The sequence below is a fragment of the Pandoraea sp. PE-S2R-1 genome (assembly GCF_002179865.1).
Lineage (GTDB): Bacteria > Pseudomonadota > Gammaproteobacteria > Burkholderiales > Burkholderiaceae > Pandoraea.
The window spans coordinates 1-229,335 of sequence record NZ_NGUR01000005.1 but is presented as its reverse complement, the minus strand read 5'-3'; the positions used below and the strand labels follow the sequence as shown (position 1 = coordinate 229,335).

At 63.1% G+C, this 229,335-nt stretch carries 202 protein-coding genes, 3 tRNA genes and 3 pseudogenes (1 of these 208 only partly in view); 98 read left to right on the top strand and 110 right to left on the bottom strand.

Annotated features, from left to right (window positions below):
* Positions 1 to 661, top strand: partial view of an MORN repeat-containing protein gene (locus tag CDV44_RS02285; RefSeq protein ID WP_087686486.1) — the 3' portion only. Its footprint begins 527 nt before the window's first position; only the last 661 of its 1,188 coding nucleotides appear in the window; its start codon lies beyond the left edge, outside the window; it ends in the stop codon at positions 659 to 661.
* Positions 662 to 741: 80 nt separating this feature from the next.
* On the opposite strand, the gene CDV44_RS02280 is transcribed toward CDV44_RS02285, so the two are convergent.
* Positions 742 to 1,431, bottom strand: a complete 690-nt coding sequence (locus tag CDV44_RS02280; protein WP_087686485.1) for a hypothetical protein — start codon at positions 1,429 to 1,431, stop codon at positions 742 to 744.
* Between the two features lie 168 nt (positions 1,432 to 1,599).
* Entirely contained in the window at positions 1,600 to 2,391 is a 792-nt protein-coding gene (locus tag CDV44_RS02275) for a hypothetical protein (protein WP_087686484.1), read from the bottom strand.
* 826 nt (positions 2,392 to 3,217) lie between these two features.
* Here CDV44_RS02275 and CDV44_RS02270 point away from each other — a divergent pair.
* The 10 genes from CDV44_RS02270 (at position 3,218) to trmB (ending at position 13,302) form a co-directional block, all read left to right on the top strand.
* Entirely contained in the window at positions 3,218 to 3,778 is a 561-nt protein-coding gene (locus CDV44_RS02270) for a hypothetical protein (RefSeq protein WP_087686483.1), read from the top strand.
* 24 nt (positions 3,779 to 3,802) lie between these two features.
* Complete coding sequence (locus CDV44_RS02265) at positions 3,803 to 4,390, top strand: hypothetical protein (protein WP_141118653.1); 588 nt, start codon at positions 3,803 to 3,805, stop codon at positions 4,388 to 4,390.
* Positions 4,391 to 4,491: 101 nt separating this feature from the next.
* Positions 4,492 to 4,565: transfer RNA gene (locus tag CDV44_RS02260), tRNA-Gly, on the top strand.
* A gap of 209 nt (positions 4,566 to 4,774) precedes the next feature.
* Positions 4,775 to 5,356: a TetR/AcrR family transcriptional regulator gene (locus CDV44_RS02255; protein ID WP_087686481.1), complete on the top strand. Its 582-nt coding sequence runs from the start codon at positions 4,775 to 4,777 to the stop codon at positions 5,354 to 5,356.
* A gap of 114 nt (positions 5,357 to 5,470) precedes the next feature.
* Entirely contained in the window at positions 5,471 to 6,670 is a 1,200-nt protein-coding gene (locus CDV44_RS02250; RefSeq protein ID WP_371328718.1) for an MFS transporter, read from the top strand.
* Positions 6,671 to 6,951: 281 nt separating this feature from the next.
* The gene (locus CDV44_RS02245) at positions 6,952 to 7,758 is read left to right on the top strand and encodes a DUF3348 domain-containing protein (protein ID WP_087686479.1); all 807 of its coding nucleotides are present in this window, start codon (positions 6,952 to 6,954) and stop codon (positions 7,756 to 7,758) included.
* Complete coding sequence (locus CDV44_RS02240; RefSeq protein WP_087686478.1) at positions 7,739 to 10,765, top strand: DUF802 domain-containing protein; 3,027 nt, start codon at positions 7,739 to 7,741, stop codon at positions 10,763 to 10,765. The genes CDV44_RS02245 and CDV44_RS02240 overlap by 20 nt, the downstream gene beginning before the upstream one ends.
* Positions 10,762 to 11,445 (top strand): OmpA family protein, encoded by a 684-nt coding sequence (locus CDV44_RS02235; protein ID WP_170935828.1) that lies wholly within the window; start codon positions 10,762 to 10,764, stop codon positions 11,443 to 11,445. The genes CDV44_RS02240 and CDV44_RS02235 overlap by 4 nt, the downstream gene beginning before the upstream one ends.
* Positions 11,438 to 12,301 carry a DUF2894 domain-containing protein gene (locus CDV44_RS02230; RefSeq protein WP_087686477.1) on the top strand — a complete coding sequence of 288 codons (864 nt, stop codon included), beginning with the start codon at positions 11,438 to 11,440 and terminating at the stop codon, positions 12,299 to 12,301. The genes CDV44_RS02235 and CDV44_RS02230 overlap by 8 nt, the downstream gene beginning before the upstream one ends.
* A 191-nt stretch (positions 12,302 to 12,492) precedes the next feature.
* A complete protein-coding gene (gene trmB / locus CDV44_RS02225) occupies positions 12,493 to 13,302 on the top strand; it encodes a tRNA (guanosine(46)-N7)-methyltransferase TrmB (protein ID WP_087686476.1) in 810 nt (269 codons plus the stop codon).
* 87 nt (positions 13,303 to 13,389) lie between these two features.
* On the opposite strand, the gene CDV44_RS02220 is transcribed toward trmB, so the two are convergent.
* The 4 genes from CDV44_RS02220 to CDV44_RS02205 form a co-directional block, all read right to left on the bottom strand.
* The gene (locus tag CDV44_RS02220; protein WP_087686475.1) at positions 13,390 to 14,232 is read right to left on the bottom strand and encodes an undecaprenyl-diphosphate phosphatase; all 843 of its coding nucleotides are present in this window, start codon (positions 14,230 to 14,232) and stop codon (positions 13,390 to 13,392) included.
* 111 nt (positions 14,233 to 14,343) lie between these two features.
* On the bottom strand, positions 14,344 to 14,982 hold the full coding sequence (locus CDV44_RS02215; protein ID WP_087686474.1) for a DUF1439 domain-containing protein: 639 nt from the start codon (positions 14,980 to 14,982) through the stop codon (positions 14,344 to 14,346).
* Between the two features lie 134 nt (positions 14,983 to 15,116).
* The gene (locus tag CDV44_RS02210; RefSeq protein WP_087686473.1) at positions 15,117 to 15,377 is read right to left on the bottom strand and encodes a YkgJ family cysteine cluster protein; all 261 of its coding nucleotides are present in this window, start codon (positions 15,375 to 15,377) and stop codon (positions 15,117 to 15,119) included.
* A 110-nt stretch (positions 15,378 to 15,487) separates the two neighbouring features.
* Complete coding sequence (locus CDV44_RS02205; RefSeq protein WP_087686472.1) at positions 15,488 to 16,261, bottom strand: SDR family oxidoreductase; 774 nt, start codon at positions 16,259 to 16,261, stop codon at positions 15,488 to 15,490.
* A 108-nt stretch (positions 16,262 to 16,369) separates the two neighbouring features.
* On the opposite strand from CDV44_RS02205, the gene CDV44_RS02200 reads away from it, so the two are divergent.
* The 4 genes from CDV44_RS02200 to CDV44_RS02185 all read left to right on the top strand — a co-directional run bounded on the left by CDV44_RS02200 (position 16,370) and on the right by CDV44_RS02185 (position 19,740).
* Positions 16,370 to 17,023, top strand: a complete 654-nt coding sequence (locus CDV44_RS02200) for a TetR/AcrR family transcriptional regulator (protein WP_087686471.1) — start codon at positions 16,370 to 16,372, stop codon at positions 17,021 to 17,023.
* Between the two features lie 79 nt (positions 17,024 to 17,102).
* The gene (locus CDV44_RS02195; protein WP_058379901.1) at positions 17,103 to 17,771 is read left to right on the top strand and encodes a protein-L-isoaspartate O-methyltransferase; all 669 of its coding nucleotides are present in this window, start codon (positions 17,103 to 17,105) and stop codon (positions 17,769 to 17,771) included.
* 121 nt (positions 17,772 to 17,892) lie between these two features.
* A complete protein-coding gene (locus tag CDV44_RS02190; protein WP_058376053.1) occupies positions 17,893 to 18,216 on the top strand; it encodes a rhodanese-like domain-containing protein in 324 nt (107 codons plus the stop codon).
* A 9-nt stretch (positions 18,217 to 18,225) separates the two neighbouring features.
* Complete coding sequence (locus CDV44_RS02185; RefSeq protein WP_087686470.1) at positions 18,226 to 19,740, top strand: TolC family outer membrane protein; 1,515 nt, start codon at positions 18,226 to 18,228, stop codon at positions 19,738 to 19,740.
* A gap of 43 nt (positions 19,741 to 19,783) precedes the next feature.
* Here the strand turns inward: CDV44_RS02185 and waaA are convergent, their stop codons facing one another.
* The 4 genes from waaA to CDV44_RS02165 form a co-directional block, all read right to left on the bottom strand.
* On the bottom strand, positions 19,784 to 21,118 hold the full coding sequence (waaA, locus tag CDV44_RS02180) for a lipid IV(A) 3-deoxy-D-manno-octulosonic acid transferase (RefSeq protein ID WP_087686469.1): 1,335 nt from the start codon (positions 21,116 to 21,118) through the stop codon (positions 19,784 to 19,786).
* Complete coding sequence (locus CDV44_RS02175; RefSeq protein WP_249277374.1) at positions 21,118 to 22,059, bottom strand: Kdo hydroxylase family protein; 942 nt, start codon at positions 22,057 to 22,059, stop codon at positions 21,118 to 21,120. The genes waaA and CDV44_RS02175 overlap by 1 nt, the downstream gene beginning before the upstream one ends.
* Positions 22,056 to 23,045, bottom strand: a complete 990-nt coding sequence (gene waaC, locus CDV44_RS02170; RefSeq protein ID WP_249277380.1) for a lipopolysaccharide heptosyltransferase I — start codon at positions 23,043 to 23,045, stop codon at positions 22,056 to 22,058. The genes CDV44_RS02175 and waaC overlap by 4 nt, the downstream gene beginning before the upstream one ends.
* A 200-nt stretch (positions 23,046 to 23,245) precedes the next feature.
* Positions 23,246 to 24,643, bottom strand: a complete 1,398-nt coding sequence (locus CDV44_RS02165) for a phosphomannomutase/phosphoglucomutase (protein ID WP_087686468.1) — start codon at positions 24,641 to 24,643, stop codon at positions 23,246 to 23,248.
* A 343-nt stretch (positions 24,644 to 24,986) separates the two neighbouring features.
* Between CDV44_RS02165 and CDV44_RS02160 the strand changes: the two genes are divergently transcribed.
* The 7 genes from CDV44_RS02160 (at position 24,987) to CDV44_RS02130 (ending at position 33,084) form a co-directional block, all read left to right on the top strand.
* Entirely contained in the window at positions 24,987 to 26,204 is a 1,218-nt protein-coding gene (locus CDV44_RS02160; RefSeq protein WP_087686467.1) for an oligosaccharide flippase family protein, read from the top strand.
* A 4-nt stretch (positions 26,205 to 26,208) separates the two neighbouring features.
* Positions 26,209 to 27,339: a glycosyltransferase family 4 protein gene (locus CDV44_RS02155; RefSeq protein WP_087686466.1), complete on the top strand. Its 1,131-nt coding sequence runs from the start codon at positions 26,209 to 26,211 to the stop codon at positions 27,337 to 27,339.
* A complete protein-coding gene (locus tag CDV44_RS02150; protein WP_087686465.1) occupies positions 27,336 to 28,481 on the top strand; it encodes a glycosyltransferase in 1,146 nt (381 codons plus the stop codon). The genes CDV44_RS02155 and CDV44_RS02150 overlap by 4 nt, the downstream gene beginning before the upstream one ends.
* A 6-nt stretch (positions 28,482 to 28,487) precedes the next feature.
* The gene (locus CDV44_RS02145; RefSeq protein WP_087686464.1) at positions 28,488 to 29,642 is read left to right on the top strand and encodes a glycosyltransferase family 4 protein; all 1,155 of its coding nucleotides are present in this window, start codon (positions 28,488 to 28,490) and stop codon (positions 29,640 to 29,642) included.
* Between the two features lie 55 nt (positions 29,643 to 29,697).
* Positions 29,698 to 30,798, top strand: coding sequence for a glycosyltransferase (locus tag CDV44_RS02140; protein WP_087686463.1), 1,101 nt, complete (start codon positions 29,698 to 29,700; stop codon positions 30,796 to 30,798).
* Positions 30,799 to 30,848: 50 nt separating this feature from the next.
* On the top strand, positions 30,849 to 31,940 hold the full coding sequence (locus tag CDV44_RS02135) for a glycosyltransferase (protein ID WP_087686462.1): 1,092 nt from the start codon (positions 30,849 to 30,851) through the stop codon (positions 31,938 to 31,940).
* A 118-nt stretch (positions 31,941 to 32,058) separates the two neighbouring features.
* On the top strand, positions 32,059 to 33,084 hold the full coding sequence (locus CDV44_RS02130) for a symmetrical bis(5'-nucleosyl)-tetraphosphatase (RefSeq protein ID WP_087686461.1): 1,026 nt from the start codon (positions 32,059 to 32,061) through the stop codon (positions 33,082 to 33,084).
* A 113-nt stretch (positions 33,085 to 33,197) separates the two neighbouring features.
* On the opposite strand, the gene CDV44_RS02125 is transcribed toward CDV44_RS02130, so the two are convergent.
* The 7 genes from CDV44_RS02125 to CDV44_RS02095 form a co-directional block, all read right to left on the bottom strand.
* On the bottom strand, positions 33,198 to 34,028 hold the full coding sequence (locus tag CDV44_RS02125) for a 1-acyl-sn-glycerol-3-phosphate acyltransferase (RefSeq protein WP_087686460.1): 831 nt from the start codon (positions 34,026 to 34,028) through the stop codon (positions 33,198 to 33,200).
* A 12-nt stretch (positions 34,029 to 34,040) separates the two neighbouring features.
* On the bottom strand, positions 34,041 to 35,345 hold the full coding sequence (locus CDV44_RS02120; protein ID WP_087686534.1) for a dihydroorotase: 1,305 nt from the start codon (positions 35,343 to 35,345) through the stop codon (positions 34,041 to 34,043).
* A gap of 8 nt (positions 35,346 to 35,353) precedes the next feature.
* Complete coding sequence (locus CDV44_RS02115; RefSeq protein ID WP_087686459.1) at positions 35,354 to 36,331, bottom strand: aspartate carbamoyltransferase catalytic subunit; 978 nt, start codon at positions 36,329 to 36,331, stop codon at positions 35,354 to 35,356.
* A gap of 98 nt (positions 36,332 to 36,429) precedes the next feature.
* On the bottom strand, positions 36,430 to 36,858 hold the full coding sequence (gene ruvX / locus CDV44_RS02110) for a Holliday junction resolvase RuvX (protein WP_087686458.1): 429 nt from the start codon (positions 36,856 to 36,858) through the stop codon (positions 36,430 to 36,432).
* On the bottom strand, positions 36,855 to 37,424 hold the full coding sequence (locus CDV44_RS02105) for a YqgE/AlgH family protein (protein WP_058376067.1): 570 nt from the start codon (positions 37,422 to 37,424) through the stop codon (positions 36,855 to 36,857). Before CDV44_RS02105 ends, ruvX begins: the two co-directional genes overlap by 4 nt.
* A gap of 104 nt (positions 37,425 to 37,528) precedes the next feature.
* The gene (locus CDV44_RS02100; protein ID WP_087686457.1) at positions 37,529 to 38,974 is read right to left on the bottom strand and encodes a hypothetical protein; all 1,446 of its coding nucleotides are present in this window, start codon (positions 38,972 to 38,974) and stop codon (positions 37,529 to 37,531) included.
* A gap of 12 nt (positions 38,975 to 38,986) precedes the next feature.
* A complete protein-coding gene (locus CDV44_RS02095; RefSeq protein WP_039370930.1) occupies positions 38,987 to 39,157 on the bottom strand; it encodes a rubredoxin in 171 nt (56 codons plus the stop codon).
* Between the two features lie 213 nt (positions 39,158 to 39,370).
* Here CDV44_RS02095 and CDV44_RS02090 point away from each other — a divergent pair, with 213 nt between their 5' ends.
* Positions 39,371 to 40,255 (top strand): hydroxymethylpyrimidine/phosphomethylpyrimidine kinase, encoded by an 885-nt coding sequence (locus CDV44_RS02090; protein ID WP_087686456.1) that lies wholly within the window; start codon positions 39,371 to 39,373, stop codon positions 40,253 to 40,255.
* A gap of 142 nt (positions 40,256 to 40,397) precedes the next feature.
* Here CDV44_RS02090 and CDV44_RS02085 read toward each other — a convergent pair whose 3' ends face one another.
* The 8 genes from CDV44_RS02085 to recA all read right to left on the bottom strand — a co-directional run bounded on the left by CDV44_RS02085 (position 40,398) and on the right by recA (position 48,810).
* The gene (locus tag CDV44_RS02085; RefSeq protein ID WP_141118651.1) at positions 40,398 to 42,197 is read right to left on the bottom strand and encodes a PglL family O-oligosaccharyltransferase; all 1,800 of its coding nucleotides are present in this window, start codon (positions 42,195 to 42,197) and stop codon (positions 40,398 to 40,400) included.
* 193 nt (positions 42,198 to 42,390) lie between these two features.
* Positions 42,391 to 42,915, bottom strand: a complete 525-nt coding sequence (locus tag CDV44_RS02080) for a pilin (RefSeq protein ID WP_212677060.1) — start codon at positions 42,913 to 42,915, stop codon at positions 42,391 to 42,393.
* Positions 42,916 to 43,095: 180 nt separating this feature from the next.
* Positions 43,096 to 43,824: a TerC family protein gene (locus CDV44_RS02075; RefSeq protein ID WP_087686454.1), complete on the bottom strand. Its 729-nt coding sequence runs from the start codon at positions 43,822 to 43,824 to the stop codon at positions 43,096 to 43,098.
* 125 nt (positions 43,825 to 43,949) lie between these two features.
* Positions 43,950 to 44,831 carry a succinate--CoA ligase subunit alpha gene (gene sucD, locus CDV44_RS02070; protein ID WP_058376073.1) on the bottom strand — a complete coding sequence of 294 codons (882 nt, stop codon included), beginning with the start codon at positions 44,829 to 44,831 and terminating at the stop codon, positions 43,950 to 43,952.
* Between the two features lie 81 nt (positions 44,832 to 44,912).
* On the bottom strand, positions 44,913 to 46,079 hold the full coding sequence (sucC, locus tag CDV44_RS02065) for an ADP-forming succinate--CoA ligase subunit beta (protein WP_087686453.1): 1,167 nt from the start codon (positions 46,077 to 46,079) through the stop codon (positions 44,913 to 44,915).
* Positions 46,076 to 46,753: a DUF2889 domain-containing protein gene (locus CDV44_RS02060; protein ID WP_087686452.1), complete on the bottom strand. Its 678-nt coding sequence runs from the start codon at positions 46,751 to 46,753 to the stop codon at positions 46,076 to 46,078. The genes sucC and CDV44_RS02060 overlap by 4 nt, the downstream gene beginning before the upstream one ends.
* A 318-nt stretch (positions 46,754 to 47,071) precedes the next feature.
* Positions 47,072 to 47,617 (bottom strand): recombination regulator RecX, encoded by a 546-nt coding sequence (gene recX, locus CDV44_RS02055; protein WP_087686451.1) that lies wholly within the window; start codon positions 47,615 to 47,617, stop codon positions 47,072 to 47,074.
* Between the two features lie 128 nt (positions 47,618 to 47,745).
* Complete coding sequence (gene recA / locus CDV44_RS02050; RefSeq protein ID WP_058376077.1) at positions 47,746 to 48,810, bottom strand: recombinase RecA; 1,065 nt, start codon at positions 48,808 to 48,810, stop codon at positions 47,746 to 47,748.
* A 201-nt stretch (positions 48,811 to 49,011) separates the two neighbouring features.
* Here recA and CDV44_RS02045 point away from each other — a divergent pair, with 201 nt between their 5' ends.
* The 4 genes from CDV44_RS02045 to CDV44_RS02030 all read left to right on the top strand — a co-directional run bounded on the left by CDV44_RS02045 (position 49,012) and on the right by CDV44_RS02030 (position 53,596).
* A complete protein-coding gene (locus tag CDV44_RS02045; protein WP_058376078.1) occupies positions 49,012 to 49,701 on the top strand; it encodes a response regulator transcription factor in 690 nt (229 codons plus the stop codon).
* Positions 49,702 to 49,859: 158 nt separating this feature from the next.
* Positions 49,860 to 51,521 carry a sensor histidine kinase gene (locus CDV44_RS02040; RefSeq protein WP_249277373.1) on the top strand — a complete coding sequence of 554 codons (1,662 nt, stop codon included), beginning with the start codon at positions 49,860 to 49,862 and terminating at the stop codon, positions 51,519 to 51,521.
* Positions 51,522 to 51,692: 171 nt separating this feature from the next.
* Entirely contained in the window at positions 51,693 to 53,351 is a 1,659-nt protein-coding gene (locus CDV44_RS02035; protein WP_087686450.1) for an MFS transporter, read from the top strand.
* Positions 53,352 to 53,519: 168 nt separating this feature from the next.
* Positions 53,520 to 53,596: transfer RNA gene (locus CDV44_RS02030), tRNA-Met, on the top strand.
* 91 nt (positions 53,597 to 53,687) lie between these two features.
* Here the strand turns inward: CDV44_RS02030 and CDV44_RS02025 are convergent.
* Together CDV44_RS02025 and CDV44_RS02020 are read right to left on the bottom strand one after the other, a co-directional pair.
* Positions 53,688 to 54,068 carry a zf-TFIIB domain-containing protein gene (locus CDV44_RS02025; protein ID WP_087686449.1) on the bottom strand — a complete coding sequence of 127 codons (381 nt, stop codon included), beginning with the start codon at positions 54,066 to 54,068 and terminating at the stop codon, positions 53,688 to 53,690.
* Positions 54,069 to 54,323: 255 nt separating this feature from the next.
* On the bottom strand, positions 54,324 to 55,103 hold the full coding sequence (locus CDV44_RS02020; protein WP_087686448.1) for a TerC family protein: 780 nt from the start codon (positions 55,101 to 55,103) through the stop codon (positions 54,324 to 54,326).
* 192 nt (positions 55,104 to 55,295) lie between these two features.
* Between CDV44_RS02020 and CDV44_RS02015 the strand changes: the two are divergent.
* Together CDV44_RS02015 and CDV44_RS02010 are read left to right on the top strand one after the other, a co-directional pair.
* A pseudogene (locus tag CDV44_RS02015) lies at positions 55,296 to 56,168 on the top strand (LysR family transcriptional regulator); the annotation flags it as partial.
* 172 nt (positions 56,169 to 56,340) lie between these two features.
* Positions 56,341 to 57,414 (top strand): AI-2E family transporter, encoded by a 1,074-nt coding sequence (locus tag CDV44_RS02010; protein ID WP_087686446.1) that lies wholly within the window; start codon positions 56,341 to 56,343, stop codon positions 57,412 to 57,414.
* Positions 57,415 to 57,490: 76 nt separating this feature from the next.
* Here CDV44_RS02010 and CDV44_RS02005 read toward each other — a convergent pair whose 3' ends face one another.
* A complete protein-coding gene (locus CDV44_RS02005; RefSeq protein WP_087686445.1) occupies positions 57,491 to 59,068 on the bottom strand; it encodes a tetratricopeptide repeat protein in 1,578 nt (525 codons plus the stop codon).
* 483 nt (positions 59,069 to 59,551) lie between these two features.
* On the opposite strand from CDV44_RS02005, the gene CDV44_RS02000 reads away from it, so the two are divergent.
* Positions 59,552 to 61,291 carry an ABC transporter permease subunit gene (locus CDV44_RS02000; protein ID WP_058376084.1) on the top strand — a complete coding sequence of 580 codons (1,740 nt, stop codon included), beginning with the start codon at positions 59,552 to 59,554 and terminating at the stop codon, positions 61,289 to 61,291.
* Between the two features lie 10 nt (positions 61,292 to 61,301).
* Entirely contained in the window at positions 61,302 to 62,618 is a 1,317-nt protein-coding gene (locus tag CDV44_RS01995; RefSeq protein ID WP_087686444.1) for an AAA-associated domain-containing protein, read from the top strand.
* 36 nt (positions 62,619 to 62,654) lie between these two features.
* Here the strand turns inward: CDV44_RS01995 and CDV44_RS01990 are convergent, their stop codons facing one another.
* A complete protein-coding gene (locus CDV44_RS01990; protein WP_087686443.1) occupies positions 62,655 to 63,548 on the bottom strand; it encodes an outer membrane protein in 894 nt (297 codons plus the stop codon).
* Positions 63,549 to 64,015: 467 nt separating this feature from the next.
* On the opposite strand from CDV44_RS01990, the gene CDV44_RS27950 reads away from it, so the two are divergent.
* A complete protein-coding gene (locus tag CDV44_RS27950) occupies positions 64,016 to 64,159 on the top strand; it encodes a hypothetical protein (protein WP_170935827.1) in 144 nt (47 codons plus the stop codon).
* Between the two features lie 58 nt (positions 64,160 to 64,217).
* Here the strand turns inward: CDV44_RS27950 and CDV44_RS01985 are convergent, their stop codons facing one another.
* Together CDV44_RS01985 and kbl are read right to left on the bottom strand one after the other, a co-directional pair.
* Positions 64,218 to 65,192: an NAD-dependent epimerase/dehydratase family protein gene (locus CDV44_RS01985; protein WP_170935826.1), complete on the bottom strand. Its 975-nt coding sequence runs from the start codon at positions 65,190 to 65,192 to the stop codon at positions 64,218 to 64,220.
* A gap of 2 nt (positions 65,193 to 65,194) precedes the next feature.
* Entirely contained in the window at positions 65,195 to 66,412 is a 1,218-nt protein-coding gene (kbl, locus tag CDV44_RS01980; protein WP_058376088.1) for a glycine C-acetyltransferase, read from the bottom strand.
* 128 nt (positions 66,413 to 66,540) lie between these two features.
* Between kbl and CDV44_RS01975 the strand changes: the two genes are divergently transcribed.
* Together CDV44_RS01975 and CDV44_RS01970 are read left to right on the top strand one after the other, a co-directional pair.
* On the top strand, positions 66,541 to 67,131 hold the full coding sequence (locus CDV44_RS01975; protein WP_058376089.1) for a helix-turn-helix domain-containing protein: 591 nt from the start codon (positions 66,541 to 66,543) through the stop codon (positions 67,129 to 67,131).
* 207 nt (positions 67,132 to 67,338) lie between these two features.
* Positions 67,339 to 68,961 (top strand): methyl-accepting chemotaxis protein, encoded by a 1,623-nt coding sequence (locus tag CDV44_RS01970; protein WP_087686442.1) that lies wholly within the window; start codon positions 67,339 to 67,341, stop codon positions 68,959 to 68,961.
* A 3-nt stretch (positions 68,962 to 68,964) separates the two neighbouring features.
* On the opposite strand, the gene CDV44_RS01965 is transcribed toward CDV44_RS01970, so the two are convergent.
* On the bottom strand, positions 68,965 to 69,648 hold the full coding sequence (locus CDV44_RS01965) for a TetR/AcrR family transcriptional regulator (protein ID WP_087686441.1): 684 nt from the start codon (positions 69,646 to 69,648) through the stop codon (positions 68,965 to 68,967).
* Between the two features lie 243 nt (positions 69,649 to 69,891).
* On the opposite strand from CDV44_RS01965, the gene CDV44_RS01960 reads away from it, so the two are divergent.
* A complete protein-coding gene (locus CDV44_RS01960) occupies positions 69,892 to 71,178 on the top strand; it encodes an MFS transporter (protein ID WP_087686440.1) in 1,287 nt (428 codons plus the stop codon).
* 68 nt (positions 71,179 to 71,246) lie between these two features.
* Positions 71,247 to 72,371 carry an alkene reductase gene (locus CDV44_RS01955; RefSeq protein WP_087686439.1) on the top strand — a complete coding sequence of 375 codons (1,125 nt, stop codon included), beginning with the start codon at positions 71,247 to 71,249 and terminating at the stop codon, positions 72,369 to 72,371.
* A gap of 74 nt (positions 72,372 to 72,445) precedes the next feature.
* On the opposite strand, the gene CDV44_RS01950 is transcribed toward CDV44_RS01955, so the two are convergent.
* The 5 genes from CDV44_RS01950 to CDV44_RS01930 form a co-directional block, all read right to left on the bottom strand.
* The gene (locus tag CDV44_RS01950; RefSeq protein ID WP_087686438.1) at positions 72,446 to 73,681 is read right to left on the bottom strand and encodes a mechanosensitive ion channel family protein; all 1,236 of its coding nucleotides are present in this window, start codon (positions 73,679 to 73,681) and stop codon (positions 72,446 to 72,448) included.
* A 184-nt stretch (positions 73,682 to 73,865) separates the two neighbouring features.
* Positions 73,866 to 75,068, bottom strand: a complete 1,203-nt coding sequence (locus CDV44_RS01945) for a betaine/proline/choline family ABC transporter ATP-binding protein (RefSeq protein ID WP_087686437.1) — start codon at positions 75,066 to 75,068, stop codon at positions 73,866 to 73,868.
* The gene (locus CDV44_RS01940) at positions 75,065 to 75,712 is read right to left on the bottom strand and encodes an ABC transporter permease (RefSeq protein WP_058376095.1); all 648 of its coding nucleotides are present in this window, start codon (positions 75,710 to 75,712) and stop codon (positions 75,065 to 75,067) included. The genes CDV44_RS01945 and CDV44_RS01940 overlap by 4 nt, the downstream gene beginning before the upstream one ends.
* Positions 75,713 to 75,764: 52 nt before the next feature.
* The gene (locus CDV44_RS01935; protein WP_087686532.1) at positions 75,765 to 76,667 is read right to left on the bottom strand and encodes a glycine betaine ABC transporter substrate-binding protein; all 903 of its coding nucleotides are present in this window, start codon (positions 76,665 to 76,667) and stop codon (positions 75,765 to 75,767) included.
* A gap of 67 nt (positions 76,668 to 76,734) precedes the next feature.
* The gene (locus tag CDV44_RS01930; protein WP_058376096.1) at positions 76,735 to 77,469 is read right to left on the bottom strand and encodes an ABC transporter permease; all 735 of its coding nucleotides are present in this window, start codon (positions 77,467 to 77,469) and stop codon (positions 76,735 to 76,737) included.
* Between the two features lie 870 nt (positions 77,470 to 78,339).
* Here CDV44_RS01930 and CDV44_RS01925 point away from each other — a divergent pair.
* Positions 78,340 to 79,707: a diguanylate cyclase gene (locus CDV44_RS01925; RefSeq protein WP_170935825.1), complete on the top strand. Its 1,368-nt coding sequence runs from the start codon at positions 78,340 to 78,342 to the stop codon at positions 79,705 to 79,707.
* Here CDV44_RS01925 and CDV44_RS01920 read toward each other — a convergent pair.
* From CDV44_RS01920 to CDV44_RS01905, 4 genes are read right to left on the bottom strand one after another with little or no spacing between them, the layout of a single operon-like run.
* Positions 79,704 to 80,117, bottom strand: coding sequence for a VOC family protein (locus tag CDV44_RS01920; RefSeq protein WP_058376098.1), 414 nt, complete (start codon positions 80,115 to 80,117; stop codon positions 79,704 to 79,706). The two genes, CDV44_RS01925 and CDV44_RS01920, sit on opposite strands and share 4 nt — an antisense overlap.
* Positions 80,118 to 80,167: 50 nt before the next feature.
* Positions 80,168 to 81,715: a SpoVR family protein gene (locus tag CDV44_RS01915; RefSeq protein ID WP_087686435.1), complete on the bottom strand. Its 1,548-nt coding sequence runs from the start codon at positions 81,713 to 81,715 to the stop codon at positions 80,168 to 80,170.
* A 2-nt stretch (positions 81,716 to 81,717) separates the two neighbouring features.
* Positions 81,718 to 82,980 carry a YeaH/YhbH family protein gene (locus CDV44_RS01910; protein WP_058376100.1) on the bottom strand — a complete coding sequence of 421 codons (1,263 nt, stop codon included), beginning with the start codon at positions 82,978 to 82,980 and terminating at the stop codon, positions 81,718 to 81,720.
* A 15-nt stretch (positions 82,981 to 82,995) separates the two neighbouring features.
* A complete protein-coding gene (locus tag CDV44_RS01905) occupies positions 82,996 to 84,918 on the bottom strand; it encodes a PrkA family serine protein kinase (RefSeq protein ID WP_058376101.1) in 1,923 nt (640 codons plus the stop codon).
* 1,138 nt (positions 84,919 to 86,056) lie between these two features.
* Here CDV44_RS01905 and CDV44_RS01900 point away from each other — a divergent pair.
* From CDV44_RS01900 to lnt, 9 genes and pseudogenes are all read left to right on the top strand, one after another.
* Positions 86,057 to 86,821 carry a metal ABC transporter ATP-binding protein gene (locus CDV44_RS01900; RefSeq protein ID WP_170935824.1) on the top strand — a complete coding sequence of 255 codons (765 nt, stop codon included), beginning with the start codon at positions 86,057 to 86,059 and terminating at the stop codon, positions 86,819 to 86,821.
* Positions 86,811 to 87,689 (top strand): metal ABC transporter permease, encoded by an 879-nt coding sequence (locus tag CDV44_RS01895; RefSeq protein WP_170935823.1) that lies wholly within the window; start codon positions 86,811 to 86,813, stop codon positions 87,687 to 87,689. The genes CDV44_RS01900 and CDV44_RS01895 overlap by 11 nt, the downstream gene beginning before the upstream one ends.
* Before the next feature lie 11 nt (positions 87,690 to 87,700).
* Positions 87,701 to 88,639 carry a metal ABC transporter solute-binding protein, Zn/Mn family gene (locus CDV44_RS01890; RefSeq protein WP_087686433.1) on the top strand — a complete coding sequence of 313 codons (939 nt, stop codon included), beginning with the start codon at positions 87,701 to 87,703 and terminating at the stop codon, positions 88,637 to 88,639.
* Positions 88,640 to 88,938: 299 nt separating this feature from the next.
* Complete coding sequence (gene miaB, locus CDV44_RS01885) at positions 88,939 to 90,282, top strand: tRNA (N6-isopentenyl adenosine(37)-C2)-methylthiotransferase MiaB (protein WP_087686432.1); 1,344 nt, start codon at positions 88,939 to 88,941, stop codon at positions 90,280 to 90,282.
* Between the two features lie 46 nt (positions 90,283 to 90,328).
* Positions 90,329 to 91,399 (top strand): PhoH family protein, encoded by a 1,071-nt coding sequence (locus CDV44_RS01880; protein WP_087686431.1) that lies wholly within the window; start codon positions 90,329 to 90,331, stop codon positions 91,397 to 91,399.
* A pseudogene (gene ybeY, locus CDV44_RS01875) lies at positions 91,396 to 91,860 on the top strand (rRNA maturation RNase YbeY); the annotation flags it as partial. The gene CDV44_RS01880 and the pseudogene ybeY, both read left to right, overlap by 4 nt.
* A gap of 132 nt (positions 91,861 to 91,992) precedes the next feature.
* Positions 91,993 to 92,691 (top strand): gamma-glutamylcyclotransferase, encoded by a 699-nt coding sequence (locus tag CDV44_RS01870; protein ID WP_087686429.1) that lies wholly within the window; start codon positions 91,993 to 91,995, stop codon positions 92,689 to 92,691.
* 78 nt (positions 92,692 to 92,769) lie between these two features.
* Entirely contained in the window at positions 92,770 to 93,645 is an 876-nt protein-coding gene (locus CDV44_RS01865; RefSeq protein ID WP_087686428.1) for an HlyC/CorC family transporter, read from the top strand.
* A 21-nt stretch (positions 93,646 to 93,666) separates the two neighbouring features.
* The gene (gene lnt / locus CDV44_RS01860; protein WP_249277371.1) at positions 93,667 to 95,214 is read left to right on the top strand and encodes an apolipoprotein N-acyltransferase; all 1,548 of its coding nucleotides are present in this window, start codon (positions 93,667 to 93,669) and stop codon (positions 95,212 to 95,214) included.
* A 99-nt stretch (positions 95,215 to 95,313) separates the two neighbouring features.
* On the opposite strand, the gene CDV44_RS27945 is transcribed toward lnt, so the two are convergent.
* Complete coding sequence (locus CDV44_RS27945) at positions 95,314 to 95,469, bottom strand: hypothetical protein (RefSeq protein WP_157125864.1); 156 nt, start codon at positions 95,467 to 95,469, stop codon at positions 95,314 to 95,316.
* Here CDV44_RS27945 and glyQ point away from each other — a divergent pair.
* The 6 genes from glyQ to gloA all read left to right on the top strand — a co-directional run bounded on the left by glyQ (position 95,468) and on the right by gloA (position 101,452).
* Positions 95,468 to 96,406 carry a glycine--tRNA ligase subunit alpha gene (gene glyQ / locus CDV44_RS01855; protein WP_058379905.1) on the top strand — a complete coding sequence of 313 codons (939 nt, stop codon included), beginning with the start codon at positions 95,468 to 95,470 and terminating at the stop codon, positions 96,404 to 96,406. The genes CDV44_RS27945 and glyQ overlap by 2 nt on opposite strands.
* Entirely contained in the window at positions 96,403 to 98,514 is a 2,112-nt protein-coding gene (glyS, locus tag CDV44_RS01850; RefSeq protein WP_087686426.1) for a glycine--tRNA ligase subunit beta, read from the top strand. The genes glyQ and glyS overlap by 4 nt, the downstream gene beginning before the upstream one ends.
* Positions 98,515 to 98,537: 23 nt before the next feature.
* Positions 98,538 to 99,140 (top strand): D-glycero-beta-D-manno-heptose 1,7-bisphosphate 7-phosphatase, encoded by a 603-nt coding sequence (gene gmhB / locus CDV44_RS01845; RefSeq protein WP_140413328.1) that lies wholly within the window; start codon positions 98,538 to 98,540, stop codon positions 99,138 to 99,140.
* A gap of 81 nt (positions 99,141 to 99,221) precedes the next feature.
* Positions 99,222 to 99,986: a 1-acyl-sn-glycerol-3-phosphate acyltransferase gene (locus tag CDV44_RS01840; protein ID WP_087686424.1), complete on the top strand. Its 765-nt coding sequence runs from the start codon at positions 99,222 to 99,224 to the stop codon at positions 99,984 to 99,986.
* A gap of 86 nt (positions 99,987 to 100,072) precedes the next feature.
* The gene (locus tag CDV44_RS01835; RefSeq protein WP_170935833.1) at positions 100,073 to 100,951 is read left to right on the top strand and encodes a SprT family zinc-dependent metalloprotease; all 879 of its coding nucleotides are present in this window, start codon (positions 100,073 to 100,075) and stop codon (positions 100,949 to 100,951) included.
* Positions 100,952 to 101,050: 99 nt separating this feature from the next.
* Positions 101,051 to 101,452 (top strand): lactoylglutathione lyase, encoded by a 402-nt coding sequence (gloA, locus tag CDV44_RS01830; RefSeq protein ID WP_087686422.1) that lies wholly within the window; start codon positions 101,051 to 101,053, stop codon positions 101,450 to 101,452.
* Positions 101,453 to 101,510: 58 nt separating this feature from the next.
* On the opposite strand, the gene CDV44_RS28645 is transcribed toward gloA, so the two are convergent.
* Positions 101,511 to 101,966 (bottom strand): rubredoxin, encoded by a 456-nt coding sequence (locus CDV44_RS28645; protein WP_087686421.1) that lies wholly within the window; start codon positions 101,964 to 101,966, stop codon positions 101,511 to 101,513.
* Between the two features lie 284 nt (positions 101,967 to 102,250).
* On the opposite strand from CDV44_RS28645, the gene CDV44_RS01820 reads away from it, so the two are divergent.
* On the top strand, positions 102,251 to 103,141 hold the full coding sequence (locus CDV44_RS01820) for a DMT family transporter (protein WP_087686420.1): 891 nt from the start codon (positions 102,251 to 102,253) through the stop codon (positions 103,139 to 103,141).
* On the opposite strand, the gene rsmA is transcribed toward CDV44_RS01820, so the two are convergent.
* Genes rsmA through CDV44_RS01800 form a run of 4 tightly spaced genes read right to left on the bottom strand, consistent with a single transcriptional unit; the run spans position 103,116 to position 108,845 of the window.
* Entirely contained in the window at positions 103,116 to 103,949 is an 834-nt protein-coding gene (gene rsmA, locus CDV44_RS01815) for a 16S rRNA (adenine(1518)-N(6)/adenine(1519)-N(6))-dimethyltransferase RsmA (protein ID WP_087686419.1), read from the bottom strand. The two genes, CDV44_RS01820 and rsmA, sit on opposite strands and share 26 nt — an antisense overlap.
* A gap of 10 nt (positions 103,950 to 103,959) precedes the next feature.
* Positions 103,960 to 105,063: a 4-hydroxythreonine-4-phosphate dehydrogenase PdxA gene (gene pdxA, locus CDV44_RS01810; protein WP_087686418.1), complete on the bottom strand. Its 1,104-nt coding sequence runs from the start codon at positions 105,061 to 105,063 to the stop codon at positions 103,960 to 103,962.
* A 43-nt stretch (positions 105,064 to 105,106) separates the two neighbouring features.
* Positions 105,107 to 106,477: a peptidylprolyl isomerase gene (locus CDV44_RS01805; protein WP_058376115.1), complete on the bottom strand. Its 1,371-nt coding sequence runs from the start codon at positions 106,475 to 106,477 to the stop codon at positions 105,107 to 105,109.
* Positions 106,470 to 108,845, bottom strand: a complete 2,376-nt coding sequence (locus CDV44_RS01800; RefSeq protein WP_170935822.1) for an LPS-assembly protein LptD — start codon at positions 108,843 to 108,845, stop codon at positions 106,470 to 106,472. The genes CDV44_RS01805 and CDV44_RS01800 overlap by 8 nt, the downstream gene beginning before the upstream one ends.
* A gap of 148 nt (positions 108,846 to 108,993) precedes the next feature.
* On the opposite strand from CDV44_RS01800, the gene CDV44_RS01795 reads away from it, so the two are divergent.
* The 7 genes from CDV44_RS01795 (at position 108,994) to purH (ending at position 116,749) form a co-directional block, all read left to right on the top strand.
* Positions 108,994 to 110,082 carry an aminoglycoside phosphotransferase family protein gene (locus CDV44_RS01795; protein ID WP_087686416.1) on the top strand — a complete coding sequence of 363 codons (1,089 nt, stop codon included), beginning with the start codon at positions 108,994 to 108,996 and terminating at the stop codon, positions 110,080 to 110,082.
* Between the two features lie 10 nt (positions 110,083 to 110,092).
* Positions 110,093 to 110,842 (top strand): N-acetylmuramate alpha-1-phosphate uridylyltransferase MurU, encoded by a 750-nt coding sequence (murU, locus tag CDV44_RS01790; protein ID WP_249277370.1) that lies wholly within the window; start codon positions 110,093 to 110,095, stop codon positions 110,840 to 110,842.
* A gap of 83 nt (positions 110,843 to 110,925) precedes the next feature.
* A complete protein-coding gene (locus CDV44_RS01785) occupies positions 110,926 to 112,257 on the top strand; it encodes an aminopeptidase P N-terminal domain-containing protein (protein WP_087686415.1) in 1,332 nt (443 codons plus the stop codon).
* A 21-nt stretch (positions 112,258 to 112,278) separates the two neighbouring features.
* Positions 112,279 to 113,682, top strand: coding sequence for an FAD-dependent monooxygenase (locus CDV44_RS01780; RefSeq protein ID WP_249277369.1), 1,404 nt, complete (start codon positions 112,279 to 112,281; stop codon positions 113,680 to 113,682).
* A 76-nt stretch (positions 113,683 to 113,758) separates the two neighbouring features.
* The gene (gene dusB, locus CDV44_RS01775) at positions 113,759 to 114,787 is read left to right on the top strand and encodes a tRNA dihydrouridine synthase DusB (protein WP_371328717.1); all 1,029 of its coding nucleotides are present in this window, start codon (positions 113,759 to 113,761) and stop codon (positions 114,785 to 114,787) included.
* Positions 114,784 to 115,017, top strand: coding sequence for a Fis family transcriptional regulator (locus CDV44_RS01770; protein ID WP_058376120.1), 234 nt, complete (start codon positions 114,784 to 114,786; stop codon positions 115,015 to 115,017). The genes dusB and CDV44_RS01770 overlap by 4 nt, the downstream gene beginning before the upstream one ends.
* A gap of 166 nt (positions 115,018 to 115,183) precedes the next feature.
* Complete coding sequence (purH, locus tag CDV44_RS01765; RefSeq protein ID WP_087686413.1) at positions 115,184 to 116,749, top strand: bifunctional phosphoribosylaminoimidazolecarboxamide formyltransferase/IMP cyclohydrolase; 1,566 nt, start codon at positions 115,184 to 115,186, stop codon at positions 116,747 to 116,749.
* Between the two features lie 442 nt (positions 116,750 to 117,191).
* On the opposite strand, the gene CDV44_RS01760 is transcribed toward purH, so the two are convergent.
* From CDV44_RS01760 to CDV44_RS01705, 12 genes are all read right to left on the bottom strand, one after another.
* Positions 117,192 to 118,247, bottom strand: coding sequence for a porin (locus CDV44_RS01760; protein ID WP_087686412.1), 1,056 nt, complete (start codon positions 118,245 to 118,247; stop codon positions 117,192 to 117,194).
* A gap of 50 nt (positions 118,248 to 118,297) precedes the next feature.
* Positions 118,298 to 119,380, bottom strand: a complete 1,083-nt coding sequence (locus CDV44_RS01755) for an XdhC family protein (RefSeq protein WP_087686411.1) — start codon at positions 119,378 to 119,380, stop codon at positions 118,298 to 118,300.
* Positions 119,380 to 121,590, bottom strand: coding sequence for a xanthine dehydrogenase family protein molybdopterin-binding subunit (locus CDV44_RS01750; RefSeq protein ID WP_249277378.1), 2,211 nt, complete (start codon positions 121,588 to 121,590; stop codon positions 119,380 to 119,382). Before CDV44_RS01750 ends, CDV44_RS01755 begins: the two co-directional genes overlap by 1 nt.
* Positions 121,591 to 121,690: 100 nt before the next feature.
* Positions 121,691 to 122,134 carry a (2Fe-2S)-binding protein gene (locus CDV44_RS01745; protein ID WP_058376124.1) on the bottom strand — a complete coding sequence of 148 codons (444 nt, stop codon included), beginning with the start codon at positions 122,132 to 122,134 and terminating at the stop codon, positions 121,691 to 121,693.
* Between the two features lie 199 nt (positions 122,135 to 122,333).
* Positions 122,334 to 123,275, bottom strand: coding sequence for an AraC family transcriptional regulator (locus CDV44_RS01740; protein WP_087686409.1), 942 nt, complete (start codon positions 123,273 to 123,275; stop codon positions 122,334 to 122,336).
* 230 nt (positions 123,276 to 123,505) lie between these two features.
* Entirely contained in the window at positions 123,506 to 124,132 is a 627-nt protein-coding gene (locus tag CDV44_RS01735; protein WP_087686408.1) for a HutD family protein, read from the bottom strand.
* Between the two features lie 38 nt (positions 124,133 to 124,170).
* Positions 124,171 to 125,457: a glutamate-5-semialdehyde dehydrogenase gene (locus CDV44_RS01730; RefSeq protein WP_371328721.1), complete on the bottom strand. Its 1,287-nt coding sequence runs from the start codon at positions 125,455 to 125,457 to the stop codon at positions 124,171 to 124,173.
* Between the two features lie 64 nt (positions 125,458 to 125,521).
* Entirely contained in the window at positions 125,522 to 126,601 is a 1,080-nt protein-coding gene (gene holA / locus CDV44_RS01725; protein WP_087686406.1) for a DNA polymerase III subunit delta, read from the bottom strand.
* Positions 126,602 to 126,611: 10 nt separating this feature from the next.
* Entirely contained in the window at positions 126,612 to 127,127 is a 516-nt protein-coding gene (lptE, locus tag CDV44_RS01720) for an LPS assembly lipoprotein LptE (RefSeq protein ID WP_170935821.1), read from the bottom strand.
* 82 nt (positions 127,128 to 127,209) lie between these two features.
* The gene (gene leuS, locus CDV44_RS01715) at positions 127,210 to 129,801 is read right to left on the bottom strand and encodes a leucine--tRNA ligase (RefSeq protein ID WP_087686404.1); all 2,592 of its coding nucleotides are present in this window, start codon (positions 129,799 to 129,801) and stop codon (positions 127,210 to 127,212) included.
* A 294-nt stretch (positions 129,802 to 130,095) separates the two neighbouring features.
* Positions 130,096 to 130,893 (bottom strand): 4-hydroxy-tetrahydrodipicolinate reductase, encoded by a 798-nt coding sequence (gene dapB, locus CDV44_RS01710; protein WP_087686528.1) that lies wholly within the window; start codon positions 130,891 to 130,893, stop codon positions 130,096 to 130,098.
* A 30-nt stretch (positions 130,894 to 130,923) separates the two neighbouring features.
* Positions 130,924 to 131,622: an outer membrane protein assembly factor BamE gene (locus tag CDV44_RS01705; RefSeq protein ID WP_087686527.1), complete on the bottom strand. Its 699-nt coding sequence runs from the start codon at positions 131,620 to 131,622 to the stop codon at positions 130,924 to 130,926.
* A gap of 164 nt (positions 131,623 to 131,786) precedes the next feature.
* On the opposite strand from CDV44_RS01705, the gene fur reads away from it, so the two are divergent.
* Positions 131,787 to 132,218, top strand: coding sequence for a ferric iron uptake transcriptional regulator (fur, locus tag CDV44_RS01700; RefSeq protein WP_023594193.1), 432 nt, complete (start codon positions 131,787 to 131,789; stop codon positions 132,216 to 132,218).
* 157 nt (positions 132,219 to 132,375) lie between these two features.
* Positions 132,376 to 133,245: a hypothetical protein gene (locus CDV44_RS01695; protein WP_087686403.1), complete on the top strand. Its 870-nt coding sequence runs from the start codon at positions 132,376 to 132,378 to the stop codon at positions 133,243 to 133,245.
* 108 nt (positions 133,246 to 133,353) lie between these two features.
* On the opposite strand, the gene gap is transcribed toward CDV44_RS01695, so the two are convergent.
* Together gap and tkt are read right to left on the bottom strand one after the other, a co-directional pair.
* Complete coding sequence (gap, locus tag CDV44_RS01690) at positions 133,354 to 134,364, bottom strand: type I glyceraldehyde-3-phosphate dehydrogenase (protein WP_087686402.1); 1,011 nt, start codon at positions 134,362 to 134,364, stop codon at positions 133,354 to 133,356.
* A 28-nt stretch (positions 134,365 to 134,392) separates the two neighbouring features.
* Entirely contained in the window at positions 134,393 to 136,405 is a 2,013-nt protein-coding gene (tkt, locus tag CDV44_RS01685) for a transketolase (protein ID WP_087686401.1), read from the bottom strand.
* Between the two features lie 197 nt (positions 136,406 to 136,602).
* Here tkt and CDV44_RS01680 point away from each other — a divergent pair, with 197 nt between their 5' ends.
* The 4 genes from CDV44_RS01680 to CDV44_RS01665 all read left to right on the top strand — a co-directional run bounded on the left by CDV44_RS01680 (position 136,603) and on the right by CDV44_RS01665 (position 139,640).
* On the top strand, positions 136,603 to 137,544 hold the full coding sequence (locus CDV44_RS01680) for a polyamine aminopropyltransferase (RefSeq protein WP_170935820.1): 942 nt from the start codon (positions 136,603 to 136,605) through the stop codon (positions 137,542 to 137,544).
* A gap of 120 nt (positions 137,545 to 137,664) precedes the next feature.
* Positions 137,665 to 138,087: a glyoxalase/bleomycin resistance/extradiol dioxygenase family protein gene (locus CDV44_RS01675; RefSeq protein ID WP_087686399.1), complete on the top strand. Its 423-nt coding sequence runs from the start codon at positions 137,665 to 137,667 to the stop codon at positions 138,085 to 138,087.
* Between the two features lie 111 nt (positions 138,088 to 138,198).
* Complete coding sequence (locus tag CDV44_RS01670; RefSeq protein WP_087686398.1) at positions 138,199 to 138,936, top strand: 16S rRNA (uracil(1498)-N(3))-methyltransferase; 738 nt, start codon at positions 138,199 to 138,201, stop codon at positions 138,934 to 138,936.
* Between the two features lie 62 nt (positions 138,937 to 138,998).
* Positions 138,999 to 139,640, top strand: coding sequence for a YidB family protein (locus tag CDV44_RS01665; RefSeq protein WP_087686397.1), 642 nt, complete (start codon positions 138,999 to 139,001; stop codon positions 139,638 to 139,640).
* A 176-nt stretch (positions 139,641 to 139,816) separates the two neighbouring features.
* Here CDV44_RS01665 and CDV44_RS01660 read toward each other — a convergent pair whose 3' ends face one another.
* From CDV44_RS01660 to CDV44_RS01650, 3 genes are all read right to left on the bottom strand, one after another.
* Positions 139,817 to 140,365, bottom strand: a complete 549-nt coding sequence (locus tag CDV44_RS01660) for a barstar family protein (protein ID WP_058376139.1) — start codon at positions 140,363 to 140,365, stop codon at positions 139,817 to 139,819.
* Positions 140,366 to 140,372: 7 nt separating this feature from the next.
* Complete coding sequence (locus CDV44_RS01655) at positions 140,373 to 140,768, bottom strand: ribonuclease domain-containing protein (RefSeq protein ID WP_058376140.1); 396 nt, start codon at positions 140,766 to 140,768, stop codon at positions 140,373 to 140,375.
* 295 nt (positions 140,769 to 141,063) lie between these two features.
* Positions 141,064 to 143,367, bottom strand: coding sequence for an NADP-dependent malic enzyme (locus tag CDV44_RS01650; RefSeq protein WP_087686396.1), 2,304 nt, complete (start codon positions 143,365 to 143,367; stop codon positions 141,064 to 141,066).
* Between the two features lie 430 nt (positions 143,368 to 143,797).
* Between CDV44_RS01650 and thiL the strand changes: the two genes are divergently transcribed.
* From thiL to CDV44_RS01635, 3 genes are all read left to right on the top strand, one after another.
* The gene (gene thiL, locus CDV44_RS01645; protein WP_087686526.1) at positions 143,798 to 144,799 is read left to right on the top strand and encodes a thiamine-phosphate kinase; all 1,002 of its coding nucleotides are present in this window, start codon (positions 143,798 to 143,800) and stop codon (positions 144,797 to 144,799) included.
* The gene (locus CDV44_RS01640) at positions 144,796 to 145,317 is read left to right on the top strand and encodes a phosphatidylglycerophosphatase A (protein WP_087686395.1); all 522 of its coding nucleotides are present in this window, start codon (positions 144,796 to 144,798) and stop codon (positions 145,315 to 145,317) included. The genes thiL and CDV44_RS01640 overlap by 4 nt, the downstream gene beginning before the upstream one ends.
* Positions 145,318 to 145,478: 161 nt before the next feature.
* Positions 145,479 to 145,982 (top strand): CinA family protein, encoded by a 504-nt coding sequence (locus CDV44_RS01635; protein WP_058376143.1) that lies wholly within the window; start codon positions 145,479 to 145,481, stop codon positions 145,980 to 145,982.
* A gap of 177 nt (positions 145,983 to 146,159) precedes the next feature.
* Here the strand turns inward: CDV44_RS01635 and pyrF are convergent, their stop codons facing one another.
* Positions 146,160 to 146,972, bottom strand: a complete 813-nt coding sequence (gene pyrF, locus CDV44_RS01630; RefSeq protein WP_087686394.1) for an orotidine-5'-phosphate decarboxylase — start codon at positions 146,970 to 146,972, stop codon at positions 146,160 to 146,162.
* A gap of 96 nt (positions 146,973 to 147,068) precedes the next feature.
* The gene (corA, locus tag CDV44_RS01625; protein ID WP_058376145.1) at positions 147,069 to 148,031 is read right to left on the bottom strand and encodes a magnesium/cobalt transporter CorA; all 963 of its coding nucleotides are present in this window, start codon (positions 148,029 to 148,031) and stop codon (positions 147,069 to 147,071) included.
* 278 nt (positions 148,032 to 148,309) lie between these two features.
* Between corA and CDV44_RS01620 the strand changes: the two genes are divergently transcribed.
* A complete protein-coding gene (locus tag CDV44_RS01620) occupies positions 148,310 to 149,164 on the top strand; it encodes a mechanosensitive ion channel family protein (RefSeq protein ID WP_087686393.1) in 855 nt (284 codons plus the stop codon).
* 36 nt (positions 149,165 to 149,200) lie between these two features.
* Here the strand turns inward: CDV44_RS01620 and mtgA are convergent, their stop codons facing one another.
* The 7 genes and pseudogenes from mtgA to mpl all read right to left on the bottom strand — a co-directional run bounded on the left by mtgA (position 149,201) and on the right by mpl (position 157,137).
* A complete protein-coding gene (mtgA, locus tag CDV44_RS01615) occupies positions 149,201 to 149,944 on the bottom strand; it encodes a monofunctional biosynthetic peptidoglycan transglycosylase (RefSeq protein ID WP_087686392.1) in 744 nt (247 codons plus the stop codon).
* Between the two features lie 9 nt (positions 149,945 to 149,953).
* Positions 149,954 to 150,838, bottom strand: coding sequence for a shikimate dehydrogenase (gene aroE, locus CDV44_RS01610; RefSeq protein ID WP_087686525.1), 885 nt, complete (start codon positions 150,836 to 150,838; stop codon positions 149,954 to 149,956).
* Positions 150,839 to 151,033: 195 nt separating this feature from the next.
* Positions 151,034 to 151,713 (bottom strand): annotated as a pseudogene (locus tag CDV44_RS01605) (aspartyl/asparaginyl beta-hydroxylase domain-containing protein).
* A gap of 69 nt (positions 151,714 to 151,782) precedes the next feature.
* Positions 151,783 to 152,763, bottom strand: a complete 981-nt coding sequence (locus CDV44_RS01600) for an energy transducer TonB (RefSeq protein ID WP_249277368.1) — start codon at positions 152,761 to 152,763, stop codon at positions 151,783 to 151,785.
* Positions 152,757 to 154,946 carry a ribonuclease catalytic domain-containing protein gene (locus tag CDV44_RS01595; RefSeq protein WP_087686523.1) on the bottom strand — a complete coding sequence of 730 codons (2,190 nt, stop codon included), beginning with the start codon at positions 154,944 to 154,946 and terminating at the stop codon, positions 152,757 to 152,759. Before CDV44_RS01595 ends, CDV44_RS01600 begins: the two co-directional genes overlap by 7 nt.
* Before the next feature lie 130 nt (positions 154,947 to 155,076).
* On the bottom strand, positions 155,077 to 155,688 hold the full coding sequence (locus CDV44_RS01590) for a YqiA/YcfP family alpha/beta fold hydrolase (RefSeq protein WP_087686391.1): 612 nt from the start codon (positions 155,686 to 155,688) through the stop codon (positions 155,077 to 155,079).
* Between the two features lie 66 nt (positions 155,689 to 155,754).
* Positions 155,755 to 157,137, bottom strand: coding sequence for a UDP-N-acetylmuramate:L-alanyl-gamma-D-glutamyl-meso-diaminopimelate ligase (mpl, locus tag CDV44_RS01585; protein WP_087686390.1), 1,383 nt, complete (start codon positions 157,135 to 157,137; stop codon positions 155,755 to 155,757).
* A gap of 190 nt (positions 157,138 to 157,327) precedes the next feature.
* Between mpl and CDV44_RS01580 the strand changes: the two genes are divergently transcribed.
* From CDV44_RS01580 to CDV44_RS01535, 10 genes are all read left to right on the top strand, one after another.
* Positions 157,328 to 158,041, top strand: a complete 714-nt coding sequence (locus CDV44_RS01580) for a UDP-N-acetylmuramate--alanine ligase (protein ID WP_249277367.1) — start codon at positions 157,328 to 157,330, stop codon at positions 158,039 to 158,041.
* A 102-nt stretch (positions 158,042 to 158,143) separates the two neighbouring features.
* Entirely contained in the window at positions 158,144 to 158,668 is a 525-nt protein-coding gene (locus tag CDV44_RS01575) for a TlpA disulfide reductase family protein (protein ID WP_087686389.1), read from the top strand.
* Positions 158,669 to 158,823: 155 nt separating this feature from the next.
* On the top strand, positions 158,824 to 159,270 hold the full coding sequence (gene aroQ, locus CDV44_RS01570; protein ID WP_058376153.1) for a type II 3-dehydroquinate dehydratase: 447 nt from the start codon (positions 158,824 to 158,826) through the stop codon (positions 159,268 to 159,270).
* Positions 159,271 to 159,340: 70 nt separating this feature from the next.
* Complete coding sequence (gene accB, locus CDV44_RS01565; RefSeq protein ID WP_087686388.1) at positions 159,341 to 159,802, top strand: acetyl-CoA carboxylase biotin carboxyl carrier protein; 462 nt, start codon at positions 159,341 to 159,343, stop codon at positions 159,800 to 159,802.
* Between the two features lie 106 nt (positions 159,803 to 159,908).
* Positions 159,909 to 161,273 carry an acetyl-CoA carboxylase biotin carboxylase subunit gene (gene accC / locus CDV44_RS01560; RefSeq protein ID WP_058376155.1) on the top strand — a complete coding sequence of 455 codons (1,365 nt, stop codon included), beginning with the start codon at positions 159,909 to 159,911 and terminating at the stop codon, positions 161,271 to 161,273.
* 41 nt (positions 161,274 to 161,314) lie between these two features.
* Positions 161,315 to 162,208: a 50S ribosomal protein L11 methyltransferase gene (prmA, locus tag CDV44_RS01555; protein ID WP_087686387.1), complete on the top strand. Its 894-nt coding sequence runs from the start codon at positions 161,315 to 161,317 to the stop codon at positions 162,206 to 162,208.
* A 24-nt stretch (positions 162,209 to 162,232) separates the two neighbouring features.
* Positions 162,233 to 163,297, top strand: a complete 1,065-nt coding sequence (locus CDV44_RS01550; RefSeq protein ID WP_087686386.1) for a DUF3426 domain-containing protein — start codon at positions 162,233 to 162,235, stop codon at positions 163,295 to 163,297.
* A gap of 33 nt (positions 163,298 to 163,330) precedes the next feature.
* Positions 163,331 to 163,831: a thiol peroxidase gene (gene tpx, locus CDV44_RS01545; RefSeq protein ID WP_087686385.1), complete on the top strand. Its 501-nt coding sequence runs from the start codon at positions 163,331 to 163,333 to the stop codon at positions 163,829 to 163,831.
* A 127-nt stretch (positions 163,832 to 163,958) separates the two neighbouring features.
* The gene (locus tag CDV44_RS01540) at positions 163,959 to 164,894 is read left to right on the top strand and encodes a carbohydrate kinase family protein (protein WP_087686384.1); all 936 of its coding nucleotides are present in this window, start codon (positions 163,959 to 163,961) and stop codon (positions 164,892 to 164,894) included.
* 16 nt (positions 164,895 to 164,910) lie between these two features.
* A complete protein-coding gene (locus CDV44_RS01535) occupies positions 164,911 to 165,390 on the top strand; it encodes a hypothetical protein (protein WP_058376160.1) in 480 nt (159 codons plus the stop codon).
* Between the two features lie 237 nt (positions 165,391 to 165,627).
* Here CDV44_RS01535 and CDV44_RS01530 read toward each other — a convergent pair whose 3' ends face one another.
* Both CDV44_RS01530 and CDV44_RS01525 read right to left on the bottom strand, forming a co-directional pair.
* The gene (locus CDV44_RS01530) at positions 165,628 to 166,293 is read right to left on the bottom strand and encodes a histone H1-like DNA-binding protein (RefSeq protein WP_058376161.1); all 666 of its coding nucleotides are present in this window, start codon (positions 166,291 to 166,293) and stop codon (positions 165,628 to 165,630) included.
* Positions 166,294 to 167,010: 717 nt separating this feature from the next.
* The gene (locus tag CDV44_RS01525) at positions 167,011 to 168,162 is read right to left on the bottom strand and encodes a ribonucleotide-diphosphate reductase subunit beta (protein WP_087686383.1); all 1,152 of its coding nucleotides are present in this window, start codon (positions 168,160 to 168,162) and stop codon (positions 167,011 to 167,013) included.
* 655 nt (positions 168,163 to 168,817) lie between these two features.
* Between CDV44_RS01525 and CDV44_RS01520 the strand changes: the two genes are divergently transcribed.
* Positions 168,818 to 169,783 carry a hypothetical protein gene (locus tag CDV44_RS01520; protein WP_087686382.1) on the top strand — a complete coding sequence of 322 codons (966 nt, stop codon included), beginning with the start codon at positions 168,818 to 168,820 and terminating at the stop codon, positions 169,781 to 169,783.
* 107 nt (positions 169,784 to 169,890) lie between these two features.
* Here the strand turns inward: CDV44_RS01520 and CDV44_RS01515 are convergent, their stop codons facing one another.
* The 5 genes from CDV44_RS01515 to CDV44_RS01495 form a co-directional block, all read right to left on the bottom strand.
* Positions 169,891 to 172,842 (bottom strand): ribonucleoside-diphosphate reductase subunit alpha, encoded by a 2,952-nt coding sequence (locus CDV44_RS01515; RefSeq protein ID WP_087686381.1) that lies wholly within the window; start codon positions 172,840 to 172,842, stop codon positions 169,891 to 169,893.
* 375 nt (positions 172,843 to 173,217) lie between these two features.
* The gene (gene ampD / locus CDV44_RS01510) at positions 173,218 to 173,844 is read right to left on the bottom strand and encodes a 1,6-anhydro-N-acetylmuramyl-L-alanine amidase AmpD (RefSeq protein WP_087686380.1); all 627 of its coding nucleotides are present in this window, start codon (positions 173,842 to 173,844) and stop codon (positions 173,218 to 173,220) included.
* Between the two features lie 439 nt (positions 173,845 to 174,283).
* Complete coding sequence (locus CDV44_RS01505; protein ID WP_058379914.1) at positions 174,284 to 174,796, bottom strand: DUF1269 domain-containing protein; 513 nt, start codon at positions 174,794 to 174,796, stop codon at positions 174,284 to 174,286.
* A 223-nt stretch (positions 174,797 to 175,019) separates the two neighbouring features.
* On the bottom strand, positions 175,020 to 175,298 hold the full coding sequence (locus CDV44_RS01500; RefSeq protein WP_087686379.1) for a PP0621 family protein: 279 nt from the start codon (positions 175,296 to 175,298) through the stop codon (positions 175,020 to 175,022).
* A gap of 6 nt (positions 175,299 to 175,304) precedes the next feature.
* Positions 175,305 to 176,189: an inner membrane protein YpjD gene (locus tag CDV44_RS01495; RefSeq protein ID WP_087686378.1), complete on the bottom strand. Its 885-nt coding sequence runs from the start codon at positions 176,187 to 176,189 to the stop codon at positions 175,305 to 175,307.
* 103 nt (positions 176,190 to 176,292) lie between these two features.
* Between CDV44_RS01495 and ffh the strand changes: the two genes are divergently transcribed.
* Positions 176,293 to 177,657, top strand: a complete 1,365-nt coding sequence (gene ffh, locus CDV44_RS01490; RefSeq protein ID WP_058376168.1) for a signal recognition particle protein — start codon at positions 176,293 to 176,295, stop codon at positions 177,655 to 177,657.
* Between the two features lie 141 nt (positions 177,658 to 177,798).
* Positions 177,799 to 178,347 (top strand): hypoxanthine-guanine phosphoribosyltransferase, encoded by a 549-nt coding sequence (locus tag CDV44_RS01485; RefSeq protein ID WP_058376169.1) that lies wholly within the window; start codon positions 177,799 to 177,801, stop codon positions 178,345 to 178,347.
* Between the two features lie 96 nt (positions 178,348 to 178,443).
* Here CDV44_RS01485 and CDV44_RS01480 read toward each other — a convergent pair whose 3' ends face one another.
* Positions 178,444 to 179,037 (bottom strand): MarC family protein, encoded by a 594-nt coding sequence (locus tag CDV44_RS01480; protein ID WP_058376170.1) that lies wholly within the window; start codon positions 179,035 to 179,037, stop codon positions 178,444 to 178,446.
* A 164-nt stretch (positions 179,038 to 179,201) separates the two neighbouring features.
* Positions 179,202 to 180,941 (bottom strand): proline--tRNA ligase, encoded by a 1,740-nt coding sequence (locus tag CDV44_RS01475; RefSeq protein ID WP_087686377.1) that lies wholly within the window; start codon positions 180,939 to 180,941, stop codon positions 179,202 to 179,204.
* Positions 180,942 to 181,071: 130 nt separating this feature from the next.
* On the opposite strand from CDV44_RS01475, the gene CDV44_RS01470 reads away from it, so the two are divergent.
* Together CDV44_RS01470 and CDV44_RS01465 are read left to right on the top strand one after the other, a co-directional pair.
* Positions 181,072 to 181,860, top strand: coding sequence for an RNA pyrophosphohydrolase (locus tag CDV44_RS01470; protein WP_249277366.1), 789 nt, complete (start codon positions 181,072 to 181,074; stop codon positions 181,858 to 181,860).
* A gap of 68 nt (positions 181,861 to 181,928) precedes the next feature.
* On the top strand, positions 181,929 to 182,621 hold the full coding sequence (locus CDV44_RS01465) for a CNP1-like family protein (protein ID WP_087686376.1): 693 nt from the start codon (positions 181,929 to 181,931) through the stop codon (positions 182,619 to 182,621).
* Between the two features lie 160 nt (positions 182,622 to 182,781).
* Here the strand turns inward: CDV44_RS01465 and proB are convergent, their stop codons facing one another.
* The 4 genes from proB to rplU all read right to left on the bottom strand — a co-directional run bounded on the left by proB (position 182,782) and on the right by rplU (position 186,025).
* Entirely contained in the window at positions 182,782 to 183,915 is a 1,134-nt protein-coding gene (proB, locus tag CDV44_RS01460) for a glutamate 5-kinase (RefSeq protein WP_087686375.1), read from the bottom strand.
* 213 nt (positions 183,916 to 184,128) lie between these two features.
* Positions 184,129 to 185,274 (bottom strand): Obg family GTPase CgtA, encoded by a 1,146-nt coding sequence (gene cgtA / locus CDV44_RS01455; RefSeq protein ID WP_087686374.1) that lies wholly within the window; start codon positions 185,272 to 185,274, stop codon positions 184,129 to 184,131.
* A 150-nt stretch (positions 185,275 to 185,424) separates the two neighbouring features.
* Complete coding sequence (gene rpmA / locus CDV44_RS01450) at positions 185,425 to 185,685, bottom strand: 50S ribosomal protein L27 (protein ID WP_017234735.1); 261 nt, start codon at positions 185,683 to 185,685, stop codon at positions 185,425 to 185,427.
* A gap of 28 nt (positions 185,686 to 185,713) precedes the next feature.
* Positions 185,714 to 186,025 carry a 50S ribosomal protein L21 gene (gene rplU / locus CDV44_RS01445; RefSeq protein ID WP_058376175.1) on the bottom strand — a complete coding sequence of 104 codons (312 nt, stop codon included), beginning with the start codon at positions 186,023 to 186,025 and terminating at the stop codon, positions 185,714 to 185,716.
* Positions 186,026 to 186,374: 349 nt separating this feature from the next.
* Here rplU and CDV44_RS01440 point away from each other — a divergent pair, with 349 nt between their 5' ends.
* The 9 genes from CDV44_RS01440 to yacG all read left to right on the top strand — a co-directional run bounded on the left by CDV44_RS01440 (position 186,375) and on the right by yacG (position 194,194).
* Positions 186,375 to 187,304, top strand: a complete 930-nt coding sequence (locus CDV44_RS01440; RefSeq protein WP_237172219.1) for a polyprenyl synthetase family protein — start codon at positions 186,375 to 186,377, stop codon at positions 187,302 to 187,304.
* A gap of 25 nt (positions 187,305 to 187,329) precedes the next feature.
* Positions 187,330 to 187,406: transfer RNA gene (locus CDV44_RS01435), tRNA-Pro, on the top strand.
* Between the two features lie 215 nt (positions 187,407 to 187,621).
* Positions 187,622 to 188,911, top strand: coding sequence for an HlyC/CorC family transporter (locus CDV44_RS01430; RefSeq protein ID WP_087686373.1), 1,290 nt, complete (start codon positions 187,622 to 187,624; stop codon positions 188,909 to 188,911).
* A 159-nt stretch (positions 188,912 to 189,070) separates the two neighbouring features.
* Positions 189,071 to 190,360, top strand: coding sequence for a GspE/PulE family protein (locus CDV44_RS01425; RefSeq protein ID WP_087686372.1), 1,290 nt, complete (start codon positions 189,071 to 189,073; stop codon positions 190,358 to 190,360).
* Positions 190,341 to 191,594, top strand: coding sequence for a type II secretion system F family protein (locus tag CDV44_RS01420; protein ID WP_170935819.1), 1,254 nt, complete (start codon positions 190,341 to 190,343; stop codon positions 191,592 to 191,594). Before CDV44_RS01425 ends, CDV44_RS01420 begins: the two co-directional genes overlap by 20 nt.
* Positions 191,591 to 192,469, top strand: a complete 879-nt coding sequence (locus CDV44_RS01415; RefSeq protein WP_087686370.1) for an A24 family peptidase — start codon at positions 191,591 to 191,593, stop codon at positions 192,467 to 192,469. Before CDV44_RS01420 ends, CDV44_RS01415 begins: the two co-directional genes overlap by 4 nt.
* Positions 192,466 to 193,080, top strand: a complete 615-nt coding sequence (gene coaE, locus CDV44_RS01410) for a dephospho-CoA kinase (protein WP_087686369.1) — start codon at positions 192,466 to 192,468, stop codon at positions 193,078 to 193,080. The genes CDV44_RS01415 and coaE overlap by 4 nt, the downstream gene beginning before the upstream one ends.
* A 159-nt stretch (positions 193,081 to 193,239) precedes the next feature.
* Positions 193,240 to 193,995, top strand: a complete 756-nt coding sequence (zapD, locus tag CDV44_RS01405) for a cell division protein ZapD (RefSeq protein ID WP_058376183.1) — start codon at positions 193,240 to 193,242, stop codon at positions 193,993 to 193,995.
* 4 nt (positions 193,996 to 193,999) lie between these two features.
* Entirely contained in the window at positions 194,000 to 194,194 is a 195-nt protein-coding gene (yacG, locus tag CDV44_RS01400; RefSeq protein WP_087686368.1) for a DNA gyrase inhibitor YacG, read from the top strand.
* A gap of 93 nt (positions 194,195 to 194,287) precedes the next feature.
* Here the strand turns inward: yacG and CDV44_RS01395 are convergent, their stop codons facing one another.
* The 4 genes from CDV44_RS01395 to secA form a co-directional block, all read right to left on the bottom strand.
* On the bottom strand, positions 194,288 to 194,719 hold the full coding sequence (locus CDV44_RS01395; RefSeq protein ID WP_087686367.1) for an NUDIX domain-containing protein: 432 nt from the start codon (positions 194,717 to 194,719) through the stop codon (positions 194,288 to 194,290).
* 84 nt (positions 194,720 to 194,803) lie between these two features.
* Positions 194,804 to 195,682, bottom strand: a complete 879-nt coding sequence (locus CDV44_RS01390; RefSeq protein ID WP_087686366.1) for an ATP-binding protein — start codon at positions 195,680 to 195,682, stop codon at positions 194,804 to 194,806.
* Positions 195,683 to 195,906: 224 nt separating this feature from the next.
* Positions 195,907 to 197,136 carry a bifunctional glutamate N-acetyltransferase/amino-acid acetyltransferase ArgJ gene (argJ, locus tag CDV44_RS01385; RefSeq protein ID WP_087686365.1) on the bottom strand — a complete coding sequence of 410 codons (1,230 nt, stop codon included), beginning with the start codon at positions 197,134 to 197,136 and terminating at the stop codon, positions 195,907 to 195,909.
* A 167-nt stretch (positions 197,137 to 197,303) separates the two neighbouring features.
* Entirely contained in the window at positions 197,304 to 200,099 is a 2,796-nt protein-coding gene (secA, locus tag CDV44_RS01380) for a preprotein translocase subunit SecA (protein ID WP_087686364.1), read from the bottom strand.
* Between the two features lie 306 nt (positions 200,100 to 200,405).
* On the opposite strand from secA, the gene CDV44_RS01375 reads away from it, so the two are divergent.
* Positions 200,406 to 200,885 (top strand): DciA family protein, encoded by a 480-nt coding sequence (locus CDV44_RS01375; protein WP_087686363.1) that lies wholly within the window; start codon positions 200,406 to 200,408, stop codon positions 200,883 to 200,885.
* Between the two features lie 134 nt (positions 200,886 to 201,019).
* On the opposite strand, the gene lpxC is transcribed toward CDV44_RS01375, so the two are convergent.
* From lpxC to coq7, 17 genes are all read right to left on the bottom strand, one after another.
* Positions 201,020 to 201,934, bottom strand: a complete 915-nt coding sequence (gene lpxC, locus CDV44_RS01370; protein ID WP_087686362.1) for a UDP-3-O-acyl-N-acetylglucosamine deacetylase — start codon at positions 201,932 to 201,934, stop codon at positions 201,020 to 201,022.
* Positions 201,935 to 202,512: 578 nt separating this feature from the next.
* Positions 202,513 to 203,703 carry a cell division protein FtsZ gene (gene ftsZ, locus CDV44_RS01365; RefSeq protein ID WP_058376191.1) on the bottom strand — a complete coding sequence of 397 codons (1,191 nt, stop codon included), beginning with the start codon at positions 203,701 to 203,703 and terminating at the stop codon, positions 202,513 to 202,515.
* A 116-nt stretch (positions 203,704 to 203,819) separates the two neighbouring features.
* A complete protein-coding gene (ftsA, locus tag CDV44_RS01360; protein WP_010806905.1) occupies positions 203,820 to 205,052 on the bottom strand; it encodes a cell division protein FtsA in 1,233 nt (410 codons plus the stop codon).
* Between the two features lie 22 nt (positions 205,053 to 205,074).
* Entirely contained in the window at positions 205,075 to 205,911 is an 837-nt protein-coding gene (locus tag CDV44_RS01355; RefSeq protein ID WP_058376192.1) for a cell division protein FtsQ/DivIB, read from the bottom strand.
* Between the two features lie 50 nt (positions 205,912 to 205,961).
* Positions 205,962 to 206,945: a D-alanine--D-alanine ligase gene (locus CDV44_RS01350; RefSeq protein ID WP_084656438.1), complete on the bottom strand. Its 984-nt coding sequence runs from the start codon at positions 206,943 to 206,945 to the stop codon at positions 205,962 to 205,964.
* Between the two features lies 1 nt (position 206,946).
* The gene (murC, locus tag CDV44_RS01345) at positions 206,947 to 208,356 is read right to left on the bottom strand and encodes a UDP-N-acetylmuramate--L-alanine ligase (protein ID WP_087686361.1); all 1,410 of its coding nucleotides are present in this window, start codon (positions 208,354 to 208,356) and stop codon (positions 206,947 to 206,949) included.
* Between the two features lies 1 nt (position 208,357).
* On the bottom strand, positions 208,358 to 209,461 hold the full coding sequence (murG, locus tag CDV44_RS01340; RefSeq protein ID WP_371328716.1) for an undecaprenyldiphospho-muramoylpentapeptide beta-N-acetylglucosaminyltransferase: 1,104 nt from the start codon (positions 209,459 to 209,461) through the stop codon (positions 208,358 to 208,360).
* Positions 209,458 to 210,726, bottom strand: coding sequence for a putative lipid II flippase FtsW (gene ftsW / locus CDV44_RS01335; protein ID WP_058376195.1), 1,269 nt, complete (start codon positions 210,724 to 210,726; stop codon positions 209,458 to 209,460). Before ftsW ends, murG begins: the two co-directional genes overlap by 4 nt.
* A complete protein-coding gene (murD, locus tag CDV44_RS01330) occupies positions 210,723 to 212,246 on the bottom strand; it encodes a UDP-N-acetylmuramoyl-L-alanine--D-glutamate ligase (protein ID WP_087686360.1) in 1,524 nt (507 codons plus the stop codon). The genes ftsW and murD overlap by 4 nt, the downstream gene beginning before the upstream one ends.
* 126 nt (positions 212,247 to 212,372) lie before the next feature.
* Positions 212,373 to 213,542, bottom strand: a complete 1,170-nt coding sequence (gene mraY, locus CDV44_RS01325) for a phospho-N-acetylmuramoyl-pentapeptide-transferase (protein ID WP_058376197.1) — start codon at positions 213,540 to 213,542, stop codon at positions 212,373 to 212,375.
* A gap of 15 nt (positions 213,543 to 213,557) precedes the next feature.
* Positions 213,558 to 214,967 carry a UDP-N-acetylmuramoyl-tripeptide--D-alanyl-D-alanine ligase gene (murF, locus tag CDV44_RS01320; protein WP_087686359.1) on the bottom strand — a complete coding sequence of 470 codons (1,410 nt, stop codon included), beginning with the start codon at positions 214,965 to 214,967 and terminating at the stop codon, positions 213,558 to 213,560.
* On the bottom strand, positions 214,964 to 216,502 hold the full coding sequence (locus CDV44_RS01315) for a UDP-N-acetylmuramoyl-L-alanyl-D-glutamate--2,6-diaminopimelate ligase (RefSeq protein ID WP_087686521.1): 1,539 nt from the start codon (positions 216,500 to 216,502) through the stop codon (positions 214,964 to 214,966). The genes murF and CDV44_RS01315 overlap by 4 nt, the downstream gene beginning before the upstream one ends.
* Before the next feature lie 32 nt (positions 216,503 to 216,534).
* The gene (locus CDV44_RS01310; RefSeq protein ID WP_058376199.1) at positions 216,535 to 218,310 is read right to left on the bottom strand and encodes a penicillin-binding protein 2; all 1,776 of its coding nucleotides are present in this window, start codon (positions 218,308 to 218,310) and stop codon (positions 216,535 to 216,537) included.
* Positions 218,307 to 218,651: a cell division protein FtsL gene (ftsL, locus tag CDV44_RS01305; protein WP_087686358.1), complete on the bottom strand. Its 345-nt coding sequence runs from the start codon at positions 218,649 to 218,651 to the stop codon at positions 218,307 to 218,309. The genes CDV44_RS01310 and ftsL overlap by 4 nt, the downstream gene beginning before the upstream one ends.
* Positions 218,648 to 219,601 carry a 16S rRNA (cytosine(1402)-N(4))-methyltransferase RsmH gene (gene rsmH / locus CDV44_RS01300; RefSeq protein ID WP_087686357.1) on the bottom strand — a complete coding sequence of 318 codons (954 nt, stop codon included), beginning with the start codon at positions 219,599 to 219,601 and terminating at the stop codon, positions 218,648 to 218,650. The genes ftsL and rsmH overlap by 4 nt, the downstream gene beginning before the upstream one ends.
* A gap of 22 nt (positions 219,602 to 219,623) precedes the next feature.
* Positions 219,624 to 220,052, bottom strand: a complete 429-nt coding sequence (mraZ, locus tag CDV44_RS01295; RefSeq protein WP_039406026.1) for a division/cell wall cluster transcriptional repressor MraZ — start codon at positions 220,050 to 220,052, stop codon at positions 219,624 to 219,626.
* Positions 220,053 to 220,494: 442 nt separating this feature from the next.
* Complete coding sequence (coq7, locus tag CDV44_RS01290; protein WP_087686356.1) at positions 220,495 to 221,193, bottom strand: 2-polyprenyl-3-methyl-6-methoxy-1,4-benzoquinone monooxygenase; 699 nt, start codon at positions 221,191 to 221,193, stop codon at positions 220,495 to 220,497.
* A 318-nt stretch (positions 221,194 to 221,511) separates the two neighbouring features.
* Here coq7 and CDV44_RS01285 point away from each other — a divergent pair, with 318 nt between their 5' ends.
* A complete protein-coding gene (locus CDV44_RS01285) occupies positions 221,512 to 222,666 on the top strand; it encodes a porin (RefSeq protein WP_087686355.1) in 1,155 nt (384 codons plus the stop codon).
* Positions 222,667 to 222,835: 169 nt separating this feature from the next.
* Positions 222,836 to 223,315 carry a MarR family winged helix-turn-helix transcriptional regulator gene (locus CDV44_RS01280; protein ID WP_058376204.1) on the top strand — a complete coding sequence of 160 codons (480 nt, stop codon included), beginning with the start codon at positions 222,836 to 222,838 and terminating at the stop codon, positions 223,313 to 223,315.
* A 164-nt stretch (positions 223,316 to 223,479) separates the two neighbouring features.
* Here CDV44_RS01280 and CDV44_RS01275 read toward each other — a convergent pair whose 3' ends face one another.
* Complete coding sequence (locus tag CDV44_RS01275; protein WP_371328720.1) at positions 223,480 to 224,544, bottom strand: aminopeptidase; 1,065 nt, start codon at positions 224,542 to 224,544, stop codon at positions 223,480 to 223,482.
* Between the two features lie 230 nt (positions 224,545 to 224,774).
* On the bottom strand, positions 224,775 to 226,850 hold the full coding sequence (locus CDV44_RS01270) for a molybdopterin-dependent oxidoreductase (RefSeq protein WP_087686353.1): 2,076 nt from the start codon (positions 226,848 to 226,850) through the stop codon (positions 224,775 to 224,777).
* Between the two features lie 213 nt (positions 226,851 to 227,063).
* On the opposite strand from CDV44_RS01270, the gene CDV44_RS01265 reads away from it, so the two are divergent.
* Positions 227,064 to 228,260, top strand: a complete 1,197-nt coding sequence (locus CDV44_RS01265) for a M20 aminoacylase family protein (RefSeq protein ID WP_087686352.1) — start codon at positions 227,064 to 227,066, stop codon at positions 228,258 to 228,260.
* Positions 228,261 to 228,329: 69 nt separating this feature from the next.
* On the opposite strand, the gene CDV44_RS01260 is transcribed toward CDV44_RS01265, so the two are convergent.
* A complete protein-coding gene (locus CDV44_RS01260) occupies positions 228,330 to 229,103 on the bottom strand; it encodes a DUF3047 domain-containing protein (RefSeq protein ID WP_140413422.1) in 774 nt (257 codons plus the stop codon).
* Positions 229,104 to 229,335 lie beyond the last annotated feature (232 nt).

Sequence of the window (229,335 nt, the reverse complement as noted above, 5' to 3'; positions counted from 1 at the left end):
CATCGCGAGATACACCGATGGAAAGCGCATTGCGCTGCGCTATGAGCCGGCACAGGCGTCGAATCAAACGAGCAGCGGTGCCGGATTCGGTGCCGTGTTGGGCGCGATCGCGCAGGGTCTGGCAGCGGCGGGCGGGAAGAACGCCGCACAGCTTCAGGCCGCGGCGTCTGTCATGAACAGTTCTGCTGGCCGCAGTGGCAGCGCGGCGCAGGCGTACAGCGCGCCGAACACAGCGGCCGGTGGCAATGCGACCAGCGCGATGAACAGCACCGAGACGCAGCCGATGGTCAACAACTGCCTGAGCCTGACGCGCAGTCACAAGTATTCGATGCGAATCAACAATAGCTGTGGTTTTGAAGTGTCGATGATCTATTGCTACACCAGCATCAGCAACGCGGCACGCACCGGCTTCGATGTCACATCGAATGCCTGCTCGAATTACCGCACGAGTGCTTCGGCCAATGTCGTTGTCGGCGCGTCATCGTTCATCGAGGTCAACGCGCCAGACAATACACAACCGGTCGAATTCATTGCATGTAAATCGGCGAATGACGGCTATCCGGAAAAACTGCGTTTCGACGGCAGCCGGCTCAACGGGCAATGTCATTACAGGCAAACTACGGCAGGCAACGGGCCACGCAGTTTTGGCGGGGTCAGGTAAGCGTTGGCACTCCCGCGTGCCGTGAACGCGACACATCATTTGTCGCAGAACCAAGGTCGCGGGGGCCAGAACGCATGGGCTCAATTCGAACCAGTCTTCGTGCGGTCCGACTGCGCGATACGCAAGGCCCGAAGCTGGATATCAAGTGCCCGTGCGAGTTGTTCCTGCTCGACACGCACCTGAGCGAGCCGCCTTTCGATTTCGTCCTGCTTGGTCTGGGGTGTCGATACCGGCTGCGGTTGTGCTTGTGCGGCGAGGGCATCGTTGAGCACCACTAATCCCAGATTGCCTTCCTTGGTATTGGCGAGCCCTTCCGAGTTCAGCGTCGGACGCCCGGCGCGCTCCCATTCGTCTTGGGTCATCGGGCACTGCACCCCTGTCACCGCCAACGCGTAGCGATTCTCGGCGATGGTGCACAACACCGCCACCGATGCCTTCACCTGCCCCATGCTGCGCAGTTCTCGCGCGTTCTTAAGCGTCTCGCAATGATGGTCCGTCCAAGTGGTGCCAATCGAAAAACCGAACATCGTGCCCGAGCCACCAACACTGGTCGATCCCATGCAGGTGTCGGTTGACGTCGTCAGCGCGGGCCCCACGGCGGTCGATGCCGAGAAGCGCGTATCGGTGTTGTAGATCGCGTGTGAATCCATGTTGAGCGCACCACCCGTCGCGCCCGATGAAGCGGTACCGCTGCCCATGCCGGTCATGGACTGCCCGATCGCCGAAAACGCGAGCATGGCGAGACCGGCGAAGAGTGCAATCTTCTTCATGATGTTTCCCCTCAGTGTGTTTTTTGTGTGCGCTCGCGCGGCGGACGAGGTACCGATGATGCGTAGGGCACCTGTCCGCTCGTGCACGTCATGCGTGATCGACGCGGTGCTGCCGGTGAGCGGTTGGCGCACGTCACATCGAAGCTGTGACGTGCGCCAACCGGCAACTTAGTGCGTCGGCGTCGGCAGCTGGACGACCGCCAGCGGCGACGTGTTGTCCGCTTTGACGGTCACACCAAACGACGCATTGCTGCTCGCCGTGTTGTGCAGCGTGTTGGCGAAGCCCGACGACTCGTTGTAAGTAGCCCCCGCGCCGATCTGGTTCACGTTCGGGATGTTGGCAAGATTGATGTTGGCGCTCGTGAGTGCGGCAAGCCCGGTCGCAGCGATGTTATCGACACTCGCGCTGCCGCCAGCACTCGTGGTGTTGGTCACCGAGAACCCGTTGTACTGCGGTCCGGTGTAGGCAACGTCTTGTTGAATGGAGCTGTAGAAATTCGCACCACTGGCCGACGCGTTCGAGTTGGCTTCGTTGCTCCCGGCCTGCGCGTAGTTGGAAGTGCCGGACGTCGCACTGCCCGTACCGGTGCCATGCGCGCTCGGGAAGGCAAGCGTGCCGTTGGCCGTCGAGCTCGTCGTGCCCTGCGCGATGGCGCCGCCGCTACCGCCGCCGACCGACGCGTTAAACGCCAGTGCCGAGCCCGACGTCTGCGTCGTTCCCACCAGATTCATCTGCGTGCTGGCGTAGGTGTTCGTCGTCGAGCCGGGTTGCAGCGTGAACGACGACATCTGCGTGGCGCTGGCGCCGGTGTACGACTGCCCGGGGGCCACGGCGGCGGCAGAACCGGAAACGCTGGTGGTGTTGCTAATGATGCCGGTGCCCGAAGCACTCGGCACTTGAGCATGGGCAACGCCAATCGAGGCGAACAAAGCGAGCAGGGCCAATGAGACTTTTTTCATGGTGTGGCTTCTCCAATTTAGTTTCTGTTATGGGCTTCAAAGCACTGGAGATATGGCCACCGAGCACGTGCGAACGATGCGTCGCTTCGTGTGTGATCATCCCCCCGAGACGATCGGATCACTGGTGAGCGCGTTATGGTTGCGTCCAATCCAGCTTGCCGTTCGTCTGCGGAGAGACTGAGCAACTTGTATGCCAATCAAGAATCGGGATTGAAAATCGGCGTCAGGGTTTAGACCGAGAGGCACACGTCTTCGCCATGACTGTCTTCAGTTGATCGAGACGATGGGATCTGAATAATTCGATCGGTGTGTGCAACGTTCGAACTAATGCGATGAGGTGCGGAGCAGAGAAAGCGTTACGAAGGGCGAATCCGTAACGTTACGAGAGGGGGACGCCAAGGAACATCGGTGTTTCAGCACATTTCGCAGCCCTTCAGAGACGTTGCGCGCGCGAAATGCACCACATCGGGAATGCCGTCAATACTGCATTCGATGGATAAGTAAAAAGAAAGCATTTGGAGGATCGAGGGAATCGATCTCAAGAATTTTTCCCGGAACTGTAGCCATCGATGAAACGCATCGATCGCCAGAAACACCAGAAGTACCCCCACTGTATTTCGCCGGACTCAGAGAATCGCCGAGCGATCCATTGAGCGAAAATCAGGTTGTTGCATCGTTCGTACATCGATTCTTTTTCATGTGGAATACGGTTGACACGGCCTAATCCAGCCTCATATCCTTTCTCGGCATTACAAATAAAAGTATTAGACCAGCTACGACGCAACGTCAGAGTAGCGAAGCATTCACACGTCATCCGGGGATTTCCATGTTTAAGAGAATCGGGGTTGTACTCGTGGTGTCCTGCGCCGCGTTGCTCAGCGCGTGCTCAACGACGGCACCGACCTACAGCGCTTCGTTGGATAACGTCGACAAACTGAAGGCGGACGGCGATTACAAAGTCACCGTTGGCAAGTTCGCACCGGCGACGGGCCTGAAGACCGAGTCAGAAATCGCGCTGCGCACGACATCCATGTCTTCACCCTATGGCAACTCTTATAGCCAATATCTCGCAGAGGCGATCAAGCAGGAGCTGTCGCTGGCCGGCAAGCTCGCGCCCGCTTCGCCCGTTCAGATTACCGGCACGTTGCTGGAGAACGACGTCGACACGGGTGTCGCGACCGGTAAGGGCGTCATCAAGGCACGCATTGTCGTGACCAGCGGTAACACGACGCGCTATGACCAGGTGAAATCTGCCGAGACGGAGTGGTCATCGAACTTCGTGGCGGCCATCGCCATTCCGCGCGCCACTGAGGCGTATCCCAAGCTTGTTCAGAAGCTCTTGACGTCATTGCTCAATGACGACGCATTCCTGAAGGCACTTCAATAAACGCCATCCGAAGCGGAGAAAAAAATGCGAGTTTTCAAACGACTCTGCGCCATGTTCATCGTGGTGCTGGCTTCTGGCTGCGCGCATCAGGTCAGCATGAGCCCGGACATCGCGGCAGTGAATGCCCCGGAAGGCGCCACGCGCATCGATAAGCACGTGGGCTTTGTTATCACGGATCAGTTGCGTGAACTGATTGTTACGACACCCGGCGGCGGGGGCGACAAGATAAGTTATAAGCCGTATGCCGATACCGAAACTGCGTTCTACAAGGTGTTTTCGAACGTATTCACGGACGTATCGCGTCTGAAATCTGTCGATGACAATGCCTCGACGAAGAAAAGCGCGCTCGCTTATGTCGTTGTTCCTACGATAACGACGGATTCGTCCTCGTCCAGCCTGGTCACGTGGCCCGCAACGGATTTCACGGTGAGTCTCAAGTGCGAGATTCGCAATCTGGATGGCACAATTTTCGCCACACAGACCGTGACCGGCACCGGCCACGCAGACTTTAGCGAATTCAAGAGCGACTTTTCGCTCTCCGGCCGTCGAGCTACCGCAGACGCCATGATCAAGTTGCAGGACACCCTGCTGAATATGCCGGAACTGCGCTAAACGCGCCGAAGGGTCGTGGTGGTCGAAGTCTCGAACCACGATCACCACGAACAGATCATGATTGCCAAACTGTCTGCTTCCCGCTTAAAATGGCGCTCTTCGCGGGCGTCGTATAATGGTAATACCCTAGCTTCCCAAGCTAGAGCCGTGGGTTCGATTCCCATCGCCCGCTCCAAAGATTCTTCGAAGAAGCCGTCCTCGTGACGGCTTTTTTGTTTCTGCGCGCCGCATCTCCCACAGCCCTCGAACCAATTCCACAACCGATATCAGGTTATTGGAACAGTCGTTAAATAATCGCCTATAGTCTCGTCTACCGGACTGGCGTATTGACGTCGTCCAATGCGCTACCCCGTTTTCGTCCCCCTGACATCGAGGCACATCAACATGAGCGGCAGACCTAGAGAATTCGACGACGCGGCCGTCATCGACGCCGCCATGGATGCGTTCTGGACGAACGGCTATGAAGGCACGTCGGCGCAGACGCTCGTCGAATGCACGGGCCTCGGGCGCGGCAGTCTTTACAACGCCTTCGGCAACAAGCTGAACCTTTATCACGAAGCCCTCGAGCGCTATCAGACGCTCGGGCTTCAGACGCAAGTCGACATTCTCAACGCGCCCGGCGCGGTCAAGGACCGGCTGCGCGCGCTCATGCAATGGGGGATCGACCAAGACCTCGATCCCAAGAAGGGACGCGGCTGCATGGGTCTTTTCGCCGCCCTCGAACGCGGCGGCAAAGACCCCAGAGTGCGCCAGATCAGTCAGGCCTATCTCACCCGTATCGAACAGGTGCTCGTGCATCTGATCGCCATCGGACAACACAGCGGTGAACTCTCCGCCGATCGGCCCGCACTCCTCGTCGCCCGCATGTACTTCAGCAGCTATTTCGGATTGCGCGCCCTCGGGCGCACCGTCAGCGATCGCACGTTTCTCGAAGACATCATGGAAGGCACGATCGCCCAGCTCTGACGCTTTCGACTGTCGACGCCAACGCGACCGGCACACGCAACACACCGAATACACCAGTTCCACCCGACATTCGCGCGTAAAGCCCTCAGGGCTTTTTCTTCCCCCAAATATTGAATGATCGTTACAAATATGACGCAAAAAACCTCCATGCCACCGGTCGTGTACTTATTAGGACTCACCGTCTTTGCCATGACTACGGCGGAATTCATGGTCGCCGGCATGATGCCCGCGCTCGCCCATGCGATGAACGTCGGCATTGGCGACATCGGCAACCTGATCTCGCTCTATGCACTGGGCATGACCATCGGCGGCCCGGTGCTCACCGCCCTCCTGCTGGCCTTGCGCACGCCGCATAAGCAAGCGCTCGTCTGGCTGCTCGTCATCAACGTGGCAGGTGGTGTGCTTGCCGCTGTCGCCACGCGCTATGAAGTGATGGCGCTCGCTCGCATCATCATGGGCGTGGCCAGTTCCGCCACGTTCGGTGTCGCGCTCACGCTGTGCGCCGACCTCGTCGCGCCGTCGGTGCGCGGCCGTGCCGCGTCGTTCGTACTCGGCGGCCTGATGTTCTCGCCCGTCGTGGGCGTGCCGCTCACGGCGTTCATCGAGCAGCACTTCGGCTGGCGCGCCAGCTTCTGGCTGGTCGCCGTACTCGCCGCCCTTTGCACCGTGGCGGTCGCGCTGTGGGCACCGGCCACCGAGAAGCGCGAAACGGTCAGCCTCGCGGCCGAATTCCGTTCACTGCTCAATCGTCCGCTGTGGGCCGCCTTCATCACGAGTGGCCTGATCATCGGCGCGACCTTCGCCGCGTTCAGCTACTTCTCGCCGATCTTCCTGAACGTCGCTGGCGTTTCCGCTGCCACGATTCCGAATCTGCTCGCGATGTACGGCATCGCCAACATCATCGGCAATGCCGTGACGGGCCGGTTTGCTGACCGCCATACGCTCACCGTGCTGGTTGTCGGCCTGAGCGTTCTGGCACTCGCGTTGGTCAGTTTTGCGCTGTGGGCAGACATCACGCCCGTGGGGATTGCCGCGTTTGCCGCCATCGGTCTGACCGGCGTGTCGCTCAACCCCGCCATGGTCGCGCGCGTGATGCGCGCCGCCGCGCCGGGGCCGCTCGTCAATACGATGCACACCTCCGTGATCACGGCAGGTCTCGCGTTCGGCACGTGGGCAGGCGGCTCCGCGATCGACGCGGGCTACGGCATGCGCGCGCCGCTCTGGATCGGCGCCGCCATGGCTGCCATCGGTCTCGCCAGCCTGCTGCCGTATCTGCGCAGCGGCCTTGCACAAACTGCTGACGCGACCTGCTGAACACGTTCGCCGTCAGGCGTCACACCGTCTCCGGGCTCGCCTCGCCCGCCACCTCCACCTCGCGGCGGAGATTCGCCCAGAGACGGTTCGGCACCGGTCCGTGCGGGCCATCGGCACGCCGCCAGTCAGCACCCCCTCTCCGTTCACCACCGACCGTTGTGCGCGATAGATCCCGCGTCACGAGAGCGTCATGAGTATCGTCGGCACGGGCGGCGAACCTCAACCCGGGGGTGCCGGGGGCCGCGCAGTGTAAACTGCTGGGTTTTTGACCCCCCAGTGGAATGGTGCAAGTGCCCCGGCGTCCCGTAATCAGCGCCCCGACACTCATACGCTCGCTGGCCCGTCTGAGCACGTTCACGCCGCCTGAGGCCGCGCCGTCGCTCTCGGACCGCATGAGTGAGTGGCTGGGCTGGACCGACGCCATCGCCTTGTCGTCGGCTCTCAAAGCCTCCTCGCCGGCCGAAACGCCCGGCGGGCGCACGGCCGCCCCGGCTTCGGCCAGCGGCAGCCGGGAATTGGCACGCGTACGCACGGACCTCGCCGCCGCCATCGCCCGCGATTGCGGTCTGGCCGCCGCCCCCGGCGGGCAAATTCGGGCAATGAGCGCCGCCGAGCGTCAACGGGCCGCCTCGTTTGCCGAGTTTCCCGCCTATCGGCAGCGCTACGCCACGTCGCAACAGACCATGGACACGGCCATCGGCGCGCTGCGCACCCGCATGCGCGCACAGCTGGCGTTGATGTCGCCAGACGCTTCCCGGCTGGCCAGTGTCGATGCCGTCATGGAGCGCGTGCTGGGCGCCCGCGAGCGCACGTTGCTCGCCAGCGTGCCGAACCTGCTCGAAGGCCATTTCGTGAAGTTGCGCGATACCGAGCAGGCCGCGCTGGCCGCACCGCGCGTGCCCGGTGCACCGCCGCTCGCCCCGGCAGGCACGTGGCTCGACACTTTCCACCGGGACATGCAGAGCATCCTGCTCGCAGAACTCGATATCCGCCTTCAACCGCTTGAAGGGCTGCTCGCCGCCCAACACGCGATTGAACCCGGCGAAAACGTTAGTGAACCCGGACAACATGAATCGTTACCTCGTTGATCTCGTCGCCTTTGTCGCCGGACTGGCCGTTGTCGGCTGGATCGCCATCGGCTATGCCGGCACCAACACCCTCGCGCTGGCCGTCACCCTGGTCATCGCCGCCGTCTATCTGTTCGGTGCCCTTGAACTCAAACGCTTTCATCAGTCTTCCAACGCGCTAGCAAAGGCGGTGGGCGAACTGAATACGCCGCCGGCATCGCTGCCGTCATGGCTCGACGCGCTGCCCGCCGGCCTGCGCACCGCCGTGCGCCTGCGCGTGGAAGGCGAGCGCGTCGGCCTGCCCGGCCCGGCACTCACGCCCTATCTCGTCGGCCTGCTCGTGCTGCTCGGTATGCTCGGCACGTTCCTCGGCATGGCGGCAACGCTGCGCGGCACCGGCATCGCCCTCGAAGGCGCGACCGACCTGCAAGCCATTCGTGCGTCGCTTGCCTCCCCCGTCAAGGGCCTCGGCTTCGCGTTCGGCACCTCGGTCGCCGGTGTCGCCACATCGGCCATGCTCGGCCTGCTCGCCGCGCTCGCCCGCAAGCAGCGCGCGCAAGTCGTGCAGTCGCTCGACGCGCGCATTGTCACCACGCTGCGCGGCTTCTCGCAGCAACATCAGCGCGAAACCACGCTGCAACTGCTCCAGCAGCAAGCCGCGGTAATGCCCGCGCTGGTCGACCGTCTGCAAGAGATGATGGCCGCCATGGAGCGCCAGAGTCAGGGCCTCGGCGAACGGCTCGTGGCGAATCAGGATGCCTTGCACGCCCGCACGGATGCCTCGTACGCGCAGCTCACAAACGCGATGCAGCAGTATCTGAAAGACAGCGTGACGACTACGGCCACCGCCGCCGGTGCCGCGATTCGCCCCGAAGTCGAAGCGACGATGGCCAGTCTGGCGCGCGAGACGGCGTCGTGGCACCAGACGGTGTCGTCCGCCATGCAAGACCGCATGGACGGCCTGTCCGACCGCTTCGAAGCGACGACGTCGCGCGTGGCGAATGTCTGGAAGGATTCGCTCGATGCGCAGTTGCGCACCAACGAGTCGCTCGCGATCGATCTGCGTGGCGCGCTCGGCGAATTCGCGCAGACGTTCGAGACACGCTCGGCGCGACTCGTCGACGACGTTGCCACCCGACTCGAAAGCGCAACCGGCCAGGTCAGCACGGCGCACGCCGGTGTTGCGCAAACGTGGGAAGCCTCGCTCGCGGCGCAGCAACGCACCAGCGATGCGCTGGCGAAGGAACTTGGCGCGACGCTCACACAGTTCGCACAAACTTTCGAAACTCGCTCTGCGGGGTTGTTGGCCGACGTGACCACGCGCCTCGATAACGCCACCGGCAGCATCGCCACCGCGCAGACGACTGTCGCGCAGGCTTGGGAGCAAGCGCTTGCGCAGCAGCAAAGCGCGCACAACGCGCTCACGCAAGACCTCGGTGTGGCGCTGGAACGATTCGCACAAACCTTTGAAGCGCGTTCGACCGCCTTGCTCGGCGACGTGGCGGCCAAGCTCGACGCGACCAGCGGCAACGTGTCCGGCGCGCACGAGCGTGTGGCGCAAGTGTGGGATCAGGCACTGACGCAACAACGCTTGTCGCACGACACGATGACGCAGGAACTCGGTGCCGCGTTGGAACGCTTCGCACAGACGTTCGATGCACGTTCGAATGCCTTGATCAGCGACGTGGCCGCAAAGCTCGACACGACCAGCGGCAATGTGTCCGGTGCACACGAGCGCGTGGCGCAAGTGTGGAGCGAATCGCTGGCGCTGCAAAAGGCGGCCAACGCGTCGCTGGCTGCCGATCTCAGCGCCGCATTGAGCCGCTTCACGGAGACGTTCGAGCAACGCTCCGCGCATCTCGTGGACGGCGTGAGTACCCGCACGGAAGGCGCGATGCAAAGCGTTGCCGATACGGCGGCTGTGGTTTCCGGCGAGTGGAAGCAGGCCATCGCTTCGCAGCAACAAGCCAACGACTCACTCACGAAAGACCTCGCCGCCGCACTCGTGCGCTTTGCCGACACCTTCGACACGCGCTCGACACAACTGCTGCAAGGCGTTTCGACCCAAATGGACGCCGCGTCGGCCAATGTCGCACACGCCTGGCGCGACGCCATCGCCGAACACGCTCGCGTGAGCGAACAACTGGCGGGCGGCAATCAGCAACTCGTTGCCGCGACGACGACGGCCTTCACCGAACACAGCGCGTCGCTGCTCGACGCCCTGAACGCCGCCAACGCCGCGCATCACGACGCCACTGCCGAACGCGAGACGCAACGCCTGTCGGCATGGACCGCAACGCTCGAAGGCACGCTCGCGACACTGCGCGAACAGTGGCAGCAGATGGGCGCGCAAACGGCCAATCAGCAACAGACGATCTGCGAGACGCTCAGCCGTACCGCGCTCGAAATGTCGGAACAGTCGCGCAACAACGCGAGCGACACCATCGCCGAGATTTCGCGCCTGATGCAGACCGCTGCCGAAGCCCCGAAGGCCGCCGCCGAAATCATCGCCGAACTGCGTCAGAAGCTCTCGGACAGCATGGTGCGCGACAACGCCATGCTGGAAGAACGCTCGCGCCTGCTCGATACGCTCGGCACGCTGCTCGACACGGTGCGCCATGCAGGCAACGAACAGCGCGCGGCGGTCGACGATCTCGTCACCACGTCGGCGCAGTTGCTCGAACGTGCCAGCGCGAATCTGGGCGACGCCATTGCCGCCCAGACCGAGAAACTGGCCGCCGCGTCGGCGCAGGTCACCGGCAGCGCCGTGGAAGTGGCGAGCCTCGGCGACACGTTCGGCGCTGCCGTGCAGGCCTTCGGCGAATCGAACACGCAACTGCTCGACCATCTGCAACGCATTGAAGCCGCACTCGACAAATCGATGGCCCGCAGCGACGAACAACTCGGCTACTACGTCGCGCAAGCCCGCGAAGTGGTGGAATTGAGCGTGATGTCGCAAAAGCAGATTCTCGAAAACCTGCAACAGCTGGGCGCGGCCCGCACACAACCGGGTAGCGCGGCAGCATGAGCCACGACTTCGACTCCGAGATGGCCGACGGCGACGTTGGCGCCGCCGCACCGGCGTGGGCCGTGTTCGGCGATCTGATGTCGGTGATGCTCGGCGCGTTCGTGCTGATCATGCTCGGCGTGATCGGCGTGCAGCTCGAACTGTCCGCCAAGCTGGAGCGCGAGGTGAAGGAACGTCAGGCCGAAACGCAACGCCGCGAAACGCTGGAGAAAGCGCTCGCCGGGCCGCTGGCGGGCGGGCGCGTCACGATCGTGAACGGCCGCATCGGTATCAGCGGCAACGTGCTCTTCGCGCTGAATTCGGATCAGTTGCAGCCGCAGGGCCGCGAGGTGCTGCGCAGTCTCGCCGCACCGCTCGCCGCTTATCTGAAAGTGAGCGACGAGATTCTGATGGTCAGCGGCTTCACCGACGATCAGCAAGTGCGTGAGACGAACCGGCGCTTTGCCGATAACTGGGAGTTGTCTGCGCAACGGGCGCTCACCGTCACGCGCGAGTTGATCGCCGCAGGTATTCCCCCGTCGTCGGTGTTCTCGGCCGCGTTCGGTGCGGAACAGCCCGTGACGTCGAACGGCGACGAGGCTGGCCGCGCCAAGAACCGGCGCGTGGAAATTGCACCGATGCCGCGCAGTAGTGCGGGGAATGCGGGGAATACAGGCAAGGCCGGGAAATCAAATGGCTGACGCTGATCCCACCGATTCGGCCGACGCCGCCGACACCGCCGATAAGTCGATCTGGCAGACCCAACTCGACCTCTGGCGGGCGCAGCAAGCCGACAAGCGCGACCCGGTTCGCTTTCACCTCATTGAGGCGCTAGCGCGGCGAGCAGAGACCTATACGGGCGAAGCAAGGCGCGTGCTGGACGCGCGCCTGCAAACGCTCGTCGACGCCTTCTCGAAGGCTTTGACGGACGATGCGGACGGCGCAGCCCCGGACGCCCACGACAGCATTGCCACGGCGCCGGAAGGCGGAGTTGCTGCCATCTCGCCATCCCAGTCCTCCCAGTCCTCCCAGTCGCCCCTGTCAGCCCTGATCGCCGACATGACGCAACGCGTCGGCGAGCGGCCCGCACGGTCGGTGGCGTCGCTCAAGCGCCCGGCGAACCCGGCACCTGTGGCGCGCACGGTCAACGCGGCGTCATCCGGTATGACGGCAGGCGCTTCGTCCGCCGCTTCACCGGTCGCCCCTGCCATCGCACCGCCCGCGCCCCCAACGGTCATCGCAACCGACGACAGTTTCGAAGACATGGACGTGCTGGAGTATTTCCGCGAAACCTGGTCGAAGCTCAGCACCGACGGCAATCTGCGGCAGTCGCTGGCGCAGGTGCCCGAGAACGCCGGGCCGCTGAATTCGAGTCATCTCGTGCATCGCGCGCTCTCGCTCATGCACGACGTGTCGCCCGACTATCTGCGCCACTTTCTGCGCCATGCCGACGCCCTCTCATGGCTCGAAGACATGGACAGCGCCGGCGCAATGCGCAACAAGAGCGCGGCGCGTGTCGCGGCTTCCGCCAAGCCCTCGCGGGCAAAGGCGCGTTGAGCGGCACCGGGGGCCAACTTGCCAGTCAAGACCGTTCCGGGCGATAATCGCGCTCGTTCCCGCTGCCAAGGCGCGGGAAAATCCTTTGAAAAATCATCGTGTTGGGCGCCAGCGCGGGCATCACTGCCAAGCGCGCCGCCCGCCGCAGCACTTCCTCGACAAGCCGTCGCCCCCGACGGCTTTCTGCTTCCATGACGAACCACGCGAACCACGGACGACCGCCGACTGACGACGCGCAACCGGCCCACGACGACGACGCCGACCTTGACGCGCCGAACACCTCTGACGCGCAAGACGACGAAGCACAGATCGGTCCGGACGGCGTTGCGCACCCGCGCCGCATCCGCAGTTTCGTGCGCCGTGCCGGTCGCAGCTCGGAAGCGCAAAAGCGCGCATTCGACACGCTCGGCCCGAAGTTCCTCGTGCCCTACGCGCCCGAAACGCTCGACTGGCCGGCCGCCTTCGAGCGTCCGAACGCCCCGCGCATTCTCGAAATCGGTTTCGGCATGGGCGACGGCACCGCGCATATCGCCAAGGTGCGCCCTGACGACGACTTCCTCGGCGTGGAAGTGCACGAGCCGGGCGTGGGCGCACTGCTCAAGCTCATCGGGACCACCCCGCTGTCGAACGTGCGCATCATCCAGCACGACGCCGTGGAAGTGGTTCAGCACATGCTGCCGGAAGCGTCGCTCGACGGCGTTCACGTGTTCTTCCCGGATCCGTGGCACAAGAAGCGCCACCACAAGCGCCGCCTGCTCCAGCCGCCGTTTGTCGCACTGCTCGCCTCGCGCCTGAAGCCGGGCGGTTATCTGCACTGCGCGACCGACTGGCAGGAATACGCCGAACAAATGCTCGAAGTGCTGGGCGCCGAGCCGACGCTCGAGAACACCGCCGCCGACTATGCGCCGCGTCCCGACTACCGTCCGGTGACGAAGTTCGAGAACCGTGGCCTGCGCCTCGGTCACGGCGTGTGGGATCTGGTCTTCAGGAAGCGTGGCTGAACGCCTTCGCTGAAAGGCCGCAGCAAAAGAGAAGGGGCACCGCGTGGTGCCCCTTTGTCATTCATTGCGTCGGTTTGTTGACGCCGCTCAGTCGGCCCAGACCACCAGCCCGCTGCAACCGGTCGCCAGCACCACCAGACCGAACACGATGCGGTACCACGCGAACGCGGTGAAGTCGTGCGACGCGATGTAGCGCAGCAACCAGCGCACGCAAATGAACGCACTGATGAACGCCGCCACGAACCCGATACCGAACATACCGACGTCGTCCACCGACAGAATCGAACGCGATTTATACAGTTCATAGATCGTCGCGCCAAACAGGATCGGAATCGCGAGGAAGAACGAGAATTCGGTCGCCACCTTGCGCTCCAGCCCGAACATCATCCCGCCGATGATCGTGGCGCCCGAGCGCGACGTGCCGGGCACGAGCGCGAGGCATTGCGCAAAACCGACCTTCAGGGCGTCGGCCAGCGACAGATCGTCGATGGAGTTCACACGCGGCAATTGACCGGCTTCGACGTTGCGGCGGTTATGCCGCTCGACCAGCAGAATGATCACGCCACCCACGATGAACGCCGTAGCCACCACCGTCGGATTGAACAGCACCGCCTTGATGTGTTTGCCGAGCAGCAGCCCCAGCACGATGGCCGGCAGGCAGGCGACGATCACGTTGATGGCAAAACGGCGCGAGGTGGCATCGCTGCCCAGCCCCGCCACGACGCGTGCAATCTTCGCGCGGAATTCCCAGCACACGGCCAGAATCGCGCCGAACTGAATCACGATCTCGAAGACCTTGCCCTTGTCGTCGTTGAAGTTGAGCAGACTGCCGGCCAGAATCAGGTGACCCGTCGACGAGATCGGGAGGAATTCGGTCAGACCTTCGACCACACCGAGAATGACCGCCTTAAGCGCCAGCAACAAGTCCATGCAATGGTTTCCTGAGAAGTCGTGAAATCGGAAAAAGAGGTTTTACGCGGGAAAAATTAGGTGAGCCGTAGGGCGCTTAACGGCTTAACGCCGAGGCTTGGCCGCGCCGGATCAACGGGAATCGAATTTGACGTTCACACCATGGGAAAGCACGGTGATCTGGCCCGGCTGGCGTGCCACGCCGCCAATGTTCAGTTGCTCGGGCTTGAACGTGTAGATCGGGGCGCCCTGCAACAACTGGGTCGCGAGCAATGCACCGGCAGCGTTGAGCTGGCGCGACCAGCGCTCGGGCAAACCGTCAATAGTGAATGTCTCGACTTCCGGATCGCGCAGCACCACGGACAGCGTGGCCGGGTCGTAGGCCAGCGCACTGTCGATGGCCAGCGTGCCGGTGAGCGGCGCGCCGCCAAGCGGATGCGTCACGGTGGCGTCGACGGCCACCGCCAGACGGTTGCGGTCTGGCAGCAGCGTCAGACGCGGGTGCGACAGGTTCACGTCGAGCACCGCCAGCACGCGGCGGTCGAACGGAAACTTGCGCTCCAACGCGCGCTGCAACTGGCTTTCGGAAAAGGTGTAGTCGTTGCCGAACGGCAAACCGGCACATGCGGCGAGCCCGGCAGCGAGTGCCGATGCGCCCGTGAGGGTCAGCCAGCGACGACGCGACGGGTTCGTCGCTTCGTGCACATCGCGTGTGTCCAATGCCTCGCACTGCTGATGATGTTGCCGGTCCGGATGCGTTTGACGCGCCATGTCTCGTTCCACTACAGGGCGCCCAGCGCCCGACACGCGCGACTATAGCATTCGCACATGACGCCGAACTACCCGGTGCCTATTGGCGTAGCGCTGTGACGGATGGGGTTTGATGCATGGGGGCGATCTGCCGGTTACTGCACCGGTGCTGTCAGCGCTTCGAGCTCGGAGAGCCAGCGCACGGCCTGTTCACGGTCGTCGCCGCACATTTCCAACGAAGGTTGCAGCGAGCCGCACACGGCCGGGCGCAGCGGGCTGCCGAAGATCTGGCAGCGGTCGGCATCGTCGAGTTGCACGCAGCGCGTGTTCGCCGGCTTGCCGTGCGGCATGCCGGGAATCGGCGACGAGATGGAAGGCGCGATACAACAAGCCGCGCAATGAGGTCGGCAGTTCATGAAACGATCGGTCGGGGCCGGTGACGGAGGTGTCGCCGGATTAGCAGGCTGCGCATTTTACCGCGAGCGCAACCTGCCCTCCCCGCTCACCCCTTCACCCCTTCACCCGATCACCACGGCAACGCGCCCGCCACGTCGAAGAAACCGCCGTTGACCGTTCCGCGCTCGCCCAGCGCCAGCATCACCACGCTGCGCGCGCCGTCTTCCACGCTCTGCGTGCCCCGCTTGCCGTTCAGGTCGGTGGCCGTGTAGCCCGGGTCGACCGAATTCACGGTGATCGCCGTCTCGCGCAAGGTGTGCGAGAGCTGCACCGTCAGCATGTTGAGCGCCGCCTTCGAGGCGTTGTAGCCGATCAGCTTGAACGCGGCATGCTCCCACGCCGGGTCGCCGTTGTAGGCGAGCGAGCCCAGACCGCTCGACACGTTGACGATACGCGCGGCATCCGAGCGCGACAGCCACGGCAACATGGCTTGCGTCACCCGCAAGGTGCCGAAGAAGTTGGTCGCGAATATCCGCTCGACTGCCTCGATGGACGCCCGCTCGGGGGTGTCGTCGCGCGGATCGGTAATGCCCGCGTTGTTCACCAGCACGTCCAGCCGCCCGTGATAGCGCCCGATCCGGTAGGCCGCCGCGTGCAGCGTCTCCGGCTTGAGCAGGTCGATCACCAGCGTCTCGGCCTGAAAACCCGCCTTGCGCAGCGGCGCCACCACCTCTTCACCTCTTGCCTCGTCGCGGGCCCCCACCACCACCGTCATGCCCGCCTCGGCGAGCGAGCGTGCCACTTCCTGCCCAATTCCCTTGGTTGCGCCCGTCACCAGTGCCACCCGTCCCAGATGGCGTTCGGCGTCCGCTCGCACTGCGTTGTCGATTGCGTCCCGTTTCATCACTGCTCCCGTCGTCATGCCTGTTGTTCTGCGCTGAACTGCATGCAAAGCCGCGCAAATTTGTTAGCATCGAGTTTATGAAGAATCCTTCAGATTTTCTATTCGCATATGAAACCGGACATCCGAGGGGCCTCAGGGCCCCGTAAATCGCCGCAGCAGGCCCGTTCGCGTGTCACGATCGACGCGATTTTCGAGGCCGCCCTTCAGGTTTTGCTGCTCGATGGCGGGCGCCAGCTCACCACCACCCGGGTGGCGGAGCGCGCCGGGGTGTCGGTCGGCACTCTCTATCAATATTTTCAGAACAAACAGGTGCTGCTTTATGCCGTGCTGGAGCGGCATATCGATCGCATCGTCTGTACGGTGGAAAAGACGTGTCTCGATTCGCACGGCCTGCCGCTCGAGGCGATGGCCCGGGCGCTGGCCGACGCGTACGTCGGCGCGAAGATGACGGATATCGAGGAAGCGCAGGCGCTCTATCGTCTGTCGGAAGATCTGGACGGCCGGGAGGTATTTGCGGGGGCCAGCCAGCGCATGCATGCGGCGGTCGTCGCCATGCTGGATACCGCGCAGGACGGGCGTTTCGACGATACGAGCACGGTCGCTTTCGTGTTCCTGAATTCGATGACGGGGCCGATCAAGGCGATTCTTGAGAACCGCACGCCGGCGGGCACGACCTGCGGCCAGCTCGCTGCGCACATTGCCGATCAGATCGCCACGATGTGTGCGGCATATCTGCATCGGGTGACCCTTCCCACCCCATAAGTTCACGCGTCATCATGACCGCCGCCCGGAACTGGTAAAATGCGCGGTTGTGTTTGCCTACAATCCCACGGTAATCGAAATGAATTACGAACAGGCCCGCTTTAACATGATCGAGCAGCAGATCCGCCCTTGGGATGTGCTCGATCAGCAGGTGCTCAATCTGTTGACGGTGGTCAAGCGCGAAGACTTCGTGCCGGCGCCCTACCGCAACCTCGCTTTCACCGACGTCAAGATCCCGCTCAAGGGCGCCGCGATCAGCAACGACAGCCAGTTCATGCTGGAACCGCGCGTCGAAGCGCGCATTCTGCAAGCGCTCGCGCCGAAGAAGAACGAGAACGTGCTGGAAATCGGTACGGGTTCGGGCTACATGGCCGCGCTGCTCGCCTATAACGCGCATCACGTGACCACGGTGGAATTCGACGCCTACCTCGCCCAGACCGCCCAGCAGACGCTGCGCGCGAACGGCGTGACGAACGTGGAAGTCGTGAACGCCGACGGCGCGCAAGGCTGGAGCGCCGCCGCCCCGTACGACGTGATCGCGATCTCGGGCGCGCTGGCAGAACTGCCGCAGGCCTTCCTCGCACAGCTCAAGGTGGGCGGCCGTCTGGCTGCCTTCGTGGGCGGCTCGCCGGTGATGGAAGCGCAACTGATCACGCGTCTGTCGGAAAACGAATACCGCACCGAAAACCTGTTCGAGACGCAAGTGGCCTATCTGGTCGCGCCGCAACCGTCGAGCTTCAAGTTCTGAGCCCGGCGCCCGGGTGTGTGCCGCCGCCAGCTGACGGCGGCGCGCCCGGATTGCCGTGTGCGGACCAGTCCCCCGGGGGATGAATGAGGACTGGCCGCCATTTATACGACACACGTTGATCATGCAAAACATTACACCGGCGCAATTAGCCCAGTGGCTGGCGGATGGGGACCGCGGCCAACCCACGCTTCTGGATGTGCGTGAGGATTGGGAAGTGCAGACCTGCCACATTGCGCAGAGCAAGAACGTGCCGCTTGGCGACGTGCCTGCCCGCCTGAACGAACTCGACGCCGACGCGCCCATCGTGTGCATTTGCCATCACGGCATGCGCAGCGCCCGTGCCGCGATGTTTCTGGAACAACAAGGTTTTACCCAGCTTTTCAATCTCGACGGTGGTATCGATGCCTGGGCTCGCCAGGTCGACCCGTCGATGCCGACTTACTGAGCCAGGGCCATGCGCCCCTCGAGGCTCGCCGCGCATCCGCGCGCGGCCAAGCGTGCGCCTGCCCTGCGCGCAGCGTCTGCGATGCCCGTCGTCCTCGCGACGATGTGCTTCGCGCTCGCCGCGCCCGCCAGTGCCACCGATCTTCTCCAGCTTTATGGGGAAGCCCAGACCCGCGACGCGCTGATCGCCAGCGCCCGTTCGGCCTATCTCGCGAATGTCGAAGCCCTGCCGCAGGCACGTGCTGCCCTGCTGCCGCAAGTGACCGCGCGGTGGAGCACCGTGAATACGCACTACGGCACGGGCAATATTTCGAATACGTTCGGCAGCAGCGGTTACAGCCTCGCGCTCACGCAGCCGATCTTCCATTGGGATAGCTGGCAGACGTATCAGCAAGGCAAGCTGACGGTCGCCGCCGCCGAAGCCTCGTTTGCGCAAGCCGAGCAGGATCTGATTCTGCGTGTCGCAGGGGCGTATTTCGATGTGCTCGCGGCGCAGGATGACCTCGCGCTGGCCGGTACGCACAAGCAGGCGATTGCCGAACAGCTCGCCGCCGCGAAGCGCAATTTCGAAGTGGGTAACGCGACGATCGTCGACGCGAATGAAGCGCAGGCCAGTTTCGATCAGGCCACCGCGCAGGAAATCGCTGCGCAGAACACGCTCGACGTACGCCGCGCCGCATTTGCCCGCATCGTCGGCCATCCGGTCGGCTCGCTCGCGACGCTGCGTGCTGGCTCGACGCTGCCCTCGCCGCAGCCGAACAATGTGGCGGATTGGGTCGCACAAGCGGAACAAGCGAACTACGGCGTGCAGTTGCAGACGCTGACGCTGGAGACGGCACGACGAGAAACGTCGAAAGCGAAGTCGGGCTATATGCCGTCGATCGATCTGATCGCCAGTGGGGCGCACTCGAACGTCGGTAACGCGAACAGCCTGCTGTCGTCGGCGATGTCGAGTCCGACCAGCCAAGGCTCAGGGCCCAGCTCGGCGGGACAGATCGGCATTCAGATCAGCATTCCGATCTTCTCGGGCGGCTCGGTGCAGAGCAAACTCCGCCAGACACTTGCGCTGGAAGACAAGGCAACGAGTGATCTCGATGACGCACGCCGGCTTGCCGTGCTGAGTGCGCGTACGTCGTATCTCGGGGTTTCCAGCGGACTGGCGCAAGTGAAGGCGCTTGAGGCCGCAGAGCAATCGGCGCAATCGTCGGTGGCGTCGAACAAGCTGGGCTATCAGGTCGGCATTCGCATCAACGCCGACGTGCTCAACGCGGAAGACAAACTCTTCACGACACGTCGCGATCTCGCCAAGGCACGCTACAGCACGCTGCTCTCAAGCCTTCAGTTGAAGGCCAGCGCGGCCACGCTGGTCGATACGGATCTGCAACTGCTCAACGCGCTGCTGACGGAAAATCCTGACGCGTCGGCTGCGATGGCTGGTGTTCGCGAAGCCGCACCGAAGAACTCCGGCGCGGGGTTGCCTGAAAAAGGCGTGCGGCCGGGGACGACGGCGCCGTTGCGGCGCTAAGGCTGACTCGTATCACTCGGTCTGTCCCTCGGGACAGACCGGCTCAAGTCGCACTCGGTGCCGCTTTTACGACTTGCTCGACCGTCGTCTCCTCACCCAACCAACGGCCCAGTGCGCCCACGGTGCGCTGGGTCGCGCCCTGATGCTGCTTGGCAAATAACGTCGCCGCCGTACGCATCGCCAATCGACGATCGTCGTTGACCAACAAGTCCGCTAACGACGCCGCCAACTCGCCCGCATCGCTCACCCGTCGAGCAGCGCCCGCCGCCAACGCGTTTTCACTCGCCTGCGTGAAGTTGAACATGTGCGGACCGAAAATCACCGGGGTTCCCGCAGCACACGCTTCAATCAGATTCTGGCCGCCCAACGGCAGCAAACTGCCGCCGATGAATGCGATGTCCGCCGCCGAAAAATACGCCGGCATCTCGCCCATCGAGTCGCCCAAGACCACTTCGACGTCGGCAGGCAGCGGCGTGCCGTCGTCAGGCCACGCGCTGCGGCGCACGTAGTTGAGTCTGAATTTCTCCAACATCGCCGCGACTTCGTCGAATCGCTGCGGATGCCTCGGCACCAGCACCAACAACGCGCGACGTCCTTCGTCCGACGCTGCCGCCAACATGGCCCGTGCCTGCAATACCTGCGCTTCCTCACCATCGCGTGTGCTGGCGGCCAGCCACACTTTCCGATTGCCGAAACGCTCGCGCCACACTTTGCCCAGCGCTACCAGTGCGGGGGGTGCCGTCATGTCGAACTTGAGATTGCCCAGCACGTCGACGTCATGCGCACCCAACATGCGCAAGCGCTCGGCGTCGGCATCGCTCTGCGCAAGCACGCGCGTGAAACCACCGAACACCGGACGGGCCGCTTCGCCAAACTTGGCCGCCCGCTTGAATGAGCGCGCCGACATCCGCGCATTGACGAGCACCAGCGGCGTGCCTTGCTCGCGGCACGTGAAGATCAGGTTCGGCCAGACTTCGGTCTCCATCACCACGCCGACGCTCGGGCGCCACTGCTTCAGAAAGCGCCGGATCGGCCCGACCATGTCGTACGGCAGGTAACAGCGCAGCACGCGATCGCCGAACAGGCTTTCGCCCGTGGCACGGCCCGTGGGGGTCATGTGCGTGAGCAGGATGCCGTGCGACGGGTATTGCTCGAGCAAAGCTTCGATAAGCGGCTGCGCGGCACGCGTCTCGCCAACGGAGACGGCATGCACCCAGATGAGCGGGCGGCCGGTGTACGGCGCCGCATCGTAAAAACCGAAACGCTCACCAATGTGACGGCGATAGCCCGGCTCGAACCGGCCGCGCCACCACAGGCGAATCACCGCGAGCGGTGCAACGATCCACCACAACGCACCATAGACGAGACGCAGGAACATCAGATGAGCGCCCGGTGCGTGAGACGTTGCAAGACCGCCAACGGCGAGCACTCGGGGTGCACCATCGCGTCGGCCGGCAGGAAGAAGGTCTGTTCCATCATGAACTGTCCGGACATCACGGCATGCGAGGTCTGGTCGGAAAAACAGATCCACACGCTCCCCGGCGGAAACGGCATGGTCTGCTGATCGGCCTCGCTCTGGTAAGTCATGTCGGCCTTCATGCCGTCGTGCAGATTCAGCATGATGTGGTCGTAACCGCTGCGCGGACGCTTGGTAATGCCCACCGCGTTTTGCAACCATGCGGAACCCGGCCACTGAGTCGGCACTTTCGGCAGGAAACGCTTGGCCACGTCTTCGAACGGCTCGCCCACGCGCCACACGCGAGGCTGGCCCGCCGGGTTGATGTTGGTGAACACGCGCAGGATGCGCTCGCCATAGTTCGGCCGCGACGGGAACGCATCGACGTGCAGGCGGCTGTCGTCCTTGCGCCACGAGGTCTGGCGCGTCTCGACCTGATGCAGACGCAGGCTCGTCGGCGCCGAGCGCAGCTTGCCTCGGTACTCGGGCAACAGGCCGTCGATCAGGCTGCACGCCTGCGCGTAGTAACGCTTCACGAGCGCATGCACGGCACGCTGGGTAGCGTCGTCGGACGCCACGCCCACGAGGACGTCGGTTTTCGGATCGAGACTGATGTTTTTGCGCTTGGGATCGGCAATCGCCGGGTCCAGCAGACGTTTTTCGTCCGCGCCGATCGCAAAGGCCAGATGCGGGAAATACAGCACTTTGCCGGCCTCGACATCGGCTACCAGCCGCTCGCGCGGCAGCGACAATTCGCCGCCCTGCCAGTTGCCGGATTCGACGGTGACGATCTGGCCGCCTTCGTTGCCAGCATTCACGGCGCTCGAAGTGTTCGCGGTGCTGGTTGAATTCGTTTGGCTCATGCGTTTCGGTCCTCCCCGGAGGCGGCGACGTTGCCCGGCAACCCATGCGCTGCCGGCGAGGCTGCCGGCAACAACGGTGCGAACGCGCGCACGGTGTCGCGCACCTGAGCGAGCGTGGGTTTATGCTCGGCGTCGCCGAGATTGACGATGTGCGGCGACCAGAATCCGCCGGTGCGCCACGCAGTGCTGAAATTGTATAGCTCGATAGTCGGGCGGTTCAGCGCTGCGGCAATATGTACCAAACCGGTATCGACGCCGACGGTGATCGCGCCTCGGTCAATCAGCCCGACCACCTGCGACAGATTCATCTTCGGCGGGACCCATGCGCTGTCACCGAGCGCCGCGCCCAAACGCTCGGACACCTCGCGCTCGGCCGCACTGCCCCACGGCAACACGATCAGCAGGCCCTGCGCAGCCAGATCGCGGCCCAGCGCAATCCAGTCGGCCTCGGGCCACGTCTTGTCGTCACGCGATGTGGCATGCACGAACACGGCATACGGGCGGTTCGGGCACTGGCTGTGATCGGCACGCTCGGTCGCAATGCCGAAGTCGATATCCCCCGGCACCTCGAAACCCATCGCCCCGGCGACCAGCAGACGCGAACGCGTCACCACGTGGGTGTGCGGTTCGATCTGCACCATATGTTGGTAGAGCAGCCGCACAGGCCATTCATAGCTGGCGCCTTCGGTGCGATTGCCCAGCCCCCACACGGCACCACGCGCCGTGCGTGCGATCCAGCCGGTCTTGACCAGACCCTGCGTGTCGATCACGTAGTCGTAGGGGGTTTCGCGCAAGGCACGGCGGAATGTGCCGATCTCCTGCCATGTCTGGGCAGCGAGCGGCTTCTTGCGCCAGCGGCGCAGCGCAAAGGGGATAACCCGGCGCACACCGCGCACGAGTTTGACGAGGTCGACGAAGCCCTCTTCCACGACCCAGTCGATCTGGGCGTCGGGATGGTGACGCAGGATGTCCTGCACCACGGGCATGTTATGGACGACGTCGCCGAGCGACGAGACTTTGACGATCAGAACCTGCAACCGAACGCTCCGGCGGTTCGGCCGGGCCTCGTGAGCAAAAACGCGATTTTACTCTGTCCCGGCCCGCCAATCATGGCTTCGGTGACAGTTCGGGCCCGACGCCGCCATTGGCTGGCAAACGTCAGGCCCGAAATGCCCTCAATCCACGCTTAGAACGGCAGCTTGGCGTCCGGCTTGACCGCCAGAATGGCGCTGCGGAAGTCGTCCTGAATACGCTTGATGGCAGCCTCGCTGTCGGCCTCGAAACGCAACACAACGACCGGCGTGGTGTTGGACGAGCGCGCCAGACCAAAACCATCCGGATACTCGACACGCACGCCGTCGATCTTGATGATTTCCTGCGAGCCATCGAACTTCGCGGTCTCGCGCAGCTTGTCGATCAGCGCGAAGTTCTCGCCTTCGGCCAGCGGAATCTGCAACTCGGGCGTGGAGATCGAGTTCGGCAGCGCGTTGAGCACTGCGCTCGGATCGGCCGACTTCGAGAGAATCTCGAGCAGGCGCGCGCCGGTGTACAGGCCGTCGTCGAAACCGTACCAACGATCCTTGAAGAACACGTGACCGCTCATCTCACCAGCCAACGGGGCGCCGGTTTCCTTGAGTTTGGCCTTGACCAGCGAATGGCCCGTATTCCACATGACCGGCTCGCCGCCATGCTCACGCACCCAGCTGGCGAGATTACGCGTGCATTTGACGTCGTAAATGATCTTCTCGCCCGGGTTGCGGCTCAGCACGTCGGCCGCGAACAGCATGAGCTGGCGGTCCGGATAGATGATCTGGCCGTCTTTGGTCACAACCCCCAGACGGTCGCCGTCACCGTCGAAGGCGAGGCCGATCTCGGCATCCGTGGTCTGGAGCGTGCGGATCAGGTCCTGGAGGTTCTCGGGGTGTGCCGGGTCCGGGTGATGGTTCGGGAACGTGCCGTCGACGTCGCAGAACAGCTCGATGACGTCGCAACCGAGCGCATGGAAAAGCGCCGGGGCGTAAGCGCCGGCCACACCGTTGCCGCAGTCGACGGCAATCTTCATCGGACGCGCCAGATGCACGTCGTTCGAGATGCGCGAACGATACGACTCGCCGATCTCGTCGGCCGTGTAGGTGCCCTGACCCGTCTCGAAATCCTGCTGTTCGATGAGCTTCGCCAGACCCTGAATGGCATCGCCGTAAATGGCACGGCCACGCAGCACCATCTTGAAGCCGTTGTAGTCGGGCGGGTTATGGCTGCCCGTGACCATGATGCCGGAATCGACGACGCGCCCGTGCAGGGTCACGTTGGTGGCGAAATAGACCATCGGGGTGACAACGACGCCGATGTCGACCACGTCGACGCCGGCGGCGCGCAGGCCGTCGGAGAGTGCGCCGACCAACTCGGGGCCGGACAGGCGGCCGTCACGGCCGACCACGACAGCATTGCCGCCTTCGCGACGCAGCGCCGTGCCGAAAGCGCGACCGATCAGGTGCGCGACGTTGGCATCGAGGGTCTTGCCGACGATGCCGCGAATGTCGTATGCCTTGAAAATCGCAGGCGAAACTTGCGTGGTTTGCGTCATGGAAAAGGGTCTCTCGGGAACGAGGGGGAAATTAGTACCTGATACGAATAGCTGAAGCGGGTACCCAAGCGGATTCGCGAAGCGGCATGTCAGAGCACGCCGCCATGCTGCCAGATCAAGAACGGCCCGCCACGAAGGCAGGCCGGTAACGGCTGCATTACGCTAAAATTATACGGGACTTCGCCGCACTGCGGCACGCCGCGAAACCCTTGTCAGCGAGTACCTACAATCGCCCTGCGAACCGTACCGGCTCACGATGACAAGCCAGTGAAGTCCCCCAGCACCGGCCTCCCAAGGCCGGTTTTGCTTATTTTGAGAACGAGTGAGCCCCGCGCCCGCCCACATGCCCTACCGGACCATCATTCGCAACATCCTCTGGATGCTGACCGAGCGCGGCGCGCAAATCGTCGGTGGCATCGTGGTCTCCGGCCTGCTCGCCCGTAGTCTCGGTGCCGCCCAGTTCGGCCTGTTTCAATACGCGCAATCGCTGGTATTTCTGGCGGCCTCGCTCACGCTGCTGTGCGGTAGCGAAGTCGTCGTACCGCGCCTCGTGGGCAAGCCCGAAGCGGAGCAGCGCACGGTCATCGCTCACGCCTTCATGCTGCGTCTCGGCGCCGCCGCCGTGGCCTACGCGGCACTGGCCGTCTACGTCATCGTGTTTGCCGACTCGGAACTGATGGCCGCCGCGCTCTGGCTCGGCGTGGCGCTGTGGTTCCGCGAGCCGGTCGGCATCGTCATCGCCTGGTTGCAGGCACGCACGTTCAATCGCCCTAGCGTGACGGCCAACTTGTGCGCACTCGGCGCCAAACTCGCACTGGTAGCGGTGTTGTTCGTCACCCATGCGGGCATCGTCGCGTTCGCCATCGTCTACGCCGTGGAAGCCGCGGTCGCCGCCGCACTGCTCGCCCGCTATTACTTCCGGCATTCACCGTCCACCCGAGTGATCTGGCGTCCCGAACTGCTGCGCGAATTGCTCACGAACGGCATGACGTTCTGGGGCGGTTTGATGCTGATGATGCTCTTCAAGCGCATCGATCAACTCGTGCTCAAGCCGATCATTCCGCTGGCCGAACTTGGCGCCTACGCGGCCGCCATGCAGATTACGGAGAACTTCGTGCTCGTCGCGCCGATCATCGCGAATTCGCTGGCGCCACAGTTGATCTTTCAGGCCAACGATAACCTGCACGCGCGCCGCAATACGGTGCGCGCCATGTGGCTGATGGTCGCGGCCGGGGCAAGTCTGGCCATCCCCATCGCGCTGCTCGCCCCCTGGATCGTGCATTTGATCTACGGCGCCGGGTTTGCGGAGTCGGCGCAGATTCTGCGTGTGTCGGCCCTGATGGGCATTCTGGTGTTTGCTGACGCTGCGCTCAATCTGACGCTGGTGCGGCGCGGTGCCGGGCGCTGGGTGATCGCCAAATGGCTGTTCGCGGCAGTGGTCGCGTTCGCCGTAGTGCGCACGTTCGCCCCGCAAATCGGGGCACTGGCGGGGGCACTGGGGTACGGCGCGGGCTACGCGGCCGCCCTCGGTCTCGGCATCTGGCTGCTGCGACGGGATTGACGCGATGACGACAGCCTCCCCCAACCGCACGCCCCGGACGATCTGCCTGTTCACCGGCACATTGGCCGCCTTCGCCGGTGCCGAGCGGGCGACCGCCACGCTGGCCAACGCGCTTGCCGCACGCGGCCACCGCGTCCACGTGCTTTCGCTGTGGGGCCACACACCCGTCTTTGCGTTGGCCTCCGACGTTCAGCATCACGCACTGTTTGCCGAGCGCGTGGCTTTCAAACATCACTATTTGTCGATCGTTCGAAACGTTCGGCGGTACGTGCGAGAACACGGTATCGACGTAATGATCGACGTCGACCCGATTCTCGCGCTCTACACACTGCCTGCGACGATCGGGCTGTCGTTGCGCCGTATCGCGTGGGAGCACAGCACTTATGCGAGCGACCTCGGCCGTCGCGCGCGCCGCTGGGCCCGCAGTCTGGCCGCACGCCGCTACGATGCCGTCGTGGTGCTTACCGACGCCGATCGCGACGCCTGGCAAGCTCACTATCCTCACGCGCGAGCGCAGTTCGTCACGTTGCCCAATCCGCTGGGCATCGCCGCCCCGGCCGAAGCGCCCTCGCATGATGACGCACGTTGCATTCTCGCTGTCGGGCGTCTGGTGCCCGAAAAGGGGTTCGACCGGCTGATCGACGCGTGGACGAAAATCGCGGCGGACGCGCCCGGCTGGCAGGTCCGGATCGTTGGCGACGGGGCGTTGCGCGATGCCCTTATTGCGCAGGCCCGCGAGCGCGGTGCCGGCGACAGCGTGCAGTTGCTGCCGGCGGTAGCCGACATCGCCCGGCATTACGCCGAAGCCGCGATCTACTGCCTGCCGTCGCGACGAGAAAGCTTCGGCCTGGTGCTGCTCGAAGCACAGGCGTTTGCGCTGCCCATCGCGGGCTTTGCTGCCGACGCCGGGCCCCGGGCACTGCTGCATGACGGGATCGATAGTCTGATCGCTACCGATGGCGATATCGACGCGCTCGCCGTCGTCCTGCGCCGTCTGATCGACGATGCCCCACTTCGCCAGCGGCTCGGCGCTGCCGGCTACGTGCACGCTCAGGCGTACCTGCCCGATGCCATCGCGGCGCGTTGGGAGGGGTTGTGGTCGCACGCGACAACTGCCCCGGGGAGCGCCGCATGAAGATCGTACTATTCGTGACCGGCTTGCAGTTGGGCGGCGCGGAAACGCAGGTCGCCGATCTTGCTCGTGGATTTCTCGCGCGCGGGCACGATGTCGTCATGATCTCGTTGACCGGCGAGTGCACCGTTCGGTTGCCGGACTCCCCCCGCTTTTCCCTGATCGAATTACGCGCCGCCAAGACGCCTTGGTCGCTGGCGGCGGCCGTCGCGAAGTTTGCCTCGCATATCCGGCGCCTGCGGCCGGACGTCGTGCACGCCCACATGGTGCATGCGAACTTGCTGGCCCGCGTTGCCCGGCTGTTTGCGCCGATGCCGGTGCTGGTGACCAGCGCGCACAGCCGCAATGAAGGCGGCAAGCTGCGCATGCTCGCGTATCGGCTCACCGACCGGCTCACCGACCTGACAACCAATGTCAGCGACGACGCCGTCGCCGCGTTCGTGGCCCAACACGCCGCCCCCGCCGCGCGCATCGTCAGCATGCCCAACGGTATCGACACCCAGCGTTACCGCCCCAATCCGGCCGACCGCCCCGCCCTGCGTGAACGTTTGCTGTCAGCAGATGCCCGCTCGCCCGCTCCGCCCGGGCCGCCCGTCGTCTTCGCTGCCGGCCGTCTGGTCGACGCGAAGGACTACCCGACGCTGTTCGACGCCTTCGAGCGAGTGCTCGCCGACATGCCGGATGCCCGGCTCTATATCGCCGGCGACGGCCCGCTGCGTGCCGCCTTGCAGGCACAGATCGAGACGCTGAACCTGTCGCACGCCATCACGCTGCTGGGCCGTCGCGACGATGTAGCGCAGTGGCTGCGCGCGGCCGATGTCTACGCCATGTCGTCGGCATGGGAAGGCCTGCCGCTGGTGGTCGGCGAAGCCATGGCGAGCGGCCTGCCGGTGGTGTCGACCGATTGCGGCGGGGTACGCGAACTGCTCGGCGCTGGCGGCGGCAACGTCCTTGTACCGGTCGGCGATGCCCGCGCGCTGGGCGATGCCCTGACCCGCCTGCTGCGCCTGAGCCCCGACGCACGCGATGCGACCGGGGCCGCCAACCGCGAGCGCATCGTCACTCATTACTCGCTCGACGCCGTCGTGGCGCGCTGGCTCGATGCCTACGCGCAGCTCGCCGCACGGCCCGCTTCAACTCACTGATCGCCCATGCGCCCACCCGTTCTGTTCTGCTCCAATTCGTTCTGGTCGATCCACAACTTCCGCGGCGGCCCGATCCGTGCCCTGCTGGCCGACGGCTACCCGGTGCATGTGGTCGCCCCGGATGACGACTATGCGCCGCTCCTGCGCGCGATGGGGTGCGTTGTTCACCTCATGCCGATGGCGTCGAAGGGCAAGAATCCGCTCGACGATCTCGCGCTTGCCCGGCGGTTGTTCCGCCTTTACCGCAGCGTTCGCCCCGCCGCGTGCTTTCACTACACGATCAAGCCCAATATCTACGGCGCCATGGCCGCGCATTGGGCGCGTATTCCCTCGGTGTCGATCACGACGGGGATGGGCACGGTCTTCATCAATCGTTCGTTCCTGACCCGGATCGTCCGCCTGCTTTACCGCCACGCGTTTCGCCATACGCGCGAGAACTGGTTCCTGAACGAATCGGATTTCGACGCCATGGTCGGCGGCGGGCTCGTCGACTTGCGCAAGGCGCGGCTGCTGCCCGGTGAAGGGGTAAATCTCGATCACTTTGCCAGCGCACCATGGCCGGCCGACAACGGTTCGTTCCGGTTCCTGCTGATTGCCCGCATGCTGCGCGACAAGGGGGTGCTGGAGTTCATCGAGGCGGCCCGCGCGCTCAAGACGTCGGCCCCGCATGTCAAATGCCAGTTGCTGGGTCCGGCCGACGTGGAAAACCCCACGGCCATTTCACGCGACCAGATCGCCGAGTGGGAACGGGAGGGGCTGGTTGAGTATCTGGGGGTGACGCAGGAGGTGCGGCCCGCGATCGCACAGGCGCACTGCATCGTGCTGCCGTCGTATCGCGAAGGCTTGTCCCGGACGTTGCTCGAAGCCGGGGCGATGGCACGCCCGGTGATCACGACCGACGTGCAGGGATGCCGCGAAGTGGTCGACCATGGCATCACCGGATGGGTCGTACCCGTTCAGGATGCCAAGGCGCTGGCAACGCAAATGGCGGCAACTTCTGGCATGCCCCTGCCGGAATTGCAGGCAGTTGGAAGGGCCGGGCGTGCTAAAGTAGCGCAAAATTTCGACGAAGGTCTGGTGATCGCGGAGTATTTCAGAATCCTCGGCGAGATCGATGGGAGCCCCACTCGCACCCGGCTCTCATCCGATTCAGCGCAATAAGCTGACACCAGTCGCACATAAGAACTAACAACGCGCTCAACGACTTGTCCGCACTATGCTGAACCTGACATTGGCCCTCGTAGTTTCGTTTGTCACCACGCTGCTGATCGTGCGTTATGCCCACGTGCATGCGCACTTTTCGAGCGACAGCGACACGAAGGGCGTCCAGAAGGTCCATGCGCACCCGGTGCCACGCATCGGCGGGCTGGGCATCATGCTCGGCCTGCTCGCCGCCGGCACGTTTGCGAAGCTTCACTACGACGGCCCCCTGGAGGAGATTCTCCTTCTCGCGGCGAGCGCCGCCCCGGTGTTCCTTGGCGGCTTCATCGAGGACATCACCAAGCGGGTGTCGCCGCGCATGCGCCTGTTGTGCGCCATGATCTCGGCGTTCGTCGCCTATCTGATACTCGGCATTCACATCAATCGCATCGGCATCGCGCCGATCGATAATCTGCTGACGATTCCCGTCATTTCAGTGGTACTGACGGTCATCTGTACGGCCGCCATGACGAATGCGGTCAACATCATCGATGGCTTCAATGGTCTGGCGGCGATGGTGAGCATCTTCATGTTCGCGTCGCTGGGCTACGTCGCGTTTCAAGTGGGCGACTACATCGTGCTGGCCACGTCGATGATCATGATCGGGGCCGTGCTGGGCTTCTTCATCTTCAATTACCCGAACGGCCTGATCTTCCTCGGCGACGGCGGTGCCTATTTTGTCGGCTTCATGCTGGCCGAACTGGCCATTCTGCTGGTCATGCGCAACCCGGCCGTGTCGCCGTGGTATCCGGCGCTCATGCTGATCTATCCGATCTTCGAGGTGTGCTTCTCGATCTACCGCCGCCGCTTCATCCGGGGGGTGTCGCCCAGCATGCCCGACGGCGTGCACCTGCACATGCTCATTTACAAGCGCATTCTGCGCTGGGCGGTCGGCTCGCGGGTCGCGGCGCAACTCACGCGCCGTAATTCGCTGACGTCGCCGTACCTGTGGGTGCTTTGCCTGCTGGCGGTCATTCCCGCCACGATCTTCTGGCGCCACACGGGCATTCTCGTTGCGTGTTGTCTGGCGTTCATCGTGACCTACACGTGGCTGTATCGCCGCATCGTACGGTTCCGCTCGCCGCGCTGGTTGATCGTCAAGAAAAAGAAATCCTGATTGTCCGCTTCACTCTTTGATGGCCTCATCGCAGGCCATCGGATTGCATCATGCTGAGTCTTGCCATCGCTCTCGTCGTGTCGTTCGTCACGACGCTGCTTATCGTGCGCTACGCGCATGTCCACGCCCGCTTTTCCGGTGACAGCGATGTCGTCGGCGTACAGAAATTCCACGTCCGCCCGGTGCCCCGCATCGGCGGCGTCGGCATTCTGGCCGGCCTGATCGTGGCGGCCACAGCCCTCGCCTTCCCCTACCCCAAAGTCGCGCGCGACATTCTGATGCTCGTGGCCTGCGGCCTGCCGGCGTTTCTCGGCGGCTTTGTCGAAGACCTGACCAAGAAGGTCACGCCGACGGTGCGGCTGGTCTGCACCATGTTCGCCGCCCTGCTCGCGTGGCTGTTGCTCGACATTCGCATCACGCGCATCGACATCGGTTTTGCCGATCGGGCGCTGCTGCTTGCCGCGGTGTCGGTGCCGCTCACGGTGCTGTGCGTCGCCGGCATGGCCAATGCGGTCAACATCATCGATGGGTTCAACGGGCTCGCCGCCATGGTCGCCATGATCATGTTCGCCTCGCTCGGGTATGTCGGATTTCAGGTGCAGGACCCCATTGTGCTCACCACCTCGATGATCATGGTCGGGGCCATTCTGGGATTCTTTATCTTCAACTTCCCCGGCGGCCTGATCTTCCTCGGCGATGGCGGGGCCTATTTCGTCGGCTTCATGCTGGCCGAAATCGCCATCCTGCTGGTGATGCGCAACCCGCAGGTCTCGCCGTGGTATCCCGCACTGATGGTGATTTACCCGGCGTTCGAGGTCTGTTTCTCGATCTACCGCAAGCGCTTCGTGCGCGGCATCTCGCCCGGCATTCCCGATGGCGTGCACCTGCACATGCTCGTGTACAAGCGGCTGATGCGCTGGGCCGTTGGCGTGCGCACTGCGAGTGCCCTCACGCAACGCAATTCCTTGACCTCCCCGTACCTGTGGCTGTTATGCTTGCTGGCAGTGATCCCGGCGACTGTCTTCTGGCGACACAGCCTGGTGCTCGCACTTTGCTGCGTCGCCTTCATGGTGACGTATGTCTGGCTGTACCTGCGCATCGTCCGCTTCAAGGCACCCCGCTGGCTGATCTACAAAAAATGAAAGACCACGGGGGGCGACGTACTTCGGTAAGCCACTGACTGGTGAACCACTGAAGTGCGCGGCCGCGGCACACGGAATCCCCCTGTTCGGGACAACAAGACAAGACAGCGCCACCGCGATGCGTGACATCTATGCCATCGGCGACCTTCAGGGTTGCCAAACGTCGTTTGAAGAACTTCTTGCCCTTTTGCCGGAAGACGCCGATCTATGGCTGGCCGGCGATCTCATCAATCGCGGCCCCCGTTCCCTCGACACGCTCCGTCAGGTCATCGCCCTCGGCGATCGCGTAAGTGTCGTCCTCGGCAACCACGACCTGCACCTGCTGGCGGTTGCCGCCGGGGTGCGGCAGGCGCACGGCAGCGATACGCTCGACGATATTCTCAACGCCCCCGATCGCGACGCACTCATCGACTGGGTGCGCCATCGCCCGCTCGCACACTTCGCCCACGGCCACCTGATGGTGCACGCCGGCGTATTGCCGCAGTGGGACGCCGAGCAAGTCATCACGCTCGCACGCGACGTGGAAAGCCAGTTGCGTGGCCCGGACTGGCAGGCGTTTCTCTCGCGCATGTTCGGCAATCAGCCGGATCAGTGGCGCGAAGGTCTGACCGACGACGACCGTCGACGCCTCACGATCAATGCGCTCACGCGGCTGCGCTTTTGCACCGCCGATGGCCGCATCGACTTCAAGCTCAAGGAAGGTGCCGACGCCGCCACGGACGACCTCAAGCCGTGGTTCGAGGCGCCGAATCGACGAACCGCCGATATCACCGTCGTGTTCGGTCACTGGTCGGCACTCGGTCTGGTGATGCGTGAGCATGTGCTCGGGCTCGACACCGGCTGCGTGTGGGGTGGACAGCTGACGGCGGTGAAACTGGCCGACTCGCCGGCACAACGCGACCTGATTCAGATCGACTGCCCGCAGGTGCGTGACCCGTTCGGCTCCGCCGATGGCAAGAAGCGCGGCAAGATCAAGAAGGCCGAGAAGGCCGAAGATGCGTTCAAGGCTGCCAAGGAAGAAAAGCTTGGCAAGTCCGTGCGCAAGCTCGAGAAGATCGGCAAGAGCGCAGCGAAGAGTTCGAAGGCCGAGAAGGTGGACAAGAACGACAAGCCTGAGAAGGCGGCCAAACGCAAGGAAGCTTGATCGGTTGATCGCTGACCACTTTATCGCCGCGCCGAACAAGCGCATCGTCGATACAAGAACGGCGCCGTGATTGCGGCGCCGTTTTCATTTGTGATCCCGGGAGAGATCCCGAATCAGACCTGCACGGCCTGCGTGGTGTCGCCCTCTTCATCGCCCACAGCGGCCTCACGCGACCCGACCGAGCCGCTCTGCGGCAGCACCGCTTCCGGCAAGTACCCCTGCAACTGATCGCCCACCGCCTTCTGTGCGGCGAGTGCGACGTCGCGCCGATGTTGTCCGTCCTGCGGGTACTGCGGCTCGCCCACTGCCAGACGCACCGTCATCGGCGGCGCACGCAGAATCATGTCGATGGACTCGATCAGTGTCATCTCGCCGATGTACGCCGGTGCCATCGTGTGACGCCCGCTGGCGGCATCGGTGTAGAACAGACACAGCGGCTGCACGGGCTTGCCGGTGCTGACAGGGGCTTGCAACAGATTGGCGTGGAACGGCAGGAGGCTTCTGCCGTCCGTGGTCGTGCCTTCCGGAAACACCGTGATGATGTCGTCGTCGCGCAAACATTCCGACAGGTAATGCATGATCCGACGTGCATCGGCACGGCGTTCGCGTTGCAGGAAGATCGTGCGCGTCTGCACGCACAGCCAGCCCACCAGCGGCCAGTGACGAATCTCGGCTTTCGCCACGAAGCGCACCGGTTGCCACGCATTGATCGCGAAGATGTCGATCCACGAGACGTGGTTGCACAACAGCATCACACCGCTCTCGGGGAGCGGCCCGCGTTGTTCGACTTCGAGTTGCATGCCGCACAGTCTCAGCAGCTTTTGCGACCATGCACGAATGCGGCGATGCCTGCCCGCTTCCGACAGGAACGGGAATAGCATCAGCGCGGTCAGCAGGCCGCGCGCGAGGTGCAGGCCCAGACGGAGTTTTTTGATCAACAACACGGCAATCGCGTCCTAAACGGCAAGGGTTTCATACGCCACGTGGCCGCCGACCAGTGTGAGACGTACGCGTCCCGGCAATTCATAGCCGAGGAACGGGGTGTTGTGTCCCGCACTGCGCAGCAGCGCCGGCGAAACTGTCCAATAGGTGGAAGGCTCGAACACGCAGAGATCGGCCGGCAGGCCAACGGCAAGCTTACCTGCCCCGGCCGCCTCGTCGCTCGTTTTGCTTGGGGTGCCCAAACTGCGCAGACCGTCCAGATGCTGTGCGGGTCCGTGGGTGACGCGCGCCAACGCGTCGATCAGCGGCACCCGGGCTTCATCGGCCCACTTCAATACCAGCGACAACAGTAATTCCAGCCCCGTCGCCCCCGGTACTGCCTCGGCAAACGGCACGAGCCGGGCATCGGCAGCAAGCGGGGTGTGGTCGGAACAGATGGCATCGATCGTCCCGTCGCGGGCCGCATCGCGAATCACCTCGCGATCGCGCTGGCCGCGCAACGGCGGGTCGAGCCGGTACTGGGCATCAAAATAACCGATGTCCATGTCGGTGAGATGGAGGTGATGCGCCGCGACGTCGCACGTGACAGGCAAGCCCTCGGCCTTGGCCGCACGCACCAGCGCGACGCCCGCAGCCGACGACAAGCGGCACAAATGCACCCGTGTGCCCGTGACACGCACCAGTTCGAGAATGGTGTGCAGCGCGATCGTCTCGGCGGCCACAGGAATTCCCGCCAGCCCAAGACGCGACGCCACTGCGCCACTGGCGGCCACGCCCCCGGCGGCGAGTGCGGCATCCTGCGGGCGCAACCAGACGGTCAACCCGAAAGTGCCCGCGTATTGCAGCGCGCGCAGCAGCGTGCGGTTGTCCGCGATCGGTGCATTGGCCTGCGACAAACCAATACAACCCGCCGCACTCAACTGGGCCATTTCGGTGAGTTCCCGTCCGGCGAGTCCGACGGTGAGTGCGCCGAGTGGATGCACTTGCGCGTGGTGCATGGCACGCGCGCGATGCTGGAGCATTTCGACCAGATCGGGCGCGTCGAGCACCGGATCGGCATCGGGCGGACAGACGACGCGCGTCACGCCACCGGCCAGTGCCGCCGCCGCTTCGCTGGCCGCCGTCATCTTGCGGGCCGCCAGATCGATCAGCCCCGGCGCCACGACAAGGCGTGAGACGTCAATCGTTCGATCGACGGTGAAGCCATCCGGCGCGCTGGCCAAGCCGGCAATCTTGCCGTCCGCGATGAATACGTCCTGGACCCGGTCGGTGCGGGTGGCGGGGTCGATGACGCGGCCACCCTTCAGATGCAGTTTCATGGGCGCGCTCATCCGTGGTTTCCGGCGACGATGCTCATCACCGCCATGCGCACGGCAATGCCGAACGACACTTGTTCGAGAATGACGGACTGCGGGCCGTCCGCCACCCGTGAATCGATTTCCACGCCACGATTCATCGGCCCCGGATGCATGACGATGGCGTCCGGCTTGGCCAGGGCCAGCCGCTCGGGGGTGAGGCCGTAGTATTTGAAGTACTCGCTCGCCGACGGCAGCAGTGCACCGTTCATCCGCTCGTTCTGCAAACGCAACATGATGATGACGTCCACGTCGCGCAGCCCTTCATCCATGTCGTGGAACACGCGCACGCCGAGTTGTTCGAGCCCGGTCGGCAGCAGCGTACGCGGCCCGATGGCGCGGACTTCCGGCACGCCGAGCGTGGTGAGTGCGTGAATATCGGAGCGCGCGACCCGCGAGTGCAGGATGTCGCCGACGATGGCCACCGTCAGGTTGTTGAAATCACCCTTGTGGTGGCGAATCGTGTACATGTCGAGCAGCCCCTGCGTGGGGTGCGCATGACGCCCGTCGCCCGCGTTGATGACGTGCACGTGCGGTGCGCAATGCTCGGCGATCAGGTACGGGGCGCCTGACTGTGCATGCCGCACGACGAACAGGTCCGCATGCATCGCCGAGAGGTTGCCGATGGTGTCGAGCAGGGTTTCGCCCTTGCTCGTCGACGACGCGTTGATATTCAGATTCAACACGTCGGCAGACAATCGCGCAGCCGCGATCTCGAACGTCGTGCGCGTACGTGTGGAGTTCTCGAAGAACAAATTGAAAACGGACTTGCCGCTCAGCAGCGGCGCTTTCTTCACGTCGCCGTCGTTCAGACTGACGAACTGTGTGGCCGTGTCGAGAATATGAGTGAGAATGGCGCGCGGCAGGCCTTCGACCGTGAGCAAATGCTTCAACTCGCCGTTGCGAGTCAGTTGCGGGTGGCCGCGCCGGCCGAGCATTCCATTAGCCATGCGGCGTCTCCGGGGCGGTGGCCCGTTGCTGGGGGGCTTCGCCCGATCGGGGCGATCCGGGTGTTTGGTGCGATCCGGAACACGCCTGCGGCGCGGCGTCAGGCAGGCACATGCTCGTCGAAGTACTGCTGGAGAATGATGCGGGCGGCTTCAGCGTCGAGGGAGGTCTTTTGCGAGACCTTGACGCCGGCTTCGGCGAGTGCGGCGGCCGCGGCCACCGACGAATAACGCTCGTCGACCCACACCACGGGAACATCGAAACGCCCATTGACCTGATTGCCGAAGCGCTTGGCCTGCTGGGTCATTTCATGCGGCGTGCCATCGGGATGACAAGGCAGGCCGACGACGATCAGCTCGGGCTGCCATTCGGCAACGAGCTTGCCGACTTCGGCAAAACGGACTTCACGATTGAGATTGGCGAGGACGGTGAGTGCACGGGCTTCTCGCAGCAGCAGATTGCCGATCGCCACACCGATACGACGCTCGCCGTAATCGAAGGCGAGCACCGTGGCGCTGCCAGCCGTCATGCGTGGCCAGCGTCGGCGGAGAGCATCGACGACGATACCCCCAGCAACGCGAGTGCAGCGTCAAAACGCTCGGCCGGCGGAACATCGAACACGATGCCGGGATCGGCGGCCACGGTCAGCCACCCGTTGCGGCTGATTTCGTCTTCCAGTTGCCCCGCGCTCCAGCCCGAATGACCGAGCGTGAGCAGGAAGCGGCTCGGACCGTCGCCATTCGCCACGGCTTCGAGCACATCCTTGGAGGTGGTCATTTCGAGACCGCCCGGCACTGACAGCGACGAGCTGTACGGCGTGCCGGTCGCTTCGTGCAGCACGAAGCCGCGCTCGGTCTGCACCGGTCCGCCGAAGAACACCGGCTGATGCGCCAACGGGTCGATTTCGAGCTTGAGGTCGAGCCGTTCGAACAGCGATTGCAGGTCGATATCGGTCGGACGATTGATCACCAGTCCGATCGCGCCGCGCTCGCTGTGCTCGCACATGTACACGACCGTTCCGGAAAACGTCGGATCGGCCATGCCCGGCATGGCGATGAGGAACTGGTTCGTGAGATTGATACGGTCGTTCGGCATAGGGCCAAAGTAGTTTCGCGGACGGTTTGCGGTCTTACCGCATCGTGCTACGGCCATCGGCCACCTTGTTCGGCCACCTTAGGCAGCCTTTGCTGCCGACTTTATCACGGAACGTCGCGCCCGGTGACGAGCCGCTGTCCGAATACACTCGCATCCAGCGCCCGCTCCCGCCACATTGCCATCTCGGCAATCAGGTCGGGACGCGGCTCCGGGTAAGCGTCTGCGGCGAACTGGTGAAGCATGCCACGCAACGCCTTGACGGCCATGGCCAGCGCCGCCGGGCCGCCCGGCTCGGCCGGTGGCGACGCCGCCAGACGCTCGCCCGTCGCCGACACGGCAGCAGCCAGCCGGGCGACCGGCGCCAGGCCGATCGCCGACGCATAGTCGGCAACACGCCCCGCCACGGCAGGGTCGTTCAGATTCGGCAAGGCTTCGTCGGCAAGACTCAGGAAGGTCTGGCAGACGTCATGGCGCACCGCAATCGGACCGATGCGCAGCCAGTCGCGCGAACTCGTGCCCGCGCCCTGCTTCTGCGCGGCTTCGACGGCGTCGGCCAACGATGCGGGCAAGTTGCCACCACTGCGCAGCACGCCGAAATCGGCCAACAACGTGTTCAGCCAGCTATCCGGTGCCTGTGCCTGCCACGTCGCCAGCGCTTCGAGCAGGTCGTGACCCGGAATGACGTCGGCTTGTGATTTGGTGGCCGATGCAGCGCCTGCTGTGCCTGTTGCACTCGTTGCGGCCGTGCCGGCTTGTCCCGGTGCCGCAGGCGCTGCCGACAGGTTCTGCGCGGAAATACCGGTGGTCGTCTGACCCGGCTCGGTCGGCCGCGTCAGTTGGCGCCGCAGCGCCATGTTCATTCGCCCGATCTGGCGCTTGTCGGCCAGACTCAGCGGGGCCCGGGCAAAACGCAGCCATGCGGCAGCGAGACGCCAGTAATCGAGCGGCGCGGTCGCCCCGGCACGGTGCAGGTCAGCGGCCAGATCGGCCAGTTGTGCGAGGGCTGCCGTGGTGTCGGTCGCATCGGCGTCGGGACGCAGCAGACGCAACAACACGCGTTCGACATCGGCTCGCAGGGGCGCGGTCCCCGCCGGCAAGCCATGCAGACGCGGCGTGGCGACGGCCCAGCCGGTCATGCGCAGTTCGCCGGGGGTTGGTGAACCCGGCCAGTCGGGGGTTACAGCGGGTGTAGTCGATACCGCCGGTGTAGAGGGTGCAGCACCGGCCTGCCAGATCTCGCGCTCGAACTGGCGCAGCGCATTGCGCATGGCGTCCTGACTGCCCGGCTGACCGTAGGCCGTCTCGGCAATCGCTTGCACGAGCCGTTCGCCATGGAGTGCCCAGTCGGCATGACCGCTGGTCTGCAACAAACGATTGGCACGCCGTAACGGTCCGAGCGCCGCCGCCGGACCGTTCGACCACGCGTCGGAGGCTTCGGTCAACGCCTCGGCGACGTCGGGCAGACGCCATAGCGGGGCGTCACGCGTCTCGCGTGTCGCAGGACCAGACGTGCTTGCAGGGGCGTCGAGGGGCGTTTGCGGAATCACCATGGGCCATCGGCCTCAGATCTGCACCATCTCGAAGTCTTCCTTGCGCGCACCGCACTCAGGGCAGGTCCAGTTGATGGGCACGTCGTCCCAGCGCGTGCCGGGGGCAATGCCTTCGTCGGGCAAACCTGCCTCTTCGTCATAAATCCAGCCGCAAATGAGGCACATCCAGCTCTTGTATTCCATTCTTTCTTAAGCGACTAGCGTTCCGTTACAATGGCTTGTCAACCGCTTCGGGCCCCGGCGACAGACTTGTCGAACGGTGATGTGGGGGACCTGCCGATGCATTGCCCGGCGGGTGCTGCCCACGACGCTTGCAAGCGCTCCGAAGCGGGCATTTAAGGCGTGATGGTACCAACGAACCCAAGCCCTGACCAGATCGCCGTCTATCCTGCCCCCATGCAAACTGAATCCCCTCCCATTCTGCTGACCTTCGGGCTTTCCGATCCCACCTCGGCCACCGGCATTCAGGCCGACCTGCTCACGTTCGCGAGCATGGGCGGCTACGGCGTGTCGGTGCTCACCGGTTATTCATCGCAAGACTCACGCGCCTGCGTGGACGTGCAGCCGGTCGACCCGGACTGGATCGTCGATCAGGCACGCATGCTGCTCGAAGACATGCCGGTGGCCGCGTTCAAGGTCGGCAGTACCATCAATGCCGAGAACGTCGCCGCCATCGCCGAAATCGTCGCCGACTATGACGAGACGCCGCTGGTGGTGGCACCGGACTTCGGTCTGGCCGGCGAACACCTGCTGTCGGCCGATGAACTGCGCGAAGCCACCGCCAGCCTGCTGGTGCCGCAGGCGAGCGTGCTGGTGGTGAGCCCGGCGAGCACCATCGCGCTGGCACAGACGGTCAGCGAGAACGAAAACGTGTCGATGGAGGAAGCCGTGAGCATCCTGCTCGAACACGGCTGCGAGTTCATTCTGGTGAGCGACAGCAACGCCCCGCAATTCACCCACACGCTGTATTCGGACGATGGCGTGGTGCGCGAGGACACATGGGACCGCCCGCCGCACAACGTGGCAGGTGCCATGGATACGCTCGCCGCGGCAGTCGCGGCGATGCTCGCCAATGGTCTGGCCATGCCCGAGGCCGTGCGAGAAGCACAGGAGTACTTGCAACAAGTGCTCGAGAATGCGTTCCGCCCTGGGATGGGACGGCATTTCCCCGATCGCTTCTTCTGGGCACGAAACGACGAGAACGAGGACGATCCGGTGGCGGATTCCCCGGATATCGCTGTGCCTCCTGCGGCCGCGCCGGAAGAAGGCGACAAGGCCTGACGCCAGGCCAGACACGAGGCCCGCCCCAAGGCTTGGCACCGTAGTCTCGGAGACCGAATGCCCGCCAACGGGCCTTCCAAAAGAAAACGCCCGCAATGTGAATTGCGGGCGTTTCTATTTGCGGCGCCGACGACGGTGACGTTCAGGACATCCGTTTGGCAGCAGACGCCGGCGACGTCATGGCCTCGTCGTCATCCGGGTCTCCCTTCGGGCGTCCCCACTTCTCGATGACACGCTTGGTGAACGGCTTCAGGTCGTCGCCCTGCGCGCGCAGCAAGCGAATCAACGCGGCGTACTGACCGTCGAATATCTGCATGTTGTAGTTTTTCAGACGCTGCACGTCTTCCAGCGCCTCGTCGTCACGCCCCGCGAGGGCGAGCAGCACGATGTAACGCTTGATCATCGTCGGTCCGGCACCCAGCGCCAGCGCTTCGCGATGCGACGCCAGTTTTTCGTCGAGCTGATCGCGATTGAGGTACAACGCGCCGGTCACGGCGTAGTCGCCATATGGTGCGAAGAACAACGCCGGGTCCGTGCGATATGTGTCGATCTTGCCCGCACGGTAAGCCACTTCCACACGCTGGTAGTCGGCGATCAACCACGGAATCGCCACGCAGGCGAACAGTACGATCACGCCGTTGATGGCCCCGGTCGCGGTCGGCGACACGCCATTGATGGCCTTCGTATCGCAAAAGCCCAGCAGGAACAGCGCGGGGAGCAGGAAGAACGCGTAATGCTGCGGATACTCGAGCATCGCGTGCACGGCAAGCATGCCCAGCAAGATGAACGCGAACGCAATCGGTGCCGACTTGATGGCGCGCACCGCGCGGGCGAACCAGAACAGCAACGGCACGAGTACCAGCAACGTGCCGACGAGACCGATTTTCGCGAGCAGATCGAGCAGCGCATTGTGGGCGTTATCCGCCATTTCGACGGGGCCGAGTTTGTCGACCAACGCGAACTGCGCGTCGATGTAATTCGACCACCCCGCACCGAAGAGCCAATGCTCCCGGAAAATCGCAAACCCGTATTCCCACAGGTTCAACCGCCCCGCGACCTGCCCGGCCTGCTGCATGCGCGCCACCGCACTGCCGTCGAGTTGCAGCCCCCATGCCACATTGGCCCAGCCGACGAACATCGTCATCAGGCCCAGCAGCGGGAGGATGGCCAGAGGCGCGAACCAACGCATCGGACGGCGCATGTTGTGCGGCGAATCGACGCGCTCATTCCAGACGAGCCACAGACCGAAGGCCGACAGCAAGGCCAGTTGCAGCCACGGCGTGCGCGAGCCCGTGAAACAGATACCGATATCGAACGCCGCCCACACCGGCAGCAACAGCCACACCGGCAGCTTGCGGTGATACCAGAGATAGAAGGCACCAGCACTCGCGAGCGACAGGTACGTTGCCAGATGATTCGGCTGATACATATTGCCGAACAGGCGCCGCGCCACGCTGACCGTGTACTTCGCGACCAGCCATGGCACATGCGCTTCGAGATGGAAGGCCTGCACCACCTGCGCACCGAACGCGTACAGGCCACCGACGGTGAGGGCCGCCGCACTCAAGCGCATCAGCGCGCCGCGCCAGCCCAATTGCGCAAGCCAGTACCCCGAACTCACCGCCACGATCATGGCCACGCCGTAGAGCAGCGCGGTCATCATCAGTTGCGGCAACTCGGTCGCCATCGTCGCGCGCTGGACGAGAATGACCGCGATGAACATCAGCGGCATCCACGTAATGCGCGGCAGTTGCAGCAAACGCGAATCGCGCCGCAACACGGCCACCATCGACAACACGCCGAGGGCGGCAAACAGCGAGAACGTCAGCGCCTCCGAATAGAACGTCGAGATCGGATACGTGTGTTTGACAAAGTTGTAGGGCAACGCCCAGATCGCGGCCAGCGTGAGCCCGATCATCGAAAGAAGCAGAGGTGGAAACAAGGTCGCCGCCGTGCAGTACACCGGTTGAAAGATGCGCAAGCATAACGAAAAACGGTCGCCGGAGGGGCGACCATTTCATGCGAGAGACCAATCTCGGCCTCTCGTTCCGATGCGCAAACCATGCGGCGGATAACGGACGGTTTCCATCCCCCGTCCCTCCCCCCCGCACACGCCATTCGCTACCCGGGCAGACTCAGCCCTTCGCAGCTTCCGCCGTTGCACCCCGGCACTCAGGCGGCGCGACCTTGGCCGACAGCGTGGCACCGCTCGGGGCGCCGTCGCGGCCTTGCGCGTAGCACGTCCAGACGACCTGCCCTTCCGGCGCTTTGCCGCTTTCCAAAACCTTCGGCTTGCCGTCGGCACCGGTCTGCATCGGCACCAGCACCAGCGTGCCGTCGCCGGCGCGTTGCGTATAGGCGATGCTGACGTTGCCAGTAGAACCGTCGATATTGACCGAGTTGACGTTATCCGTCGCACTCGGCACCTGCCAGCCGCTGTTGAACGGCGCGCCGTGCATGGCGTTCTCGGCCACGAGCGCCTTGGCGGCAGCCGCCGACCCGAGACCCTCGACGACGCGCGCACGCACCAGATAATTTTGCAGATACGGGACACCTGCCGTGACCAGCACACCGATGATCGCCAGCACGATCATCAGCTCGATCAGGGTGAAGCCCCGGGACTTGGCGATACCGGTGGTCCGGTGGCCGAAACGACGCATTGTGTAACTCCCAGCGATAGCATTGAAAACGAAACGGATGCGCCATTCCAGGCTCGGAACGGCGCTCGTCGGGGGGAAGTGGGCGGAGTATGCCATAGCCCCCGCGCCGAGAACCCTGCCGCAGATCAAAATCGGGCGGGGCTGTATGGGTGATGAGAAATCACCCGGTAATGGACCGGATTATTCCGAAGAGGTTGCACGCAATTGACGCGCCTCGCTGCGACGCCGGAGTATCAACCCGACACCGACCACCAGCAACGCCCCGATACCCGACGCAATGTAGTGCGTGTATTCGGCCGCGGCGCCCGGCAGATGCAGCCAGGGGCCGATGCCCGGGTCGGTCACGATCAGGTTGCCGGCAATCCAGCCGAGCAGCGCCGCGCCGGCCATCACGATGATGGGGAAGCGATCGAGCGCCTTCAACACCAGTTGCGAGCCCCAGACGATGAGCGGAATGCTCACGAGCAGCCCGAAGATCACGAGCGGCAACTGGTGGTGGTCGGCGGCCCCTTCGGCGGCGCCGGCAATGGCGATCACGTTGTCGATGCTCATCACCAGATCGGCGACGATGATCGTCTTGACCGCGGTCCAGAGCTTGTCGGCAGGCTTCACGCTGTCGTGAGCGTCGTGGTCGGGCACGAGCAGCTTCGTGCCGATCCAGAGCAGCGCCAGGCCGCCCAATGCTTTCAGATAGGGCACGGCGAGCAGCGTCACGGCGAACGCGATCAGGATCACGCGCAAGACAATGGCGCCGACGGTGCCCCACATGATGCCCTGCAAACGTTGCTTGGCCGGCAGATTACGGCACGCGAGCGCGATCACCACGGCATTGTCGCCACCCAGCAGGATGTCGATCATGATGATTTGCAGCACGGCTGCCCAGTTCAGCTCAGCGAAAAACGCCAGCATGGCAAGAAATCCTTGATGTGAAACCCATAGCAAAAAAGGGAGCCCGATAGTTCAGGCTCCCTTTCTAGTGACTCATTGCGATGGCTACCGGTTCCGGCAGCCGCAACGGAGTCAACCGGCGGTAATTACAGCACCGACTTGAGCAGGCGGCCCATTTCCGACGGGTTCTTGGTCACCTTGATACCGCAGGCGTCCATGATGGCCAGCTTGGCTTCGGCCGTATCGGCACCGCCCGAGATCAGCGCGCCGGCGTGGCCCATGCGCTTGCCCGGAGGCGCCGTCACGCCTGCGATGAAGCCGACGACCGGCTTCTTCATGTTGCCCTTGATCCACTCAGCAGCCGTAGCTTCGTCCGGACCACCGATTTCACCGATCATGATCACGGCGTCCGTATCCGGATCGTCGTTGAACATCTGCATGACGTCGATGTGCTTCAGACCGTTGATCGGGTCGCCACCGATACCGACGGCGGTCGACTGGCCCAGACCCAGGGCAGTCAGTTGGCCGACAGCTTCGTACGTCAGGGTGCCCGAGCGCGACACGACGCCGATGCGGCCCTTCTTGTGGATGTGACCCGGCATGATGCCGATCTTCAGTTCGTCCGGCGTGATCACGCCCGGGCAGTTCGGGCCGAGCAGCAGGGTCTTGCGACCTTCGCGGCGCATACGGTCCTTCACTTCGATCATGTCACGAACGGGGATGCCTTCCGTGATACAGATCGCCAGGTCCAGATCGGCTTCGACGGCTTCCCAGATCGCGGCAGCAGCGCCTGCGGGCGGGACGTAGATCACCGAAACGGTGGCGCCGGTTTGTTGCTTGGCGTCCTTGACCGAACCGAAAATGGGGATGCCCTCGAAGTCCTCACCGGCCTTCTTCGGGTTCACGCCTGCGACGAACGCGTTCTTGCCGTTCGCGTATTCGCGGCACATGCGGGTGTGGAACTGGCCAGTCTTGCCAGTAATACCCTGGGTGATGACCTTGGTATCTTTGTTGATCAGAATCGACATTGCTTGATTTCCTTCATCCGGTTGCCGGGCAGCGTTCGCACAACCCCTGAGGCGGTGCGCCGCTGCGGCTTAGACAGTTAGTTAGTTGCCTTTGGCAGCTGCAACAACCTTCTGGGCAGCTTCTTCCATGCTGTCTGCGGCGATGATCGGCAGGCCGGATTCGGCGAGCATCTTCTTGCCCAGGTCTTCGTTCGTGCCCTTCATGCGCACGACCAGCGGCACCTTCAGCGAAACGGCCTTCGATGCAGCGATCACGCCTTCGGCGATCACGTCGCAGCGCATGATGCCGCCGAAGATGTTGACCAGGATCGCGGTCAGGTTCGGGTTCTTCAGCATGATCTTGAACGCTTCGGTCACCTTCTCCGTCGTGGCGCCACCGCCCACGTCCAGGAAGTTGGCCGGCTCGCCGCCGAACAGCTTGATGGTGTCCATCGTGGCCATGGCCAGACCGGCACCGTTCACCAGACAGCCGATGTTGCCGTCGAGCGAGATGTAGGCCAGATCGAACTTCGAGGCTTCGACTTCAGCCGGATCTTCTTCGTCCAGATCGCGGTACGCGACGATTTCCGGGTGACGGAACAGGGCGTTCGAATCAAAGTTGAACTTGGCGTCCAGTGCCGTGACCGTGCCGTTGCTCGACACGTTCAGCGGGTTGATTTCGGCCAGCGATGCGTCGGTTTCCCAGAAGGCATTGTACAGACCTTGCAGGATCGCGCGGGCTTGCGGGATCGAAGCGTCGGGGACGCTGATCTTCTTGGCGAAGTCGTCGGCTTGCGCGTCGGTCAGACCGGCCGACGGATCGATGACAACGTGGTGAATCAGTTCCGGATGCTTTTCGGCAACTTCTTCGATGTCCATGCCGCCTTCGCTCGAACCCATCATCACGATCTTCTGCGTGACGCGGTCAACCACGAGGCTGACGTACAGTTCGTTATTGATGTCCGCGCCTTCTTCGATATACAGGCGGTTGACCTTTTGGCCTTCCGGACCGGTCTGGTGCGTGACCAGTTGCATACCGAGGATCTGGTTGGCGTACTCGCGCACTTGCTCGAGCGACTTGGCCACCTTCACGCCACCGCCCTTACCGCGACCGCCTGCGTGAATCTGGGCCTTGACCACCCAAACCGGACCGCCGAGTTCTTCGGCTGCCTTCACGGCCTCATCCACGGAATAAGCCGGAATGCCGCGGGGCACCGCGACTCCGAATTTCCGGAGGATTTCCTTGCCTTGATACTCATGAATCTTCATGCGTGATTCCCTTCTTGCTGAGTTGGAAGTTTGGGTTCGAGCTTGCGAGTCGAGGCACCATCGCGCACCGCTTCGGTAGTGGCGGGCGTCGTGGGCTCGTTCGCTCGATCGTTTGCGCGGCCGTTGAACCAGCGCGGGTAAAACCGGCGCACTGCCTCGCCATCAAACCGCAAGGCGTGACAATGTCCGAGTTGGAAAGGAGGCACCGTGTTTTCGGTGTCATTGGCCGCAGTGTCCGGTGTATGGATGACAACACCGGCAAAGGCCTGAATCGCTGCCGTGGGCAGGACACTACAAAGTTCGGTCAGATGCGTACAGCCTGCCGCGCCGGCGAGTCGCTCGCGCACACCATGGCGGAAGCCGCTGCGCAGGTTAAGACCGATCAACTGACGGTATTCGGGGCCGATCTGATCGCAAATGCCGGGATATGGCACCCAGTCAGAGACGGCTTCGGCGTCATGCACCTCGAAATCTTCGTCGATCGTCAAGCGTAGCCACAGCTCGTGGATCGGCGTGCCCTCCTTGCGAAGGCCCGTTGCCAATGCAAAATCCCGATCTTTGTGATCGGTCAGACAGGCTTCGATGTCCCATAGGCCATCCTCACGCGAATACGCTTCGACAGCGATCGTGCGGCGGTGACGCAGGGTACGAGGGGCGGGCTCAGAGAGCGGCATGCGAGAGTGTGCAATGCATGAACGCAGAAAGACCTTGATTCTAGCATAGGCCACGAAGTCTTCTGCCGCAGTGCAGCAGACGCCCGCTGCATAAGGCTCGATTACCCGACCCATCGGTCGGGTTATGCGAATTTCGAGGTCGCGGCGAGCATGGTGCGACGCCACAACCCGATAAGCGCGCAACCAAGGTGTCATGCGAGTTTCCGTGCCGCGTCATACGTCACGTGACGTGCCTCGCAAGCCCTCACGAACGGCGCACATTGCCGATGAATGGCCGCCTATTCATGAGAAACATTTTTTGCGCTCGCCGGATGCGGCTCAGTCGTCGTCCAGGAATTCGTCGGCGCCCCGTACGATTTTGCTGATAACGGTACGCGAAAAGCCACGCGATGCGAGAAAGCGCATCTGCTTGGCGCGCGCCTCGGGGGTGGTGGCAACTTCGCCGAACTTGCGTTGCCAGACGGCACGCGCGCGGGACAACTCAGTCTCGCGCAATTGCTCGGCCAGCGCGGAGACGGTGTCCGGGTCGACCTGATGTTGTTTGAGTTCGCCGACGATACGCGACGTACCGAGCCGCGACGAGCGGCGGTGCACCACACTTTCCGCAAACCGCTCGTTGGACAACCAGCGTTCGGCCTCAAGCGTGTCGAGCAGACGATCCAGTGCTTCGGGGTCCTCGGCATCGGCGTACGGCATCAGCTTGCGGCGCAATTCCGCACGGCTGTATTCCCGGCGCGACAGATAGCCCATGGCGCGGCCTTTGAGACTGAGCACCGGTTTTCGCGAGCGCTTGACCGCCACCGCGTCGTCACCCGGCGGAGGCGGCGGATCTTGCGGGTTGCGGGGAGGACGTCGATTGATCATGAAAAGAGCGCGCGGATAGGACTAGAACGAGACCAAAACGAGACCAGAACGGCAAAAGCAAAACAACAAACAAAAACGGCAACGCGACGCCGTATCAGCGTCGCGTTGCCGTATTGACTCGGGGGTCATCAGACCTCGTCGTCTGCTTCGATCTCGCCGGTCTCGTTGATCGCCGTCACGCCGAGCGATGCACGCACCTTGTTTTCGATCTCGTGGCCGATGTCAGGATTTTCACGCAGGAATTCGCGCGCGTTGTCCTTACCTTGGCCGATCTTCTCGCCGTTGTAGCTATACCAGGCGCCCGACTTTTCGACGATCTTCGCGGTCACGCCCAGATCGATGATTTCGCCTTCGCGCGAGATGCCCTGACCGTACAGGATGTCGAAGATGGCTTCGCGGAACGGCGGCGCCACCTTGTTCTTGACGACCTTCACGCGGGTTTCGTTACCAACGACTTCGTCGCCCTTCTTGATCGAACCGATACGGCGGATGTCCAGACGCACCGAGGCGTAGAACTTCAGCGCGTTACCGCCCGTCGTCGTTTCCGGGTTGCCGAACATCACGCCGATCTTCATCCGGATCTGGTTGATGAAGATAACCGTGCAGTTCGTCCGCTTGATCGTGCCGGTGAGCTTGCGCAGCGCCTGCGACATCAGACGGGCTTGCAGGCCCGGCAGCGAGTCGCCCATTTCGCCTTCGATTTCGGCCTTCGGCACCAGGGCCGCCACCGAGTCGATCACGATGAGGTCGATCGAGCCCGAACGCACCAGCGCGTCGGCGATTTCCAATGCTTGTTCACCGGTGTCCGGCTGCGAAATCAGCAGTTCCGGGACCGAAACGCCCAGCTTGCTGGCGTAGCCGACGTCGAGGGCGTGTTCTGCGTCGATGAACGCGCAGGTGCCGCCGATCTTTTGCATTTCCGCCACGACTTGCAGCGTGAGCGTCGTCTTGCCCGACGATTCCGGGCCGTAGATTTCGATCACACGGCCGCGCGGCAGGCCACCGACGCCGAGCGCGATGTCCAGACCCAGCGAGCCGGTCGAGACGACCTGGATGTCAGCTTCGACCTCGCTGTCGCCCAGACGCATGATCGAGCCCTTGCCGAATTGCTTTTCGATCTGCGCGAGGGCAGCGGCGAGCGCCTTGCCCTTCTCGGCCGACAGATTGGCAGACCCTTTCTTGCTTTCTTCCATGAATCGTCCTTTGATATGATGAGCGAGACGGCTCGAGTGAGGCGTGAATGCCAGCACTGTATAAAAAAACAGTGCTTTTGGCAAGTGCCTGTTGTCCGAAAGCGCCGAAACGACAAAAAAAGCCGCGAACCACGCGCCGCAACATCACAGGAGACACGCCGCAGCCGTCAGGCTCCGGTGCCTAACAAGCCTATCACGCCCATGCGAATTCTCATCGCAGAGGATGACAGCATTCTGGCTGACGCCCTGACCCGCTCGCTGCGTCAGGGAGGCTACGCCGTCGATCACGTCAAAACCGGGCTCGAAGCCGACTCCGCGCTGTCCGCCCAGACGTTCGATCTGCTGATTCTCGATCTTGGTTTGCCCCGCCTGCCTGGCCACGAAGTCCTGCGCCGGTTGCGCGCACGAAATTCCCATTTGCCTGTATTGATCCTGACCGCGTCGGACAGCGTCGATGCGCGCGTGAAAGGGCTCGATCTCGGCGCCGACGACTATATGGCGAAGCCGTTTGCACTCGCCGAACTCGAAGCGCGCGTGCGAGCGCTTACGCGGCGCGGCGCGGGCGGCGGCTCGACCGTGATCCGGCACGGCCCGCTCAGTTTCGATCAGGTCGGGCGCACTGCCTATATTCATGAGCAGATGCTGGATCTGTCGGCGCGCGAGCTCGAACTGCTCGAAGTGCTGCTGCTGCGCACCGGCCGGCTCGTCTCGAAGGAGCAGCTCGTCGACCATCTGTGCGGCTGGGGCGAAGAGGTGAGCAACAACGCCATCGAGGTGTACATGCACCGGCTGCGCAAGAAGATCGAGCCGAGTGGCGTGCGCATTGCGACGATCCGCGGACTGGGCTACTGTCTGGAAAAACCCGCCACCGCGCCTGCCAATGCGGCGTGATGGGGTGCGACGCGGGGGTGTGACGCGATCTGCCCCACGGGATGCCACCCGGACGACGGCCGCAGATCAAGTGAACCCGGCGTGATGACCGCCAAGCGTCACCGGCCGGACACCAGCGCCTTCAGAGACGCAAGGCCCGCCAGAAATTCCGAGGTTTTATGCGCCTGAGTCTTCGTCATCATCGCGATGCCAACACGGCGAACACGGCGGGCGGCTCTCGGCCGTCGCGTTCGTCAAGTTCGTCAAGTTCGGCATACGACGACGCCTTCCCGCCCGACATCGAAGAACCGTCGCTCGACTCGGCCGACACCACCGACCCGTTCGACCCTTACGCCGATCCCTTCACGCGCCCCGGCTTCGGCGCGCCGCTCGAGCGCGAAGCCGAGCCCCCGCCCCGCTCGCTGTTCGGCGAGATTCTCGACTGGATGCTCGCGCCGTTGCTGCTGCTCTGGCCGATGAGCATTGCGGTGACGTATCTCGTCGCCAAGTCGATTGCCAACGGCCCCTTTGATCGCGCCCTCGAAACCAACACTTACGTGCTTGCCCAGCAGGTCCATACCGATCGCGGACAAGTCACGTTGACGCTGCCCATGCCCGCGCGCGATCTGCTGCGCGCCGACGCGACCGACAGTGTCTACTTTCAGGTACTTGGCGCGAAGGGCGAACTCGTAGCCGGCACCGCCGACTTGCCGCTGCCTCATGAAGACGACCGCCCGCAGCCGGGTGTCGTGCAATTTCGCGACGAAACCCTCGGTGGCAACGACATTCGCGTAGCGTTCACTTATGTCGATCTGCCGCGTCTCGAACCGAAAGGCGGCATGGCGCTCGCTCAAGTCGCCGAGACACTCGACAAGCGCAGCCAACTGGCGAACGAAATCATCAAGGGCGTGATCCTGCCGCAGTTCGTCATCCTGCCGCTGGCCATCGTGCTTGTCTGGTTCGGGCTGTCGCGCGGCCTCGCCCCGTTGCATGCGTTGCAGGAACACATTCGCGCGCGGCGTCCCGACGATCTCTCGCCACTCGAAGCCCGGCAAGCGCCGCCGGAGATTGCCCCGCTCGTGAATTCGCTGAACGATCTGCTGGGGCGGCTTGAGACAAACATGAAGCTCCAGCAGCGCTTCATCGCCGACGCCGCCCATCAATTGAAGACGCCGCTCGCGGGGCTGCGCATGCAAGCCGAGCTGGCGTTGCGGCAAACATCGCCCGATGAATTGCGCCGCTCGCTCTCGCAGATCGCCGTGAGTTCCGAGCAGGCAGCACGCCTCGTCAATCAGTTGCTGGCACTGGCCCGCGCAGAAAACAGCGCGAACGATGCGGCCGCGTTCACGCCGGTCAATCTCAGCGTGCTGGCACGCAATGCGATGCAGGACTGGTTTCAGGCCGCGTTCGCCAAGCGCATCGATCTGGGCTTCGAAGAGCCGCCGTTCCCCGTGCAACTGTCGGGCCAGCCCGTGATGCTGCGCGAGTTGCTCAACAACCTGATCGACAATGCGATTCGCTACACACCGGCGGGCGGCAAGGTCACCGTGCGGCTGCGTCATGAAGCCTCGGATGGCTTCGTGCATCTGGAAGTCGAAGACACCGGGCCGGGCATTCCGGCGGCGGAGCGCCCGCGTGTGTTCGAGCGCTTTTATCGCATTCTCGGCAGCGACAGCGACGGCAGCGGACTGGGGCTCGCGATCGTGCGCGAGATCGTGCAGATCCATCGTGGCGACGTGAATGTGCTCGACCATGTCGACGCGCAGCATCCCGAAGCAACGGGCACGTTGATACGCGTCACCCTGCCCCTTGGGGACCCTATCGGAAACCCGGATGCCTGACGAAAATGCGTCCAAAACCGTCAATTTCGGGGCAAAGACGAGGGTAAGTCCCTAGCAACGTAAGCTTCGAGTCAGTTTGGCGTCAGACGGCGGTAAGGTTGCACTCCAATAATCAGTTGCAACGGCCCGGGCACGACCCAGGGGCGTGCTTACATTACAGGAGACAACCGCATGGCTACTGCAACGACAGCCACTACGCATGCGCCGATGACCAAAGAGGAACGCAAGGTCATCTTCGCGTCGTCGCTGGGCACGGTGTTCGAGTGGTACGACTTTTATCTGGCCGGTTCGCTGGCCGCCTTCATCAGCCGGCACTTTTTCTCGGGCATCAACCCGACTGCGGCATTCATCTTTACGCTGCTGTCGTTTGCGGCAGGCTTCGCGGTGCGTCCGTTTGGCGCCATCGTGTTCGGCCGCATCGGTGACATGGTCGGCCGCAAATATACGTTCCTCGTGACCATCACGTTGATGGGTCTGTCCACGCTGGTCGTCGGCTTGCTGCCGGGCTACACGTCGTGGGGCATTGCCGCGCCGGTGATCTTCATCGCGATGCGTCTGTTGCAGGGTCTGGCCCTCGGCGGCGAATACGGTGGTGCTGCCACGTATGTGGCCGAGCATGCCCCGCACGGTCGTCGTGGCTTCTACACGTCGTGGATTCAGACGACGGCCACGCTCGGTCTGTTCCTCTCGCTGCTGGTCATTCTCGGCACGCGTATGGTGATGGGCGAAGAAGCGTTCGGTGAGTGGGGCTGGCGCATTCCGTTCGTGCTGTCGATCGTGCTGCTGCTGATCTCGCTGTGGATTCGTCTGCAACTGAGCGAATCGCCGGCATTCCAGCGCATGAAGGCTGAGGGCAAGGGCTCGAAGGCACCGCTCAAGGAATCGTTCGGTGAGTGGAAGAACCTGAAGATCGTGATTCTGGCGCTGGTCGGCTTGACCGCCGGTCAGGCAGTCGTGTGGTACACGGGCCAGTTCTATTCGCTGTTCTTCATGACACAGGTGCTCAAGGTCGACGGCAACACCGCCAACATCATGGTGGCGTTGGGTCTGTTGATCGGCAGCCCGTTCTTCGTGTTCTTCGGCGCGTTGTCGGACAAGATTGGCCGCAAGCCGATCATCATGGCCGGCTGCCTGCTCGCGGCACTGCTGTACTTCCCGATCTTCAAGGCACTGACGCACTACGCCAACCCGGCACTGGAAGCGGCAACGGCCCGTTCGCCGATCACGGTGATCGCCGACCCGAACGAGTGCTCGTTCCAGTTCAACCCGGTGGGGACGTCGAAGTTCACCAGTTCGTGCGATATCGCGAAGAGCTATCTGTCGCGCGCAGGTTTGAACTATGAGAACCAGGCGGCACCGGCGGGCACGATGACGACGGTGAAGATTGGCGACAAGGTGATCCAGTCGGTGGACGGCAAGGCAGCGGACGCGAAGGACAAGACCAAGGCGTTCGAGACCGACATGTCGTCGACGCTCAAGGCGGATGGTTATCCGCCGAAGGCTGATCCGGCGCAGATGAACAAGCCGATGGTCGTGATTCTGCTGGCGATTCTGGTGATCTTCGTGACGATGGTGTACGGCCCGATTGCGGCGATGCTGGTCGAGATGTTCCCGACGCGCATTCGCTACACGTCGATGTCGCTGCCGTATCACATTGGTAACGGCTGGTTCGGCGGCTTCCTGCCGGCCACCGCGTTCGCCATCGTTGCGGCCAAGGGCAATATCTACTCCGGCCTGTGGTACCCGATCGTCATCGCACTGATCACGTTCGTCATCGGCATGCTCTTCATCAAGGAGACGAAGGACGTCGATATCTACGCCAACGACTAACGGCGTGACCTGCCAGACAGGTTGAATGGATCGTCAACGCCGGTGCCTTCGGGTACCGGCGTTGTCTTTTTGTGCGACGGAAGGTGGTGAGGGCTGAGGCGGTTATTTTCATCTTCTCGTAAAAACCTGTTGACAGCCCAAGGCGCCCTTCATATAATCTTTTTCTACGGCGAATTAGCTCAGTTGGTTAGAGCGACGGAATCATAATCCGCAGGTCCGGGGTTCGAGTCCCTGATTCGCCACCAGATGTAAAAAGCCGCTGTTCCAAAAGGATCAGCGGCTTTTTCTTCGTCTGTGCGAGTGCGCTGTCTGCGATTACCTCACTTCCCCTCCGTATCAATCAAAGTCGAACATCTCAAACAGCGACTTCTTCTTTCTTGGCTGATCGTAGTGACGGCGGCGGTCGTCGTGGCCGTAGTGGGCGTCGCGGCGCTGTTCGCCGCTATGGCCGAAGCCGTGGCTCTGGCTCTCCTTGCGATACTCCCGCTCGATGTGCTGGCCGCGTTCGTCGCCATCCCGGCGCTCACCTCGGTCGCTACGATCACCGTTGCGGGTCAGATGCGCCGGCATTGTCGCGCTCCCGTCCGTGCGCTCGATCAGCTTGTCCAGCTCGCCACGGTCCAGCCACACGCCTCGGCAGATCGGGCAGTAATCGATCTCCACTCCCTGACGCTCCGTCATCAACAGATCCGGGGTACTGCACACAGGACATTTCATCGTTTCGCTCCGTCACGTAAAAGACAACGTCCTCAATGTATCGGTCAGCGGCATCCCGAAAAACCTGCATTTCCATTCAATCAACTTCGTAAAAATCGAACTCTTCAATCGCATCGCCCAAACGAAAAAGCGGCGCCGATTCTCATCGGCACCGCCTTGTTCACTTCACCCGCAATTCACCCAATATCGCAGCGACGTGAAGTCAGTCAGCCTTCGACACGCACGTCATACCTGTTGCGTATCGCCGGGCACAGGTCACTCCACTACGCGCGCCTTCTCCACGTCGCGCCGCGCTTTGGCACGACGCGTCAGCATGTTCAGGCCTTCAACGAACGCCGAGAATGCCATGGCTGCGTAGATGTAGCCCTTCGGTATGTGCGATCCCATGCCTTCGGCAATCAGCGTCATACCGATCACCAGCAGGAAGCCCAGCGCCAGCATGATCACGGTCGGGTTCGCTGCGATGAATCGCGAGAGCGGCCCCGCCATGAACAACATCGCCGTCACCGCAGCAATCACCGCAATAAACATGATCGGGATGTGCTCCGTCATGCCCACCGCCGTCACGATACTGTCGATCGAGAACACCAGGTCCAGCACCAGGATCTGAATCACCGCCGCCTTCGCCGTGATCGTCACCACCGCGCCAGCCGCCGAGCCCGTCTCAGCGTGCGACTCGTCGCCTGTGCCGGACGCCACGTGATGGTGCATCTCCTTGGTCGCCTTCCACACCAAGAACAGACCGCCTGAAATCAAAATCAGGTCGCGCCACGAATACCCGTGATCGAACAACTCGAACAGCGGCGTGGTCAGCTTGGCAATCCAGGCCACCGTGCCCAGCAACGCCAGACGCATCACCAACGCCAACGCAATGCCCATGCGCTGCGTGCGCGCGCGCATCGACAACGGCAACTTGTTGGTCAAGATCGAAATGAAGATCAGGTTGTCGATGCCAAGCACGACCTCCATCACCACCAGCGTAACGAGCGCCGCCCATACCGCCGGGTCGGCCGCCAAAGCAAGCAGATAGTCCATAAGTGCGCCAGAGTTTCCGTAGAGTTATCGAAATCGCGCCGCCAACCACCCTCGCCAGCCGCCCCGATTTCGTTTGTTGTCCCGCCAACATCGCTTCACGCGGGTTCAGGTCAGCATCATCGTCGAACTCATGTTTCGCAAAAACCAGCTATATACTTCACCTTAGTTCGGTTTTTTCGAAGTTGCCGCTTTATGTTGAACTACCGTCATCTTTACTATTTCTGGGTCGTCGTCAAGGAGGGAGGCTTCGCAAGGGCGGCCGAGCGCCTCGACATGGCCGTGCAGACGATCAGCGCCCAGGTTCGCGAGCTGGAAAAGTCGCTGGGCCACCAGTTGCTCAAGCCGCTCGGGCGCGGCGTGACCATGACCGAACCCGGCCAAGCCGCATTCCGGCGCGCGGAAGAAATCTTCCGGCTCGGACAGTCGATTCCTGACGAAGTCCGCGAAGCCGCCAGCGGTCGCGTCGCACGTCTGGCGGTCGGTCTCTCGGACGGGATTTCGAAACTCGCCGCCCACGCTCTGCTCGCGCCGGTGCTCACTACCCCCTCGCTGCGGCTTGTCTGCCATGAAGGCGAGCACGAACAACTGCTCGCCGAACTCGCCCTGCACAAGCTCGATCTCGTACTCGCCAGCCAGCCCGCCCCCTACAACCCCACACTGCGGCTCGCGAGCGAACGCCTTATCGAATCCCCCGTCGACTGGTACGGCCCCGCGTCGCTCGTGCGTAACGCCTCACGCGAACACTTTCCGCAGTGCCTCACCGAACTCCCCGTCCTGATGCCGACCGGACATTCGGCCCTGCGGGCGCGCCTCGACCAATGGTTCGAAGCCCAAGCCATACGTCCGAACATCATCGGCGAATTCGAAGACAGCGCGTTGATGGCGGTCTTCGCCACGCGCGGCATGGGCGTCTTTCCGCTGAGCGAAGCCGGCGCGGGCGACGTGTCGGTACTGCGCGGCCTGCGTTGGCTCGGACGGCCGCAAGGCGTGCACGAAGAAATTCACGCGATTCGCTCGCGGCGCGGCGAAGGTCATCCGCTCGTCCACCAGATCATGCAGGAAGCGGCCGCGCTCGCGGCGACACCATCCGAGTCTGATATAACGACACGTAAGCCGCCGACCGCACCGACGCCGACGACAACGACAACGGTTACGTCAGCTACGGCGAGTGCCACGCGTACGACGCGTGACACCTCCGCCGAGCCGTTGACACCCCCAGCCGCTTCGAGGAAATCTCATGTCAAGCCGTAGCGAGCAGCGCAAGTTCTTCCATCTCCTGCTGTTCGCCGTGACGATCGCCTTCGTGTGGATTCTGTTTCCGCTGTTCGGCGCCGTCTTCTGGGGAACGATTCTGGCCGTGCTGTTCCAGCCGATTCAGCGCCGCATCGAGCTTCGTATGCGGGGACGCAAGAATCTGGCCGCCCTCGTCACCCTGTCACTGATCCTGATCATCGTGATCCTGCCGCTCACGCTGATCGTCGGCATGCTCACGCAGGAAATCGGCACGGCCATCGTGCGCTTTCGCACCGACCTGCCGCAACTCACCATCGCGTTTCAGGGGCTGCTCGACCGCCTGCCCCTGAGCGTGCACCGGATCATGGATCTGGCCGGGATACAGGACGTCACCGCCATGCAACTGAAACTCGGCGACGGTGCCGCGCAGATCGGCCGCTTCGTGGCCGTCTACCTGCTGAGCATCGGCCAGAACACGGCGCAATTGCTCGTCAGCTTCGGCGTGATGCTCTATCTGCTGTTCTTCCTGCTACGTGACGGGATCGTTCTGGGCGTGATCATCCGCCGCGCCATTCCGCTCGACGAGCGTCACAAGACGCAGTTGCTCAAGCAGTTCACGACGGTCGTGCGTGCCACGGTGAAGGGCAACATCGCCGTGGCCGTAGCACAGGGCGTGCTCGGCGGCTTCATCTTCGCGGTGTTGGGAATTCAGGGGTACGTGCTGGCCGCCGTGGTGATGGCGTTTCTGTCACTGCTGCCGGCCGTGGGCGCGGCCTTCGTGTGGGTGCCCGTGGGCGTGTGGCTTTTTCTCTCGGGCGATATCTGGCGCGGGGTCATCCTCTTCGCCTTCTGCGGCACCATCGTCAGTCTGGTCGACAACGTGCTGCGCCCGATCCTCGTGGGCAAAGACACCAAGCTGCCCGACTGGGTGGTACTGATCTCCACGCTCGGCGGCATGTCGCTCATCGGGCTGACCGGGTTCGTGATCGGCCCGCTCATCGCCGCCCTCTTCATCGCGTGCTGGAACATCTATACGCGTATGCGCGACGAAGAGGTCGATCAAAGCGATATCGGCTGACCCGGGCGGCCGTCAAGGCGGCCTGCCCGAGTGGCCGGTTGAGTGGATCGATGGCCGAATGCGGCCATCGTTGAGCTCAACCCGCGACCGACTCCGCCTTCGCGTTCGTCGCGATGGCATCCAGATCCGCACTCACCTGCGCCATCACCGCATCCCAGTCGCCGCGCTGCGGCTGGCGATAAAGCGCTGCCGACGGGTACCACTCGCTGTCGCGCCGCGTCAGTTGCCAGCGCCAGTCAGGCGTGTGGTTGAGCAACACCCACACCGGTTTGCCAAGCGCCCCTGCCACGTGTGCCACGGCGGTGTCCGCCGTAATCACCGCGTCCATCTGCGCAATGACGGCCGCCGTCTCGGCAAAATCGCTGAGCTTCGCGCCGATGTCGCGCACGTTGGCGTGCGTGGCCAGTTGCGCGCGCTCTTCGTCGGTCGCGTCCACTTGCAAGGAAAAGAACTTTGCGCCAGTGGCGAACACCGGCTTCCAGCGATCGAGGCCGACATCGCGATTCGGCGGGAACGGACGCGGGCGCCAGGCAAAGCCCACGCGCACTTCGCCCGCCGGTTTCGCCCCGAGCATCGAGCGCCAGATCATTTCGCGCGCCGCACTTGAGCGCACATAAGGCATGTGCCCACTGCTCACGTCACCGCCGACGCCGAGCAAATACGGCAGGCTGAGCAACGGCATCTGCCAGTCGAACGACGGCACCGGCATATGCTCGCCCAGCACCGTCACGCCACGCGCAAAACCGCCCAGCAGCGTGACGAGCGGCGCCTGCACGCAGAGCATCACCTGCGCGCCCAGTTCCACCAGCCGGGGCACGAAGCGCACGAACTGAAGCGTGTCGCCAAAACCCTGTTCGCTATAAACAAAGACTTTCTTGCCCGCCAGCGGCGCACGGCCGTCCCACAGCCGATCGGGGAAGCGGCGCGTTTGCCCGCCATCGAGCCAACGCCATTCATAGTCACGCCAGCCATGCTCGAAGTCGCCGAGCAACAGATTCGTCTGCGCACGATTGGTACGGGCGCCCGCGTGTTCCGGCGACGATTTCACGGCTTGGGTGAAGCACTGCAAGGCGTCTTGGAAAGCGTGCCGCTCGCGCAGCGCCACGCCGAGATTGACCAGCGGGTCGGGCTGCTGCGGCGCAATGGCGTTGGCGAGCCGGTAGGCATCGATTTCTTCGTCGTAGCGGCCCAGTGCACCCAGCGCACGGCCACGGTTGAAGTGGGCTTGCCACAGCGCAGGGGCCTTGGCGGCGGTGCGCTCGAACCAGGTCAGCGCACGCGCGTTATCGCCCGCCTGCGCCCAGGTCATGCCGATCGTGTGCATCGCACCGATGACATCGGGAGACTGCTGCACGGCCGACTCGAACAGCGCGTCGGCACGCATGGGCCGGCCCGCCTGCAAACTGGCCATCGCCGCGTCGAAAGTGACTTGCGCCCCAGCCTGCGGCACCAGCGCCAGCATCCGGTCGAACGCATCGGCCGCCGCGTCGAACGCGTTCATCCGCAGCGAAACATAGGCGAGCCCTTCAAGGCCGGGCAGGAACTCCGGCGCCTGTTTGAGCAACTGGCGCAGTTCAGCAATCGCTTCGCCCAGCCGGCCAGCGGCACTCAGTTGTCGTGCGCGCTCGCAACGCGCATCCATTGGCGTCGTCATGCGGCGCTTCCTTACTGTTCTTGAAATTGGGGGCGGGTCGGCCAGGCGGTCCTTTGTACATGGCGTACATCGAGTACCGGCGGCCCGAACAAGCGGTGCACACTACACCACCGCACGGCACGAAGCAAGCCGCGGGGATTCGGCCTTCCAAGTGACGCAAAGTTCACATCCGGGAGCAACGTAAATGTGACAATTTTTGCGGCCTGCACCCGAGATATCTAAACTGTCTTACCCTTCGAAACCGTAACTGCGGCAGTGCAGCATAAAAACCACAGTCGGCAAATGGTGATCGCCGTTTGCCAGCCCGATGCGGTCGCTTTAACATCATTTTGCGGGTCAATCTGGTAGCATCCGCTGCCGTCCATGTGTACGTGCGCGATCGCTGGCAATTTTGCGGGCAACCAACCCGCTGCGATCCCTGCCACGACGCATGCCGACGCCGAGTCCGTTGTTCGTCCGACCCCTCAAAATCACGAGGTCCTGATGCCGCGCGTAGCCCGACCGTTCATTCCCGCCACCGCGCGACGCCTGCTGCCCAATCGCTGGGATTTCATTGCCTTCCCGATCATCATCGGTTTTCTGATGGTCAGTTCTTCAGGCATTCGCCAGACTTGGGCACCGCTGGCCGATCTGCAAACCGAAGTCATCTCGCTTGATCCGTCCAATCTGCCCGAGTACGCGCTACGCACCACGCTGCGCATGCTCGCCGCGATGGTCGCCTCGCTGATCTTCACGCTGATCTACGGCACGCTCGCCGCCAAGAGCCGTCGCGCCGAGAAGCTGCTCGTACCGATGCTCGACATCCTCCAGTCGGTGCCGGTGCTGGGCTACATCTCGTTCACGGTGACGTTCTTCCTCGCGCTCTTCCCCGGGCGCGTGCTGGGCGCCGAGTGCGCCGCGATATTCGCGATCTTCACGAGTCAGGCGTGGAACATGACGTTCTCGTTCTACCAGTCGATGCGAACCCAGCCACGCGATCTCGCCGAAGTCTCGGTGAACCTGCGGCTCTCGCCGTGGCAGCGCTTCTGGAAGCTCGACGTGCCCTACTCGATGCCCGGCCTCATCTGGAACATGATGATGAGCATGTCGGGCGGCTGGTTCTTCGTGGTCGCGTCCGAAGCTATCACCGTGGGCGACAAGACGGTCACGCTGCCGGGCATCGGTGCCTATCTGGCCACCGCCATCCTCCAGCGCGATCTGCACGCCGTGGGCTGGGTGATTCTCGCCATGACGGTTGTCATCCTGATTTACGACCAGTTCCTGTTCCGCCCGATGGTCGCCTGGTCGGACAAATTCCGTCTGGAAGACACGGTCTCGCAGGCCGCCCCCGAGTCGTGGGTGCTGAACATGATTCAACGCACCCGTGCGATTCAGTACCTGCTGCGCCCGTTCGGCAAGCTGCTGCGCACGATTGCCCGCGCGCGCATGCCGATCTCGCTGCCGGCGGCCATCCATTCCGAGTCGAATTCGCCGCTGTCTCGCGTCATTGACTGGATCTGGGCAGCGTTGCTGGTCGTGCTCAGCGTGTTCGCCGCGTGGAAGATCGTCGCCTTCGTACTGGCTGAAGTCGGCTTTTCCGAAATCCTGCGGGTGTTCGGTCTGGGCCTGATTACGCTGGTGCGTGTGATGGTGCTGATCGCTGTGGCGTCGGTCGTGTGGGTGCCGCTGGGCGTGCTGATCGGCCTGCGCCCCAAGCTCGCCGAACGGATTCAGCCGCTCGCCCAGTTCCTCGCGGCCTTCCCGGCGAACCTGCTGTTCCCGATCTTCGTGGTGGCAATCGTGCATTTCCACGCCAACCCCGACATCTGGCTCTCGCCGTTGATCGTGCTCGGCACGCAGTGGTACATCCTGTTCAACGTGATTGCCGGCGCGACCACCTTCCCGAACGATTTCAAGGAAGCCGCTACCAACTTCCGCATTCGCGGCTGGCAATGGTGGCGTCAGATCATGCTGCCGGGCATCTTCCCGTACTACGTGACGGGCGCGATTACCGCCTCGGGCGGCGCATGGAACGCGTCGATCGTCTCGGAATACGTGCAGTGGGGCGACGACAAGCTCGCCGCGCACGGTCTGGGCGCCTACATCGCGCAAACCACGGCGGCCGGCGACTATCCGCGCATTCTGCTGGGCATCGCCGTGATGGCGCTGTTCGTCGTACTGTTCAACCGCTTGCTGTGGCGTCCGATGTACGCCATCGCCGAAAACAAGCTTCGCCTGAATTGAAGGGACCGTGATGCCGAACGATACCCAACCGACCGTCGGAAAAGAGATCTTCTCGCTCGCCAATGTCAGCCGCGGCTTCCGCAAGGGCAGCGACGAGCGTCAGGTGCTCGATGGCGTGAACCTGCAACTGCATGAAGGCGAAATCGTCGGCATGCTCGGCCGCTCGGGCTCGGGCAAGTCGACGCTGCTGCGCATCATCGCCGGCCTGATCCAGCCCAGCTCGGGCGACATCCGCTACCTCGGCGAGCCGCTCGAAGGGCCGCCCGAAGGCGTGGCGATGGTGTTCCAGACCTTCGCGCTGTTCCCGTGGCTGACCGTGCTGCAAAACGTGGAAGCCGGTCTCGAAGCCCTCGGCGTCGAACCGAAAGAGCGCCGCAAGCGGGCGCTTGCCGCGATCGACCTGATTGGTCTGGACGGCTTCGAGAACGCCTATCCGCGCGAACTCTCGGGCGGCATGCGCCAACGCGTGGGCTTCGCGCGTGCGCTGGTGGTCAACCCCACGCTGCTGCTCATGGACGAGCCGTTCTCCGCGCTCGACGTGCTGACCGCCGAGACGCTGCGTACCGACCTGCTCGACCTGTGGAGCCAGCGCCAGCTGCCGATCAAGTCGATCCTGATCGTCACGCACAACATTGAAGAAGCCGTGTTCATGTGCGACCGCATTCTGGTGCTGTCGTCGAACCCGGGGCGCGTGGTGGCCGAGATCAAGGTGCCGTTCCCGCACCGTCGTAACCGTCTCGACCCGGCCTTCCGCAAGATGGTCGACGATATCTACGCGCTGATGACCTCGCGCCGTAACGCGCACACCACGCAGAAGATTCCGCTGGAGCTGTCGAGCCCGCTGCACGAAGTGTCGACCAACCTGATGGCCGGTCTGCTCGAAGCGCTGGCCGGCCCGCCCTACAACGGCCGCGCCGACTTGCCGGATATCGCGCAGACGCTGCTGCTCGAAGTCGACGATCTGTTCCCGGTGGCGGAAATTCTCGACCAGTTGGGCTTTGCCGAACTCAAGGAAGGCGACCTGCTGCTGACGGCGGCCGGCAAGCGTTTTGTGGACGTGAGCACGCAGGAGCGCAAGGTGCTGTTCGCCGAGCATCTGCTGCGTCACGTGCCGCTCGCCGCGAAGATTCGTGCCGTGTTGCAGGAGCGTCGCGGCGGGCGGGCGCCACGTGTGCGTTTCGAACAGGAACTGGAAGATTCGATGTCGGACGATCTCGCCCAGGAAACGCTCGATACGGCCATCAACTGGGGCCGCTACGCCGAGATCTTCTCGTACAACGACCACACCGAGACGTTCAGTCTCGAGGACGTGGAAGGCGCGACCTGAGCGTAAGGGTAAGGGTAAGGGTAAGGGGTCGCGGTTTCAGAACGCGTACCCCACGCCGATCATCCATGTCTGGTTGATCGTCTTCGAATCGGGTTCGTAGGCGTTCACGCCCGGCGAGACCTGCGTCACGTCGGAGCGGCCGTACTGGAAGCGCGACCACTCGTAGGTGGTGTTCACGTGGAAATTGCGCGTCACCGCGTAGTCCAGACCGAAGCCCGCCACGACCACCGGCTTGCTGCCCAGCGTGAACGTGTTCTGCGAGCCGGCCAGCGTCATTGAAGCACCGAGGATGGCACCGGCGCGTACATCGGCCGTTGCCACCAGTTTCGAGGTGACTTCGAGCTGGCCCATCAGACCGCCGCCCACCACATGGTGCCGATAACGCTCGTAGAAACCGTACGGGTCGCGGCTGCTGTCTCGAATCCAATCGCGATAGCTGTAGCTCACGTACGGGACGACTTGCGCGTGCCACGTGCCGAGCATGAACGGCAGCGCCTTGCCCGCCTTGAGCGTGACGTCGGTCGCGGTGGAGCGCGTACTCATCTGGTAGTTCGGCAGCACCACGCGGCCCGTCGGGTCCTGCAAATAGCCGCCGTAATCCGTGGTGCCGTGGGCAACGCGCACCTGACCACTGAAGTACAGATTGGAAATCCCGAACAGCTGATGCTGTGTGGACGCACCGAGCCCGAACGCGGCAGTGGTGCCTCGCTCGGAATCGCTTTTGCCCGCGCCGATGTTTTCCCAGTAGTGCAGTTGCTGCACCCCGCCGTCGAGCCAGACCTGATTGTTGGCGCGCAGCATGGCTTCCTGCGCATGGACGTTGCTCGCCATCAAAGTCGCGGCAACCAGTGCAATGGCGGTGGCCGCGTGACATGCAGCGGCGGCTCCGCGTTGGCCGCAATCGATGGTGCGGCGCGTCTTCGGCGTCATGGCACGGCCCTCCCCAGGCGTGAACTCAACGACGACTCGGCAATGGCCGTCAGCGCGGCCACCGTTTTCAGGCATTGTTTCAGCGCGTGACGTGGTGCGCAAGCGGGCAACCGTGGATTTTTTGTGGTCTTCGAGATTCAAAAATCTCGCGATTCGAGAGACCTATGCGCACTTGCCCCGGCCAACACATGGGCGGCCTTGATGGGCGAGCGTGAGGGCTGCGCAAGTGTGGAGGGAAGAGGAGGCTGGGCGATCCCGAGGATGGCGTCGAAACGCATGGGACGGCGGCCTGACCGTGTCAAAAAGGCCACACCTATCAGTGTAGATACTGATTAGCGGTCGTTTTTGTGCGGTCGCATAATCAGTCAAGGATCTGCCTGTCACGCGCCGGGGGGCGCTGCGACAAGCCTTCGCGCAGATCCCATCCGCGGCAAAGACCGTGTGTCAGAAGACCCGAGATACGCACTATGAGCTACTACCATTCGAAAGAAGAAGGCCGGGGACGCGCCATCACCTTCACCTCTGGCTATCGCTGGCGCCGTCGCGGCATGGCCGTCACCTTCGCGGTCATCGCTGCATTGGTCTACTACGCGGTACATCACCCGAAGTAAGACTCCGAAGCACGGCCACGTCAAGCAGGACGCGGCCGCTTCTTCCCTCTCGTGCCCTTCAGGCGGCGTTTCCCAAGGCCGGCGCATGCCAGTCGAGGGGAACGTTCGCGAGCATGTCGTCGACCATTGCATCCAGACCGAACGCCGGCTGCCAGCCCCAGTCATAGCGGGCATGCGTGTCGTCGAGCGTATGCGGCCACGTCTCGGCAATCGCCTGCCGGAAGTCCGGCGCGTACTTCACCGTGAAGCCCGGCACACGACGCTCGATCGCCGCGGCCAGCGTCGCCGGATCGAAGCTCACCCCCGCCACGTTATAGGACGAGCGCACACGCAGACGCGAGGGGTCGGCGTTCATCAGTTCGAGCGTGGCGCGCACGGCGTCAGGCATGTAGATCATGGGCAGCGTGGCGTCTTCCTTCAGGAAGCACGTGTACGTCTCGCCACGGCGCGCCGACTGGAAGATATCGATCGCGTAGTCGGTCGTGCCGCCGCCCGGGGGCGTCTTGTAGCTAATGACGCCCGGATAGCGCAGGCTGCGCACGTCCACGCCGAACTTCGCGTGGTAGTACTCGCACAGCCGCTCACCCGCCTGCTTGCTGATGCCGTACATGGTGGTCGGGTCCATGATCGCGAGCTGCGGCGTTTCAACGGCCGGCGTGTGCGGGCCGAACGCGGCAATCGACGACGGCCAGAACACGCGCAAGCCCTTGCGCGACTGGTGCTCGCGGGCCAGTTCCAGCACGTTGAGCAGCCCGTTCATGTTGAGCGTCCACGCCTGCAACGGACGGGTTTCGCCCGTGGCCGACAGCAGCGCCGCCAGATGGAATATCTGGGTGATGCCGAAGCGCTCCACGAGGGCGGCCAGACGCGCCGCATCGAGCACGTCGAGGGTCTCGTAATGCACCGGATGGCGCGACGGCCCCGGTGCGATATCTGTCGCCACGACATTCTCTTTGCCGTACTGCGCTGCCAGGGCTTCGACGAGTTCGCTGCCGATCTGCCCGTTGGCGCCGATGATGAGGATCCGTTCCATGTTCAACCTTGCTTGAGAATGCCGAGTTCGTTACCGGCCTGCGCAAAGGCGGCCAGCGCGCGCGTGAGTTGTTCACGCGTGTGGGCCGCCGAGAGTTGCACGCGCACGCGCGCCTGCCCCTGCGGCACCACCGGATAGAAGAAGCCCGTGGCGATCACGCCCAGTTCGTACAGGCGTTGCGCGAAGCTTTGCGCCAGCGTGGCGTCGAACAGCATCACCGGCACGATCGGGTGCGTGCCCGGCTTGATCGTGAAACCCAGCGCAGCCACTTCGTGGCGGAAGAACGCCGTGTTCTCATGCAACTGCTCACGGCGTGCCGACGAGTGTTCGAGTTCGTCGAAAACCGCCAGCGACGTACCGACGATGGCCGGCGCCAGACTGTTCGAGAAGAGATACGGACGCGAGCGCTGACGCAGCGTCTCGATGACTTCGCGGCGCCCGGCCGTGAAGCCGCCCATCGCGCCGCCCAGCGCCTTGCCCAGCGTGCCCGTGATGATGTCGATCTTGCCGATCACACCATGATGTTCGTGCGTGCCGCGCCCGGTCGCGCCCATGAAACCGGTCGCATGACACTCGTCGATCATGATCAGCGCGCCATACTGTTCGGCCAGCGCGACGATGCGGTCGAGCTGCGCAATCGTGCCGTCCATGGAGAACACGCCGTCGGTGACGATGATGCGGTGACGGGCCCCGGCAGCGGCCTGCAACTGGCGCTCCAGGTCTTCCATGTCGTTGTGGGCGAAGCGCAGACGTTGCGCCTTGCACAGCCGCACGCCGTCGATGATCGAGGCGTGGTTCAGCGCGTCGGAGATGATGGCGTCCTGCTCGTCGAACAGCGGCTCGAACACACCACCGTTGGCGTCGAACGCGGCGGCATACAGGATGGCGTCTTCCGTGCCGAGATAGGCGGCGATGCGTGCCTCAAGTTCCTTGTGCGGGCCTTGCGTGCCGCAGATGAAGCGCACCGACGACAGGCCGAAGCCGAAGTCTTCGAGCGCCTTCTGGCCGGCCTTGACCAGCGATTCGCTGCCCGAGAGGCCGAGATAGTTGTTGGCACACAGATTGATGCGGGTCACCCCGTCGTCGCACATGACCTCCGGCCCCTGCCGCGACATGAGCACGCGTTCCTGCTTGAAAAGGCCTTGGCGGCGCGTGTCTTCGAGTCGTTCGGTCAGTTGCTGATAGAAGCCCTCGCGGGCTTCCGGGGTTTGTGCGGTCATCGTGTGCATCTCCTCGGTCGTTCGGCCGGTGCGCTCTGCTACCATGCAGGCATTCACCTTAGCGGAAACTATACTTTATATTGAACTAGTTTCAATATATTGAAAAATTCTAATATCCCGGAAAGAATATGGCAAGCACCCCCGCAACGCCCGCGACCGTGCCGACGGCACCGCCGCCGGTCGGCGACATGATTCAGCAACTGCGCAAAGAACGCGGCATGACGTTGGAAACCCTCTCGCGCGCCTCGGGCGTCTCGAAGTCGATGCTCTCGCAGATCGAGCGCGACAAGGCCAATCCGACCATCGCCGTGGCCTGGCGGCTGTCCAACGCACTGGGCGTGCGGCTCGATCAGCTACTCGGCGCGCCTGCTGGCGACCCGGAACCGGTACGGGTGATCGGCAAGCACGAAATTCCCACGCTGGCCGGTGCGGAGCATGCCTATCAGTTGAAGATCCTGGGCCCGATGGAGCTGGCCGGGAAATACGAGTGGTATGAGCTCACGCTCCAGCCGGGTTCCGCGCTCGTCTCCGACCCGCATGACCCCGGCACCCGCGAGCACTTCACGGTGTTCGACGGGCAGGTGGACATCGAAGTCGAAACGTTCGTGCGCCGCGCCAAGCCCGGCGAGACGGCCCGCTACCCCGCGGACCGCGCCCATGCGATCCGCAACGCGGGCAAGTCCGTGGCGCGCGGGCTGCTCGTGGTGATTCACGGTTAAGCCCTTCCCCCCTAAGCCGCTTCCGCTCAAGTCCGCCGCCAGACTGCCGTTACCACACGTTCGGTCGGTGCCTTCATCAGGGGCACTGATAACCAATACACAACCGGACCGCCCGGACGTCTCCGCCTTGTGAGACGTCAAGGGCAGCCGCCGCCAGCGCAAGCACTTAGCAAGCACCTAAGCGGAACGAGTGGGGATGACGAAGTAATGCAGCGATTGAGTTTGAATGCGAAGTTGTGGTCGGCCGTCGGGTTGATGTGGGTCAGTCTGCTGGTCATGGCCGTGTGGGGCGCCTGGGCCCAGCGCAATACGATGCTCACCGAGCGTCGCGCGGGGCTCACTCACGTGGTCGATTCGGGCCTCAGTCTCGTGAAGCACTACGCCGAGCGCGCCGAACGCGGCGAAATGACCGTCCCCGACGCACAGAAACTCGCCCGCGAGCAGATCGGTGCGATCCGTTACGACGGCGACAACTATTTCGGTATCCTGAACTCGCAGCGGGTGATCGTGCTGAACTCGGTCAATCCGAAGCTCGAAGGCAAGGATATGAGCCAGTTCCGCGACCCGTCGGGCAAGCTCATGTTCTCGGACATCGTCGCCGCTGCGCGCACCGACAATCCCTTCGTGACCTATCTCTGGCCCAAGCCGGGCTCGGACAAACCCGTCGAGAAGATCAGCCGCGTGGGGGCCTACACCCCGTGGGACTGGTATCTGACGACCGGCGTCTACGTCGATGACATCAACGCCGCCTTTGTCGGCGCGCTGCTGCGCTGGGGCGCCATTCTGGCCGTCATCGGTCTGGCAGTTTCCGCCGTCATGCTGCTCATCATCCGCAACGTGCGCGACAGTCTGGGCGGCGAACCGGAATACGCGGCCGACATCGCCTCGCGCATCGCCGATGGCGATCTGCTCACGCAAGTGAAGCTGCGTCAGGGCGATCGCGACAGCCTGCTTTACGCGATGCAACGCATGCAGGGAAATCTGCAACAGATGATCGGGCGGATTCGCAGCGGCACCGGTGCCATTACGACGGCCGCGCGCGAGATCGCCGAAGGCAATACAGATCTGTCGGCGCGTACCGAGCAGCAGGCGGCGGCACTGGAAGAGACGGCATCGTCGATGGAGCAACTGACTTCGACCGTTCGCCAGAACGCCGACAACGCACGTCAGGCCAGCCAGCTCGCCGAGAGCGCCTCGTCCATTGCCGTGCGCGGCGGACAAGTGGTCGATCAGGTGGTGGCGACGATGGAAGGTATTTCGTCGAGTTCGAACAAGGTCGTCGACATCATCAGCGTGATCGACGGCATTGCGTTCCAGACGAATATTCTGGCGTTGAACGCCGCCGTGGAAGCTGCGCGGGCCGGTGAACAGGGCCGGGGCTTTGCCGTCGTGGCAGGCGAAGTGCGTACGCTAGCCCAGCGCAGCGCCGCCGCAGCGAAGGAAATCAAGGAACTGATCGAAGCGTCGAACGGCCGAGTGCAGGACGGTTCGGTGCTCGTCGCGCAAGCCGGACAGACGATGCACGACGTGGTGCAGGCCGTGCGCCGCGTGACCGACATCATGGGCGAGATTTCCGCCGCATCGAGCGAACAGAGTCACGGCATCGAACAAGTCAGCCGGGCAGTCACGCAGATGGATGAAGTGACGCAGCAGAACGCCGCGTTGGTGGAGCAAGCCGCCGCCGCAGCCGCTTCGATGGAAGATCAGGCCCATCAACTCGATGCCGCCGTAGCCGCCTTCCGGATGGCCACCGGACAGCACGTCGAGATGTCGTCAGGCCCGCTGAGAACGCAAACGGCGTCGGTGGCGATGCAGCGTCTGGCGGCCTGAGGATCAGGCAGGTGCAGCCACTTCCAATAGCGCCGCGTCGATGATCTGCCCTGCCACCGTGGGCAACACCCGCAACGGGGCCGACCCCGGGCCGAACGTCTGGCTCGCGGCGTAGGCCCCTTCGAGCACCAGCGACAGCGCATCGACCAACGGGGCCGGTTCCTGCAATCCGGCCGCCGTTGCCAGCTCGGTGAAGCGACGCACCACTTCCGCCTTGTAGTTCACCACCGACTTGCGGGCCGGGTGTTCCGGGTCCGGAAATTCAGCGGCCACGTTCACGAACGGGCATCCGCGGTAGCCGGGATGGCTCGCACGTTCCGCCAAATCCACGAAGATCTGAAGCAACTGCTTGCCCGGCTCGCCCGGTCGACGGGCAATGCTCTCGTCGATGCGCTGAAGACTGCACGTCTGCATTTCATCCAGATACGCCAGAATCAACTCGTCCTTCGACGCGAACTGGCGATACAGGCACATCTTGTTGACGCCCGCACGCTTGACGACGGCGTCCACCCCCACAGCCCGCACGCCCTCCGTGTGGAACAACTCCACGGCGGCATTGAGCAGATACTGCTGCGCCAACGGTGCCGGCGTCACATGACGCCCGCCTTTAACCGTGCTGCGACCCGTTGCGGGGGAGCCTTCCGCGCGGGTGGCTTGCGTGGGGTCCCGGGCTATCGTTTTGGCCATTCTCTGGCGCTCCTGATTCTATGATTTGTGACGGAAGACATGCGGCGCCTCGGCAGTGCGCTGGCGGGCCGCTGAAAGCCCCTGCCGTCACAAAGGAATGCTTGACATGTTACCGATCGGTTCATAACATGGCAACCTCATGTTACCGAGCTGTCACAAACCGTTTTCCCGATAGACAGCATCGTGACAGGCAACGTTCCCGAAATCGTGACGCGGTCCCCCGGAACCGCAAGGATTCCCGCCATGAAGGCAGCCATTGCAAGACGCATCAACGGCCATTTCCACTACGGGTGGATCGTCGTGGGCGTGATTTTCCTCGTCCTGCTCGCCTCCGCGGGCATTCGCGCCACGCCCAGCGTGATGATGGTGCCGCTGGAGCACGATTTCGGCTGGAGCCGCGCCACGGTGTCGCTGGCGATTTCCGTGAACCTTGCGCTGTATGGCCTGACCGGACCGTTTGCGGCGGCGGCGATGCAGCGTTTCGGCATTCGTCCGACGGTCATGGTCGCCTTGTTGCTGTTGTCTTCGGGCACTGCCCTCTCCTCGTTGATGACCGCCCCGTGGCAGATGATCCTGATCTGGGGCGTGATGGTCGGTGGCGGTACCGGTGTCGCAGCGGTGACGCTCGCGGCGACCGTCTCGAATCGCTGGTTCCATACGCACCGTGGCCTTGCCATGGGCATTCTCACGGCCAGTTCGGCGACGGGCCAGATGGTCTTCCTGCCGATGATGGCCGCCATCACCGAGCGTTACGGCTGGCGTCCGGTCGTGCTGATCGTCGCGGTCGTTGCTGCGCTCGTGCTGCCGCTGGTCGCATTGCTGGTGCCTGAGCGTCCGGGCTCGGTCGGTCTGCGCCCGGTGGGCGCGCCGGAGGACGCCCCCGACGTGCAACTCGCCCAAGGCAACCCGCTGAAGCACGCGCTGTCGGTACTGCGCATGGCAGCCGGCAAGCGCGACTTCTGGCTGCTCTTCTTCAGCTTCTTCATCTGCGGCGCCAGCACCAACGGTTATATCGGCACGCACTTCATCGCGATGTGTGGCGACTATGGCATCTCGGAGGTCAAGGGCGCCGGTATTCTCGCCGCGATGGGCGTGCTCGACCTCGTGGGCACGACGCTCTCCGGCTGGCTGTCTGACCGCTACAACAGCCGTGTGCTGCTGTTCTGGTACTACGGGCTGCGTGGTCTGTCGCTGATCTATCTGCCCCATGCGTTCGGCTTGGACTTCTTCGGCCTGCCGCTGTTTGCCCTGTTCTACGGCCTCGACTGGATTGCCACGGTGCCGCCGACGGTGCGCCTGACCACCGACGTGTTCGGCAAGACCATGGCGCCGATCGTCTTCGGCTGGATCGTGGCGGGGCACCAACTCGGTGCAGCGACGGCGGCACTGGTCGCGGGCTCGCTTCGGGCCACGCTGGGCAACTACACGATGGCGTCGATGCTCTCGGGCGGCGTGTGCATCATTGGCGCCTTCATGGTGCTGCGTATTGCGCGCCGGGCACCGACGAGTGCGAGCCCTGCAAGCGCTTAAAAATTGCCTTAACCTGTGCAGGTTTTTGTGCAGCACAGCAACCCCCAACTTTCACAGGACCTTCAGCAATGACGGACTCCCAAGCTACCCAACTCTCGTCTCTCGACACGGACCTTTTCTCGCCGTACCGGCTGGGCCCGCTCGAACTGAGCAACCGCGTCGTGATGGCGCCGCTGACCCGCAGCCGCGCCGGTGCCGGCGACGTGCCGGGCCCGCTGGTCGCCGAGTATTACGCACAACGCGCATCGGCCGGGCTGATCATCAGCGAAGCCACCAATATCTCGCAGCAAGGCAAGGGCTATGCGTTCACGCCGGGCATCTACACGGACGAGCAAGTCACCGGCTGGAAGCAGGTAACCGACGCCCTGCACGCCAAGGGCGGCAAGATTTTCTGCCAGCTCTGGCACGTGGGCCGTATCTCGCACCCGTCGCTGCAACCGGACGGCGCACTGCCGGTCGCGCCTTCGGCCATTCAGCCGGCCGGCAAGGCCTTCACCGAACATGGGTTCGAACCGCACCCGACGCCGCGTGCGCTTGAGACGTCCGAGATTCCGGGCATCGTCGAGCAATACCGTCATGCGGCAGAGTGCGCCAAGCGCGCCGGTTTCGACGGGGTGGAAATCCACGCCGCGAACGGGTATCTGCTCGACCAATTCATGCGCGACAAGACGAACCATCGTACAGACCAGTACGGTGGCAGCATCGAGAACCGTGTGCGTCTGACGCTGGAAGTCACGCAGGCCGTCGTCGATGTGTGGGGCGGCGATCGCGTCGGCATTCGTCTCTCGCCGATCAGCCCGGCCAACGATTGCGGCGACAGCAATCCAGAACCGGTGTTCACCTATGCCGTGGAACAGTTGAACCGTTTCGGTCTCGTGTATCTGCACGTGGTCGAAGGGGCAACGGGTGGCCCGCGCGAAGTGCCGGACGGCTTCGATTTGCAGAAGCTGCGTCGCTTGTTCAACGGCACCTACATGGCCAACAACGGCTATGACCTCGCACTGGCGATCGAGGCACGCAAGGACAACCTCGCGGATCTGATCGCCTTCGGCAAACCGTTCATCTCGAACCCGGATCTGGTGGAACGCCTCAAGCGCGGCGGCCCGTTCAACCCGCTCGACCGCGACACGCTTTACGGCGGCGACGCCCGTGGTTATGTGGACTATCCGACATTGGATGCGGCGGTGGCGTAAGCTCGCCACGCATCATTCAGAGTGAAAGAAAGGGCTCCCTCGGGAGCCCTTCTGCTATCTGCCATCTACGCCAGTCAAGCCGCCTGCTGCTGCCAGCGCAGCAAATCGGCACCGGCCGGGTTCTGGTACATGCGCAGGCCGAACTCGGGCAGGATCGCCAGCAGGTGGTCGAACACGTCACCCTGCACGCGCTCGTATTCGGCCCACACGATGGTGTTCGTGAAGCAGTACAGCTCGACGGGAATGCCCGTGGCCGACGGCTCCAGCGAGCGCACCATGCACGTCATGTTCTCGTGAATATTCGGATGCGACTTCAGATACGCCAGCGCATACGCGCGGAACGTGCCGATGTTCGTCAGCCGGCGCGTATTCGCCAGCACACCCGCCGCATTGCCCAACGCGGCATTCGCCTCGGCAATCGTGCGCTGCTTCTCCGAGAGATACGGCGCCAGCAGATGCACCTTCGACAAGCGCTCGATTTCGCTCTCGTCCAAAAAGCCCACGCTGCCCGCATCGATGCACAACGTGCGCTTGATGCGTCGCCCGCCCGCCTGCTGCATGCCGCGCCAGTTCCGGAAGCTCTCCGAGATCATCCGCCACGTCGGAATCGTCGTGATCGTCTTGTCCCAGTTCTGCACTTTCACCGTGTGCAACGCGATATCCACCACGTCGCCATCGGCGCCAACCTGAGGCATCTCGATCCAGTCGCCCACGCGCAGCATGTCGTTGGAGGTGAGCTGCACGCTCGCCACGAACGACATGATCGTGTCCTTGAACACCAGCAACAGCACCGCCGACATCGCCCCCAGCCCCGAGAGCAGCAACCACGGCGATCGATCGATGATGGTCGCCACGATGGCAATGGCCGCGACCACGTACAGTGCAATCTTGCCTAACTGCACGTAACCCTTGATCGAGCGCGTGCGCGCATGCTCCGACGTCGCATAGACGGCCTGCGAAGCATTCAGCATGCCCGCGATGGCGAGCGTCGCGTAGAGCAAGGTCGTCGCCAGCGCCACATTGGCAATCACGATCGCAAGCTTCGGCGGCACATCAGGGACCAGCTCGATGCCGAACTGAATCACCAGATACGGCAGAATGTGCGCCGCGCGCTGGAAGACCCGATGGCTCAGCAAGGCGTCGTCCCAACGGTTGGCCGTGCGTTGCACGACCATGCGCGCCACACGCACGATCACGAACGTCGCCACCGCCTGCACCAGCAACGCCGCCGCGACCAAGATCGCCAGCCCGCCGACCATGTGCGCCCACTGCGCGTTTTCCAGCCACTTCAACATCGAATCCCACGTCATCCTGCAACTCCTTGACTACGATTTGCCTGCCTGCTGCTTGTTGTCTGTCGTCGACATCGCCACGTTGACGCATTGTCCACGCGCGAACGACAGATGCGACAGATGCAAAAATGACGGCCCAACTGGACCGTCATTTCCTTACGCCACATCTCGGCAGATCCTCTTGCCCGGACGGCGCACTGCCTTAAATCTGCGCCCCGAACGGCACACTCGCCACCACGCTCGGCGAACCGGGCAGCGACGGGGCGGAAATCGTACCACCGCCGCTACTGCCGCGCGATTTGCCGGAACTCAGATAGTCGGCAATCGAGTCCTGCGTGACTTCGCCCAGATACTGATTGTCGTCGCCAAGCACCGGCAGCGATGCCAGATTGTGTTCATACATGCGTGACAGCAGCACACGCAGATTGTCGTTGGCCACCGCCGACGCCTTGAAGTCGCGCACCCGCTCGCCGCACGTTCCCTGTGCATGACGGGTGTCGCGACGTGCAATGTAGCCCAGCGCCTTCGCGTTCTCGTCGACGACAACCAGCGAACGCGTGTCCAGCTCGTCCATCATGCCGTAGGCCTCCGCGAGCGTGGTCTGCGGCTTGACGGTCGGCTGCGGCGTCGCGGCATCTTCCGCACGCACCAGCAGCAGGCGCTTCAGAATACGGTCGTGACCGACAAAGCTCGCCACGAACTCGTCGACCGGGCGCGCCAGCAGCGCATCCGGTTGTGCGTACTGCACCAGACGCCCCTGCCGGAAGATCGCAATGCGGTCGGCCAGCTTGATGGCTTCGTCGATATCGTGACTCACCATGATGACGGTCTTGCCCAGCTGACGCTGCATCTGGAAGAACTCGTTCTGAATCGACTCGCGATTGATCGGATCGACGGCGCCGAACGGCTCGTCCATGAGCAGCACGGGCGGGTCGGCCGCCAACGCGCGAATCACGCCGATACGCTGCTGCTGCCCGCCGGACAACTCGCGCGGGTAACGCGACAGATAGTGCTTCGGGTCGAGGGCCACCATCGCCATCAGTTCGGTCGCACGTTCGCGGCAGCGCTTCTTGTCCCAACCCAGCAGACGCGGCACCACCGTGATGTTCTCTTCGATGGTCATGTTCGGGAACAGACCGATCTGCTGAATCACGTAGCCGATGTGGCGGCGTAATTCGATTTCGTTGATCTTGCCGGTATCTTCGCCGTTGAGCAGAATGCGGCCCGACGTGGGCTTGATCAAACGGTTGATCATCTTGAGCGTGGTGGTCTTGCCGCAACCCGAAGGGCCCAGGAAGACGCAGATTTCGCCCGGCGGCACTTCGAGACTGACCGAGTTCACGGCGTTCACGCGCGTGCCGTCTTTCTGAACGAAGCTTTTGGTGAGATTGTCGAGTGTAATCATGCGGTTCGAATTCCTTTTGGTGTCAGCACTCGCTGGAGGCGGTGCAACAGGGTGTCGGCAACGATGGCGAGCAAGCTCACCAGGACCGCACCCACGACAAGTTGCCGGGTATCGCTCTGGCTGATCCCCTGGGTGATCAACACCCCGAGACCGCCGGCGCCGACGATGGCACCAATGGCCATCACGCCAATATTCATCACAACAGCCGTGCGTACGCCGCCCAGCACCACCGGCACAGCCAGCGGCAACTCCACCAGACGCAAGCGCTGCCAGAACGTCATGCCGATGCCGATGCCCGCTTCGCGGATGCTCGGATCGATCTGTTGCAGCGCCAGACACGTGTTGCGCATGATCGGCAACAACGAATAGAGAAAGACGGCGGCCACGGCCGGCGCCGGTCCGATACCGATGCCGTAGACCGACAGCAGCGGAATCATCAGGCCGAACAGCGCGATCGACGGGATCGTGAGCACGACCGTCGCCAACCCGAGCACGACGCCCGACAGCCAGCGAAAACGCGTGACCAGCACGCCCAGCGGCACGCCGACCACGATGGCCGCACCCACGGATGCGGCCACCAGCCATGCATGCTGGACCGTGAGGTTCAGGATGCGGTGCCAGTTGTGAGTCAAAAATTCAATCATTGGAGTTCCTCGATCTGTGACGTCAGCGGCGGAGCCATCTGAGGCAACGGCCTCACTGCACCAGCCCTTCCTGCGTGAGGAATTCGCGCGCCACGCGAGCCACGCCCTTGTGCTCGATGTCGACCCTGGCGTTCATCTCGCGCATGTTCTCGTCGTTGATCTTCGCGGCCAACACGTTGAGTTCATCGGCCAGCTTCGGATTCGCATCGAGCACTTCCTTGCGAACCACCGGCGTCGCGGCATACGCGGGGAAGAAGCCCTTGTCGTCGGTGAGCACCTTCAGGTCGAAACCCTTGTTGCGGCCGTCGCTCGTGTAGACCAGACCGCTGTCGATCTGCTCGTTCTTGAGCGCCGTGTAGACGAGGCCCGGGTCCATCTGCTTGATGTTCTCGCGCTCGAGATGGAAGTCGTAGAGCTGTTCCATCGGCTCGAGACCATCGGAGCGGCCGACGAATTCCATGTCGAAAGCGAACTGCATCTTCGGATTCGTCTTGAATCGTTCGATCAGTTGCGAGACGGTTTCGATGCCGGCTTCGCGAGCGATCTTGCCCGGCATGGCGAAGGCGTAGGTGTTGTTGAGCGTCGACGGGTTCAGCCAGACGATGCCGATCTTGCCGTCGAGTTCTTTCACTCGCTCGTAGGTCTGCGCGGGGTCGAGCTTCTCGGTGACCTTGTTGTAGACGATCAGCGACGTGCCGGTGTATTCCCAGACGACGTCGAGCTGATTGCTCTCCATGCCCTGGCGCATCACCACGCTGCCGAGACCGTTCTTGAGTTCGACGTCGTAGCCTTTGCTTTTCAGGTACTGCGCCGTCATCTCGGAGAGAATCAGTTGCTCGGTGAAGTTCTTGCCGCCGATGGTGAGCGTGGCGGCTTGCGCTACGCCACTCACCGCGATGGCCGTCAGCGCCAAGCCGGCAACGGCGAGCTTGCGTGTCCGGCGCGCGAAGTGCATGAAGCGCGGCAGCTTGCCGAATCGTGTTCGGGAGAAAATGGATTTCACGTGTGGGGTCTCCTTTGTCTTAGCGCGTGGCCGCGCCGTGACGTGCAAACCAGAGGCCGCTCGCGAAGGCGACAATGCCGTCGAGCACAAGCGCAAGCAGCGCGGTGCCGGCAGCGCCGAGCAACAACTTCGTCTGGTCGTTCAAATAGATGCCCGGGAAAATCAATTGCCCCAGGCTGTCCGCGCCGATCAGGAAGGCGAGCGGCGCCGTTCCGACATTGATCGCGAGCGAGGTGCGAATGCCGCCGATGATGACCGGCATGGCGTTGGGCAGGTCCACGCGAAACAGAACTTGCGCGGGCGTCATGCCCATGCCGCGTGCTGATTCACGCAACGCAGCGGGTACCTGGCGCAGGCCTTCGTAGGCGTTGCGCACAATCGGCAGCAGCGATGCGAGCCACAGGGCCAGAATGGCCGGGCGATCGCCGATACCAAGCACTGCCATCGATAGCGCCAGCACGGCGAGCGACGGCAGCGTGTTGCCGATGTTGAAGATCTGCACGGCGCGCTCCGCATGTTTCGCGAATATCGGCCGCGAGATCAACACGCCCGCAGGCACGCCGACGGCAATGGCCATCGCCATCGATATGGCCACGAGCTTCAAGTGCTGTTGGGTGTAATACACCAGGTCTCCCCGGTATTTGACGAGCGCATCCACGCCCAGCCAATACACCAGACCGGCGACTGCGGCGGCAACACCAAGCAGTCCGAAACCGGCCAGATAGAGAATGCGATACTGCTTCGCCACGTTCATGCTCCCTTTGAATGGGTTGGCAGCGCTGGCGCGAGGCAATAGCAATCGCCCCGCGTGACAACGCGGTCAAACAAGCATGACAACTGATAGCTGCCTTGCGAATTGTGAGGTGTTCGATCCGAAGGTCTGAGAAAGACAACGGTGACGAACCAGGCGTCGCGATATGCGACATGAGAGACGAGCTTTCGACGCCGTGGGCGCCTGGGCCTCTCGATACACGCTTATTGAAAGCGCGCGAATGTTTTACTGCACAAGCTCATTGCGTGATGGTACGGATCGCCGGCGCAACGAGGAACACCGGCAACGCTTATGTTTCTATTGGCCAGTCAGAGCGATTGGCCTTTTTTATTCTAGTACAGATAGTGCGTCGATGCCAACCCATGAGACACCTTCTGCCATGAATCGGCCGCAATTTCGCATAATCTGCCGCGATATTTCCCATATATATCGGATGCCGAATTAATTGCACACGCTGTAATCCCCCGCCATCTCTGGGTTCTCGCGCGGTCAATGGGAGATGTCCCATTTTTTACGAATCATGCGTTTCGCAGAGCGGTTCAGTGTGCCGCGTTTAATTATTTTCCTGACTTAGTAGTGATCCCTCTAAACGCTTTTTTCGACTCCCTGAAACTCGCCTGTTCATGCGGGTCTGCGCGAATTTAGAGGGGGGTCATGGAAACGGATGCCAACCCCTGGAAACTCGTGTATTCTCCGAGGTTTATCTTAGTTTTCAACCATTTAGCGCTAAATCGGGGAAACGCGACGGCAACGCGAGGCTATGACTTTGCGGCCAGTCACGAGTGCGAAGGTTGGACGGTAAAAGAGCGATCGTGCGCGAGGCACGAGGGCGTTGATTGGCAAATAAGAACTATGAAAAGCACCATCAGCCGTACCGAACAGGGCAACCGCGTTGCTGCGACGACGATTCTCGTCGCGTGTGCCGCGCTCACCCTCGCGGGGTTTCTCACACGCGCCTTCGAAGGCGCGGTGAACCCGCTGCTCACCTTCTTCCTGGTCTCTGCCGGGGGCATCCTCAATTTATCGACGGCGTGTCTGCTCGGCGTGCAGTATCTCTACAACGGCAAGCGCTACTTCGCCCAGTTCGGCTGTGCGTTTTTGCTGCGCGGCCTGTTCATGTTCACGCAAGGGGTGTTGCTGGCGAACCAGCTCGCCGGCATCTCCACACACATCACGCGCGCCCCCTTCTGGCTTTGGCTGGTGGCCGAAGCGAGCTTCGCCGCATACGTGATGATCAGCGTGCGCAGTTATTCGCGCACGCGCAGCGACCCGCACACACGCCCCGGCTATCGCGATGCGGCGCGCCACGGCGCGACGGTGCTGATCATCTGGTTGACGGTATCGCTCTCGGTGGTCGGCGCGGCCCGCACGCTCGTCACGCCAAAGTTTGCCGGAGGCATCGACATCGAGACGATGGCACTGGGGGCACTCTTCGTCGCCTACGTCGCGTTGTGGTGGCGTATTGCGGCGGTCACGCGGCTCTCGCACAAGTTGTTCCTGCTGGTGTGGGTGGTCGTCACCATCTCGCTGTGCCAGTTGCTGCTCGCGCTTACCGCGCCGAGCGAAGCGTCGTATCAGTGGTACGCGGCCCGCCTGCTGGCGTTGGCATCTCCGGGCGTGGCGACACTCGCGCTCGTGTGGGAAATCACACGCCAGTATCAGTCGCTGGCGCTCACGAATACCGATCTCGTCGAGAAGGTGTTCATCGATCCGCTCACGCATATCTATAACCGGCGCTATTTCGACAATCGCATCCGCATCGTCGCGGATCGCGTCCAGCAATACAACACGCCGCTGTCGGTGCTGATCATCGACATCGATCTGTTCAAGCAGGTCAACGACCGCTATGGGCACCCGTTCGGCGACACCGTGCTGCAACGAATCGCCAACACGATTCAGCACTGCATCCGCCTGCCGAGCGATTTTGTCGTGCGTCTGGGTGGGGAAGAGTTTGCCGTGGTGCTGCCGGAGATCGATCAGCACGCCGCGTTGCGCGTCGCCGACCGCATTCGCGAATCGGTCAAGCGCGCCAGCACGGACCTGCTGCCCGCCAAGGCCCGTGAAGACGGCGAGGCGATCACCATCAGCGTGGGCATCGCCTCGTGGCATCCGGGCGAACCGTTGGTCATCAGTGCGATGCTGGAGCGCGCCGACAAGGCGCTGTATCAGGCCAAGCACAAGGGCCGCGATCAGAGCGTGCTGGGACAGTTGGCCGCCTAACGTCGCGTTGGCGGCCCTTTAAGCTCTACGACATTCCCATCGGGATCGGTGAGATAGCACGACGGCCCTTCGCCGTGCGCACCGTACCGCTGCACGACTTCCCCAAGCGTCACGCCATGCGAGGCCAGTCCCTGACGGATGGCCTCATCGTCGAACGGTTCGACACGCAGACAGAAGTGATCGAGATTGTGCCCCTCGGCCCCCGGCGCTTCACCGCCCTGCCGGCCGATCGTGCCAGCCACGTCGACCAGATCGATCAACGCGTCGCCCGCGCGCAACTGCACAAGCCCGATATCGGCCTGCACCTTCTCGAGCGTGCAGCCCAGCACGTCCACATAGAAGTGCTGTAGCCGCGCCACATCCACGGTGCGCAGCACCACGTGATCGAGTGCGACGAACGGAATCTTCATCGGGCCGCCGCTACCGAACTCTTCGCACTCATGCGCCGCTCATCCGGCACTCACGCTGCGCTCAGCGAATAACGCCGGCGCTTTTCGACCTTGGTCTCGTGGGTCATCTCGCTGCGGCCGTCTTCGAACACGGTCTCCAGTCGCACCGTAAATCCCCACAGACGTGCCACGTGCTTGAGCACCTCTTCGAAACCTTCGTCTAGCGGCTTGCGGTCACTTTGCACATGCCGCAGCGTGAGCGAGCGGTCGCCGTGCAAATCGACATGCGAGACCTGAATATTCGGTTCCAGCGTGCTGAGGTTGTACTGCTGCGCGAGCATCTCGCGAATCTCGCGATAGCCGTTGTCGTTGTGAATGGCCGTCACGCGCAGGCGGCTATCCCGATCATCGTCGAGCACGGAGAAGAGCTTCAGATCGCGAATGACCTTCGGTGAGAGGAACTGCTGGATGAAGCTCTCGTCCTTGAAGTTGCGCATTGCGAAGTCGAGCGTCTTGATCCAGTCGCTGCCGGCAATATCCGGCGCCCACAGACGATCCTCTTCTGTCGGCGCTTCACACATGCGCCGGATGTCCTGAAACATCGCGAAACCCAGCGCATACGGATTGAGCCCGCTGTAGTACGGGCTGTCGAACGATGGCTGATAGACCACGTTCGTGTGCGCGTGCAGAAACTCCATCATGAACGCGTCGTTGACGAGTTTCTCTTTGTAGAGCTGCTGGAGAATCGTGTAATGCCAGAACGTCGCCCAGCCTTCGTTCATCACCTTGGTCTGGCGCTGCGGATAGAAATACTGCGCGAGTTTGCGCACGATGCGCACGATCTCCCGTTGCCACGGCGCGAGCTTCGGCGCGTTCTTCTCGAAGAAGTACAGGAGGTTCTCCTGCGGCTCGCCCGGGAAGGCCGGCTCATCCGAGTCGGTCGGGTCGAGCCCGTCGTCTTCGTCGTCATCGTGCAGCACGTGATTGGGCAACGTGCGCCACAGATCGTTGATCTGCAATTGCAGGTAGTTCTCGCGCTCTTTCTGGCGGGCCTGTTCCTGCGCGAGCGACAGGCGCTTGGGCCGCTTGTAGCGATCCACGCCGTAATTCATCAGCGCATGGCACGAGTCGAGCAGCAGTTCAACCGACTGCTCGCCGTAGCGTTGCTCGCACTCGCTGATGTAATTGCGCGCAAACAGCAGGTAATCGACGATGGCGTCGGCGTTTGTCCACGTACGGAACAGATAGTTGCCTTTGAAGAACGAGTTATGACCGTAGCTGGCGTGCGCAATGGTGAGCGCCTGCATGGTCATGCTGTTCTCTTCCATCAGATACGCGATACAGGGGCTCGAGTTGATGACGATCTCGTACGCGAGACCCATCTGGCCGCGCTTGTAGCCGCGCTCGGACGACAGGAAGTGCTTGCCGTACGACCAGTGGTGATACCCGATGGGCAACCCCACGGTGGCGTAAGCGTCGAGCATCTGCTCGGCGGTGATGATCTCGATCTGGTTCGGATACGTGTCGAGCTTGAAGTTCGCGGCGATGCGCGCGATCTCATGCTCGTAACGTTGAATCAGCTCGAAGGTCCATTCCGATCCGGTCGATATGTAGGCCATAGTCAGGCCGCCTTTTTCTTGAACAAATCGTGCAGCACCGGGTAGATCTCCGCGGCCTCCATGATGCGTTGCATCGCGAAGTTCGAATGCTGCTGCTTGACCGACAAGTACTCGTTCCACAAATTCTGCGGTTCCGCGCTAGCCACTTCAACATACGCGAAGTACTGCACGGCGGGCATGATCGATTGCATCAGAATGTCGCGGCAAATGGGCGAGTCGCCATCCCAGTTGTCGCCGTCCGACACCTGCGCGCCGTAGATATTCCAGTCGCTCGGCGAGTAGCGGTCGGCGATGACTTCCATCATCAGCTTGAGCGCGCTCGACACCACGGTGCCGCCCGATTCCCGCGCGTAGAAGAAGTCGTCCTCGTTGACTTCCTTCGCCGTGGTGTGGTGCCGGATCAGCACCAGATCGATGCGCTCATAGTTATGCCGCAGGAACATGTAGAGCAGCATGAAGAAGCGCTTGGCCAGATCCTTGCGGCTCTGGTCCATCGAGCCCGACACGTCCATCAGACAGAACATGACGGCCTGCGCCTGCGGACGCGGTTGCATGACGCGGTTCGAATAGCGCAGATCGAGCTTCTCGATGTACGGAATCGCTTCGACGCGCGTGCGCAGGTGCGTGATCTCGTGCGCGAGGGCGACGGCGCGTGGCGAGGTATCGCCTTCGCGCGCCACGACATCGGCGTACTCGTTCTCGAGCTCTCGCAACTGCTTGCGATACGGCGCGGTGAGCGCGATGCGGCGGCCCAGCGAGCTGCGCATCGTGCGGATGACGTTCAGATTCGACGGCGTACCGTCGATGGAATAACCCGCCCGCACCTTGCGAAACTCCGGAATCTGCGCGAGCCGGCGTTTGGCGAGGTCAGGCAGGGCCATGTCCTCGAAGAAGAATTTCAGGAACTCCTCGCGCGAGAGGTTGAAGACGAAATCGTCTTCGCCCTCGCCCGAATCGCTGGCACGGCTGCCGCCACCACCGGCGCCCGACGGCGGACGCTCGAAGTTATCGCCCACCACGAACTCGCGGTTGCCGGGATGTACCATCTCCCGCCGCCCGCCGGGCCCGTGGTGGAACAAGGGCTCCGAGATGTCCTTGACCGGGATCGAGACCTGTCCGCTGCCATCGATATCGGTGATCTTGCGCCCAGACACCGCCTTCGCTACCGCGCGCCGAATCTGATCGCGGTAGCGCTTGATAAAGCGTTGCTGGTTGATGGCGCTTTTGTTCTTACCGTTTTGCCGTCTGTCGATGATCGCTGACATAGTGGCCCCGAGTGGTTACGAGGATTTGCGCACGCGCAGGTACCATTCCACGAGCAGGCGAACCTGCTTCGGGGTATAGCCTTTTTCCACCATCCGGTTGACGAAGTTGGCGTGCTTTTCCTGATCCTCTTTGGACGACTTCGCATTGAAGGAGATCACCGGCAGCAAGTCCTCGGTCGTGGAGAACATGCGCTTCTCGATGACGGCCCGCAGCTTCTCGTAACTCGTCCAGAGCGGATTCTTGCCCGCGTTGTTGGCGCGCGCACGCAGGACGAAGTTGACGATCTCGTTGCGGAAGTCCTTCGGGTTCGTGATGCCGGCCGGCTTCTCGACTTTCTCCAGTTCATCGTTGAGCGCCGTGCGATCGAGAATTTCGCCGGTATTCGGATCGCGATACTCCTGATCCTGAATCCAGAGATCTGCAAAATTCACATAGCGGTCGAAGATGTTCTGACCGTACTCGGAGTACGACTCCAGGTACGCGGTCTGAATTTCCTTGCCGATGAACTCGACGAACGGTGCGGTCAGATACTCCTTGATGTAGGAGAGATAGCGTTTCTCGACTTCGCCCGCATACTGCTCGCGCTCGATCTGCTGTTCGAGCACATACAGCATGTGCACCGGGTTGGCCGCGACTTCGGTGTTATCGAAGTTGAACACCTTCGAGAGCACCTTGAAGGCGAAACGCGTCGACATGCCGGTCATGCCTTCGTCCACCCCGGCGTAGTCGCGATACTCCTGATACGACTTGGCCTTCGGGTCGATGTCCTTGAGGTTCTCGCCGTCGTAGACGCGAACCTTGGAGAAGACGTTGGAATTCTCGGGCTCTTTCAGACGCGTGAGCACGGCGAACTGCGCGAGCATCTTGAGCACGTTCGGGGCGCGCGGCGCATTGGCGAGCGAGCTGTTCTTCACGAGCTTCTCGTAGATCTTCACCTCGTCGGTCACGCGCAGGCAGTACGGCACCTTCACGATATAGATCCGGTCGAGGAAAGCCTCGTTATTGCGGTTACCCTTGAAGCTCTGCCATTCCGCTTCGTTCGAGTGGGCGAGCACGATGCCGTCGAACGGAATCGCACCGAACCCTTCCGTGCCCTTGTAGTTGCCTTCCTGCGTTGCGGTCAGCAACGGGTGCAGCACCTTGATCGGGGCCTTGAACATTTCGACGAATTCGAGCAGGCCGCGATTGGCCAGACAGAGGCCGCCGGAATACGAGTAGGCATCCGGATCGTCCTGCGGGAATTCTTCGAGCTTTCGGATATCGACTTTGCCGACCAGCGACGAGATGTCCTGATTGTTCTCGTCACCCGGTTCGGTCTTGGCGATGGCGATCTGTTGCAGCACCGACGGACGCAGCTTCACCACGCGGAACTTGGTGATGTCGCCGTTGAATTCGTTCAGGCGCTTGGTCGCCCACGGCGAAGGAATCGTCGTGAGATACCGAATCGGGATACCGAAGTCCTCTTCAAGAATCTTGCCGTCTTCCTCGGGCGAGAACAGGCCCAGAGGCGACTCGTGCACCGGCGATCCCTTCAGGCAGTAGATGGGCACTTCTTCCATCAATACCTTCAGCTTCTCGGCCAGCGACGATTTGCCGCCGCCCGGAGGCCCGAGCAGATACAGGATCTGCTTGCGTTCTTCGAGCCCCTGCGCGGCGTGTTTGAAGAACGAGACGATTTGCTCGATGGTGTCTTCCATGCCGTAAAAGTCACGGAAGGCCGGATAGATCTTGATGATCTTGTTCGAGAAGAGCCGCGAGAGTCGCGGGTCATGGTGCGTATCGATGAGCTCGGGCTCACCAATGGCGCGCAGCATTCGTTCGGCCGCCGACGCATACGCGGTCGAGTCCTTCTTACAGATCTCCAGATACTCCTGGATGCTGTACTCCTCTTCCTTGCGTGCGTCGAAACGTGTCGTGTAGTGGCTGAAAATATCCATATGCCTCACCCCCGCTTCATCGGAAAACACCGCAACGCGATGCCCGCTCTGTTGCCTAAGACCCGGATGACTGCGCAATGGTTTCGACCTGGCTCACTGCATGCCGGAGCGACGTTCGCGAAACCTTTCGCACTGTCCCCTCCCTCACATGAACGACTCAAAATCGGTTTAGGTTGACTTTAAACTTGTCACTAGAAAAAGCAACCGTTAACTCATCATATGCACAAACAAAAAAACTGTCGCTAGATATTTTCCGCAGCGCTAAGCATCCTCGATAACCCGCAGCCCGTAAGGGTTTCCGAGAAATCTACGCATTGCGCATGCTCGTTGAAATACATCAAAATTCGAGCGAATTCTCACGCGCATCGACACGCATTGCGCACTCGGGTTTGCCTGCATTCGCAACACATCGTAATGTGTCGCTAATTATTAAGTAATCCTATTTATTCGATAGCGTTAAACAGGAAATGTCTGCACGGCGCGTGCGATGTTTTTTGGAAAAAAGAGTGGGCGGCCCGACGACGTCGACGAAAGCGAAGACGTGGGCGCGAGACGAGTAGCGATCCGGCAGAAGCCGCGCGACTGCGCAAGCCGCGAAGGTCACACGCACTGCATGCGCCACTGGCATGAAGTCGTGACCGGAAAGCCGACGACGATCAGATGATTGAACGGGCGAACCTCCTCAGGCAGGGCCGGCATGCCGCGTCGCGCGAAGGTCGCTGCGCCGCATCATGTCGCCGTCTCATCAATGCCTTGCATATTGCCGAACTCTGGAATGAAGCGAACACCATGCCAGTCGATTCAGCGTGAAGTCATGTTACGCCGGTTCGCAAAAACGTGCTGCGGCGATATGTAACCCGTTGTGTCACACCGACGTCCCGACACCCCGACCGGCTGACGCCCTCACCACCTTCGACACCGTCCAAGCCCGCGACGTGCCTGACGAATCATGTAATAATGCAACTTTGTTGCATTTATTACACAGTTGCAATCTGTGTGATGTCCGCCCTATCCGCGCCATGATTCGCTTTTCCGTTTGGCTCTATCGCCTCGCCGGCTGGCAGCGCACCGCACTGACCCTGCTGGTGCTCGTGCCGCTATGGGCGCTCGTCCTCTGGGCACTCCAGGGAGTCGCCTCGTGATCGGCTGCCGTAATCTCTCGGTCCGTTTCGGCCCCAATGTCGCGCTCGAAGGCGTGGACGCGACGTTCGCCCCGGGCGTGCTGTCGGCCGTCGTGGGCCCGAACGGCGGCGGCAAGACCACGCTGCTGCGCGTGCTCGCCGGCCTCCAGAAGGCGACCACGGGCAATGTCCTCTGCGACGAGCCTGTCGCCTATCTCTCGCAACGCCCCGAGACCGACCATCGCTTCCCCATGTGCGTGGAAGAATACGTGCTCACCGGCACGTGGCGCCGCACCGGCGACGCCCGCCGGCTCGGCCGCGACGAGTTCGCGCGGGCTCACGAGGCGCTGACTCGCGTCGGTCTGGCCGACAAACGTGCTCAGCCGCTGGAAGTCCTGTCGGGCGGTCAATGGCAGCGCGCCCGCTTCGCCCGCCTGATCGTCGAAGACGCACCGATCGTTTTGCTGGACGAACCCCTCGCCGGCATCGATGTGCCCTCTGCGGAACTGTTGCTGGCCTTGCTGGATCAATGGCGCAACGAGGGCCGCACGGTGGTGACGGTGCTGCACGATCTGCCGCTGGTGCTGGAGCGCTTTGCTTATGTCGCCGTGATGGCCGGCAAGCTGGTTGCTGCCGGTCGTCCGGTCGACTGTTTACATAGTGGCTTCCCGTCGGCAGGCGGCGTATTCGGCATGGGTGGCGTTGGTGGCAGCGCGCACGTCGGCTTATCCGATGCCGGCGGCTACACGACCTTTACCGCAGGAGGCCGCCATGGCGCTTGAGTCACTGGGCGCCGTGGGCAACCTGATCCATCTGCTGATCGGCCCGTTTGCGGAATTCGATTTCATGCGGCACGCCCTGGTCGGCAGCCTGGCGCTGTCGATCGGCTGTACGCCCGTGGGGGTGTTCCTGCTGCTGCGCCGCATGAGCCTGATGGGCGATTCGCTCTCGCACGCCGTGTTGCCGGGCGCCGCCGTGGGGTATCTGATCGGCGGACTGTCGCTGCCATGGATGGCGGGCGGCGGCATGGTCGCCGGTCTGCTCGTCGCGTTGCTGGCCGGTGTGTCGAGCCGCCGCACGCGTCTGGATGAGGGCGCGTCGTTCGCCGGCTTCTATTTGCTGGCGCTGGCGGGCGGCGTGGTGATCGTCTCGAAATGGGGCAACAGCGTCGACCTGATGCACCTGCTGTTCGGCTCGGTGCTCGCCGTGGACGACCCGTCGCTGATTCTCGTGGCCGCGATCGCGACCGTGACGCTGGTGTGGTTTGGCTGGCATTATCGCGGCCTCGTCCTCGACAGCGCCGATCCGGCGTTTCTCGGCCACGGGCACGGCAAAGCCGTGCTGCGCTACCACCTCGGCTTTACGGTGCTGACGGTGATGAATCTGGTCGCAGGGTTTCAGGCCATGGGCACGCTCATGGCCGTGGGTCTGATGATGCTGCCGGCGGCCACCGCCCGGCTGGTGGCGAGCACGCTGCCGGGCATGCTGCTCGTGGCGTGGCTGGTCGCCAGCGCGTCGAGCGTCATCGGACTGCTGATTTCGTACTATCTGGCCTGCCCGTCGGGGCCGGCCATCGTTTTGACGGCAGGGATCGCCTATCTTGGTGCGCTCCTTGTCACGCCGGGCCGCACACAGGCTCCGGCGATCTAAGAGAGGAAAACATGTTCGGATTGGGTAAATCGGGCGGTAAATCATGGCCGGGCGCGCGTTTCTTCGCCGCGCTGCTTTCGTCGGTCGCACTTACGCTGGCAGCCGCCGGCCCGGCACAGGCACAAGACACACGTCTGCCGGTCGGTGTGAGCTTCAGCATCCTGTCCGACATCGTCAAGGTGGTGGGTGGTGACCGCGTCGACGTCACAACATTGGTCGGTCCCGATCAGGACACGCACGTCTATGAGCCGACCCCGGCCGACGTCGCCAAACTCTCGGGCACGAAACTCTTCTTTGTGAACGGCCTCGGCTTCGAAGGCTGGCTGCCGCGCCTGATGAAGGCCAGCCACTACCCGGGCACGATCGTGACAGTCACTGACGGGCTCAAGCCCCGCACCATGCGCGATGACGGCAAAGTCGTCACCGACCCGCACATGTTCCAAGACCCGGTGCTGGTGAAGTCAATGGTCGACAAGGTCGCCGCCGCGCTCTCGCAGGCCGATCCGGCCGGGCGCGCCTACTACACCGATCGCGCGAAGAACTATCAGCTCGCCCTCGACGACCTGATCACGTGGGCCCGCAAGCAACTGGCTTCGGTGCCCGCCAACCGCCGCGTGGTGCTGACCTCGCATGACGCCTTCGGCTATCTGGGCGAGCGCTTCGAGATCAAGTTCCTGGCCCCGGAAGGCGTGTCGACGGAAAGCGAAGCCAGCGCACGCGATGTGGCCAACCTGATCCGCATCATCCGCCGCACGGGCATCAAGGCCGTGTTCATGGAGAACATCTCGAATCCGCGCCTGATTCAACGCATTGCGCATGACGCGAAGGTGCAGGTCGACGGCAAGCTCTACTCGGATGCGCTCTCGCAAAACCCGGAAGCTTCCACGTATCTTCAGTTGTTCCAGCACAACATCCGCGCCATCGCCGCCGCGATGAAGGACAACCGCTAAGCGCTGCGGGCCTCGCTGCCTCTGGCCGGCCTTCGCCGGCCGGGGCAGCCGTGACGGCCGTGAAAGTCGCGACGCCCCCAGCGTCCACCTGGCGCAATACCCCTGCCGTTCACGCGGTATAATGCGCGCACCACTCACCGGCCCCGCTACGGAGGTCCGGACAGGCCGGCCACGCCGGCTTTTGCGTTTTGGCCGCCGTTTTTTTCCCTGGTCGGCCATCTGTCAGAACCCCGGAAAACCTCCGAAATAACCAAATTACGGACGCCCCCAGGTTAACCACTGCGAACGGCGCACACTCAATGGCAAAGAAGATTTACATCAAGACGTTCGGCTGTCAGATGAACGAGTATGACTCCGACAAGATGGCGGACGTGCTCGGCGCCGCCGAAGGTCTCGAGAAGACTGACACCCCCGAAGACGCTGACGTCATCCTGTTCAACACCTGCTCGGTGCGTGAAAAGGCGCAGGAAAAGGTGTTCTCGGATCTGGGCCGCATGCGCGCCCTCAAGGAAATCAAGCCGGATCTCGTGATCGGCGTCGGCGGCTGCGTCGCCAGTCAGGAAGGCGCCGCCATCGTGCAGCGCGCCCCTTACGTCGACGTCGTGTTCGGCCCGCAAACCCTGCACCGCCTGCCGCAGATGCTCGAAGCGCGCCGCACCACCGGCCGCTCGCAAGTCGACATCTCATTCCCGGAAATCGAGAAGTTCGATCACCTGCCGCCCGCCAAGGTCGACGGTGCCACGGCCTTCGTCTCGATCATGGAAGGCTGCTCCAAATACTGTAGCTACTGCGTCGTGCCGTACACGCGCGGCGACGAAGTCTCGCGCCCGTTTGAAGACGTGCTCACGGAAATTGCCGGTCTGGCCGAGCAAGGCGTGCGCGAAATCACGCTGCTGGGTCAGAACGTGAACGCCTATCGCGGCCTGATGGCTGACGGCGAAATTGCCGACTTCGCCCTGCTGGTCGAGTACGTGGCCGAAGTGCCCGGCATCGAGCGCATTCGCTTCACGACGAGCCATCCGAAGGAATTCACGCAGCGCCTGATCGACATGTACGCGAAGGTGCCCAAGCTCGTGAGCCACCTGCACTTGCCGGTGCAGCACGGCGCCGACCGCGTGCTCTCGGCCATGAAGCGCGGCTACACGGCGCTCGAATACAAGTCGATCATTCGCCGTCTGCGTCAGGTGCGCCCGGACATGTCGATGTCGTCGGACTTCATCGTCGGCTTCCCCGGCGAGACCGAAGAAGATTTCGACAAGCTCATGGCGATGATCCACGAGATCGGCTACGACACGAGCTTCTCGTTCATCTACAGCCCGCGCCCGGGCACGCCCGCCGCCAACCTGCCGGACGAAACGCCGCGTGAAGTGAAGCTGCGCCGCCTGCAACATTTGCAGGCCGTGGTCGAAGAAAACGCCGCGCGCATCAGCCAGCGTATGGTCGGCTCGCGTCAGCGCATTCTGGTCGAAGGCGTCTCGCGCAAAGACCCGAACGAGCTGCAAGGCCGCACGGAGAACAACCGCGTGGTCAACTTCCCGGCTTCCGAGGCACAACGCAGCGCGCTCATCGGCCAGATGACAGACGTCGTGATCACCTTCGCCTACCCGCACTCGCTGCGCGGCGAATTGATCATCACGCACTGACTGCACCGATCGCACTGACCGCCCTGACCCATCACACCGGATCATCTTGAAAGCACTCGCCCAAGAATTTACCGCGCCGCGCGACGACAATCGCCGGCTGGCCAACCTCTGCGGCCCGCTCGACGAGAACCTGCGCCAGATTGAACAGGCTCTCGACGTGTCGATTTCCCGCCGGGGTCATCGCTTCACGATTCGCGGCAAGAGTGCCGTCATCGCGACGCAGGCGCTGGAAAGCTTCTACAACCGCGCCACCGAACCGTTGTCGGTCGACGACATTCAACTGGGTCTGGTGGAAACGCGTCAGGGCCACGAGCCGATCCTGCGCCACGGCGACGACAATCCGTTCGCCACGGGTGACGAGACGGAAACCGGCTCGCCGGTGTTGCACACCCGCCGCACCGACCTGCACGGCCGCACGCCGGCGCAGCGCGATTACCTCAAGCAGATTCTGTCGCACGATGTCACGTTCGGCATCGGACCGGCGGGCACCGGCAAGACGTATCTGGCCGTGGCCTGCGCCGTCGACGCGCTGGAGCGCGACGCGGTCAAGCGCATCGTGCTGACCCGCCCGGCGGTGGAAGCCGGCGAGCGGCTCGGCTTTCTGCCCGGCGATCTCGCGCAGAAGGTCGATCCGTACCTGCGCCCGCTCTACGACGCGCTCTACGATCTGCTCGGCTTCGACAAGACGCAGAAGTATTTCGAGAAGCAGATGATCGAGATTGCGCCGCTCGCCTATATGCGCGGCCGCACCCTCAATCACGCGTTCATCATTCTGGACGAGGCGCAGAACACCACGCCGGAACAGATGAAGATGTTCCTCACGCGGATCGGCTTCGGCAGCAAGGCAGTGGTGACGGGCGACACGACGCAGGTGGACTTGCCGCGTGGCCACAAGAGCGGCCTGAACGAAGCGCAGGTAATCCTGAAGAACGTGCGCGGCATCGCGATGACCCGCTTCACCAGCGTGGACGTGGTGCGTCACCCGCTGGTCGCGCGCATCGTCGATGCGTACGAGGCCCACGCCCAACACGCGGAAGCCGGGCTCGATCTGCCGGCATCGGCCGATCAGGAACCGCGTCAACCCCGTCAGGCGCGTGCGCCGCGAGGCAACGCATGAGCGGTGCCCGCCCACGCCACGCACTGACGCTGACGAGCCAGTTCGTGCTCGGGCGCGACTTCGCCGCCCATAAGGCAGTGCTCTCGCGCGCCAACCTGCGCCGCTGGGTGCAGGCCGCGCAACTGGCCGACGCCGAGCTGACGCTGCGCTTTGTCGACGCCGACGAAGGTCAGGAGCTGAACCGCAGCTATCGCGGCAAGGACTACGCGACCAACGTGCTGACGTTCGCGTACGCGCAGGACGAGAGCGACCCGGTCATGGGCGACATCGTGCTGTGCTGCCCGGTGGTGGAGCGCGAGGCAAACGAGCAGGGCCTGACGCTCGAAGCCCATTACGCGCATCTGATCGTGCACGGCGTACTGCACGCGCAAGGCTACGATCACGAGGAAGACGACGAGGCCGAGGAAATGGAAGCGCTGGAGACGGAGATTCTCGCCGGCCTCGGCTACGCCGATCCTTATGCGTCGGAGAAGACCGCCGCACCGCGCAAGACGGCCAAGGCCACCAAGGCCCCAAAAGCCACGCCGGCCGCTGCCAAGACCACCCCGCCGGCCAAATCGCGCCGCGCCTGAACCGCCGATCGCATAGACAGCATGGACCGCATCCCAGACCACCCGACCGCCCCCGAATCCCCTCAGGCCAGCGTGTCGAGCGGCCCCGGATGCACCCAGTACCCGCCCGACCTCGGCATCGCCCGCCATCTGAGCCCCGAAGAGCTGTCGCGCTCGCTCGACGCCGCCCTCGCCGGCTGGAACGGCAAGCAGGACCTCTGGATCTTCGCTTACGGCTCGCTGATCTGGAACCCGGGTGTGCCGATGGAAGAAAGCCTGCACGCCCGCGTGTTCGGCTATCACCGGGGCCTTTATCTGTGGTCGCGCGTCAATCGCGGCACGCCGGAGCATCCCGGCCTCGTGCTCGCGCTCGACCGGGGCGGCTCATGTGCCGGCGTGGCATTGCGCCTCTCGGCCGCCACGGCACGCGCACACCTCGAATCGCTCTGGCATCGTGAAATGGCGATGGGCTCGTACCGTCCGGCGTGGCTGCACTGCGCGCTCGCCGATGGCCGCACGACACCCGCGCTCGCTTTCGTGATGCGTCGCGACGTGAAAAGTTATGCCGGCCGTCTGCCCGACAACATCGTGCGCAAGGTCTTCGATCAGGCTCAGGGACGCTACGGCACTACCCACGATTACGTGGCCCGCACGGTCAAGGCACTGCGCGAAGCGGGCATGCCCGACCCCGCGCTCGAAGCCGTGCTGCACCGCTGCGGTGCACCGACCGGCCAGCGCTGACACGGCAATGGCGTGCATCTGGTGTATCCTTTAGCTTCCTGAAACAGCTCGGCGTCCGCCCAACTTGGACGCGCCGTCATGAACGACCCTTATCCCAGTCGACCCGGTCAAAAAAAGCCCGAAAAACCTCGCTCTCTGCTCGAACGCCTCACCGATCTGATTTCCCCGGAGCCGGAGTCGCGCGCAGAGTTGCTCGAAATTCTGCAAGACGCTCACGCCCGCAACCTGATGGACGCCGATTCTCTGGCGATGATCGAGGGCGTGTTCCAGGTGGCCGATCTGTGCGCACGCGACATCATGGTGCCCCGCGCCCAGATGGACGCCATCAACATCGAACAGACTCCCGAAGAATTCATGCCGTTCGCACTGGAACAGGCGCACTCGCGCTACCCGGTGTACGAAGGCAATCGCGACAACATCATCGGCATTCTGCTCGCGAAGGATCTGCTTCGTTTCTACGCGAATCACGACTTCGATGTGCGCGACATGCTGCGCCCGGCGGTATTCATCCCCGAATCGAAGCGTCTGAACGTGTTGCTGCATGACTTCCGCGTGAACCGCAACCACATCGCCATCGTCGTGGACGAATACGGCGGCGTGGCCGGTCTCATCACCATCGAAGACGTGCTCGAACAGATCGTCGGCGACATCGAAGACGAGTACGACTTCGACGAAGAAGAAGACAACATCATCGCCGCGCCCGACGGCAGTTATCGCATTCGCGCGCTCACCGAAATCGAGCAGTTCAACGACGCCTTCGGCACCCAGTTCGTCGATGCCGAAAACGACACGATCGGCGGTATGATCACGCACCAGTTCGGTCGTGTGCCGCGTCGTGGCGAACGTCTGCGCGTCGGCAATCTCGTGTTCGAAGTGCTGCGTGCCGACGGCCGCCAGATCCATATGCTGCTCTTGCGGCGCGTGGAACCGGCACCCGTCGTTCAGCCTGACTAACTTCAACGATCCATGCAGGAAATGACCGTCCACGCGCCCGAGCGGCGCTCGTGGCCGGCCTGGCGCGCGCGTGCGCTCGCCGGTCTGGCCGGTATTGCTCAGACGCTGGCTTTCGCACCCCGCGATGTCTGGTGGCTGCAACTGCTGGCCATGGCCGGCCTGTTCGCACTAGTCGAGCGCAGCCCGTCGCGGCGCGATGCGTTGTGGCTCGGCGGGTGCTTCGGCGTGGCGTCCTTCGTGTCCGGCATCTGGTGGCTCTACATCAGCATGCACACGTACGGTGGCATGCCCGGCGTGATGGCCGGTGCCGCCGTCGTGCTGTTCTCGCTCTATCTGGCGATCTACCCCGCGCTCGCGACCTTCGTCACGCGTTGGGTACCGGCTACGGGCCCGTGGCGCACCTTCGCGTTTGCCGGCGCCTGGACGCTCGCCGAATGGCTGCGCGGCACCGTCTTCACCGGTTTCCCGTGGCTCTCGCCCGGTTATGCCCACGTCGATGGCCCGCTGGCCGGCTTCGCGCCGCTGCTGGGCGTATACGGCATCGGTGGTCTCGCCGCACTGGCCGCCGCGTGGTTCGCCCGCGCGGTGTTGCCGCTGAACATGGCGACGCGCCCGGCACGCCGCGTGTTCGCCGTCGCGGGCGTGCTCGTGCTGCTCGGCATCGGCGCCGGCCTCACCCGTCACGCATGGACCACGCCGACAGGCCTGCCGCTCACGGTGCGGCTGCTGCAAGGCAATATCCCGCAGGACATGAAGTTCGAGCGCGCCGGCATCGATCACGCGATGGCGCTCTATCGCGACATGATCACGGCAGCGCCGGCCGACCTGATCATTACGCCGGAAACGGCCTTCCCGGTGCTGCTGCAAGGGATTCCTCCGGAAATCGCTGCGCCCATTCGCGAATTTGCGGATCGTACCGGCTCGCACGTCGTGCTCGGCGCCGTGGGCGCGACGCTGACGCCGCAAGGCCCGACGGATTTGACCAACAGCTTGTTCGGCGTCACGCCGCGCGACCAGACGTTGCATCGCTACGACAAACACCATCTCGTGCCATTCGGTGAGTTCGTGCCGTGGGGCTTCCGGTGGTTTGTCGACATGATGCATATCCCGCTGGGCGACTTCCTGCGCGGCTCGGCAACGCCGACCGGCTTCCCGGTGCGCGATCAGCGTGTGGCGCTCGACATCTGCTACGAAGACTTGTTCGGCGAAGAGATCGCTCAGGCGCTGCGCAACATGCCGGAACCCGCAACGGTGCTCGCCAACTCGACCAATCTGGCGTGGTTCGGCGACACCATCGCGCTGGACCAGCATCTGCAAATCGCCCGCATGCGCACGCTCGAAACCGGACGTCCGATGCTGCGCGCGACCAACACCGGCACGACGGCCATCATCGATGCGCAGGGTCACGTGCAGGGCCGCCTGCCGGCGATGACCGTCGGTGCACTCACCGGCAAGGTGCAGCCCTATACGGGCCTCACGCCTTATGTGCGTTTCGGCAATGTGCCGGCGCTGCTGCTGGCGCTGGCCGCCCTCGGACTCGGCCTGATCGCCGGACGCCGCACGCGCTGAGTCCGTCACACAAATGCGCCACGCTTGACGGGCGCTGCGGCACGGCCGGCGCCTCATTGGTCGGCCAACACCCCGCTCGGGCCGGATTCCCGCTAAAATTCAAGGTTTTGGGGCCTGTTCACCCTGGTTTTTGGCGGGCAATCCTTGCCCGATATCAGGATGAACAGGCCCCAGTTCGTCGGCCGCGCTCGCGGCCGGGCCGATGAACTGCGCAAAATCCGCATATTTCTCTTTTCGTCCGCGCGAATTCATCATGCTTACCTTTCAACAAGTCATCCTGACGTTGCAGGATTACTGGGACAAGCAAGGCTGTGCGTTGCTCCAGCCTTACGACATGGAGGTCGGCGCCGGTACCTCGCACACCGCCACGTTCCTGCGCGCCATCGGCCCGGAGCCGTGGCGCGCTGCCTACGTGCAGCCGTCGCGCCGTCCGAAGGATGGCCGTTACGGTGAGAACCCGAACCGCATGCAGCACTACTACCAGTATCAGGTGGTGCTCAAGCCGGCACCGGAGAACATTCTCGACCTGTATCTGGGTTCGCTGCGCGCGCTCGGTCTCGATCTGACCGAAAACGACGTGCGCTTCGTCGAAGACGACTGGGAAAACCCCACGCTCGGCGCCTGGGGTCTGGGCTGGGAAGTGTGGCTCAACGGCATGGAAGTCACCCAGTTCACCTACTTCCAGCAAGTGGGCGGTCTGGACTGCAAGCCCGTGCTCGGCGAAATCACGTACGGCATCGAGCGTCTGGCGATGTATCTGCAACAGGTCGAGAACGTGTACGACCTGGTGTGGACGGAATGGGAAGAGCAGACGGCTGACGGCCCGGTGACGCGCCGCCTGACGTATGGCGACGTGTTCCATCAGAACGAAGTCGAGCAGTCGACGTACAACTTCGAGCACTCGAACCAGCCGATGCTGTTCAGCTTCTTCGATAACTACGAGAGCGAAGCCAAGCGCCTCATCGAAGCCGAACTGGCCCTGCCGGCCTACGAAATGATTCTGAAGGCGGCACACACCTTCAACCTGCTCGACGCCCGTGGCGCCATCTCGGTGACTGAGCGTGCGGCGTACATCGGCCGTATCCGGGCGCTGTCGCGTCTGATCGCACAGGCCTACTACGCTTCGCGCGAGAAGCTCGGTTTCCCGATGCTGAACGCCCCCGCCGCCCAAACCCGAACGCAAGCCGCATGATGAGCACCGCACAACGTACCCTGCTGGTCGAACTGCTGACCGAAGAACTGCCGCCGAAGGCACTGGCACGTCTGGGCGACGCCTTTGCCGATGGCATCGCCAACGGCCTGCGCTCGCGCGGTCTCACGACTGACGCCAGCGTCGTCACGCCGTACGCCACGCCGCGCCGTCTGGCCGTCGCGATCACCCACGTGCTCGAGCGCGCCCCGGATGCCACCATCCGCGCGAAGGTGCTGCCGGTGTCCGTCGCGCTCGACGCGAACGGCAACCCGACCCCGCCGCTCGTGAAGAAACTCGCCGCGATGGGCTTCGCCGACCTGCCGGTCGCAAGCCTCGAGCGCGCCATGGACGGCAAGGCCGAAGCCTTCTTCCATACCTACACGGCCGCCGGTGCCCAACTGGCCGATGCGCTGCAAGCCTCGCTCGACGAAACGCTCGGCAAGCTGCCCATCCCGAAGGTCATGAGCTACCAGCGCCCCGATGGCGAAACGGTGCAGTTCGTGCGTCCGGTGCATGGCCTGATTGCGCTGCACGGCGACACGCTCGTGCCGGCGACGGCGATCGGTCTGGCCTCGGGCAACAAGACGCTGGGTCACCGCTTCCTGTCGAACGGCGAAGTCGTGATCCATCAGGCGGACGAATACGCCGCCACGCTGCTCGACGAAGGCAAGGTCTACGCGAGCTACACGGCGCGCCGCGATGCGATTCGCGAGCAACTGCTGGCCGCTGCCGGCAACGACCACGTGGTCATGCCCGACGCACTGCTCGACGAAGTTACCGCTTTGGTGGAATGGCCGGCCGTCTACGCCTGCCATTTCGAAAGTGAATTCCTCGCCGTGCCGCAGGAGTGCCTGATTCTCACGATGCAGACGAATCAGAAGTACTTCGCGCTCACCGACAAGCCGCTCGCCGAGGGCGGGCGTCTGACGAACCGCTTCCTGATCGTCTCGAACATCGCCACCGACAAGCCGGAACAGATCGTGACCGGCAACGAGCGCGTGGTGCGCCCGCGTCTGGCCGACGCGAAGTTCTTCTTCGAGCAGGACAAGAAGAAGCCGCTGGCCGATCGCGTGCCGTTGCTCGCCAACGTCGTGTATCACAACAAGCTGGGTTCGCAGTTCGAACGCACGAAGCGCCTCTCGGCACTCGCGGGTGCGATTGCGCAGATGACCGGCAGCGACGTGGCACTGGCCGAGCGCGGTGCACTGCTGGCCAAGGCCGACTTGCTGACCGACATGGTCGGCGAGTTCCCGGAGCTGCAAGGCACGATGGGCACGTACTACGCACGCCATGATGGCGAGCCGGACGATGTCGCCCTCGCCTGCTCGGAACACTACCAGCCGCGCTTTGCCGGCGATGCGTTGCCCGTGAGCCCGACCGGCACGGCCGTGGCACTGGCCGACAAGCTCGAAACGCTCGTCGGCATCTGGGGCATCGGCCTGCAACCGACCGGCGAGAAAGACCCGTTTGCGCTGCGTCGCCATGCCCTCGGCATCGCGCGCATGCTCATCGAGAAGCGTCTGCCCGTGATGTTGCCCGACCTGCTGCGCGTGGCTTACGAAGGCTTCACCACGGGCGTGGCCGATGGCGCCTATCTGCACGACGTCTACCTGTTCGTGCTCGATCGCGTGCGCGGTTACCTGCGCGAGCGTGGTTTCGGTGCGAACGAAATCGAAGCCGTGCTGGCCAATCAGCCCCCGTATCTGGGTGACTTGATCGAGCGACTGGAAGCCGTGCGTACGTTCTCGGCACTGCCGCAAGCCGAAGCGCTGGCCGCCGCCAACAAGCGTATCGGCAACATTCTGAAGAAGACGTCGCCGCCGCCGGACGGCATGATTCAGCCGTCGCTGCTGATGGAACCGGCCGAGAAGGCGCTGGCCGCTGCGCTCGACAAGGTGACGCCGCTGGTGGAGACGAGCTTCGAGGCGCGTCAGTACGAGCAGGCGCTGACGGCGCTGGCGCAATTGCGCGACGCGGTCGACGCCTTCTTCAACGACGTGATGGTGATGGCCGACGACGAGGCGCTGCGCAACAACCGCCTCGCGTTGCTCACGCGCCTGCACGTGCAGATGAACCGTGTGGCCGATCTCTCGAAGCTCGCCGCCTAATTTGCCGATATCCGATGCCGAACATGGACTCGCGTAAAGACCGCACCCCCGGGCCCGCCGCTCGCAAGCTGGTGATTCTCGACCGCGACGGCGTGATCAACGTCGACTCGGACCAGTTCATCAAGTCGACCGACGAGTGGGTGCCGCTGCCCGGCAGCCTCGAAGCGATTGGCCGGTTGAATCAGGCCGGCTATCGCGTGGTCGTAGCCACCAACCAGTCGGGGGTCGGACGCGGTCTGTTCGACATGGCAACGCTGGGCGCCATGCACGCCAAGATGTCGAAGCTGGCCGCTGCTGCGGGGGGCCGTATCGACGCGGTGTTTTTCTGTCCGCACACGTCGGCCGAGGGTTGTGATTGCCGCAAACCGAAGCCCGGCCTGTTTCAGGAAATCGCCCGGCGCTACGAAGTCGACCTGACCGGCGTGCCGGCCGTGGGCGATTCATTGCGCGACTTGCAGGCGGCTGCCGCCGTGGGTGCCCACCCGCATCTGGTACTCACCGGCAAGGGCAAGAAAACACTGGCCGCCGGCAACTTGCCGGAAGGCACCCGCGTGCACGACAGCCTTCAGGCATTCGTGCGCGACATGCTCGCCGAAGAGGACGCCAGGGACGCCAAGGGTGGCTGATGCGGTGTGAAACCGCTCATGCCCGCTCAAGCGCCTGAAACACCCGACGCTCCCCGGCCCACTCATTCAAGCCCAGATCTGATGCAGCGACTTCGTTCGATTCTTTTCTTCCTCTTCCTGATCGTCTTTACGATTCCGTATGCGATCGCGTGCATCGTGACGTTTCCGATCCTCAACCGCGTCCGGCGTTATTGGTTCGCGGTGGGCTGGTGCCGCACGACGATGATCGTGGCCGACAAACTGTGTGGCATCCGCTACCGCGTGATCGGTCGCGAGAACCTGCCCGACACGCCTGCCATCGTGCTCTCGAAGCACCAGTCGGCTTGGGAAACGCTCGCGTTGCCGGCACTGATGCCGCGCCCGCTGTGCTTCGTGTTCAAGCGCGAATTGCTCTACGTGCCGTTTTTCGGCTGGGCGCTCGGCCTGCTGAGCATGATTCACATCAACCGCAGCAAGGGCACCGACGCGTTTCAATCGGTGGTGGCGCAGGGGCGTGAGCGTCTGGCCGAAGGCTCGTGGATCATCATGTTCCCGGAAGGCACGCGTACGAGGACCGGCTCGCGCAACAAGTACAAGTCGGGCGGTGCGCGTCTGGCGGCGACGACCGGGGCACCGGTCGTGCCCATCGCGCACAATGCCGGGCGCATGTGGCCGCGCAATTCGTTCATGAAATTCCCCGGCGAAGTGATCGTCTCGATCGGCCCGGTGATTCAGACGGAAGGACGCACGCCGGAAGCCGTGAATGCCGATGTGGCTGAATGGATCGAACGTGAGATGATTCGTATCGATCCGGCAGCCTACACGTCGGCCCCAAAGGCCACGCCGGAAGCCACCCCTGGGACCTGAGCGCACTACGAGACAGTCTCATGTCGAAAGCCCGAACCGCGAACCGTAACGCCAGTAATACCCGCGATCGCCGCTCCCGGCATGAGATGCTCGTTCCCCAGATGGAACTCGACCTGTTCGGCAGCCCGGCCGCCGAAGCCAATGGCGTGGCGACCGATGCACCGGCCCCCGCCACAGCCACACCAGCGCCCCCCGCTCCTCTCGCTACGCCCGAGCCGCCCAAGCCACGCCGTGCACCGGCCGCCGGCGAGCGCGTGATCATGCTCGACGGGCACGCGCTCTACTACCGCTTCAAGCGCTCGTCGCGCCGCACGATCGGCTTCATCATCGACGAATCGGGGCTCGCAGTGACCGCCCCGCGTTGGGTCACGATCGCCGATGTCGAAGCTGCCGTCGTCGAGAAAAAACGCTGGATCTTCAACAAGATCGCCGAGTTTCGCGAACGCTCGGCCCGCCGCGTGATTCCGCGCGTGAACTGGGTCGACGGCGCGACGCTGCCGTATCTCGGCCACACGCTGACCGTGCGTCTTGGCGGCCGCCCCGGCGCGCAGCAATACGACATCCACACGCACACACTCTGGCTAGACCTGCCGCCGCAAGCCGCGCCTGAACAGATGCGCGACCGGGTGCAAGGCTGGTTGCAGCAGGAAGCGCGCAAGCTCTTCACGACCCGGCTCGATGTGTATGGCGAGCGTCTGGGCGTCAGCTACTCGGCACTCGGATTGTCGTCGGCGACCACCCGCTGGGGCAGTTGCAGCGCCGATGGCCGCATTCGCCTCAACTGGCGTCTGATCCACTTCCCGCTGGGGGTGATCGACTACGTGGTGGCGCACGAACTCGCGCATTTGAAGGAAATGAACCACGGGCCGCGCTTCTGGCAGGCAGTGGCGTCGATCTTTCCGGAGTTCGAATCCGCACGCGACACACTCAAGTCGCATGCCCCGGAATGGCTGCCGGAGTTTTAAGCGTCATGCTGAAATCGCTCAACGCTGCATGAACGCGGCTCATTTTTGCTGGCGCGGGTACAATTGACGCTTCGTTTGTCCCCACACAGTCAAAACACCATGCGAATGCTCCACACCATGCTGCGCGTCGGCGACTTGCAGCGCTCGATCGACTTCTACACGCGCGTGCTCGGCATGCAACTGCTGCGCCAGAGCGAAAACCCCGAGTACAAGTACACGCTGGCTTTCGTGGGCTATGGCCCCGAGTCGGAAAACACCGTGCTTGAGCTGACCTACAACTGGGGCGTGGAAAAGTACGAGATGGGCACGGCGTTTGGCCATCTGGCCATCGAAGTCGACGATGCCTACAAGGCTTGCGACACGATCCGTGCCGCTGGCGGCAAAGTCTCGCGCGAAGCCGGTCCGGTCAAGGGCGGCACCACGGTCATCGCTTTCGTGGAAGATCCGGACGGCTACAAGATCGAACTGATCCAGAAGCATTCGGCCAAGGGCGGCCTGTAAGAGGCAACGGCGGCGCCTGCCCGTTGTTGATCGGGCAGCGCCGCCAGTCGTACGTTCTTCAGAACTGCACCATCGCAAAGTCTTCCTTGCCCACGTCGCACAGCGGGCAACGCCAATCTTCCGGCACCGCTTCCCACCGCGTTCCCGGCGCAATGCCGTCTTCGGGATAGCCGGTCGCTTCGTCGTAAATCCATCCGCAGATCACACAGACCCACTGCCGGAATTCCGGTGCCGTGGCAGCACTCGCTTCGCCGTCGTTGGCGCTGTCGGACTCGCTGCCGGTGGTGGCGCCTTGGCCCTTGTTCCCCGGCACAGCGGGATCGAGCAGCGTGAACAACAACGGCTGATCGGTGCCGACGGCGTCATTCCCGGTGCCCGCCAGATGCGTTTGCAGGGCCGCGAGCAGCGCCTGCGCTTCGTCGCGCGTGAGATCGATCCAGAACGGATCGCCCGCCCCATCGTTGAGTCGCGACGGGGAGAACTGGAGTTCGACGGCAGAGCCTTTCTTGTACATGGAGATGACTGCGGGGGAATACTGCGGTGATGTGAGGAAGATGACGGGCAATCGCACCCGAGCGTCGTATTCTAGCGGCGCGACTGTCCCCGATAAACCCTCGTGACAGGGAGACATTGTGCCGCAAGGCGAAACAATGATTACCCCTACGGCGCGCACCAAATTGATGCGTCCATGAAGCGGATCGTGGAGAATGAGCGGCGAACCGGACCGGCAGAACGACCTGCGGCAACACTGTGCCGCGTCGCACGCTTGTCCACCCCTCCCACTCCCGAACCGATGTCATGAACACAGCCCCTCGCCCGATCGATGCCACCGCCCTCGCTATCATGGTCGGCCTGTGTGCGATATGGGGCGGCCAGCAGGTGGCGGTGAAGCTCGCAGTGACCGCCGTGCCGGCCGTGCTGCAAGCGGGCCTGCGCTCGGTGATCGCCACGCTGCTCGTGGGCGGGTGGATGCTCTGGCGGCGTCAGCGGCTGGTCACCGGCGACGGCACGCTGCCGGCCGGTATTCTGGCCGGCGTGCTGTTCTCGCTGGAATTTCTCTGCATCTTCGTCGGACTGACGCACACCACGGCATCACGCATGGCCGTGTTTCTGTATTCCGCGCCCTGCTTCACCGCCATCGGCCTGCATTGGACAGTACCCAGCGAACGGCTGCGCGCCGGGCAATGGCTCGGCATGGCGCTGGCGTTCTGCGGCATCGTGGTGGCGTTCTCGGATGGGGGCAGCACGAGCCTTGCGACGACATGGCCGGGTGACCTGCTCGGCATTCTGGCGGGGGTCTTCTGGGGCATGACGACGGTCGTCGTGCGCGCTTCGCGGCTGGCAACGGCCGCTCCCGCCAAGACGCTGCTCTATCAGTTGGCCGTCTCCGCCGTGCTGTTGTGTGTGCTGGCGCTGGCCACCGGCAACGTCCACATCGGCGAAATGACGCGCACGACGTGGGTGAGCCTCGTCTATCAATCCATCGGCGTGGCGTTTGCGAGCTATCTGATCTGGTTCTGGATGCTCACCCGCTACAGCGCCGCCCGCCTCGCGTCGTTCTCGTTCCTGAGCCCGCTGTTCGGGGTGACGTTCGGCGTGCTGATTCTTGGAGAATCGGTGGGCTGGCGCTTTGCGGGCGCCGTCGCCCTGGTGTTCGCCGGGATCAGCCTTGTGAACCGGCGCCGCTGATCGTGCGCGCCAGCGACAGGTATTCGTCGACGGAAACATCTTCCGCACGACGCGTCAGGTCGAACCCGAGCGCATCGAAGTCGACGCGGTCGCGATAGCTGTGCAGCGTGTTGCGCAGCATCTTGCGACGCTGTGAGAACGCCTGCGCGACCACCGCTTCGAACACCGTCAGATCCACGTCGGGCAAGTCGGCCTGCGCCCGCGGAATCATGCGCACGATGGCCGAATCGACCTTCGGCGGCGGATTGAACGCCTCCGGCGGCACATCCAGCACCTTGTCCATCCAGTAGCGGTATTGCAGCATCACCGACAGCCGGCTGTAGTTGCTCGACCCGGCCGGCGCCACCATGCGCTCCACGACTTCGTTCTGCAACATGAAGTGCTGGTCGCGCACCTGTGTCGCAAAACGCATCAGGTGAAAGAGCAACGGGCTCGAGATGTTGTACGGCAGGTTACCGACGATGCGCAGCGGCGATTCGTCGCGGCGGTCTTCCGGCACCAGCGAGCCGAAGTCGAAGTCGAGCGCGTCGCCCGCATGCACGGTCACGCGATCGCCGAACTTGCGCGTCAGGCGTGCGACGAGATCGCGGTCGAGTTCGACGACATGCAGATGCGCGAGCCACTCGGCGAGCGGCGTCGTCAAGGCACCGAGCCCCGGGCCGATTTCGACCATCAGATCATCGGTGCGCGGCGAGATGGCGCTCACGATGTCGTCGATCACGCCCATATCGACGAGAAAATTCTGACCAAAACGTTTGCGCGCCACGTGGCCCTGTTGGACGCCCGTGCGCTTCGATGCGCTACTCATGTGAAATTCCTTAGGAACGCGGTGGGGTGTCGTCATCGCCCGTCGCGGCCGCCGCATCGCTTGCGGTGCCTGACGCAGCAACGGTGCCAGCGCGCAGTTGTGCATGGGTGGCCGCGTTGGCGGCCATGGTCGCGGCGGTGCGCAGGGCTTCGAGCAGGCTGCCGCTCTCGGCGCGCCCGGTGCCCGCAAGATCCAGCGCGGTGCCGTGATCGACCGATGTGCGAATGATCGGCAGGCCCAGCGTGATGTTCACGCCCGCGCCGAAGCTCGCGTATTTGAGCACCGGCAGGCCCTGATCGTGATACATGGCGAGCACGGCATCGGCCCCGTCGAGGTGACGCGGCTGAAACAGCGTGTCGGCCGGGTACGGCCCGCGAGCGTCGATGCCTGCCGCGTGCGCATCGTCGAGCGCGGGCGAAATGACATCGATCTCTTCACGGCCGAGATAGCCCGACTCACCCGCATGCGGATTGAGTCCGGTCACGAGAATGCGCGGACGCGTCACGCCGAAATGGCGCATCAGGTCCTGATTCAGAATGACGAGGGTTTCCAGCAGGTCGTCCCGGCGGATCGCGCCGGGCACCTGCGCCAGCGGCAAATGCGTGGTGGCAAGCGCCACCCGCAGACCACCGCCTGCGAGCATCATCACCACGCGCGGCGTGTGCGTGCGCTCGGCGAGATATTCGGTGTGACCGGTGAAAGCCACGCCGCTGTCGTTGATCGTGCTCTTTTGCAGCGGCGCAGTGACGATCGCGTCGAATGTGCCGGCCACCGCGCCGTCGATGGCGGCGTCGAGCAGTGCGAGCACATAGGGACCGTTGGCGGCGTCCAGTTGCCCGGCCACGGCTGGCACGGCGAGCGAATGATGTTCCACGCGCACACGACCCTGCAACAGCAAGGCTTGCCACGCGTCACCGAGGCCAACGGCCTGCGCGCGCGCTGCCAGCAGTGCGGCATCGCCGAGCACGGCAAACTGACAATGTTCGAGGGGATCGGTTGCCGATAGGGCTGACGGTGTGAGGCACTGAACAAGTGCCTGCACGGTCAGCTCCGGCCCCACACCTGCCGGTTCACCGGTGGTGATGGCAAGGACGAAGGGCCGGGCGGATGTCATACGAGGAAGTGTGGCGGTGTCGGGTCGTCGAGTCGGGCCGCGCTTACTGCGCAGCCGTGCTCAGACGGTAATCGACATAAGCGCTGTCGCGCAGTTGTTGCAGCCAGTCGCGATACTGCTGCTCGGCCTTGCGGCCACGCAGTTCCTGCATCGCCAGGTTGCGTTCCTGATCGCCCGACACTTGCGACTCGCGATGGCCGAGCACCTGAATCAGGTGATAGCCATACTCCGAGCGCACCGGATCGCTGATCTGGCCGTCCTTGAGTTCCGACATGGCGCGCTCGAACGCCGGCACGGTCTCGCCCGGCGAAATCCAGCCGAGATCACCGCCCTGCGAGGCCGAGCCATCCACCGAGACCTGACGGGCATACGTCGCAAAGTCGCCCTTGCCGGCTTCAATCTGCGCCTTGATATCGAGCAGCTTCTTCTGCGCCTGTGCTTCGGACACGCCGTCGCCCACACGAATCAGGATATGGCGCGCGTGAATCTGCGGCACGGTCATGCCTTGCTCGCCGCCACCCTGCTTACGGGTGTCGACCAGCTTGATGACGTGAAATCCGTTATTGCTGCGCAGCACCTGCGGCACGAGCGTGCCCGCTTGCAGCTTCTGGACCTGATTCAGGTACAGATCGGGGATACGTTCGGGAATGCGAAAGCCCATGTCGCCACCGGCGCTGGCGTCGGACGCATCCGAATATTGCTTGGCGAGGGCAGCGAAATCGCCACCGGCTTTCGCCTTGTCGAGCGCGTCGTTGGCCTTCTTCTGCGCGGCGTTGACCTGATCGGGCGACGCGCCGTCCGGCACCTTCACGAGAATCTCGCTGATGCGGTATTCGGTTTCGGAAGGCGTGGCCGATGCCCCGCGCTGGGCGGCGAGGAACGTGTTGATTTCGGTCTCGCTGACCTGAATCTGGCTATCGACTTCCTTGTCGCGCAGGCGGGCCAGAATGATCTGCTCACGCACTTCCTTGCGGAAAGCGTCCCAGGGCACACCGGCTTGCGCCAGGCGCGCCTTGTACTGATCGACGGAGAGGCGGTTGTCGGCGGCGATGCGTTGCAGCGCCTGCTCGACGTCGGCGTCCTTGACGACGATGCCATCTTCCTTGGCGCGCTGGAGCTGCACCTGCGTGATGATCATCTGCTCGAGCACCTGACGCTGAAGCATGTCGGCCTCGGGGACCGGACGCTTCGCAAGCGTCAGCTGGTGCTTGGCTTCCTCGATTCGCGTGTTGAGTTCCTTGCGGGTGATCACGGCATCGTTGACCACGGCCACGATCGAATCGACCGACTGCGTGGACGATGCGGGCGCTCCAGCGGCGCGTGCGCTGACCGGTGCCGGCTGGGCCACCGCCACCCCGGCGGCGAGACACAGGCTCGCCAGCAGCGAGGCACGCTTCACAAACATGTCATTCATAGTTGCTGAATCGAGAAGGAATCTGGTTCGTCGGCGGCGGCTGGTAGCCAGGCACGCCTTGTTTGAACGCTTCGGTGGCGCTGGTACCGGACTTGGTCAGGCCCTTCAACTCCAACTGCGCAAAAATACGCGAAGTCGTTGTCGTGGCATTGGTCGCATAGCGCTGCACGCCGACCCGGAAAGCCCAGCAGTCGGCATCATACTCGAAACCCGCCAGGGCATCGATGAACGACTTGTCCGTGATGCTGTAGTTGATCCGGCCCACCACCCCGAATCGGGGTGTGATCGGCCATTGGCCCGAAAGTTCGATCTGGTTGATCGGGGTCACCGTCAACGCGGTCTGCCCCACCACCGGCGGCGGGTTGCGCAGGTAACGGTAGTAGACATTGAAGACGCGACGCTCACCCGGACGCCACGTGATCCCCACGTCCGACCGGTTGAACTGCGACGTACTCGGGCTGTACTGCACCGCCGTGCTGAACGTGACGTTGCTGTACAGCAGCGCCGAGCCGCCCACCAGGAAGTCGGACACCCCGGCGTTTTCCGGCGTGCCGCCCGGCATCGTCACGAGCGACTGCTGGATGTTGTAGCGCTGCGCGTACCAGACGCGTGCACGCTCCACCCCGCTCTCCGCATCGATCAGGCGCGAGGTCAGCGCCATCGTGACGCGGTTCGCATCCTGAATCCGGTCTTCGCCGATGAACGAATTCTCGCTGAAGATTTCCGCGAGGTTGAAGTCGGCGACCGCACTGTCGAAAATCGGAATCGAGCTCTGATTCCGGTACGGCGTATAGACGTAGAAGATGCGCGGTTCCAACGTCTGCTTCATGCTCGAACCGAACAACGTGAGCGGACGCTCGAACGTCAGACCGGCATCGAGACTGACCGTCGGGACCGTGCGCGTGATCGACGATTGCATCGTCGACCCGTTCGGATAGTCGACGTTGTACGACGCCGCGTTGAACATCACCTTCGGCACGATGAAGTAACCCGGCGTCAGGATCGGGTAACTCAGCGTCGGCTGCGCGTACAGGCGCTCGCCGTCGGGCTGCCCCGTGCTCGCTGCGATGTGGAACCGGTTGTACCGGATCGGCATCGTGAAGTCGAAGCCGTGGAAATCCGACTTGCTGTAAGTGGCCGACAGCTCAGGCACCGACTCGTACTGCGGCGTACTCGGGGCCAGGGTCTGGTACTTCAGCACGCGGGCAAGGAACGACCAGTCGCCGTAGTTCCACGTCAACCCCGCCTCGCGGTTATACACGCGCGTCACGCCGGTCTGGAAGTTCGTGCCGGCGCCAAAGTCATCCGGATAGGTATCGTCCGAGACTTTCGTGAAGTTGACGTATCCATTGACGCCATAGCCCAGCGCCTGCGAGTGTTGCCACGTGAAGGTATAACGCGCATCGCCCGTCACCCGGTCCTTCGGCAGATACTCGATGTGGAACAGGCCGGCGTACGTCGGCTCCAGATATCGGAAATCGCCGTTGAGCATCGTGCCGCGCTTGGTCATGAAGCGCGGCGTGATCGTCAGATCGCGATTGGGTGCGATGTTGAAGTAGTACGGTTGCGAGAACTCGAAACCCGTCTGGGTCGACTGCGTAAACGTCGGCGCGAGCAAGCCCGAGCGGCGCTCGGTCGTTGTCGGGAACGACATGTACGGGCTTGCCAGAATCGGCACGCCCTGGAAGAACAGAATGCCGTTGTAGGCCGTGCCTTCCTGCTGTTCCTGATCGAATTCGAACGACGACGCCTTGATGTACCACGCCGGCGTCTTGTCGTCGTCGGTGCAGGCGCATGCGGAATAGGTGCCGCGCTGCAACGTGACCACGTTGCCCGCATCGACGTCCGCACGCTCGCCTTTACCGCCGCCGCCGGTCACCAGCTGATACGTCGGCGTGAGCATGTAGCCGTCGCCCGCACCGGTATACATATGGGCCTCAGGGCCGACAAATTTGTTGCCGCCCTGCGACATGTGCGCGTTGCCGTGCGCCACCACCTCGTCCGTGTCCTGGTCGTAGGTCAGGCGGTCGCCCTTCACGTAGGAGCGCAATTTGCGCGCCTCTGCATCACCATCGACGGTTGCGTCGACGTTGGTACGTCCGGTCAGATGCATGCCGCGCACGTACATCGGCACGTCGTCGCCGTCCCCTAAGACGAACTCGCCCAGCGAAGGGACCGTGCGCAGCACGAGGCCATCGCTCTTGGCGAGATCAGGGGGAGGGGCTTCCTGCGCACCGGCGAGCGAACACCACACGCCCGGCAGGGAGAGCAGTAGCGCCAGTGGCTTGCGTCGCGCGCGCATCAGGCGGCGCAGCGACGAAACTTCATTCGTATGGACTTGTTTATCCGGCATGTACGCAAACAGCATGACAATCGAGGCGCCGGTTGCGGGCAGCCAATTCCCCCTGTCCGGACAGCTTTGCCGGGACATTCGGAACGGTCGATCGAGGTCGAGAATCAGGGCGTCGGGAAAACATGATCGGGTATTATATGGCAAGACGTTTACCGCCCCCATCATGACCGCACAACCCACTGCTCCCACGAGTGTTTCCGAGGCTTCCAGCCTGCTCGCCGCCGCATCCGACGATCCCCGCCTGCAATCGCTTGCCACCTGGCTCTCGGGGCTGGCCGAGCCGTTTTCACTCGACATGGCCCAGTGGGCGCCCGCCTCGGCGGACGCGAGCTTCCGGCGCTATTTCCGTATCGGCAGTTTTGATCCGGCGCATCCGAGCCTGATCGTGATGGACGCCCCGCCGCCGCAGGAAGATTGCCGTCCTTTCGTGCACGTCGCGCAATTGCTCGACGAAGCCGGCCTGCAAGCCCCCAAGGTGCTTGCCGAAGATCTGACCCAAGGCTTCCTGCTGCTCACCGATCTGGGCAACCAGACTTATCTTGACGTGCTCGACGACGACAACGCCCGCCCGCTCATGCGCGCGGCGCTCGACGCGCTGATCGTGTGGCAGAAGAGCTCGCGTGCCGACGTCCTGCCCGCTTACGACACGGCACTGCTCCAGCGTGAGCTCGATCTCTTCCCGGACTGGTACATCGGTAAGCATCTGAAAGTCGAACTGACGGCCGACCAGCGTGCCACGCTCGATCGCATCAATCAGTTGCTCATCGACAATGCCCTCGCGCAGCCCAAGGTGTTCGTGCATCGCGACTTCATGCCGCGCAACCTGATGCCGGGCCTGCCGGGCACGACCGGCCCGGGCATTCTCGACTTTCAGGATGCCGTCTACGGCCCGCTGACCTACGACGTGATCTCGCTCATGCGCGACGCGTTCCTCAGTTGGGACGAAGAACGTCAGCTCGACTGGCTGGCCTATTACTGGGAACGCGCGCGCAAGGCCGGGCTGCCGGTCGACGCCGACTTCGGCGAGTTCTACCGTCAGGCCGAATGGATGGGGCTGCAACGCCATCTGAAGGTGCTCGGCATCTTTGCCCGTATCAACTACCGCGACGGCAAGCCGCGTTATCTGGCCGATACCCCGCGCTTCATCGACTACGCCCGCAAGGTGGCCGAGCGTTACGCGCCGCTGCGCCCGCTGGCACGCCTGCTCGACACGCTGACCGACCAACAGGTCGACGTCGGCTACACGTTCTGAGGCGCCTGCGATGGCCGGGCCCCTGAGCGCAACCCCTGCGCCGATGCCGCTCAAGGCGATGATCTTCGCCGCCGGGCGCGGCGATCGCATGCGCCCGCTCACCGACAGCACGCCCAAGCCGTTGCTGCCGGTGGCCGGCAAGCCGCTGATCGTCTGGCAGATCGAAGCCCTCGCGCGGGCGGGCTACATCGACATCGTCATCAACCACGCGTGGCTGGGCGCACAGATCGAAGCCGCGCTCGGCGACGGCAGCCGCTTCGGCGTGCATCTGACCTACTCGGCCGAGGCGGAAGCCCTCGAGACGGCAGGCGGGATCGTTCAGGCGCGCCCCTATCTCGAAGGCGCGGGCAACGTGTTTCTGGCCATCGCAGGCGATCTTTTCACCGATTTCGATTTCGCCACGCTGCGTGCGCCTGCGGCCCGTCTGGCCGCACGGGCGCAGCCCGGCATGCATCTGGTGATGGTCCCGAACCCGCCGTTTCATCCGGCGGGCGACTTCGCGCTCGACGCCGCACACCGCCTGCACCTGCGCGAGAACGCCCCGCCCGGCGCCGTACCGCTCACCTTCGGCAGCATCGCGCTATACGACCTGCGTCTGTTCGACGGCATTGCCCCGGGCACGCGCATGGCGCTCACGCCGCTGTACCAGCGCACGATTGCCGACGCCCGCGCAACGGGCGAGCGTTTTGACGGCGAGTGGGAAAACGTCGGCACGCCGGCACAGTTAGCGGCACTGAACGACATCGTTAGCGCCCGGTAGCAGTCGGAAGCACTCGAAAGCACTCGGCAGCGCTGAACCCCCGGCAGTAGAATCGCCTCAATACGACAAGAATGGAGCCCGCGATGACCGATTCCCCTTACCGTGCCCGCCGTGCGCGTGCCATCGAGCAAATGCGTCAGGCTGGCGGCGGTCTCGCCATCGTGCCGACCGCGCCCGAAGTGGCACGCAACCGCGACAGCGACTATCCCTATCGTCACGACAGCTATTTCTATTACCTCTCGGGCTTCACCGAACCCGAGGCGGTCGTGGTACTCGATAGCCGCAACGGTCAGTCGATTCTGTTCTGCCGCGCGAAGAACGAAGAACGCGAAATCTGGGACGGATTTCGCTACGGCCCCGAAGCGGCACGCGAAGCGTTCGGCTTCGACGCCGCCTACCCGATCGATGAAATCGACACGCGTCTGCCGCAGTTGATGGCCGACACCCCGGCGCTCTTCTACGCGCTGGGCGCCTCTGCACAACAAGACCGTCAGGTGCGCCATTGGCTGAACACCGTGCGTGCGCAGAGCCGCACCGGCGTGTCGGCACCGGCGGCCGCCCATGACATCCGCGCGATTCTCGACGAGATGCGCCTGATTAAAGACGCCCACGAGATCGACATCATGGCGCGCGCTGGCAAGATCTCGGCCGACGGCCACGTGCGCGCGATGAAAACGTCGCGCCCTGGCCTGCGCGAGTATCACCTCGAAGCCGAGTTGCTTTACGAATTCCGCCGCCATGGCTCGCAGTTCCCGGCGTACACCTCCATCGTGGCCACGGGTGCCAACGCGACCGTGCTGCACTATCGCGCGGGCGACACCGAACTGCGTGACGGCGATCTGTGCCTGATCGACGCCGCCTGCGAGCTCGACGGCTACGCCTCGGACATCACGCGCACGTTCCCGGTGAACGGGCGCTTCACGCCTGCGCAACGCGAGCTTTACGACATCGTGCTCGCCTCGCAACAGGCCGCCATCGACGCCACGCGCGCCGGTGTCGCCTTCGATGCTCCCCACAACGCCGCCGTGCGCGTGCTTGCGCAGGGCATGCTCGACACCGGGCTGCTCAAGCGTGACACCGCAGGCAGCGTCGACGACGTGATCGCCGACAAGTCGTTCAGCCGCTTCTACATGCACCGCACCGGCCACTGGATCGGCATGGACGTGCATGATTGCGGCGAATATCGCGAAGATGGGCCGAACGGTGAGCGGCCGTGGCGCACGCTCGCGGCGAACATGGTCACCACCATCGAGCCGGGCATTTACGTGCGCCCCGCGCCGGACATCGACGAGCGTTACTGGAATATCGGTATCCGCATCGAAGACGACGCGGTTGTCACGGCGACCGGCTGCACGCTGCTTACCCGCGACGTGCCCGTCGACGCCGACGAGATCGAAGCGCTCATGCGCGGTTGATGGGCGAGCCTGCGTTCTGACATGACCACGACGGACATGACTCCTGAGCCGACGCCCCGGCGTTTCGACGTCGCCATCGTCGGTGCCGGCCCGGTCGGCACGGCGCTGGCGCTGTTGCTCGCCCAGCGCGCGCCGCAGATGCGCGTGGCACTCATCGACGCGCGCGGGCCGCAGGCGGGCTATGACGACCCTCGTGCGTTGGCCCTCTCGCACGGCAGCCGCGAGATTCTGGCGCGAGCCGGGGCGTGGCCCCACCCGGCCCATGCCACCCATGCCGCCCATGCTGCCCACGCGTCGTCCGCCCGCGCCAATACGGGCCTCGCCACCACGCCGATTCAGCACATCCACGTATCGCAAGCGCGCCGCTTCGGCAGCACCGAGATCGATTTTCGCGAGCATGGCGTGCCGGCGCTGGGCTACGTGGTGCGCTACGGCGCGCTCATGCGCGCGCTCGATAACGCCATGTCGCAGGTGCCCACGCGGTTCGAGCACTCGCCGCAGTCACCGCTGGCGGCGGGGGAACTTCCCCCGGGGCTGCATCACTTCCACCCCTATCAGGCCATCGCGCTGCGTCAGGACGCGCAACAGGTCACGATCACGCTCGGCACCACCGCCGACGATCATGCCGAGACCTTGCATGCCACGCTGGCCGTCAATGCCGAAGGCGGGCTGTTCGAAAGCCAGACCTCCCGTCCCCGGGCGCGCGATTACGGCCAGACGGCGCTCGTCGGTTTTGTCACGTGCGAACGCCCGCGCGCGGGCTGGGCGTGGGAACGCTTCACGGCCGACGGACCGCTGGCGCTGTTGCCGCAGGACCACGGCTACGCCCTCGTGTGGTGCTGCTCGCACGATGAGGCCAAGCGCCGCCGCAGCATGGACGACGCGAGCTTCCTCGCCGAACTGCACGCCGCATTCGGCGACCGCATGGGCCGTTTTACGGCGATCAGCGGCCGGGCGGGCTTCCCGCTGGGCCTGAACGCGCTGGGACAGGTCGTCGACGGGCGTGTCGCTGCGATCGGCAACGCAGCGCAGACACTGCATCCCGTGGCCGGCCAAGGCCTCAATCTGGGCCTGCGTGACGCGTTCGACCTTGCCGACACGCTGGTGCACCACATGCGCGGGACTCACGAGGCGCGAAGCCCGAACACGACGGCACCCCACGCCAGCACCGCCGGTACTGCCGACACCACGGGCACCGGCAGCACGTCCGGCATCCCCGGGCCGGCGGCCCTCGCCGCCTTTGCCCGGCGCCGCCGTGCCGACCGTGGCATGACCATCCGCATTACCGACCTGCTGCCACGCGTTTTCGGCATCGATGCCGCGCCTGTGGCCGTGCTGCGCGGCATGGCGCTCGCCAGTCTCGACCTTGTGCCGCCGCTCAAGACGGCCTTCGCCCGCCAGATGATGTTCGGGCAACGCGGGTGATCGTGCACATTTTTTAGGCGACGGGGACCGGTTTTCGCAGTAAAATGCTCGTTTTTTCCCGGCGACTCCCTGCATCGTGCGTATCGGCCCCCACGAACTCCGCAATAACCTCTTCGTCGCGCCCATGGCTGGCGTGACGGACCGGCCATTCCGCCAGCTGTGCAAACGGCTGGGGGCGGGTTATGCCGTCTCGGAGATGGTGGCCTCGAACGCCCAGCTCTGGAAAAGCGAGAAAACCATGCGCCGCGCGAACCACGCGGGCGAGGTGGCGCCGATTTCCGTGCAGATCGCCGGTGCCGATCCGGCCATGATGGCCGAGGCCGCGCGCTACAACGTCGAGAACGGCGCCCAGATCATCGACATCAACATGGGTTGCCCGGCCAAGAAGGTCTGCAACGTTGCCGCAGGTTCGGCCCTGTTGCAGAACGAACCGCTGGTCGCGCGCATCGTGTCGGCCGTGGTCGGCGCGGTGGGCGACGTGGTGCCCGTCACGCTGAAGATCCGCACGGGCTGGGATCGCGAACACAAGAACGCACTTACAGTGGCGCGTATCGCCGAAGAGTGCGGCATCAGCATGCTGACCGTGCACGGGCGCACGCGTGCCGATCTGTATCACGGCGATGCCGAGTACGAGACGATTGCCGCGGTGAAGGCCTCCGCGCGTATCCCGATCGTCGCCAACGGCGACATCGCCTCGGCACAGAAAGCCAAACACGTACTGGATGTCACGGGGGCGGACGCCATCATGATCGGCCGCGCCGCACAAGGCCGGCCGTGGCTGTTCCGCGACATCGAGCTGTTTCTCACGACGGGCGAGATCGCCTTGGCGCCGCGCGTCGACGAGATTCAGCAAATCATGAACGAACACCTCGAAGACCATTACGAGTTCTACGGGGAGTTCACGGGGGTGCGAACGGCGCGCAAGCATATTGCGTGGTATTCGCGCGGGCTGCCGGGGGCGGCCACATTCCGCCAGCGCATGAACACGCTGGACAGCACGCAAGACCAGTTGGCTGCGGTCAACGAATTTTTCGAACAGCAGAAGGCGCACTCGGACCGTCTCTGCTATGAACAAGAATCGCCGAGGGAGCTATTAGCCGCATGAGCAAAACAAACATAGAACAATGCGTACGCGACAGTCTGGATTCGTATTTCCGTGATCTGGATGGCGCCGTACCACACGATGTCTACGATATGGTTGTCACTGTCGTTGAAAAGCCGTTGCTCGAATTCGTGCTGGGCAAGGCCGATGGAAATCAGTCGCTCGCCGCAGAATATCTGGGGATCAACCGCAACACGCTGCGCAAGAAGTTGCAGCAGCACGGCCTGCTCTAGTCGCCCGTGGCGACGGGTGGCAGCGCGGGTGTCATCGATGCGAGCGCGCTACCTGTCCTGCCCCGCCGGGGGGCGCGCGTGCAAGGCTGAGGTCAGCCCCAACGTTTCTGCCCGCCCTATTTGTCCGTTTTTTGCCGCTTCATTTGCCGCCTCACTACCGTCCGTCATGATCAAGCAAGCTCTCATCTCCGTCTCCGACAAGACCGGCATCGTCGACTTCGCCAAGTCGCTCGCTGCACAGGGCGTGTCGATTCTCTCCACTGGCGGCACCGCCAAGCTGTTGGCCGACGCTGGCCTCAAGGTGACCGAAGTGGCCGACTACACCGGCTTTCCGGAAATGCTCGATGGGCGCGTGAAGACTCTGCACCCCAAGGTGCACGGCGGCATTCTCGCGCGACGCGACCTGCCCGAACACATGGCTGCGCTCGACCAGCACGGCATCCCGACGATCGACCTGCTCGTGGTGAACCTGTACCCGTTCGTGCAGACGATTGCCAAGGATGACTGCTCGCTCGAAGACGCCATCGAGAACATCGACATCGGCGGCCCGACGATGCTGCGCTCGGCCGCGAAGAACCATCGCGACGTGACCGTCGTGGTCGACCCGGCCGACTACGCCGTGGTGCTCGACGAGATGAAGGCGAACAACAACACCGTGGGTTACACCACGAACTTCCGTCTCGCGACGAAGGTGTTTGCCCACACGGCGCAGTACGACGGCGCCATCACCAACTACCTGACGAGCCTCGGCGAGTCGCTGCGTCACAACGAGCGCGCCGCCTACCCGGCCACGCTCAATCTGGCGTACACGAAGGTGCAGGACATGCGCTACGGCGAGAACCCGCACCAAAGCGCGGCGTTCTATCGTGACATCACCACGCCGGAAGGCTCGCTCGCGAACTATCGCCAGCTGCAAGGCAAGGAACTGTCGTACAACAACATCGCCGACGCGGACGCCGCGTGGGAATGCGTGAAGACGTTCGACGCCCCGGCCTGCGTGATCATCAAGCACGCCAACCCGTGCGGCGTGGCCGTGGCGGCAACGCCGGCCGACGCTTACGCGAAGGCGTTCCAGACCGACCCGACGTCGGCCTTCGGCGGCATCATCGCTTTCAACCGTGAAGTCGACGAGACGGCCGCACAGGCGGTGGCCAAGCAATTCGTGGAAGTGCTGCTGGCCCCGTCGTTCACGGAAGGCGCCAAGCAAGTGTTCGCTGCCAAGCAGAACGTGCGTTTGCTCGAAGTACCGCTGGGCAATGGCGTGAATCAGTACGACTTCAAGCGTGTGGGTGGCGGTCTGCTGGTGCAATCGCCGGACGCGAAGAACGTGGCCCCGCATGAACTGCGCGTGGTGACCAAGCGTCATCCGACGCCGAAGGAAATGGAAGACCTGCTGTTCGCGTGGCGCGTGGCGAAGTACGTGAAGTCGAACGCCATCGTGTTCTGCGCCGGCGGCATGACGCTGGGTGTGGGCGCAGGCCAGATGAGCCGTGTCGACTCGGCGCGTATTGCGAGCATCAAGGCGCAAAACGCCGGTCTGTCGCTGACCGGCTCGGCCGTGGCGTCGGATGCCTTCTTCCCGTTCCGTGACGGTCTGGATGTGGTGGTCGACGCTGGCGCCACCTGCGTGATCCATCCGGGTGGCTCGATGCGCGACGATGAAGTGATCGCCGCTGCCGACGAACGCAATGTCGCCATGCTGATGACGGGCACGCGCCACTTCCGTCACTGATCGGTCGTGATTCGCAATTCGTGACTCGGGGTCTCGTGCCCCGGTTCGCGAAAGTCGCAAAGAAAAAGGCCGCTTCGCGCTATCTGCGAAGCGGCCTTTTTCGTTTGGCCACTGGGGACTGCTGCATCCGTTGGCTTATTGAAAGAACGGTGCGGCGGTCGAGAGCATGATCAGACCTTGGAAGGCGTATTCGGCGGCGAGCATGAGTGCGGGCATGGTGTTTCTCCTTGATTCTGGCTTTGCGCGGAGTTGCGTGAGCCGGTGAATGAAGTATCGTCGCTGCGCCCTTTTGCCGAAACTGTGATTAATGCAACTCGCGTGAGCGTCGCCTCCGAGTCAGACGCGCGCCCGGTGCTGTGCCTGACACCGGGCGCGTCCGACACTTCCCGCACGGCTGTCCCCCCGGATCAGCCGTGCGCTACGAGGCGGTGACGGTGCCACCTCAGAAGTAGTGCGCGAGACCGACCGCTACGCCGACCTGATTGCTGCCCGGCACGATGCTCAACCCGTATCCGGTCACGCCGAGATTCGAGTTGTTCTGATTGCGCGAAAAGCCGACCTCCGCGAAGAGTTGCGTGCGCTTGGACAGCAGATATGCCGCATTCGCCGCGAGCAGATACGGGTGCTGATTGGCCGACGAGATGTCGTTGTAGTAGATCGCCCCGGAGAGAATGACCTCCGTCACCGGGCGGTATTGCAAACCCGCGTAGTACAGCGCATTGCGCCCCGCGACCCCGGGCACATTGCTCAGATACCACTGATACCCGACATACGGTTTGAAATTGCCGATGGCGTAACTCGCCCCGGCCGCCACGCGTTGCGAAGTCGCCCCCTGCGTCGCAACAGAGGTGCCCTGCTGCTGGTCATACACCAGCGAGACGTTGAGCGGACCGTTGGCGTAGCCGACCGACACGCTGTACTCCTTGCCCACACGCCACTCGCCCGGCACCTGCGCACCGTTGGCGATGGTCGCGTCGTAGCCGGTCGAGAAAAGGCCGGCGACCTTGAAGCCGTTGAAATTGCCCGCGTACTTGATCGAGTTGTCGGCACGGCCCGCAAACTGCGCATCCATCGCAGGCAGCGAGTAGCTGTAGTACGACAGCGGATCGAGTTCGAGGAACGCGTCGTAGATCAGGTTCTTCTGGCGGCCGATCGTCAGTGCGCCCCACTCATTCTGAAGCCCCACCCAAGCCTGCCGGCCAAACATGCGTCCGCCTTGCTGCAACTGCCCGGAGTCGAGGTTGATGCCGGCTTCGAGTTGCATGATGGCCTTGAGGCCGCCGCCCAGATCTTCCGATCCTTTGAAGCCGAACCGGTTCGGTGCCTGCGAGCCGTTGCTCACGCGAAAGAGTGACGACTTGCTGCCGTTCGCGCCTGCTCCCGCGTTGGTGAGGTATTCCAGACTGTTGTCCAGAATGCCGTAAATCTGCAAACCATCCGCCTTGGCGCAGCCCGCCGCGACGGTAAGTGCCATTGCCATCCAGACTTTGTGTTTCATGACATTCCCTAATTTTTATATTGGATTCCAAACAACTTGTCCGTCAGGCACTACAAGACCGGCAGACCCTCGCTCCTTGTGAGAACGCGATGGGCGACTACCGAGGGGGGAGGTGATTCAGCAACACACGAAGGCATCACACGGCGCGTGGTGTCGCCGAGCGTGCCGTTACGAAGCGCGGTGATCTCCGCAAGGATCGCCAGCGCAATTTCCGGGGGAGTTCTTGCGCCGAGGTGCAGGCCGACCGGGCCGTACAGCCGATCAATCTGCGAGGGCGTCAGGTCGAACATGGCGAGACGTTCGCGGCGCAGCGACTGGTTCCGGTGTGAACCGATGGCACCGACATAAAACGCGTCGGATTTGAGCGCTTCGAGCAACGCCATGTCGTCGAGCTTCGGGTCGTGGGTGAGCGCCACGATGGCCGTGTTGCCGTCGGGTCGCAAATGCACGATGAGGTCGTCGGGCATTTCGCTCACACGCGTGACGTGGGGCGTTGGCGTGTTGTGTTCGCCGCCACCGCCATCACCGCCGCCGTGAATATCGTGAATGTCGCGCGGATCGCAGATCACGACCTGATAACCCAGCGGCACCGCCATGGCCGTGAGATGCCGCGTGAGTTGCCCGTCGCCGATGACGATGATGCGCCAGCGAGGCCCGAACGGCACGGTGAGTCTGGCAGGCGTGTAAGCGAATGCAGCGGGCTGTCTGATGAGGCGTACGCGTGCCTCCCCGGTGCGTAGATCAAGTTCGCGCGTGCCAAGCTGGCCCGCGTTGATCGCCGCGCGCATCGCTTCGAGAGCGCTGCGTTCTGTGACGACTTCAATGATCAGTTCCAATGTCCCGCCACACGGCAAGCCGAACCGATGCGCTTCGTCGGCAGTGAGTCCGTAGGTCTGCACGTGCGGGCGCTGCCTCGGGCGAAAGCCATCGGCCACTTTGGCAAGCAGATCGTCCTCGATGCAACCGCCCGACACGGAGCCGGCGACCCGGCCACGTGCACCGAGCGCCATCATCGCGCCGACCGGACGTGGGGCCGAGCCCCACGTGCGGGCCACGGTCGCGAGCAGCACGTCGTCGCCTTGCGCCTGCCAGCGCGCCACGGCGTCGAGCACCTCGGCATCGAGGACATCCATTACGCGCGACCCTTTGCGCCGGGGGCAGCGTCGCCCGCCAGTGCACGCGCCTCGGCAACGGTCTGCGGCAACGGCATCGCGCGTGGCCGCACGCCCGTAGCACGCCGGATCGCTTGGGCCACTGCGGGGGCCATCGGCGGCAGCGAGACTTCCCCGCAGCCCTGCGGCGGCCGGTCGCTCGGCACGATCACGGTCTCGATCTTCGGCATCTCGACGAGATACAGCAGCGGGTAGTCGCCGAAGTTGCTTTGCTCTACGCCACCGTTCGCAAACGTGATCTGGCTCTTGAATGTGTTGGTCAACGCGAAGCCGATGCCGCCTTCGATGTTGGCGCGAATCAGATTCGGATTGATCGCGCGGCCGCAGTCCACGGCACACACGACGCGTTCGATCTTGAAACGATCGTTCACGACGCGCATCTCGAGCGCGACCGCAACGTAAGTGGAGAACGCCGCCCCCCGCCCGGTATAAGTGCAATACCCGAAGCCGCGATGCACACCGGGTTTCGCTGGCGACTGCCAGCCGGCCGCCTTGACCGTGGCGTCGATCACGGCACTCGCGAGCGCATCGTGTTTGAGCAGGCGCTTGCGATAGACGATGGGGTCAATGGCGGCCGCTTCGGCCATTTCGTCGATGAAGCTCTCAAGGAAAAACACGCTGGACGTCGAACCGACCGAGCGCATGAAGCTCACCGGAATGTTCGGCTGCGGCACGTCGACGCCTTCGACGCGCAGGTTCGGCACGGCGTAGGCGAGGTCGTATAGCCCGTCGAGCATGGTCTCGTCGTAGCCCGCCTTCTCGTAGTTTTCCTTCTTGATGACGTTGTAGAGCGACTGTCCCGCCACACGCAACTGCATGGCACGCGGCAGGCCGTCATCACCCAACACGGCCTGAAATCGCCCGGACGCGCAGGGCCGATAGAACCCGTGCCGCGTATCGTCTTCGCGCGAACGAATCACTTTGACGGGACGCCCTACGGCAGCGGACGCCACCGCCGCATGGATGACGAAGTCAGGCACGTATTTGCGCCCGAAGCTGCCACCGAGGAAGGTGGTGTGCACAGTCACTTTCTCGGGCGGCAGTTTGAAAATGCCGCCGAGCGCCCAGCGCACTTTGTCCTGCCCCTGAATCGGGCCCCAGACTTCGATCTCGCCGCGATCCTTGCGCACGTGCACGGTCGCGTTCACTGGCTCCATAGTGGCGTGCACGATGTAAGGCGTGTGGTACTCGCCGGTGACGACCTTGCCGCCCGCCGCGATGATGCCCGGCGCATCGCCGATGTCCGTGGCGATGCCGGGTTTGCCGTGGATGAGTGCGGCGCGGCGCTCGGCAAGAATGGTGGCGCTGTCGGCCGCCGCGCCCGCCTTCCATTCGACGTCGAGGCCGTCGCAGGCTTTCTTGGCACGCCAGTAGTCGTCGGCCACCACGATGATCGCGTCTTTGGCGATCACGACGTCATGCACACCTTTGCGCGCCTTGATGTCGTCGCGATTCTTGACGGCAAGCGGTGTACCGCCGGAGGTCGGCGCCATGCGCACGGCACCGATGAGCATGCCGGGCACCTTGACGTCGATGCCGAAGACAGCGGAGCCATCGACTTTCGACGGCGAATCGAGGCGTTGCATCGGCTTGCCGATCAGGGCATGCGCGGCCGTCGTCTTCAGGTGCGGATGCGGATTGAGCGGCAGCTTCGCGGCGTCGGCGGCCAACTCGCCATAGCCGAGCGAGCGTCCCGACTGCGGATGAATCACCCGGCCTTCACGCGTGACGCAGTTGGTGGTGCGCACACCAAGGCGTTGCGCCGCTACGCTCACGAGTGCCTCTCGCGCCTGTGCACCGGCGATGCGTAGACGTTCGTAGAAGAGTGTCACGCTCATCGAGGCGCCCACGAACTGCTGCAACGCCTCGTTGGCCGCCGCCGTGCGATACGCGTCACGCGCGGTGACGAATTCCACCCGCACGCGTCGCCAGTCGGCATCGAGTTCGTCGGCAAGCACTTGCGGCAAACCGGTGTACACGCCCTGCCCGACCTCGCATTGCGACAGGCCGAGCACCGTCGTACCGTCGGCGTCGATACGAATCCAGTCATTGATTTCGATCAGGTGATCGCCCGGCTGACTTGCCGATTCACCGGTCGCAGCACGCGCTTCCGGACTCGCCACCCACGACGCAGAAATCGGAATCAGCAGGCTGCCGGTGGCCAGCGTCATCCCCTTGAGCCATTGACGGCGTGAGGGCGATGCAACTGCCGTCGTGCCCTCGGCGATATCGTTCACCTTCGGCACGGTGCGCTCACCTTGCGCAGTGCGATCAGCGTTTAGCAGCGGCATGGATGGCCTCCCGAATGCGGTGATACGTCGCGCAACGGCACAGATTGGTCATGGCCTCGTCGATCTGCGCGTCGGTCGGGTGCGGATGCTTGTCGAGCAGCGCGGCGGCCGCCATCACCATGCCCGATTGACAGTAGCCGCATTGCGGTACGTCTTTGGCAATCCAGGCCTGCTGGATCGGATGCGAGCGCGTGGGCGACAGCGCCTCGATCGTCGTGATGCGCTTGCCTGCCACGGCCGACACCGGCAGCACGCAGGTGCGCGTGGCGACGCCTTCGAGATGCACGGTGCAGGCGCCGCACGCGCCGATACCGCATCCGTATTTGGTGCCGGTCAGCCCCGCGGCATCGCGGATGACCCACAGTAGTGGCGTGTCGTCTTCACCCTCGAAAACGAACGGCCGCCCGTTGAGCTGGAATTCCATTGACTCTCCCGTTGTGACTCGCCACTCGCATCGACGCGCTTTGGCGCGCGCCTTCGGATGGCGATTGAATTCTCACAACGAGAAAAATGCCGAACAACGGCCGGCCGACCCGAAAAGGTCGCCGTTCGTCCAGAGACGGGAAAACCCCTGTGCTTTTGCCTGCGCGGCCGGTCGCTGACGCGCCGCCCGCTTTTTATTTTTAGTGGCCCAGCTCACAACTGCGCAGATACTCGCGCGGCGGGAGTCCGTAACACCGCCGGAAAGCTCTCGTGAAGGCTTTCTCCGACGCGTAGCCCACTGCGTCGGCCACGTCCGCCACTCTCGCCCCGGCGCCTGCCAATCGCTCTGCCGCCATGTACATCCGGTGTGTGGTCAGATACGACATCGGCGACTCCCCGACCAACTCCCTGAACCGCAAACAGAACCGGGATCGCGACATGCCCGCGATGCCTGCCAACTGCTCCACCGTCCACGGTCGCGACGGGGTCTCGTGCATCGAGGCAATCACCCGGCCCATCTGCGGGTCTGTCATGCCACGCAGCCAGTGCGTACTCGTCCCGCCACTCGACGCCAGATATGCGCGCAATATCTGCACGAACAACACATCCGCAAGGCGCGCCACCGCCACGCGCCACCCCGCACCGCGCTGCATCGACTCTTCGATGAATCCGGCGAGCGTCGTGGTCAGGAGGGCGGGCACGGCAGGGTCGCCCGCACGGATGTGAATCAACGGCGGCAACGACACCAGCAACGGGTTTTTCACACGTTCCCGAAACATCACCACCCCGGTATACAACTCGCTCACCGCGCCGGTGCCCCCGGCCCGAAACGCCAACGGCGTGTCCAATCGCGGCGCGATGCCCTGCGCCGACATCATTTGCTCGAAGACCACCGGCGTCTCGTCCAGCGACGAACACATCACGTGCTCGTGCCCATGCGGCAACAGCACGCAATCGCCCGGCTCGACGCGCACCGGCGGCATCCCGGCCACGACGAGATAGAAGGGCGCGCCCAGTGCCGTGCGAAACGGCACACCATCGAGCGCAGGCTTTCGCAATGACCACGGTGCACCAAACGTAAATCGCCCGGTGACCACGGCGTCCGCCCGAACATCACTCAAGACGTCACTCAACGGATCCATGGCACGGCCCCTCGCTCGAATGCGATTTTTGTTTCATGGGTGGAACTTCGATTTATATATGGATTAACCGAAGTATGCCGTTTCGCTCGCCGGAAAAGTATCCGGATCGGCCTAGGGGAAGTACGGGGGAGATTATGGGAAGGACAGGGGAAGGATGCTGCGGAGGGCGGGGACGAGCGTCCCCGCCGAAGGGATGCGAGTGAGATGCGGGCTATGCCGCATCGACTGCATCAGCCGTGCAGCCGCGTCACGCAGGTGAGGAACACGTCACTCGACGGCCCTACGGCGCGCAGTTGGCACGCGGGTGCGTCAATCTGGTCCAAGCGCAGCGCGTGGCCAGACGGCACGTTCACAACCTCGCCATCGGCGAGTGCCACGCTGACGCCGCCCTCTCCCGCCGCACAGTAGAGAAACGCGACGCTGTCGGCCTGCGCCGGCAGTGCCCACGTCACGACGTCGTCCGTCAGACGATGCTGCACCAACGTGTGCTGCCACTCGCTACGGCGCGTCATGACGTTGAAGTCGTCGATGGGCACGCCTGCGCTCTCGAGTACCGGTGTGCTGCTCACGGCAAGTTCGCCGCCGAACGCATACGGCGAGGTTTGCGTCGTGAGCGTGACGTCGTCGCGGCCCTCGACGTTCAACGTGAGCGATCCGCCGCGCACGATCGCCAATGAGCGGTCGATGCCTGCGAAGACGGAGAACGGTCCGGCCGTGGCGACCGTCGCCGTGCTGATGCGCCAGTCGAAGCCGTCTTCGCCGGAGCGGCGCGCAACGGCCAGTTCGATCGTCACGCCCAAGCCGTTCTTCCACGGCATTTTTCGGAAATCGGCCGGGCCGAGAACTTGTACTTTCATGCCCACTTCCCTGACATTCACACGCGTCGATGTGTCACTTATTGACGCACTTCGCCGTGACCGAACACGACGTACTTGAGACTCGTCAGCCCTTCCAGCCCCACCGGGCCGCGGGCATGCAACTTGTCGTTCGAAATGCCGATCTCGGCGCCCAGCCCGAACTCGAAACCATCGGCAAAACGCGTGCTCGCGTTGATCATCACGCTCGCCGAATCGACTTCGCGCAGGAATTGCATCGCCGCGCTGTAGTCCTCGGTCACGATGGCATCGGTGTGATGCGAGCCGTAACGGTTGATGTGTTCGATCGCCGGGGCGAGACCATCGACGATCTTGATCGCGAGGATCGGCGCGAGATACTCGGTGGACCAGTCTTCCTCGGTCGCCGCCACGACACCGGTCACGCCCGCATTGGTCAGCGCCGCCACGGTGCGCTCGCAGCCGCGCAACTCGACCTGTTTGCCTTGGAACATGCGGGCAATCGCGGGCAACTGCGCCAGCGCGTTCTGGTCGACGAGCAGCGTTTCCATGGTGTTGCACGTGCCGTAGCGATGCGTCTTGGCGTTCTCGCAAATCGCCAGCGCTTTGGCAGCGTCGGCGCGTTGATCGACATACACGTGACAGATGCCGTCGAGATGCTTGATCATCGGCACGCGCGCATCCTGCATCAGGCGGGCGATCAGGCTCTTGCCACCGCGCGGCACGATCACGTCGACATACTCGGTCATGGTGATCAGTTCGCCCACGGCGGCGCGATCGGGCGTGCTGACGACCTGTACCGCGTCCCCCGGCAAACCGGTCGCGGCCAGCGCGTCGGCAATGAGGGTCGCCAACGCGGTGTTGCTCTCAATGGCTTCGGAGCCGCCGCGCAAGATCGTCGCGTTGCCCGACTTCAGGCACAGCGCCGCCGCATCGATGGTTACGTTCGGACGCGATTCGTAAATGATGCCGATCACCCCCAGCGGCACGCGCATCTGGCCGACCTGAATGCCGCTCGGCTGCACGCGCACGTTGCTGATTTCACCGATGGGATCGGACAGGCCGGCGATCTGGCGCAAGCCTTCGATCATCGTGCGCAATGCCTTGTCGGACAGCGTCAGACGGTCGATGAAGGCGGCATCCTGCCCGTTGGCTTTCGCGCGTTCGAGATCGCGGCGGTTCACTTCCTGCAACTTCGCGCCGTCGCGCTCGATGGCGTCGGCAATAGCGAGCAACGCACGGTTCTTGGCGGCCGTATCGGCACGTGCCATCGCGCGGGATGCCTCACGGGCACGCTGGCCCAGCGACTGCATGTAGGCTTTGATATCCATCTCGTGACTCTGGTCGATTGGGTCGATTAGGTCGATCCGGCGGAGGGTCCGCCGTCGTCATTTGATATTTTTCGGGCGCGGTCTACGCGTGCGCCGGACGGGCCGGGCGGGCGGAGCGCGCCGTCGGCGGTCGATCGCCGACGAGCAACAATCCGAGTTGCAGCATGCCGTCCCACGGGTCCCCGGGCAGGCCGTCGGCGCGCAGTCCCTTGACCTGCCGGTCGAGGCGCGCCGCCAGTTGCAACGCTTGCGCAAGCATCGCCGGCGTGACGCGATTTGCCGCCTGTTCCATCAAACGCTCGCGCGGGCCCCACACGCGATATTCGCGCAGCAGCATCGCGAGCGGCTTGCCTGCGGCCATACCGCGCGTAATCTTCGCCAGCGTGCGGACTTCTTCGGTGAGCGCCCACAACACGAGCGGGGCCGCTTCCCCTTCACCGCGCAAGCCGTCGAGCATTCGCACGAGTCGCGGCGTATCGCCCGCGAGCACCGCTTCGCTCAGCTTGAAAACGTCATAACGCGCGACGTTAAGTACCGCATCCTGCACCTGCTCGAATTCGAGCGTCCCCGACGGGTACAGCAAGCCGAGCTTCTGAATTTCCTGATGCGCCGCGAGCAAATTGCCTTCGACGCGATCGGCGATGAACTGCAACACCCGGCGTCCGGCTTCGCCCGCAGCCACGCGCTGCCCCTGTGCGGCCAGACGCTGCGAAATCCAGTCGGGCAGACGCGCCCGATCCACTGCATCGATCTTGACCGTCACGCCCGCACGATCCAGCGCGGTGAACCAGTCGGACTTGGACGCCGCCGCATCGAGGCGCGGCAAGGTGACGATGGTCAACACGTCGCCGCTGGCCGCTTCGGCATGCGCCTTGAGCGCCGCGCCGCCGTCCTTGCCGGGCTTGCCGCCGGGAATACGCAACTCGATCAGCTTGCGGTCGCCGAACAACGACATCGACTGCCCTGAATTCGCCAGCGCGCCCCAGTCGAAACTGCGCTCGACCGACAGCACATCGCGCTCGGTATAACCGCCCGCGCGGGCCGCCGCGCGCACGCGATCGACGGCTTCCTGCACGAGCAGGCTCTCGTCGCCGTAGATCACGTAGATCGGCGAGAGGGTCTTGGCAAGATTCGCGTCAAGCGCGTCGGGGCGCAGTTGCATGGCCGTGGGCTCAGTGGTCCGGCGTCGGCGCCGGCATGGTCTTCACCGCTTCCATGCGGCGAATGATCTGATCGACGGCATCCTTCTGCATGTCGCGATTGAGCAGCGCCGCTTCCTGATCGCGAGCCGTCGCTTCGCTGTCGCTGTACGGCAGGTTACGTGTCAGGCGAATCGTGCTCAGCGGAATGATCGGCGTACCGTCCGGGGTCACCAACTGGAACGTGAACGTGTTGCGCATTTCGTATTCACGCGCCTGGCCCGTCGAGTCCAGACTCACCGCCGTTCTCGTTGCCGTCGCGCCCAGAATTTCCAGGCGAGCGTCGGCATCCTTCGGCGCCTCGACGACAACCGTCCCCTTGCTGCCGTAGCGGATGTAGCGCTTGATATCGACGGCCATCTGTCCGCCGCCGGAGATATACAGGCGCTTGAATGCATACTCGCTCGCCCCGCGCAGTTGGAAACCGCACGCGGTGAGCGCCAGCGCGCAGCCCAACAGGGCGATCCAGCCGAAGATCCTGCGCGTCATGCCCGCGCTGCGTTGCCCGGATGTCATTTGCACGTGATGTGCCCTCTTCTCACCAAATCATGGATCGGCAGTCGCTGCCGGCTCAGACCACCACGTTCACGAGACGCCCCGGCACGATGATGACCTTCTTGACCGGCTTTCCTTCGCCGAACTTGACCGTCATTTCATGTGCCAGTGCCGCCTGTTCGATGGCTTCACGCGGCGCATCCTTGGCCACGAGAATCGCGCCACGCACTTTGCCCGCCACCTGCAACACGAGTTCGATCTCGTCCTGCACCAGCGCAGCCTCGTCCACCACCGGCCACGAGGCATCGAGCAGATCGCCCGACTCGGCCGCGTAACCCAGTGCATCCCACAGGCCGTGCGTGACGTGCGGCACCACCGGGTAGAGCACGCGCAGCAAGATGCCGTAGCACTCGCGCACCGCGCCGGCACCGGCAGCGCCCTTGTCGTTTTCGATCGCGTTGAGCATCTTCATCGCCGCGGACACGACCGTGTTGTACTGCACACGCTGGTAATCGTAATTGGCCTGCTTGAGCACGCCGTGCACCTCGCGGCGCAACGCCTGCGCTGCCGGGTTGGCGGTCTCGATGGCGACACCCGTCTGACGCAGCAACGCGGCTTGCGATTGACCGAAGCCCCACAGGCGGCGCAGGAAACGGCTCGCGCCTTCCACACCGGCGCCCGACCATTCCAGTTGCTGTTCCGGGTGCGCGGCGAACATCACGAACAGACGCGCCGTGTCGGCACCGTACTGATCGATGAGCGATTGCGGATCGACACCGTTGTTCTTCGACTTCGACATCTTCTCGATGCCGCCCAGCACCACGTCGCCGCCATCGGCCTTCGACGTCGCACCCACCGGACGACCCTTGTCGTCGAGCTGCACCTGCACGTCGAGCGGGTTGAACCACGTCTTCTTGCCGGCGGCATCTTCGCGGTAGTACGTCTCGTTGAGCACCATGCCCTGCGTCAGCAGGTTCTGCGCCGGTTCCTTGAAGTTGACCAACCCCAGGTCACGCATGACCTTGGTCCAGAAACGCGAATACAACAAGTGCAGAATCGCGTGCTCGATGCCGCCGATGTACTGATCCATCGGCATCCAGTAATCGGTGCGCGCGTCGACCATGCTGTCGGCATCCGGGCAGGCGTAGCGCATGAAGTACCACGACGAGTCCACGAACGTGTCCATCGTGTCCGTCTCGCGACGTGCCGGCTTGCCGCACTTCGGGCAATCGCACTTCAAGAAGGCTTCCGACTTCGCGAGCGGGTTACCCGAGCCGTCCGGCACGAGGTCTTCCGGCAACACCACCGGCAGATCTTTCTCCGGCACCGGCACGGCACCGCACGTGTCGCAGTGGATGATCGGGATCGGCGTGCCCCAGTAACGCTGGCGCGAAATGCCCCAGTCGCGCAGACGGAACGTGATCTGCTTGTCGCCGACTTCCTGCGCCTTCAGATCGGCGGCAATCGCGTCGATGGCGGCAGCAAAGCCCAGACCGTCGTACTTGCCGCTATTGATCAGCGTGCCTTCCTTGTCGCCATACCAGGCTTGCCAGGCGTCGATCGAATACGTCTCGCCGGCGACCGCCACGACCTGCTTGATCGGCAGACCGTACTTGCGCGCAAACGCGAAGTCGCGTTCGTCGTGCGCCGGCACGCCCATCACGGCACCTTCGCCATAACCCATCAGCACGTAGTTGCCGATCCACACTTCGACCTTGTCGCCCGTGATCGGATGCGTGACGAAGAAGCCCGTCGGCATGCCCTTCTTTTCCATCGTGGCGATGTCGGCTTCGGCCACGCCGCCCTGCTTGCATTCGGCAATGAATGCCTGCAAGTCGGGGCGCTCGGCGGCCAGACGCGTGGCGAGCGGGTGCTCGGCGGCAATCGCGCAGAAGGTGACGCCCATGATCGTGTCGGCGCGCGTGGTGAACACGCGCAGCAGCTTGCGCTCGCCATCGAGCTCGTACGGGAACCCGAAGTTCACGCCGAAGCTCTTGCCGATCCAGTTCTGCTGCATCACCTTCACGCGCTCAGGCCAGCCGAGGGCGTCCAGATCGCCGAGCAACTCGTCGGCATAATCGGTGATGCGCATGTAATACATCGGGATCTCGCGCTTCTCGATCAGCGCACCCGAACGCCAGCCACGGCCGTCGATCACCTGCTCGTTGGCGAGCACGGTCTGATCGACCGGGTCCCAGTTCACCGTCCCGGTCTTCAGATAGACCACGCCCTTTTCGAGCATCTTGAGGAACAGCCACTGGTTCCAGCGGTAGTACTCCGGCGAGCAGGTGGCGACTTCGCGCGACCAGTCGATCGCCAGCCCCATCGCCTGCATCTGCTTCTTCATGTAGGCGATGTTGTCGTACGTCCACTTCGCGGGCGGCACGTTGTTGGCCATCGCCGCGTTTTCAGCGGGCATGCCGAACGCATCCCAGCCCATCGGCATGAGTACGTTGTACCCGCGCATGCGCATCTGACGGTACATCACGTCATTGATGGTGTAGTTGCGCACGTGCCCCATATGCAGCTTGCCCGACGGATACGGCAGCATCGAGACGCAATAGAATTTTTGCTTGTCCGCGCGCTCGGTGGTCTTGTAGGCATCGATCGCCTGCCAATGCGACTGGGCGGAGGCTTCGACGTCGGCGGGAACGTATTTTTCTTGCATGATGGGTCGGCAGATAGGATTCGGCTCGGCTTTGCCCTGCCGGTGTGCGGCCATCGGCGCGGCACACGGGTTATTGGGGCAGATCCGGGGAAAACGATGATTATAACGCCGCCGGGTGCGGATTCAGCGCGATGGCGGCGGGCGTCGCAACCTTCAGCTCGAAGGGCGGCCAGCACGGTGCAACAGCGGTGCTGGCAATGCGTGCCGGCAATTAACCGGGATACCGGGGAAGCGAAAGGGCCGGGTTGTCGACGTGCGCACTTCGCATGTCGAACGCCCCCGGCCGGCAGGGGCTTAGCGTAGGCCTAGCACGTCCTGCATGTCGAACAGACCGGTCTGGCGTTCGACGAGGAAGCGGGCGGCACGCAGCGAACCCTGGGCATACGACAGACGGCTCGACGACTTGTGCGTGATCTCGATGCGCTCGCCAATCCCGGCAAACAGCACCGTATGGTCGCCAACGATATCGCCGCCGCGCACGGTCGCAAAACCGATGGTCGACGGATCGCGCTCGCCGGTCACGCCTTCGCGGCCGTAGACGGCACATTCTTTCAGATCGCGTCCGAGGGCGTCGGCCACGACTTCGCCCATGCGCAGTGCCGTGCCCGACGGGGCATCGACCTTGTGACGATGGTGCGCTTCGATGATCTCGATGTCGTAGCCGGTGTTCAGGATCTTGGCGGCCACTTCGAGCAACTTGAACGTGGCGTTGACGCCCACGCTCATGTTCGGTGCGAATACGACGGCGACGCGCTTGGCGCCTTCGGCCAGACGTGCCTTGTCTTCGTCCGAGAAACCGGTCGTGCCGATGATCATCTTCACGCCATGCTTCGCGGCGGCGGCCAAATGCAGCAGCGTGCCTTCCGGGCGGGTGAAGTCGATCAGGAATTCGGCGTTGGCAAGTGCGGTGTCGAGATCGGCGGTGATGTGCACGCCGGTCTCACGACCGAGGAAAGCCCCGGCATCGTGACCGAGGGCAGGGCTGCCCTCACGATCGAGCGCGCCCACCAACTCGGCGTCATCGGCGGCCAACACGGTTTCAATCAGCATCCGGCCCATACGGCCGGACGCGCCCGCAATCGCAATCTTCATCATGGTGAGTCTGGTTGTGTTTCTGACGGCTTACTTGGGTGCCGAGAACAGGCCACCACCGGAGGTCACGCGCGGCGACGGCACCAGGCCCGTACCGCCGGCGGTACCGGCATTGCTGCTCGTGCTGGACGTGCCGCTCGATGCCAGGCCGGCATTGGTCTGCACGGTCTGGCTGGCCGCCGCGTCGGTCGACACGGTTGCCACATCGTTGGCCGCCGGCGTTGCGGCAGCCGTCGGTGCGGCGGCAGCCGCGTCAGGCGACGGCGATGCCGCTTCCGCTGCGGCCGCGCTGGCGGTCGACGGCGCCGGGGCATCGGTCTTCACAGACTTGCCTTTCTGACCATCGATTTCCTGCACCAGCTGGTATTCGGTCGGCAGGTTCTCGCCACCGTCCCAACGGGCCAGCGTGTCGTTCTCGAAATACACCCTCAAGTGGCGCTCCTGCACCACCGAAGTGTTGCCGCGCTTGAAATAGAAGACGTAATCCCAGCGGTTGGCGTGGAAGATGTCGGTCAGCAGCGGCGTGCCGAGCACTTGGCGCACTTGATCGCGCGTCATGCCGGCCTTGAGCTGTTCGTAGGCTTCCTTCGAGACGAAGTTGCCTTGAACGATGTTGATTCGATACGGCGTCACGACGCCGATCACCTTGTCGGTCACGCTGTCGTACGTGGAGCAGCCAGCCAGCGCCAGCAGTGCTGCGGCAGCATAAAGGGAGAGATAACGACGCAAATCTGACTCGCTTTCAAAAAAATCGAACTTGATCCGGCACGCCGGGCGCGCCGCCACATCGCCCCCGTTGACGGCTGAAACCGTCCCGTTTGCGCCGGTTTGCGCCGGGCAAGGCAAAAAGGCATTATTATTGGGGCTGTATTGTACTCTAGGGACGTAGAGCGATGCCGAATCCCGCCGATCTGAAAAATATCGGACTGAAAGCCACGCTTCCGCGCCTCAAAATTCTGGAAATCTTCCAGAACAGCGAGGTGCGCCATTTGACCGCCGAAGACGTTTATCGTCACCTGCTCGGCGAAAACCTCGACATCGGTCTGGCCACGGTCTACCGCGTGTTGACGCAATTCGAACAAGCCGGCCTATTGTCGCGCAGTAACTTCGAGTCCGGCAAGGCCGTATTCGAACTCAACGAAGGCCATCACCATGATCACCTGGTGTGCCTGGACTGTGGTCGCGTCGAAGAATTTTTCGATGCAGAAATCGAACGCCGCCAGAAGTTGATCGCAAAAGAGCGCGGTTTCGCACTTCAGGAACATTCCCTCGCCATGTACGGGAGTTGCACGAAGGATCCGTGCCCGCACCGGCAGAAGAATTAATTCCACATCATTACCCATCCCGGAGGCCTGGTCCGGGAGATGTTCCCCCAAGTCGGTTATATGGAACATAAAGAGGGGTCACCGCATCAAACGGTGATTACCTCGCGCGCAAGGCATAAGACCCTGCCGGTTACGTCTAGACGTTCGATTCCACCCGATGAATAACGATAAAACACTTTACAAAACGACATCCGAAGGGCTGTCCGACGTCTCACTCGCGGACGTATTGGACTTTGTACGGACCAATGCCAAGTGGATCGCCGGCCTCGCCATTGTGGGGGGTGCCATCGGTGTTGGCAGCACGTACTTCGTGCAGAAGCAATGGGAAGGCAAGCTGACCCTGCAAGTGGGTCGCGCAGCAGGATCCCCGGTGAGTGGACCGGATGGACCACTTATCGAGTCGGTACAGCAAACCGTCGGACGAGTCAGCTTGAACACTTTCCGCGATGACCTTGCAGAAAAGGTGCTGCCCGAACTTAAGGGCGACCTGGACGCTCTGCACAAGTCTGTCGTCTGGAAAGCGATCAAGGCCCGCGCCATCCAAGGTACGACCTACGTCGAAATCGTTGCGCGCGGCACGTCCGAGCAACAGGCCGGACAAGCCCTCGCCACGGCAGCGCAACAGATTCTCAGTGAACACGCAGCAATCCTGGAACGAGTGCGCGATCTGCCCAAGCAGCAATTGAGCGTCATCGATGCTGCTATCGAAACGAACACCAAAGCTCAGGAGCAACTCGGCGCAGCGCTGGCACAGTCCAAGAATACGGATTCCGTCATGGCACTCAGCGCGCTTCAGAGCAGCCGCTCAGAGCGGGCTGTGCTGAACGACAGCCGGTATCGCGTTTCGCAACTGCTGGCACCCGATCAGTCATACAACACGCGCATCGTCAGTGCTGCGCAAGTTGACGATAATGCCGTCTTTCCCCGGAAGCTGTATTTCGGTGCTGGCGGGCTGCTGGTGGGCGCGATCATCGGTGTGATTATCGGACTGTGCCGCAAGGCCACCTCGCGCCGCGACGCACCGTAACGTCATCGCGCGCGAAACGCATGTCGATATGCGTCGTTGCAAGGCCCAAAAGAAAAAGCCGCTGTCTCTCGACAGCGGCTTTTTTCATGCAACCAGCGAAGCAGCAGCTTACTTGGCCGACATCAGCGCGACGGTCGTGTCGAGCATGCGGTTCGAGAAGCCCCACTCGTTGTCGTACCACGACGTCACCTTCACCAGGCGACCCGACACCTTGGTCAGCGAGCCGTCGAAGTTCGACGATGCCGGGTTGTGGTTGAAATCGATCGACACCAGCGGTGCCGTCGTGTACGTGGCGATCGCCTTCAGCGGGCCTTCGGCGGCTTCCTTCAGGATCGCGTTGACTTCATCGACGGTCGTGTCGCGCTTGGCGATGAACGACAGGTCGACGATCGACACGTTGATCGTCGGGACGCGAATCGCGAAACCGTCCAGCTTGCCGTTCAGTTCCGGCAGCACCAGGCCGACGGCCGAAGCAGCGCCGGTCTTGGTCGGGATCATGCTCATCGTGGCCGAACGGGCGCGACGCAGGTCTTCGTGATAGACGTCGGTCAACACCTGATCGTTGGTGTAGGCGTGCACGGTGGTCATCAGGCCCGTTTCCAGACCGATTTTTTCATGCAACGGCTTGACCAGCGGTGCCAGGCAGTTGGTCGTGCACGAAGCGTTCGAGATGACCGTATCGGTCGACTTGAGCACGCCTTCGTTCACGCCGAACACGACCGTAGCGTCCACATCCTTGCCGCCCGGGGCCGAGATGATGACCTTCTTTGCGCCGCCCTTCAGGTGAGCGCCGGCCTTTTCCTTCGTGGTGAAAAAGCCCGTGCACTCGAGCACGACGTCCACGTTCAGCTCGCCCCACGGCAGTTCTGCCGGGTTGCGGTTGGCCAGCACGCGAATCTTGTCGCCGTTGACGATCATGTAATCGCCGTCGACCGTCACCGTGCCCGGGAACTTGCCGTGCGCGGTGTCGTATTGCGTCAGGTGAGCATTGGTCTGCGCATTGCCCAGATCGTTGATGGCGACGATTTCGATGTCGTGCTTCTTGCCACCTTCGTAATGGGCACGCAGTACGTTGCGGCCGATACGGCCATAGCCGTTAATAGCGACGCGAATGGTCATGGGGGTTTCTCCGTAAGGTCTAACGAAATCAGCCAAGCACGGACTTGACCGTCGCGACCACGTGGTCGACGGTGAAGCCGAAGTGTTTGAACAGCACGCCGGCCGGAGCCGACTCGCCAAAGGTGTCGATACCGACCACGCCGCCTTCCAGGCCGACGTACTTGTGCCAGAACGCCGTCACACCGGCTTCGATGGCCACACGCGGCACGCCGCGCGGCAGCACGCTGTCGCGATACGCCTTGTCCTGACGGTCGAACACATTGGTCGACGGCATCGACACGACGCGCACAGCGACGCCCTCGGCAGCCAGAACTTCGGCGCCCTTGAGGGCCAGATCCATTTCCGAGCCGGTGGCGATCAGCACGATCTGCGGATTCGCCACGTCACGCAGCACATAGCCGCCGCGACGAATATTGGCGATCTGCGCGTCGTCGCGCGAGACGAACGGCAGGTTCTGACGGCTGAGCACCAGGCTCGACGGGCCATCGTGACGCTCCACGGCGGCCACCCAGGCGCTTGCCGTTTCCGTCGTATCGCACGGACGCCACACGTCCATTTGCGGAATCAGACGCAGGCTGGAGACATGCTCGATCGACTGGTGCGTCGGGCCGTCCTCGCCCAAACCGATCGAATCGTGCGTGAACACGAAGATCGAACGCAGCTTCATGAGCGCAGCCATGCGCAGCGCGTTGCGGCTGTAGTCCGAGAACGTCAGGAACGTGCCGCCGAACGGAATGTGACCACCATGCAGCGCGAGGCCGTTCATGATGGCGCTCATGCCGAATTCGCGCACGCCATAGTTGATGTGGTTGCCGTACTGCACGCCATCGGCGTTGGCACGCACCGGCTTGCTGGCCTTCCAGTTGGTCAGGTTCGAGCCGGTCAGATCGGCCGAGCCGCCGAGGAATTCCGGCAGCACGGCAGCCAGACCTTCGATGGCCAGTTGCGACGCCTTACGCGTCGCCACGGTCTCGCCCTTCTCGTTGGTCTTGGCGATCAGTGCGGCAGCGGCCGACTTGAAGTCGCCCGGCAGTTCGCCCTTCATGCGGCGCTCGAACTCGGCAGCTTCGGCCGGGAACTGGCTGCGATAAGCGGCAAAACGCTCGTTCCAGGCGGCTTCGGCTTGTTGACCGGCGGCCTTGGCGTCCCATGCGGCGTAGACTTCGGCCGGCACTTCGAACGGCGGCAGGGTCCAGCCCAGTGCGGCGCGCGTGGCGGCGATTTCATCCGCGCCCAGCGGCGCGCCGTGCACGTCGTGACCGCCTTGCTTGTTCGGTGCACCCTTGCCGATCAGCGTCTTGCAGCAGATCAGCGTCGGACGATCCGACGTCTTGGCCTGCGCAATGGCGGCATCGACCGCATCGGCGTTGTGTCCGTCGACATCGCGGATCACGTTCCAGCCATAGGCTTCGAAACGCTTCGGCGTGTCGTCGGCAAACCAATATTCGACGTCGCCGTCGATCGAGATGCCGTTGTCGTCGTACAGCGCGATCAGCTTGTTCAGGCGCAGCGTACCGGCCAGCGAACAGGCTTCATGCGAAATGCCTTCCATCAGGCAACCGTCGCCGAGGAATGCATACGTGTGGTGATCGACGATGTCGGCGCCCGGACGGTTGAATTCCTTCGCGAGCAGCGCTTCGGCCAAAGCAAAGCCGACGGCATTGGTGATGCCCTGACCCAGCGGGCCCGTCGTCGTCTCGACGCCCGGCGTGATACCCACTTCGGGGTGGCCCGGCGTCTTGCTGTGCAGTTGGCGGAAATGCTTGAGTTCTTCGATCGGCAGATCGTAGCCCGTCAGATGCAGCAACGAGTAGATGAGCATCGAGCCATGGCCGTTCGACAGCACGAAGCGGTCGCGATCGAACCAGTGCGGATTGACGGGGTTGTGCTTGAGGTGACGGCCCCAGAGCGCGACCGCGATATCGGCCATGCCCATAGGCGCACCAGGGTGACCGGAGTTGGCCTGTTGGACCGCGTCCATGGAGAGGACGCGAATGGCGGAAGCCATCAGCGCAGCCGTAGCAGTAGAGGAGTTCGTCATGGTGACCAGCCGGAATAGCGGGCGTGCCCCGTTGCCGCGAGCTGCCGCGCGAAATCAAGTGCAGGATAAAGATCGCGATTTTATCAGATACGGCACCACCCCGGGTCGCTTGCGGTGAACTTCCCCAAATGGCGAGAACGTGGAATGATGCCAAAAAGTGGCGCAATCGCCGCAATTTAGAGGAAGTTGTCACAACAATGCCCGTCATAAGCGACGTCACTGCGGACGATTCCGATGCCGCACTCAAGCCATTTTCTGCCCCGCTCGGCCCTTGGGCGACCTACGCCCTCGCCGGCCGCACGGTGGCGACGGCGGTGTCGCCCTATCAGCACATCGAGATCGTCGATCTACCTGCCCTCGGCCCGCTCGGACGCGCCTACCGGCTCGACGGGCGGTTCATGGCGAGTCTCGCGGATGCTCACATTTGCCACGAGTGCATGGTGCATCCGCTGCTGCTCGCGCACGGCGACGCGAAACGCGTGCTCGTGATCGGTGGCGGCGATGGCGGCTCGGCGCGCGAAGCCTTGCGTCACGCCAGCGTGACCGAGGTCGTCATTGCCGAACTGGATGCGCAAGTCCCGGCAACGATCTTGCAGCACATGCCATCGCTCGCCGATGGCGCGTTCGACGACCGGCGCACGACGCTCGTCATCGGCGACGCACGCGATTTCGTCGACACCGCACTCTCGCATCACGACCGATTCGACGCCGTAATCTTCGACCTCACCGAAGCCGACGGTGCGGCCGCCCCGCTCCACGACGCGGCGTTCTTTACGAAAGTCAGGTCACTTCTGACTCCCCGTGGCGGCATTGCCGTGCAACTGGGCGCCCCGTGGTTCGAGCCGGCGCAAGTGCGGCGAGTGCTTGCAGCGCTGCGCTCGGTCTTCGCGCAGGTGCAGCCGATGACGGCCTACGTGCCCCTTTATGGGTCGCAGTGGGCGTTGGCCGTCGCCAGCGATGCGCTCGATGCGCGCGGCGCCGATGCCAACTTGCTGCAAGCGGCCGCCCAACGCGCTTCCCCCGATCAACTGCGCAGCCTTAGGCACTACGCCGTGTCGCGCCACACGGCGCTTTTCGACATTTCCCCCGATCTGACGGATACGCTTGACGCGCCCACTACGCCGATTGGCACGAGATGACTCGTCCGGGGTGAAGATCGTGCGCGTTCCTTGTATATTGGATGCTCGTCACGAATGCCGGGCCTGAAGGTCAGGCCTCGCGGTCTCAGGGCCGCCCGGCAGCCACAACGGAGGAAAGTCATGTCCGATCCCCGCCCGTCACATGTGCCTTGGTTGACGCCCTATCTGACCGTGCGCGACGCCAGAGCCGCCGCCACGTTCTACGAACAGGCGTTTGGCTTTACCGTGCACAACACGATGGACGACGATGGCGCGGTGATGCACGTTGAAATGTTCTATCACGGCGAATTGATCCTGATGTTCGCCCCCGAAGGCGCATTTGCCAGTGCGGCCCGCTCGCCGCGAACCTCGGGCGTCGAAGCGCCGCAGAGTTTTTATGTTTTCACGGACGATGTCGACGCGCTCTACGCGCGGGCGACCGCCGCCGGTGCCAAGGGCCTGATGCCGCCCGAGGACCAGTTCTGGGGCGATCGATTCTGCCAGCTCGAAGATATCGACGGCTATCGCTGGGGCTTCGCGCGCCCCATCGCACCTCGTCGTTAAGTTCCAGCGGCGACCCTTGGGGTATGCTTCAGCCCCTGACCGGTCGCCGACTTCAGCAATAGCGCCGGCGGCGTCCCTTTTTCCGCCTGATCCGGCCCCTTCCCACTGCGTATGCCCCGTTTCTTCGTTGACGCGCCCTTGCACACCGGCGCCCTGCTCGACCTTCCCGACGCCGTCGTGCGTCATGTTCAGGTATTGCGTCTTAAGGCGGGCGACACGCTCACGCTGTTCAATGGCACCGGCGGTGAGTATCCGGCCGAGTTGGTGAGTCTGGAAAAGCGACACGCTGCGGTGCAACTGGGCGAACACGATACCCGCGAAGCCGAAACCCCTTACCGGGTGACGCTGGCGCAGGGCATCGCCGGTGGCGACAAGATGGATTGGCTGATCGAAAAGGCGATCGAGCTGGGGGTGACCGACATTCAGCCGCTCGCGACGGAGCGCTCGGTGATCCGGCTCGACAGCGAACGGGCCGCCAAACGAGTTGCGCATTGGCAATCGCTGGCACAAGCAGCATGCGAACAATGCGGCCGAAATCGCGTGCCGCAGATCCTGCCGGTCCGGCCGATTACGGCGTGGTTACGTGACCAGGACGCGGTTACGAGTTACGCATGGCGTGTGCTATTGTCACCTAGAGCGGACAGCGGCTTTGATTCGCTATTGCCGCAGGCACCGGCGCAGCCCGGCGTGTTGCTCTTCGGCCCGGAAGGCGGGCTCACACCTCAGGAAGAAACCCTCGCACGCGACACCGGCTTTGAGGCGATTCGCCTCGGGGATCGGATTCTTCGCACGGAGACAGCGGGTATTGCAGTCCTTGCGGCACTTGCCGCACGCTGGGGGGGTTGGTAAGGCTTAGTGTTGGGTAACTCTGTCACGAGTAACGGCCTAGCAGGCCTCAAGGAGAAATCGTCATGGGTATTCTCGATTCCATTCTCGGCGGCGCGGCCGGCAACCCCGCAGGCGGCAACAGCGGTGGCGGCAATACGCGCATGCTGCTGCTGATGGGCCTGCTGGCGATGATCGCCAGTCATACGGGCAAAACGGAAGGGCAAGACGGCGGTGGCGGCGGTTTGCTGGGTTCGCTCGGCGGTGCGCTGGGCGGCATGCTCGGCGGCGGTGCCGCAGCGGGCGGTGCGGCGGGCGGGCTTGGCGGTTTGCTGGGCGGCTTGCTCGGCGGTGCTCAGGCACCTCAGCCCGGCGGCGCCGGGGCACCGGCCACTTCGCCCACCGACCTGATCGGTGCACTCGGCGGTCTTGGCGGACTCACACAGGTGCTCGAAAGCGGCGGACTCGGCGACGCTTTGAAGTCGTGGGTCGGCACCGGCGGTAACCAACCGGTTTCCCCCGATCAGGTGGCTCAAGCGCTCGGCCCGGGCGGCCAGCTTCAGCAGCTGGCCAACACGGCAGGCGTCAGCACAGACGAAGCCGCACAGCAACTGTCGTCAATTCTGCCGGAAGTCGTCAATCACCTCACGCCGAACGGCGATGTCCCGCAGGGTCAGTTCGATCTGGCGGGCCTCGCCCAGAAGTTTCTGGCCGGGCACACGTCCTGAGCGGCTGACTGGGTGAAACTGACTGGGTGAGAGCGTGACGGGCCGGCATCGGCCCGGCGGCTCGGAAAACAAAAAAGGTCCGCGATTGCGGACCTTTTTCTTTGCTGCCTGATGAATGATGAATCAGTCGATCTGGGGATATTCAGCGACGTTCACACCAAATCACCACCCGATGCTTACGCGAACGAGTAGAACACGCGGAAGCTCACGCGCCGTTCGCCCCAGAATTCAGCGGCATCACGGAACACGTCCAGCAGCGTTTCGCGCGCATCTTTGTCGAACTTCGTCGCCACCGGCAGCCCTTCGAGCACGACCACGAAGCCCGGCTGTGCGCCGCTGCGGCTGACGAGATCGGTCAGGCAATCGTGTAAGGCGTCAAAGTTCTTGCCGAAATGCTTCGGGAGCTGGAAGGACGTAGCGATCGTTTCAAGCACTTCCGCCTTGCTCTGCGCTTGGGCGCAGTTGGCGTACAGGAAGTGCTGCCCCAGTCGCTCGGCCTCGTCAGCCAGCTCCGGCACACGGAAAGCGCGGATCGACTGCACAATATTCGGCCTGACGGTCTTGAAAAGACTCATATCTCCCTCTTCCGATAAGGCATGGCGGCGGCCAGCCCGCGCAACAGCATGCAGGCCCAGCACCTGCTTGAACAAGTTGCCCTCGCCCGCACCGAATGGATCTGCCATAAGATCTTTCCCGCGTTCTTGTGCGAAAACCGGCTCACTCATACTGCTGTCATTCCCTTATGCGTCTAAAGCTGTTGTAGTGATCTTGGGTGTAGTAACAAGGATCGACTGCACGTTGATCACCGCCACAGATGATGCGCCTGGCACCTCTATTGCGGGCACCGGGAGTCGGCACCGTATATTCATGGTAATAGCCGCGCGGCATTTTGGGCAGGCGCTTTTCGTAGTTCCCGAACACAATGCCATCTTTGGCATAAGGGAACGGCCCGCCCTGGGCAATCAGCGACAGCGTGCGCTGCGCTTCGCGGGGCAACTCGGTGACGGATACCGCCGCCGTTTGATCCGTGACATATGGCGCGGTTTCGCGCGCCACGGCATTCGCCCCCAGAAAAACACTCCCAGCCGCCGTCAGCGCCACGATGCTCCGGTGAAGCCAACGTGCCATTGTCATAGCTAGGTTGTCGGCCTGCGCGGTTTTGCGCTGCGGGCCCGTTCTGGTAGGTGAAGCCGTAAGGGTATCGCTATTACTCCCCGGAATCAATGTCGGCTTACATTTGGCAACTAATTCACTCAACAAATTCATGAAAACAAAGAGTTTTTCATGGAAGTGAGTGCACACATATCGATATACGATACGAAAAATGCGTCGCTAAAATGACAAAACGCCGCCCCGGAAAGGTGCGGCGTTTTGTTGTTAATGTGGGCCGAACGGCGGCGAACCACCGATCGACCCTGAACGGTCAGCGCGTTTCCTGTTGCGCTGCCGCATCGGCCACCACCAGCGCGACCATGTTGATAATGCGTCGCACCGTCGCCGATTCCGTGAGGATATGCACCGGCTTGGCAGCACCCAGCAGAATCGGGCCGATCGCCACGTTATTGCCCGCAGCCGTCTTGAGCAGGTTATAGGCAATGTTCGCCGCATCGATGTTCGGCATGACCAGCAGGTTGGCGGCACCGGTCAGCGTCGACTCCGGCATGATGCGCGCGCGCAGTTCCGGGTCGAGGGCGCAATCGCCATGCATTTCGCCGTCCACTTCCAGGTCGGGTGCACGTTCTTGCAGAATCGCCAGCGTTTCGCGCATCTTGCGGGCGCAACTTGCGTCGCTCGTACCGAAATTCGAGTGCGAGAGCAGCGCAACCTTCGGCTGAATACCGAAGCGGCGAATTTCCTCCGCAGCCATCAACGTGATCTCGGCCAACTCTTCAGCGCTCGGATCCTGATTGATGTGCGTATCGACCAGGAAAATCTGACGATTCGGGAGAATCAGCGCGTTCATCGCGCCGTATACATGACCGCCTTCGCGCTTGCCGATCACGCGATCGATGAAGTGGAGGTGGCGGCCCGGCGTCGAAACGGTACCGCAGATCAGGCCATCGGCTTCACCCTTGCGAACCAGCATGGCAGCGATGAGCGTGGTTCGGCGGCGCATTTCCACACGCGCGTACGACGCCGTCACGCCCTTCCGGTTGGTCAACTGATGATACGTCTCCCAATAGTCGCGGTAGCGCTCGTCGTGCTCCGGGTTGACGACCGTGAAGTCGACGCCGGCGGTCAGACGCAGACCGTACTGCTGAATGCGATGCTCGATGACGGCCGGGCGACCGACCAGAATCGGCGTGGCGACACGCTCATCCACCAGAATCTGGACCGCGCGCAGCACGCGCTCTTCTTCCCCTTCGGCAAACGCGATGCGCTTCTTGTCGGCCGGCACGCTGCGCGCCACCGAGAACAGCGGCTTCATCAGACCGCCGCTGTGATACACGAATTGCTGCAACGATTGCTCGTAGGCGTCGACGTCGGCGAGCGGACGGGTCGCAACACCGGCCGCCATCGCGGCTTCGGCCACGGCAGTGGCGACCTTGACCAGCAGGCGCGGATCGAAGGGCTTCGGAATCAGGTATTCAGGACCGAACGACAGGTTCTTGATGCCGTAGGCCGAGGCGACGATGTCGCTCTGTTCCTGACGTGCCAGTTCCGCCAGCGCATTCACGGCGGCGATTTCCATCGAGCGCGTGATCGTCGTGGCACCCACGTCGAGTGCGCCACGGAAGATGAACGGGAAGCACAGCACGTTGTTGACCTGATTCGGATAGTCGGTACGGCCCGTGGCCATCACGCAATCCGGACGCACTTCCTTCGCGAGTTCCGGCGTGATTTCCGGATTCGGGTTGGCCAGCGCGAAAATCAGCGGCTTGTCGGCCATGGTCTTGACCATTTCCGGCTTGAGCACGCCCGCAGCCGACAGCCCGAGAAACACATCGGCGCCGCCGATCACCTCGGCAAGCCCGCGCGCGTCGGTCTTCTGCGCGAAGCGAATCTTCTCGGGGTCCATCAGTTCGGTGCGGCCCTCATAGACCACTCCGGCCAGGTCCGTCACCCAAATGTTCTCGATGGGCAGGCCCATGTCCACGATCAGGTCGAGACAGGCGAGTGCCGCCGCACCGGCGCCGGAGGTCACCACTTTGACCGATGTCAGATCCTTGCCGACCACCTTCAGACCGTTGATGAGCGCCGCCGCCACCACAATGGCCGTGCCGTGCTGATCATCGTGGAAGACCGGAATCTTCATGCGCTCGCGCAGCTTGCGTTCGACGATGAAGCACTCCGGCGCCTTGATGTCCTCAAGGTTGATCGCACCGAACGTCGGCTCGAGCGCCGCGATGATGTCGACGAGCTTTTCGGGGTCCTTCTCGTCGATTTCGATATCGAACACGTCGATATTGGCGAACTTCTTGAACAGCACGCCCTTGCCTTCCATCACCGGCTTGGAGGCGAGCGGGCCGATATCGCCAAGACCCAGAACGGCCGTGCCGTTCGTGATCACGCCGACGAGATTGCCGCGCGCGGTGTAGCGCGAGGCGTTAAGCGGGTCGACGACGATTTCCTCACACGCGGCCGCAACGCCCGGCGAGTACGCCAGCGCCAGATCGCGCTGGTTGAGCAACTGCTTGGTCGGGGCGATGGCAATTTTGCCGGGGGTGGGGAATTCGTGATACTCGAGCGCAGCTTCGCGCAGTTTCGGATCGATCGGCGTGGGCATGAGGGGAAGCTCTTAACGGACAGAATGGCTCAAATTTTCTATGCGAATTGTAGCCCTATTTATTCACGCCATTTATGCAAAAAGCGGATAAGGGCTGCACCTTCGATCTGAGCATCGTCGCGATAATTCCCCGAGAATTCAACGCTGCATCGCACCATATTCGCGATTTTCGGACCAGGGATGAAATATCGGTAAGGTGTTGTCCGAGACATGGCTAAGCGGTGTTCCGAAATCGGGTATGCACACCACAAGACCATTGGGAAAACCGGGGTGCGCTCGTAAAATACGCTATCGAATTCGCGATTCACTGGATTGGCGCTGCGCTGTCTTTGGTCTTGCTGCCGATCGGGTCGTCATCTTTTCGTCCATGGCCTGCTGACTTCGCGTGATGCGCCACGTCGCTGCCCGCAACGCCGACACTTCGTCACCCATGACCACACCTACGTCAACGGCCTTACCTTTGTCCGAGTTCTCGCTGATCGATCGCTTCTTCGCCGGGGCGACGCGTCAGGGGGATCAAGTGACGCTCGGCATCGGCGACGACTGCGCATTGCTGCGCCCGCCGGCAGGCGAGCAACTCGCGATCTCGACGGACATGCTCGTCGAAGGGCGCCATTTCTTCCCGGATGTCGATCCTCGTGCGTTGGGTCACAAGACGCTGGCGGTCAATTTGTCGGATCTGGCGGCCATGGGCGCGAAGCCGCTCGGCTTTACGCTCGCGCTCGCCCTGCCCGACAGCGACCCTGCGTGGCTCGGCCCCTTCGCCGAGGGATTGGCCGCGCTGGCCGACCGCTACGACTGCCCGCTCATCGGTGGCGACACCACACGCGGACCGCGCAACCTCTGTGTCACTGTTTTCGGCGCGGTGCCGGGCGCGCACGCGCTGCGACGCGACGCGGCACAGCCCGGCGACGATATCTGGGTTTCCGGCACGTTGGGCGATGCGCGGCTGGCGCTCGGCGTATTGCGCAGTGAATGGCCGTTAAGCGATGCCGACTTCGATCAGGTGCGCCGTGCCATGGACTGGCCCGAACCGCAGATTTCGCTCGGCATGGCGCTTCGCGGCGTGGCACGCGCTGCGCTCGACATTTCCGACGGCCTGCTCGGCGATCTCGGCCATATTCTCAAGCGCTCGGGGGTTGGGGCACGGATCAACGTCGATGCGTTGCCACGCTCACGCGAACTTGCTGCGCAATCGCAGGCGATTCAGCGACTTTGCACACTGGCCGGCGGGGACGATTACCAACTGTGCTTCTGCGCCGACAGCGCGCAACGCGACCGAATTGCCGCCATCGGCAACGAACTCGGGATGCGCGTGACGCGTATCGGTACAATAGCGCTTCCTGATGCACGCCAGGCCCCGCTGCAATTACACGATGATACGGGGGCGCCTGTCGCTGCCGACTTCAAAAGTTTCGACCATTTCCAATGAGTACTGACCAAACGGCCGCCCTCAATCCGGGCAGCGGCCCGCGCCGGCCGAACACGCGTTTCCTGCTGTCGCACCCCGCCCACCTGTTTTCCCTCGGCTTCGGCACAGGACTCTCGTCGCTGGCACCGGGAACGGTCGGCACGCTATTCGGCTGGGCATCGTATCTGGTGCTCAATCTTTATCTGACGGTCACCGGCTGGGCGACGCTGATTGCCGTCGCGATCCTCGGTGGCATCTGGATCTGCGGCTTCACGGCGCGCAAGCTCGGCACACAAGATCCTAGTGCAGTGGTCTGGGACGAAATCGTGGCGTTCTGGATTGTGCTGCTGCTCATTACGCCCACGAGCTTCGTCGGCCAGTTGGTGGCGTTTATCCTGTTCCGCTTTTTCGATGCGGTGAAGCCGCCACCGATCCGTTACTTCGACCGCACCGTGAAAGGCGGCCTCGGCATCATGCTGGACGATCTCGTCGCCGCGTTCTGCACGCTGCTCGTCATCGCCTTGTGGCGTTCGATCTGAACGATGGTCTGAATGGTGAGGCGGGCCGCAACCCGCCTTGCGACACTCGCACACCGGCAGACTGACAGACTGACAGACTGACAGACCGATAGACTGATAGACCGAGTGATGAATTGATCGGCAACAGCGCTCCGCACATACACTTTTGAAGGCGTCGTCCCGTGGTTTCCCAACAAGCTCTTCTGGCCCAACTGTCGGTAAAAGTCGGTAATCGTCTGCGTGACGAGCGTCTGATGCTGACCACCGCGGAGTCGTGCACCGGCGGGCTCGTGGCCGCCGCGATCACGGACATTTCGGGCAGCAGCAACTGGTTTGAACGTGGCTTCGTCACGTACTCGAATCAGGCGAAGACCGAAATGATCGGCGTGCCTGCCGAACTGATCGAGAAACACGGCGCGGTAAGCGAGCCCGTGGCGCGCGCCATGGCCGAAGGGGCATTGTTCAACAGCCGCGCGCAGATTTCGCTGTCGATCACCGGCGTCGCCGGCCCGGGTGGCGGCACGCCCGACAAGCCGGTCGGCATGGTGTGCTTCGGGTGGAGCAATCGCGTGAAGACGATCGTCGAGACGAAGCACTTCAAGGGCGATCGCACGCAAGTGCGCAGTCAGGCGGCACAACACGCTTTGCGCGGTGTGATCGAATTGCTCGACACCGCCGAGTCGTAAATCACGGCGTCAGCACAACATCGGCTTGCCCCATAAGCGAAGCCGAAAGACATAAAAAAAACAGCGCCTTGCGATTCGCAGGCGCTGTTTTTTTATCGTGGCATGGACGGACGCAGCAACGCGGTTGCAGCGCCCCCCGTGCGACGGCATTCACCGCATCACGGGTGCCCGCTGGCGTTACCGATAGGCGTTGATGCTATCGCGCGTCTTCTCCGCAGCGACGGCGGCGGCGGCAGCAAACTGCTCGTCGCGCCCGGCGTAGATGATGGCGCGCGACGAGTTGATCATCATGCCCGTGCCATTGGCCGTGCGGCCAGCCTTGACCGTCGCTTCCACATCGCCGCCCTGCGCACCGACACCGGGAATCAGCAACGGCATATCGCCGACGATGCCACGCACCGTGGCGATTTCGGCCGGGAACGTCGCGCCGACCACCAGACCGATCTGTCCGCTCGTGTTCCACGGACCGGCGGCCAGACGGGCGACCGTCTGATACAACGGCTTGCCGTCGACGTCGAGAAACTGAAGATCGCTGCCACCCGGGTTCGACGTGCGGCACAGCACGATCACGCCCTTGTCGGTGTGCGCCAGATACGGCTCCAGCGAATCGAAACCCATGTACGGATTCACGGTCACGGCATCGGCGCGATAGCGCTCGAACGCCTCGCGGGCGTACTGCTCGGCGGTGCTGCCGATGTCGCCGCGCTTGGCATCGAGAATCACGGGCAGGCCCGGATGATCGGCGTGGATGTGAGCAATCAGACGCTCAAGCTGCTCTTCTGCACGATGGGCGGCGAAGTAGGCAATCTGCGGCTTGAATGCGCACGCGTACGGCGCGGTCGCATCGACGATCTGACGGCAGAATTCGAAGATGGCGTCCGGACGCCCCTGCAAATGGGCCGGGATACGCGACGGTTCGGGGTCGAGGCCAACGCACAACAGCGAGTTGTTGCGGGTCCAGGCGGAGCTGAGGGCTTGCGTGAATGTCATGACGGTTTTCCAGCGGTGTTCCGATTCAAGGCCGCCATTTTACCTGCTTGCCGCCCCCACACCTCAGGAACCCGCCTATCGCCCCCTCGCGCGGGCTCAGTCGAGCCAGCCGCGATGACGGAAATACAGGAACGGGGCGATGGCCGACAGGATCATCAGGCCGACCGCAAACGGATACCCCGCCTCCCATTGCAGCTCCGGCATCATCTGGAAGTTCATGCCGTAGATGCTGGCAATGAGCGTCGGCGGCAGGAACGCGACCGCAGCCACCGAGAAGATCTTGATGATCTTGTTCTGGTTGATGTTGATGAAACCGATGGTGGCATCCATCAGGAAGTTGATCTTGTCGAACAGATACGCCGTGTGATTGTCGAGCGACTCGATGTCACGCAGGATCTGCTTGCCTTCCTGATACTGCTCGTCCTTGAGCATGCGCGTACGCATCAAGAACGACACTGCGCGTCGTGTGTCCATCACGTTGCGCCGGATACGCCCGTTCAAATCTTCCTCGGCCGCAATGCTCTCGAGCGCCTTGGCCGCATCCGCGTCGGTCAAGTTCTTGCCCAGCACGCGCCGGCTCACCTCTTCGAGCGCCGCGTACACGCCTTCGAGCGAGTCGGCCGAATACTCGGCATCGGTCGAATACAGGTCGAGCAGCACATCCATGGCGTCGCGTACCGAACCGGGCCGGATACGGGCGCGCATGCGCACGAGCCGGAACACCGGCAGGTCTTCGTCGTGAATGGAAATCAGCAGGTCTTTGAGCACAACGAACGCGACCGGCACGTTGCGCGACTGCTCTTCTTCATCGAGCAGAAAATCGGTGCGCACGTGCAACACGCCGCCATCGTCTTCGTAATATCGCGCCGAAGCTTCGATATCGGTGAGTTCGTCGCGCGTGGGCAACTTCACGCCGTAGGCCTCTTCGACCCAGCGGCGCTCTTCCTCCGACTCACTGTGCAAATCGACCCAGACCGGCGAAACGCTCGCCAGATCGCTTGGTTGGTCGCAGGTCACCTGTTGCAGGCGGCCATTATGGATGACGAAGGCATTGATCAAACGGAATTCTCCCTGCTACGCGGCGACGCCAAGTGTACAGGCACGCGACAGGCACGCCAAGGGCGGCGCCCAAAGGCTCAGGACTCGCGTGACGATAGCGCCGCCGCCGTGCCGCCAGCGTCAGTGCACGCCCCATTGCCGTGTAGGACGATTCTCAAAATCGCCCCCATCGCTTCCATTCGTCGCCAGCCTCGGCACACTTGAAGAACCAATCAACGCACTTTGCGTCAATTTTGATATCGACGTTCCGAGACGTCTGCTGACAGGGAGTTGAAGAGATGACAGAAGTGACCACACCCCTGGCGTCGTTCGATGCCGTGAAGGGGTTTCTCACTGCCAATGCGGTGAATTACGGCCTGTCGTTCATACAGGCCGTGTTGATTCTGCTGATCGGGTTCTGGATCGCCGCGCGACTGGGTAATTTCGTTCGCAAGACGTTGGGACGTTCACCGAATTTCGACGCGACGCTCAAGCCCCTGCTCGCCTCGATCGTGCAATGGTCGATACGCATCATTACCGTGATCGCGGTACTAGCTCAGTTCGGCGTGCAAACGGCCAGCATCATCGCGGTACTCGGTGCGGCAGGTCTCGCCATCGGGCTGGCGTTGCAAGGCACCTTGCAGAACATTGCAGCGGGCACGATGCTGCTGCTTCTGCGGCCATTTCGCATTGGCGACTACATCACGGCGGGCAGTGCGGTGGCCGGCACAGTCGAGGAGATCGGCCTGTTCACCACGACGCTCACCAATGCCGATGGGATCTACGTCTGCGTGCCGAATAGCCAGATCTGGGGCCAACCGGTGACGAACTACAGCCGCAACGCAACGCGTCGCATGGAAATCACCGTCGGCATTGCGCTCGACGACGATCTCGATGCCGCCATGAACGCCCTGCGCGAACGTGTGGTGCAGGACGATCGCGTGATCGACAAGCCGGCGCCGGAAATCATGGTCAAGCAGGTGAGCGACAGCTCGGTGATCGTGAACGTGCGCGTCTGGTCACTGCTCTCCAACTACTGGGGACTCTATTGGGATCTTCAGCGCAGCGTGAAGGAAACGGTCGAAGGCGTGGGTTGTTCACTGCCGTACCCGACCCGCACTGTCGTGCAGATTCCGGCCGACATGCCGCGCTGAGAGAACCGCGGCCGGCCGGCATCACCCGAATTGCCGCTACTGCGGCAATTCTGCGGCCCCCATGCGCCGCGCAATCACACCCGCGCGTTGCGCAAGGTACGGCGAGTTGCGATGCGTGTCGAAATAGCGCGGCCGGGGCAGCATGACCGCCAGACGCGCCGCTTGCCACGGTGACAGCTTCGACGCGGGCACACCGTAGTAGTAGCGCGCCGCCGCCTCGGCACCGAACACCCCCTCGCCCCACTCCACCGAGTTCAGATAGATCTCGTAGATGCGCTGCTTGTCCATCCAGAATTCGAGCATCCACGTGATGCTGAACTCCTCCGCCTTGCGCAGATAGCTCTTCTCGCTCGAGAGAAACAGGTTCTTGGCGAGTTGCTGCGAAATCGTGGAGCCGCCGGCGACGATGTGCCCCTTCTTCTGATTCTTCTCCCACGCGCCGAGCATCGCATCGATCTCGTAACCGTCGTGATTGACGAAGTTGGCATCCTCGCTGGCGATGATCGCGCGCTTCAGATTGCGCGAAATCTGGTCGTACGGCACCCACTCATGCTTGAGCGCCGCATTCGGATCGGTCTCGCGCAAACGTTGCTCCGCAGCACGCATGAACGCCGTCGACTGCGGATTGAAGCGCACCCACCAGCCGATTTGCAGGAAGTAATAGAGCTGCGTGGCGAGTATGCCCACGACGAGCAACGTCACGAAGTAGGCGGTCCATTGCCATGGCCCCCACCGACGTTTGCGAGCAGTGCGCGGCGCGCGACGCTGGACGGCGCTCATCTGGCGCGCTCAGCCCTTGGCCACGAGACGCGCACGCAGCGCAGCCCGCACGGCCTGCGTCGCTGCCGATGACGGACGCACACCGCGCCACACGGCAAACGCTTCGGCGGCTTGCTCGACGAGCATTCCCAGCCCATCGGCCACCTTCACCGCACCATGCGCGCTCGCATGCGTCATGAACACGGTCGGATGCGCGCCGTACATCATGTCGTAAGCCAATGCGCCCGACGCGTAGACGCCCGGTGGCAATGGCGGCACGTCGCCTTGCAGGCTGCCCGCCGTGGCGTTGACGATCACGTCGAAGTCAGTGGGAATCGCATCCCAGCCACCGCCGGCGAGACTGACGCCGGCATTGCGGGCGGCTTCGGAGAAGCGGGCAACGAGTTCGTCCGCACGTGCGGCGGTGCGATTCGCGACGAACAGCAGCGAAGGACCGGCGCCGATCAACGGCAGCAACGCCCCACGTGACGCGCCGCCAGCGCCGAGCACCAGCACGCGGCGGCCGGCCAGCGACACGCCGAGCGGCCCTTCAATATCGCGGACCAAGCCCACGCCGTCCGTGTTGTCGCCCGTGATGCCGCGCGCGTCGAACACCAGCGTATTGACCGCACCGGCGGCTTGCGCACGCTCGGTCAGGTGATCGGCCAGCGCGTGCGCCTCCAGCTTGAACGGCACCGTCACGTTGGCACCTCGTGCGCCGCTCTCGATGAACGCACGCACGGTGGCGGCAAAGGCATCGAGCGGCGCCAGCAGACGCTCATAGGTCAGGTGCTGCTGCGTCTCACGCGCGAATTCGGCATGAATATAGGGCGACTGGCTGTGTTCGACCGGGTGGCCGATCACGGCGTAGCGATCAGCAGGCTCGACAGCCTCGGACGGTGTGTGGTTTGTCATCGTAGTCAAAGACGCGGCGCCTGGCTTTCGCACAGGCGCCGCTTGGAAAATGCACTGGATCGTGCGCCGATCGTACCGCATGCGGCGGCCTTCGCGCGTCATGCGGTGCGGCGCATCAATCCTTCAAGTCAATCGGGCCAACAGCGCCAACCGGGCCATACCGGGCCATACCGGCAGGACTTCTGCGACGGCGGATCACCAGAAGACCCACAGCGCGATACCCCCGAACAGCGCCCACTTCACCGCATAGTACACATAGTGGTTCCACGCCTTGAGGCGTTTGCCGACGATGCGGATTGAATAAATATACTTGAACACCCGGTTGATCCCGCCGGTCCGGTCGCCCGCGTCGTTCGGCGACGCTGCCGCACCGACCAGATGACGCCCGAGCCAGCGGTTCACGGCCTGCGTCCAGCGGTATCGCATCGACCGCTCCACGTCGCAGAACAGAATGATCCGATTTTGACCGCTCTGATTCTCGGCGTAGTGAATGTAAGTCTCGTCGAACAACACGCCCTCACCGTCGCGCCAGCTGTAACGCCGCCCGTCCACGTCGATGAAGCAACGGTCGTCGTTCGGCGTGACCAGCCCGAGGTGAAAGCGCAACGGCCCCGCAAACGGATCGCGGTGACGCACCAGCCGGCTTCCGCGCGAATGGCTTCCCAGTGCTGCCGCAGAGGTTCGAGTTCGGGGAAGTTGTCCGGCGTCAGATACGGCGTCGTCGGGACCCGCGAAAACGTGTACATGAACACGTTCAACGGCGACAGAAACGTCGAGTGATCGGAGAGTTGGCGAAAAAAACGATGGCGGATCTTACCTCGCAGGTGGACATACCCCGCGCACGCAGCAAAGATCGCCAGGAGGACCCATTTCATGGCGGACTTTCCCGTTCGAAAAAACTTCCAAATTATAAAAAGGATTGGAAAGTTTTACCGTGCAGGGCCTCAGGGCGAGGCTTTGCCGCCAGTGGCGTCGGTGGCCGACGCCGGGGACGCAAGGGTTTGCGCCTGCACGCCCTGACGCGAGAACGTCATGCGTGTGACGATTTCCAGAATGTCGTAACGCTGCCTCATTTCCGGCGAAAAATCGCCGAACGGCGCGCTGGCCTGCACGATGGCCACCGCACGCCGGTCGAGGTCCCGGTTGCCGGAGCTGTGGGTAATTTCCACGCCCTGCACGTCCCAGCCGTCCTTGTGATAACCGAGTCCGCCGCGCTGATTGACGTTGAGCGTGACGATCAATTCACCGTACAGCCGGTCATTACCCACCTGCGGGAAGTGGTCCGTGCCGTAGCGCTCGATGCGATGGCGAAGTGTATCGAAATAGCGTGCATAGGCCACTTCGCGCGTATTGGCGGTGACCTGACCGCGTTTCGGACGCGTCTGATACGCGCGCAGTTGCTTGTCGATTTCCGCCTGCAACCGGGCAATCTGCTGGTCGACGGTCTGATCGTCCTGCCCTCGGCCATTTTGCGCGGCGTTGGCACGGCTGCGCTGCGACTCGGGCACGGCGGCGTACTGGCTTCGCAATTGCGAGAGGAGCTTTTCCTGCACGGCCTCCAGTTCGCTCACGTTGCGCTGGACTTGGGCGACAGGTGCACCGTCGCGCTCGGCTTCGCGTGACGGCAGGGGCGAGGTCGCGCGTTCGCCATCGTGCTCGCCACCGCCCACGAGGTTGGCTTGGGCGAGCGCGGTGGCTTTGTCGGGCGCATTGGCCGACTTAGCATTGACGAGAACGACTTCGAGCGGGGTGTCGGCACTGTGTAGCCGAAAGCTGTCGGGCGCGACGAAATGCACCGCCAGCGCGATCAAATGCACGATGGCGGAGATGATCAGTCCCGTAGCGAGCGGATGCTCGCGCACGATGGCCCAGCCGCGGCGGCGAGCCGCGGCCAGATCGCCGGACGCGACAGCCGGTTTCAGCACGCAGCGTTCGCCGAGGCTTGGACGGCTTGGACGGCTTGGGCGGTGCCGGCGGTGCCCGAAGCGTCCGCGGCCATCACGGCAACGCCGTCATCATCGTCGGCGTTGTCGGCGTTGTCGGCATTACCCTCGGCATCGTCGTCCGACTCGACATCGGCCGCATCGGACGCACCGCCGTCGGCATTGCCGTCAGCGCTACCGTCGACATCACCTGATGCACCGTTACCGTTACCGCCGTCTTCGTTGCCTTCGCCACCGTCGCCGTCATCTTCCTCTTCCGCCAGCACCGACTGGCTGGCGTCGAGCACTTGCGACACGCGCACCGAAATTCCCAGCGTGACCACATCGAGCGAGAGCACGTCGAGCATGATCTGCGTGCCGCGGGCATGCGGCGCGAGACCCGGCACGACGAGCGTGAGCGGCACATCGTTCAGGCGCACCGTGTCGCCCTTGAGCACGCTCGCCTGCACCTGCGATTTGTTCTCTTGCAGCAGCCAGCGCAGGCACCAGTACCGCTCCATGCGGCTCTGGTGCTCGGCATACGCCGCGTATGCGGCTTCGAAGCTCGACACGGTGACGTAGAGATCGGCGTCCTTCGGCTTGAACGGCGCGGCCAGTTTGGCCGTCACGCCATGACGCACGCACGCCAGCAATTGCCATTGATTGACCAGATCGACGTAGCGACGCAGCGGCGAGGTGCTCCATGCGTACTGCTCCACACCAAGCCCTTCGTGCGGCGCCGGCGAGGTCTGCATACGCGTACGGTTCACCCCGTAGGCACGCTGTGCGCGGTAGATCCCCGGCACGCCGCAGTCGGCCAGCAAGCGGCCCCACCGGCTGTTCGCCAGAATCGCCATCTCGGCCACGATCAGATCGAGCGGCGCGCCACGCATGCGTTGCTTGATCGTGACGTGTTCGCCGTCGACGTAGAAATTGAAGTCGGTCTTGCTCTGCACTTCCGGGCGCAGGCCGTAGCCCACGCGCGCGGCCTGACGCTTGTCGTACAGCGATTGTGCGAACGGCCACAGCAGGCGCAGTTCTTCCTTATGCGGATACTCGCCGCTGCCATCGGCCAGCGTCTCGGCCGTAATGATCGAATCGAGTTCGTTATGGCGCAGATTCGCGGAGATCGGCACCAGTTCGGCACGCGTCTCGGTGGTGACGATCTCGTAGGTGTCGGCCTTGACCACGACATACAGCGACAGCGCCGGCCGGGCACCGCCTTCGGCGAGCGTATAAGTCTCGACCACCGAGTCGGGCAGCATCGTGATCTTCTCGCCCGGCGCATAGACCGTCGACAGGCGCACACGCGCGATCTCGTCGACGACGTCGCCACGCGTGATACCCAACGCAGGCGCGGCAATGTGAATCCCTACGCGCAGCAACCCCTCGGGCAGCAGTTGCACCGACAGCGCGTCGTCGATTTCGGTCGTGGTGGAGTCGTCGATGGAGAACGCCTGAACATCCGCCAGCGGCAGGTCTTCCGTCGGCACCGGCGTCGGCCCCACATCGGGGAAGCCCGTGCCGCGCGGGAAGTACTCATATAGGAACGCCGCCTCGTGATAGGCGCGCGGCGACGCAATGCCGCCACAGGCCAGCATCACTTCTGCCTGCGTCTTGCCGAGGGCACTGGCGGCCGCGTCGAGGGCCTTCCATTCGATGGCGTTCTTGTCGGGGCGGAACAGCAGTTGCAGCTCCTTGCCCTTGAGCGCATCGGGCAACGTGCCCGCGATCAGTTGGTCAGCATAGCTGGCCTGCAACTCGGCCTGCTGTTGCTTGCGTGCCAGCCCGGCGAGCGCTGCCTGAATCTGTTCCTGCGGTGCGCGTTGATATTGGCCGCGGCCCTTGCGGCGGAAGTAGATCGGCGAGGCCTGCAAGGCGAGCGCGAGGCCCGCTTGCTGCGCGACGCTCGCCCCTTCGCCAAAGTACTCGCCAGCGAGCACCGGGAACGCGAATTCCTCGGCCGGCGCGCACTCCCACAGGAAACTCATGTCGATATCCTGCGATGCCGCCTGCGCTTGCACGATCAACTCGGCCGGCGCGGGGGACTCGAAGCGCAAGAGGACATCGCGTCCCTTGATCTTGCTGCGACGTCCGCCCGGCAGCTCCACCTGATACGACTCGCCCTGCTGCGACAACACCGTGCCGGCCTTGAAGCCGCCGGATTCCTCAAAAAAAATGTTCATGAAACAGCCATCGATCGCAATAGGCGACATTGTAGCCCGCCGACGTGCGGCGGTTTAGGGCAGAAAGGGAACGCGCGCATCGTCGACACCATCGGCAGGTTTTGCCGCCGTTCGTCGCTGCGGTGAGTCATTATTCCCCGGCAAAAGCGGCGGACGTGCCGATGGACGCCGGCACATCGATGCCGGCGAAACGCAGCACATCGTCCATATAGTCGACAAAATCGGAAATCCCGTGATCGCTGCCCTCAATCAACGTGAGCTTGGCACCGGGAAATTTCGCGACCATGTCGCGGTAGTCCAGCGTCTGATCGCCCGTGGCGGCCACCAGGTAGTAGCGCTCCGGACGCGTGATCTGTGCGACGTCGATCATGCGCAATTCGTCCAGATGACGCGGCTCCACAACGATGGTGCCGCCGCCGTGCCACATCGGCTGCTCGCCGAGCCACTTGCCGAGGTCTTCGTACGGACGCGTGGCCGGATTGAGCAACACGGCGCGGCAGCCGAGCTTCTCGGCCAGATAGGTCGCGTAGTACCCGCCGAGCGAGCTGCCAACGATGGTCAGGTCGTCCGGGTCCACGCCGGTAAGCAGACGCTGCGCATCAACAACCGCCGCGAGCGGTGACGGCGGCAGTTGCGGGCAGGCCCAGACATGCCCGAGCCCGAGCTTGTGCATGCGGGCGGCCATCAACTGCGCCTTGAACGAACGCGGCGAGGAACGGAAGCCGTGCAAATAGAGAATCATGTGAGGCTCCGGAAAACTTGTCTGTCGGTGGCGCAAGCGGGCATCGAGGGAGTCATGAAGCCAAGCTTAGGCGCGCGCGGCCAGCGCATCGAGCAATTTCTGATGAATACCGCCGAAGCCGCCGTTGCTCATGACCACCACCTGATCGCCCGGCTGGGCCGCCGCCACCACGGCACGGACGAGCCCGTCGATGTCGCTGAAGGCCTGACCCCGTGCGCCGAGCGGCGCCAGCGCCTCGGCCAGATTCCAGCCCAGCGAATCCTTGCCACTCGGGGCGCCATAGCCGAACACGAGATCGGCGTCGGCCAGACTCGCAGGCAATTGCGCCTTCATCACGCCCAGCTTCATCGTATTCGAGCGCGGTTCGAGCACAGCCAGAATGCGGGCCTCGCCGGCACGGCGGCGCAAACCGGCAAGTGTGGTCTGGATGGCGGTGGGGTGGTGCGCGAAGTCGTCATAGACGGTGACGCCTGCGGCCACGCCGCGCACTTCCATACGGCGCTTTACGTTTTCGAACTTGGCAAGCGAGGCCGCGCCCTGCTCGGGCGGCACACCGACGTGACGCGCCGCGGCAATCGCCGCCAGCGCATTCATCCGGTTGTGTTCGCCCTGAAGCGCCCACTTCACCTCGCCGGCAGCCGGCTGGCCGTGGTGTACCCAAAACGCTTCCTGCCCTGGGGCCAGCGTTTCGGTCGCTTGGGCGACATGCCAGCCGTCGCTCACGCCAAAGCGCTCGACTTCACTCCAGCAGCCACGCGCCAGCACGCGCTCGAGCGCCGGCTCGCGACCGTTGACGATCAGACGGCCCTGACCCGGCACGGTACGCACCAGATGATGGAATTGCGTCTCGATTGCCGTCAGATCCGGGAAGATATCGGCGTGATCGAACTCAAGATTGTTCAGGATGGCCGTGCGCGGGTGGTAGTGGACGAACTTCGAGCGCTTGTCGAAGAAGGCCGTGTCGTACTCGTCGGCCTCGATCACGAAGAAGTCGCTCTCGGTCAGGCGCGCCGAAATGCCGAAGTTCATCGGCACGCCGCCCACGAGAAAACCCGGGTGATAGCCGGCGTCTTCCAGAATCCACGCCAGCATCGATGTGGTGGTGGTCTTGCCGTGCGTGCCGGCCACGGCCAGCACCCATTTGTTCGAAAGAACGTGCTCGCCGAGCCACTGCGGACCCGAGGTATAGGGAAGATTCCGGTTCAGGATCTCTTCCATCAGCGGATTGCCGCGCGAAACCACGTTGCCGATCACGAACAGATCGGGCTTGAGTGAGACCTGATCCGCATCGAAGCCCTCGATCAGCTTGATGCCCTGCGCCTCAAGTTGCGTGCTCATCGGCGGGTAGACATTGGCGTCGCAACCGGTGACGGTGTGACCGGCCTGACGCGCCAGGACTGCCAGACCGCCCATGAACGTGCCGCAGATGCCAAGAATATGAATATGCATGGATGGGGAGCTGATGAGGACGGGCGGCGCCCGTGCGGGAAATGGGAGTGCGGATAACCGAGGGCTACATTGTACCTGCCACGTGACGCGGGTGGCCCGGGCGCAGTCTTAGATAGGCATCGGATGGGTCCCCAAACGCTTGCCGCGCCCGGCAGGCGGCCGGACACGCCTTTCGGGTATCATCGGCCGCATGACACGTAAATCCTGGACCGATGCCCAACGCCTGCGCGAAGAAATCGCGCTGGCAGCCGCTCGCCTCATCGCCGAGGAGGGGGCCGACTATGCCACCGCCAAGCGCAAGGCAGCGAAACAGGTGACGGGCGAGACTCGCATTGCGGGTGAATTGCTGCCGGATAACGACCAGATCGAAGCGGAAGTGCGCGAGTACGTCCAGATATTCATGTCGGACACGCAACCTGCCGAGCTGGCTCACCTGCGCGAAGCCGCCCTGAACGTCATGGACGAGCTGGCCCGCTATCGCCCTTATATAGCTGGCGCGGTCTACAACGGCACGGCCACGGCGCTATCTGATATCTACTTGCAGGCTTTTTGCGATAACCCGAAGGAAGTCGCCATCGACCTCCTGAACCGGGGGATCGATTACGAGGTCTCCGAGTCCCGTCACTTCAATGGACGGGGCATGGTCGAGACGCTGAGTTTCCTGTGGCGCCAACGCGGTCAGCGGGGCGACCCGGCGGGTGTGCACCTGTCGCTTTACTCGCTCGACGACATGCGCGGTGCGCTCAAGACGAGCGACGGCAATGGCCGCCCGGCACGCACTGACGCTAACGGCTTGCGCGTATTGATGGCCGCCGAGGCACAAGCCACGCTGACGCGGGCAACCGAGGCACCCAGTGCCCCCGGCACCCCCGGTCAGGCTCGCGCGGACGAACGCGAACACTGACGCGGCAGGTCACCACATCGCGTCAACATCGCCACATCTTCTCCATATTTGTCAGCCGTTTCCCGGCTATTGTCTACTCAGCGTGATTTTTCCCTTCCCGTTATGACAAAACGCATCGTCATCCTGGTGGTACTGGCGCTCGTGGGGCTCGGGGCCGGCTTCTGGCTCGGTCACCGCAATCAGCAAGCCGCGGACACGTCCGACGCCGCCGTCGCCCAACTGCTCGCGACCCGGCTGCCCGATCTGACCGGCACCGAACAGCCGGTATCGCAATGGCGCGGCAAGACGCTCGTCATCAACTTCTGGGCACCGTGGTGCGGCCCGTGCGTAGAAGAGATGCCGGAATTGGCCGCCTTGTCTCAGGAATATGCGGCGAAGAACGTCCAATTCGTCGGGATCGGCATCGATACGGCGCAGAACATGATCGCCTTCGAGCAAAAAGTGAAGGTCGATTACCCCCTGCTCGTGGCAGGCTACGCGGGCACCGATCTGGCGCGGGCGCTGGGTAACAAGGCCGGCGCCCTGCCGTTTACCGTGGTGGTCGACGCCCAAGGGCGCATGCACTATCAGAAACTCGGCCGGATTACCTCCGACGAAGTGCGCGCGGCGCTCAAACCGCTCATCTGACCCCGCTTGTCCGGGCCGCCCGAACGGACGGCCCTGCGGCGGTCGGGACGAACACCCCGGAAACCCGCATAATACGGTGCCGATTTTCGCCCCACTGGACAAAATCCACCAACTGGCGTTTAATTGCGCCCAATTTCGTGAAATTTGATTCGCCGATGCCTCACCGCATTCTCGTGCTACACGGTCCTAACCTGAACCTGCTCGGTACTCGCGAGCCGGCGGTGTATGGCCGCACGACGCTGGCCGACATCGACAATGCCTTGCTGGCACAGGCCCAGGCGGCCGGTGCCGAGCTGGCGACGTTTCAAAGCAATCACGAAGGCGCACTGGTTGACCGGATTCAGGCAGCGCGCGGTGAATCGATCGACTTCATCGTCATCAACCCCGCGGCCTATACCCACACGAGCGTGGCAATTCGCGACGCGCTGGCGGGCGTTGGCATCCCGTTCGTCGAAGTTCACCTCTCGAACGTCCATGCCCGCGAGGCCTTCCGACATCACTCGTATTTTTCCGATATTGCACAAGGTGTGATCTGCGGCCTGGGCTGGCGCGGGTATACCTATGCACTCGAATTTGCCCTGCACCGGCTCACCGGCGGGTAGTCCTCTCATCCCCTATTTCCCATCGCGGGACGCTGTTCCCGCGTCGATACCGAATCAAGGAGCTTCCTTCATGGATTTGCGCAAACTCAAGACGTTGATCGACCTCGTGGCCGAATCGGGTATTTCCGAACTCGAAGTCACCGAAGGCGAAGGCAAGGTCCGCATCGTCAAGGCACCGCCGCAACTGATCGCCGCCCCGATGCAGATGGCCATGCCGGTCGCCCCGCAAATGAGTGCGCAAGGCCCCGCCGGCATCCCGACGGCCCCCGTCGCGCCGGTGGCACCGGCTGTGCCGCAAGGTCATATCGTGACCTCGCCGATGGTCGGTACGTTCTACCGTGCCCCGTCGCCGGGCGCCGACGCGTTCGCGCAAGTGGGCGACTCGGTCAAGGAAGGCCAGACGCTGTGCATCATCGAAGCGATGAAGCTGCTCAATGAGATCGAGTCGGACAAAGCCGGCGTGATCAAGGAAATCCTCGTCGAGAACGGTCAGGCTGTGGAATACGGTCAGCCGCTGTTCGTGATCGGCTAAAGCCAGTTGCCGGACGCGCACGCGTTGTTGCGGACTGCGGCTCACCCGCACCGCACCGCCGGGTGTCCGGCCCCGCTCCTTACCCCTACGGGCAGGACTGCACAAAATGTTTGAAAAAATCCTCATCGCCAATCGCGGCGAAATTGCTCTGCGCATCCAGCGTGCGTGCAAGGAATTGGGCATCAAGACCGTTGTCGTCTATTCCGAAGCCGACAAGGAAGCCAAGTACGTCAAGCTCGCCGACGAAGCCGTGTGTATCGGCCCGGCCCCGTCGCAGCTCAGCTACCTGAACATGCCGGCGCTCATCAGCGCCGCCGAGGTCACCGACGCTCAGGCCATCCACCCGGGCTATGGTTTCCTCTCCGAGAACGCCGACTTCGCCGAGCGCGTCGAGCAATCGGGCTTCACCTTCATCGGCCCGCGCCCCGACACCATTCGCCTGATGGGCGACAAGGTCTCGGCCAAGCAGACCATGATCAAGACCGGCGTGCCCTGCGTGCCGGGTTCGGAAGGCGCATTGCCCGCCGACGATCCGAAGGAAATCGTGCGCATTGCACGCCAGATCGGCTATCCGGTGATCATCAAGGCAGCAGGCGGCGGCGGTGGCCGCGGCATGCGCGTGGTGCACACGGAAGCGGCGCTCGTGAACGCGGTCAACATGACGCGCGAAGAAGCCGGCCGGGCGTTCAACAACCCGGAAGTCTATATGGAGAAGTTCCTCGAGAACCCGCGCCATATTGAAATCCAGGTGCTCGCCGACAAGCACAAGAACGCCATCTGGCTGGGCGAGCGTGACTGCTCCATGCAGCGCCGCCACCAGAAGGTGATCGAAGAAGCCACCGCACCGCTGATTGCGCGCCGTCTGATCGAGCGCATCGGCGATCGTTGCGCCGACGCCTGCAAGAAGATGGGCTACGTCGGTGCCGGCACGTTCGAATTCCTGTTCGAAAACGGTGAGTTCTACTTCATCGAAATGAACACGCGCGTGCAGGTCGAACACCCGGTGACCGAAATGATCACGGGCGTGGACATCGTGCAGGAACAGATCCGCATCGCGGCCGGCGAGAAGCTCGCTCTGCGTCAGCGCGACATCCAGTTCCAGGGTCACGCGATCGAATGCCGTATCAACGCCGAAGATCCGTACAAGTTCACGCCGTCGCCGGGCCGCATCACCGCCTGGCACATGCCCGGCGGCCCGGGCATTCGCGTCGATTCGCACGCTTATAACGGTTACTTCGTGCCGTCGAACTACGACTCGATGATCGGCAAGCTGATCGCCTACGGTGCTACGCGCGACCAAGCCATCCGTCGCATGCGTGTGGCGCTGTCGGAAATCGTGATCGAAGGTATCCAGACCAACATTCCGCTGCACCGGGAAATGATGCTCGACGCCAAGTTCGTCGAAGGCGGCACGAGCATTCACTATCTGGAACACAAGCTGGCGCAGAAGTCTGCCGTCGGCGGTAATTAAGCCGTTTTTTAGCCGTTCATCTGTAAGGAAGTCCTCGCCCTATGTATCGTGAACTCGTCGTGGAAGTTGCCCGCGCACAAGCTGAGGCCTTGTCGGACACCCTGATCGACCTGGGTGTCCTGTCGGTCTCCGTGGAAGACGCGGATGCCGACACCCCCGACGAGCAACCGATGTTCGGCGAGCCAGGTCTCACCCCGCCGGACACCGCGTGGCAGCGCTCACGCGTGGTCGCGCTGGTGGGGGAAGATCAGGACGCCGCCGTGCTGCTCGCGGCGGCCGTCAACGAACTCAACCTGTCCGAGTCGCCGGCCTTCACGGTGCGCGACGTCGAAGATCAGGACTGGGTGCGTCTGACGCAATCGCAATTCGAGCCGATGCAGATCGGCGAGCGCATCTGGGTCGTGCCGTCGTGGCACGATGCGCCCGATGCCGACGCCCTCATTCTCGAACTCGATCCGGGCCTTGCGTTCGGCACCGGCAGCCATCCGACCACGCGTTTGTGCATGGAATGGCTTGAGCAACACGTGCAAGCCGGGCAGTCGCTGCTCGATTACGGTTGCGGCTCGGGCATTCTGGCCATTCTTGCGCGCAAGTGCGGTGCCGATCCGGTTGTCGGCATCGACATCGATCCGCAGGCGGTCGAGTCGGCACGCTATAACAGCGAGCGCAATCACGCGCCGGTCGAATACGGCCTGCCCGACGATCTGCGCGACGGTCAGTTCAACATCGTGGTCGCCAACATCCTGTCGAATCCGCTCAAGCTGCTCGCATCGATGCTCACCTCGCGTGTGGCACCCGGCGGCCGGCTCGCGCTCTCGGGCGTGCTGGAGCGGCAGGCCGACGAGGTGATCGCCGCTTACGCGCCCTATATGAAGATGTCGGTCTGGCGCGCACACGACGGCTGGGTCTGCCTGCACGGGCAGGCCGCCAGTTAAAGCGCTCACAACGCGCCGAGTCCCATGACCCTATCCCCGCGCGTTCTGGCTACCCGCTGCCCTCACTGCCACACCGTCTTTCGCGTCGTCGCCGACCAGCTCAAGCTGCGCGACGGCCTGGTGCGCTGCGGCCACTGCCGCGAAGTGTTCGACGGGCGCGCGTATCTCTGTGAACCGCCGGGAGAGGGAGACGACGAGGCCATTTCAGCAGCATCAGACTCGAGCGCGGCAGCGAGCGACGGTGCCGCCAACGAACCCGCCGACACCACGAGCGCTGACGATATCGAAAGCGAAGCCTCGGCAGCACGCATGTCCGTGCCCGAGATGCTGACGCCTACGGCCATCGCAGCACTGCTCGGCACCCCCGACGAGAGCCGTGCGCAGATGCAGCACGGCCCGGGCCGCTATATCGACGACGACCCCACCGTATTGCCTGCACCGACGGCGACACCGGCCAGCGCAAAGCTCGCGGGCGCATCGGCCATCGCACCTGCCGAAAAGCCGCCGGGTGCCGCCCGCGTCATCTGGCGCGTGCTGATCACGCTGGCGGTCATCGGTCTGCTCGCGCAGTGGGCTTGGATCGAACGCGCGGCGCTCGTCGACCGCTTCCCCGCGCTGCGCGACGCGTTCGCCACCGTCGGACGGCCGCTGCACATCGCCATCGCGCCCGCACGTCAGCCGGACATGCTGCAACTCTCGAGCGTCACGCTGGTGACCGACGACAGCAGCGCCCCCGACGCGACCAATAACAACGGCGCTGCCGACACCGCGACAGCTGCGACCATCGCCGCCGCGAGCGACGCCTCGGCAGACGCTACCGTCCCGGCCGACAGTGTGCCGATGACGCTGACCGTGTTCATGCGCAACGATGCCGGTCACGCCGTCGCGTGGCCATCGCTCGAACTCACGCTCTCGGATATCGACGGCAAGCCGGTCGTGCGACGCGTTTTTGCTGCGGGCGATTATGTTGCCGACGGCGCGTTGCGCGATGCGGGCCTTGCACCGCACAACGAACGCACGATTCGGTTACGATTGTCGGCGCAAGCAGCGCTTGCCAGTAACTATCGGGTACTCGCGTTTTATCCCTGATAGCGCTGCCGCACTCAACACTAGGAGATATCAATGTCCCAAGTCACCCTCGGGGGCAACCCCATCGAAGTCGACGGCCAGTTCCCGCAAAAAGGGCAAACTGCACCGGCGCTCAAGCTGGTCAATGCCAAATTGCAGGACGTCACGCTCGACGACTTCGCGGGCAAACGCAAGGTTCTGAACATCGTGCCCAGCCTCGACACGCCGACCTGCGCCACCTCGACCCGCAAGTTCAACGAAGCCGCCGGCAAGCTTGAGAACACTGTCGTGCTCGTGATCTCGGCCGACCTGCCGTTCGCCATGAGCCGCTTCTGCGCGACCGAAGGCCTGAACAACGTCGTCACGCTCTCGACCATGCGCGGCCGTGAGTTCCTGAAGGACTACGGCGTCGCTATCACGACCGGCCCGCTCGCCGGCGTGAGCGCCCGCGCCGTGGTGGTGCTCGATGCCGAGAACCGCGTCGTGCACGCCGAACTCGTGCCCGAGATCAAGAACGAACCGAACTACGACGCCGCACTGGCTGCGCTGGCGTAAGCCGGTAGTTCACCGGCCATCATCCGTGATGGCCAATTGCATGACCCGTGCCGGCGCCTGCGCCGGCACATTGCCGTCCGGCTGCCGTGCCGCCGTGCCCCTCTGACTACTAGCAAGGAATCATCTCGTGACTACCGTGATCTGCGGCTCGCTCGCCTACGACAACATCATGACGTTCGAAGGCCGCTTCGGCGAGCACATCCTGCCCGACCAGGTGCACATCCTGAACGTGAGCTTCCTGGTGCCGACCATGCGCCGCAACTTCGGCGGCTGCGCGGGCAACATCGGCTATAGCCTGCATCTGCTCGGCGGCTCGCCCACGGTGATGGCCACGGTCGGCGAAGACGGCGGTGCCTACCTCGAGCGCTTCAGCTCGCTCGGCATGACCACCGAGTTCGTGCGCACGGTGCCCGACAGCATGACGGCCAACGCGATGATCACCACCGATCTGGATAACAACCAGATCACGGCCTTCCACCCGGGCGCGATGATGTTCTCGGCACAAAACCACGTGAGCGACGTGAAGGGCGCGACGCTCGGCATCGTGGCACCCGATGGCCCCGATGCGATGCTTGCGCACGCCGAAGGGTTTGCCGCCGCCGGCGTCCCGTTCGTGTTCGATCCGGGCCAGGGCCTGCCGATTCTCTCGTCCGAGACACTGCGCCGCATCGTGGAACTTGCCACTTATCTGGCGGTCAACGACTACGAAGCCAAGCTCCTCGCCTCCAAGACCGGTTGGTCGCTGGAAGACCTCCAGTCGCGAGTCGAGGCACTGATCGTCACGCGCGGAGAACACGGGGCCCTGATCTTCGCCGGCGGTGAGCAGCACGACATTCCTGCTGTGAAAGCCAAGCGAGTCGTCGATCCGACCGGATGCGGCGACGCGTTCCGTGGCGGGTTGCTCTATGGCATCGAAAAGGGTCTCGACTGGCCGACCACTGGCCGACTGGCCAGCCTGATGGGTTCGCTCAAGATTGCCGAGCAGGGCCCGCAGACCTATGCACCGACGCGCGCCGACATCGACGCGCAATATGAAGAAGCGTTCGGCCACCGCTTCGAATGATTTCAGGATATTAACGATGGCACGACTGACCACACCGCTCGTAGTTCTCACCGTCACGGCATCGCTCATGCTGTCCGCCTGCACGGCGTTCGGCCCGAGCAATTCCGCAAGCGTCTACAACAGCCGCCAGGCACAACGCGAACAAGTCGTTCGCATGGGCACGGTCGAATCGGTTCGTCCGGTGACGATCGATAGCAGCAACGGCGATCCGGGCGTGCTCGGTGTTGTCGGCGGCGGCGCACTGGGTGCGATCGGTGGCAGCGCCATCGGTGGCGGTCGCGGCTCGATTGCCACGGGCATCATCGGCGGTCTGCTCGGCGCAGTTGCCGGGCAAGCCGTCGAGAACCGCATGAGCAAGAAGGCGGGGCTGGAGATCACCGTGCGACTCGACAACGGTGAGTTGCGTGCCATCACGCAGGATGCCGACGATGCGTTCCAGCCGGGCCAGCGCGTACGCCTGCTCTCGAGCGGCGGTGTGACGCGCGTGACGCACTAAGGCATCAGGAAGACGGCAAGACTCGCGAGCGCCACCACGACGCTCTGAGCGCAATCCAAGTCCATGCAGCGGGCGACCACAGGTCGCCCGTTTGCATTTCTGCACTCACACACTCGCTGTTCGTTCGCCCATGAAAAAACCCGCTGTGGCGACTCGCGTCACAGCGGGTTTCTGATCGAGTAGGACTACTCGGTCAAAAGACACCTAAGTGTCTTGGTCCCTGCGTCAGCACTCGAATTACGGACGGCTGCCGGTCGGGAACGGCCATGCAGCTGCCGGGTTCAGTGCCGTCTTCGGAGCAGCTGCCGGTGCTGCTGCGGGAGCCGCAGCAGGCTTGGCAACCTTCTTCACGACAGCCTTCTTCACAGCAGGCTTCTTGGCAGCAGCCGGCTTAGCGGCCGGCTTGGCAGCGGGCTTCTTCGCAGCAGCGGCAGGCTTCTTGGCAGCCGGCTTCTTCGCAGCAGCCTTCTTCGCAGCAGGCTTGGCAGCCGGCTTCTTGGCAGCAACCTTCTTCACTGCTGCCTTCTTGGCTGCCGGCTTCTTGGCGGCGACTTTCTTGACGGCTGCTTTCTTAGCGACCGGCTTCTTCGCAGCAACCTTCTTCACTGCGGCTTTCTTGGCCACCGGCTTCTTGGCTGCAACCTTCTTCACCGCTGCCTTCTTGGCCACCGGCTTCTTCGCAGCAACCTTCTTCACTGCGACTTTCTTGGCTGCCGGCTTCTTAGCGGCGACCTTCTTGGCGGCCGGCTTCTTAGCGGCAACAGCCTTCTTGGCGACCGGCTTCTTAGCGGCCACAGCCTTCTTGGCGACAGGCTTCTTGGCAGCAGCAGCCTTCTTCGCTACCGGCTTCTTCGCAACAGCAGCCTTCTTGACTGCGGGTTTTTTCTTAGCAGTAGTAGCCATCACAATGCTCCTTAACGTGAGATATCACTCAAACGAAACTACCTGAGAAGGAAACCCGACCACCGCACGGCGAACCGCCGGCGAGCGGGCTATTCATCGGCGTACGCATCGGACATCGACGGCTTACGCTAATGAATTCGGCGCTGCGCGCATGACGCTTACCATGAGTGGTCACGCGCGCAAAAAAATTGCCGACGACATCGCCGTCAGCAATTCGATTGTCTTGATAGGGGGAGTTCGCCAGATTCTTCGGGGGGTAGCTTGCCTGTCCCGTCATCGGGATGGAGGAGATTGCGATAGCGGATAAGCGATACTGCTTGCTATGCACCAAGGTTTTTACGCTCCGTAACTACCAGCTCTCTGTCGCGGGAGGAAAGCAATGTGCTTTCGTGTGTTCATCGAGACTGCAATTTATTTGAGCGAATAATAATTCTTTTGTGATGCGATGTTAATACTTTGCGCATAAAAAAGCGCACATCAATCGCAACGAAGAAGTCAATCTGTTGTATTTGATGCACATCGCACGCGTGCTTCGATCGCTTCGACGCACTTACAAGCATGCGATGACGAGGGCGATGTGTGTGACTCATGCCTTCTCTTGCGCTTCGCTTTGACTTCTCTTCGCACAAGTCACGCGTGCTTCGCACGCACACACCACCCTCTCAAGAACCGCATGAATGCTGGCTTTGCAGCCAGCACCCATTTTTCACGCAACGCTTAGTCCCAGCTCAACGCACCGCCGGTTTGATAATCGATCACTCGCGTCTCGAAGAAGTTGCGCTCCTTCTTGAGGTCGATCATCTCGCTCATCCACGGGAACGGATTCTCTTCGTTCGGGTAGAGCGCCTCGAGACCGATTTGTGCGCAGCGACGGTTCGCGATGAAGCGCAAATAGCTCTTGAACATGCCCGCGTTCAGACCGAGCACGCCGCGCGGCATCGTGTCTTCAGCGTAGCGATACTCCAGCTCGACTGCCTTCTTGAACAGCTCGCGAATCTCGTCGCGGAACTCCGGCGTCCACAGGTTAGGGTTTTCCAGCTTCACCTGATTGATCAGGTCGATGCCGAAGTTGCAGTGCATCGACTCGTCGCGAAGGATGTACTGATACTGCTCCGCAGCACCGGTCATCTTGTTCTGACGGCCCAGCGCGAGGATCTGCGTGAAGCCGACGTAGAAGAACAGACCTTCCATGATGCAGGCGAACACGATCAGCGAGCGCAGCAGCTTTTGGTCATTCTCCTGCGTGCCGGTCTGGAACGACGGGTCGGCAACCACTTCGATGAACGGCAGCAGGAACTCGTCCTTGTCGCGAATCGACGCCACTTCGTGATACGCGTTGAAGATCTCGCCTTCGTCCAGGCCCAGGCTCTCGACGATGTACTGATAGGCGTGCGTGTGGATCGCTTCTTCAAACGCCTGACGCAGCAGGAACTGACGGCACTCGGGCGCAGTGATGTGGCGATACGTGCCGAGCACGATGTTGTTCGCGGCGAGCGAGTCGGCGGTCACGAAGAAGCCGAGGTTGCGCTTGATGATGCGGCGCTCGTCTTCGGTCAGACCATTCGGATCCTTCCACAGGGCGATGTCGCGCGACATGTTCACTTCCTGCGGCATCCAGTGGTTGGCGCAACCGGCCAGATACTTCTCCCACGCCCATTTGTACTTGAACGGCACCAGTTGGTTCACGTCGGTCGTGCCGTTGATCACGCGCTTGTCGGAGGCGCTCACGCGGCGCGTCGACGACGAGGCGATCACGTTCGGGGTATCCCCCTGCGTGCCAAGGATGTTCTCCGCCGGCGTGAAGCTAGCAGCAGGGGCTGCCGGTGCAGCAGGTTTGGCGGTGGTGGTCTCTTCTTCCCAGTTCAACATAGGGTCTCGGTCCGTTCAGGTTGATGCGGTGCACACAACTACGCACACCGCCGAAGTGGCAGATCAGCCGATCACTCGCCTGGGGCGTGTGCGACTCGGCTGATACGAATTAATGGTTACTTAACTTACTGGGTCACGCGCAAAAAGCCATGCGTTCCGGCGGACATCATCGCGCGATTCGCGTGACGGGCGGCGGAAAATCCGCAAGGGTCGATACCGTGTTTCGGGGGCCAGTCAGAGGCGCATTCGCGCACTTTTGAGGAACTTCGCAGACGGGGGAGTTGGCTTGCGTCACTGGCAACATCATGACCTCCCGACGTCGAATTGAATGACTCAAATTTAGCACAATTACGTCGCGTATTCCAGCACCCTCCACTATATATAGTGCCGCACTCCATGCAAACCACTATACCTAGTGTTACACCGCAACACTCGTGCCACGCCCGCCAAGCCCCGCGGGACCGGCATGTTGCCACGATTTGCGGGCGGGCGGTAGGGTTTGCGCAGCGCCTGGCGCGACGTTGGCGGCGAGCCACTCGGCACGACAACATCGGGCGTATCCTATGCGTCACGCGTCACCCGCGCAGCGAACCCGGACGGCAGATCCGGACGCGCGGCGCGTCAAGACGCGAAGGAGACGAAGGAGATACTGACGATGCATTCCCCTGATGCCGGCAACGCACGCGCCCTCGCGACGCTTCCCCCGGGCGCGACACCGCTCACCCTCACCCCGGGCAAACCGCTCCGGCTCTCGGCCGGGTCGTTGATCGCCGAAGTGCAACCGGGCTGCGGCGGGCGGCTCGCCCGACTGGCGCGGCGCGACACACGCGGCGATCTGTTCGACTACCTCATACCACTCGGCAACGAACCCTTTGTATCGGACGAATGGCCGAAGGCCGGCGCGTTTCCGATGCTGCCCTATACCAATCAGTTGCGTGACGACACGCTCCATTGGCAAGGCCGAGCCATCGCCGCCCGTGACGCGGCAGTGGCCTCCAGTTCGCTGCACGGCTGGGGGCTGCGCCGCCCTTGGGAAGTCGTGGACGAGAGCGCGCACTGCTGCGTGCTGCAACTCGACAGCCCCGCACAACCCGAGTGGCCTTGGCACTATCAGGCCTATCTGTCGATATCGCTCGATGCGCAAGGTGTCGACATGCAGCTCTCGCTCACCAATCTCTCCGCGGGCGAGATGCCGGCCGGGCTCGGTCTGCATCCTTACTTCCGTTGGCCCGCCGGGGCGCGTCTGACGTTCGAAGCGGAGTCCATCTGGCGCTCGCCCTCGGAAGACGTCCGGTGGCCGAGCGAACAGCGCATTCATGTCGGCGCCATCGAGGTGGTGTCGGTCGGCGGCGGGCTCGACAGCAAAGGCCGCTCGACGTGGTTCGCTGAAGTGCCCACCGAGGCCGGTCGGTTCGATGCGCGCATCGACTACGCCGGCGGCCTGCGCTCGGCGACGGTGCGCAGCGACGATGCCTCGTGGCTCGTGGTGCACTCGCCCGCTGGGCGCCCCTACCTGTGCCTGGAGCCGTCGACGCATCGCGTCGGTGACTTCGATCACGACCACGCCCGGGTGCCGCATGGCGAGACGCTCAACCTGTCGATGCGGATTGATCTGGCGTGACCTGACCTGAGCGGGAAGACACCCAAGAAAAAACCCCGTCGCCCTGAGGGACCGACGGGGTTTTTTCCGAGTGGCCGGCACCGAACCGGCACCGGCACGAACTCAAATTACTGGCAGGCTTCGCACTCGTCGAAACCGGCATCGCCCGGACGCATCGTGCAGACCGCGCCTTCGGCTTCCGGCATCGGCTGGGCCAACGGCGAGGTCGGCTCGGCCGAGAAGCTGCTCGTCGGCGTCACACCGCCCGAACTCACCGAGTTCAGCGCGCCGTGGTTCACCGTCGACTTCTCGACGTGCGTGGCCGACATCGTACGGAGGTAGTACGTGGTCTTCAGACCGCGCGTCCACGCCAGCTTGTACGTCTCGTCGAGCTTCTTGCCCGAAGCGCCGCCCATATAGATATTGAGCGACTGCGCCTGATCGATCCACTTCTGACGACGCGAGGCCGCTTCGACCAGCCACTTCGGCTCGACTTCGAATGCCGTGGCGTAGATTTCACGCAGATCGGCCGGCACGCGGTCGATACGCGAGAGCGAGCCGTCGAAGTACTTCAGGTCGGCGACCATCACTTCGTCCCACAGGCCACGCGCCTTCAGATCACGCACCAGATACTCGTTCACCACCGTGAATTCACCCGACAGGTTCGACTTCACGTACAGGTTCTGGAACGTCGGCTCGATACAGGCCGACACGCCGATGATGTTCGAGATCGTTGCGGTCGGTGCGATCGCCACGCAGTTCGAGTTGCGCATGCCGTGCGAAGCGATGTGCTTGCGCAGGCTGTCCCAGTCCAGCGTTGCCGACTGGTCGACTTCGAGGTAGCCACCGCGCTCTTCAGCCAGCAGCTTGATCGAGTCTTGCGGCAGGATGCCGCGATCCCACAGCGAGCCCTTGTACGACGAGTACTGACCGCGTTCCTTGGCCAGCTCGCTCGACGCCCAGTAGGCGTAGTAGCAAACGGCTTCCATCGAACGGTCGGCGAACTCGACGGCATCGTCGGACGCGTACGGCGTGCGCAGCAGGTGCAGGCAGTCCTGGAAACCCATGATGCCCATGCCCACCGGACGGTGATGCAGGTTCGAATTACGCGCCTTCGTCACGGCGTAGTAATTGATGTCGATCACGTTGTCGAGCATGCGCATCGCCACGCGAACGGTGCGTTGCAGCTTCTCGTGATCCAGCTCGTAGCCGTTGGCCGTCTGTTTCAGGTGAGCCACCAGGTTCACCGAGCCGAGGTTACACACGGCAATTTCGGTCTCGCTCGTGTTCAGCGTGATTTCCGTGCACAGGTTCGACGAGTGCACCACGCCCACGTGCTGCTGCGGCGAACGGATGTTGCACGGGTCCTTGAACGTGATCCACGGGTGGCCGGTTTCGAACAGCATGCCCAGCATCTTGCGCCAGAGCGCTTGTGCCGGCACCTTCTTGAACAGCTTCAGTTCGCCGCGCGCTGCCTTGTCTTCGTAGGCGGTGTACGCCTGCTCGAAGGCCTTGCCGTACTTGTCGTGCAGGTCCGGGCAGGTCGACGGCGAGAACAGCGTCCATTCACCGCCTTCCATCACGCGCTTCATGAACAGATCGGGAATCCAGTTCGCCGTGTTCATGTCGTGCGTACGGCGACGGTCGTCGCCGGTGTTCTTGCGCAGTTCCAGGAATTCTTCGATATCCAGGTGCCACGTTTCCAGGTACGCGCAGACCGCGCCCTTGCGCTTGCCGCCCTGGTTCACGGCCACGGCCGTGTCGTTGACCACCTTCAGGAACGGCACCACGCCCTGGCTCTTGCCGTTCGTGCCCTTGATATGCGAGCCGAGCGCGCGAACCTGCGTCCAGTCGTTGCCCAGACCGCCGGCAAACTTCGACAGCAGTGCGTTTTCCTTGAGCGCTTCGTAAATGCCTTCCAGATCGTCCGAGACGGTCGTCAGGTAGCACGACGACAGCTGCGAGCGGCGCGTACCCGAGTTGAACAGCGTCGGGGTCGAGCTCATGAAGTCGAAGCTCGAGAGGATCTGATAGAACTCGATCGCGCGCGCTTCGCGCTCGACTTCGTTCAATGCCAGACCCATTGCCACGCGCATGTAGAACGCCTGCGGCATTTCGATGCGATGGCTGTCGATATGCAGGAAGTAGCGGTCGTACAGCGTTTGCAGACCCAGATAGTTGAACTGGAGGTCGCGCGACGCGTCGAGTGCGGCGCCCAGCTTGGCCAGGTCATACGTGAGCAGTTGCTCGTCGAGCAGTTCGGCTTCCACGCCTTGCTTGATGAAGCGCGGGAAGTATTCGACGTAACGGGCTGCCATCTCGCCCTGCGGCACTTCTTCGCCGAGGATTTCGCGGCGGATCGTGTGCATCAGAATACGAGCGGTGACGAGGCTGTACGCCGGCTCTTTCTCGATGAGGGTACGCGAGGCGAGGATCGCCGAGTCGTACACCTGCGACAGCGGCACGCCGTCGTACAGGTTCTTGAGGGTTTCGGTCAGAATCGGCTCGGCGCTGACTTCGTTGCCGAGGTTTTCGCAAGCAGCCTGCACTACGCCACGCAGCACGCCCATGTCGAGGGAGCGCGTCACGCCGTTGTCGGTGACACGCAGCACCGGCGCGTCAGGCGCTGCCGATTCTTGCGTGGTTTCGACCGAGTGAGCACGCTCTTGCGAACGCTTTTCGCGATACAGCACGTAGGCACGTGCGACGTTGTGCTCGCCTTCGCGCATGAGCGCGAGTTCGACCTGATCCTGAATGTCTTCGATGTGGAACGTACCGCCGTTCGGGCGGCTGCGCACCAGCGCACGCACGACGGCTTGCGTCAGTTGCTCCACGAGTTCGCGAACACGCGCCGAAGCCGCACCCTGACCGCCGTTCACGGCGAGGAACGCCTTGGTCACGGCGATGGCGATCTTCGACGGCTCGAAACCCACCACCGCGCCGTTACGTCGAATCACTTTGAAGTCGGCGTTGGTCGCCGGTTCGAAGGCGCCCGTGGTTTGGGGCGCCGACGCACCCGTGCTGCCGGCATTCGCGGCGGCCGTCGGGTTCGGGCGGGTGAGGTTTTCGTTAGTCTGCATGTAAAAACTCCCGTTCCAATGAGATGGTGCTGTTAGCGCGTCTCTACCAGTTTGACGGCCGGCAAAAATGCGCCCTTGGGGGCGCCGATGGAGCGAAGTGCTGAACACCGTACGACCGACGGACGGCCAAGGGTTCGAGGTGTCCGCTGCACGGCTTTGCTGCTGTACCGCCCCACAAAACGCCGCGGGACAGCACGGTATTGATGGATATTGCTTCCTGCGCCGACCTCATGAAAAACCACTACATATAGTGGTCGGCACCCGAATTGGCACTAAGTATAGTGGAGATGACGCACTCCGCAAACTCAAAAATTTGTGTCGCCGGGAAGGCCCGTGGCGTCGCCGTGTCAAGCAAAACCTAGTCCGGCATGGGGGTTAATCCGCCGGTTGAAACGGCAACATCGCAGGGTTCAGGCCCGCCATCCGGCGCCACCGCTGCCACTCGAAATGCGGCCCCGGATCCGTCTTCCGGCCCGGTGCTATATCGGCATGTCCGGCGACAGCTTGAATCGGGTAACGCAGCTGCAACGTTTGCGTCAGCGCCGCCAGCGTCGCGTACTGCGCCTCGGTGAACGGCGTCTCGTCGGTGCCTTCCAGCTCCACCCCGATCGAGAAATCGTTGCAGCGCGCCCGCCCTTCGAACGACGATGCACCGGCGTGCCATGCCCGGGCGTCGCACGACACGAACTGTTGCAACGCACCATCGCGGCGCACGAGAAAGTGCGACGACACGTGTACGCCGCGAATCTCGTCGAAGAACGGATGCGCGTCGTGGTCGAGCCGGTTCTGGAAGAACGCGGGAATCTCGTCGCCGCCGAACTGCCCCGGCGGCAGCGAGATGTTGTGCACCACGAGCAAGTCGGTCGGCAGCCCGGCCGGACGTGCATCGAAATTCGGCGATGGCAGTCGCTGCGCTTCGCGCACCCAGCCTTCGGTGTCGAGCGTGAAGACCGGCAGCCGGTTCGGCGCGCCTTCGACCTTCGATCGATCCGGTGCGTTCATGCCGCGCCCCGCGACAACATACGAGATACCGCAGCGCAAGCGCTGACGCGGCGATCCGGCCGGTGGGCAACGATAGGGGACACAAATGACTGGAGCATGACGGGCACGGCGATCTCCCGTAGAGCGAGGGGCGCCATTGTAGCCCACTTGGCGTAACGCCGCCGACGCGGGGCCCAACGGTCGTGGCGGGGTGTCAAGGGATGCTCGATATGACGCACGATGTGATGCGCACTCCCGCTACTGTGCCCGCCCGATGCCCGGAAAAAAATCGGCAGAATCCCCAAAGAAGAAGCCTCTCGCCGTTCTAGGCCGAGAGGCTTCCATGGGCGTTGCCACGCCCGGGGGTGGCAACGGACTCGTGTCGTGCAACACGCGTACCACCCCGCACCGCTCACAGGGGCGGCGCCATTGGCCGTTGCCGGCCGGATGAACCCATCGATCACGGAAATGCCGGAATCGCCGCCTCCACCCCTTCCATATGCGCTTCGGGATGGTGCGCTTTCAACATCTCGCGAACCTCGTCGACGCGGCTCTCGCGCACATCGACCATCAGCAGAATCTGGCCTTGCTCCAGCGGCTCGCGGAACATCTTGAGCCGCGAGTTCGGCACCGATACGCCGATCATGCTCGACACCCACGCGCCGAACAGCGAACCGAGCGGCGCGGTAATGATCATCAACTCCCATTGGGGACGTGTGCCCACGATGGGGAAAAACGCCGCGACTGCACCGACTGCCAGCCCACAGAAGCCACCGATCACGAGCCCGGCTTCGGCGCCGTGCACGATATCGGAAGTCTGTAGGAGGTTAGCCTCGTGCAGTCCCTCCAGGTCCATTTCGTCACGTGCCATGAAGTGGATGTGACGCTCCTCGATTCGCGCCAGCAGCAGGTCACTCATCGTGCGCTGCGCACTCGCCAAATCGGGAAGAAGGAAATACATCCGTCTGCGCATCAACATATGGCGCCCTCCTGTCGACTGATCCCCCATCCCGTCTCGTCATGCTTGTTCTTGTTTTGTACGGGGCTGGTTACTGTGTTTTAGTGCATGCGACAGGCATGCGCAAGCCGGCCACCGGGGCAGGCTTGCTAATAGAGAGAGGCAGCGGGAAAGAAAGCGCGGGGAATATGCGAGGAATGGGCCCCGACGTATGCGCGGTGAGGCCGCGCTTCGGGGCTCAGGCGCGGCGTTCGCGCGCGAGATAGGCGTCGCGATGCGCGCCACTGCAAAAATGCGTGCCGCCGGCGCCATGTATCGCGTCGCTCTCGGGCAGATAGGTATCGCACTCCTGGCAGCGCACCATGCGCTCGGCCGGCGGCAGCGACTGTTGCACGGTGGTCTTCGCCCCGCTCGCGGGCGGCGGGCGCATACGGTCGGCATCGCGCTTGCGCTCGTTATGACGCATCCACCAGGTGCCCAGCACCAACAACACCAGTAACAGCAAGATATTGCGCATCGCGCTTCAAGTCTCCGTCATGCGATGCAGCACCACCTCTAGCACGAAGCGAGAACCGACATACGCCAGCAACAGCGCCACGAATGACGCCAGAACCCAACGCAGCGCGACCTTACCGCGCCACCCATAAAAATGCCGCCCCAGCAGCACCGCGCCGAACATCAGCCACGACACCACCGCGAACACGGTCTTGTGATCGATGCGCACCGCGCGCCCGAAGAGCGCCTCGGAGAACATCACGCCGGAAATCAGCGTCAGCGTGAGCAGCACGAAGCCCGCACCGATCAGGCGGAACAGCAGCTTCTCCATCGTGAGCAGCGGCGGCAGTGTTTCGAGCCAGCGGGCCAGCCAGCCAGTCGGCTCGCTGCCGCGCGACGGATGCAGTTGCCGCTCGGCATAAATCATCAGCAGCGCATGCAGCGCCGCGAGTGCGAACAGGCCATACGCCATGTTCGCGATGATGAAGTGCACCTTGAAGATCGGTTCGGCCGCAAAGCCGAGAATTCGCACGTCGGGAAAGATCAGCGGCAGGATGCAGGCCACCGCCGCGATCGGTGTGACCATTAGCCGCAGGCTGTCGAGCGGGAAGAAGAAACTTTCGATCCAGTAGATGCCCACTGAGAGCCAGAGCATGGCCGAGAGCATGTACGCGAAACCGAAGTGCATGCTGTCGGCACGGAAGATCGTCTGATGCAGCAACACCCCGTGCAGCGCGAGCGCGACGAACAGCGAAAGCTGCATCGGCCAGCGCGAAGGCGTGCCCGTGACCGGCGCAGGCGCGAGTTGCCCGCCCGCCATCGCGAGTGCGGCATCGCGCCGGTAACCTTGCCAAGAACAAACCGCCAACCCGGCGTAGAGGATGGCGGTCAGCGCATACAGTAAAATAGTCATGTTTGAAGTTTACACCAGCCCATGACGGGCGCGCTGCCGTGCTGCTCACTCGCCCGGGCACGCCCGCCCACCGGGCCACTGCGGGTCTTACAGGATACGTTTCATGCTCGACAATCTCACTACGCGCCTTGCCAAGGTCGTCAAGACCCTGCGCGGCGAAGCCCGTCTGACCGAGGCCAACACGCAGGAAATGCTGCGCGAAGTGCGCCTTGCCCTGCTTGAGGCTGACGTTGCCCTGCCCGTGGTCCGCGATTTCGTCGCCAAGGTGCGCGAAAAGGCGCTCGGCGAAGAAGTCGTCGGCAGCCTCTCGCCGGGTCAGGCGCTCGTGGGCGTGGTCCAGCGCGAACTCACCGCGCTCATGGGCGGCGACTACGAAGGCCGCGCCGCCGAACTCAATCTCGCCACCACCCCGCCCGCCATCATCCTGATGGCCGGTCTGCAAGGTGCGGGTAAGACCACCACCGTCGGTAAGCTCGCCAAGCTGCTGCGCGCGCAGAAGAAGAAAGTCCTCACCGTTTCCGTCGACGTCTACCGCCCTGCCGCTATCGCGCAGTTGCAGACGGTGACCGAACAGGTCGACGCCGACTTCTTCCCGTCGCAACCCGATCAGAAACCGGTCGACATCGCCCGCGCGGCGGTGGACTGGGCACGCCGCCATCACCACGACGTGCTGCTCGTCGACACGGCCGGCCGTCTGGGTATCGACGAAGCGATGATGCAGGAAATTACCGCCCTGCATACGGAGCTGAAACCGATCGAAACGCTGTTCGTCGTTGACGCCATGCTCGGTCAGGACGCCGTGAACACCGCCCGTGCCTTCAACGAAGCGCTGCCGCTCACCGGCGTGGTGCTCACCAAGCTCGACGGCGACTCGCGTGGCGGTGCCGCGCTGTCGGTGCGTCACATCACCGGCAAGCCGATCAAGTTCGTCGGTGTGGGCGAAAAGCTCGACGGCCTCGAAGTCTTCCACCCGGACCGCATGGCGAACCGGATTCTCGGCATGGGCGACATTCTCGCGCTCGTCGAGGAAGCCCAGCGCGGCGTGGACGTGCAGGCCGCCCAGAAGCTCGCAGAGAAGGTCAAGAAAGGCGGTGACTTCGATCTGAACGACTTCAAGGCGCAGATCGGCCAGATGAAGAAAATGGGCGGGCTTTCCTCGCTCATGGACAAGCTGCCGGCGCAGTTCCAGGCCGCCGCCAGCCAGACCAATATGGATCAGGCCGAGAAGCAGGTGCGCCGCATGGAAGGCATCATCAACTCGATGACGCCGACCGAGCGCGCCAAGCCGGAACTGATCAAGGCCAGCCGCAAGCGCCGCATCGCTGCCGGCGCAGGCGTGCAGGTGCAGGAAGTCAACCGCATGCTCAATCAGTACGACCAGATGCGCACGATGATGAAGAAGCTCAAGGGCGGCGGCATGATGAAGATGATGCGCAGCATGAAGGGCATGATGCCGGGCATGCGCTAAGCGCGCAGACGTTCTCTCCCCGGTCGCAGGGTTGCGGCCCGTCAGATTTCGGACAGATCCGGTCAACGCCGGCTATTCCGTATATACTCCGGGCCGCAAATAGCGACATCCCCCGCAACAAGTGATACAGGGTCGCCCCATATGAACCGCGAAGAAGCCCTCGAAGTTTTCCGTAATTCCGAAGAAATCGTCTCGTCCGACCAGGTCAACGCCTCGGTCGACCAGATGGCCGGTGCCATCAAGGCCGCCATCGGCGACGAATTCCCGATGGTGCTGTCGGTCATGGGCGGCGCCGCCGTCTTCACCGGCATGCTGCTGCCGCGCCTCGACTTCCCGCTCGAGTTCGACTACATCCACCTCTCGCGCTACAACAACACCACCACTGGCGGTGCCATGCAGTGGCGTGTCGCCCCGCGTGACTCGGTGCGTGATCGCGTGGTGCTCGTGCTCGACGACATCCTCGACGAAGGTGCGACGATGGCCGCCATTCGCGACCGGATTCTCGAGATGGGCGCGTCGAAGTTCTACAGCGCCGTGCTGTGCGAGAAGATTCTCGCCAAGGACAAGCCGTCGCATCCCGACTTCTGCGGCTTTACCGTGCCCGATCGCTACGTCTTCGGCTGCGGCATGGATGCCAAGGGTTACTGGCGTAACCTGCCGACGATTCGCGCACTGACGACGCCGCGCTGATGTCGTGTTGACGTCAGTCAGGTCGCCATGAAGAAAGGGCCCCTCGGGGCCCTTTTCTTTTGCTGCCGATGCCAGCGATGCCTTCGATGCATGCGCTCAGAACTGATGCACGAAGACTTTCACGCCCTTGAGGATCATCTCGACCGAGATCGCCACGAGAATCAGCCCCATCAGACGCTCGAACGCCGCCACCACGCGTGACCCAAGCAGGCGCTCGATGCGGTCGGCCAGCAACAGCACCACGGCACACACGGCCATCGTCACGCTCAGCGCCGTAATCCATTCGAGCATCCTGCCCGGCTGTTGCGACACCAGCAGCATGACGGTTGCCAGCGCCGACGGCCCGGCAAGCGCGGGAATCGCCAGCGGCACGATGAGCGGCTCACCCGCCGTCGGCAGCGAGCCCTGATCGGGATGCGGGAAGATCATGCGCAGCGCAATCAGAAACAGCACGATGCCGCCCGCCAGTTGCAGCGACAGATCGGTCAGGCTCATCATCCGCAGGAAGCGATCGCCCACAAGCATGAACAGCAGCAGAATCGCGAACGCGATCAGCACCTCTCGCACGATCACGCGCGGCCGTCGCGATGCGGGCACGTTACGCAACGCGTTGACGAAAATCGGGATATTGCCGAACGGATCCGTGATGAGCAGCAGCAGGATCGTGGCCGAAGCGAACGTGTATTCCATACGGAGAATGCTCTGGATATGACAACGGCAGCCGCCAAGGCGACTGCCGTCAGGTAATGCAGGATCCAGCCGACTCAACCTCTACAAGATTGCGCGGCTGGCTGGCAGGTGCGGTGTCATCGGTCGTGCCGACCAGACTCGACTCACTCCCGCCTCACTGACGCTCAGACCGCCTTCGCAGCGCGCACCTTGCCGGTCACGATCTCGGCCACGGTGGCAGCGTCGAGCAACTGGGCTTCCGTCTCGCGACGGCCCTGATACTCGATCTTGCCTTCCTTCAGGCCACGATCGCCGATCACCACGCGGTGCGGCACGCCGATCAGTTCCCAGTCGGCGAACATCACGCCCGGGCGCTCGCCACGGTCATCGAGAATGACGTCGACGCCGGCGGCCAGCAGTTCCTCGTAGAGCTTGTCGGCCGCGGCGCGCACAGCGTCGCTGCGGTCGTAGCCCATCGGGCACAGCACCACTTCGAACGGGGCGATCGATTCCGGCCAGATGATGCCGCGATCGTCGAAATTCTGTTCGATGGCAGCGCCCAGCACGCGCGTGACACCAATGCCGTAGCAGCCCATTTCCATCGGGGCCGGTTTGCCGTTCTCGTCGAGGAAGGTGGCGCCCATGGCATCCGAGTACTTGGTGCCCAACTGGAACACGTGACCCACTTCGATGCCGCGGCACAGGGCGATCTCGCCCTTGCCGTCCGGCGAGGCGTCGCCCGGCACGATGTTGCGCAGATCGGCCACCACTTCGGCTTCGGGCAGATCGCGGCCCCAGTTCACGCCGGTGATGTGGAAGTCCGCCTCGTTGGCGCCGACCACGAAGTCGCTCATCTTGGCCACCGTGCGGTCGACCACCAGCTTGACCGGCTTCTTCGTGCCGATCGGGCCCAGATAGCCCGGCGGCGTGCCGAACCACTCGACGATCTCGGCTTCGGAGGCAAAACGGAAGTCCGTCAGCCCCGGCACCTTGCTCGCCTTGATCTCGTTCAGTTCGTGATCGCCGCGCAGCAGCAGCAGCCAGACCGTGGTGCCGGCGTCTTCGCTGTCGGTCGCCAGCACGATCGACTTGACCGTGCGCGCGAGCGGAATCGACAGCAGTTCGGCCACGGCTTCGCACTTGGCCTTGCCCGGCGTGGCGGTCTTGGTCAGGCCTTCGGCCGGGGCGGCACGCTCGCCTTGCGGGGCGACGGCTTCGGCCATTTCGACGTTGGCCGCATAGTCCGACGTCGGGCAGTAGGCGATGGCGTCTTCGCCGGTGTCGGCGATCACGTGGAATTCATGCGAACCCGAGCCGCCGATCGAGCCGTTGTCGGCCACGACCGCGCGGAAATCCAGCCCCAGACGCGTGAAGATGCGCACATAGGCGTCGAACATCTTCTGATACGAGACTTGCAGGCCGGCACGGTCCTTATCGAACGAGTACGCGTCCTTCATCAGGAATTCGCGGCCGCGCATCACGCCGAAGCGCGGACGGATCTCGTCGCGGAACTTGTTCTGCACCTGATAGAAGTTGACCGGCAGTTGGCGGTAGCTCTTGATCTCGCGGCGCGCGATGTCCGTCACCACTTCTTCGTGGGTCGGCCCGACCACGAAATCGCGGTCGTTGCGGTCCTTCAGGCGCAGCAGCTCCGGGCCGTACTTTTGCCAGCGGCCCGATTCCTGCCAGAGTTCGGCCGGCTGGACGGCCGGCATGAGCAGTTCGAGCGCGCCGGCGCGGTTCATTTCTTCACGGACGATGGCTTCGACCTTGCGAATCGAGCGCAGCCCGATCGGCAGGTAATCGTAGATACCGCCGGCAACGCGACGGATCATGCCGGCACGCACCATCAGCTTGTGGCTGACGATCTCGGCGTCCGCGGGAGCTTCCTTGAGGGTGCCGATGAAGAAACGAGAGGCTTTCATGCAGATTTCCGGAAAAATTAGGGGTCAACGGCCGGGTTGCTTCGGTCGGGTGCCCGAGCCCCGCCAGCCGCCGCGCCGGTGATTATCTGTTTATAATCGAAACAATTTTAAAGGATTCAAGGGTGGTTGTATGCTTGACCGTGAAGGCTTTCGCCCGAACGTCGGCATCATCCTCTTAAACGCACGCAATGAAGTGTTCTGGGGCAAGCGGCTGGGCGAACACTCCTGGCAGTTCCCGCAAGGCGGCATCAAGTACGGCGAAACGCCCGAACAGGCCATGTTCCGAGAATTGCACGAAGAAACCGGGCTAAAGCCAGAACACGTCAAAATCATCGGTCGCACGCGCGACTGGCTGCGTTATGAGGTGCCGGACAAGTTCATCAAGCGCGAAGTGCGCGGACATTACCGGGGCCAGAAACAAATCTGGTTCCTGCTGCGCATGGTTGGTCGCGATTGCGATATCTGCCTGCGTGCGACCGATCATCCCGAGTTCGACGCCTGGCGCTGGAACGAATACTGGGTGCCGCTCGAGGCCGTGATCGAGTTCAAACGCGAAGTGTATCAACTCGCGCTCAACGAACTCTCGCGCTATCTGCGGCGCACGACTGCGCGTGCCCAGCACGAACGGCGGCGGTTTCCGCGCGCGGGTGCCCATATCGGCGAACTGCCGCCGGGCGCCACGAGCGGGTCGTACGGCGACGCGATCGATCCCGGCCCGGGCGAGCATCACTCGGGCGAATACAGCGACGATTGCGGCGGTGCTTCGGTGGCGGTCGACGATGGCGATGCCGCCAATACTGCCGATACCGCCGATACCGCCGATACCGCCGATACCGCCGAGCATGCTGGCGGCCTTGGCTCCGGCAGCGCCGATAGCCCCGTTAGTCCGGGTAAGGGTTCCGCAGGCGGGGGGCACTGAACCGGGCCGCGACCGCGCTGTCCATCATCCGTACGCGGGCTTCATGCCCGCGTCGTGCTGAATTCCCCGTGTTCGTCGCCGTCACGTTTGCCGTCGTGTTCGTCGTCACGTTCGTCGTCGATCACCCAGAACATTTTGCGCGGCCTCGCCCGCTTTCGCTCATCAGCCGTCTTACTGACCGTCACCTCATGCGCCTGTCTTTCACCCGCCGCGCTCCGCGCCTCGCCGTTCTGGCCCCTCTGGCCGCGCTGACGCTGCTCGCCGCTTGCAGCAGCACGTCGCAGCCCGTTCAGGATCTCGACGAATACTTCGCCCAGCAGGAAGCCGCCAAGGGCAAATGGAAGGAATCCGACTTCACGATGCCGACAACGGCCCCGCAGAACGCCGATCTCGCCACCTTCCCCACCCTGCCGAACTCCTCGCTGACCTACGCGATCGACACCAAGTCCGTGCAAGTGTCTGACGACGGCGTGGTGCGCTACGTGGCCGTCATCACCAGCAAGGAAGGCGCGCGTAACGTGTCGTTCGAGGGCATGCACTGCTCGACGTTCGAGACGCGCCTGTACGCCACCGGCCGCCCTGACGGCACGTGGGTCGCCGCACGCAACAGCGAGTGGCGGCAGATTCGTCCGTACGGCTCGACGGCCTACCAAGGCATCCTGTACCGCGACTACCTGTGCCGCGAGAAAACGCCGCTGGGCAAGCCGAAGGAAATCGTGCAGAACCTGCGCTATCCGGTGGGCAACCCCGACTACAAGTAATCGCGCAGCGGGCGAAATTTCGTCCGCCGGTTGGCGTCGGCGCCCGACGACATCCGCCGATGCCATAAAAAAACGCCGGCCACGGTTATCGTGCCGGCGTTTTTGTTTCTACTTCCGTATTCACGATTTGCGCCCCAGTTGCCCCGGTAGCGCGTCTCGTTCAGCGCAGAATCAGGTTGTCGCGGTGAATCAACTCGGGTTCGTTGGCAAAGCCCAGCACCTGCTCGATATCGCTGCTCGGGTGACGGCGAATGAGTCGGGCCTCCGACGCGCTGTAGTTCGACAAGCCGCGTGCGACTTCGTGACCGGCTTCGTCCAGACACGCAATGACCTCACCGCGCGCGAACGTGCCTTCTACATCGATCACGCCGATCGGCAGCAGGCTCTTGCCCTCTTCGATCAGCTTCTTGCACGCGCCCGCATCGATCACGACGCGCCCGCGCACCTGCAAGTGATCGGCCATCCACTGCTTGCGCGCCGTCAGTACGGCCGTGCGCGCCGTCAGTTGCGTGCCGATCGCCTCGCCGCCGGCCAGTCGTACCAGTACGTCAGCCTCGCGGCCCGACGCGATCACCGTGTGTGCGCCGCTCGTCGCCGCGCGCTTGGCCGCCAGAATCTTGGTCAGCATGCCGCCACGGCCGATACTCGAGCCGGCACCGCCGGCCATCGCTTCGAGACGCTCGTCGCCTGCTTCCGCTTCGTGCACGAACTCGGCGTCCGGGTGCTTGCGCGGGTCTGCGGTATAAAGCCCCGACTGGTCGGTGAGAATGACCAGCGCGTCGCCGTCGATCAGGTTGGTCACGAGCGCGCCCAGCGTGTCGTTGTCGCCGAACTTGATTTCGTCGGTTACGACCGTGTCGTTCTCGTTGATGATCGGCACCACGCCAAGACGCAGCAAGGTCAGCAGCGTGGTCCGGGCGTTCAGATAGCGCTCGCGGTCGGCCAGATCGGCGTGCGTGAGCAGAATCTGCGCGGTGCGCACGCCGTGCTCGGCGAAACGGGTCTCGTAGACCTGTGCGAGCCCCATCTGCCCCACGGCGGCAGCCGCCTGAAGCTCATCGATGGCTTTCGGACGACGCGTCCAGCCCAGGCGCTGCATGCCTTCGGCAATGGCGCCCGAACTCACGAGCACCACTTGCTTTGGCGCACGCCCGTCGCCACCGTGCCGCAGGGCGGCAATCTGCTGCGCCCAACGCGCAATCGCAACATCGTCCAAGCCGCGACCATCGTTGGTCACAAGGCTGGAACCCACTTTCACCACGAGCCGCCTGGCATCGGCAATGACCGAACGCATGGGACTGGTTTCTCCTGCGGATGTATTGGGGAAGGCTGGTTCGCTGGCACCGTCGGGCAACTGCGGCGGATGTGTTCAACGCGTTCAACACGTCAAACACGTCAAACACGTTGATTGCCCCGTCAGTTCTGCACCGCTCACGGCCAGCGTGGCCGGATCACTGGCGGTAACGTCATTGCGACGGCACCGCCCGTGTCTTGAGTGATGGGGAGTTTACGCCTTTGGCGTATCGTCCGGGGGCGTTTGTGGTGCGGGTTCGCTGGCAGCGGGGGCGGCCTCGGGGGTCGCACTGCCGGCGCGGAAACGCGGATCGAGCGCGGCATCTTCCAGCGCTTCTTCGACGGCACCGCGTTGCTGGTACAGATACTCCTGCACCGAAAGGCACAGGTGTTCGCAGCCTTCGCCGGTCAGCGCCGAGATCTGGAAGGTCGGGCCGTCCCAGTCATAACGCTTGAGGAAGTCGGCCACGCGCTCGGCGCGTTCGTCTTCCGGGATCATGTCGACCTTGTTGAGCACCAGCCAACGGGGCTTCTCGAACAGCATCTGGTCGTACTTCTGCAATTCGAGCACGATGGCCTTCGCGTCCGCCACCGGATCGACGCCTTCGTCGAACGGGGCGATGTCCACGATATGCAGCAACAGGCCCGTACGCTGCAAATGGCGCAGGAACTGGTGACCCAGGCCGGCACCTTCGGCGGCGCCTTCGATCAGGCCGGGAATATCGGCGATCACGAAGCTCTTGCCCGGCGCGGTGCGCACGACACCGAGGTTCGGGTGGAGCGTGGTGAACGGATAGTCGGCGATCTTCGGACGCGCGTTCGATACCGACGCGATGAAAGTCGATTTGCCCGCATTGGGCATGCCGAGCAGACCGACGTCCGCGAGCACTTTGAGCTCAAGCTGGAGCATGCGGCGCTCGCCGGGCTTGCCGTCGGTCTTCTGACGGGGCGCACGGTTCGTGCTCGACTTGAAATGGAGGTTACCCAGACCGCCTGCACCGCCTTGCGCGAGGACCACTTCCTGGCCGTGTTCGGTCAGGTCGGCGATGACTTCGCCGGTGTCCATGTCGCTGATGATGGTGCCCACCGGCATACGCAGATGGATGTCGTCACCGCCCTTGCCGTAGCAATCCGAGCCGCGGCCGGTTTCACCGTTGCGCGCCAGATGCTTCTTCGAGTAACGGTAATCGATGAGGGTATTGATGTTGCGATCCGCCACGGCATACACGCTGCCGCCACGACCGCCGTCGCCGCCGTCCGGTCCGCCGAACGGCACGAACTTCTCACGGCGCATCGATGCCGAGCCATTGCCGCCGTCCCCGGCGATCACCTCGATACGCGCTGCGTCAATGAATTTCATGGTTCCGTTCCGCCTTATCGACCGTCCGCAGACGATACTGAATTCTGTACAACGCCCCGTGAGCCTCGCGATATTTCGCGGAGATAGCGACGGGACAAACAAAAAAGGCTCCGCATGAGAGCGGAGCCTTTTGGTGGCAAAAGGCTTAGCTTACGCTGCCGGCACCACGCTAACCACTTGCTTCTTCGCTGCGCCCTTGATGGCGAATTGCACGTGGCCATCGGCCAGTGCAAACAGCGTGTGGTCCTTACCAATACCGACGTTTTCGCCGGCATGCATACGAGTACCGCGTTGGCGAACGATGATGCCGCCAGCCAGGATTGCCTGACCGCCGTACACCTTCACGCCGAGGCGCTTCGACTCGGAATCGCGGCCGTTACGGGACGATCCGCCTGCTTTTTTGTGTGCCATGACTTAACTCCTTACCTAGCTCTATCGATTAGCCGTTGATGCTGTCGATACGCAGCTCGGTGTAGTTTTGGCGATGGCCTTGACGCTTTTGGTAGTGCTTGCGACGGCGCATCTTGAAAATCTTCACCTTGGGGTGACGACCCTGGGCGATAACGGTAGCCTTGACGGAAGCCCCACTAACCAGCGGTGCACCGAACTTAATCGATTCACCCTCGCCAACGGCGAGAATCTGGTCGATGGTGATTTCAGCGCCAATGTCAGCCGGTATCTGTTCTACTTTAAGTTTTTCGCCAGCAGCAACCTTATATTGCTTGCCGCCGGTTTTTATGACCGCGTACATTGTTGAACCTCACTCATAAACAAGAGATATATTCTTCCCGTGCAGGCCGAGGGTCCCGGTCCCCGAAAGGACATTTAGGACGCTTCTTACCGACCCAACGCCGCTCCGCAGCCCGCGATACCGAAGTATTTTTGGACTTGTCGCGAAGAATGCGCGCACGAAAACCGGGGATTATACAGACTTTATCCTTTTGAGTCAAAGACTTCCGTGAAGCCAGTCATTCCGCGGGGCTGGTGCCCGAAAGTGGCCCCGCGCACTATATAATTTGGGGCGAATTTTTCCTCACCCGAGCCTTGTCTTGACTGCTTCGACTTCTCCCCAGAACGTACTGGCCGCCATCGCCGACGACATGCGTGCCGTCGACCAGCTTATCCGCCACCGGCTGGCCTCCGAGGTGGTCCTGATCAATCAGATCTCGGAGTACATCATCAATTCGGGCGGCAAACGCCTGCGTCCGGCCTTGCTGCTGCTCGTCGCGAATGCGCTTGGCGTCACCTCGCCGGCTCGCTTCGAGCTGGCCGCCGTCATCGAATTCATCCACACCTCGACGCTGCTGCACGACGACGTGGTCGATGAATCCGACCTGCGCCGCGGCCGCCAGACGGCCAATGCCCTGTTCGGCAATGCGGCGTCGGTACTCGTCGGCGACTTCCTGTACTCCCGCTCGTTCGAGATGATGGTGAGCGTGGACAACATGCGAGTCATGCAGATTCTCGCGCGCGCCACGAACGTCATTGCGGAAGGCGAAGTCCTCCAGTTGCTGAACATGCACGACCCGGACGTCGACGAAGCGCGCTACCTCCAGGTCATCAAGTACAAGACCGCCACCCTTTTCGAAGCGGCCACGCAACTCGCCGCCGTGCTGGCGAATGCCGATGCACAGACGGAAGCGGCGGTATTGGAATATGGCGGCCGCCTCGGCACCGCGTTCCAATTGATGGATGACTGGCTCGATTACGCGGGCGACACCGATGCGATGGGCAAGAACGCCGGCGACGATCTGCGCGAAGGCAAACCGACGCTGCCGCTGATTCATGTGCTGCAACACGGCACCGAAGCCGAACGCGCGCTCGTGCGGGAAGCGATCGAAAATGGCGGCACCGACAAGTTCGAGCCGATCCTCGCCGCGATCACGCGCACGGGGGCACTCGACTACACGCTGGCACGTGCGCAAGAAGAAGCCGATGCCGCCGCACAAATTATTTCTACACTCCCCTCTTCACAATACAAAAATAGCCTGCTAGAATTGTGTTCTTACTCGATAACGCGACGCACTTAACAAGGCGAAGCGACAAAATCGAAAGCGGGGTGTAGCTTAGCCTGGTAGAGCGCTACGTTCGGGACGTAGAGGCCGGAGGTTCGAATCCTCTCACCCCGACCAAGATTCACTTTGCTCTCATGCAAAGCAAAAAAACCGCCGGATTCGTCCGGCGGTTTTTTTATTTCTGCGTCATCCCCCGTCCTGCGCAAATACCTTGCACTCCGTTGCATTCGCGACCTTCGCGGACAACCGCGCCACGCCGGCGGAACGACGGCCCCCCTCTGCTATAGTGGCAACTCATTGCCACCCCCCGCGCCACTGGTGCACAAATACGCTTGGAAGCCTTGCCCTTATGGGCGCAAATTTGCGCCGTCGCCCTGCTGATCGTCTGTTCGGGCTTCTTCTCCATTTCAGAGACGAGCATGATGGCGCTCAACCGCCATCGCCTGAAACATCTCGTGCGCCTCAACGTCCGAGGCGCGAAAGACACCCAGGGTCTGCTCTCCCGTACCGAAGACCTGCTGTCCACGATTCTCGTCGGCAATAACGTCATCAACACGGTTGTTCCGGTACTCACCACCTCCATTGCGGTGCGTTACTTCGGCAACGACGCGGTCACCTTGACCGTTGCCACAGCGTTGATTGCGTTGCTCATCATCGTGTTCGCCGAGATTGGTCCGAAAATCGTCGGTGCGACCTACCCGGAACGCATCGCACTGCCCACCAGCGCGCTGCTCAAACCGATCGTCACGCTTGCGACGCCACTCGTCTGGGTGCTCAACGGTTTCGTGCGCGGCATTCTGCGTGTGCTCGGCATCAATACGCGCCGCGATGCCAGCGAAACACGTCTCACCACCGAAGAACTGCGCACCATCGTGCTGGAAGCCGGCAACTACATGCCGACCAAACCGCGCAGTGTGTTGCTCAACCTGCTCGATCTGGAGAACATCGCGGTGGACGACGTGATGGTGCCGCGCGCGCGCATCGAAGCACTCGATATCTCGGCACCGCTCGAGACGATCCTCTCGCAGCTCGAGACCTGCTATCACAACAAGCTGCCGGTGTACGACGGCGATATCGATCGCATCGTCGGCATTCTTCCCGTGCGCCGCACACTCTCCGCGCTGCGCCACCCCGACGACCTCACGGTCGACACCCTTCGCGCGCTGCTCGTCGAGCCGTACTTCATTCCGAGCGATACGCCTGCGCTGCGCCAGTTGCAGTACTTTCAGGAGAACCACCGCCGCGTGGGTCTCGTCGTCAACGAATACGGCGAAGTCGAAGGGCTCGTGACGACCGAAGACATCATCGAGGAACTGATCGGTGAGTTCACCACGAGCACCCACGGCTCGGGCGGCAGCCGCTCGGGCTGGAGCAAAGATGCCGACTGTCTGGTCAGTGGCGGCGTCGGACTTCGTGACCTGAATCGCCGCCTGGGCCTGCATCTGCCCACCGACGGCCCCAAGACACTTAACGGCCTGATCCTCGAAGTGCTGCGCGAGATTCCGGAAGCGTCGGTAAGTCTGGAGATCAGCGGCGTGCGCATGGAGATCGTGCAGATCGACAATCAGGCGATCAAGACCGTACGATTGTTCAAACCGGCGGGGCATCAATCTGCCAACTGACGACGGCCGTGCAGGTAACGCAAATTAAACGGGGCTAGCGGGTTGCAATCTCCTCGTTCACTGCGCGTAACATCCCCCCATTTTTCGGGCAATTCCGATTGAGATCCCCCAGGGATTTGACGAGACTGAAGCTTCACGTCGCTCTCGTCATTCCCTGTCATGTCATCGCAAGCCGTCTCGACGCCACGCCGTCACACGCCCGCTGAATCGCGCAGTGTGGACGCGCCGGTTGCTGCGTCATTTTCATCCCCTGCCCCCACCCCCGAAGCGGCTTCGCCTCTCCAGTATCTGGAACAGATGCTCGGTGAAGCAGTGCGCGCGGGTGCCTCCGATATTCACTTCGAGCCGATGGCACGACGGTTCCGCATTCGCTTGCGCGTAGATGGCGAACTGCACGAACACGCTGAAGTGCCGGTCGCGTGGCGCGACATGCTGGTTGCCCGATTGAAGGTACTCGCCCATCTGGACATCTCGGAGAAGCGTCTGCCGCAGGATGGCCGGATGTTATGGCGTGAATCGGGCGAACCTGTCGAATGCCGCGTCAGCACGTTGCCCACGCTCTACGGTGAGAAGTTGGTGGTGCGGCTGCTCGATGGCGCCAAGGTGCCGCTCTCGCTCGAATCGCTCGGCTATACGCCTGTGCAATATCAGGCGCTCGCACGTGCCATCGCGCGCCCGCACGGGATGATCCTGCTCACGGGGCCGACAGGGAGCGGCAAGACGGTGTCGCTTTACAGTTGCCTGCGGCGGCTCAACGACACCACACGCAATATCGTGACGATCGAAGATCCGGTCGAAATCCGGCTGCCGGGCGTCACGCAGGTCAATCTCAACGAGCGGGCCGGGCTCGACTTCTCGACCGCCTTGCGCGCCTTCCTTCGACAAGATCCCGACGTGCTTGTGATCGGGGAAATCCGCGACGCACAGACCGCCTCGATTGCCGTACAAGCGGCGCAAACGGGTCATCTCGTCTTCGCCACGGTACACGCCAACGATGCTTCGAGCACGGTCGCCCGATTGCTGGATCTCGGGGTCGCGCCGTTCAATCTGTCGTCGGCGCTCCTGCTGGTCAGTGCGCAACGTCTCGTCAGGCGCCGTTGTCCGGCGGGGTGTGATGTGGCCGGGGGCGCCGACGCATCGAAGGAGACGCCGTCGGCCCCGTCCGGGATTGCCGAGCATGGAGCGCCTGGAGAGGGCCGCGACGAACCGCAGCGCCGCCACACCTGCATGCGCTGTCACGGCACTGGATTTGCGGGCCGCATTGGTGTGTTTCAGGTGATGCCGATCAGCGCCACGCAAGCGGTCAACATCGCGCAATCGCGCAGTCCTCACGAACTAGCGGCGCAGGCGGCGAGCGAAGGCGTGATGACGCTGCGCGAAGCGGGCTTGTGGCACGCCAGTGCGGGCACGATCTGTCAGGAGGATGTCGATGCGACAACACCTGCCTGACGGGGCGACCCGGCGCGCCCCAGTCGCCCAACCCCGTCGCTGGCACTGGCAGGGGCACGACGCCGATGGCCGTGCCCGGCAAGGAGAGCTGATCGCGACGGGTGAAGCGATCGCACGCCTCGAATTGCGTCGGCAACATGTGGGCGTGACGCACCTGAGCGCCGGACGCCGCCACACCGCCGCCATTCGCGTGAAAGCCATCGATGCCGCCAATCTCATGCGACGCCTTGCCACGCTGCTGGCAGCCGGTGTGCCCTTGAGTGCCGCACTCGACATCCTCGCGCGCGGTGCGCACGCCCGTGGTCTCAAACGTCTCGCGCGAGAAATCGGGCACGACGTCAGGCAAGGCTTTCCGCTGGCACAGGCGATGGCGCGTGCAACACATCATTTCAACACCGTCGATTGTCAGTTGGTCGCCGCGGGCGAACTGGGCGCACAACTCGCACCGACGCTCGCCCGCCTCAGTACGCAGCGTGACCACACGCGCGCACTCCGCGAAAAACTCCAGCGGGCGCTCTCCTATCCCTTGACCGTGCTGGGCGTGGCCATCGCGATCGTAATCGCGCTGCTTCGCTGGGTCATCCCCGAGTTCGAACGGCTCTTTGCCAACGCCGCTGGCGGCGGCGTACCGTTGCCACCGCTCACCCGATGGCTCATCGACATGTCTCGCGTCACGCTCGACGACGGACCATGGCTGCTGGCCGCCCTCAGCACCGCAGGCGTCGCGATCAGCGTGACGCTCAGGCGCAGTTCGCGCGCGCGACGATGGCGTGATCGCCTGATCCTGAAACTGCCCGGTATCGGACCGATCGTGCGCATGACGAGCACCGCGCGCTGGGCCCGCACGCTTGGCACACTGCTGGACGCGGGCATTGCGCTGGCCGACGCAATGGACGCCGCGGCCAACGCCTGTGGCAACCTCGTCATCCGACAGTCCGCGCACGTCGTGCACGTGTCGGTCGCCCGCGGTGCACGGCTGGCGACGGCCCTGGAGGCCGATTCACACTGGCCGCTGGTCATCGCACAACTCGCCGTGGTGGGGGAGGAATCGGGTACACTCGGGCGCATGCTCAACCAGGCGGCCGATCTGCTGGACGAAGAAGCCGCACATACGCTGGTGAGCGCCTGCGCGACGCTGGAACCCATGATGATTACGTTGCTCGGACTGCTGATCGGAGGCATGGTGCTTGCCATGTATCTGCCGATGTTCCAACTCGGATACGGTGTCGCATGAACGGCTACGCAGAGCCTCTGCTCATCGACTTTCTCGCCCAACTGGCGCCGCACTGGCGCTTTGCGCTCTTTGCTGCCGCCGGCATCGTCGCAGGCCTCTTTCTCGATATCGCCATACGCCGCGTGCCGGTCGCCGTCGAACTTGCATGGCTGGCAGAGTCAGCCATCGCGACCACATCCGCCACCTCGATCAACTCGATCAACTCGATCAACGCAAGTGCGTCTGCCTTATCCCCTGACCATGGCGATACGGAGATTCCGCTGGCATCGATCACCGCCCTATCCGCAGAACGTTTCCAGGCCGTGCCGCTGCCCGACGCTGCGCCGACACGCCGCTGGCAGTTGTCGGTGCTTACTGCGCTGCTGAGCGTGGCCGTGGCATGGCGCTTCGGCCCGACTTGGCAGAGCGTAGGCGCCCTTGGCCTCGTATGGACGCTCATCACACTCGCCTACATCGATTTCGACACACAACTGCTGCCCGACATCCTCACCTTGCCGCTGCTATGGGCGGGCCTCCTCTGTAATCTGGGCCACTGGTTCGCCACGCTCCCGGCTGCGGTGATCGGGGCGGCGGCGGGCTACCTGAGTCTCTGGCTGCTGTACTGGGTCTATTGGCTGCTGCGGCGCCGCGAGGGCATGGGTTTTGGCGACTTCAAACTCTACGCTGCACTCGGCGCATGGCTCGGATGGGCCTCGCTGTTGCAGATCATGACGCTGGCGTGTTTGCTCGCCATCGTGGTGGCGGGCAGCGCCTGGATCGCGGGCCGGCTGCGCCACGATCAGATGTTTCCGTTCGGCGCGTTTCTCGCGGCGGGGGGTATTGCCACGCTGTTCGGCGGCAATGAATTGATGATGTGGATCGGAGGCACCCCATGACTTACGCCATCGGCCTGACCGGCGGCATCGGCAGCGGCAAGACCACTGTCGCCAACCTGTTTGCCGCGCACGGCATCGCCATTATCGACACCGATGCGATCGCCCACGGCATTACCGCACCGGGCGGTGCCGCCATGGCTGCCATCCGCCGCACGTTCGGTGATGATTTCGTGGCCCCCGACGGCTCGCTCGATCGGGCCCGTATGCGCGAACTCGTCTTTGCCGATGACGATGCAAAAGCGCGTTTGGAGGCCATTACCCATCCGCTGATCCGCACCGAGTGCGAGCGAGCGGCGGCGCAAGCCGAAGGGCCCTATCTGATTTTCGTAGTGCCGTTGCTGGTCGAGTCGGGCACGTGGCGCGAACGTGTACAACGCATACTTGTCGTCGACTGTCCGGAAGAAACGCAGATCACCCGCGTGATGGCGCGCAACCATTTCTCGCGCGATCAGGTGCTGGCGATCATGGCGCGGCAGGCCACGCGAGCACAGCGGCTCGCGCTCGCCGACGATGTCGTCGACAACGACACGCAACACGCTGCACTGACCTCACGTGTGGATCGCCTGCATGCGGAATATCTCAAACTCGCGGGGCAATTCGGTGCACACTGAGTCACTCGACGCTCACAGGGACATCGCAATGCAGCGCTCGTTGACAACGCACATGGCAATTGCGCGCCATGGAACGCCGACGCGCGTTGCTTCTCTTTGGATTCCCGCATTAGAATGTCGCCATTACGCTGAAAAGCGCCAACTTTTGGGCCAACGCGCTTGATCCTGTACGAATATCCGCTCAACGAACGCATTCGCACGCTGCTTCGGCTAGAAGAGCTGTTCGGGCGCTTTGCCTTTTTCGTCGGACAGGATCAGCCGCTCGATCATCACGCGGCGCTGATCACCATGTTCGAAATCGCGGACATCGCGGGGCGCTCCGACCTGAAGAACGATCTGGTCAAAGAACTGGATCGGCAGCGGCTGACGCTTCAAACCTATCGCGGCAATCCCGACATCGCGTCGGATGCCCTCGAACAGTTCATCGACGAAGTCGAGCGCGCGATTGCCAATCTCAATCAGATTCCCGGCAAACCCGGTCAACACCTGAACGACAACGAATGGCTGTCGAGCATTCGCAGCCGCTCGGTGATCCCCGGGGGAACGTGCCGCTTCGATCTGCCGTCGTATTACGCGTGGCGGCACAACGATACCGAACAGCGCCGCCAGGACATCGACAAGTGGATTGGTCCGCTGATGCCGCTGCGTGATGCCATCGGCATCGTGCTCGGACTGGCGCGCGAATCCGGTCACGCCAGCAAGGCGATGGCGCAGCAAGGCAGCTATCAGCAGATGCTCACGGGCCGCGTCTACCAGCTCATGCAGGTGCGCGTGGCCGCCGATCTGCGCGTGATCCCGGAAGCCAGCGCCAACAAGTACATGCTTTGGGTGCGTTTCACCACGCAGGACGGCGATCTGAAGCCCCGTCCGGTCGACAGCGACGTACCTTTCCTGCTGACACTCTGCAATCTGTAAGACCATGACAACCGTCGTCAATTGTCCGACCTGCGGCAAGAAAGTCGTTTGGGGCCCTGAAGCCAAGTTTCGTCCGTTCTGCTCGGAGCGCTGCAAGCAGATCGACATCGGCGCATGGGCCGCAGAGAAGTACACCATTCCCGCAGAAGTCGCTGACGATCCTTCGCAAGACTCACCGCTCGATCCGACGGAGCGCTGAATTTAGTCGCTGAAGTTAGTCGATAAAACAAAAAAGGCACCCCAGGGTGCCTTTCTTGTTTTTCAGACCTGCCGTGGTGCGTCCGTGACCTGATTACTTGCCGGCCATTTCCTCGGCGAGCCAGGTAAGCGGCGGTTCTGCGGCCGGCAGCAACGGGGTAACGCCCACCGGAGGCCGCTCCCACGCCAATGCCTGCCCTTCCTTGCCATGCGGCTCGCCGTCCCATGCCGTGACCTTGCAGAAGTGCAGACGGACATACGCATGCGGGTAATCGTGCTCCAGCACACGCCATGGTGCGCATCGCACGACCGTCACGCCCAGCTCTTCGTGCAGTTCGCGCGCCAGCGCCGCCGCCACCGACTCACCCGCTTCGAGCTTACCGCCCGGAAACTCCCAGTAACCGGCATACGGTTTGCCTGCCGGGCGTTGGCCGAGCAGCACCGTGCCATCGGGGCGCACCATCACGCCAACCGCCACTTCCGTAATGGCACGCCCATCGGGCGCGTATCGCTTCGATTCAGTCATAAGTCTGCGGTTCTCTTGGCCGGGCGCGCCATCGCTGCACACGCCCCGGCTTTTTGCGGGTCTGTTGTCGGTCTTGAAAAAGCGTCAGGACGCCGCGGCACCGCTGAGCTTGCCCGCCCAATCGCGCGCAAACTGGAACGCCACACGTCCCGAACGTGATCCACGCTCCAGCGCCCAGATCAGCGCCTCATGGCGCGCTTTCTCAAGCTGATCGGCCGGCACACCGAAGTGTTGCAGCCAGTGACCGACGATGCTCAGGTAGTCGTCCTGCTTGAACGGATAGAAGCTCACCCACAGGCCGAAACGCTCGGACAGGGAGATCTTCTCTTCGATCACTTCGCCCGGATGAATCTCACCGTCATCGGTGTGGCGATAGGTCTCGTTGTCCTTCATGTACTCGGGCAACAGATGGCGGCGGTTCGACGTCGCGTAAATGAGCACATTGTCCGATTGTGCGGCGATGGAGCCGTCGAGCGCGACCTTCAGCGCCTTGTAGCCCGACTCGCCGTCCTCGAACGACAGGTCGTCGCAGAACACCACGAAGCGCTCCGGACGCGCCGAAATCAGGTCGACGATGTCGCCCAGATCGACCAGATCGTCTTTGTCGACTTCGATCAGACGCAGGCCCTCGCTCGCATACTGATTCAGGCAGGCCTTGATCAGCGACGACTTGCCCGTGCCGCGTGCGCCCGTGAGCAGCACGTTGTTGGCCGGCTCACCGCGCACGAACTGACGCGTGTTCTGTTCGATCAAACCCTTCTGGCGCTCGATGTTCTGCAAATCGCCCAGCGTGATTTCCGAGACGTGCGCGACCGGTTGCAGGAACCCGCGTCCCTGCTTCTTGCGCCAGCGAAACGCCACTGCCGCATTCCAGTCGGTCTCGGGCGTGGCCGGCGGCAACATCGCCTCCAGTCGGGCCAGCACGCCTTCGGCGCGCGTGAGGAACTGCTCCAGCTTGTCCATGCTTCGAATCCTTGCGCTGGCGGGAAAATGCCAGTCGATGTCTCGTCGTTCGGTGTTGTCGTTTCCCTTCGCTATCGGCCCCGATGCTCGTGCCATCGGTGACCTGCCTGCCAGCCCGTGTTGCCGGCACCTCGAACGGCGCATCGCCCGTGCCGGTCAGGCACGCATCGATGTCACCGACAGCGCTCGCCTCCGGTGGAAGACGAGCGCTGTCGCGTCGGGGCTCAGGAGCGGTAGTCCGCGTTGATGCTCACGTAGTCGTGTGACAGATCGCAGGTCCACAGCGTTGCTGCCGCGTCGCCGCGGCCCAGCACCACGCGCACCGTGATCTCGCTTTGCTTCATCACGCGCTGACCGTCTTCTTCGCGATAGTCGGCGTTACGGCCACCGGCGCGGGCGACCAGCACGTCGTCCAGATACAGGTCGATCTTGCTGACGTCCAGATCGTTGACGCCGGCATAGCCGATCGCGGCCAGAATCCGGCCCAGATTGGGGTCCGACGCGAAGAACGCCGTCTTCACCAGCGGCGAGTGGCCGATCGCATACGCGATCTGACGGCACTCGGCCACGTCGCGGCCGCCTTCGACGGTCACGGTGATGAACTTGGTGGCGCCTTCACCGTCGCGCACGATCAGTTGCGCCAGTTCCTGCGAGATCGACAGCAGCGCGTCGCGCAAGGCGGCAAACGCCGGCGTGTCGGTGCTGCTGATTTCCGGCAATTCAGTCTGGCCCGTGGCGGCCACGATGAACGAGTCGTTCGTCGAGGTATCGCCATCGATGGTGATCGCGTTGAACGAGCGGTCGGCCACGTACTTCACCAGCGCGTCGAGCACCGGCTGCGCCACACGGGCGTTGGTGCCAACGTAACCGAGCATGGTCGCCATATTCGGCTTGATCATGCCGGCGCCCTTGCTGATGCCGGTCATGACGATGGTCTGGCCGTCGATCACGACTTCACGCGAGGCGGCCTTCGGCAGCGTGTCGGTGGTCATGATCGATTGGGCGGCTTCGTACCAGTGCGCCGGTGCGAGATTGGCAATCGCTTGCGGCAGCCCCGCGACCAGACGGTCGACCGGCAGCGGTTCGAGAATCACGCCCGTGGAAAACGGCAGAATCTGGTTCGGCGAAACCGACAGCAGCTTGGCCAGTGCGTCGCACGTGGCGCGCGTCGCGGCCATGCCCGGCTCACCGGTGCCGGCGTTAGCGTTGCCGGTGTTTACCACCAGCGCGCGAATGCCCGCGTGTGCGGCCAGATGCTCCTTGCAGACGGTGACCGGCGCCGCGCAGAAGCGGTTCGTGGTGAACACGCCCGACACGGTGCTACCGGCGGCCAGTCGCATGACCAGCACGTCCTTGCGGTTCGGCTTACGGATATTGGCTTCGGCCCAACCCAGTTCGACGCCGGGCACGGCGCGCAATTGGGAGGCTTCGATCGAGGGGAAATTGACGGCCATGAGGGTTCGCCCGCGAGAGGTAAGGGTTGCATCTCCCGCCCTGGCGACGTCGGCACGACAGTCCGCCCGGGCGGCGGTTGATCGGTGCGGCCGGAGACTGCGAGTACCGGCGCCACAAACGACTCGGCGCCGATTTTTGGTCGGCGCCGCGTCGCTCGGTTCACATCTTAAGACAGTTTGCCGTGGCAGTGCTTGAATTTCTTGCCGCTGCCGCACGGGCACGGATCGTTGCGGCCAACCTTCGGCAGCAGATCGTCGCCACCGGCCACCGCAGCAGCAGCCGAGGCGATCGCCGCGACCACCGGACGCCCGGCGTCCTCGTCGACTTCGCCTTCACCGCCCACGGTCTCGAGTTCGTCATGCTTGAACTCGATGTTGACCAGCCCGCCCGCGTTGTCTTCGAGCGATTCGGTCGCCTGCTCCAGCTCTTCCTGCGACTGAATCCGCACGTTCATGATCACGCGCGTGACTTCCAGCTTGATGGTTTCCAGCAACTGCGAGAACAGTTCGAACGCTTCGCGCTTGTACTCCTGCTTCGGGTTCTTCTGTGCGTAACCGCGCAGATGGATACCCTGGCGCAGGTGATCAAGGGCGGCCAGATGTTCGCGCCAGTTCGAGTCCACGCTTTGCAGCATGACCGAGCGCTCAAAGCCCGAGAACGACTCGCGGCCCACTTGATCGATCTTGGCGCTGTAGGCGGCCTCGGCGGCTTCGAGCACTTCCTTGAGGATGTCCTCGTCGTCGATCTCGTCGGCGCCTTCGATGCGCGATTGCAGCGGCAGGTCGAGCTGCCACTCTTCGCGCAGCGTCGTCTCGAGACCCTTCAGGTCCCACTGCTCTTCCACCGTACCGGCCGGTACGTAGGCGCGCACGATATCTTCGAACACGCTCTGGCGCATGCCGGCGATGGTTTCGGAGACGTCTTGCGTTTCGAGCAGTTCGTTACGTTGCTGATAGATCACCTTGCGCTGATCGTTGGCCACGTCGTCGTACTCGAGCAGTTGCTTACGCACGTCGAAGTTACGCGCTTCGACCTTGCGTTGTGCCGATTCGATCGAGCGCGAGACGATGCCGGCTTCGATGGCTTCGCCTTCGGGCATCTTCAGGCGATCCATGATCGCGCGCACGCGGTCGCCCGCGAAAATGCGCAGCAGCGGATCTTCCAGCGACAGGTAGAAACGCGACGAACCCGGGTCGCCCTGACGGCCCGAACGGCCGCGCAACTGGTTGTCGATACGGCGCGACTCGTGACGCTCGGTGCCGATAATGTGCAGACCGCCAGCGGTCTTCACTTGCTCATGCAACCCTTGCCACTCGTCCTGCAATTGCTTGATGCGGCTTTGCTTGTCGGCTTCCGAAATGTTTTCGTCGGCTTCGATGAACGCCGATTGCTTCTCGACGTTGCCGCCCAGCACGATGTCGGTACCGCGGCCGGCCATGTTGGTCGCGATGGTGATCACGCCCGGACGGCCTGCTTGCGCCACGATCTCGGCTTCACGCTGGTGCTGCTTGGCGTTGAGCACCTGATGCGGCAGCTTTTCGCGCGTGAGCAGTTGCGAGAGATATTCCGAGGTTTCGATCGAGGTCGTGCCCACCAGCACCGGCTGGCCACGCTCGACGCAATCGCGAATGTCCTTGATGACCGCGTCGTACTTCTCTTTCGAGGTCTTGTAGATCTGATCCTGACGGTCGATCCGCTTGGGCGGACGGTTGGTCGGGATCACCACCGTCTCGAGACGGTAGATTTCGTTGAATTCGAACGCTTCGGTATCCGCCGTACCCGTCATGCCCGAGAGCTTGGCGTACATGCGGAAGTAGTTCTGGAACGTGATCGAGGCGAGCGTCTGGTTCTCGTGCTGGATCGTGACGTGTTCCTTCGCTTCCACGGCCTGATGCAGACCTTCGGACCAGCGACGGCCCGACATCAGACGGCCCGTGAATTCGTCGACGATGACGATCTCGTCGTTCTGCACCACGTAGTGCTGATCCTTGTGGAACAGCGTGTGACCGCGCAGGGCGGCATACACGTGGTGCATCAGCGTGATGTTCTGCGGTGCGTAGAGGCTGTCGCCCTCGGCGATCATGCCCCACTCGGCGAGCAGTTGCTCGGCCTTCTCGTGGCCGCGCTCGGTCAGGAACACCTGACGTGCCTTCTCGTCGAGCGTGTAGTCGCCCGGCACTTCAACGCCCGTGCCGTCGGCCTTCTCTTCACCGATCTGACGTTCGAGCATCGCCGGCAGGCGATCCATCTTGACGTACAACTCGGTGTGATCTTCGGCTTGACCCGAGATGATGAGCGGCGTGCGGGCTTCGTCGATCAGGATCGAGTCCACTTCGTCGACGATGGCGTAGTTCAGGGCCCGCTGCACGCGCTGCTCGGTCTCGTAGACCATGTTGTCGCGCAGGTAGTCGAAGCCGAACTCGTTGTTCGTGCCGTACGTGATGTCGGCGGCGTAAGCGGCCTGCTTCTGATCGTGCGGCATCTGCGACAGGTTGATACCCACCGACAGACCGAGGAAGTTGTACAGGCGCGCCATCCATTCGGCGTCGCGCTGGGCCAGGTAGTCGTTGACCGTCACGACGTGCACGCCCTTGCCCGAGAGTGCATTCAGATAGGCCGGCAGCGTGGCGACGAGCGTCTTGCCCTCACCCGTGCGCATTTCGCCGATCTTGCCGAAGTGCAGCACCATACCGCCGATCAACTGCACGTCGAAGTGACGCATCTTCAGCACGCGCTTGCCCGCTTCACGGCAGACGGCGAAGGCTTCGACGAGCAGCGAGTCGACGCTCGCCCCTTGGGCGATACGTTGCTTGAATTCCTCAGTCTTGCCACGCAGTTGCTCGTCGCTCAGCTGTGCGATCTGCGGCTCGAGCGCGTTGATCGCCGCGACGGTTTTCTGGTACTGCTTGATGAGCCGCTGGTTGCGGCTGCCAAATACTTTTTTGAGAAGACCGGGAATCATCGGATCACTGGTAAGGGCGGCAAATGTCGTTCGCAAGCGTGCGGACGGTCGAAGGAACAAGGTCCGAGCGCCACGAAATTCCCCCCGTGACATCCGGACCGCCCGACGCGCCTGCGCACTGCGGGTCACCAGCATTTGGCAGAGTTGCCACGTGCCGGTTCGATACCTGTTCTAAAAAAAGGATTCTAGCATGCTGCGGTGATACGCCCGGGCGCCTTGGCATCTCGGACAGCCTTGGTTTCTCGCCGCCCGCCGGGTCCACGCCCGATCGCGGGGTAGAATATGAGGCATTCTCTGTCTCACCATATGAAACGACGCAAAGCACCCCGTGTTGCCCGCCCGCTGAACGCCCTGCTATCCGCGTCTTTATCGACTTCCGACGGCGCAGGATCGCTGCTGGCCGCCGCCGAACAGCTCGGCCGCCTGGAGCGTGATGTGCATGCGCTGCTGCCGGCGCCGCTCACCGCTAGCGTGCGGGTCTCACCGCCACGCGATGGGGCGCTCGTCTTTCTCGTCGCCAACAATGCACTGGCCGCGCGCTTGCGCCAGCAAACGCCTTCGTTGATCGAAGGCCTCGCCAAGCGCGGCTGGCTGATTCGTACGATTCGCATCCGCGTGAGCATCACGGCGCCGGAACCGCCCAAACCACCCAAGGAAGCCCGCCTGCCGCGACAAGGTCTGGTGAGTCTGCGCGATTTGCGCGATTTGCTGGAACCGTCGCCGCTTCGCGACGCACTGGCCCGGCTGGTGGCGCGACACTCTTACGGCGGCACCCGCAAGCCCTGAGCTTCACGGCAATCACCGGCGACCGAAACTTGTTGCGCGTCAAATAAAAAAGCGCCGGGAAACCGGCGCTTTCGTTTTGTTACATTCGCACCGGCAAGCGGTGCGGCGCGTAACCCGCGCGTGACGTGCGCGACTTATGCGAATTGCGTTTGCGGTTCGAACTGGAAACCGCGCGGTGCGTCTTCGGCACGCTCGAACGTCACCACTTCGAACGCTTCCTGTGCGAGAAGCTCGCGCAGCAACTGGTTGTTCAGACCGTGGCCCGACTTGTATGCCGTGTACGACGCCAGCAACGGGTGACCGATCACATACAGGTCGCCGATCGCGTCGAGCATCTTGTGCTTCACGAACTCGTCGTCGTAGCGCAGGCCATCGTTGTTCAGAATGCGGTACTCGTCGAGCACGATCGCGTTGTCCATACTGCCGCCGCGGGCGAGGCCCAGTTCGCGCAGCATTTCGACTTCATGCGCGAAACCGAACGTGCGGGCACGGGCGATTTCCTTCGCGTAGGACGTTTCCGCGAAATCGACTTCGAGCGCCTGACCGGTGCGGTCCACCGCCGGGTGACGGAAATCGATCGTGAACTTGAGCTTGAAGCCCTCAAACGGATCGAGGCGGGCGAACTTGTCGCCTTCGCGAATCTCGACCGGCTTGGTCACACGGATGAATTTCTTGGCGGCGGGCTGCTCTTCAATGCCGGCCGACTGGATCAGGAAGACGAACGTTGCAGCGCTGCCGTCCATGATCGGAATTTCTTCGGCGGTCACATCGACATACAGATTGTCGATGCCCAGCCCGGCGCATGCCGACATCAAGTGTTCCACGGTGGAAACACGCGCACCATCCTTCTGCAACACCGACGCGAGACGCGTGTCGCCGATCGCCATCGCCGACGCCGGAATCTCCACAGGGGGATTCAGATCGGTACGACAAAAGACGATGCCGGTGTGCGGCGGCGCCGGACGCAGCGACAACTCGACCTTGCGACCGGAGTGCAAGCCGATGCCGACTGTCTTGGCGATGGATTTGAGAGTGCGCTGCTTGAGCATGCTATTTATTAAAACTATCAGACGCTAATGACCATAGATCGAATTATATCAGATCGGCGCCTTCATCGCTGTGCCACAAACACAACGATTCGTTACTAAACATTTTGGATTGTGCCTCACGGATACACATTCCGAATATCCCGTCATACGAAACAAGCCATTTCGCATTCCAGCGAAGGCCATTACCTCTCGGGGGCCCCTCGCGCCCTTCAACGTTCATCCTAGAACATCGACGCGCTGGTGCAGGGCACCCCGTCCACCGCGACGGAGGCATGCCGCGGTGGACGGGGGACAGACTCGCGAGACCGGGTCAGGGATGGCGGACGCTTACCCGTAACGTCCGTCATCTGTCGCGCGTTGACCTCTCATGCGACTCTGGTTGTCGCAACGACGAGACATCAACCCACGCAACAACCTTGCCGTATCGCCTTTCAGACTCGTACTGCGGCGCGCCTTCCCCACACCGAAAGGTATGGTTCATAGGGCGGCGACAAGTCCTCACGACGACCTGCGTAGGTCTCGCGATTCCCAAGGTGCGGCGGCGCCAGGCACTGGTACCCGGCCCGCGCGCAACCCTGTCAGTCGGCTTGCTTGCGCAGGAAGGCCGGAATGTCGTACGTGTCGACACCCTTTTCCTGCAATGCGGCAACGTGCGAGGCTGCGGTCTCGCGCGTGCTGCGCCACACGGCCGGCGTATCGAGCGCGCCGTAGTCCGTACCGCTGGCCTGACCCACGTTCGGCACATGGCCGGTCGCGATCGGCATATTGTCGGTACCGGTCTTGAGCAGCGTCATCGGTGCAGCAGCCTTCTTCGCGACGGCGCGGCCCAGGCCCGTTGCGACCACGGTCACGCGCAGTGCATCACCCATCTTGTCGTCGTAGACGGTACCGAAAATCACGGTCGCGTCTTCGGCGGCATAGCTCTTGATGGTGTTCATCACTTCACGCGTTTCCGACAGACGCAGCGAACGCGAGGCCGTGATGTTGACCAGCACGCCACGCGCGCCCGACAGGTCCACGCCTTCCAGCAGCGGGCTTGCCACGGCTTGCTCGGCGGCCAGACGCGCACGATCGACACCGGCAACCGTCGCCGTGCCCATCATGGCCTTGCCCTGCTCGCCCATCACCGTCTTCACGTCTTCAAAGTCGACGTTCACCAAACCGTCGACGTTGATGATTTCGGCGATACCGGCCACGGCGTTGTGCAGCACGTCATCCGCGCATTGGAAGCACTTGTCCATTTCGGCATCGTCGCCCATGACTTCGAACAGCTTGTCATTGAGCACCACGATGAGCGAGTCGACGTTGTCTTCCAGCTCTTGCGCGCCGGTCTCGGCCACACGCATGCGCTTGCCACCTTCGAACTCGAACGGCTTGGAGACCACACCCACCGTCAGGATGCCCATCTCCTTGGCGATCTGCGCGACCACCGGTGCTGCGCCCGTGCCCGTACCGCCACCCATACCGGCGGTGATGAACACCATGTGCGCACCGCGCAGGGCATCGGCCACGCGCTCACGCGCTTCGTCCGCTGCGGCACGGCCCATCTCCGGCTTCGCGCCAGCGCCCAGACCGGTCTTGCCGAGCTGGATGTTGACGGAGGCCTGCGAGCGGCCCAGTGCCTGCGCGTCCGTGTTCATGGCGATGAATTCCACGCCTTGTACACCGCGGTTGATCATGTGCTGGACGGCATTGCCGCCAGCGCCACCAACACCCACCACCTTGATGATGGTGCCGTTGGTTTCCGTTTCCAACATTTCGAAGTTCATAGCGCCTCCAGTGAATTAAAAACAGATCCGGCACTGCCTGATCACGCGCCGCTCGGGTAAGCCGCCCGTGGGTTCAACACCGAATCCACACCCCTCAAACAACTCAATAAAACGACTTAAAAATTGCTGAAGAACCAGTCGCGCATGCGCGTCCACACCTGGTTCGCTTGTCCCGATTGCACGGCGACCTTGCGGCCGCGCATGCGTTGCGAGCGCCCTTCGAGCAGCAGGCCCATCGCGGTCGCGTAGCGCGGGCTGCGCACCACGTCGGCCAAGCCGCCCGCATACTCCGGCACGCCGATACGCACGGGCTTGAGGAAGATGTCCTCGCCCAGTTCGACCATGCCCGGCATCATCGCGGCGCCGCCCGTGAGCACGATGCCCGAGGACAGCAGTTCTTCGTATCCCGACTCGCGCACGACCTGCTGCACCAGCGAGAACAGTTCTTCCACGCGCGGCTCGATCACGGCCGCCAGTGCCTGACGCGAGAGCGTGCGCGGACCGCGCTCGCCAAGGCCCGGCACTTCGATCATTTCGTCCGGATCGGCCAGCGATTGCTTGGCGATACCGTGCTGAATCTTGATGTCTTCCGCGTCGGGCGTCGGCGTGCGCACGGCCATCGCGATGTCGCTCGTGATCTGGTCACCGGCGATCGGAATGACGGCCGTATGGCGAATCGCGCCTTCGCTGAAAATCGCGATATCGGTCGTACCGCCACCGATGTCGATGAGCACCACGCCCAGTTCTTTCTCGTCTTCGGTCAGCACCGAAATGCTCGACGCCAGCGGTTGCAGAATCAGGTCGTTCACTTCGAGACCGCAGCGGCGCACGCACTTCACGATGTTTTGTGCGGCCGACACGGCGCCGGTCACGATGTGCACCTTCACCTCGAGACGGATGCCGCTCATGCCGATCGGCTCGCGCACGTCTTCCTGACCGTCGATGATGAATTCCTGCGTGAGGATATGCAGCACCTGCTGATCGGTCGGAATGTTGATCGCCTTGGCCGTCTCGATGACGCGCGCCACATCGGCCTGCGTCACTTCCTTGTCCTTGATCGCCACCATGCCGCTCGAATTGAAGCTGCGGATGTGGCTGCCGGCAATGCCCGTGAACACGTTGGTGATCTTGCAGTCGGCCATCAGCTCGGCTTCTTCAAGCGCGCGCTGAATGGACTGCACGGTGGCCTCGATGTTCACCACGACGCCCTTCTTCAGGCCCCGCGATTCACTCTGGCCAAGACCGATCACTTCATAACGGCCTTCAGGGCGCAGCTCGGCCACCACCGCCACGACTTTCGACGTGCCGATATCAAGGGCGACCAACAGATCTTTGTAATCTTTGCTCATAGCGTGTGTAAGTCCTGAAGTCTCACTGGCTTCGCTTCACCGGGGCGGCAGGCTTCTTCGCTGCCGGCTTTTGCGAATCCCGCTTCTGCGGCGGTGCTGCGGCGAGTTTCTTGGCCTGCTCTTCGCTCAAGAAACGCATGCCCGCAGCCCGTACCGCAAAACCGTTCGGGTAACGCAGATCGGCATACTCGATCTGATTGCCCCAGCGCGCCGCTACCTGCGGATACGCCTGCACAAAACGTCGACTGCGTGTAACGAGGGTCTCGGGCGTACGCTCGCGTCCCAACGCCAGTTGCAGCCCCCCTGCCAACCGCACGCCCCAGGCGTAGCGGTTCGACAGCGTGATCGCTTCGGGTTTCATATTTAGCGGCGCGAACCACTTCACGAAGTCGTAGTACCGCGCCGTCACATCTTTCTCGCTGCCCGGCGGACCGGCGAATTCCGGCAACTTGCCGTCGTCCTCCGCTTCGGCCAGATTTGCCGCAAACAGTTCGCCGTCCACACTCACCAGACGGCCGTCGTTCCACGTCGCCAGCGGTTTGTACTCCTCGATCGACACCGCGAGCTGGTTCGGCCATACCCGACGCACGCTCGCATGACGCACCCAGGGCACTGCTTCGAACGCCGCGCGCGTGGCATCCAGATCGATCGTGAAGAAGTTGCCCTTCAACCGCGACACCGCATTCGCACGCAAGGTCGGCCCGTTGATGTGCGACACATCCCCGTCGATCTGAATCGCCTTGAGCGTGAAGATCGGTCGCTGAATCAGCCAATGGCCGCCCGCCGCGAGCGCCGCCAGCACGACGAGTGCGACGAGCGCACTCGCGATGGCGTTGAGCAGGCGTACGTTTTGCCACATGGCGATTCGCTTTCCGTATCAGGGCGTTCTTCAACGCGTTATTCAAGATGTCACTCAGGTTTCCACTGCGCGTTCGGATGCAGATCGAGCGTCGCAGTTGCCAGAATTTCAACTACCAGGTCTTCATACGACAGGCCCGCCGCCCGCGCCGAAATCGGCACCAGCGAGTGGCCGGTCATTCCCGGCGACGTATTGATCTCCAACAGATACGGCTTGTTGTCGCGCTTGCGCAGCATCACGTCGGCACGCGCCCAGCCACGGCAACCCAGCACCAGGTACGCGCGCAACACGATGCGCTGCACTTCTTCCTGCAACGAGACCGACAACGGCGGCGGGCACTCGTAGCGGGTGTCGTCCTTGAAATACTTGTTCTGGTAGTCGTAGTTCGCGTCCGGCGCGACGATGCGGATCACCGGCAGCGCACGCGCTGCGGCAGCACCCTTGGTGCCCACGCCGAGCACCGGCACGGTCAGCTCGTCCCCGTCGATGAACTCTTCGGCGAGCACGTCGGGATCGAGCGCGACGGCCTTCTCGAACGCCGCCTTCAATTGCGATGCCTCGGTGACCTTCGTCAAACCGATGGTCGAACCTTCGCGCGACGGCTTCACGATCAGCGGCAGGCCGAGATCGCGCGCCACGGCGTCGAAATCGCTGTCGGCGTTGAGCATCGTGAAGCGCGGCGTCGGCAGCCCTTCGTTGATCCACACGCGCTTGGTCATTTCCTTGTCCATCGCCAGCGCAGACGCCAACACGCCGCTGCCGGTGTACGGAATGCCCAGATGTTCGAGCGCGCCCTGCAACGTGCCGTCTTCACCGTAGCGGCCGTGCAGCGCGATAAACACGCGGTCGAACTTCTGCGCGGCCAGCGCGGCCAGGTCATGCATGCCGGTATCGAAACCGTGGGCATCCACCCCGCGCGAGCGCAGGGCTTCGAGCACGCCATTGCCCGAAATCAGCGAGATCTGACGCTCGGCCGAGCGTCCGCCCATCAGGACGCCAACTTTGCCAAAACGTTTCGGATCGAAAGCACTCACGTCAAACTCCTTGCTGAACTTGCAACTTCGCGGGCACCGCGCCGATCGAGCCGGCACCCATGGTGATGACAACGTCGCCCGCACGGGCGACCTGCGAAATGGCGTCGGGCAACAGCGCGACGTCTTCCACGAAAACCGGTTCTACCTTGCCCGCCACCCGCAACGCGCGCGCGAGTGCGCGGCCATCGGCGGCCACGATGGGCGCTTCGCCCGCCGAATAGACTTCGCCGAGGACCACGGCATCGGCTTCGGACAACACTTTCACGAAGTCTTCGAAGCAGTCGCGCGTGCGCGTGTAACGATGCGGCTGGAATGCCAGCACGATGCGACGCCCCGGAAACGCACCCCGGGCGGCAGCGAGCGTCGCCGCCATCTCGACCGGGTGATGACCATAGTCGTCAATCAGCGTGAACGAGCCGCCACCGTTCGCTTGCGGCAGTGCGATTTCGCCGTAGCGCTGGAAACGGCGGCCGACGCCGTTGAATTCGGCCAGCGCCTGTTGAATCGCGGCGTCGGGCACTTCGAGTTCGGTCGCAATCGCAATCGCCGCCAGCGCGTTGCGCACGTTGTGCTCGCCCGGCAGATTCAGCGTGATATCCAGCGGCGGTGCACCATCGCCGAAAGTGCGAAGCACGGTGAAGCACATACGGCCCGCATCAGCGCGCACGTTGATGGCGCGCACCTGCGCGTCTTCCGACAAGCCGTAGCGCACGATCGGCTTCGAGACGAACGGCAGAATTTCGCGCACGTTCGAATCGTCCACGCACAGCACCGCGATCCCGTAGAACGGCAGGCGCTGCGTGAAGGCCACGAACGACTGCTTCAGCCGCGCGAAGTCGTGCCCGTACGTATCCATGTGATCCGCATCGATGTTCGTGATGACTTCGATGACCGGATTCAGATTCAGGAACGAGGCGTCCGACTCGTCGGCCTCGACCACGATGAAGTCGCCCGTGCCGAGCTTGGCGTTGGCACCCGCGCTGTTCAGGCGGCCCCCGATCACGAAGGTCGGATCGAGCCCGCCTTGTCCCAGCACGCTGGCCACCAGACTCGTCGTCGTGGTCTTGCCGTGCGTGCCGGCAATGGCGATGCCCTGCTTCAGCCGCATGAGTTCCGCGAGCATCAGCGCGCGCGGCACGATCGGAATCTGACGGGCACGGCCCGCGAGCACTTCGGGGTTGTCTGCCGTGATGGCAGTCGACACCACGATGGCATCCGCGCCGTCGATGTTCCCGGCCGTATGGCCGCGGGCGACGCGTGCGCCAAGCGCCACGAGGCGCTGCGTCACGGCGTTGTCGCCGAGATCGGAGCCGCTGACCTGATACCCCAGGTTAAGCAGCACCTCGGCAATGCCGCTCATACCCGAGCCGCCGATGCCGACAAAGTGAATGTGTTTGACGATGTGTTTCATTTCAATCCTTGGCCAGGGACGCGCACACGCGCGCCACTTGTTCGGTGGCGTCCGGCTTGGCGAGCGCCCTGGCTTTCTCTCCCATCGCGAGCAGCGATTCGCGCGTCTGACGGCGCAACCACTCGGCCAGGGTCTCGACCGACAGCTCGCGCTGATCGATCAGCGTTGCCGCGCCCTTATCGGCGAGGAAACGCGCATTGGTCGTCTGGTGATCGTCGACCGCGTGCGGGAACGGCACGAACAGCGCCGCCACCCCGGCGGCGGCCACTTCGGCCACCGTCATCGCGCCCGCCCGGCAGATCACCAGATCCGCTGCGGCGTAGGCCTCGACCATGTTGTCGATGAACGGCAGCGCTTCGACCGTCACCCCCGCTGCGGCGTAATTCGCCTGCAACGTCTGAATATGTTTGACACCCGCCTGATGCGTGACCTGCGGACGCGTCTCGCGCGGCAGCTTGGCCAGCGCCTTCGGCACGATCTCGTTGAGCACCGTCGCGCCCAGACTTCCGCCCACCACCAGAATGCGCAGCGGGCCGGTACGGGCACCGTAACGCTCGGCCGGCGGTGCCATGTCGTCGAAATCGGCGCGAATCGGGTTACCGACCCACTCGCCGCGCTCGATCGTGTCGGGGAACGCCAGCAGCACCTTGTCTGCCACGCGCGCGAGCACTTTGTTCGCCAGCCCCGCCACCGAGTTCTGTTCGTGCAGCACCAGCGGGCGGCCCAGCAGCGACGCCATCATGCCCGCCGGGAACGTGATGTAACCGCCCATGCCGAGCACCACGCTCGGCTTGGCACGACGCACCGCCGCAAAGCTTTGCGCAAAGGCGCGCAGCAGATTCAACGGCAGCAGCAGCTTGGTCATCAGCCCCTTGCCGCGCAGCCCGCCGAACTTCACGAACTCCATCGGAATGTCGTACTTCGGCACGAGCGTCGCTTCCATGCCGTTCGGATTGCCGAGCCACACCACGCGCCAGCCCTGCACGCGCAAAAAATTGGCAACCGCGAGGCCCGGAAAGACGTGACCGCCCGTGCCGCCGGCCATGACCAGCAGCGTGCGTGTCTTCTTCTCCGGTGCCGGCATCGCGGTAGCGCGCTCGGTCATACTTTTCCTCCCCGCATCAGCACGCGGTTCTCGTAATCCACCCGCAGCAAAATCGCCACGGCCACACAGTTGAGCAAGATGCCCGAGCCGCCGTAACTGACCAGCGGCAGCGTGAGCCCCTTGGTCGGCAGCAGGCCCAGATTCACGCCCATGTTGATAAAGGTCTGCGCACCCAGCCACACGCCCACGCCCTTGGCCAGCAAGCCGGCGAACGTGCGTTCGAGGGCCAGTGCCTGACGGCCGATTTCAAACGCGCGGCGCACCAGCCAGTAAAAGAGCAGGATCACCACCAGCACGCCCACGAAGCCGAACTCCTCACCGATCACGGCGAGGATGAAGTCGGTATGCGCTTCGGGCAGGTAGTGCAGTTTTTCGATGCTGCCGCCCAGCCCCACGCCAGTCCATTCGCCGCGACCGAACGCGATGAGCGAGTGCGTCAACTGATAGGCCTTGCCGAGCGCGTAGTCTTCGCGCCACGGGTCGAGATACGCGAAGATCCGCTCGCGACGCCATGGCGAGAGCCAGATCAGCATGGCAAACGTGCCGACCGCCGTGAGCGCCAGACCGCCGAACAGGCGGCCATTCACGCCACCGAGGAAGAGAATGCCCATGGCGATAGCGGCCACCACCATGAACGCGCCCATGTCCGGTTCGAGCAGCAGCAACAGACCCACGAACACCACGGCAATGCCCATCGGCAGGAAGCCCTTGCCGAAGCTCTGCATGAATTCCTGCTTGCGCACGGTGTAGTTCGCGGCGTACAGCGTCACCGCGAGCTTCATGATTTCCGACGGCTGGAGGTTCAACACGCCAAACGGAATCCAGCGCTTCGAGCCGTTCACGCCCTTACCCACGTGCGGAATCAGCACGATGATGAGCAGCAGCAACGCGAGCAGGAAGACCTTGGGCGCGAGCTTGTCGAGTGTCTTGACCGGAATGCGGAAGGTGATGACGGCCGCCGTCAGCCCGATCGTGAGCGACACAATGTGGCGGCCGAGAAAGTGATACGTCGAGTAGCCGTTGTACTTCGGCGAATCGGGCAGTGCGACCGATGCCGAGTACACCATCACCAGACCCAGCGAGAGCAGCGTAATCACCACCCACACGAGGGCGTGATCGTATTCGAGCATGCGCGAGCGCGTGGGCTTGATGCTGCCCAGCGTGCGGCTCGCCGCCGTGGTTGCCGCGCCCGGTGCCGTGGCCGTACCCGCGCCGGCAAACCCCGCCTGACGCTTCTTGCTGAAGAACGACTTGAGACGATTCATAGCATCACCCCCGCGTCGGCGGCCAGATCAATGACGGTGTCGCGAAATACCTGCGCACGATGCTCGTAGTTGCGGAACATGTCGAAGCTCGCGCACGCCGGCGAGAGCACCACCGCGTCGCCCGGCTGGGCCAGCTTGGCGGCTTCGCGCGTGGCGTCTTCGAGCGTCGGCGCGTCGATCAGATCGACGCCCGTGTCGGTCAGCGCTTCGCGCAGCAAACCGGCGTCGCGGCCAATCAGGAACACGGCGCGCGCATGGTGCGCGACCGGGTTGGCCAATGGCGAGAAGTCCTGCCCCTTGCCTTCGCCGCCCAAAATCAGCACCAGCTTCTTTTCCAGACCGGTGATCGCGGCGACCGTGGCACCGACGTTGGTGCCCTTGCTGTCGTCGTAGTACTCGACTTCGTTGATGCTGGCCACGAGTTGCACGCGATGCGGCTCACCCGGGTATTCGCGCAGGCCATGCAGCAGCTTGGCCATCGGCAGGTCGATCGCACGGGCGAGTGCCAGCGCCGCCAACGCGTTCGACGCGTTGTGCTGGCCCCGGATGCGCAGCGCATCGGCCGGCATCAGACGCTTGCCGAACACTTCGACGACGGCCTGCTCGGCGTTCGCCTTACGGCGCTTCGGCGCGGGCGGCGCATCGTCGCGCGTGATGCCTTCCACCAGCCACCACATGCCGCCTTCCATCTCCAGACCGAAATCGCCCACGGCATCGGGCGCCGACGTGCCGAACGTCACGACATTCGCCTCGGGCGACGCCATGGCGATCACGCGCGAATCGTCGCGATTGAGCACGCGAACGGTCTGTGGCCCGAAGATGCGGGCCTTGGCGGCAACGTACGAATCCATGTCGCCGTGCCAGTCCAGATGGTCTTGCGTGATATTAAGAATGGTCGCTGCGTCCGGGGCGAGAGAGTGCGTGGTCTCGAGCTGGAAGCTGGAGAGTTCGAGCACCCAGACGTCGGGCAGCGTTGCGTCGGCGATGCACTCGGTCAGACGATCGAGTGCGGACGGGCTGATGTTGCCCGCCACGGCCGTACGCTTGCCGGCGCGACGGCACAGCAAACCGGTCAGACTCGTTGTCGTGGTCTTGCCGTTCGTGCCGGTGATCGCGAGCAACTTCGGAGCGTAGCCGCTGGTCGCCTGCATATGGCGCAGCGCCTGCGCGAAGAATTCAATCTCGCCCCACACGGGAATGCCGCGCTCGGCGGCCTCGGCCAGCAGCGCGGTCACATCGGACGCGAGCGGCGAGAGACCGGGGCTGATGCCGATCAGTTCGATATCGTCGAGCAACGGGTCGATGCGATCGGCAAATGCGCCGCCGACAAACTCGGCCTGCGGGGCTTCGGCGTACAGCGTGGCGACGTTCGGTGCACTCGGCGGCAACGCGCGCGTGTCTGCCGCACGGACGCGGCAGCCGTAACGCGCGCACCAACGTGCCATCGCCAGGCCGGACTCTCCCAGACCCAGGATCAGGACACGCGGTTGCCAGGATTCACCAAACTTCTCGCCAAACACGTCGCTCTTCCTTTTATCGATTCAAACAACCTACGAATGCATCGCTTCTTTGCCGCCGATCTCCCACTATCGGCGTGAGCGGCCCTACCTTTAGCGCTTTACGACTTTTTGCGTCTTGATACCGCCTTAGCGCAGCTTCAGCGTCGACAAGCCGATCAGTACGAGCATCAGCGTGATGATCCAGAAGCGCACCACGACCTGCGTTTCTTTCCAGCCCGACAGCTCGAAGTGGTGGTGCAGCGGTGCCATCTTGAAAATGCGCCGCCCTTCACCGAACCGTCGTTTCGTGTACTTGAACCACGTGACTTGCAGCATCACCGACAGGGTTTCCGCCACGAACACGCCGCCCATCACGAACAGCACGACTTCCTGACGCACGATCACGGCCACGGTGCCGAGGGCGCCGCCGAGTGCCAGCGCGCCCACGTCGCCCATGAAGACCTGCGCCGGGTGGGTGTTGAACCATAGGAACGCGAGCCCGGCCCCCGACATCGCGGAACAGAACACGAGCAACTCGCCCGCGCCCGGAATATGCGGGAACAGCAGGTATTTCGAGTAGACGACGTTGCCCATCACATAAGCGAACACGCCAAGCGCCGCACCGACCAGCACCACCGGCATGATCACCAGACCATCGAGACCGTCGGTGAGGTTAACGGCGTTGGACGAGCCGACGATGACAAAGTACGTGAGCGCAATAAATCCGAACACGCCCAGCGGGTAGCTCATCGTCTTGAAGAACGGCACGATGAAGTCGGCCTTCGGCGGCAAATCGAGCGGGAAGCCGTTACGCACCCAGCTGATGAACAGCTCGAAAACCTTCAGGTTGCTCGTCTCGGACACCGAGAACGCCAGATAAATGGCGGCGAACAAGCCGATGATCGATTGCCAGAAATACTTCTCGCGCGACGACATGCCGCGCGGGTCCTTGAACACCACCTTCCGGTAATCGTCGATCCAGCCGATGATGCCGAAGCCCAGCGTGACCATCAGCACGATCCAGATGAAACGGTTGCTCAGATCCGCCCAAAGCAGCGTGGCGACGGTAATGCCGATCAGAATCAGCACCCCGCCCATCGTGGGCGTACCCGACTTGATCAGGTGTGTCTGCGGGCCATCGGTACGCACGGCCTGACCCACCTTCATTTCGGCGAGCTTGCGGATGACCATCGGCCCGAACGAGAGCCCGATCACCAGCGCCGTGAGGCTTGCCATCACGGCCCGAAACGTCAGGTAGTTGAACACGCGCAAATAGCTCGCATCCGCTTGCAGCCATTGCGCCAACGTCAGCAACATTCCATCAATCCTTTTTTACTTGGCCGGGGCGTCGCCGCCCCCGGTTTCACTCGTAGCGCGCAGTGTTTCCAGCACGCGCTCCATCCGCATGAAGCGGGATCCTTTAACCAGCACCGTCGCCGGCGCACTCAGCGTCGCGTTCAGTGCCGCCACCAGCGGTGCGACGTCCGCGAAATGCTCGCCGCCGTCGCCGAATGCCGTGACCGTGTCCTGCGTTTGTTCACCCAGCGTCATCAACACATCGATGCCGCGTTGTGCCGCGTATTCACCCACTTCCCGATGAAACTCGGGACCGTTGTCGCCCACTTCACCCATGTCGCCCAGCACCAGCACGCGCGGCGCAGGGGTTTGAGCGAGTACGTCGATGGCGGCCCGAACCGAATCGGGGTTCGCATTATAGGTGTCGTCGATCAGCGTGACGCCGGCGAGCGGCCCCTTCGAGAGCGTCGACACGTTAAGTCGGCCTTTGACGGCAGAAAACGCTTCGAGTGCCCGCACGATCGAACCAATATCGACATGCGCGCCGAGCGCGCACGCGATCGCGGCCAGCGCGTTGCGGGCGTTGTGCTCGCCGAGCAGCGGCAGCTTCACCGTAAATTCACCAGCGGACGACGCCACGCGCAGCACGCGAGTGGCCACGTCATAGCGGCCGGACACGGCCGCGCGCGCATCGAGCGCGAAGTCGAGCACGCGGCGCTTGGTGCCGGGTGCGTCGGCAATCTCCCGCCACATCGGCGCGAATTCGCTTTCCGCCGGGAAGACGGCAACGCCATCGGCCGGCAGCGCCGCCAGCACGGCCGAGTGTTCTTCGGCCACGGCGGCCACGCTCACCATGAATTCCTGATGCTCGCGCTGTGCGTTGTTGATGACGGCCACCGTCGGCTGCGCAATGCGCGCCAGATAGGCCGTCTCGCCCGGGTGATTCATGCCCAGTTCAAGCACGGCGAGCTTGTCGCTGTCCTTGAGGCGGAACAGCGTGAGCGGCAAACCGATGTCGTTGTTGAAGTTGCCCGCCGTCGCCAGTCGAGCTTCGACACCGACCGCCTCGGCGAAGATCGCCGAGATCATTTCCTTGACCGTCGTCTTGCCGTTGCTGCCCGTCACGGCCACGACCGGAATCGCGAAGCGTCGACGCCACGCGGCTGCCAATTCGCCCAGCGCGATACGTGTATCGGGCACGAGCAATGCCGGCGCCTCGAAACCGTCCGGTACGCGCGATGCCACCACAGCGGATGCGCCAGCGCGCACCACGTCGGCGAGGAAGTCGTGCGCATCGAAGCGCTCGCCCTTGAGCGCCACGAACAAATCGCCCGGCTGCACCGAGCGGCTGTCGGTCACGATGCGGGCAAATGCCGTCGCGTCCGAACCCAGCACTTGGGCATCGGTCACGGCGGCCTGCGCATCGCTCAGTTGCCACATGCTCATTCGCCACCTCCGCGCACGGTCGTTGCACGCGCTGCAAGTGCCAGACGCGCGTGCTCCTGATCGGAGAACGGCTTTTTCTTGCCCATGATTTCCTGTGTACTTTCGTGCCCTTTGCCCGCAATCAGCACCACGTCGGCGGCTTGCGCGCCGCGCACGGCTTGCAGAATCGCGCTCGCGCGGTCTTCGATGCGGCGCGCGGCGTCGGGCTGCGCGAGACCGGCAGCAATCTGCGCCATGATCTCGGCAGGCACTTCACTGCGCGGGTTGTCACTCGTGAGGACGATCGCATCGGCCAGACGCTCGGCCACCGCGCCCATTTGCGGACGCTTGCCCGCGTCGCGATCGCCACCGCAGCCGAACACGCAGACGAGCTTGCCGCCGCGAGCATCCGCCACCGGGCGCAGGGCTGCGAGCGTCTTGTCGAGCGCGTCGGGCGTGTGCGCGTAATCGATCACCACGAGCGGCTGCCCCGGCTGACCGATCTGTTCCATGCGTCCGGACACCGGCGTCAGCGAGGCGAGTGCGGCAATCGCGGCATCCTGCGGCACACCGGCGGCGAGCGCAGCGCCCAGCACGGCCAGCGCATTGCTGATATTGAATTCACCGATCAGCGGCACCGTGATCTGCTGGCTATGACCGTCGATATGCAGCGTGAAGCGCGTACCGATGGTCGTCGCGCGAATGTCTTCGGCGCGCAGCACGGTATTGCCGTGCGCCGACGTCGCGTCACCATGCAGCCCGTATTCGTAGACCGGCGTCTTGCCTTTCAGACGTGCGAGCAGGCGCTGGCCCATCGCATCGTCGCGATTGATCACCGCAGACTTCAGACCCGGCCAGTCGAACAGGCGCGTTTTGGCCGCTTCGTACTCGGCCATCGTCCCGTGATAGTCCAGATGGTCTTGCGTCAGATTCGTGAACACGGCGACGTCGAAGGCCACGCCGTTCACGCGTCCCTGATAGAGACCGTGCGACGAGACTTCCATCGCGAGCGCCGCCGCGCCTTGCGCGCGCAGATCGGCAAGACTGCGCTGCAACTGCACGGCATCGGGCGTGGTGAAGCCAGTCACCGTCAGATGACCGGGGAAGCCACTGCCCAGCGTGCCGATGACCGCACTGCGCGTGCCCGCTTTCGTGAGCAATTGCGCGAGCCATTGGCTGCACGACGTCTTGCCGTTGGTGCCCGTGACGCCCAGCATCGTCATGCCGACGCTCGGCTCGCCGTACCACAGCGATGCCAGCGGACCCGCCAGCCAGTCAAGTCGCGGCACGCCGAACTGCGGCACATTGCCCAGATTGGCAACGCCTGACGGCCACGTGAAATCGTCGCTCTGCCACAGCACCGCCGCAGCGCCACGTTCCACCGCATCGGCGATGAAACCGCGGCTGTCGGCGCCCTTGACCGCATAGGCGACAAACACATCGCCCGGCCCGACGCGACGGCTGTCGGCATGCAAGATAGCACCGGCCGGCACCGTGCGGCGCAGCCAATCCCAAGCCTGCGCCAGCGTGGCGCGCTCAGTGGCGTTGGCGATCATCGCCAGCGTGACGGGGGTGGCGGGGGTGGAGTTTACGGTGCCCATGGCTCGCTCTCCTCCACGGCGTCGCTCACCACGAGCTTCGTTACCGGCGAATCCGGCACCACATTGAGCGAGCGCAGCGTGCCACCCACGATCGCGGCAAACGCCGGACCGGCAGCCACGCCGCCGTAGTGAGCACCACGGCCCGGCTCGTCCAGCGTCACGGCCACAATGATGCGCGGCTCGGACATCGGCGCCATGCCGACGAACGACGCGCGGTATTTGCTCTTGTCGTAACCCTTGCCCGATTGCTTGTAGGCCGTCCCCGTCTTGCCGCCGACGCGGTAGCCGATGACCTGCGCGCGCGTGGCGGTACCGCCCGGCGACGTGACCATTTCAAGCATCTTGCGAACTTCGCGGGCCGTGGCGGGCGAGATCACCGGCGTGCCCTTGACGGTGCTGCCGTCGGTCTTGTAGATCGAGATCGGCAGCAATTCGCCGTCGTGTGCGAACACGGTGTAGGCACGCGCAAGTTGAATCAGCGAGGCAGACAAGCCGTAACCGTAGCCCATCGTCGCCTGTTCGATCGGGCGCCAGCTCTTGGCCGGACGCAGACGTCCCGCCACCGCGCCGGGGAAGCCGATCTTCGGCGCCTGACCGAGACCCACACTAGTAAACATGTCCCACATTTCCTGCGACTTCATTTGCAGGGCGATTTTCGCGGTGCCGATGTTGCTCGAATGCTGGATCACGCCCTGCACGGTGAGCAACCCGTAGTCGCGCGTGTCCGTGATCGTTGCGCCGAAGAAGTTGGCGCGGCCGGTGGTCATCACCGTCGTCATCGGCTTCACGTAGCCGTTTTCGATAGCCGCTGCCACGGTGATCGGCTTCATGATCGAGCCCGGCTCGAACGTGTCGGTGATCACGCGGTTGCGCAACTGGGCGCCGGTCAGGTTAGTGCGGTTGTTCGGGTTGTACGTCGGCAGGTTGACCAGCGCGAGCACTTCGCCCGTGCGCACGTCGAGCACGACCGCACTACCCGCTTTTGCACCGGTGCGCTCGATGGCGTCCTTCAACTCGCTGTAGGCGAGAAACTGAATCTTGCTGTCGATCGAGAGCGTGATGTCGTGGCCGTCGCGCGGCTGCGCGAGGATGTCCAGATCTTCGACCACGCGGCCCAGCCGGTCCTTGATCACGCGGCGGCTGCCCGGCGTGGCGGCGAGGTCCTTCTGCATCGACAGCTCGACGCCTTCCTGCCCGACGTCTTCCACGTTGGTGAAGCCGACGATATGCGCCGCGATTTCGCCTTCCGGATAGAAACGCTTGTATTCCTTGCGCTGATAGATCCCCGGAATGTCCAGATCGGACACTTGCTTGGCGACGTCCGGCAGCACTTGGCGCTTCACGTAGACGAAGCTCTTTTCCTGATTGAGTTTGCGGCGCAGATCGGGCTCGCCCATCTCCAGCAGACGCGCGAGCTTGCGCACCTGATCGGTGGAGACATCTTCGGGCACGTCTTCGGGAATGGCCCAGATGGCCTTGACCGGCAAGCTCGTCGCGAGCACCTGCCCGTTACGGTCGAACACTTTGCCGCGCGTGGCGGACATCTCCAGTGTGCGTTCGTAACGGCTCTCGCCCTGACGTTGATAGAAGGCGTTACCGGGGCCCTGAATCCAGAAGGCGCGTGCAGCCAGTGCGGCAAACGCGCCGAAGATCACGAAGACGAGCATCTTCGAGCGCCACATCGGCAGACGCACGGACAGCACGGGGCTGGCAGAGAACTGCACATCCTTCGTCTTGGCCTTGGCGTCCTTGCGGCGGATCATCGCTTGCCTCCGCTGGCAGGGGCCGACGCGGCGCTCGCGGTCGGCACCGGCACGTCGACCATCGCGCCCGTCCCGCCGGCCGGGGCCGACAGATATTGCGTGCGGCCTGGGGAGACGGCCTGCATCTTCAGGTCGCTGCGCGCCACGTTCTCGATGCGCGCGCTCTTGCTCTGCGCGCTCTGTTCATATTGGAGACGGTCCCAGTCCTGCAACAACTGATGCTCGAGCGCCTGCTCGCGGTTCAGTTCGACGAACGTCCCGCGCGCACGATATTGCGCATTGATCAGCGACAGCGCGCAGCCGATGAGCAGCGCGAGCAGGAGGATGTTGAGCCGGCTCATGTCGACACCCGCTCCATGACCCGCATGATCGCCGAGCGCGCACGCGGGTTCGCTTCCACCTCGGCGGCGGAAGGCTTGCTCTTGCGATGGGCTTTGAATGGCGGCTCGGGGATTTCGTGGGCGCGCAAAGGCACGCGGCGATCCACCACCGGCGCGCTCGTGCGCGCTTGCATGAAGCGCTTCACGATGCGGTCTTCCAGCGAATGAAAGCTGATCACCACGAGTCTGCCTCCGGTTTCGAGGACATCGGCCGCCGCTTCAAGTGCTATCTCGAGATCCGCAAGCTCTTGATTGACGTGAATCCGTATAGCCTGAAAGGTGCGTGTTGCCGGGTCCTTGCCTTTCTCACGGGTCTTGACGGCGCCAGCCACGATCTCGGCAAGCTCGCGAGTGCTGACGAGTGGACCGAGGTGATCGGCGTTTGCCCGGCGAGCAACAAGCGCCTTTGCAATCTGAAAAGCAAACCGTTCTTCCCCATAGTCCTTGATGACCTCCGTCATTTCTTCCAGCGTTGCCCGGGCCAGCCACTCGGCGGCCGACTCGCCGCGCGTGGTGTCCATGCGCATGTCGAGCGGCCCGTCGAACCGAAAGCTGAAGCCGCGCGCAGGGTCGTCGAACTGCGGCGACGACACGCCCAGGTCCAGCAATACGCCCGACACCTTGTCGACACCGCGACGGGCAAGCCCGTCACGCAGCGTCGCAAAGCTGTCGTGCTCAATCGAAAATCGCGGATCGGCAATCTTTGCCGCCTCCGCGATCGCTTGGGGATCCTTGTCGAATGCGATCAGCCTCCCCTGGGCCCCCAGTCGCTCGAGAAGTCTGCGACTGTGCCCGCCCCGCCCGAACGTTCCGTCGACGTATACGCCTTCGTCGCGCCACAGCAGGGCGTCCACGGCCTCATCCAGCAGGACCGTGCGGTGCTGCATTACCGTTTCCACCGCGTGCGCCATGCTCGTCGGACCACCTGATCAATCAAAAAGTGAAGTTTTTCAGTGCTTCCGGCATACCTTGCGCCATCGCTGCCTGTTCCTTGGCGGCGTAAGTCGCGGCATCCCAGAGTTCAAAGTGACTGCCCATGCCCAGCAGCATGACTTCCTTGTCCATGCCTGCGGCGGCACGCAATTCCGGCGCTACCAGGACACGCCCCGCCGAATCCATCTCGACGTCAGCGGCGTTGCCCAGGAAAATACGGCGCCACCAGTGCGCATCCATCGGCAGTGCGGCGATCTTGCCGCGGAAGATCTCCCATTCGGGACGCGGAAACAGCAGCAGACAACCATCGGGGTGCTTCGTGATCGTGACCTTGCCTTCGGCCTCGCCTTGGAGCACGTCACGATGCCGGGCCGGAATCGACATCCGTCCCTTTGCATCCAGTGAAAGTGCCGAGGCTCCCTGAAACACGTGCGCTCCGTGAGGTTTCGACCGCCTGTCCGTCATGCCGAGAGAGAAAGATTTCGTGCCTAACGCCACACAAAAATACACTTTCTCACACTATTTCCCACTTTAGAGGAGAGTGTTTGGCCGGTCAAGCGTTTCGCCGGTTTTTCGAAGGGGATTTGTTAGGCAGAACAATGACTTAGCGCACTTTCCTCAAGCAGCCAAACGAATTTTTGTCAGAAAAATTAATGACATAACTGCGATAGTGAAAGTGGAACCTCAAACTTATGACCCGGCCTCGCGCGAGGCCCGCCAACGCTGTCGATACCGGGTAGTGCGCGCTCACGCCATTCGGCGGCCTGCCAAATGGCGCATGACACGGGCTACGCGAGGGGAGAACGACACGAGAAGAGAGGGTGTGCCTGAGGCGATCGCAGTGCGCTGACGAAGTACGTTTTCGAGTGCTCTATATATAGTAGGCCGTCGTCGTCATGACCTTGGCGGCGGCGCGCATGACGCGCTGCACTGGCGCTGGCAACTCAATACCACCGGCATCACGCGCCGCCTGGCCGTGTTCGATCTCATCGAGGCGCATCTGATCGACGATGGCCCGCGAGCGCAGATCGTGCGCCGGCAGCTCATCCAGATGGGTATCGAGATGGTGTTCGACCTGACGTTCGGTCTCGGACATGAAACCGAGGCTGACGTTATCGCCGCACTTGCCGGCAACAAAACCGATCGCGAACGCACCGGCATACCAGAGCGGGTTGAGCAGACTAGGCCGGGAGCCCAGTTCGGTCAGCCGGTGTGCCGTCCATGCGAGGTGATCCTCTTCCTCCTTGCCGGCATGCTCAAAGGCCCGACGCAATTCGGGCCGCTTGGTCGCCAGTTTCTGTGCCTGATAAAGCGCCTGCGCACAAACCTCACCCACATGATTCACTCGCATGAGGCCGGCGACATGGCGACGCTCCTGCGGGCTCAACGCGTCGTCGGCACCTTCCGGGGAAGAAGCTGACGCACCATCGGTCGCGCCAGCTGCCCCACCGACTTGGGTCGACTGAGCGGTCACTTTTGCGGGGACGGGAGTCGGCCGGGAGGCTTGCGTGACACCCACGATTGCTCGCAGGCCACGGTCAAGTTCGGAGATCAGGCTGTCAGAGAACATCTTGCTTTCAACTCACTTCAATCTTTCACAATGTGGAATTCAGGACGATTCCACCGCGCCTGCCGGGGATCATACGCCCCTTTGCCAGACGTGCCTTGCGCGGGAGCAAACGCGCGTAACCCGCGCCAGAAGCCGGTTTCCGGGCTGTTGCGTAAACGAAACAAAGGTCGCCGCAAACCCGCGCAAAACCGGCCTTTTCCTTTGCCGCCCACATTGAATTTGTTACATTACGTCCAACTTCTCGCGAAGTTGATTAGCAAGGACGTTATCACTAGTGACCTTGTTAAACAAATCTCACAATCCTTTGGAGATCACTCAATGAAAAAGTCGCTTCTCGCTCTGGGTGTGCTCGGCGCATTCGCTGGCGCTGCTCACGCACAAAGCAGCGTGACCCTGTACGGTATCATCGACGCTGGCGTTCAATACGTCAGCCGTTCGGGCGGCAACTTGGCCGGCACGGGCACCACTTCGAAGAACTTCCAGTTCGCCAACGGCAACCTGCAAGGTTCGCGTTGGGGCCTGAAGGGCGCTGAGGACCTCGGTGGTGGCCTGAAGGCTATCTTCGTGTTGGAAAACGGCTTCAACCTGGGCAACGGTACGCTGGGCCAAGGCAGCCGTGAATTCGGTCGTCAAGCATACGTCGGCCTGAGCAGCGCAACGGCTGGTACGTTGACCATCGGTCGTCAGTACGACTCCGTGGTGGACTTCGTTGGTCCGTTCGCAGTCGGTAGCCAGTGGGGCACGTTCGCAGGCGCCCACCCGTTCGATAACGACAACTTGAACAACTCGTTCCGCGTGAACAACACTGTCAAGTACACGTCGATCAACTACGCTGGCTTCAGCGCAGGCGGTATGTACGGCTTCTCGAACTCGGCCAACAACGGTACGGCTGGTTCGGGCTTCGCTAACAACCGTGCGTATTCGTTCGGTGCTGGCTACGCTAACGGCCCGCTGTCGTTCGGCGCTGGCTACTTGTACATCGCCTCGCCGGGCACGAACACCAGCGGTGTTCTGACCGCAGGTGACGTCAACACGCCGATGAACCTGGGCGGTGCTGCTGTCAGCGACAAGGCATGGATCGGCGCAGCCGGTCTGTCGTACGCCTTCGGTCCGGCAACGGTCGGTCTGGTGTATGGCCACAGCTCGTACACGTACGTTGGTGGCGGCAGCTGGAAGTTCGACAACGTCGAACTGAACGGCAAGTACATGCTGACCCCGGCTCTGCAACTGGGCGCTGCTGTGACGTACACGTGGTCGACGCTGAACAACGTCGGCACGAACGTGTCGCCGAAGTACACGCAAGCCACCATCGGCACGGACTACTTCCTGTCGAAGCGTACGGACCTGTACCTGGTTGGTCTGTACCAACACGCCAGCAGCGATGCTCCTGGCGGCGCGTCGATGAACGGCCTGGGCTTCTCGAACAACTCGAACCAGTTCGCAGTTACGAGCGGCATCCGTCACAAGTTCTAAGCTGACAGTTTTCGTCACTTAGTCTTTGTTTGACGAAAGGGCACCTTCGGGTGCCCTTTTTTTATTGCACGCGCGTTGTTTCCAGACCAACGCCCCACGGAATCCCGGCTTGACCCGGCGTTTATTTCAAACCTAAAATTTCCATACTGTAAATTTCATTGCGCCTCCCATGAGCCTCGCCGATTCCGACTCTCTCGATCTCGAAACGCGAGCCAATGATCGCGAGCACGACGCCTTGCGTCTTTGGCTGCGGCTGCTCACCTGCGCCAACATGATCGAAACCGACATCCGGTCGCGGCTACGCCAGGATTTCGATTGCACCTTGCCGCGCTTCGATCTGCTGGCACAGCTCGATCGCCATCCCGAGGGGCTGAAGATGGGAGAGCTCAGCAAGCGCATGATGGTCACCGGCGGCAACGTCACCGGCATCACCGATCAATTGGAAAAGGAGGGCTGGGTGACGCGTGAGACCGTCGTCAACGACCGGCGCGCCTTCCTGATCAAGCTCACGCCGCGTGGCAAGAAGGCGTTTTCGAACATGGCTCGCGCACACGAGGAATGGATCGAGCAACGGCTAGGCCGATTGCCTGAAGACAGGCAGCGTCAGCTATATGCGTTGCTGGGGGATTTGAAGGCGGTGATTGCCTGACGCTTAGGCCGATATCCCGACAAGACGTCGGGCGGTGATTTTTAAAAGCCCGGCCTGCCAAGGGGCGTCGCGAGGACACTAAAAAACTGACCTGTTCGACGCGAAGCTCCCCGAAGAGGGGCATCGGACATGACGCGGGCCACCGCAAAACTCAATCGCTTCCGCTACTTGGCAGCATGTTCTCGTGCGTTCAAGGTCGCCCGCGCGGCGGCGGCCGCCGGTGTTTCGTCTAGTGCGGCAAGCACCGCATCACGGTCGGACGCTTTGCGCTTCGACAACGCTTTCACTGCGGCATAGAACTTGGGCAAATCGTTGCCCTCTTGCGCGAGCAGCGCCATGAATGCTGGCACCCACTGGTTGTAAGTAGCGAATGATCCGATCTTCGCGTTATTTAGATCACTTGCGAACCAAAGGTCGAACCCTCTGTATCCGCCCCATGACACTTTGAGCGCCGCATAATCGGCGCGCATGTGGGTGAACAGGATCTCCTTCTGTGCCGCCTTCTGCTCATCACTGTCCGCCCCGTTGTAGAGCGCTTCCAACTGCTTCCGGTAGCCTTCGACCAGATCGCGGAACTGCCGCCGATACGCGTCATACCGCTCATACTCGATCGCCGCATCCGGATGCGCCGTCAGCCACCGCTGCACGCCGACCGTTTCTACCGTCACCGCAAACGATTCATTGAACGTCGTATCGCCACGGACAAACAGAATCTGATGCGCCAGCTCATGGAAGATCATGCGGGCGACTTCGGCGCGCGGCAGGTAGATAAAGGTGCTGAGCAACGGATCATCGAAGTACCCAAGTGTCGAATACGCGGGAATCCCGGCCACGAAGGTTTCCCATCCGTCGCGGTGTAATTCGGCGGCATAAGCCTCGGCCGACTCCCGGGAGTAATACCCGCGATATTCGACGCATCCGACAACCAGCAAACACGACTCGTGCAGCTTTAGCGAGAGCGCCGGCGCAGCGAACACGTTATAGACGACGAACGGCCGCTTGATATCGGCATAGCTGCGATAGCTGCCATTGTCGGGCTCACCCAGCGCCGTCACGGCGTAGCCACGAATCTGCTCCGCCTCGGCAAGACGCACCCGCAGACGAGGGTCCAGCGAGGGGTCCGCAAGCAAATCATCGACCGGTTTCGCCTCGTGCAGCATCGTGAAATGCCCGTTGATCGACTGCGCATAGTAGCCAACCTGACTGCACCCGCTAACGGCGAGCAACATTACCCACGCCGCCAGGGCTTTGAGACGCCGCAAACCGATCGGGTAAGGCTTCGCAGACCAGGTCGACATGAGAAGCTCCATGAGCAAGGATGTTCACCGGAGCGCGTAAAGGCTCCTAGGCACCAGAGTCAGCTGTCGGCTGGCGGTCGCGGGCAACTGGCGGCCTCTCGTCGCCGTTGCCTGCTTTCGTCTCGCGGTCGTCGGTACTTCAGTCCGATATTTCCGTCCGCTCAGGCCGGGGCGACGTCGACAAGGCAGTCATAGAAGGTCGGTGCGCGGCCGAGATCCGTGAGTTGCTGGCTCGTGACTTCGTTAGCGTTCTTGCCATCCGGGGCCAGCTTCTTCCACCAGATCGACAGCCCGACAACCACGCCCTCGCGGGCTTTTTCCGTCACCCGCGCTTTGGCGTTCAGGGTGCCGCGATCGTTGAAGATACGCACACCTGCACCATCCGAGATCCCACGCGGCGCAGCGTCTGCCGGGTGAATATCGAGGGTCGGCTCGCCAACGGACGAACGCAGACTGTCCACGTTGACGAAACTCGAGTTGAGGAAGTTGCGCGCAGGCGGCGAAATCATTGCCAGTGGATAGCGTGCCGCCAACGTCGGGTTACTCGCGACCGATTCGTACGGCGGCACCCAATCCGGCAGCGGATCGAACCCTTCCTGCACCATGCGTTCGGAATAGAACTCGCATTTGCCGGACGGCGTAAAGAACCCGCCATTGGCAAACGGCGCCTCGGGCAAGTCGTAACGCACCCAACCGTCGCGCTTCAGCGTCTCCCAATCGGTGCCGGCCATACGCGGGTCGGCCCATCGAATCGACTGCTCCGCCAGTTGGTCATCCGAATCTGAGAAGCATGGCTCCTGCCACCCCATCCGTTGCGCGAGCAAGCGGAATATCTCGGAATTCGGTTTCGTTTCACCCAACGGCGCGATCGCAGGATTGTTCGCGAGCAGATAGGTGTGGCCATAGGCCTTGTGGATATCCAGATGCTCAAGCTGCGTCGTCGCCGGCAGGACGAAGTCCGCGTAGTCAGCCGTGTCGGTCTGGAAGTGTTCCAGCACCACAGTGAACAGATCCTCTCGACCAAAACCCGACGCCACCTTGCTCGACTCGGGGGCCACGGCCACCGGGTTGCTGTTGTAGACCACGAGCGCCTCGATCTTCGGTCCGAACGACGCGTCACCCGGATGACACAGCGCGTCGCCGATGGCGCTCATGTTTACCAGGCGCGGCACCTTGTCCGGCACTGGGCGAAGGTCCGGACGGGTCTGAGCGAGCCCGTCAACGGGGGCAAAACCCGAAGTCGACATCAGCATGCCGCCGGCCGGGTCCCGCCACGCGCCGATGAGCGCCGGGAGGCACGCGACAGCACGCGTTGCCTGACCGCCCCCCTTGGCGCGCTGCATGCCGTAGTTCAGTCGAATCGCCGCAGGTTTGGCGCCGGCATACTCTCGCGCCAACGTAATGACCGTCTCTTCACTGATGCCACAAATCTCGGCGACGCGCGCGGGCGTATAGCGCTGCGCCCGTTCCTTCAATTGGGCGTACCCGACCGTGTGTTGCGCGATGTACTCGTGATCAACGAGATCCTCGGCAATCAGCACATGCATCATGCCAAGCGCCAGCGCCGCATCCGTGCCGGGCAGCAGCGCAATGTGCTGATGACATTTCTCTGCAGTGAGCGAGCGATACGGATCAATCGCGATCAACTTCGCGCCGCGCCGCTTGGCCTCCTGCGCGATCGCCCAGAAGTGCACGCTCGACGTAATCGGGTTGCTTCCCCAAATGAGAATCAGCTTGCTGTCGACAAAATGTTCGACGTGCATCCCGACGCCCGCGCCATAGGTGTAACGCAGACCGGCGGCACCCGCACTCGCACAGATCGTGCGATCGAGATCGGACGCACCAAGCTTGTTAAAAAAGCGGGCCGCCATGGTCTCGCCTTGCACAAAGCCCATCGTGCCGGCGTAGCTATACGGCAGGATCGCTTCGGGATCGCGCGCGGCAATCTCCGTCAGGCGAGCCGCGATCTCGTCGAGCGCCTGATCCCAGCTCACCTGCACAAACTTGCCGGCGCCCTTCGGCCCCACACGTTTTAGCGGATGCAACAGGCGGTCGGGGTGATAGGTACGCTCTGTATAGCGAGAGACTTTCGTGCAGAGCACGCCCTTGGTTGTCGGATGGTCAGGGTCGCCCTGAACCTTGATCGCGACGCCATTCTCCACCGTCACGTGAAGTGCGCACGTGTCGGGGCAGTCATGCGGGCAAGCGGCCCGAACGACGTGAACATTGGACGTCATGAAACTACTCCTCTCTCTACCGAAATGCTGCGTCTGGCTGGGGTGCGACGCTGGCGTTATTGTATTACGTTCGCTGGCGCTTCGCCCCGCCTGGCGCGGCAGAGCCGCATTTTCCAGACACGTCTGTGCTGCCGCTCGGGCGATTCCTATCGAGATGCCAGACCCTGCCTTTAGGGGTAAGATGAGCCATTGCGTACGCAGGAAATCCCCGTCATGAAGCTTATTCCCGAAATCGATGCCGCTCGCGGCGAAATTCAGACCATTCGACGTGACATTCACGCGCATCCGGAACTGTGTTTTGAAGAAAAACGCACCTCCGACGTGGTGGCCGAAACGCTGACGAAGTGGGGCATCCCCATTCATCGCGGACTTGGGACCACGGGTCTTGTCGGCGTCATCAAGAACGGCAGCAGCGACCGTGCGATCGGTCTGCGCGCCGACATGGATGCCCTGCCGATCAAAGAAGCCAACACCTTTGAGCATGCGTCGAAGCACGAAGGCAAGATGCACGCCTGCGGCCACGACGGCCACACCGCCATGTTGCTGGCTGCGGCGCAGTACCTCCAAAAACATCGCAACTTCGACGGCACGGTGTACCTGATCTTCCAACCGGCAGAGGAAGGCGGCGGCGGTGCGCGCGAAATGATCAAGGACGGCCTGTTCGAACGCTTCCCGATGCAAGCCGTCTTCGGCATGCATAACTGGCCGGGTGTACCCACAGGCACATTTGCTGTCACACCGGGGCCGATGATGGCCTCGAGCAACGAATTCAAGATCACGCTGCGCGGCAAGGGTACGCATGCGGGCATCCCGAACGCCGGCATCGACCCCGTCATTGCCGCGGTGCAAGTTGCTCAGGCGCTCCAAAGCATCATCACGCGCAACAAGCGCCCGATCGACGCCTCGGTGCTGTCGATCACGCAGATTCACGCGGGTGATACCACGAACGTGGTGCCGGACACGGCATGGCTGGGCGGTACGATCCGCACGTTCTCGCTGGAAGTTCTGGACCTTATCGAATCGCGTTTGCGCGAAATTTCGGAGTTTGTGGCCAAAGGCATGGGCTGCTCGGCCGAGATTGAATTCCAGCGTAATTACCCGCCGACGATCAATGATCCGGCAATGGCTGCTTTGTGCGCCGACGTGATGCGCGAGGTCGTGGGTGATGAAAACGTGAACGATAAAGTCGAGCCGACGATGGGCGCGGAAGATTTCTCGTTCATGCTGCTGGAAAAGCCGGGTGCCTATGTCTTTATCGGTAACGGCGACGGTACGCACCGCGATACCGGTCACGGCCTTGGCCCCTGCAATCTGCACAACGCCAGCTACGATTTCAACGACGACTTGCTGCCGCTGGGCGGGACCTACTGGGTGAAGCTGGTCGAAACCTACTTCGGGCGCGATCAGTAATCACTGGCACGTTGACACGCTATTCGACAAAAAAGCCGGCAATAGCCGGCTTTTTTACGGCGATTGAAACTACTTTGCCGCGGTGGTGGTAGGAATACCATCCGTATCCAATCGAATATCGCCGTACCACGCGGTGAATTTCGATTGCGTATTGTCGCCATCGCTCATGATAGCGATGCCGATCAGTCGCCCCGGCGGTTCGCCGAATGCCTTCTCGTAATCCTTTGCGATATCACGCGAATACGATTGCCATTGTCCGAGCCCGTCAGTGCCTCGCTGAACTACGATCGCGCGGATGCGTGCGGTGTAGGGATTTCGAACCACCTCATCCTGTGCGAACTTCCCGTCGCCCCATGTGTACATCAGCGTTGCATACGGCAACTCGCGTCCGCTCACCAGGCGCGCCAGTTCACGATGCAAATGGTCTTGCACAGTGAGTTTCGCCGGATCCCCGTCGAAAGCGAGTGCGATCCGCACAGGTGCATCATCGTATCGTTTCGTGCGGATATCGGCGGTGGCCGGCATTTCATCCGCACGCCATCGCCAATTCAACTTGGCGCCGGGATAGATGGGAATATCCAGTTTCTGAGCGATGCCTGACGCGGATTCGTCGACCTTTGCGCGAATCACGGCAATGCCGTTCGCATCAAGCGCCTGCTCGTAGTTCGTACGACGCTTGTTGTGCGTCACGAGATAGGTCTCCCAGTGAGGCGGAAGACCATCGGCGTTCACCGCAGCGGAAAGGGGGGCGATGTCGTCACTTCGTGCGGGCGTCGTTGTCGCGACCGTATCACTGACGGCCTGATGCGTGGCGCATCCAGCGATCATGATTGCAATACCCACTGCGCCACCAACCAAAGTCCATCTACGCCACGTTGCATGGCGCTTACGTCGATCATCATCTACCACTGGTTTCACTCCCCGAACCACGACTAACCCCGTGATCGAATCCTAAGCGAGAAACCGATGTCGATCCATCCGAAGTTTCACTTCACGACACTGATGCAACACATTTTGGTTTGTGAGGAGGCGTAACACTCACGCACGACGTTATGGAATTCCGTCCGCGCAAAGC

Excerpts from the sequence above, each read along its gene's own strand:
- CDV44_RS02195 (WP_058379901.1), top strand. The coding sequence starts at position 17,103 with ATGAATTACGAACAGGCCCGCTTTAACATGATCGAGCAGCAGATCCGC.
- CDV44_RS01265 (WP_087686352.1), top strand. The coding sequence starts at position 227,064 with ATGAAGCTTATTCCCGAAATCGATGCCGCTCGCGGCGAAATTCAGACC.
- CDV44_RS02275 (WP_087686484.1), bottom strand. The coding sequence starts at position 2,391 with ATGAAAAAAGTCTCATTGGCCCTGCTCGCTTTGTTCGCCTCGATTGGC.
- CDV44_RS02010 (WP_087686446.1), top strand. The coding sequence starts at position 56,341 with ATGTCAAGCCGTAGCGAGCAGCGCAAGTTCTTCCATCTCCTGCTGTTC.
- CDV44_RS02255 (WP_087686481.1), top strand. The coding sequence starts at position 4,775 with ATGAGCGGCAGACCTAGAGAATTCGACGACGCGGCCGTCATCGACGCC.
- CDV44_RS02270 (WP_087686483.1), top strand. The coding sequence starts at position 3,218 with ATGTTTAAGAGAATCGGGGTTGTACTCGTGGTGTCCTGCGCCGCGTTG.
- CDV44_RS01940 (WP_058376095.1), bottom strand. The coding sequence starts at position 75,712 with ATGATTGAATTTTTGACTCACAACTGGCACCGCATCCTGAACCTCACG.
- CDV44_RS02105 (WP_058376067.1), bottom strand. The coding sequence starts at position 37,424 with ATGCCGAACGACCGTATCAATCTCACGAACCAGTTCCTCATCGCCATG.
- thiL (WP_087686526.1), top strand. The coding sequence starts at position 143,798 with ATGACCACACCTACGTCAACGGCCTTACCTTTGTCCGAGTTCTCGCTG.
- CDV44_RS02190 (WP_058376053.1), top strand. The coding sequence starts at position 17,893 with ATGCAAAACATTACACCGGCGCAATTAGCCCAGTGGCTGGCGGATGGG.
- CDV44_RS01440 (WP_237172219.1), top strand. The coding sequence starts at position 186,375 with ATGCGTGCCGTCGACCAGCTTATCCGCCACCGGCTGGCCTCCGAGGTG.
- purH (WP_087686413.1), top strand. The coding sequence starts at position 115,184 with ATGATCAAGCAAGCTCTCATCTCCGTCTCCGACAAGACCGGCATCGTC.
- CDV44_RS01760 (WP_087686412.1), bottom strand. The coding sequence starts at position 118,247 with ATGAAACACAAAGTCTGGATGGCAATGGCACTTACCGTCGCGGCGGGC.
- CDV44_RS01355 (WP_058376192.1), bottom strand. The coding sequence starts at position 205,911 with ATGTGGCAAAACGTACGCCTGCTCAACGCCATCGCGAGTGCGCTCGTC.
- CDV44_RS02185 (WP_087686470.1), top strand. The coding sequence starts at position 18,226 with ATGCGCCCCTCGAGGCTCGCCGCGCATCCGCGCGCGGCCAAGCGTGCG.
- CDV44_RS01965 (WP_087686441.1), bottom strand. The coding sequence starts at position 69,648 with ATGGCCAAAACGATAGCCCGGGACCCCACGCAAGCCACCCGCGCGGAA.
- murG (WP_371328716.1), bottom strand. The coding sequence starts at position 209,461 with ATGACCGAGCGCGCTACCGCGATGCCGGCACCGGAGAAGAAGACACGC.
- CDV44_RS02230 (WP_087686477.1), top strand. The coding sequence starts at position 11,438 with ATGGCTGACGCTGATCCCACCGATTCGGCCGACGCCGCCGACACCGCC.
- CDV44_RS02120 (WP_087686534.1), bottom strand. The coding sequence starts at position 35,345 with ATGAAACTGCATCTGAAGGGTGGCCGCGTCATCGACCCCGCCACCCGC.
- ftsZ (WP_058376191.1), bottom strand. The coding sequence starts at position 203,703 with ATGAACTTCGAAATGTTGGAAACGGAAACCAACGGCACCATCATCAAG.
- holA (WP_087686406.1), bottom strand. The coding sequence starts at position 126,601 with ATGCAACTGCGCCCCGACGCGCTTGACGCGAATCTTGCCAAGACCCTC.
- CDV44_RS01575 (WP_087686389.1), top strand. The coding sequence starts at position 158,144 with ATGACAAAACGCATCGTCATCCTGGTGGTACTGGCGCTCGTGGGGCTC.
- rsmH (WP_087686357.1), bottom strand. The coding sequence starts at position 219,601 with ATGGCGCACGCGGTGGAAACGGTAATGCAGCACCGCACGGTCCTGCTG.
- CDV44_RS01425 (WP_087686372.1), top strand. The coding sequence starts at position 189,071 with ATGTCATCGCAAGCCGTCTCGACGCCACGCCGTCACACGCCCGCTGAA.
- CDV44_RS02240 (WP_087686478.1), top strand. The coding sequence starts at position 7,739 with ATGAATCGTTACCTCGTTGATCTCGTCGCCTTTGTCGCCGGACTGGCC.
- CDV44_RS01535 (WP_058376160.1), top strand. The coding sequence starts at position 164,911 with ATGGCACGACTGACCACACCGCTCGTAGTTCTCACCGTCACGGCATCG.
- pyrF (WP_087686394.1), bottom strand. The coding sequence starts at position 146,972 with ATGACATTCACGCAAGCCCTCAGCTCCGCCTGGACCCGCAACAACTCG.
- CDV44_RS01935 (WP_087686532.1), bottom strand. The coding sequence starts at position 76,667 with ATGCACTTCGCGCGCCGGACACGCAAGCTCGCCGTTGCCGGCTTGGCG.
- CDV44_RS01735 (WP_087686408.1), bottom strand. The coding sequence starts at position 124,132 with ATGAAAGTACAAGTTCTCGGCCCGGCCGATTTCCGAAAAATGCCGTGG.
- CDV44_RS02020 (WP_087686448.1), bottom strand. The coding sequence starts at position 55,103 with ATGGACTATCTGCTTGCTTTGGCGGCCGACCCGGCGGTATGGGCGGCG.
- CDV44_RS01315 (WP_087686521.1), bottom strand. The coding sequence starts at position 216,502 with ATGATCGCCAACGCCACTGAGCGCGCCACGCTGGCGCAGGCTTGGGAT.
- CDV44_RS01595 (WP_087686523.1), bottom strand. The coding sequence starts at position 154,946 with ATGAACATTTTTTTTGAGGAATCCGGCGGCTTCAAGGCCGGCACGGTG.
- CDV44_RS01680 (WP_170935820.1), top strand. The coding sequence starts at position 136,603 with ATGCCCGTCATAAGCGACGTCACTGCGGACGATTCCGATGCCGCACTC.
- gmhB (WP_140413328.1), top strand. The coding sequence starts at position 98,538 with ATGGACTCGCGTAAAGACCGCACCCCCGGGCCCGCCGCTCGCAAGCTG.
- lnt (WP_249277371.1), top strand. The coding sequence starts at position 93,667 with ATGACCGTCCACGCGCCCGAGCGGCGCTCGTGGCCGGCCTGGCGCGCG.
- CDV44_RS01975 (WP_058376089.1), top strand. The coding sequence starts at position 66,541 with ATGGCAAGCACCCCCGCAACGCCCGCGACCGTGCCGACGGCACCGCCG.
- CDV44_RS02150 (WP_087686465.1), top strand. The coding sequence starts at position 27,336 with ATGAAGATCGTACTATTCGTGACCGGCTTGCAGTTGGGCGGCGCGGAA.
- pdxA (WP_087686418.1), bottom strand. The coding sequence starts at position 105,063 with ATGACATCCGCCCGGCCCTTCGTCCTTGCCATCACCACCGGTGAACCG.
- murU (WP_249277370.1), top strand. The coding sequence starts at position 110,093 with ATGGCCGGGCCCCTGAGCGCAACCCCTGCGCCGATGCCGCTCAAGGCG.
- CDV44_RS02005 (WP_087686445.1), bottom strand. The coding sequence starts at position 59,068 with ATGACGACGCCAATGGATGCGCGTTGCGAGCGCGCACGACAACTGAGT.
- mpl (WP_087686390.1), bottom strand. The coding sequence starts at position 157,137 with ATGCATATTCATATTCTTGGCATCTGCGGCACGTTCATGGGCGGTCTG.
- CDV44_RS01795 (WP_087686416.1), top strand. The coding sequence starts at position 108,994 with ATGACCGCACAACCCACTGCTCCCACGAGTGTTTCCGAGGCTTCCAGC.
- CDV44_RS01270 (WP_087686353.1), bottom strand. The coding sequence starts at position 226,850 with ATGACGTCCAATGTTCACGTCGTTCGGGCCGCTTGCCCGCATGACTGC.
- CDV44_RS02245 (WP_087686479.1), top strand. The coding sequence starts at position 6,952 with ATGGTGCAAGTGCCCCGGCGTCCCGTAATCAGCGCCCCGACACTCATA.
- CDV44_RS01695 (WP_087686403.1), top strand. The coding sequence starts at position 132,376 with ATGAATAACGATAAAACACTTTACAAAACGACATCCGAAGGGCTGTCC.
- CDV44_RS01895 (WP_170935823.1), top strand. The coding sequence starts at position 86,811 with ATGGCGCTTGAGTCACTGGGCGCCGTGGGCAACCTGATCCATCTGCTG.
- CDV44_RS01925 (WP_170935825.1), top strand. The coding sequence starts at position 78,340 with ATGAAAAGCACCATCAGCCGTACCGAACAGGGCAACCGCGTTGCTGCG.
- CDV44_RS01590 (WP_087686391.1), bottom strand. The coding sequence starts at position 155,688 with ATGATTCTCTATTTGCACGGCTTCCGTTCCTCGCCGCGTTCGTTCAAG.
- CDV44_RS01970 (WP_087686442.1), top strand. The coding sequence starts at position 67,339 with ATGCAGCGATTGAGTTTGAATGCGAAGTTGTGGTCGGCCGTCGGGTTG.
- CDV44_RS01655 (WP_058376140.1), bottom strand. The coding sequence starts at position 140,768 with ATGGCACGTTGGCTTCACCGGAGCATCGTGGCGCTGACGGCGGCTGGG.
- leuS (WP_087686404.1), bottom strand. The coding sequence starts at position 129,801 with ATGCAAGAAAAATACGTTCCCGCCGACGTCGAAGCCTCCGCCCAGTCG.
- mraY (WP_058376197.1), bottom strand. The coding sequence starts at position 213,542 with ATGTTGCTGACGTTGGCGCAATGGCTGCAAGCGGATGCGAGCTATTTG.
- CDV44_RS27950 (WP_170935827.1), top strand. The coding sequence starts at position 64,016 with ATGAGCTACTACCATTCGAAAGAAGAAGGCCGGGGACGCGCCATCACC.
- coq7 (WP_087686356.1), bottom strand. The coding sequence starts at position 221,193 with ATGTTCTCTGACAGCCTGATCTCCGAACTTGACCGTGGCCTGCGAGCA.
- ftsW (WP_058376195.1), bottom strand. The coding sequence starts at position 210,726 with ATGAATCGTCTCAAGTCGTTCTTCAGCAAGAAGCGTCAGGCGGGGTTT.
- CDV44_RS01960 (WP_087686440.1), top strand. The coding sequence starts at position 69,892 with ATGAAGGCAGCCATTGCAAGACGCATCAACGGCCATTTCCACTACGGG.
- CDV44_RS01480 (WP_058376170.1), bottom strand. The coding sequence starts at position 179,037 with ATGGAATACACGTTCGCTTCGGCCACGATCCTGCTGCTGCTCATCACG.
- CDV44_RS01620 (WP_087686393.1), top strand. The coding sequence starts at position 148,310 with ATGACAGAAGTGACCACACCCCTGGCGTCGTTCGATGCCGTGAAGGGG.
- CDV44_RS02145 (WP_087686464.1), top strand. The coding sequence starts at position 28,488 with ATGCGCCCACCCGTTCTGTTCTGCTCCAATTCGTTCTGGTCGATCCAC.
- CDV44_RS01470 (WP_249277366.1), top strand. The coding sequence starts at position 181,072 with ATGCTTGACCGTGAAGGCTTTCGCCCGAACGTCGGCATCATCCTCTTA.
- aroQ (WP_058376153.1), top strand. The coding sequence starts at position 158,824 with ATGCCTCACCGCATTCTCGTGCTACACGGTCCTAACCTGAACCTGCTC.
- gloA (WP_087686422.1), top strand. The coding sequence starts at position 101,051 with ATGCGAATGCTCCACACCATGCTGCGCGTCGGCGACTTGCAGCGCTCG.
- waaC (WP_249277380.1), bottom strand. The coding sequence starts at position 23,045 with ATGCCCGTGGTGCAGGACATCCTGCGTCACCATCCCGACGCCCAGATC.
- CDV44_RS01650 (WP_087686396.1), bottom strand. The coding sequence starts at position 143,367 with ATGCCCACGCCGATCGATCCGAAACTGCGCGAAGCTGCGCTCGAGTAT.
- CDV44_RS01640 (WP_087686395.1), top strand. The coding sequence starts at position 144,796 with ATGAGTACTGACCAAACGGCCGCCCTCAATCCGGGCAGCGGCCCGCGC.
- tpx (WP_087686385.1), top strand. The coding sequence starts at position 163,331 with ATGTCCCAAGTCACCCTCGGGGGCAACCCCATCGAAGTCGACGGCCAG.
- CDV44_RS02045 (WP_058376078.1), top strand. The coding sequence starts at position 49,012 with ATGCGAATTCTCATCGCAGAGGATGACAGCATTCTGGCTGACGCCCTG.
- prmA (WP_087686387.1), top strand. The coding sequence starts at position 161,315 with ATGTATCGTGAACTCGTCGTGGAAGTTGCCCGCGCACAAGCTGAGGCC.
- CDV44_RS01770 (WP_058376120.1), top strand. The coding sequence starts at position 114,784 with ATGAGCAAAACAAACATAGAACAATGCGTACGCGACAGTCTGGATTCG.
- CDV44_RS01785 (WP_087686415.1), top strand. The coding sequence starts at position 110,926 with ATGACCGATTCCCCTTACCGTGCCCGCCGTGCGCGTGCCATCGAGCAA.
- CDV44_RS01870 (WP_087686429.1), top strand. The coding sequence starts at position 91,993 with ATGGACCGCATCCCAGACCACCCGACCGCCCCCGAATCCCCTCAGGCC.
- CDV44_RS01985 (WP_170935826.1), bottom strand. The coding sequence starts at position 65,192 with ATGGAACGGATCCTCATCATCGGCGCCAACGGGCAGATCGGCAGCGAA.
- CDV44_RS02095 (WP_039370930.1), bottom strand. The coding sequence starts at position 39,157 with ATGGAATACAAGAGCTGGATGTGCCTCATTTGCGGCTGGATTTATGAC.
- argJ (WP_087686365.1), bottom strand. The coding sequence starts at position 197,136 with ATGGCCGTCAATTTCCCCTCGATCGAAGCCTCCCAATTGCGCGCCGTG.
- CDV44_RS01665 (WP_087686397.1), top strand. The coding sequence starts at position 138,999 with ATGGGTATTCTCGATTCCATTCTCGGCGGCGCGGCCGGCAACCCCGCA.
- glyS (WP_087686426.1), top strand. The coding sequence starts at position 96,403 with ATGATGAGCACCGCACAACGTACCCTGCTGGTCGAACTGCTGACCGAA.
- CDV44_RS02235 (WP_170935828.1), top strand. The coding sequence starts at position 10,762 with ATGAGCCACGACTTCGACTCCGAGATGGCCGACGGCGACGTTGGCGCC.
- CDV44_RS01515 (WP_087686381.1), bottom strand. The coding sequence starts at position 172,842 with ATGCAGACTAACGAAAACCTCACCCGCCCGAACCCGACGGCCGCCGCG.
- secA (WP_087686364.1), bottom strand. The coding sequence starts at position 200,099 with ATGATTCCCGGTCTTCTCAAAAAAGTATTTGGCAGCCGCAACCAGCGG.
- CDV44_RS01310 (WP_058376199.1), bottom strand. The coding sequence starts at position 218,310 with ATGATCCGCCGCAAGGACGCCAAGGCCAAGACGAAGGATGTGCAGTTC.
- CDV44_RS01505 (WP_058379914.1), bottom strand. The coding sequence starts at position 174,796 with ATGCGCAGACGGATGTATTTCCTTCTTCCCGATTTGGCGAGTGCGCAG.
- CDV44_RS01675 (WP_087686399.1), top strand. The coding sequence starts at position 137,665 with ATGTCCGATCCCCGCCCGTCACATGTGCCTTGGTTGACGCCCTATCTG.
- CDV44_RS01755 (WP_087686411.1), bottom strand. The coding sequence starts at position 119,380 with ATGGATGTCCTCGATGCCGAGGTGCTCGACGCCGTGGCGCGCTGGCAG.
- mtgA (WP_087686392.1), bottom strand. The coding sequence starts at position 149,944 with ATGAGCGCCGTCCAGCGTCGCGCGCCGCGCACTGCTCGCAAACGTCGG.
- CDV44_RS01495 (WP_087686378.1), bottom strand. The coding sequence starts at position 176,189 with ATGACTATTTTACTGTATGCGCTGACCGCCATCCTCTACGCCGGGTTG.
- CDV44_RS02220 (WP_087686475.1), bottom strand. The coding sequence starts at position 14,232 with ATGGACTTGTTGCTGGCGCTTAAGGCGGTCATTCTCGGTGTGGTCGAA.
- aroE (WP_087686525.1), bottom strand. The coding sequence starts at position 150,838 with ATGACAAACCACACACCGTCCGAGGCTGTCGAGCCTGCTGATCGCTAC.
- CDV44_RS01525 (WP_087686383.1), bottom strand. The coding sequence starts at position 168,162 with ATGTTGAACTGGGAAGAAGAGACCACCACCGCCAAACCTGCTGCACCG.
- CDV44_RS02115 (WP_087686459.1), bottom strand. The coding sequence starts at position 36,331 with ATGGCTAATGGAATGCTCGGCCGGCGCGGCCACCCGCAACTGACTCGC.
- waaA (WP_087686469.1), bottom strand. The coding sequence starts at position 21,118 with ATGTTCCTGCGTCTCGTCTATGGTGCGTTGTGGTGGATCGTTGCACCG.
- CDV44_RS01800 (WP_170935822.1), bottom strand. The coding sequence starts at position 108,845 with ATGCTGTTTGCGTACATGCCGGATAAACAAGTCCATACGAATGAAGTT.
- trmB (WP_087686476.1), top strand. The coding sequence starts at position 12,493 with ATGACGAACCACGCGAACCACGGACGACCGCCGACTGACGACGCGCAA.
- murC (WP_087686361.1), bottom strand. The coding sequence starts at position 208,356 with ATGAAACACATCGTCAAACACATTCACTTTGTCGGCATCGGCGGCTCG.
- cgtA (WP_087686374.1), bottom strand. The coding sequence starts at position 185,274 with ATGAAATTCATTGACGCAGCGCGTATCGAGGTGATCGCCGGGGACGGC.
- CDV44_RS02060 (WP_087686452.1), bottom strand. The coding sequence starts at position 46,753 with ATGCCGCTCTCTGAGCCCGCCCCTCGTACCCTGCGTCACCGCCGCACG.
- CDV44_RS01390 (WP_087686366.1), bottom strand. The coding sequence starts at position 195,682 with ATGGACAAGCTGGAGCAGTTCCTCACGCGCGCCGAAGGCGTGCTGGCC.
- CDV44_RS01840 (WP_087686424.1), top strand. The coding sequence starts at position 99,222 with ATGCAGCGACTTCGTTCGATTCTTTTCTTCCTCTTCCTGATCGTCTTT.
- CDV44_RS02025 (WP_087686449.1), bottom strand. The coding sequence starts at position 54,068 with ATGAAATGTCCTGTGTGCAGTACCCCGGATCTGTTGATGACGGAGCGT.
- CDV44_RS01745 (WP_058376124.1), bottom strand. The coding sequence starts at position 122,134 with ATGGAATTCCAGCTCAACGGGCGGCCGTTCGTTTTCGAGGGTGAAGAC.
- CDV44_RS01920 (WP_058376098.1), bottom strand. The coding sequence starts at position 80,117 with ATGAAGATTCCGTTCGTCGCACTCGATCACGTGGTGCTGCGCACCGTG.
- CDV44_RS01805 (WP_058376115.1), bottom strand. The coding sequence starts at position 106,477 with ATGAATGACATGTTTGTGAAGCGTGCCTCGCTGCTGGCGAGCCTGTGT.
- CDV44_RS02165 (WP_087686468.1), bottom strand. The coding sequence starts at position 24,643 with ATGACGCAAACCACGCAAGTTTCGCCTGCGATTTTCAAGGCATACGAC.
- accC (WP_058376155.1), top strand. The coding sequence starts at position 159,909 with ATGTTTGAAAAAATCCTCATCGCCAATCGCGGCGAAATTGCTCTGCGC.
- lptE (WP_170935821.1), bottom strand. The coding sequence starts at position 127,127 with ATGACGCGCAGGATCTTCGGCTGGATCGCCCTGTTGGGCTGCGCGCTG.
- CDV44_RS01580 (WP_249277367.1), top strand. The coding sequence starts at position 157,328 with ATGACACGTAAATCCTGGACCGATGCCCAACGCCTGCGCGAAGAAATC.
- gap (WP_087686402.1), bottom strand. The coding sequence starts at position 134,364 with ATGACCATTCGCGTCGCTATTAACGGCTATGGCCGTATCGGCCGCAAC.
- ampD (WP_087686380.1), bottom strand. The coding sequence starts at position 173,844 with ATGAACGCACCGGATCGATCGAAGGTCGAAGGCGCGCCGAACCGGCTG.
- recX (WP_087686451.1), bottom strand. The coding sequence starts at position 47,617 with ATGATCAATCGACGTCCTCCCCGCAACCCGCAAGATCCGCCGCCTCCG.
- yacG (WP_087686368.1), top strand. The coding sequence starts at position 194,000 with ATGACAACCGTCGTCAATTGTCCGACCTGCGGCAAGAAAGTCGTTTGG.
- CDV44_RS01280 (WP_058376204.1), top strand. The coding sequence starts at position 222,836 with ATGAGCCTCGCCGATTCCGACTCTCTCGATCTCGAAACGCGAGCCAAT.
- CDV44_RS02090 (WP_087686456.1), top strand. The coding sequence starts at position 39,371 with ATGCAAACTGAATCCCCTCCCATTCTGCTGACCTTCGGGCTTTCCGAT.
- coaE (WP_087686369.1), top strand. The coding sequence starts at position 192,466 with ATGACTTACGCCATCGGCCTGACCGGCGGCATCGGCAGCGGCAAGACC.
- CDV44_RS02140 (WP_087686463.1), top strand. The coding sequence starts at position 29,698 with ATGCTGAACCTGACATTGGCCCTCGTAGTTTCGTTTGTCACCACGCTG.
- CDV44_RS01995 (WP_087686444.1), top strand. The coding sequence starts at position 61,302 with ATGCCGAACGATACCCAACCGACCGTCGGAAAAGAGATCTTCTCGCTC.
- CDV44_RS01950 (WP_087686438.1), bottom strand. The coding sequence starts at position 73,681 with ATGACGTGGGATTCGATGTTGAAGTGGCTGGAAAACGCGCAGTGGGCG.
- glyQ (WP_058379905.1), top strand. The coding sequence starts at position 95,468 with ATGCTTACCTTTCAACAAGTCATCCTGACGTTGCAGGATTACTGGGAC.
- CDV44_RS01750 (WP_249277378.1), bottom strand. The coding sequence starts at position 121,590 with ATGACGCTGGCCACCGGCAGCCTGCTGATTCCGATTTCTGCGTCGTGG.
- CDV44_RS01550 (WP_087686386.1), top strand. The coding sequence starts at position 162,233 with ATGACCCTATCCCCGCGCGTTCTGGCTACCCGCTGCCCTCACTGCCAC.
- lpxC (WP_087686362.1), bottom strand. The coding sequence starts at position 201,934 with ATGCTCAAGCAGCGCACTCTCAAATCCATCGCCAAGACAGTCGGCATC.
- CDV44_RS01660 (WP_058376139.1), bottom strand. The coding sequence starts at position 140,365 with ATGAGTGAGCCGGTTTTCGCACAAGAACGCGGGAAAGATCTTATGGCA.
- CDV44_RS01415 (WP_087686370.1), top strand. The coding sequence starts at position 191,591 with ATGAACGGCTACGCAGAGCCTCTGCTCATCGACTTTCTCGCCCAACTG.
- rpmA (WP_017234735.1), bottom strand. The coding sequence starts at position 185,685 with ATGGCACACAAAAAAGCAGGCGGATCGTCCCGTAACGGCCGCGATTCC.
- accB (WP_087686388.1), top strand. The coding sequence starts at position 159,341 with ATGGATTTGCGCAAACTCAAGACGTTGATCGACCTCGTGGCCGAATCG.
- CDV44_RS01820 (WP_087686420.1), top strand. The coding sequence starts at position 102,251 with ATGAACACAGCCCCTCGCCCGATCGATGCCACCGCCCTCGCTATCATG.
- CDV44_RS02075 (WP_087686454.1), bottom strand. The coding sequence starts at position 43,824 with ATGCTGGCGTTTTTCGCTGAGCTGAACTGGGCAGCCGTGCTGCAAATC.
- tkt (WP_087686401.1), bottom strand. The coding sequence starts at position 136,405 with ATGACGAACTCCTCTACTGCTACGGCTGCGCTGATGGCTTCCGCCATT.
- CDV44_RS02035 (WP_087686450.1), top strand. The coding sequence starts at position 51,693 with ATGGCTACTGCAACGACAGCCACTACGCATGCGCCGATGACCAAAGAG.
- CDV44_RS02200 (WP_087686471.1), top strand. The coding sequence starts at position 16,370 with ATGAAACCGGACATCCGAGGGGCCTCAGGGCCCCGTAAATCGCCGCAG.
- CDV44_RS02040 (WP_249277373.1), top strand. The coding sequence starts at position 49,860 with ATGCGCCTGAGTCTTCGTCATCATCGCGATGCCAACACGGCGAACACG.
- CDV44_RS01930 (WP_058376096.1), bottom strand. The coding sequence starts at position 77,469 with ATGAACGTGGCGAAGCAGTATCGCATTCTCTATCTGGCCGGTTTCGGA.
- CDV44_RS01285 (WP_087686355.1), top strand. The coding sequence starts at position 221,512 with ATGAAAAAGTCGCTTCTCGCTCTGGGTGTGCTCGGCGCATTCGCTGGC.
- CDV44_RS01890 (WP_087686433.1), top strand. The coding sequence starts at position 87,701 with ATGTTCGGATTGGGTAAATCGGGCGGTAAATCATGGCCGGGCGCGCGT.
- CDV44_RS02130 (WP_087686461.1), top strand. The coding sequence starts at position 32,059 with ATGCGTGACATCTATGCCATCGGCGACCTTCAGGGTTGCCAAACGTCG.
- CDV44_RS01955 (WP_087686439.1), top strand. The coding sequence starts at position 71,247 with ATGACGGACTCCCAAGCTACCCAACTCTCGTCTCTCGACACGGACCTT.
- CDV44_RS01420 (WP_170935819.1), top strand. The coding sequence starts at position 190,341 with ATGCGACAACACCTGCCTGACGGGGCGACCCGGCGCGCCCCAGTCGCC.
- CDV44_RS02215 (WP_087686474.1), bottom strand. The coding sequence starts at position 14,982 with ATGGCGCGTCAAACGCATCCGGACCGGCAACATCATCAGCAGTGCGAG.
- proB (WP_087686375.1), bottom strand. The coding sequence starts at position 183,915 with ATGCGTTCGGTCATTGCCGATGCCAGGCGGCTCGTGGTGAAAGTGGGT.
- dapB (WP_087686528.1), bottom strand. The coding sequence starts at position 130,893 with ATGAAGATTGCGATTGCGGGCGCGTCCGGCCGTATGGGCCGGATGCTG.
- ruvX (WP_087686458.1), bottom strand. The coding sequence starts at position 36,858 with ATGACGGCTGGCAGCGCCACGGTGCTCGCCTTCGATTACGGCGAGCGT.
- rplU (WP_058376175.1), bottom strand. The coding sequence starts at position 186,025 with ATGTACGCGGTCATAAAAACCGGCGGCAAGCAATATAAGGTTGCTGCT.
- rsmA (WP_087686419.1), bottom strand. The coding sequence starts at position 103,949 with ATGAGTAGCGCATCGAAGCGCACGGGCGTCCAACAGGGCCACGTGGCG.
- CDV44_RS01990 (WP_087686443.1), bottom strand. The coding sequence starts at position 63,548 with ATGACGCCGAAGACGCGCCGCACCATCGATTGCGGCCAACGCGGAGCC.
- ftsL (WP_087686358.1), bottom strand. The coding sequence starts at position 218,651 with ATGAGCCGGCTCAACATCCTCCTGCTCGCGCTGCTCATCGGCTGCGCG.
- sucD (WP_058376073.1), bottom strand. The coding sequence starts at position 44,831 with ATGTCGATTCTGATCAACAAAGATACCAAGGTCATCACCCAGGGTATT.
- CDV44_RS01395 (WP_087686367.1), bottom strand. The coding sequence starts at position 194,719 with ATGACTGAATCGAAGCGATACGCGCCCGATGGGCGTGCCATTACGGAA.
- CDV44_RS28645 (WP_087686421.1), bottom strand. The coding sequence starts at position 101,966 with ATGTACAAGAAAGGCTCTGCCGTCGAACTCCAGTTCTCCCCGTCGCGA.
- CDV44_RS02175 (WP_249277374.1), bottom strand. The coding sequence starts at position 22,059 with ATGAGCCAAACGAATTCAACCAGCACCGCGAACACTTCGAGCGCCGTG.
- CDV44_RS02280 (WP_087686485.1), bottom strand. The coding sequence starts at position 1,431 with ATGAAGAAGATTGCACTCTTCGCCGGTCTCGCCATGCTCGCGTTTTCG.
- CDV44_RS02080 (WP_212677060.1), bottom strand. The coding sequence starts at position 42,915 with ATGCGTCGTTTCGGCCACCGGACCACCGGTATCGCCAAGTCCCGGGGC.
- CDV44_RS01475 (WP_087686377.1), bottom strand. The coding sequence starts at position 180,941 with ATGAAAGCCTCTCGTTTCTTCATCGGCACCCTCAAGGAAGCTCCCGCG.
- recA (WP_058376077.1), bottom strand. The coding sequence starts at position 48,810 with ATGGAAGAAAGCAAGAAAGGGTCTGCCAATCTGTCGGCCGAGAAGGGC.
- CDV44_RS02265 (WP_141118653.1), top strand. The coding sequence starts at position 3,803 with ATGCGAGTTTTCAAACGACTCTGCGCCATGTTCATCGTGGTGCTGGCT.
- sucC (WP_087686453.1), bottom strand. The coding sequence starts at position 46,079 with ATGAAGATTCATGAGTATCAAGGCAAGGAAATCCTCCGGAAATTCGGA.
- CDV44_RS01905 (WP_058376101.1), bottom strand. The coding sequence starts at position 84,918 with ATGGATATTTTCAGCCACTACACGACACGTTTCGACGCACGCAAGGAA.
- CDV44_RS01275 (WP_371328720.1), bottom strand. The coding sequence starts at position 224,544 with ATGTTGCTCGCCGTTAGCGGGTGCAGTCAGGTTGGCTACTATGCGCAG.
- CDV44_RS02135 (WP_087686462.1), top strand. The coding sequence starts at position 30,849 with ATGCTGAGTCTTGCCATCGCTCTCGTCGTGTCGTTCGTCACGACGCTG.
- CDV44_RS02000 (WP_058376084.1), top strand. The coding sequence starts at position 59,552 with ATGCCGCGCGTAGCCCGACCGTTCATTCCCGCCACCGCGCGACGCCTG.
- fur (WP_023594193.1), top strand. The coding sequence starts at position 131,787 with ATGCCGAATCCCGCCGATCTGAAAAATATCGGACTGAAAGCCACGCTT.
- CDV44_RS01530 (WP_058376161.1), bottom strand. The coding sequence starts at position 166,293 with ATGGCTACTACTGCTAAGAAAAAACCCGCAGTCAAGAAGGCTGCTGTT.
- CDV44_RS02160 (WP_087686467.1), top strand. The coding sequence starts at position 24,987 with ATGCCCTACCGGACCATCATTCGCAACATCCTCTGGATGCTGACCGAG.
- ftsA (WP_010806905.1), bottom strand. The coding sequence starts at position 205,052 with ATGAGCAAAGATTACAAAGATCTGTTGGTCGCCCTTGATATCGGCACG.
- CDV44_RS01910 (WP_058376100.1), bottom strand. The coding sequence starts at position 82,980 with ATGTCAGCGATCATCGACAGACGGCAAAACGGTAAGAACAAAAGCGCC.
- CDV44_RS02155 (WP_087686466.1), top strand. The coding sequence starts at position 26,209 with ATGACGACAGCCTCCCCCAACCGCACGCCCCGGACGATCTGCCTGTTC.
- ffh (WP_058376168.1), top strand. The coding sequence starts at position 176,293 with ATGCTCGACAATCTCACTACGCGCCTTGCCAAGGTCGTCAAGACCCTG.
- CDV44_RS27945 (WP_157125864.1), bottom strand. The coding sequence starts at position 95,469 with ATGATGAATTCGCGCGGACGAAAAGAGAAATATGCGGATTTTGCGCAG.
- CDV44_RS02205 (WP_087686472.1), bottom strand. The coding sequence starts at position 16,261 with ATGAAACGGGACGCAATCGACAACGCAGTGCGAGCGGACGCCGAACGC.
- CDV44_RS02250 (WP_371328718.1), top strand. The coding sequence starts at position 5,471 with ATGATCGTTACAAATATGACGCAAAAAACCTCCATGCCACCGGTCGTG.
- murF (WP_087686359.1), bottom strand. The coding sequence starts at position 214,967 with ATGAGCATGTGGCAACTGAGCGATGCGCAGGCCGCCGTGACCGATGCC.
- CDV44_RS01740 (WP_087686409.1), bottom strand. The coding sequence starts at position 123,275 with ATGGATCCGTTGAGTGACGTCTTGAGTGATGTTCGGGCGGACGCCGTG.
- CDV44_RS01520 (WP_087686382.1), top strand. The coding sequence starts at position 168,818 with ATGCATTCCCCTGATGCCGGCAACGCACGCGCCCTCGCGACGCTTCCC.
- CDV44_RS01375 (WP_087686363.1), top strand. The coding sequence starts at position 200,406 with ATGAAACGACGCAAAGCACCCCGTGTTGCCCGCCCGCTGAACGCCCTG.
- CDV44_RS02210 (WP_087686473.1), bottom strand. The coding sequence starts at position 15,377 with ATGAACTGCCGACCTCATTGCGCGGCTTGTTGTATCGCGCCTTCCATC.
- CDV44_RS02100 (WP_087686457.1), bottom strand. The coding sequence starts at position 38,974 with ATGGTGATTCCGCAAACGCCCCTCGACGCCCCTGCAAGCACGTCTGGT.
- CDV44_RS01500 (WP_087686379.1), bottom strand. The coding sequence starts at position 175,298 with ATGCGCAATATCTTGCTGTTACTGGTGTTGTTGGTGCTGGGCACCTGG.
- CDV44_RS01915 (WP_087686435.1), bottom strand. The coding sequence starts at position 81,715 with ATGGCCTACATATCGACCGGATCGGAATGGACCTTCGAGCTGATTCAA.
- CDV44_RS01485 (WP_058376169.1), top strand. The coding sequence starts at position 177,799 with ATGAACCGCGAAGAAGCCCTCGAAGTTTTCCGTAATTCCGAAGAAATC.
- CDV44_RS01670 (WP_087686398.1), top strand. The coding sequence starts at position 138,199 with ATGCCCCGTTTCTTCGTTGACGCGCCCTTGCACACCGGCGCCCTGCTC.
- kbl (WP_058376088.1), bottom strand. The coding sequence starts at position 66,412 with ATGACCGCACAAACCCCGGAAGCCCGCGAGGGCTTCTATCAGCAACTG.
- CDV44_RS01780 (WP_249277369.1), top strand. The coding sequence starts at position 112,279 with ATGACCACGACGGACATGACTCCTGAGCCGACGCCCCGGCGTTTCGAC.
- CDV44_RS01865 (WP_087686428.1), top strand. The coding sequence starts at position 92,770 with ATGAACGACCCTTATCCCAGTCGACCCGGTCAAAAAAAGCCCGAAAAA.
- miaB (WP_087686432.1), top strand. The coding sequence starts at position 88,939 with ATGGCAAAGAAGATTTACATCAAGACGTTCGGCTGTCAGATGAACGAG.
- CDV44_RS01835 (WP_170935833.1), top strand. The coding sequence starts at position 100,073 with ATGCTCGTTCCCCAGATGGAACTCGACCTGTTCGGCAGCCCGGCCGCC.
- CDV44_RS01945 (WP_087686437.1), bottom strand. The coding sequence starts at position 75,068 with ATGATTACACTCGACAATCTCACCAAAAGCTTCGTTCAGAAAGACGGC.